The organism is Ensifer sp. Root142 (assembly GCF_001426785.1).
Taxonomy (GTDB): Bacteria; Pseudomonadota; Alphaproteobacteria; order Rhizobiales; family Rhizobiaceae; genus Ensifer; species Ensifer canadensis.
Window position 1 is genome coordinate 573,262 of sequence record NZ_LMFK01000034.1, and the last position, 193,135, is coordinate 766,396.

161 protein-coding genes, 1 tRNA gene and 14 pseudogenes (1 of these 176 cut by a window edge) are annotated in these 193,135 nt (G+C 59.3%); 73 read left to right on the top strand and 103 right to left on the bottom strand.

What is annotated here, in order from left to right; all coding sequences use genetic code 11:
- From ASD52_RS27405 to ASD52_RS27435, 7 genes are all read left to right on the top strand, one after another.
- Nucleotides 1-482, top strand: partial view of an ABC transporter permease gene (locus tag ASD52_RS27405; RefSeq protein WP_057216685.1) — the 3' portion only. The gene continues 256 nt to the left of window position 1, outside the view; only the last 482 of its 738 coding nucleotides appear in the window; its start codon lies beyond the left edge, outside the window; it ends in the stop codon at nucleotides 480-482.
- Nucleotides 475-1,266 carry an ATP-binding cassette domain-containing protein gene (locus tag ASD52_RS27410; protein ID WP_057226089.1) on the top strand — a complete coding sequence of 264 codons (792 nt, stop codon included), beginning with the start codon at nucleotides 475-477 and terminating at the stop codon, nucleotides 1,264-1,266. Before ASD52_RS27405 ends, ASD52_RS27410 begins: the two co-directional genes overlap by 8 nt.
- 86 nt (nucleotides 1,267-1,352) lie before the next feature.
- The gene (locus ASD52_RS27415) at nucleotides 1,353-2,186 is read left to right on the top strand and encodes a lysine/arginine/ornithine ABC transporter substrate-binding protein (RefSeq protein WP_057226091.1); all 834 of its coding nucleotides are present in this window, start codon (nucleotides 1,353-1,355) and stop codon (nucleotides 2,184-2,186) included.
- Between the two features lie 65 nt (nucleotides 2,187-2,251).
- Nucleotides 2,252-3,376: an FAD-dependent oxidoreductase gene (locus ASD52_RS27420; RefSeq protein ID WP_057226093.1), complete on the top strand. Its 1,125-nt coding sequence runs from the start codon at nucleotides 2,252-2,254 to the stop codon at nucleotides 3,374-3,376.
- The gene (locus tag ASD52_RS37845; protein ID WP_057206937.1) at nucleotides 3,357-3,662 is read left to right on the top strand and encodes a (2Fe-2S)-binding protein; all 306 of its coding nucleotides are present in this window, start codon (nucleotides 3,357-3,359) and stop codon (nucleotides 3,660-3,662) included. The genes ASD52_RS27420 and ASD52_RS37845 overlap by 20 nt, the downstream gene beginning before the upstream one ends.
- On the top strand, nucleotides 3,659-5,176 hold the full coding sequence (locus tag ASD52_RS27430) for an NAD(P)/FAD-dependent oxidoreductase (RefSeq protein WP_057226097.1): 1,518 nt from the start codon (nucleotides 3,659-3,661) through the stop codon (nucleotides 5,174-5,176). The genes ASD52_RS37845 and ASD52_RS27430 overlap by 4 nt, the downstream gene beginning before the upstream one ends.
- Entirely contained in the window at nucleotides 5,173-5,517 is a 345-nt protein-coding gene (locus ASD52_RS27435) for a RidA family protein (RefSeq protein ID WP_025430485.1), read from the top strand. The genes ASD52_RS27430 and ASD52_RS27435 overlap by 4 nt, the downstream gene beginning before the upstream one ends.
- A 350-nt stretch (nucleotides 5,518-5,867) precedes the next feature.
- Here the strand turns inward: ASD52_RS27435 and ASD52_RS27445 are convergent, their stop codons facing one another.
- The 10 genes from ASD52_RS27445 to ASD52_RS27490 form a co-directional block, all read right to left on the bottom strand.
- A complete protein-coding gene (locus ASD52_RS27445) occupies nucleotides 5,868-7,394 on the bottom strand; it encodes an amidohydrolase (protein WP_057226099.1) in 1,527 nt (508 codons plus the stop codon).
- Nucleotides 7,391-8,329 carry a nucleoside hydrolase gene (locus tag ASD52_RS27450; RefSeq protein ID WP_057226101.1) on the bottom strand — a complete coding sequence of 313 codons (939 nt, stop codon included), beginning with the start codon at nucleotides 8,327-8,329 and terminating at the stop codon, nucleotides 7,391-7,393. Before ASD52_RS27450 ends, ASD52_RS27445 begins: the two co-directional genes overlap by 4 nt.
- On the bottom strand, nucleotides 8,326-8,751 hold the full coding sequence (locus tag ASD52_RS27455) for a VOC family protein (protein ID WP_025430489.1): 426 nt from the start codon (nucleotides 8,749-8,751) through the stop codon (nucleotides 8,326-8,328). The genes ASD52_RS27450 and ASD52_RS27455 overlap by 4 nt, the downstream gene beginning before the upstream one ends.
- A 9-nt stretch (nucleotides 8,752-8,760) precedes the next feature.
- Nucleotides 8,761-9,654, bottom strand: a complete 894-nt coding sequence (locus tag ASD52_RS27460) for an ABC transporter permease (protein ID WP_025430490.1) — start codon at nucleotides 9,652-9,654, stop codon at nucleotides 8,761-8,763.
- Nucleotides 9,651-10,688 carry an ABC transporter permease gene (locus tag ASD52_RS27465; protein WP_025430491.1) on the bottom strand — a complete coding sequence of 346 codons (1,038 nt, stop codon included), beginning with the start codon at nucleotides 10,686-10,688 and terminating at the stop codon, nucleotides 9,651-9,653. Before ASD52_RS27465 ends, ASD52_RS27460 begins: the two co-directional genes overlap by 4 nt.
- Nucleotides 10,685-12,265, bottom strand: a complete 1,581-nt coding sequence (locus ASD52_RS27470) for an ATP-binding cassette domain-containing protein (protein WP_025430492.1) — start codon at nucleotides 12,263-12,265, stop codon at nucleotides 10,685-10,687. The genes ASD52_RS27465 and ASD52_RS27470 overlap by 4 nt, the downstream gene beginning before the upstream one ends.
- Before the next feature lie 150 nt (nucleotides 12,266-12,415).
- Nucleotides 12,416-13,441 (bottom strand): BMP family ABC transporter substrate-binding protein, encoded by a 1,026-nt coding sequence (locus ASD52_RS27475; protein ID WP_025430493.1) that lies wholly within the window; start codon nucleotides 13,439-13,441, stop codon nucleotides 12,416-12,418.
- A gap of 108 nt (nucleotides 13,442-13,549) precedes the next feature.
- Nucleotides 13,550-13,870, bottom strand: a complete 321-nt coding sequence (locus ASD52_RS27480) for an NIPSNAP family protein (RefSeq protein WP_057226103.1) — start codon at nucleotides 13,868-13,870, stop codon at nucleotides 13,550-13,552.
- A gap of 12 nt (nucleotides 13,871-13,882) precedes the next feature.
- Nucleotides 13,883-15,508 carry a choline dehydrogenase gene (locus tag ASD52_RS27485; RefSeq protein ID WP_057216642.1) on the bottom strand — a complete coding sequence of 542 codons (1,626 nt, stop codon included), beginning with the start codon at nucleotides 15,506-15,508 and terminating at the stop codon, nucleotides 13,883-13,885.
- Nucleotides 15,509-15,511: 3 nt separating this feature from the next.
- The gene (locus tag ASD52_RS27490) at nucleotides 15,512-16,339 is read right to left on the bottom strand and encodes a uracil-DNA glycosylase (RefSeq protein ID WP_057226106.1); all 828 of its coding nucleotides are present in this window, start codon (nucleotides 16,337-16,339) and stop codon (nucleotides 15,512-15,514) included.
- 262 nt (nucleotides 16,340-16,601) lie between these two features.
- On the opposite strand from ASD52_RS27490, the gene ASD52_RS27495 reads away from it, so the two are divergent.
- The 3 genes from ASD52_RS27495 (at nucleotide 16,602) to ASD52_RS27505 (ending at nucleotide 19,336) form a co-directional block, all read left to right on the top strand.
- A complete protein-coding gene (locus ASD52_RS27495) occupies nucleotides 16,602-17,246 on the top strand; it encodes a TetR family transcriptional regulator C-terminal domain-containing protein (RefSeq protein ID WP_025430497.1) in 645 nt (214 codons plus the stop codon).
- A 251-nt stretch (nucleotides 17,247-17,497) separates the two neighbouring features.
- Complete coding sequence (locus tag ASD52_RS27500; protein WP_200954098.1) at nucleotides 17,498-19,057, top strand: hypothetical protein; 1,560 nt, start codon at nucleotides 17,498-17,500, stop codon at nucleotides 19,055-19,057.
- Between the two features lie 87 nt (nucleotides 19,058-19,144).
- Nucleotides 19,145-19,336, top strand: coding sequence for a DUF6494 family protein (locus ASD52_RS27505; RefSeq protein WP_025430499.1), 192 nt, complete (start codon nucleotides 19,145-19,147; stop codon nucleotides 19,334-19,336).
- Between the two features lie 328 nt (nucleotides 19,337-19,664).
- Here ASD52_RS27505 and ASD52_RS27510 read toward each other — a convergent pair whose 3' ends face one another.
- On the bottom strand, nucleotides 19,665-20,090 hold the full coding sequence (locus ASD52_RS27510; RefSeq protein WP_057226110.1) for a VOC family protein: 426 nt from the start codon (nucleotides 20,088-20,090) through the stop codon (nucleotides 19,665-19,667).
- A 313-nt stretch (nucleotides 20,091-20,403) separates the two neighbouring features.
- Here ASD52_RS27510 and ASD52_RS27515 point away from each other — a divergent pair, with 313 nt between their 5' ends.
- From ASD52_RS27515 to ASD52_RS27525, 3 genes are all read left to right on the top strand, one after another.
- Complete coding sequence (locus tag ASD52_RS27515) at nucleotides 20,404-20,805, top strand: cupin domain-containing protein (protein ID WP_057226112.1); 402 nt, start codon at nucleotides 20,404-20,406, stop codon at nucleotides 20,803-20,805.
- Nucleotides 20,806-20,851: 46 nt separating this feature from the next.
- Nucleotides 20,852-22,171, top strand: a complete 1,320-nt coding sequence (locus ASD52_RS27520; RefSeq protein WP_057226114.1) for an epoxide hydrolase — start codon at nucleotides 20,852-20,854, stop codon at nucleotides 22,169-22,171.
- 269 nt (nucleotides 22,172-22,440) lie between these two features.
- Nucleotides 22,441-22,866, top strand: a complete 426-nt coding sequence (locus ASD52_RS27525) for a pyridoxamine 5'-phosphate oxidase family protein (protein ID WP_057226116.1) — start codon at nucleotides 22,441-22,443, stop codon at nucleotides 22,864-22,866.
- A 25-nt stretch (nucleotides 22,867-22,891) separates the two neighbouring features.
- On the opposite strand, the pseudogene ASD52_RS37850 reads toward ASD52_RS27525, so the two are convergent.
- The 4 genes and pseudogenes from ASD52_RS37850 to ASD52_RS27540 all read right to left on the bottom strand — a co-directional run.
- Nucleotides 22,892-23,136: pseudogene (locus tag ASD52_RS37850) on the bottom strand (transposase domain-containing protein); the annotation flags it as partial.
- An 82-nt stretch (nucleotides 23,137-23,218) separates the two neighbouring features.
- Nucleotides 23,219-23,683 carry a hypothetical protein gene (locus ASD52_RS27530; RefSeq protein ID WP_057226118.1) on the bottom strand — a complete coding sequence of 155 codons (465 nt, stop codon included), beginning with the start codon at nucleotides 23,681-23,683 and terminating at the stop codon, nucleotides 23,219-23,221.
- 147 nt (nucleotides 23,684-23,830) lie between these two features.
- Nucleotides 23,831-25,414: a DHA2 family efflux MFS transporter permease subunit gene (locus ASD52_RS27535; protein ID WP_057226120.1), complete on the bottom strand. Its 1,584-nt coding sequence runs from the start codon at nucleotides 25,412-25,414 to the stop codon at nucleotides 23,831-23,833.
- A 25-nt stretch (nucleotides 25,415-25,439) separates the two neighbouring features.
- A complete protein-coding gene (locus ASD52_RS27540; protein ID WP_057226122.1) occupies nucleotides 25,440-26,642 on the bottom strand; it encodes an HlyD family secretion protein in 1,203 nt (400 codons plus the stop codon).
- A 112-nt stretch (nucleotides 26,643-26,754) separates the two neighbouring features.
- Here ASD52_RS27540 and ASD52_RS27545 point away from each other — a divergent pair, with 112 nt between their 5' ends.
- Nucleotides 26,755-27,411, top strand: a complete 657-nt coding sequence (locus ASD52_RS27545) for a TetR/AcrR family transcriptional regulator (protein ID WP_057226124.1) — start codon at nucleotides 26,755-26,757, stop codon at nucleotides 27,409-27,411.
- A gap of 455 nt (nucleotides 27,412-27,866) precedes the next feature.
- On the opposite strand, the gene ASD52_RS27550 is transcribed toward ASD52_RS27545, so the two are convergent.
- The 9 genes from ASD52_RS27550 to ASD52_RS27590 form a co-directional block, all read right to left on the bottom strand.
- Entirely contained in the window at nucleotides 27,867-28,541 is a 675-nt protein-coding gene (locus ASD52_RS27550; RefSeq protein WP_057226126.1) for a hypothetical protein, read from the bottom strand.
- Between the two features lie 16 nt (nucleotides 28,542-28,557).
- Nucleotides 28,558-29,742, bottom strand: coding sequence for a hypothetical protein (locus tag ASD52_RS27555; protein WP_057226128.1), 1,185 nt, complete (start codon nucleotides 29,740-29,742; stop codon nucleotides 28,558-28,560).
- A gap of 35 nt (nucleotides 29,743-29,777) precedes the next feature.
- Nucleotides 29,778-30,545, bottom strand: a complete 768-nt coding sequence (locus tag ASD52_RS27560) for a TfuA-like protein (protein ID WP_057226129.1) — start codon at nucleotides 30,543-30,545, stop codon at nucleotides 29,778-29,780.
- A gap of 8 nt (nucleotides 30,546-30,553) precedes the next feature.
- A complete protein-coding gene (locus ASD52_RS27565; protein ID WP_244497526.1) occupies nucleotides 30,554-31,789 on the bottom strand; it encodes a YcaO-like family protein in 1,236 nt (411 codons plus the stop codon).
- Nucleotides 31,773-34,844, bottom strand: a complete 3,072-nt coding sequence (locus ASD52_RS27570) for an AAA family ATPase (RefSeq protein ID WP_057226131.1) — start codon at nucleotides 34,842-34,844, stop codon at nucleotides 31,773-31,775. The genes ASD52_RS27565 and ASD52_RS27570 overlap by 17 nt, the downstream gene beginning before the upstream one ends.
- Before the next feature lie 318 nt (nucleotides 34,845-35,162).
- Nucleotides 35,163-35,489: a GYD domain-containing protein gene (locus ASD52_RS27575; protein WP_057226133.1), complete on the bottom strand. Its 327-nt coding sequence runs from the start codon at nucleotides 35,487-35,489 to the stop codon at nucleotides 35,163-35,165.
- A gap of 296 nt (nucleotides 35,490-35,785) precedes the next feature.
- A complete protein-coding gene (locus tag ASD52_RS27580; protein WP_057226135.1) occupies nucleotides 35,786-37,327 on the bottom strand; it encodes a SpoVR family protein in 1,542 nt (513 codons plus the stop codon).
- Between the two features lie 12 nt (nucleotides 37,328-37,339).
- Nucleotides 37,340-38,656: a YeaH/YhbH family protein gene (locus ASD52_RS27585; RefSeq protein WP_057226137.1), complete on the bottom strand. Its 1,317-nt coding sequence runs from the start codon at nucleotides 38,654-38,656 to the stop codon at nucleotides 37,340-37,342.
- Between the two features lie 25 nt (nucleotides 38,657-38,681).
- Nucleotides 38,682-40,631 carry a PrkA family serine protein kinase gene (locus ASD52_RS27590; RefSeq protein WP_057226139.1) on the bottom strand — a complete coding sequence of 650 codons (1,950 nt, stop codon included), beginning with the start codon at nucleotides 40,629-40,631 and terminating at the stop codon, nucleotides 38,682-38,684.
- A 760-nt stretch (nucleotides 40,632-41,391) separates the two neighbouring features.
- Here ASD52_RS27590 and ASD52_RS27595 point away from each other — a divergent pair.
- Nucleotides 41,392-41,946, top strand: coding sequence for an NADPH-dependent FMN reductase (locus ASD52_RS27595; protein ID WP_057226141.1), 555 nt, complete (start codon nucleotides 41,392-41,394; stop codon nucleotides 41,944-41,946).
- A 289-nt stretch (nucleotides 41,947-42,235) separates the two neighbouring features.
- Here the strand turns inward: ASD52_RS27595 and ASD52_RS27600 are convergent, their stop codons facing one another.
- Both ASD52_RS27600 and ASD52_RS27605 read right to left on the bottom strand, forming a co-directional pair.
- Complete coding sequence (locus ASD52_RS27600; protein WP_057226143.1) at nucleotides 42,236-42,466, bottom strand: hypothetical protein; 231 nt, start codon at nucleotides 42,464-42,466, stop codon at nucleotides 42,236-42,238.
- Nucleotides 42,463-42,792 (bottom strand): hypothetical protein, encoded by a 330-nt coding sequence (locus ASD52_RS27605; RefSeq protein WP_057226145.1) that lies wholly within the window; start codon nucleotides 42,790-42,792, stop codon nucleotides 42,463-42,465. Before ASD52_RS27605 ends, ASD52_RS27600 begins: the two co-directional genes overlap by 4 nt.
- 169 nt (nucleotides 42,793-42,961) lie before the next feature.
- On the opposite strand from ASD52_RS27605, the gene ASD52_RS27610 reads away from it, so the two are divergent.
- The 3 genes from ASD52_RS27610 to ASD52_RS27620 all read left to right on the top strand — a co-directional run bounded on the left by ASD52_RS27610 (nucleotide 42,962) and on the right by ASD52_RS27620 (nucleotide 45,162).
- The gene (locus tag ASD52_RS27610) at nucleotides 42,962-43,822 is read left to right on the top strand and encodes a Ku protein (RefSeq protein WP_057226147.1); all 861 of its coding nucleotides are present in this window, start codon (nucleotides 42,962-42,964) and stop codon (nucleotides 43,820-43,822) included.
- Between the two features lie 3 nt (nucleotides 43,823-43,825).
- On the top strand, nucleotides 43,826-44,620 hold the full coding sequence (locus tag ASD52_RS27615) for a Ku protein (protein WP_057226150.1): 795 nt from the start codon (nucleotides 43,826-43,828) through the stop codon (nucleotides 44,618-44,620).
- Between the two features lie 284 nt (nucleotides 44,621-44,904).
- Nucleotides 44,905-45,162: a hypothetical protein gene (locus ASD52_RS27620; protein ID WP_156585542.1), complete on the top strand. Its 258-nt coding sequence runs from the start codon at nucleotides 44,905-44,907 to the stop codon at nucleotides 45,160-45,162.
- Nucleotides 45,163-45,288: 126 nt separating this feature from the next.
- On the opposite strand, the gene ASD52_RS27625 is transcribed toward ASD52_RS27620, so the two are convergent.
- Nucleotides 45,289-46,287 (bottom strand): ABC transporter permease, encoded by a 999-nt coding sequence (locus ASD52_RS27625; RefSeq protein WP_057221209.1) that lies wholly within the window; start codon nucleotides 46,285-46,287, stop codon nucleotides 45,289-45,291.
- A gap of 37 nt (nucleotides 46,288-46,324) precedes the next feature.
- Nucleotides 46,325-47,122, bottom strand: coding sequence for an ATP-binding cassette domain-containing protein (locus ASD52_RS27630; protein WP_057206850.1), 798 nt, complete (start codon nucleotides 47,120-47,122; stop codon nucleotides 46,325-46,327).
- 132 nt (nucleotides 47,123-47,254) lie between these two features.
- On the opposite strand from ASD52_RS27630, the gene ASD52_RS27635 reads away from it, so the two are divergent.
- From ASD52_RS27635 to ASD52_RS27650, 4 genes are all read left to right on the top strand, one after another.
- On the top strand, nucleotides 47,255-48,235 hold the full coding sequence (locus ASD52_RS27635; RefSeq protein ID WP_057216562.1) for an NAD(P)-dependent oxidoreductase: 981 nt from the start codon (nucleotides 47,255-47,257) through the stop codon (nucleotides 48,233-48,235).
- Nucleotides 48,236-48,282: 47 nt separating this feature from the next.
- Nucleotides 48,283-49,272 (top strand): sugar-binding protein, encoded by a 990-nt coding sequence (locus ASD52_RS27640; RefSeq protein WP_057216559.1) that lies wholly within the window; start codon nucleotides 48,283-48,285, stop codon nucleotides 49,270-49,272.
- Nucleotides 49,273-49,455: 183 nt separating this feature from the next.
- The gene (locus ASD52_RS27645; RefSeq protein ID WP_057216556.1) at nucleotides 49,456-50,352 is read left to right on the top strand and encodes an NAD(P)-dependent oxidoreductase; all 897 of its coding nucleotides are present in this window, start codon (nucleotides 49,456-49,458) and stop codon (nucleotides 50,350-50,352) included.
- Nucleotides 50,353-50,562: 210 nt separating this feature from the next.
- On the top strand, nucleotides 50,563-51,348 hold the full coding sequence (locus ASD52_RS27650) for an alpha/beta hydrolase (RefSeq protein WP_057226152.1): 786 nt from the start codon (nucleotides 50,563-50,565) through the stop codon (nucleotides 51,346-51,348).
- 89 nt (nucleotides 51,349-51,437) lie between these two features.
- Here ASD52_RS27650 and ASD52_RS27655 read toward each other — a convergent pair whose 3' ends face one another.
- Nucleotides 51,438-52,304: an SDR family oxidoreductase gene (locus ASD52_RS27655; RefSeq protein ID WP_057206841.1), complete on the bottom strand. Its 867-nt coding sequence runs from the start codon at nucleotides 52,302-52,304 to the stop codon at nucleotides 51,438-51,440.
- A 90-nt stretch (nucleotides 52,305-52,394) separates the two neighbouring features.
- A complete protein-coding gene (locus tag ASD52_RS27660) occupies nucleotides 52,395-53,051 on the bottom strand; it encodes an O-methyltransferase (protein WP_057226154.1) in 657 nt (218 codons plus the stop codon).
- 92 nt (nucleotides 53,052-53,143) lie between these two features.
- Here ASD52_RS27660 and ASD52_RS27665 point away from each other — a divergent pair, with 92 nt between their 5' ends.
- Nucleotides 53,144-53,794 (top strand): TetR family transcriptional regulator, encoded by a 651-nt coding sequence (locus ASD52_RS27665; RefSeq protein ID WP_057216548.1) that lies wholly within the window; start codon nucleotides 53,144-53,146, stop codon nucleotides 53,792-53,794.
- Between the two features lie 304 nt (nucleotides 53,795-54,098).
- On the opposite strand, the gene ASD52_RS27670 is transcribed toward ASD52_RS27665, so the two are convergent.
- Nucleotides 54,099-55,496: an MFS transporter gene (locus ASD52_RS27670; protein ID WP_225906358.1), complete on the bottom strand. Its 1,398-nt coding sequence runs from the start codon at nucleotides 55,494-55,496 to the stop codon at nucleotides 54,099-54,101.
- Nucleotides 55,497-55,739: 243 nt separating this feature from the next.
- Here ASD52_RS27670 and ASD52_RS27675 point away from each other — a divergent pair.
- Nucleotides 55,740-56,402, top strand: a pseudogene (locus tag ASD52_RS27675) (allantoinase); the annotation flags it as partial.
- Between the two features lie 466 nt (nucleotides 56,403-56,868).
- Here ASD52_RS27675 and ASD52_RS27685 read toward each other — a convergent pair.
- Both ASD52_RS27685 and ASD52_RS27690 read right to left on the bottom strand, forming a co-directional pair.
- Nucleotides 56,869-57,654, bottom strand: coding sequence for an ABC transporter substrate-binding protein (locus ASD52_RS27685; protein ID WP_057216528.1), 786 nt, complete (start codon nucleotides 57,652-57,654; stop codon nucleotides 56,869-56,871).
- Between the two features lie 51 nt (nucleotides 57,655-57,705).
- Complete coding sequence (locus tag ASD52_RS27690) at nucleotides 57,706-58,938, bottom strand: M20 aminoacylase family protein (protein WP_063991867.1); 1,233 nt, start codon at nucleotides 58,936-58,938, stop codon at nucleotides 57,706-57,708.
- 131 nt (nucleotides 58,939-59,069) lie between these two features.
- Between ASD52_RS27690 and ASD52_RS27695 the strand changes: the two genes are divergently transcribed.
- A complete protein-coding gene (locus ASD52_RS27695; RefSeq protein WP_057216525.1) occupies nucleotides 59,070-60,020 on the top strand; it encodes a LysR substrate-binding domain-containing protein in 951 nt (316 codons plus the stop codon).
- Between the two features lie 254 nt (nucleotides 60,021-60,274).
- Here ASD52_RS27695 and ggt read toward each other — a convergent pair whose 3' ends face one another.
- From ggt to ASD52_RS27715, 6 genes and pseudogenes are all read right to left on the bottom strand, one after another.
- Nucleotides 60,275-61,867, bottom strand: coding sequence for a gamma-glutamyltransferase (ggt, locus tag ASD52_RS27700; protein WP_057216522.1), 1,593 nt, complete (start codon nucleotides 61,865-61,867; stop codon nucleotides 60,275-60,277).
- A 128-nt stretch (nucleotides 61,868-61,995) separates the two neighbouring features.
- Nucleotides 61,996-62,176: pseudogene (locus ASD52_RS40380) on the bottom strand (hypothetical protein).
- A complete protein-coding gene (locus ASD52_RS27705; RefSeq protein WP_057226343.1) occupies nucleotides 62,173-62,412 on the bottom strand; it encodes a type II toxin-antitoxin system ParD family antitoxin in 240 nt (79 codons plus the stop codon). Before ASD52_RS27705 ends, ASD52_RS40380 begins: the two are co-directional and overlap by 4 nt.
- 48 nt (nucleotides 62,413-62,460) lie before the next feature.
- Nucleotides 62,461-62,537 (bottom strand) — tRNA-OTHER (locus ASD52_RS38870).
- Nucleotides 62,538-63,198: 661 nt separating this feature from the next.
- The gene (locus tag ASD52_RS37860; RefSeq protein ID WP_082523528.1) at nucleotides 63,199-63,609 is read right to left on the bottom strand and encodes a GFA family protein; all 411 of its coding nucleotides are present in this window, start codon (nucleotides 63,607-63,609) and stop codon (nucleotides 63,199-63,201) included.
- A 342-nt stretch (nucleotides 63,610-63,951) separates the two neighbouring features.
- A complete protein-coding gene (locus ASD52_RS27715; RefSeq protein ID WP_057226161.1) occupies nucleotides 63,952-66,069 on the bottom strand; it encodes a carboxy terminal-processing peptidase in 2,118 nt (705 codons plus the stop codon).
- Nucleotides 66,070-66,766: 697 nt separating this feature from the next.
- Between ASD52_RS27715 and ASD52_RS27720 the strand changes: the two genes are divergently transcribed.
- From ASD52_RS27720 to ASD52_RS27740, 5 genes are all read left to right on the top strand, one after another.
- The gene (locus ASD52_RS27720) at nucleotides 66,767-68,473 is read left to right on the top strand and encodes an arylsulfatase (protein WP_057226163.1); all 1,707 of its coding nucleotides are present in this window, start codon (nucleotides 66,767-66,769) and stop codon (nucleotides 68,471-68,473) included.
- A gap of 81 nt (nucleotides 68,474-68,554) precedes the next feature.
- The gene (locus tag ASD52_RS27725) at nucleotides 68,555-69,565 is read left to right on the top strand and encodes an HAD family hydrolase (RefSeq protein ID WP_057226165.1); all 1,011 of its coding nucleotides are present in this window, start codon (nucleotides 68,555-68,557) and stop codon (nucleotides 69,563-69,565) included.
- Between the two features lie 59 nt (nucleotides 69,566-69,624).
- Nucleotides 69,625-70,440, top strand: a complete 816-nt coding sequence (locus ASD52_RS27730; protein WP_082571892.1) for a hypothetical protein — start codon at nucleotides 69,625-69,627, stop codon at nucleotides 70,438-70,440.
- A gap of 51 nt (nucleotides 70,441-70,491) precedes the next feature.
- The gene (locus ASD52_RS27735) at nucleotides 70,492-70,701 is read left to right on the top strand and encodes a hypothetical protein (RefSeq protein WP_057226167.1); all 210 of its coding nucleotides are present in this window, start codon (nucleotides 70,492-70,494) and stop codon (nucleotides 70,699-70,701) included.
- A 221-nt stretch (nucleotides 70,702-70,922) separates the two neighbouring features.
- Entirely contained in the window at nucleotides 70,923-72,878 is a 1,956-nt protein-coding gene (locus ASD52_RS27740) for an alkyl sulfatase dimerization domain-containing protein (protein WP_057226169.1), read from the top strand.
- A gap of 644 nt (nucleotides 72,879-73,522) precedes the next feature.
- On the opposite strand, the gene ASD52_RS27750 is transcribed toward ASD52_RS27740, so the two are convergent.
- Nucleotides 73,523-74,437 (bottom strand): hydrogen peroxide-inducible genes activator, encoded by a 915-nt coding sequence (locus ASD52_RS27750; protein WP_057226172.1) that lies wholly within the window; start codon nucleotides 74,435-74,437, stop codon nucleotides 73,523-73,525.
- Between the two features lie 115 nt (nucleotides 74,438-74,552).
- Here ASD52_RS27750 and nhaA point away from each other — a divergent pair, with 115 nt between their 5' ends.
- Entirely contained in the window at nucleotides 74,553-75,797 is a 1,245-nt protein-coding gene (gene nhaA / locus ASD52_RS27755) for a Na+/H+ antiporter NhaA (protein WP_057226174.1), read from the top strand.
- Between the two features lie 710 nt (nucleotides 75,798-76,507).
- On the opposite strand, the gene katG is transcribed toward nhaA, so the two are convergent.
- Nucleotides 76,508-78,682 (bottom strand): catalase/peroxidase HPI, encoded by a 2,175-nt coding sequence (katG, locus tag ASD52_RS27760; RefSeq protein ID WP_057226175.1) that lies wholly within the window; start codon nucleotides 78,680-78,682, stop codon nucleotides 76,508-76,510.
- A 165-nt stretch (nucleotides 78,683-78,847) separates the two neighbouring features.
- On the opposite strand from katG, the gene ASD52_RS27765 reads away from it, so the two are divergent.
- Both ASD52_RS27765 and ASD52_RS27770 read left to right on the top strand, forming a co-directional pair.
- The gene (locus ASD52_RS27765) at nucleotides 78,848-79,765 is read left to right on the top strand and encodes a hydrogen peroxide-inducible genes activator (RefSeq protein ID WP_057226177.1); all 918 of its coding nucleotides are present in this window, start codon (nucleotides 78,848-78,850) and stop codon (nucleotides 79,763-79,765) included.
- Between the two features lie 236 nt (nucleotides 79,766-80,001).
- Nucleotides 80,002-81,375, top strand: a complete 1,374-nt coding sequence (locus ASD52_RS27770; protein WP_057226179.1) for a hypothetical protein — start codon at nucleotides 80,002-80,004, stop codon at nucleotides 81,373-81,375.
- Between the two features lie 102 nt (nucleotides 81,376-81,477).
- Here ASD52_RS27770 and ASD52_RS27775 read toward each other — a convergent pair whose 3' ends face one another.
- Complete coding sequence (locus ASD52_RS27775) at nucleotides 81,478-82,443, bottom strand: hypothetical protein (protein WP_025430579.1); 966 nt, start codon at nucleotides 82,441-82,443, stop codon at nucleotides 81,478-81,480.
- Between the two features lie 624 nt (nucleotides 82,444-83,067).
- Between ASD52_RS27775 and ASD52_RS27780 the strand changes: the two genes are divergently transcribed.
- The 4 genes from ASD52_RS27780 to ASD52_RS27795 all read left to right on the top strand — a co-directional run bounded on the left by ASD52_RS27780 (nucleotide 83,068) and on the right by ASD52_RS27795 (nucleotide 85,802).
- Entirely contained in the window at nucleotides 83,068-83,490 is a 423-nt protein-coding gene (locus tag ASD52_RS27780; protein WP_057206774.1) for a cysteine rich repeat-containing protein, read from the top strand.
- Nucleotides 83,491-83,514: 24 nt separating this feature from the next.
- Nucleotides 83,515-84,084, top strand: a complete 570-nt coding sequence (locus ASD52_RS27785; protein WP_057226181.1) for an OmpA family protein — start codon at nucleotides 83,515-83,517, stop codon at nucleotides 84,082-84,084.
- Between the two features lie 280 nt (nucleotides 84,085-84,364).
- Nucleotides 84,365-84,811, top strand: coding sequence for a hypothetical protein (locus ASD52_RS27790; protein WP_156613046.1), 447 nt, complete (start codon nucleotides 84,365-84,367; stop codon nucleotides 84,809-84,811).
- A 148-nt stretch (nucleotides 84,812-84,959) separates the two neighbouring features.
- A complete protein-coding gene (locus tag ASD52_RS27795) occupies nucleotides 84,960-85,802 on the top strand; it encodes a polysaccharide lyase (protein WP_244497534.1) in 843 nt (280 codons plus the stop codon).
- 429 nt (nucleotides 85,803-86,231) lie between these two features.
- Here the strand turns inward: ASD52_RS27795 and ASD52_RS27800 are convergent, their stop codons facing one another.
- The gene (locus ASD52_RS27800) at nucleotides 86,232-86,534 is read right to left on the bottom strand and encodes a DUF2147 domain-containing protein (RefSeq protein WP_057206768.1); all 303 of its coding nucleotides are present in this window, start codon (nucleotides 86,532-86,534) and stop codon (nucleotides 86,232-86,234) included.
- Between the two features lie 226 nt (nucleotides 86,535-86,760).
- Here ASD52_RS27800 and ASD52_RS27805 point away from each other — a divergent pair, with 226 nt between their 5' ends.
- From ASD52_RS27805 to ASD52_RS27825, 5 genes are all read left to right on the top strand, one after another.
- Nucleotides 86,761-87,027 (top strand): hypothetical protein, encoded by a 267-nt coding sequence (locus ASD52_RS27805; protein WP_057206766.1) that lies wholly within the window; start codon nucleotides 86,761-86,763, stop codon nucleotides 87,025-87,027.
- A gap of 54 nt (nucleotides 87,028-87,081) precedes the next feature.
- Entirely contained in the window at nucleotides 87,082-88,098 is a 1,017-nt protein-coding gene (locus tag ASD52_RS27810; RefSeq protein ID WP_057206764.1) for a DUF4105 domain-containing protein, read from the top strand.
- Nucleotides 88,099-88,510: 412 nt separating this feature from the next.
- Nucleotides 88,511-90,319, top strand: coding sequence for a hypothetical protein (locus ASD52_RS27815; protein WP_057226187.1), 1,809 nt, complete (start codon nucleotides 88,511-88,513; stop codon nucleotides 90,317-90,319).
- 189 nt (nucleotides 90,320-90,508) lie between these two features.
- The gene (locus tag ASD52_RS27820; RefSeq protein ID WP_057206760.1) at nucleotides 90,509-90,709 is read left to right on the top strand and encodes a type II toxin-antitoxin system VapB family antitoxin; all 201 of its coding nucleotides are present in this window, start codon (nucleotides 90,509-90,511) and stop codon (nucleotides 90,707-90,709) included.
- Entirely contained in the window at nucleotides 90,706-91,089 is a 384-nt protein-coding gene (locus tag ASD52_RS27825; RefSeq protein ID WP_057226189.1) for a type II toxin-antitoxin system VapC family toxin, read from the top strand. The genes ASD52_RS27820 and ASD52_RS27825 overlap by 4 nt, the downstream gene beginning before the upstream one ends.
- Before the next feature lie 270 nt (nucleotides 91,090-91,359).
- On the opposite strand, the gene ASD52_RS27830 is transcribed toward ASD52_RS27825, so the two are convergent.
- Entirely contained in the window at nucleotides 91,360-93,159 is a 1,800-nt protein-coding gene (locus tag ASD52_RS27830; RefSeq protein ID WP_057206757.1) for an adenylate/guanylate cyclase domain-containing protein, read from the bottom strand.
- A gap of 208 nt (nucleotides 93,160-93,367) precedes the next feature.
- Nucleotides 93,368-93,519: pseudogene (locus tag ASD52_RS37865) on the bottom strand (IS6 family transposase); the annotation flags it as partial.
- Between the two features lie 143 nt (nucleotides 93,520-93,662).
- Here ASD52_RS37865 and ASD52_RS27835 point away from each other — a divergent pair.
- Entirely contained in the window at nucleotides 93,663-94,175 is a 513-nt protein-coding gene (locus ASD52_RS27835) for a hypothetical protein (protein WP_057221231.1), read from the top strand.
- 215 nt (nucleotides 94,176-94,390) lie between these two features.
- Here the strand turns inward: ASD52_RS27835 and ASD52_RS27840 are convergent, their stop codons facing one another.
- The gene (locus ASD52_RS27840; protein WP_057207302.1) at nucleotides 94,391-94,993 is read right to left on the bottom strand and encodes a TetR/AcrR family transcriptional regulator; all 603 of its coding nucleotides are present in this window, start codon (nucleotides 94,991-94,993) and stop codon (nucleotides 94,391-94,393) included.
- 305 nt (nucleotides 94,994-95,298) lie between these two features.
- Between ASD52_RS27840 and ASD52_RS27845 the strand changes: the two genes are divergently transcribed.
- The 3 genes from ASD52_RS27845 to ASD52_RS27855 are packed head-to-tail and all read left to right on the top strand — an operon-like array spanning nucleotide 95,299 to nucleotide 99,827.
- Nucleotides 95,299-95,520 carry a hypothetical protein gene (locus ASD52_RS27845; RefSeq protein ID WP_057206753.1) on the top strand — a complete coding sequence of 74 codons (222 nt, stop codon included), beginning with the start codon at nucleotides 95,299-95,301 and terminating at the stop codon, nucleotides 95,518-95,520.
- Nucleotides 95,517-98,660: a multidrug efflux RND transporter permease subunit gene (locus tag ASD52_RS27850; RefSeq protein WP_057226190.1), complete on the top strand. Its 3,144-nt coding sequence runs from the start codon at nucleotides 95,517-95,519 to the stop codon at nucleotides 98,658-98,660. The genes ASD52_RS27845 and ASD52_RS27850 overlap by 4 nt, the downstream gene beginning before the upstream one ends.
- A gap of 15 nt (nucleotides 98,661-98,675) precedes the next feature.
- Entirely contained in the window at nucleotides 98,676-99,827 is a 1,152-nt protein-coding gene (locus ASD52_RS27855) for an efflux RND transporter periplasmic adaptor subunit (RefSeq protein WP_057216450.1), read from the top strand.
- 103 nt (nucleotides 99,828-99,930) lie between these two features.
- Here the strand turns inward: ASD52_RS27855 and ASD52_RS27860 are convergent, their stop codons facing one another.
- The 9 genes from ASD52_RS27860 to ASD52_RS27900 form a co-directional block, all read right to left on the bottom strand.
- Complete coding sequence (locus tag ASD52_RS27860) at nucleotides 99,931-101,325, bottom strand: sulfite oxidase (RefSeq protein ID WP_057206748.1); 1,395 nt, start codon at nucleotides 101,323-101,325, stop codon at nucleotides 99,931-99,933.
- Nucleotides 101,326-101,577: 252 nt separating this feature from the next.
- Nucleotides 101,578-102,495 (bottom strand): hypothetical protein, encoded by a 918-nt coding sequence (locus ASD52_RS27865; RefSeq protein ID WP_057226192.1) that lies wholly within the window; start codon nucleotides 102,493-102,495, stop codon nucleotides 101,578-101,580.
- A 170-nt stretch (nucleotides 102,496-102,665) separates the two neighbouring features.
- On the bottom strand, nucleotides 102,666-103,721 hold the full coding sequence (locus ASD52_RS27870) for an ABC transporter substrate-binding protein (RefSeq protein WP_057226194.1): 1,056 nt from the start codon (nucleotides 103,719-103,721) through the stop codon (nucleotides 102,666-102,668).
- A gap of 17 nt (nucleotides 103,722-103,738) precedes the next feature.
- Nucleotides 103,739-104,881 (bottom strand): FAD-dependent oxidoreductase, encoded by a 1,143-nt coding sequence (locus ASD52_RS27875; RefSeq protein WP_057226196.1) that lies wholly within the window; start codon nucleotides 104,879-104,881, stop codon nucleotides 103,739-103,741.
- A complete protein-coding gene (locus ASD52_RS27880) occupies nucleotides 104,878-106,275 on the bottom strand; it encodes an FAD/NAD(P)-binding oxidoreductase (protein WP_057226198.1) in 1,398 nt (465 codons plus the stop codon). Before ASD52_RS27880 ends, ASD52_RS27875 begins: the two co-directional genes overlap by 4 nt.
- On the bottom strand, nucleotides 106,268-106,576 hold the full coding sequence (locus tag ASD52_RS27885) for a (2Fe-2S)-binding protein (RefSeq protein ID WP_057226200.1): 309 nt from the start codon (nucleotides 106,574-106,576) through the stop codon (nucleotides 106,268-106,270). Before ASD52_RS27885 ends, ASD52_RS27880 begins: the two co-directional genes overlap by 8 nt.
- Nucleotides 106,577-106,584: 8 nt before the next feature.
- Nucleotides 106,585-107,379: an ABC transporter permease gene (locus tag ASD52_RS27890; protein ID WP_057206737.1), complete on the bottom strand. Its 795-nt coding sequence runs from the start codon at nucleotides 107,377-107,379 to the stop codon at nucleotides 106,585-106,587.
- A 4-nt stretch (nucleotides 107,380-107,383) separates the two neighbouring features.
- The gene (locus tag ASD52_RS27895) at nucleotides 107,384-108,256 is read right to left on the bottom strand and encodes an ABC transporter permease (RefSeq protein WP_057206736.1); all 873 of its coding nucleotides are present in this window, start codon (nucleotides 108,254-108,256) and stop codon (nucleotides 107,384-107,386) included.
- Complete coding sequence (locus tag ASD52_RS27900; RefSeq protein WP_057206734.1) at nucleotides 108,256-109,317, bottom strand: ABC transporter ATP-binding protein; 1,062 nt, start codon at nucleotides 109,315-109,317, stop codon at nucleotides 108,256-108,258. The genes ASD52_RS27895 and ASD52_RS27900 overlap by 1 nt, the downstream gene beginning before the upstream one ends.
- Before the next feature lie 329 nt (nucleotides 109,318-109,646).
- On the opposite strand from ASD52_RS27900, the gene ASD52_RS27905 reads away from it, so the two are divergent.
- Nucleotides 109,647-110,480 carry an IclR family transcriptional regulator gene (locus tag ASD52_RS27905; protein ID WP_025430617.1) on the top strand — a complete coding sequence of 278 codons (834 nt, stop codon included), beginning with the start codon at nucleotides 109,647-109,649 and terminating at the stop codon, nucleotides 110,478-110,480.
- Between the two features lie 548 nt (nucleotides 110,481-111,028).
- Entirely contained in the window at nucleotides 111,029-111,256 is a 228-nt protein-coding gene (locus ASD52_RS27910) for a CopG family transcriptional regulator (protein WP_156613047.1), read from the top strand.
- A gap of 362 nt (nucleotides 111,257-111,618) precedes the next feature.
- Here ASD52_RS27910 and ASD52_RS40385 read toward each other — a convergent pair.
- The 13 genes and pseudogenes from ASD52_RS40385 to ASD52_RS27970 form a co-directional block, all read right to left on the bottom strand.
- Nucleotides 111,619-111,738 (bottom strand): annotated as a pseudogene (locus ASD52_RS40385) (LysR family transcriptional regulator); the annotation flags it as partial.
- Nucleotides 111,739-111,924: 186 nt separating this feature from the next.
- Nucleotides 111,925-112,704 carry an ATP-binding cassette domain-containing protein gene (locus ASD52_RS27915; RefSeq protein WP_057206728.1) on the bottom strand — a complete coding sequence of 260 codons (780 nt, stop codon included), beginning with the start codon at nucleotides 112,702-112,704 and terminating at the stop codon, nucleotides 111,925-111,927.
- Complete coding sequence (locus ASD52_RS27920; protein WP_057226204.1) at nucleotides 112,694-114,952, bottom strand: sugar ABC transporter permease; 2,259 nt, start codon at nucleotides 114,950-114,952, stop codon at nucleotides 112,694-112,696. Before ASD52_RS27920 ends, ASD52_RS27915 begins: the two co-directional genes overlap by 11 nt.
- An 83-nt stretch (nucleotides 114,953-115,035) precedes the next feature.
- Entirely contained in the window at nucleotides 115,036-116,121 is a 1,086-nt protein-coding gene (locus tag ASD52_RS27925; protein ID WP_057226206.1) for a substrate-binding domain-containing protein, read from the bottom strand.
- Nucleotides 116,122-116,305: 184 nt separating this feature from the next.
- Nucleotides 116,306-116,523 (bottom strand): annotated as a pseudogene (locus ASD52_RS27930) (aldehyde dehydrogenase family protein); the annotation flags it as partial.
- A gap of 14 nt (nucleotides 116,524-116,537) precedes the next feature.
- Entirely contained in the window at nucleotides 116,538-117,674 is a 1,137-nt protein-coding gene (locus ASD52_RS27935; protein ID WP_156613048.1) for a fumarylacetoacetate hydrolase family protein, read from the bottom strand.
- The gene (locus tag ASD52_RS27940; RefSeq protein ID WP_057226212.1) at nucleotides 117,661-118,560 is read right to left on the bottom strand and encodes an aldose 1-epimerase; all 900 of its coding nucleotides are present in this window, start codon (nucleotides 118,558-118,560) and stop codon (nucleotides 117,661-117,663) included. The genes ASD52_RS27935 and ASD52_RS27940 overlap by 14 nt, the downstream gene beginning before the upstream one ends.
- Nucleotides 118,561-119,304, bottom strand: coding sequence for an SDR family oxidoreductase (locus ASD52_RS27945; RefSeq protein WP_057226215.1), 744 nt, complete (start codon nucleotides 119,302-119,304; stop codon nucleotides 118,561-118,563). It lies immediately after the preceding gene.
- Between the two features lie 11 nt (nucleotides 119,305-119,315).
- On the bottom strand, nucleotides 119,316-120,047 hold the full coding sequence (locus ASD52_RS27950; RefSeq protein WP_057206714.1) for an ATP-binding cassette domain-containing protein: 732 nt from the start codon (nucleotides 120,045-120,047) through the stop codon (nucleotides 119,316-119,318).
- A 3-nt stretch (nucleotides 120,048-120,050) separates the two neighbouring features.
- Nucleotides 120,051-121,028 carry an ABC transporter permease gene (locus tag ASD52_RS27955; protein ID WP_057206712.1) on the bottom strand — a complete coding sequence of 326 codons (978 nt, stop codon included), beginning with the start codon at nucleotides 121,026-121,028 and terminating at the stop codon, nucleotides 120,051-120,053.
- A 164-nt stretch (nucleotides 121,029-121,192) separates the two neighbouring features.
- Nucleotides 121,193-122,173, bottom strand: coding sequence for a sugar ABC transporter substrate-binding protein (locus ASD52_RS27960; protein ID WP_057226217.1), 981 nt, complete (start codon nucleotides 122,171-122,173; stop codon nucleotides 121,193-121,195).
- Between the two features lie 46 nt (nucleotides 122,174-122,219).
- Nucleotides 122,220-123,422, bottom strand: coding sequence for a mandelate racemase/muconate lactonizing enzyme family protein (locus tag ASD52_RS27965; RefSeq protein ID WP_057206708.1), 1,203 nt, complete (start codon nucleotides 123,420-123,422; stop codon nucleotides 122,220-122,222).
- An 11-nt stretch (nucleotides 123,423-123,433) separates the two neighbouring features.
- On the bottom strand, nucleotides 123,434-124,156 hold the full coding sequence (locus tag ASD52_RS27970; RefSeq protein ID WP_057226219.1) for a FadR/GntR family transcriptional regulator: 723 nt from the start codon (nucleotides 124,154-124,156) through the stop codon (nucleotides 123,434-123,436).
- Between the two features lie 111 nt (nucleotides 124,157-124,267).
- Between ASD52_RS27970 and ASD52_RS27975 the strand changes: the two genes are divergently transcribed.
- From ASD52_RS27975 to ASD52_RS27995, 5 genes are all read left to right on the top strand, one after another.
- Nucleotides 124,268-125,164 carry an SMP-30/gluconolactonase/LRE family protein gene (locus tag ASD52_RS27975; RefSeq protein WP_057226221.1) on the top strand — a complete coding sequence of 299 codons (897 nt, stop codon included), beginning with the start codon at nucleotides 124,268-124,270 and terminating at the stop codon, nucleotides 125,162-125,164.
- 1,113 nt (nucleotides 125,165-126,277) lie between these two features.
- Nucleotides 126,278-126,493 (top strand): DUF3072 domain-containing protein, encoded by a 216-nt coding sequence (locus ASD52_RS27980; protein ID WP_057226223.1) that lies wholly within the window; start codon nucleotides 126,278-126,280, stop codon nucleotides 126,491-126,493.
- Nucleotides 126,494-128,182: 1,689 nt separating this feature from the next.
- Complete coding sequence (locus tag ASD52_RS40815; protein WP_082571894.1) at nucleotides 128,183-128,698, top strand: hypothetical protein; 516 nt, start codon at nucleotides 128,183-128,185, stop codon at nucleotides 128,696-128,698.
- Nucleotides 128,699-128,761: 63 nt separating this feature from the next.
- Complete coding sequence (locus tag ASD52_RS37885) at nucleotides 128,762-129,127, top strand: hypothetical protein (RefSeq protein ID WP_082571895.1); 366 nt, start codon at nucleotides 128,762-128,764, stop codon at nucleotides 129,125-129,127.
- Nucleotides 129,128-129,138: 11 nt separating this feature from the next.
- Nucleotides 129,139-129,582 carry a hypothetical protein gene (locus tag ASD52_RS27995; protein ID WP_057226347.1) on the top strand — a complete coding sequence of 148 codons (444 nt, stop codon included), beginning with the start codon at nucleotides 129,139-129,141 and terminating at the stop codon, nucleotides 129,580-129,582.
- A 411-nt stretch (nucleotides 129,583-129,993) separates the two neighbouring features.
- Here ASD52_RS27995 and ASD52_RS28000 read toward each other — a convergent pair.
- Nucleotides 129,994-130,180: pseudogene (locus tag ASD52_RS28000) on the bottom strand (type II toxin-antitoxin system VapC family toxin); the annotation flags it as partial.
- A gap of 394 nt (nucleotides 130,181-130,574) precedes the next feature.
- Here ASD52_RS28000 and ASD52_RS39480 point away from each other — a divergent pair.
- From ASD52_RS39480 to ASD52_RS40825, 3 genes are all read left to right on the top strand, one after another.
- Entirely contained in the window at nucleotides 130,575-131,153 is a 579-nt protein-coding gene (locus tag ASD52_RS39480; protein ID WP_057226230.1) for a hypothetical protein, read from the top strand.
- Between the two features lie 99 nt (nucleotides 131,154-131,252).
- Nucleotides 131,253-131,417, top strand: coding sequence for an ATP-binding protein (locus ASD52_RS40820; RefSeq protein WP_162254184.1), 165 nt, complete (start codon nucleotides 131,253-131,255; stop codon nucleotides 131,415-131,417).
- A 10-nt stretch (nucleotides 131,418-131,427) separates the two neighbouring features.
- Complete coding sequence (locus ASD52_RS40825; RefSeq protein WP_057226232.1) at nucleotides 131,428-131,679, top strand: hypothetical protein; 252 nt, start codon at nucleotides 131,428-131,430, stop codon at nucleotides 131,677-131,679.
- A gap of 36 nt (nucleotides 131,680-131,715) precedes the next feature.
- Here the strand turns inward: ASD52_RS40825 and ASD52_RS28015 are convergent, their stop codons facing one another.
- The 9 genes from ASD52_RS28015 to ASD52_RS28055 form a co-directional block, all read right to left on the bottom strand.
- A complete protein-coding gene (locus ASD52_RS28015) occupies nucleotides 131,716-132,480 on the bottom strand; it encodes an SDR family oxidoreductase (RefSeq protein ID WP_082571896.1) in 765 nt (254 codons plus the stop codon).
- Between the two features lie 10 nt (nucleotides 132,481-132,490).
- Complete coding sequence (locus ASD52_RS28020; protein WP_057226236.1) at nucleotides 132,491-134,197, bottom strand: SMP-30/gluconolactonase/LRE family protein; 1,707 nt, start codon at nucleotides 134,195-134,197, stop codon at nucleotides 132,491-132,493.
- Complete coding sequence (locus tag ASD52_RS28025; RefSeq protein WP_057226238.1) at nucleotides 134,176-135,156, bottom strand: NAD(P)-dependent oxidoreductase; 981 nt, start codon at nucleotides 135,154-135,156, stop codon at nucleotides 134,176-134,178. Before ASD52_RS28025 ends, ASD52_RS28020 begins: the two co-directional genes overlap by 22 nt.
- Nucleotides 135,153-136,241 carry an ABC transporter ATP-binding protein gene (locus ASD52_RS28030; protein WP_057226240.1) on the bottom strand — a complete coding sequence of 363 codons (1,089 nt, stop codon included), beginning with the start codon at nucleotides 136,239-136,241 and terminating at the stop codon, nucleotides 135,153-135,155. Before ASD52_RS28030 ends, ASD52_RS28025 begins: the two co-directional genes overlap by 4 nt.
- A 1-nt stretch (nucleotide 136,242) precedes the next feature.
- Nucleotides 136,243-137,073: a carbohydrate ABC transporter permease gene (locus tag ASD52_RS28035; protein WP_057206679.1), complete on the bottom strand. Its 831-nt coding sequence runs from the start codon at nucleotides 137,071-137,073 to the stop codon at nucleotides 136,243-136,245.
- A 9-nt stretch (nucleotides 137,074-137,082) separates the two neighbouring features.
- Nucleotides 137,083-137,988 carry a sugar ABC transporter permease gene (locus tag ASD52_RS28040; protein ID WP_025430908.1) on the bottom strand — a complete coding sequence of 302 codons (906 nt, stop codon included), beginning with the start codon at nucleotides 137,986-137,988 and terminating at the stop codon, nucleotides 137,083-137,085.
- A 79-nt stretch (nucleotides 137,989-138,067) separates the two neighbouring features.
- The gene (locus ASD52_RS28045) at nucleotides 138,068-139,333 is read right to left on the bottom strand and encodes a sugar ABC transporter substrate-binding protein (RefSeq protein WP_057226348.1); all 1,266 of its coding nucleotides are present in this window, start codon (nucleotides 139,331-139,333) and stop codon (nucleotides 138,068-138,070) included.
- A gap of 26 nt (nucleotides 139,334-139,359) precedes the next feature.
- Nucleotides 139,360-140,529 carry a mandelate racemase/muconate lactonizing enzyme family protein gene (locus tag ASD52_RS28050; RefSeq protein ID WP_057226242.1) on the bottom strand — a complete coding sequence of 390 codons (1,170 nt, stop codon included), beginning with the start codon at nucleotides 140,527-140,529 and terminating at the stop codon, nucleotides 139,360-139,362.
- Complete coding sequence (locus ASD52_RS28055; RefSeq protein ID WP_057226244.1) at nucleotides 140,526-141,446, bottom strand: dihydrodipicolinate synthase family protein; 921 nt, start codon at nucleotides 141,444-141,446, stop codon at nucleotides 140,526-140,528. The genes ASD52_RS28050 and ASD52_RS28055 overlap by 4 nt, the downstream gene beginning before the upstream one ends.
- Before the next feature lie 86 nt (nucleotides 141,447-141,532).
- On the opposite strand from ASD52_RS28055, the gene ASD52_RS28060 reads away from it, so the two are divergent.
- Both ASD52_RS28060 and ASD52_RS28065 read left to right on the top strand, forming a co-directional pair.
- On the top strand, nucleotides 141,533-142,462 hold the full coding sequence (locus tag ASD52_RS28060) for a 2-dehydro-3-deoxygalactonokinase (protein WP_057226246.1): 930 nt from the start codon (nucleotides 141,533-141,535) through the stop codon (nucleotides 142,460-142,462).
- Nucleotides 142,463-142,474: 12 nt separating this feature from the next.
- Nucleotides 142,475-143,344 (top strand): aldose 1-epimerase family protein, encoded by an 870-nt coding sequence (locus tag ASD52_RS28065; protein WP_057226248.1) that lies wholly within the window; start codon nucleotides 142,475-142,477, stop codon nucleotides 143,342-143,344.
- A 242-nt stretch (nucleotides 143,345-143,586) separates the two neighbouring features.
- On the opposite strand, the gene ASD52_RS28070 is transcribed toward ASD52_RS28065, so the two are convergent.
- The 5 genes and pseudogenes from ASD52_RS28070 to ASD52_RS28095 form a co-directional block, all read right to left on the bottom strand.
- Nucleotides 143,587-144,951 (bottom strand): hypothetical protein, encoded by a 1,365-nt coding sequence (locus ASD52_RS28070; RefSeq protein ID WP_156613049.1) that lies wholly within the window; start codon nucleotides 144,949-144,951, stop codon nucleotides 143,587-143,589.
- Nucleotides 144,952-145,048: 97 nt separating this feature from the next.
- A pseudogene (locus ASD52_RS40395) lies at nucleotides 145,049-145,284 on the bottom strand (esterase); the annotation flags it as partial.
- 53 nt (nucleotides 145,285-145,337) lie between these two features.
- Entirely contained in the window at nucleotides 145,338-146,267 is a 930-nt protein-coding gene (locus tag ASD52_RS28080; protein ID WP_156613050.1) for a hypothetical protein, read from the bottom strand.
- Nucleotides 146,234-147,265, bottom strand: coding sequence for a DUF1254 domain-containing protein (locus tag ASD52_RS28085; RefSeq protein ID WP_057226256.1), 1,032 nt, complete (start codon nucleotides 147,263-147,265; stop codon nucleotides 146,234-146,236). Before ASD52_RS28085 ends, ASD52_RS28080 begins: the two co-directional genes overlap by 34 nt.
- Before the next feature lie 578 nt (nucleotides 147,266-147,843).
- Complete coding sequence (locus ASD52_RS28095; protein ID WP_057226259.1) at nucleotides 147,844-148,662, bottom strand: phosphatase PAP2 family protein; 819 nt, start codon at nucleotides 148,660-148,662, stop codon at nucleotides 147,844-147,846.
- 204 nt (nucleotides 148,663-148,866) lie between these two features.
- Here ASD52_RS28095 and ASD52_RS28100 point away from each other — a divergent pair, with 204 nt between their 5' ends.
- The 3 genes and pseudogenes from ASD52_RS28100 to ASD52_RS40400 all read left to right on the top strand — a co-directional run.
- Nucleotides 148,867-149,556, top strand: a complete 690-nt coding sequence (locus ASD52_RS28100; RefSeq protein WP_057206664.1) for a Crp/Fnr family transcriptional regulator — start codon at nucleotides 148,867-148,869, stop codon at nucleotides 149,554-149,556.
- 2,375 nt (nucleotides 149,557-151,931) lie between these two features.
- Nucleotides 151,932-152,270 (top strand): hypothetical protein, encoded by a 339-nt coding sequence (locus ASD52_RS37905; RefSeq protein WP_244497527.1) that lies wholly within the window; start codon nucleotides 151,932-151,934, stop codon nucleotides 152,268-152,270.
- Between the two features lie 354 nt (nucleotides 152,271-152,624).
- Nucleotides 152,625-152,877, top strand: a pseudogene (locus tag ASD52_RS40400) (hypothetical protein); the annotation flags it as partial.
- A 14-nt stretch (nucleotides 152,878-152,891) separates the two neighbouring features.
- Here the strand turns inward: ASD52_RS40400 and ASD52_RS28120 are convergent.
- On the bottom strand, nucleotides 152,892-153,200 hold the full coding sequence (locus tag ASD52_RS28120; RefSeq protein WP_057205573.1) for a type II toxin-antitoxin system RelB/DinJ family antitoxin: 309 nt from the start codon (nucleotides 153,198-153,200) through the stop codon (nucleotides 152,892-152,894).
- A 2,832-nt stretch (nucleotides 153,201-156,032) separates the two neighbouring features.
- Nucleotides 156,033-156,140: pseudogene (locus ASD52_RS38890) on the bottom strand (IS30 family transposase); the annotation flags it as partial.
- A 145-nt stretch (nucleotides 156,141-156,285) separates the two neighbouring features.
- Here ASD52_RS38890 and ASD52_RS28140 point away from each other — a divergent pair.
- The 6 genes and pseudogenes from ASD52_RS28140 to ASD52_RS38900 form a co-directional block, all read left to right on the top strand.
- Entirely contained in the window at nucleotides 156,286-156,804 is a 519-nt protein-coding gene (locus ASD52_RS28140) for a histidine phosphatase family protein (RefSeq protein ID WP_057205203.1), read from the top strand.
- 106 nt (nucleotides 156,805-156,910) lie between these two features.
- Nucleotides 156,911-158,815 (top strand): adenylate/guanylate cyclase domain-containing protein, encoded by a 1,905-nt coding sequence (locus ASD52_RS28145; protein WP_057205206.1) that lies wholly within the window; start codon nucleotides 156,911-156,913, stop codon nucleotides 158,813-158,815.
- A gap of 240 nt (nucleotides 158,816-159,055) precedes the next feature.
- Nucleotides 159,056-159,578, top strand: a pseudogene (locus ASD52_RS28150) (NUDIX hydrolase).
- A gap of 408 nt (nucleotides 159,579-159,986) precedes the next feature.
- The gene (locus ASD52_RS28155; RefSeq protein ID WP_156613052.1) at nucleotides 159,987-161,351 is read left to right on the top strand and encodes a PIN domain-containing protein; all 1,365 of its coding nucleotides are present in this window, start codon (nucleotides 159,987-159,989) and stop codon (nucleotides 161,349-161,351) included.
- A 108-nt stretch (nucleotides 161,352-161,459) separates the two neighbouring features.
- A pseudogene (locus ASD52_RS40405) lies at nucleotides 161,460-161,587 on the top strand (integrase); the annotation flags it as partial.
- 181 nt (nucleotides 161,588-161,768) lie between these two features.
- A pseudogene (locus ASD52_RS38900) lies at nucleotides 161,769-161,894 on the top strand (integrase); the annotation flags it as partial.
- A gap of 103 nt (nucleotides 161,895-161,997) precedes the next feature.
- On the opposite strand, the gene ASD52_RS28165 reads toward ASD52_RS38900, so the two are convergent.
- From ASD52_RS28165 to ASD52_RS28195, 8 genes and pseudogenes are all read right to left on the bottom strand, one after another.
- The gene (locus ASD52_RS28165; protein WP_057226272.1) at nucleotides 161,998-162,669 is read right to left on the bottom strand and encodes a DUF938 domain-containing protein; all 672 of its coding nucleotides are present in this window, start codon (nucleotides 162,667-162,669) and stop codon (nucleotides 161,998-162,000) included.
- A 407-nt stretch (nucleotides 162,670-163,076) separates the two neighbouring features.
- On the bottom strand, nucleotides 163,077-163,496 hold the full coding sequence (locus ASD52_RS28170; protein ID WP_057226274.1) for a type II toxin-antitoxin system VapC family toxin: 420 nt from the start codon (nucleotides 163,494-163,496) through the stop codon (nucleotides 163,077-163,079).
- Between the two features lie 134 nt (nucleotides 163,497-163,630).
- On the bottom strand, nucleotides 163,631-163,804 hold a 174-nt coding region (locus ASD52_RS40410), incomplete at its 5' end, for a plasmid stabilization protein (protein ID WP_244497535.1).
- A 1-nt stretch (nucleotide 163,805) separates the two neighbouring features.
- A pseudogene (locus tag ASD52_RS40415) lies at nucleotides 163,806-163,984 on the bottom strand (plasmid stabilization protein); the annotation flags it as partial.
- Nucleotides 163,985-164,837: 853 nt separating this feature from the next.
- Nucleotides 164,838-165,455, bottom strand: a complete 618-nt coding sequence (locus tag ASD52_RS28180) for a hypothetical protein (protein ID WP_156613053.1) — start codon at nucleotides 165,453-165,455, stop codon at nucleotides 164,838-164,840.
- 526 nt (nucleotides 165,456-165,981) lie between these two features.
- The gene (locus ASD52_RS28185; RefSeq protein WP_057226281.1) at nucleotides 165,982-168,678 is read right to left on the bottom strand and encodes a serine protease; all 2,697 of its coding nucleotides are present in this window, start codon (nucleotides 168,676-168,678) and stop codon (nucleotides 165,982-165,984) included.
- 41 nt (nucleotides 168,679-168,719) lie between these two features.
- A complete protein-coding gene (locus tag ASD52_RS28190) occupies nucleotides 168,720-171,203 on the bottom strand; it encodes an N-acetylmuramoyl-L-alanine amidase (RefSeq protein WP_057226283.1) in 2,484 nt (827 codons plus the stop codon).
- A 46-nt stretch (nucleotides 171,204-171,249) separates the two neighbouring features.
- Nucleotides 171,250-172,023, bottom strand: coding sequence for a hypothetical protein (locus tag ASD52_RS28195; protein ID WP_057226285.1), 774 nt, complete (start codon nucleotides 172,021-172,023; stop codon nucleotides 171,250-171,252).
- A gap of 1,072 nt (nucleotides 172,024-173,095) precedes the next feature.
- Here ASD52_RS28195 and ASD52_RS40420 point away from each other — a divergent pair.
- The 4 genes from ASD52_RS40420 (at nucleotide 173,096) to ASD52_RS28210 (ending at nucleotide 179,033) form a co-directional block, all read left to right on the top strand.
- Nucleotides 173,096-173,284 carry a hypothetical protein gene (locus tag ASD52_RS40420; protein ID WP_244497528.1) on the top strand — a complete coding sequence of 63 codons (189 nt, stop codon included), beginning with the start codon at nucleotides 173,096-173,098 and terminating at the stop codon, nucleotides 173,282-173,284.
- A gap of 103 nt (nucleotides 173,285-173,387) precedes the next feature.
- A complete protein-coding gene (locus tag ASD52_RS28200; protein WP_244497529.1) occupies nucleotides 173,388-174,287 on the top strand; it encodes a hypothetical protein in 900 nt (299 codons plus the stop codon).
- A gap of 460 nt (nucleotides 174,288-174,747) precedes the next feature.
- Nucleotides 174,748-177,948, top strand: a complete 3,201-nt coding sequence (locus ASD52_RS28205) for a hypothetical protein (RefSeq protein ID WP_057226289.1) — start codon at nucleotides 174,748-174,750, stop codon at nucleotides 177,946-177,948.
- Nucleotides 177,949-178,253: 305 nt separating this feature from the next.
- Nucleotides 178,254-179,033 carry a TIGR02391 family protein gene (locus ASD52_RS28210; protein WP_057226291.1) on the top strand — a complete coding sequence of 260 codons (780 nt, stop codon included), beginning with the start codon at nucleotides 178,254-178,256 and terminating at the stop codon, nucleotides 179,031-179,033.
- A gap of 27 nt (nucleotides 179,034-179,060) precedes the next feature.
- On the opposite strand, the gene ASD52_RS28215 is transcribed toward ASD52_RS28210, so the two are convergent.
- The 9 genes from ASD52_RS28215 to ASD52_RS28255 all read right to left on the bottom strand — a co-directional run bounded on the left by ASD52_RS28215 (nucleotide 179,061) and on the right by ASD52_RS28255 (nucleotide 189,890).
- Nucleotides 179,061-179,363: a hypothetical protein gene (locus ASD52_RS28215; RefSeq protein ID WP_057226293.1), complete on the bottom strand. Its 303-nt coding sequence runs from the start codon at nucleotides 179,361-179,363 to the stop codon at nucleotides 179,061-179,063.
- Between the two features lie 203 nt (nucleotides 179,364-179,566).
- Nucleotides 179,567-180,784: a type II restriction endonuclease gene (locus ASD52_RS28220; RefSeq protein ID WP_057226295.1), complete on the bottom strand. Its 1,218-nt coding sequence runs from the start codon at nucleotides 180,782-180,784 to the stop codon at nucleotides 179,567-179,569.
- Nucleotide 180,785: 1 nt separating this feature from the next.
- Nucleotides 180,786-181,238 carry a very short patch repair endonuclease gene (locus ASD52_RS28225; protein ID WP_057226297.1) on the bottom strand — a complete coding sequence of 151 codons (453 nt, stop codon included), beginning with the start codon at nucleotides 181,236-181,238 and terminating at the stop codon, nucleotides 180,786-180,788.
- Nucleotides 181,231-182,406: a DNA (cytosine-5-)-methyltransferase gene (gene dcm / locus ASD52_RS28230; RefSeq protein ID WP_277996391.1), complete on the bottom strand. Its 1,176-nt coding sequence runs from the start codon at nucleotides 182,404-182,406 to the stop codon at nucleotides 181,231-181,233. The genes ASD52_RS28225 and dcm overlap by 8 nt, the downstream gene beginning before the upstream one ends.
- A gap of 235 nt (nucleotides 182,407-182,641) precedes the next feature.
- Entirely contained in the window at nucleotides 182,642-183,469 is an 828-nt protein-coding gene (locus ASD52_RS28235) for a hypothetical protein (RefSeq protein ID WP_063991868.1), read from the bottom strand.
- Complete coding sequence (locus ASD52_RS28240; RefSeq protein WP_063991869.1) at nucleotides 183,462-184,418, bottom strand: hypothetical protein; 957 nt, start codon at nucleotides 184,416-184,418, stop codon at nucleotides 183,462-183,464. The genes ASD52_RS28235 and ASD52_RS28240 overlap by 8 nt, the downstream gene beginning before the upstream one ends.
- Entirely contained in the window at nucleotides 184,415-186,253 is a 1,839-nt protein-coding gene (locus tag ASD52_RS28245) for a hypothetical protein (protein WP_057226301.1), read from the bottom strand. Before ASD52_RS28245 ends, ASD52_RS28240 begins: the two co-directional genes overlap by 4 nt.
- A complete protein-coding gene (locus ASD52_RS28250; protein ID WP_057226303.1) occupies nucleotides 186,250-187,257 on the bottom strand; it encodes a PD-(D/E)XK motif protein in 1,008 nt (335 codons plus the stop codon). Before ASD52_RS28250 ends, ASD52_RS28245 begins: the two co-directional genes overlap by 4 nt.
- On the bottom strand, nucleotides 187,257-189,890 hold the full coding sequence (locus ASD52_RS28255; RefSeq protein WP_200954099.1) for a Z1 domain-containing protein: 2,634 nt from the start codon (nucleotides 189,888-189,890) through the stop codon (nucleotides 187,257-187,259). Before ASD52_RS28255 ends, ASD52_RS28250 begins: the two co-directional genes overlap by 1 nt.
- 389 nt (nucleotides 189,891-190,279) lie before the next feature.
- On the opposite strand from ASD52_RS28255, the gene ASD52_RS28260 reads away from it, so the two are divergent.
- Nucleotides 190,280-190,594 (top strand): hypothetical protein, encoded by a 315-nt coding sequence (locus tag ASD52_RS28260; protein WP_057226307.1) that lies wholly within the window; start codon nucleotides 190,280-190,282, stop codon nucleotides 190,592-190,594.
- Nucleotides 190,591-191,076, top strand: coding sequence for a hypothetical protein (locus ASD52_RS28265; RefSeq protein WP_057226309.1), 486 nt, complete (start codon nucleotides 190,591-190,593; stop codon nucleotides 191,074-191,076). The genes ASD52_RS28260 and ASD52_RS28265 overlap by 4 nt, the downstream gene beginning before the upstream one ends.
- An 809-nt stretch (nucleotides 191,077-191,885) precedes the next feature.
- Here ASD52_RS28265 and ASD52_RS28270 read toward each other — a convergent pair.
- Nucleotides 191,886-193,049 carry an IS110 family transposase gene (locus ASD52_RS28270; RefSeq protein ID WP_057226310.1) on the bottom strand — a complete coding sequence of 388 codons (1,164 nt, stop codon included), beginning with the start codon at nucleotides 193,047-193,049 and terminating at the stop codon, nucleotides 191,886-191,888.
- Nucleotides 193,050-193,135: the final 86 nt, after the last annotated feature.

The window sequence follows — 193,135 nt, forward strand, 5'->3', positions numbered from 1 at the left end:
ACAGCTTCGCGTGGCCGTTCTTGCGGGAGGCCTATTGGTGCGCCGTCATCGCGCTTGCGCTCAACACCGCAGCCTATAGCGCGGAAATCATCCGCGGTGGCCTGATCTCGGTTCCTGCCGGCCAGGTGGAGGCGGCGCGCGCCTGCGGAATGTCGAACACGACGCTGTTCCGGCGCATCGTGCTTCCGCTCGCCCTGCGGCAGATGCTGCCCGCCTATAGCAACGAAATCATCCTGATGACGAAGTCGACGGCACTCGCCTCGACGATCACGCTGATGGAGATCACCGGCATCGCCGCCAAGCTCATCTCGGCAAGCTATCGCCCCGTCGAGGTCTTCATCTGCGCCGGCGCCATCTATCTCACCATCAACTTCATCGTCGCACGGCTGTTCGCTGGCCTGGAGTACGTCTCGACGCCGGAGCGACGGACCCCGTCCGCGATGGGTTGCGCCTCCGAAACACGGAAGGAATGTCATGTCTGACCATGGAAGTGTACCGGCAGTCGAACTATCGGGAATCCGTAAACGCTACGGCCCGCTGGAAGTTCTGCACGGCATCTCGCTCACTGCCAACGAGGGTGACGTGATCTCCATTCTCGGATCTTCGGGATCGGGAAAGTCGACCCTGCTTCGCTGCATCAACATGCTCGAAGTTCCCAACGCCGGATCGGTCGCGATCCATGGTGAAACCATCCGGCTCCATCAAAGACAAGGCGCCACGCCACGCCCGCACGACAGCCAGCAGGTCAACCGTTTGCGGGCCAAGGCCGCGATGGTGTTCCAGTCCTTCAACCTTTGGTCCCATCTGACCATTCTCGAAAACCTGATCGAGGCCCCGGTGCACGTGCAAAAGCGGGACCGCAAGCAATGTCTGGCGGAGGCGGAGGCCCTGCTTGAGCGTGTCGGCATTGCCGACAAACGCCACCATTATCCCGCCCACCTCTCCGGCGGCCAGCAGCAGCGCGCGGCCATTGCCCGTGCATTGGCGATGCGTCCGAGCGTCATGCTGTTCGACGAGCCGACATCAGCGCTCGACCCCGAACTGGTCGGCGAAGTGCTGAAGGTCATGCGCGACCTGGCGGCGGAGGGGCGCACCATGCTGATCGTCACACATGAGATGGCGTTTGCCCGCGACGTGTCGACCCGCACGGTCTTTATCCATCAGGGCGTCATCGAAGAAGACGGCCCGCCATCTGAGGTTTTTTCCAACGCGCGTTCCGAACGGTTCCGGCAGTTCATTTCACGGGAGGAAAGAGCCGCCGGCTAGAGCATTTCAGGAAAGGCGGCGGCAATGCCCGAGCGGATCTGCCGTCGACAGAAATACCAACCAGAAAACACATAAGAGGTGAACTGATGAAAGTGCATACGATCCTGACAACTCTCCTTGTTGCGCTTGGCGGAACTGCCGCGGCCCAGGACAAGGTGCTGACGATCGCAACCGAGGGCGCCTATGCACCGTGGAACTTTTCCGGGCCCAACGGCACGCTCGACGGCTTCGAGATTGATCTCGCCAAGGTGCTTTGCGAGCGCATGAAGGTGAAGTGCGAGATCGTCGCCCAGAATTGGGACGGCATCATCCCGTCGCTGACGGCGAGGAAATACGACGCGATCATGGCCGGCATGAGCATCACGCCCAAGCGTGAGGAAGTGATCGCCTTTTCAACCCCCTATGCCGCGGGCATCAACGCGTTCGCCGTCGCCGCCGACAGCCCGCTTGCCGAAATGCCGGGCACGGGCGAGAGCTACTCGCTGGATAGCCAGGCGGACGAGGCCAAGGCTCATATCGACGAAATCGCCAAACTGCTCGACGGCAAGGCCGTGGGCGTACAGGGGTCGACGACGGCATCGGCATTCATGGAGAGCTATTTCAAGGATGCGGCCGACATCAAGGAATACAAGTCGACGGAAGAGCACAACTTCGACCTGGTGAACGGCCGGGTCGATGCCGTGCTCGCCAACGCGACGGTTCTTACGGAGTCGCTGGCAAAGCCGGACATGCAAGGTGCGAAGATATCCGGCCCCCTCTTTTCCGGTGGCATCTTCGGCTTCATCGCCGTCGGGTTGCGCAAGGAAGACACCGCACTGAAGATGCAATTCGACGAAGCGATCGAGGGCGCACTTGCCGACGGGACCGTGAAGGAGCTGTCGATGAAGTGGTTCAAGATCGACATCACCCCCCGGCTCTGACGGACCCGAACCGGGTGCGGCGGCCTTAGCCGCACCCAACTCGCTGACAATATCGAGAATACTTCATGGCACTTCTGGACGAATGCGAGATGGCCGTCGTGGGCGGCGGCCTCGTCGGCGCAGCATTGGCCTGGGGCCTTGCGCGATCCGGCACCCAAACCATGGTGCTGGACGGTGAGGACCTGGATCTTAGAGCATCGCGCGCCAACTTTGCGCTGATCTGGGTGCAGGGCAAAGGTTTGGGCGCGCCGGATTATGCGCATTGGTCGAAGACTTCGGCCAAGCTCTGGCCCGAATTCGCGCAGACGCTTGCCGCCGATACCGGCATCGACGTGGCCTTGAGCCAGCGCGGTGGCTTTTCCTTCGCGCTGTCGGCTGAAGAACTCAGAGACTGGCGAATTGAGCTCGAAACCATCGCCGCGCAATCCATCGGAGAACCCGCCCCCTATGAAATACTCGAGCCGCAAGCCCTTCGTGCACGCCTTCCCCTGATCGGCCGGGATGTCGTCGGTGCGATCTATTCGCCGAGCGATGGCCATGTGAACTCGCTTCGGCTCTTTCGCGCCCTTCATGCGGCCATGAAACATCGTGGCGTCGACTATCGCGCCTATCATCGTGTGGACCACATCGAACCGATAGAGGGAGGTTTTCGCCTGACGGGCGAATGGGGTGCCGTGCGCGCGCGCCGCATCATCCTTGCCGCTGGCGTGGACAATGAGCGCCTCGCACCCATGGTCGGCCTTCGCGCGCCGCTCAAGCGCAGCAAAGGCCAGATTCTGGTGACCGAGAAATGCGCGCCGTTTTTCAGCTTTGCATCGACGACCATCCGCCAGGCCGACGAAGGTGGCGTGATGATCGGTGACAGCGAAGAGTGCACGAGCTCTGCCTTAACCACCAATCAGGACATCACCGCCGTGCTGGCAAGCCGCGCGATCCGTGTTTTCCCGACGCTAGCCGACGCCAACGTCGTCAGAAGCTGGACCGGATTTCGCGTCAAGACCCAAGACGGCTTGCCGATCTACGAACAGTCTTTGACCCATCCGGGTGCCTTCATCGCCATCTGCCATTCCGGCGTGACGCTTGCCGCCAATCATGCACTCGCCGTGGCCCCGCAAATCGCGGCGGGGACACTCTCAAGCGCCCTGTCTCCCTTTCATTCGCGGAGGTTCGATGCTCCTAAGAACGCGTGAAATCACCGACAAACTATCCTTCACCTTCGACGGGGAGACGCATTGGGCCGAGCGCGGCGACACGCTGGCACTCGCGCTCCTGGCAGCCGGCGTCGACGTCTTCCGCAAGAGCGCCGTCGGCGGCGTCCCGCGCGCGCCCTATTGCCTGATGGGCGTCTGCTTCGAGTGCCTGGTGACAGTCGACGGCGTGCAGAACCGGCAAAGCTGCCTGATTGAAGTGCGTGAAGGCATGGTCGTTGCCAGCCAACAGGGTGCACGCACTTTGACGGAAAGAGAGTGCAAATGAACGCACATACCGTCACCCATGCCGAGCAGTTGGCCGCGCGGTATGACCTCGTGGTCGTCGGTGCCGGCCCCGGGGGTCTCTCGGCCGCGATAGAAGCCTCGACCGCCGGGGCTGGCGTGCTCGTCGTTGACGAAAATCGCTGCCTCGGCGGGCAGATCTATCGCGCAATCACCCGCAACACGCCAGAGCGGCAGCCGTTCCTCGGCGAGGATTACTGGAAGGGCCGTTCGATCGCCGCAGCCTTCCTGGACGACATGGCGGTGGATTATGCACCATCGACCACCGTCTGGGATCTTGTGCCTGCCGATGGAGCCAAGCCCTGCGATAATGCCGTGGTGGGTCTGTCGATCGGCGGGACGACCCGCAGGATTGAGGCGCGCGCGGTCATCCTTGCAACCGGCGCCATGGAGCGGCCGATGCCGGTGTCGGGCTGGACGCTGCCTGGCGTCATGACCGCAGGTGCGGCGCAGATTGCACTCAAATCCATCGCGGGCATCCCGAAGGGCAGGACCGTTCTGGCCGGTTGCGGCCCGCTTCTCTATCTGCTCGCGGCGCAACTGCTTGATGCCGGCGCAGATATAACCGCTCTCGTCGACACCACCGACAAACGACAGCGGCTACCGGCGCTGCGCCATCTGCCGGACTTCCTGCGCTCACCCTATGTCGCAAAGGGACTGGCTCTTCTCATCAAGGTCCGCAGGCGCACACGGATTATCTCGAACGTCTCGCAGCTGTCGATCAACGGCACAGACAAAGCGCAAGGCGTGGCCTTTCGCGCCGGCGGTCGCCACCAAACGATTGCCGCCGACTGCGTGCTCCTGCACCAGGGGGTCATTCCGAACATCAACCTTGCAAGTGCGGCAGGTTGCGAAATCGAATGGAACGATCGACAGCGCGCCTTCCAGCCGCGGACGGATCGCCAGGGACGCACGACCACGACGGGGATTTTTGTCGCCGGCGATGGCGCCTTCATCGGCGGCGCCCAGCATGCTGCGGTCAGTGGACGGATCGCTGCACTTGCCGCCCTATGCGACCTCGGTCTGACCACACCCAGCAGCGTAGGTGAAAGGGCCGGTCGGCTGGAAGCGGAGCGCGAGACATATCTTCGCGGCAGAGACTTTCTCGATGTGCTTTATCGACCGGCGCAGCAATTTCGAGCACCGCAGGATGAAACCACCATCGTCTGCCGCTGTGAAGAGGTGAGCGCCGCAGTGCTGCGCCAGGCGATCGCCCTTGGCCCACCGGGCCCAAACCAGCTCAAGACGTTCACGCGTTGCGGCATGGGGCCCTGTCAGGGGCGCCTCTGCGCCTCCACCGTCACGGAGATGATGGCGGCGGAACGAGGCGTCAGCCCAAGCGAGATCGGCACTTATCGCCTGCGCGCACCGGTCAAGCCGATTCGCCTTAGCGAACTCGCGGCCCTTCCCCAAACCCGAGATGCGGTGATCGCCGTAACCGGCCGCGTCCCCGAAGAACCAAGCAATTTACAAACAGAGAAAGGCAATGCCCCATGACTGAACGCCACCTCCCCACCCCCATCATGCATCGCGTCGTCGAGCACAATGGCATTGTGTTCGTCGGTGGCACGACCTGCGACGACGAAAGCCTCGACATGGCGGGACAGACTGAGGAGATCCTTGCGAAGATCGAGAGCTATCTGGCACAAGCCGGGTCGGACAAGACAAAGCTGCTGTCGGTAACGATCTTCATCACCGAAATGAACCTCAAGCCTGAGATGGACGCAGTCTGGAAGAAATGGCTGGCACCGGAGACCTTTCCGGTACGCGCAACCGTCGGCGTTGCTGATCTCGGCGGCGACACCAAGATCGAGGTCGTGGTGACGGCACATCGGTAATTGATCCGACCATCTTCACACTCAGGGGTCCGTCAAACCGATAAGGCGGACCCGACGCAATGATGGCAATCATCGCCACGTGCCGGGTGGAAAAGAACCGTTTCAACAAGAACAAAATCCGCTGCCCCCACCCCCGCTCGCTTCGCGCTTTGTCAAAGCCGACGCGCAAGCGTAAGCACTATGTCTCTGGCTTGAACACGGATATCGAGTACGGCCGTTCCCGGAAACGACCGACCCGTCAGTTGCCCGACGTCTAGAAGCCCTTCCTTGGCAACGCCGTCAGCGCCGATCACACGCGACTTCTCGTCAACGGCGATGCCTCCCGAGATCAACCGGCACAAGCAAACTGCTCAAGACTTGAGGTGCACGTCAGCAGTGTCTCCCTGATAACGATTGAGACCGATATCCATCTGGATCGCCCTGCGATGGATTTCCGCCATGACCGGCTCGAAAAACTTGTTGCGGCGCTCGAGGTCGGCATGTTCGGCAAGGTAAGCCGGCACCAGTTCGGTAATCTCATTGAAGACGGATTGTTCGTCGATCGTGGTCAGACGCCCATCCTGCACCACGATCCGGCCAGCGACCATCACGGTCTCGATCGAGGAGCCGTTTTCCGAGTAAACCAGATGCTTTGCGACGTCGTTGAGCGGCATGAAGGGATAGCTGCTGAGATCAAGGATCAGGAGATCTGCCGCCTTGCCAACCTCGATCGAGCCGGTCACCTGCTCCAGCAAGGCCGTCCTCGCACCGCCGATAGTCGCCATGGCGAGAATCTCGTCCGCCGCCACCCACCTCTCGTAGTCGGGCCCGGCGGCGCTGTGGACGAGGCCGGCGACGCGCATCACATCGAAAATGCGCGAGGTGTCGTTCGAAGAAACGCCGTCCGTACCAAGGCCAATCGTCACCCCGGCATCGAGCAGGCGGCGGATCGGAGCGATGCCGGCGCCGAGCTTCAGGTTCGAGACGGCATTGTGGGCGACCGAGACCCCGGCCTCACCCATCAGCCGCATGTCCTCGTCGCTCACCCAGACCGAATGCGCGATCGTCGTGTTGCGTTTTAAAAGACCGAGATCGTGCATGTAGGCGATCAGGGATTTGCCATGCAGCATGTGGCCGGTCACGGCTTGGGTCTTGGTCTCCAGAATATGCGTGTGGAACGGAACGTGCTTTTCGACCGCAAGATCCATGCACGCCGCCATGAGATCCGGCGAACAGCGCTGCGGCGCGGAGGGGGCGATCATGAAATGCAGCCGGCCCGATTTGCCGTGCAGGCTGGCGAAGGCCGACCTGCAATAGTCGATATAGGCATTCGCCGTCAGCGGCGGGCCAAAATCGAGAAGGGCCTGCAACTCGGGCGGCATCACCTCGCGGGCAAAGGGCAGCGCATCGAGTGTGTGGACGTTCATCACGGCACTCGAGACATTGGCGCGAATGCCGGCATCGTCATAGGCGCGAAAGACGGTTGAAAGGCGATCGAGATCATGCCGGGGCGGATCAAAGAAATCGTCGCAGAAGGTGGTGACGCCGTTGCGCAGCGATTCCATGGCCAGGAGCAGGCTGCGCAGATAAAGCAGCCGTTCGCCGATCGGGTCGTTCATCAGCAGCGGATAGGCATAGAGCAGCCAGATTTCGAGCGGCATGCGCTCGTAGCGGCCCCGAAGGAAGGTCTCGCTGGAATGGGTGTGGGCATTCACAAGCCCGGGCATCACCAGCTTCCCCCGTCCCTCAATGATATGTGCGCCAGGGCCGGCCGAGAGGCCGTCACCGATGGCCTTGATGGTATCGCCCTCAATCAGCACGTCGCCGGCAAATGGCGCTGCGCCATGGCTGCCATCCATCGCCACGATCGTCGCGTTGCGGATCAGGATTTCACTCATGGCAGGTTTTCCAGTGAATTCAGGAGAAGATCATAATAGGCGACTGGGTCGCCGTCCGTGACATAGAAGACATTCTTCGGCCGGTCGGTGATCTGCCACCAGTCGGCGACCGTCATGCCAGATGTCAGCGTGCCGTTGAGTTCGACGGAGACGTTGATCTGCCGTCCTGAAAACATCTCCGGCGCCAGCATGAAGGCCGGCACGCATGGCCCGTGCAGAGGCGCACCTTCCCAGCCGTATTTCCCGAGGTCGAAGGGTTCGGAAAACTCCAGCATTTCGGCGGTCGCCACGCTGCAACGGTTTCCAAGTGCCCGCATGGCGCCGAGACGCTCCGGTGTCGAGCGCATCCTGTGCGTCACGTCGAGCGGCAGGAGCGTGGTCCTGATGCCGGCCCTCAGCACGATGTCAGCGGCCTCGGGATCGACATAGCAGTTGAATTCCGCCGTCGGCGTGATGTTGCCGACCTCGAAATAGGCGCCGAGCATCGCGATGACCTCGTGGATCTTGCCAGCAATGTCGGGCGCCTTGCGCAAGGCCATGGCGAGATTGGTCACCGGCGACAGCGAGCATATCGTGATCTCGCCGGGATGGGCGCGGACGGTATCGATAATGAAATCGACGCCGTGCTTTTCCTGCGGCCCGATCTTCGGCTGTGGCAAATCCGGGCCGTCAAGACCGGTCGGGCCATGCACGTGTTCGGCCATAACAAGCGGACGGATGATCGGATGCGGGCAACCGGCGAAGACGGGAATATCCGGCCGGCCGGCCAGTTCCATCAGCTTCAGGCAGTTGGCGATCGTGTGATCGAGGTTGATGTTACCGGCCGTGGCGACCAGCCCGAGAACGTCGAAGGCCCGTCGCTGGCCGAGGATCATCAGGATGGCAGCCGCCTGGTCCTGACCAGGATCGGTGAGGATGATAAGCTTGCGTGTCATGCCGTCACCTTGCCGGGAGCGCCGCCACCGAGCCACGCGTAAAGCTCCCAGGTCTCGCCGTCAGGCCCGTGGAAATAGAGGCACCGGGCGTTCCACGGGTAGTCGGCCGGAGGATTTATGAAGGTCACGCCGTCTTTTGCGAGATCCGCATAAAGGACATCGATATCCGCGGGACTGTCGAGCCGTACCGCCACGAGCACCGCCGATGCCGATCCCTTGGGCACGTGTACATCGGCATGTTTCTCGATATGCGACCGCTCCCACAGCGCGAGCGTCAGCCCCGCACCGGTGAAATCGGCAAAGCCGGGTGCGCGGTGCCTGAGTTCGAAGCCGAGCTTCTGCGTATAGAAGCGGATCGACGCCTCGAGGTCGGTGACCAGGATGCAGACATCCTGGATCGGATGGCGTTGCGCGAACGTCATGGTGCCTCCCTATTGATCCCTAAGCTCGGCGAAGGAACTGGCGGCCTTCGCACCGCCCCGCAGCTTGCCGGAGAGCCAGACGCCGAAGACGGTCGCGAGATAGGGCAACGCCTGCAGGAGATCGTGCGGGATCTTGTCGCCGAACATGAGCTGCGCCCGGATACCGAGCGCGCCGACGACGGCGAAGAAGAGCGCAGCGAAGGTGGCCCCCACCGGATGGGAAGCGCCGAAGATGACCGCGGCGAACGCCATAAATCCGCGACCCGCCGTCATGCCCTGGGCGAAGAATTGCAGGCTGCCGGCGGCAAGTTCCGCCCCACCGATTGCGCACAGCGCCCCGCCAATCGCCAGCGCCACGAGGCGCATGCGCGAGGGATTGGCCCCGACGCTGCGGGCAGCGAAGGGATGCTCGCCACAGGCGGCGAGCCGGAGACCGAAGCGCGTGCGACGCAGCAGCACCCACATGCCGAAGACCACGAACGGCATGGCGGCGACCGCGATCGACAGCACGCCATAGGCTCCGAAGGTGGGCCCGAGCTTCGGAATGCCGAACGGTGCGGTCACGCTCGCCTGGCTTCCGAAGATCGACTGAACGGCGAGCGCCGTGCCACCGACGCCAAGGCCTGTCAGGCCGAGGCCGGCGATGATCGGATTGGCCTTGAGCCTGTCGATGACGAACCAGAGGAGGACGGAGGCGAGCACGCAGATGAGGATGGCGATGAGCATGGCAGCGAGGATGGAATTGGTCAGGATGATGCCGACGATCGTGGCGCAGGCACCGATGATCATCAGGCCCTCGAGACCGAGGTTCCACACCCCTGCCCGCTGCGCAATGACGCCGGCGAGGGTGACATAGATCAGCGGCGTACCGGAACGCAGGATGGCGATGATGATCTCGTTCATGATGGGCGCCCTCCGAGACGCAGCACCTTGTCGACGAACTTCGACCTTGCCGTGATGAACAGCGCGATCGCCGCATTGATGATGTCGATCGCGGCCGCCGGCAGCCCGGCCATGATCGGCAGATAAAGCGCCGCCGAGGCAAGGCCGCCGAAGAACACCGCGGCTGCCGCAGTGCCGACCACGGAGAGATTGGCGACGAGCGCGATCAGGATCGCCGTGAAGCCGTGGGCAGGCAGGAACCCGGATGCGATGCGGCCGTTCGGCCCCATGAACTCGATGGTTCCGGCGAGACCCGCCAGTGCGCCCGAGATGATGAAGCTCGAAAGACCCAGTTTCCACAGCCGCGCGCCCTGCCACTCCACCATCGTGCCGTTGCGGCCGGCAAGGCTCGCAAGAACCCCGAAGGCCGTGCGGTTGACCAGGAGCCACATCAAAATGCCGACGGCGGCCGCGATGGCGATGATGGTTGGGGACAGGCCGAGCGAGTCCGAGATGCGGTAGGCCGCGTCGAGCGGGCGACTTGATGCCTGCTGACCGGATCCCGAAGGATCCTTGAGCGGTCCCGAGGTGACATAGACCAGAAGCAGGCCGGCCATGAAGTTGCCCATCAGCGTGGTGATCACCTCGTCAGTACCAGACCGTAATCTCAGGAGCCCCGGCCAGAGCGCCCAGAGGGCGCCGCCCAGCATGCCGGCGATGATGAGCGCCGGGATAACGAGGAAAGCCGGCCCGCCCTTGAACGCCTCGGCGGCGAACGCGGCGCAGATCGCGCCGACATAGAACTGGCCCTGGGCGCCGATGTTGAAGAAACCCGCCCGGAAGGAAATCCCGACGCCTACGGCCGTGACGAACAGTGGCAGCGCCCATCTGAGGCTCTGTTCGATCGCACCGCTGCGCAGGAAGGCGCCATCGACTACCGCCCAGAGCATGGCCCCCGCGTTGTAGCCGGCAAACTGGAACACCAGAGAGCACAGGATGAGCGCGAAGGCCACGAAGATCAGGCTGCGGGCAACCGTGATGAAACTGTCTTTCATGCGCTTACCCTCGCAGCCGCATCGGTCATGGCTGCGCCCACCGACGCGATGTCGAAGGGCGCGCGGAATTCGCCGTTCACACGCCCCGACAGCATCACCACCACACGGTCGGAGATGTCGAACAGCTCGTCGAGATCAGATGAAATCAAAAGGATGGCGGCACCGCGATCGCGCGCCTGCCGGAGCGCCTGCCACACGAAGGCGGTGGCACCGATGTCGAGACCACGCGTCGGCTGAGCCGCGATGATCAGCCTGGCATCGCGATCGACCTCGCGCGCAAGGATCACCTTCTGGGCATTGCCACCCGACAAGGACCCCGCCTTCTGCGCTGAATTGTGGTAGTGGACACTCCATTCCCTAAGCGACCGGTCGCAGGCTTCGCGCACCGCAGAGGGGCGGATCACCTTGAGCAGGCTTCCCTGCAGCAACTCCCTTGCGCTCCAGTTCTGCCAGAGCGAACTCGTGAGGCTGAGGCCTTCGACGTTGCGCTCGAAGGGAATGATCCTGAGACCAATCGCGCGACGGGCCACGAGCGGTTTGCCGGTCACGTCATGGCCTGCAAGCACGATCGATCCGCCGGCAAGATCGGCAAGGGCGGAAATCGCTCGCACCAGTGTCTTCTGTCCGTTACCCTCCACGCCGGCTATGCCGACGATTTCGCCTGGGCGAATGTCCAGATCGATGCCATCGAGCGCGATGCCCTCACTGTCCGGCCGTGTCGAGACGGTCTTCATGGACAGCACGCTCGGACCTCTAGCGTTCTCCGGATGACCTGCGCCCTCGCCTGCGGGCGATTTCGACCCGACCAGCGCGTCACGCTCATGCCGGTCGAGCGTCTTGGCAATCGCATCACCGACGATCAGGTTGGCGAGCCTCTCGGCCGAAACCTCGGCGATCGGAAGCGGTCCCTCGACCTTTCGGCCGCCGCGCAACACCGTTACCGTGTCGGCGATGCCGAGCACCTCACGGATCTTGTGCAGGATGAGGATGACGGTAACGCCGCGCTCCTTGAGACGACGGACGCGAGCAAACAGCATGTCTATGCCGGAAGGTGAGAGCACGGCGGTCGGCTCATCGAGAATGAGCACGCGCGCATCCATGACAAGCGCCCTTGCGATCTCGATGCCCTGCTGGGTCTCGATCGGCAGATCGCGGATCCGCCTGTTCAGATCAACTTGGACATCGAGACCGGCAAGATGCGTCCGCCATTTTTGCGCGAGCGCCTTGCGGCTGTAGATTCCGCCTTTGCCAGTGGCGCCGAACTCCATGGTCTCGGCAACGGTAAAGGACGGCGGCAGGGCAAAGCTCTGATGAACCAGCTCAACGCCCGCAGCCCGGCTCTGGCTGACCTGGCCGGTGCGGATTTCCTGGCCCATCACGTCGACCGCGCCGGCGGTCGGCTGAACAAGTCCCGCAGCGACGCGGGCGAAAGTTGTCTTGCCGGCGCCGTTCTGGCCCACGACCGCGTGGATCTGGCCGGGAACAAACGAAACGGCAACGTCCGACAGTGCAGTCACGTCTCCGAATTTCACGGTAACATCCCGGCACTCCAGCGCAGGCTTCGGAAGGTTGGACATCAAAAGGTTCCCATCGAGAGCGAAGGCTCACGGACCGTCAACAGGAAGGAAGACGATCCGCGAGCGTCCGGCGGCCCTCCCCGAAGGCAAAGGCCGATGCCGGTTTTTCGTCAAGGCTCCGGTGCCGACCCTGCGGCCGGCGCCGGAGGCTCAGAGTGTGGTATTGAATGGAACCTTGATGGAGCCATCAAGAATACCGGCACGCGCCTTTTCGACCTCGACAAGCGCTTCCTTCGCCCTGGCATTCAGCTCAGCCGGCCCCTGTTCCGCGAAGACCGGCGAGGGAATGAAGTCGATGACGCCGGTGCCAAGGCCCGTATGCTCGTGCGTGCCGCCCTTCCATTCAGGACCGACGGCCTTCGTTGCCTCGTTGTAGAGCGAGACGCCGAAATCGAGGCCGACGATGGAGATAAGCGACTTCGGACCGAGTGCGTACTGTCCCGGAGCAAGGCAGCTCACCATGCGGCCTTCCTTTTCGTTGGCTGCGGCGATAATGCCGCCGTCGGTGGCCGCCGCGTCCGTCTGAATGTAGTCGATGCCGTCATTGTACATCTGGGTAGCGATTTCCTGGCCCTTTGCAGGATCCTGAAACGAGCCGGCAAAAGCGGCGATGACGCTGGCGTCCGGCTTGATTGAGTGGACGCCGGCTTTGAACGCGTTGAAATCGGCGTTGAGCGGCGGGATCGAAACACCTCCGATGAAGCCTGTCTTGCCCGTCGTTGTCATCTTGGCCGCAAAGACGCCAGAGAGATAGCAGCCGAGATAGTAGTCGTAGGACACCGTGACTACGTTCGGGATCGCCGGCTCGAAGGGGTCGGCGAACAGCTGGATCCATTTGGTACCGGGATAGGACGGCGCCAGCGCCTTGAAGGGCTCGGCCACTTCGTTGAAGGTGGAGATGATGATCGCAGCACCTGCGTCGCCGAGCGTGCGGTAGATGGTCTCGTAGGTCGCGGGGTCCTGCGCGTAGACGGCGCGGTATTCAAAACCCTTCTCTTCCGACAGCTGCTTGAGCTTGGCGATCATCTGATCGACCGGGCCGTTGTCGCCGGCGGCCTGCGTGTGGACCAGTGCGACCAGCCCGCCGGACGCCCTGGCAAATTCGGGCACGATGCTGGCGGCAAGACCGAGCGCTGCGGCGCCCGCGCTCGCCTGCAGGAATGTGCGACGGTGCATTATGTGACGTGAAGCCTTGTCAGTCATGATCGTTCCCTCTTTTGTTGATTGTCTTGTGTCATGCGCATTCCGACACGCGCGGGCAATGCCGACGCGTGCCTGGTCGTCTCAAAGCGGCGGCGAATAGGGTGCAGGGTTCATGATCATCACCTCCTGCTTCTGGATCGCATCGAGCGCCCAGACCTCGGAGATGAATTTTTGCCAATCCGGATCGGCGTACATGGCCGACCGGCGCGCCTCGCGATCCGCAAGGCTGTCGTAGGCCCACATCAGAACGGTGGTGTGAAGCGTACCGAGTTCCGAAACGTAGAGGCCGACGAACGTGTTGAGATGGCGTTTCTGCACCGGGAGGCCGTCGGCCTCGTATTTCTTCATCCACTTGTCGACCGTGCCTGGTTTGAACGTATAGGTGCGGTGTTCGAGGATCATCGGATCACTCCCTTAGCTGTTCAGGATCAATTCGGCGCATTTCTCGCCGATCATGATGGCGGGCGCGTTGGTGTTGCCGCTCGAGATGATCGGCATGATCGAGGCGTCGGCGACACGCAGACCCCCGATGCCGTGCACCTTGAGCTGCGCATCCACCACCGCCATCGGATCGTTGCCCATCTTGGCGGTGCCAACAGGATGGAACGTCGTCATGGCCGTTGCGCGCAGCCAGCGGGTCAGCCCGGCATCGTCGAGCGCTTCCGGCCCGGGCGCCAGTTCCTTGCCGCGAAAGCGGTCGAATGCCTTCTGGCCGACGATGTCGCGCGTCAGCCGGATGCCGTCAATCATCGTGCGGATGTCAAAATCGGACTGGAGGTAGTTCGCCTGGATCTTCGGCTTGTCGGTCGGGTTCGCCGACCGCAGCGTAATTTCGCCGCGGCTCGCCGGATTGACGGGTCCGACGCGGATTGTGAAGCCGTGATCGGCCTCCACCGCCCGCTTCTTGGCGAAGGGATTGGGGAAATGCAGGTTGGCGGTCTTTTCCAGCGCTGGCATGAAATGCAGCTGGATATCGGGCGAGACGAGGCCCTCGTTCGAGCGAATGAAGGCACCCGCCTCGTAGGGAAACGTCGTCGTAACGCCCTCGCCAAACAGCATTCCTTGTGCGACGGCGGGAATGAGCTTGTCGGCGCGCAGGTCGCCGAACAGCGTCACCGGCTCGCGGCATTCCCAGCTCATGACGCAGTCGACGTGGTCCTGGAGGTTCTTGCCGACACCGGGAAGATCGAGCGTCGGCTTGATGCCGAGCGCACTCAGTTCGTCTGCCGGCCCGATGCCGGAAAGCAGCAGCGCCTTGGGCGAATTGACCACGCCTGCCGACAAGATGACTTCGCGCCCGGCACGCGCGATGCCCGGCCTGCCATCCTTCAAATATCCGACGCCGCATGCTCGGCCACCCTCGATGAGGACACGCGTCGTTTCGGCGCCCGTCAGCACGGTAAGGTTCTTTCGTCCGAGCGCCGGGCGCAGAAATGCCCAGGATGTGGACCAGCGCTTGCCCTTGCGAATGGTGAAATCGTAGCGGCCGAACCCTTCCTGGGTGGCGCCGTTGAAGTCGTCATTCTCTGGATAGCCGGCCTGCAGTCCCGCCTCGCAGAACACGTCCATCAGCGGATTGTGGCCACGGGCACGGCAGACGGTGAGTTCGCCGTCCGTGCTGTGAAACGCGTCATCGCGCTCGATGTGCGTCTCAGAGCGCCGGAAAGCCGGCAGCACGTCTTCATAGGACCAGCCGGGTGAACCGAGCTGCGCCCAGCGATCATAGTCGTGGCGATTGCCGCGCACGTAGATCATGCCGTTGATGGTCGAGGTCCCGCCGAGAACCTTGCCGCGCGGCCAATAGAGGGAGCGGCCGTTGAGATAGGGCTCCGGTTCCGTGTGATAGTGCCAGTTGTAGATGCCCGAATGGAAGAGCTTGCCCATCAGCATCGGTAACCGAAAAAGCGGATTGCGGTCCTTGCCACCAGCCTCGATCAAAAGCACGTGGTTGGCCGGGTTCTTCGACAGGCGGTTCGCAAGAACGCAACCGGCCGAACCCGCGCCAACGATGATAAAGTCATATTCCGGGGTAGACGCCATGGTTCACCATGCGATGGGACGGCCGCCCATCGCCTCCAGATAGAGATTGCAGAGAAGGAAGGGATTCTCCCGGCCAAGCACCTTGTCGGCGAAAGCGGGATGCTCTCGCTCGATGCAGGCGACATTGCCGGTGCGGCCCTCGCGAATGCCGGTTTGGGCGAAGATATCGGCCGCAGCCGCACCGAAACCGAGAAAGACGATCGGCTCGCCCCGCGCCAGAAGCATTTCGACCACACGCAGCATCAAGGGCCGCCAGAACGGAAGATGTCCGCGCGACTGATGCGGATCGATATCGACGCGAAAGCGGGAAAGCGTCAGGGATGCGTTGAGCAGCAGCACGCCCTCGCCCACCCAGCGGTCGGCGATTGCGTCTGGCGCCTCGAACGAGGCCGTCGGGTCGCACAACAGGCGCCGCACATCGGGCCAGCGACCGAAGTCTTCGCTAAGGCTCTCGTCACCGAGCCGCGCGGCCGCGATGAGCTGCATATAGGCGCGGATGCTCTTCGAGAACATCTTGTCCAGCTCGACCCACGCGGCAAGATTGCCGGCCTCGAAGGCTCGGCCCGTTGCGAAACCTGGCTCCGGATAGGGATCCTGACCGAGGATCATGCAGCGCACGCCGTCGGGAGCGATCCCATCGAAGGCCGCAAGAGCATGCGCACCCTTCGGCTGCCCGGGAAAGGTCTTGCCGCGACGCGCGGGAAAAATCGGCTCCCAGGATTCGAACTCGAGACCGGCGTCGACCCGATCGAAATCATCGCCGATTGGTCCGAGCGCATCCTGCCAGACATCAGGCAGATCGGCCTCCCAGCCGGCCAGCGTTTCCGCCATCGCCTCCCTCAGTCGTCCCGACATCACACCGCCCCTCCAACCTGCTGAACGAGAGACTAGACAAAAGCTGACCAAAGTGTCAACTTTCATGAACGCAAAAAAATGACTATGTCGTCAGGTTTTTTTGACCAGATCGTCAACTTTTTTTTGCAAAGGGCGATGCGCTTGCATTTTGCCGGAAAACTCGGAAATTGCGGAAACGGTCTCGCCGCCACGCATGATTGTCTGGTAGGGAGCGGCGGCGAGATGGAGGCGAGATCGCATGGCAAGGGCAGCACGAGATCCGGAGGAGCGTATCCGCGCACGCAATATGCGCCTCATTATCAAGGCCGGGATCGAGATATTCGCGCGTAAGGGCTTCGACGGCACACGCATCGCCGAGATCGCCGAGGCCTCGGGCCTGCCCAAGGCCAACGTCTATTACTACTTCTCCTCCAAGGAGGAGATCTACAAGGCCATCGTTACACACCTAATCGCCAGCTGGGACGACGCGCTGAAATACATCTCGCCCGAGCGCGAGCCAGCTGACGCCTTCCGCCTCTACATCAAGGCCAAGCTCGATTATACGCGTAAGAACACTGCGGAATCCCGGCTCTTTGCCAGCGAGATCATCCAGGGCGCCCGGTTTCTGAAGAAGAAGGATCGCGACCACATGCGCCAGGTCACGGATGCGCACGTGGCAGTCGTCGAGGGATGGATTGCGGCAGGAAAGATGCTTCCGGTCGATCCGCGCCACTTGTTCATCATGCTTTGGGCATCAACCCAATTCTACGCGGATTTCGAGCCCATCGCAGCCGACGGACTGAAGAAGGCGCGTTTGAAGGCAGAGGATTATGACACGGCGGCGACGACGATTACCGAGACGATCCTCAAGGGCATTCTTCCGGACCCGGCGCAACGTTCATGAATAAATCTAATATGAGCGGGCCTCAAACTTTGATTGCTCTCGAAAGAATTCAAACCGTCGGCACCCGCCATGTCACGCTACGGACATTAGTAGTTTGCGAGCTTCTTGCCGGTTGATCATGTGGCGTAGATATCAAATTATCCGGCAAGGCTTTGAAAGCGACGAGGGCCGATTGCTTGATTGTTTTTTCTCCAACGCTCCCCGGAAACGGCAGAATAACGGGTGTGTTCGTTAGCCCGGATAGCCATATCTTGGCCGTCGCGAGCTTGTTTCCGCTGCTTACAAATCCGCCAGGGCGTGCCGCCTATACCGGGCAAAGGTTGCGCCATCGGCTGGCCCTCTACCATCGCGGCGAGCGGCGGCCCTTTGCGGCCTTCGATATGCTGCGGCTGCCGATCAACGACATCAGCTTTCATCCGCACGAACCGGTCATCGCGATTGCGGCAGGCAGCTACGATGGCGGCTGGTTTTTTGAAGGCGAGCTGGTCGCTTGGAACTGGTCATCTGATCGGTCTTGGCCGCTGGCCGGGGGTCTGCCCGAGATTGAGCGCTGCAGCTTCAATGTCGCTGGCGATCGGCTCGATCTGCTGGTCAGGCCTTGGGACGAGGAGTGGGGCAGCGAAGAAAGTGAGGAAGATCCGTTTGACCGGCTCTACCCGGTGAACGTTGCTTACGAGGGGGCAGTCGGCAGTATCGCTGTCGAGATCGATCCGGCGACATGGATCGCGCGTCAGATGATCGATAGGCAGATGTCCGATCAAGATCGGCAATCGGCGATGGAACGGCAGCTGGCCATTTGGTTCGGCACCGATCGACTGGTGCAGCGAGGCGCAATCTGGGACGTCGCTTGGCTGGACAGCGGCCGGCTCGCCGCCGTCCATGACCTCTGCCTGCTCGAAATTTATGACCTGGAGAACGGCAGCGTCGTCTGCTTCTCCGGTGAGGGGTATGGCGCGCGCATCCTGCGATCGTCGCCGCCGATTGTCCAGATCGGACCGCCTGCCTCAGCGCTTGGCGAAGCACCGCGCTCGCGACTGCAGGTGCTCCGTGACGGGCACCTCGCGGAATTTGGTGCGTTCGAGGGCGTCTATACCTTTGTCTCCTCCCGCGACGGCCGGGTTCTGGGACGGCGCGACAGACATCCGGCGGGCTTTGGCCAAGCCGATGTTCTGATCGATATCGGCACCGGACAGGCCCGGTTTGTCGACCTCGGCCATTATGACTGTTTCAATCATCATATCGGCATCGATGGCGCGCCAGATCTCTACCTGCTCCAAGGCACGCCACCGACCTCACACAAGAAGAAGCGTCTCTGCCGCGTGCGACCGGACGGCACCGTCGAGGACTTGTGGCCGCTCCTGCCTGCCGACGGCAGCCACGCCAGTCATGCCATGGAATGCATCGGCTGCTACGTCGAGGACGACGCCGGTCGTGGTATCGTCGTGGCCGGCCGGCACTATCACCCGGATCCGCGTCAGGGCCATCATGGCTTCATCTACCGAAAGGCGATCGAGCGACCGGGCCGTGAGATCTGGCGTCATGCCACGGCTGCCGCCGCCAGTGCAGTGGTTCATGTTAGACCAATCGGACTGGTTGTTGCGGCGCTGCTCGACGGCACGATCCTCGTGCTCGACGCGGCAGCCGGTACTGTCGTGGCGAAGGCGCGTGCCGCCGTCAACGGGGTTGCGACGGTCATCTATTCGATGGATGCTTCAGACGCCTCGCTGGCTGTCGGAACGTTCGACGGATGCATCGCCGTCATTGCGCTCGACGATCTGTCGGCCGATGGCGGCATCCTGGAACTGGCCTGAGTCGTCCACACCGCGCGCCTCACGATCCTGCTTCCTTGACCGTTCGCCTTCCCTTACAATGCCTTCCGGACACAGAGGAGTTCCGCCATGAGCGAAGACGCCTTCAATTTATCCATCCGCAAGTTCTTGAAGGAAGTCGGCATCACCTCGCAGCGCAAGATCGAGGAGACGGTGCGCGAAGGGCAGACTGGCGAAAAGACGCTGAAGGTTCGCATGACGCTCACGGCGGAAGGCACCGACCTCAACCACGTGGTAAATGGCGAGATCGAGCTTCCGTAATACGCATCAAGCTCTCTACCGTGCGACGTCGCACCCCATTAATGCAATTTCGGATCATGGTCTCCACTCATTGCCCATCCGCATGGCAGTGGCCTTGCGTGTGCGGGGGGGGGCGCGAGTGTGCGCGACCTTTTCTGGTCAGGCCGGCCGTCTTGTTGATATGTCCGACCTTGCAACAAAAAGATGCCTCCCAATTGAGCGGCGCCTGAACGGATGCCGGGCGTCGGATACGCCGGGCGTGACACTGTTTGGGTTCAAGAGTCGGGCCGCGGCCACTGGATCATCGCTCTGAAAATCCGGTGGCCCGGTCAACGGTGATACCCGACGATCAAGCCTCGTCAGGTCCATTTCTGTACACGAGGAACTTGTTGCCTTCAGGGTCGCGAAAATATGCGCAGTACGGGCCGTCGGCGTGTTCCCCTCTCGGACCGGGAGCTCCTTCGTCAAAGCCGCCAGCCGCCAAAGCAACCGCATGGACCTCGTGAACCTGAGCACGAGACCGAGCTTCGAAGGCAACCATCCCGCCATTGCCGACGTTTGCCGGCGCGCCGTTGAAGGGGCTGATCACGCCGAATTCGAGCGCCTGGTGCCCGTAATAGACAGCCCTTCCGGGCTGCACCAGAACGCGGCCGATACCGAATACGCCGAGCAGCTTGTCATAGAAAGCCGCTGCAGCATCCAGGTCATTGGTGCCTACGGTCGAGTGACCCGGCAGCCCGCGGGGCTTGTCAGGCAGAGCTGTGATATCGTTCATTACGATCTTCCTCTTATGTTGCGCGCGGCCAGGGTGGTGACACCATCCTCAGCTCACAGAGGAGATCTGCGCGTTTCTTGTGTATCGCATTTTTCACAAATGCAGCCGGTGTGTTTCGACCTGTGTCAAACTGCCGGGCGGATACATCCTCATACAACTGCCCTTTGGAGCGATACGGACCCGGGACGTGAGCGGCGATACATGCCGTTACAAACGGCCCGTCGGGCGGACACATCGTCAATACACGAAAGCACTCAAATGGTGCCGCTGGCCTCAATGACGAAGGCTCGAACAATGCGGAAAGGAAGACCAGATGAAAATGTCTCATATCTCGGCGGGTGCGCTGCTGATCGTTGGAAGTGGATTGGCGCCACTTGCGGCCAACGCACAGCAACCGGGAATTCAGCGCACCGACCTTGTGCAGCACGATCTCAGCATACCCGCGCACGAGACCGTTCAGGCACGCGTCGATTTCGGGCCGGGCGCAATCTCCATCAAGCACTCTCATCCGGGCGAAGAGGTGGCCTATGTCCTCGAAGGCTCGCTGGAATACCAGCTCGAGGATAGAGCGCCGGTTACCCTTCATGCCGGAGAGGCCCTGTTCATTCCGGCCGGGGTGGCTCATCTCGCGAAGAATGTCGGCAGCGGCAAGGCATCGGAGCTCGCGACCTACATCGTCGAGAAAGGAACCCCGCTTGTCGTCCCGGTCAAGTGAGCGTTTCGACATGGATCCTCGAAAGCAGAGAGAAGGAAGTGTGAAAATGACCGCTGAGAAAACCGCCAACGCTTTTGCGCTGTCGCGCCGGGCTCTGCTCTTAAACGGAGCGGTGGCGGCAGCCCTTGCGGTGTCTCGCCCTGCTAGCGTCGTCGCCCAAGCGAACACCACGACGCCTTTGGAGGCCGACGAAGTTCGCCCCTTCCGCGTTGATGTCCCGGCGGCAGAGCTCGTCGATCTCAGACAGCGCCTTGCCGCGACACGCTGGCCAGACCCGGAAACGGTCGATGACCGCTCCCAGGGCGTACAACTGGCGAAGCTTCAGGCGCTGGTGCGCTACTGGGAGACGGACTACGATTGGCGCAAGGCAGAGGCGAAGCTTAATGCCTTGCCGCAGTTTCTGACTAATATCGACGGCCTCGACATTCACTTCATTCATGTGCGCTCGCGTCATGCGAACGCTTTGCCGCTCATCATGACCCACGGCTGGCCCGGTTCCGTTTTCGAATTGTTGCAAGTCATTGGCCCGCTGACCGATCCGACGGCGCATGGAGGGACGGCGGAAGATGCCTTCCATGTCGTGCTTCCGTCCATTCCAGGGTTCGGCTTTTCGGAAAAGCCCAAAGGTACCGGCTGGAACCCGGATCGCGTCGCTCGCGCCTGGGAGGTCCTGATGAAGCGCCTTGGATATGGAAACTACGTGTCACAGGGCGGCGATTGGGGCGCCATCATTTCCGATGCGATGGGCCGCCAGGCTCCTGCGGGTCTGCTCGGCATTCATGTGAACAGGATTGAGCGCTCGACCACCATCCCGCCGGAAGTTGCACGGGCGTTGAGAAGTGGTGATCCTGCACCGGCGAATTTGACCGCCGAGGAACGGGCAGTTTTTGACCAGGCCAGGGAGTTCCTCAGCAAGGGCTTTGGCTATGCGGCAATCATGGGAACGCGTCCACAAACCGTCGGGTATGGCCTTGCCGACTCGCCGGTTGGACTGGCAGCATGGTTCTATGACAAGCTCGCCGACTGGGTGTTCACACGCGATGAACCGGAACGCGCGTTGGGCCGCGACGAGATCCTTGACAACATCACGCTTTATTGGCTGACGAACACCGCGACCTCGAGCGGCCGGATCTATTGGGAAAGCAGCGCCGGCAACAGCAAGTTGGCTCCTATTGCGATCCCGGCGGCCGTGACGATATTCCCGGGAGAGGTTTACAGGCCGCCGAAGCACTGGGCGGCACGAGCGTACCACAACCTGATCTACTACAACCGAGTGGACAAGGGTGGACACTTCGCAGCGTGGGAAGAACCGGAGCTTTTCAGCGCCGAGTTGCGCGCGGCTTTCCGGCCATTGCGCCGACTCTAGCGCGTCGATTTGGAAGAAGCGCACGAGCCGGTGAATACGGCGACCTCCGCTGTCACCTTCACGCAGGCGGCCTTCGAGCGCAAATCCGAGAAGACCTATCCGATCTCGCGCTAAAGGATTTGGAAACGGCCATCGAGATTGTCCAGGTTGAGGAGGGAGCCGATGTCGCACCTTGCCCCCCTCCGGCGCTATGTCAGGCTTCAGGCGTGAGGATGCCGCGAATTCGCATCCTCTCAATACCCTCTACATTATCTCGGGGGACTTCAGCCATGGACAACGCTCAAGGCAAGAAAGTCATCTTGGAATTCTTGCGCCAGCACACCCTGGCGATGATCGCAACATCTCATGCAGACGGCAAGCCTGAAGCTGCGGCCATTGACTTTTCGGTGCGTGACAACCTCGAAATCGTGTTCGATACCTCCGAGCAGACCCGCAAGTTCGAGAACCTGTCAGATAGAACAAGCGTCGCACTTGTCGTCGGCTGGGACAAGAATATCACGGTTCAATATGAGGGCGACGCCATGAAGGTTTCCGCCTCCGAAATGCAGGAATACCAGAAAGCGCATCTTGAAAGCGTTCCAGTTGAGAGAGAGTTTGTCGAGAATGGTGCCGTCTTGTTTAAGGTCGTCCCTCGGTGGATGCGATATTCCGATTTCACCAAGGACCCTGTCGAACGTCTAGAGGTCCGCTTTTAGTGCCACGCGAGCGTGCGCTGACCAGCTATCTGCGGAAGAAATACAGTACGCGGTGCCAGACGCAGCATACGCGGTATCCCGATCGCACCTTGATCGGATAATTCCACCACAGGAGTTCGCCGATGTTGCTGCTTGTGGCCCGTTGACGATGGCGGTGAGTGTGCTGGTCAAGTAGGCCAAGGGATCGATGGCGTTGAGCTTGCAGGTCTCAATGAGCGTGGCGATAGTGGCTGAGCTTTCGGCCCCGGCGTCGTGCCCCGCGAAGAGTGCGGTCTAGCGCCATCGTCCGTTCATTCTGCCCATGTCGGCGATCACCGGTTTTGGCTGACACACAGCCAGGCGGATTTCCGGATTACTGCACCCGGTTCGGGCACAACGCCTTGTACTGGTCCAAGGCTACATCGTAGCCGGAGGCGCTCGAGCCGTCCAACGGCTCCCCGCCGCCTGCCTCGACCAGTAGGTATTCGGTGCTCATCCCGGTCGGATCATAGTCCGGGTTCGACCCTTTGAACTGGTAGCCTTGTCCATTGAGCGTGATGAACGTGCCGGTTTTGCAGTTGGCCGAGATTTCCGTCAGCAGCTCCACCTTCAGTTCGTCCGCGATGCACTTCGGCGTTACCTTCTGCACGTACTCCCGGCAAAAGGCGGTGGCATTCTCCCGCGTGTGTTTCGTGAATATTTTGGCGTGAGTCGTCCCGATGTTCGACTTCTTCACCACCGTCACCTCCATGCCGGCACGCGAGCCGTAATAGAGCGTCTCCGCCTTTGCCGCTGCGCTCATGGCGAGCAACAGCCCGATCGTCATGGCAATACGCATCATTTCCCCTGTGTAATTCCGCGTTGGAGCAACATCCACGATCAACCCTCCGTTGCGTACCTTCCCCCTTGTGCAGCGCGAAGCCCCTTGGGGCTCGGCGCTGGCAACATGACCGCTATCTTCAGAAAGATGGTTTTTGCGAGGGGCTCAATGAGCACCGGCGCCGCCTCCAGCGCCCGGCTTTTGGGTCAGCAACAAAGCAACCGCAGCGATTGCGAGCACGACCCCGATGACAGCGAAGGTGTCGCTGAAACCCAGAATGAGCGCCTGGCGTCGAACGACTTGGCCCAGAGCCGCGATCGCCTTGTGACTGGCAAGAACCGGGTCGGAAACGCCGTGCGCCATGAAGTAACTGGCAGTCTGGGAGAGACGGTCGCGGACCTCCTCCCGGGCAAGGGTCACCGACTGGCCGATGATGTTCGAATGGAACTGCTCGCGCTTCGTAAGGATCGTGCCGAGCGATGCCGTGCCGATGGCGCCGCCGAGGTTGCGCAGCATGTTGGACAGCCCAGAGGCCGCAGCGGCGTCGGACGGAGCAATGCCAGCCGTGGTGATGGCGGTGATCGGCGTCAGCACCAGCGCCTGTCCGATCGCACGCACGATGTTGGGGATCCAGAACTGATCGCCGGCACTGTCCGCCGAAAGGGTAATGTTCATGAAGCAGCTGATTGCAAAGATCGAGATGCCGAGGAAACCGATGTAACGGACGTCGAACCGTTTCATCAGGACAGGGACAAGCGGAATGAGCAGCAACTGCGGCAAACCCGTCCAAGCCAGGACGTTGCCGATCTGCTCGGCGTTGTATCGCTGCACCTGGCCCAAATATTGCGGCAGAATATAAACGCTTCCGAAAAGCGCGACACCGACGAGCATATTGACGGCAACGCCGATCCCGAAATTGCGCTGTGTCAGCAGACGCAGGTTCACCAGCGGCTTCTTCACGGTGAGTTCAATCCAGATGAAAGCGGCAAGGAAAACGAAGGCGATGATGCTGAGCTTGACGATGAATGGAGAGGAGAACCAATCCTCCTTGTTGCCTTCCTCAAGCACGGTCTGAAAAGCGGCGAGCCCGACGGTCATCGCAATGATTCCTGCCCAGTCACCTTCCTTCAAGAGGTGGAGCTGCATCGGCTGCTTGTCGAGCGTCAGGGCAAGGGCAACGACCATGAGGGCGCTCGGTACGGCGTTGATGAAAAAGATAGACTGCCAACCGTAGTTTTCGGTCAGATAGCCGCCGATCGTCGGGCCGATTGCCGGGGCAAACGTGACCGATAGCGCAAAGAACGCCAGGCCGAGCGGCTGCTGCGTCTTCGGAAGCTTGGTCAGTACCATGGTAAACGCCATGGGAATCAGAACCCCACCGGCAAAGCCCTGCAGCCCTCGCAGGAGGATCATCGTTCCAAGGTCGTGAGCAAAGGCACAGGCAATCGAAAACAACGGGAAGAGAACGGAGTTTACCAGAATGTATCGGCGGAACGAGAAGACGCTGCTGAAATAGGCCGTCAAGGGAATGACGACGATTTCGCCGATCAGGTAGGAGGTGGAGATCCAGGCGCCATTGTCGATGCCGGTACCAATGCCGCCCTCGATATCGAGCAATGAGGCATTGGTAATCTGGATGTTGAGAATGGCCATGAACGCGCCGATCATGCCGGCGAGTACGGCGATCCAATCCCTGGTGCTGGCCCGCGGCTGCGAGGCGACTGTGGTGGTTGAAATCTCGGAGGACATGGATGCAATCTCCTCACCTTTCCCATCAAACCCGGTTGCCCTGAGAGGCAGCCTTGGTGTCGATACTCGGCTGCACCGACATGCCGGGGCGAAGATCGCCGGAAGCAGCGCTCTTGCCGTCAAGCACGATTTTGACCGGGATACGCTGGACGACCTTTGTGAAGTTGCCCGTGGCGTTATCAGGCGGAAGCAGAGCAAACTCCTGGCCACTTGCCGGCGCGATGCTGTCGACACGGCCATGATAGGTGCGGCCGGGGAACATATCGACTTCGAGATCGACAGTTTGACCGGCATGCACGTCGGTCAACTGTGTTTCCTTGTAATTGGCGATCACATAGACCGCCGTGATTGGCACAATCGACATCAACTGCGTGCCGGCCTGAACATATTGGCCGACCCTTAGCGTGCGGTTGCCCACCGAGCCGTCAACAGGCGCGAGGATGGTCGCATAGGAAAGATCGAGTTCGGCCTGGCGTTGAAGGGCCAGGCCACGGGCAAGAGCGGCCTTTGCCTGGGCAACCTCGGCGTTCAAAAGATCAATCTGTTTGATCGCGGCGTCGAGAACGGCGCTGTCGCGTGCGACGGCGGCCCTGGCTACCCCGATCTGCGAGGCTGCCTGCTCAGCGGTCCGCACTGGGCCATATCCTGTGGTCGCAAGATTCGAATAGCGCTTGTCGTTCTGTTGCGCGAAGGTCTCATTGGCCTTGTCGACGTCGACGGTCGCGCGTGCTGCGGCGATCGTCGATTGCTGGATGTCGAGGGCGGCTTCCTTGGCAGAAAGCGTAGCCTCGGCGGCAGCCACATCAGCTTTCGCCTGGTCGAGCGCGGATCTGAAATCGCGATCGTCGATTCTTGCAAGCGGTTGACCAGCGATGACCGTTTGGTTGTCGCTGACAAGCACTTCGGTGATATGACCGGACACCTTGGGAGCGATCGTGCTGGAGTCGGCCTTCACATAGGCGTCATCCGTTGACACGTGGAAGCGGCCAACCGTCCAATAGTCATGGCCGAAATAGCCTCCGGCGGCAATCAACGCGAGCGCGGTTGCGCCGATGAGCAGAGAGCGGCCCGAGCGTTTGCCGGCCGTCCTTGCTTCAGCGGCCGACCCGGCCAGCTCTGCGACGCGTGGCGGCTTGCCGGCATCGAGCGTTGCTGGCACCGCTTCCGCAACCGCATCAGCGGCGGAGGGGACGTTGTTATTCAAGGCATGCAGCTTATTGCCAGGCATTGTTATTCTCCGGAACAGGTCGCGAAGGCTACGGCCTCTGTTAATTGGAAATTTGATGTTTTCCAAAATACGCGCTATAAAATCGAAGTCAACGGAAATTTGGAAACTCCCTATGGTCCAAAATCACAAAATCGAGAAGAGATCGCGAGGCCGGCCCCAGGTCCGGTGCGACGAGGACACCAGGAATGTCATCATCGAGGCCGCAAACAAGCAGTTCCACGAGAACGGATACGCAGCAGCCAGCATTGCGGCGATCGCGCAAGAGGCGGGAGTCTCGACCAAAACGCTCTACAGGCTTTTCCCGACGAAGGCCGACGTCTTTTCGGACCTGATTTCCGATCGTATCGCACGCTTCCTGTTGGCGCTGGATGTGAGCACGCTTGCGACGACGGACCTGCGGCAGGGTCTCGAGCGGATGCTGACGGCCTATGGCATGCTGACGCTCTCCGACGATACCATCACCATCACGCGCCTTGTCATCGGCGAGTCCGACCGCTTCCCGGAGATCGCAACCTCCTTTTATGAGCAGGCGATCGTCAAGACCAACAACTTGATGGAGGATTGGTTGCGCAAGCAGGCCGATCGCGGCGCCCTTGCGCTTGCAGATCCGCATGCAGCTTGCGGGATGCTTCGCGGGATGATGGTCATGGAACCCCAGCGGGCCGCCATGCTGCGTCAGAAACCGGCGCCCCGCATCGAAGAGATTGCCGCGCGCGCGCGGATGTGCGCGGATTTGTTTCTAAAGGGTGCTGCGACTGCTCGATCTTGACAGTATGTTACCGGCGTTGCGCTCCCACGATCCGGTCGAGTCGAAATCGTTGTCCCAGGACTCCAGCATGGCGGGCCGTGTGCACAAGCCAGCATCGAGCTGATCGATCGTGAGAGCAGCCAATGCCAGCCGCACCGAGTTCGGCGCATCCACAGGACGGCGAAGGTTGTCGAGGGGGCAGCGCAATGTCGCGTCTGGCTGCAACAGTAACCCCAACGCCATTCCCGCCGAAGTGATGGCAAGCGGCACGGCGCACGGCTATTTGAGGGACGTGCGCGACACGATCGAGCGCCGCCTGCGGGAGCTGGCGGAGGGCTTGCGACCACGCACGGCTGTGCGGCAAGGATCGACCATCAGCGCCGCTATCCGCCGCTCATCATCGCAGCGGCCGAACGGATCGCGCCGGCTCACGTACAAAGTGGTTTCTCCGTCCTTGTGGGCGCTCCGCCGCCAAATTAATAGTCCCGTTGCCGTTGTGGAGCCAACGCCATCGTCTGCGCATAGGCGAGCGGCGAGCGGTTGCCCGGCAGGTTTTCGTCCAGCACCAGCGTTTTGAGATCGTCGGCGCGGATGTCGAGAGATATGGCACGTTCGAGCTTGTCGATCGACCAAACGGCGTAACCGAATTTCGGGTCAAATCCACAATCGCAGCCGCAATCGCCTTTGGCGATTTTCGTCGGTCTTTCAGATAGGCACATGATCTGCGGTTTTGGCAGCTTGTAGCAATGCCCCTCATACGCATAGCCATAAATCACGCCAATGCTGTTTATATAATCTACATCACCACTCAAACTAACAGGAAGGAAACTATAAGATTTTCCATCAAATACGGCTATTGTTATCCCACCACCGACAACCCCGGAGCTCTTCATTATATACTCTATAATCTGCTCGATTAGTCTTGTGATATCATCAATAATTGATTTATCATCAATATTTTTTATCTTGTCATCAATCTCAGACAGCATTCTTCTTATTTTTTCATCTTTATTTTGTGTATCATAAAACTTAGCAGGTCGTCCATACAACCTAATATCTCCTGGTCGGTAGGCCTTATATTCAATTATATCTTTTAGATCTTCCAGGTCTTTTTCGTCTCCAACAACAGGATTAACATAGCAATCACTCATCTTTCCCTCCTATGGCTCATCTCGAACCGATGATTTCACGCCACGCAAAATTCTCTTCCAGCAGTTCGGCAACCGCCCCGTCCGCTGCGGCAATGACGGCGTTTGCCGCTTGGTCGAGGCGCAGCGTGTTCGGATCAAGCGTTCTCAATGCGGTAGCAAGCGCCGCGCCCACAGCGTCGCGTGCAGCGGTCAGTGCCAGCTTGAAATACAGCGGCTTGATGCTGAATGCGTCCGCCGTCGCCTGACGAAATGTATCGAATTCGTCCCGCGCCAGTTCCCGGATATCAACATCCAGAAGCCGGCTGTCGGCGCAGCCATTTGCAACCAGGTCCCGATGGTAAATCGCAACGATACTATCGAAGATGGCGCCGACGAACGGCAGCGCGCGGTCGTGCACTTCGTGGGTCACTGCGGACATTTGCCGGAAATTGGTCGCCAGGCGGATCTGCCTCTCGGGGCTGGTTTCCGCAAAGCGGTTCAGTTCGTTGTAGAGCAGCAGATTGCCTCTCGTTCGCCGCAGAAGCCGGTCAATCGCAGAATCGAAATGCAGGAACGAGATCAGCGAAACACAGTCGGAAAAAGCTTCGGAGAACGAAAAGAAGTCACCGTCGGGCGATATCGCGGTTGGCACGTCTGTCTCCGACAGCATTATGAGGTGCCCGACTTCGTGCGCGATCGTGTCAAAATTCAACGCATAGGGTCGCAGTACGCCGTCGACGTCGGACCAGCCGAGTTCCAGAAAGCCATAGCCCGCCTGCGCATTGTCCCAATCGACAAATGGAACGATTTCAAGCCTGGGAAAGGTTTGATCGAAGAACCAATCGATCGGCCGCCCGAGATAACTCTGCCAGATGTCGAGAACGAAACGCACGCAGGCGTAGGCGTGGACGGCGAGAAATGGCCGGGAGGTCGGATCGATGTTGTCGAAGTGGCGATCCGGGCCTGGCCTCACCGGCGCACGCCTTGCCCCATCGAATGGCGGCAAACCCGCTAGACCGTAGGGCTGCTTCTCATAGAGCGGATCAGCGACATACATGGAAAGGTCGCTGGGGCCCTCGCCGATTCCGTCACGCGGTATCGACAGCCACACACGATCGGGCTGTTCGTATCCGGGAATGAAGGGCGGCTGGGGATAAATCCAGAAACGCGTGCCGAGACGCGCAGTTTCAGAGTCGAGGGCATCGTCCCGAAGCAGACGCATCGCACAATTGCCCCTCTCGATTGAAAATCCGGCAATTAAGGATTCAATTTATAAGTGTTTACTAATTTTGAGTCAATGCCGCCCGCCTCAAGGTCCCGAACAAAGGTGTTCGTCGCAACCCACGAGATGCTTGCACGCGTTGCCTTTCGTTTCCCCGCGATGGCTCGCGCGCTTCGTAGCGCCAGTAGCGCGTCCAGTCTTTTTTGTCTCACCATCTCATTCCGCAGCTCTTTGAGCCTCTCCGCCTGACACCCCGCAGCACGCAAGATCGCTTCCAACTTACGCTCTCGAAAGTTCATGTTTCGCGCGATTGTTGTCAGCAAATCGCGCTCGGCAGCCGTTATGAAATTCCCGCGCATCAAGCTGGCGAACGTCCGCTGCAGATCTACCAATGAGTCCGTCAATGGAAGGAAGCCAAGCTCCGGCGGCCCCGAATGAACGGCGACCGCATCATCGGGAGCGAGCCGCCAACGCCGATACCACCTGTAGATCAGGCCCACGCCGATCATTCCGAATTCGTCGAGTTCCGCCGCTCTGAGTGCGCCCATGCTCGCAGCGCCGATCACGACGATCCCCTGCGCCATCGCCCAGAGGATTTCCTTGTGTCGGACAGCCGGCCTGTCTTCGAATTGGCCGTCGATCAAGACCATTGCACGCGGGCGGAATGCGTGGGCGGCGAGCAGAATGTCGCCTTGCGCGACGGGCTGCAGGTAGATGGCGTCGAGAACTGGCTCCGCCTCGGCCAACCGAAGGGTCGGACCAAGAAACACCAGGATCGGACTTTCCTCACTCGCATCGACCATGTGGACACTCAACGCAAAATCGAAAAAGGAAGAGCTCCGGCAAGGATGGCCCTTATGCACTGAACTCCCGTTTCAGCGTCCGCTCCGACGGGCACTACCAATATGGGCCCCAGCCCGGCGGATGTGACCGCGTCGACAAGCGATCCGAGATCTGAGATTTCGGGCGCTTCGATTGCCGAGGGTGGCGTCCCGAATGCGCCACCAAGAATGAGCTGGCGGGCCTTCTCAACGACAGCATCGGTGCTTCGTCTATAATGCGCCCGGGTTTGATCGTCGCGTGCACCCGATATTGCCCCTGCGCGTGCTGACAAGGCTTCGAGCATTGCGCTTGACGCCGCCGCCTCGACGCTCGGCCCCGCCGCGTAGCCCTCAGTTGGAAGAGCAAGGATGGGCTCGCCCCGGCCCGTCTCGATCGTCTGGCACCAGACGACTGGAACTTTTGCCGGCGAAGGGGCAAGCCAAAGGCCAATGGATATGCCGTGCTTGCCGGCGACGGACAGTATGTGATCAACGCTGTCACCCAGCCCGAATGGCGAAATTCGCATTCGATCGAAGAAGCCGTGGGTGGCGAAAGCGCGCGCGACGGCGTCGCGTTCGATGCATTCGAACAGTCCATGCAGAAACGCGCCGACGACGGTCATGTGACAGGCAAGACCCGTGGTCGTACGCGTGAACAAGCCATCGTGGGCGGGCGGCGGATCCGTGTAGCAGGTGTGAACAAGTTCCAGGGGAACCGGCTGCGTCCGACCTGTCGCCACATCGATGCCGGTGATCCACGGTATCGTCGTTTCCCGCCAGGTCCCCCGGCGGCCAGGCACCAGAAGATTTTCAAACAGGCCCCCAGCGATCTTGAGCTCATCGGCCGTGGCGAGAAACACCCGCTCCGGCGGGATGGCTTCGGCGTAGAAGCGCTCTAGCGATTCCATGATCGCCCCCACTGCCGCGCTCGCCGTGGCAAGTCCTCGCCCGAGCGAAGTGACTTCTGACAGGGCGGCGGGGCGAACGGACTGCACCACCGGCAGCCCGATCCGATCAAGGCCGGTCAGATCACCGAGCCGGGTTATGCGGGCGCGCCGACAGAGCGGCAGAATTGTGCGCAGGCATCGATCGTCCACTTCGGGACCTGCGAGTTGCGACAGGGGCTCTCCAAGGTCCGCAACGATGCGGCCGCGAAGGGTTGCGAGCATCCCACTGGGGTTTGACGGATCCGTGTTGCGGCCTGTCGGTTCAAAGCTCAACGACAACGCCAAGCTCCTGGATTGAATGTCTCGCCCGCCTCACAAGCGCCTTCGCTCCCTGGCTCTCGGCAATTTCCACCGCCGAGCGCATGTCGGCGACAATTGGCTCCGTGGTGGTGTTGCCCCGCGCATGAAGAACAGCGCGTCGGCGGTAAAGCTCGGCAAGCCAATAGGCATGACCGGTTTCCCTGGCCTTTTCGATCGCGTCATTCGTGACCTCGATCGCCGGCTCGTATTTGTCCGCAAGCCCGAGCAGAGTGGCGTGCATGTAGAGATAGATCGGCAGATCTGCGACGGCGCCAAGGTTTTGCAAGAGCGACAGCCCCTCGCGAAACATCGTGTGCCCGCTCGTGAGGCTCTCGCCATGAGCGCGAGCCCACCCGCCGAAGAGCAGCGACAGACCAGACAGCGACTGCATCTCATGTGTCTTCGCGAAGTTCGCCATTCTTTCGGAAATTTCGATGAGACGCCCATAGTCATCCCGGTAAAAGGCGGACACCGCTTCCGTATCAAGTGAATGCGCCTTGCTCGGCACATGGGATATCCGATCAACGAAAGCGACCATCTTCGTCAGAGCCGCGTTCGATGCTTTCGATTGTCCCGTCAGCCACAGCGAAAGTGCGAGTTGCCCGAGACCGCAAACCTTGGCGTCATGGCCGCCAAACAACATTCGGCTGGTTTTCGCCGACTGCTCATCATAAAGCGCAAGGCCCGCCTTGATTGCATCCTGGGTTTCCTGATGATGGCCGAGATTAAACTCGATCGCCCAGATGCAGTGGTTGACCTGGAGCTGTATTTCCGAATCTTCGGCTTCCGCCAGCATGGCCTGCACCTGCAGTGCGCGATCTCGCATGATGCGAAAATCCGATCCCGTGAGCCACCAGCCCCAATAGATCGGAAACCACTTGGTTTGATCTTCCATCGGCTGTCGGCGAGCGATGGCCACGCCATCTTCATAGAGCTTGCGTGCCGGCGGCGCGTTCAGTCCCAGAAGGCCGGTCAGAATCGGTCCGAGCGAAGTCAGCGCCGATAGCTGCAAGGGTTCGACCGCATGCCCTTGGCCGATTTGGTCGCAAAGCGCCAAAGCGTGCTCCAAATAGTTGCGCGCCTCGACCATCGCCGACCGGCTCGAGCTTTCCTTACCCGCCGAAATGTAGAGATCGATTGCGCTTTCCATGAACCCGGCCCGTTCCGCATGCTCGGCCAATGTTCCGGTGTCGATCCAGGGCGCCATTTGGCGGTTTTGGCTAACAGCGCCGAACAGCCGGCGATGCAATGCCTGCCGCTGCCTTCGCAGCAGCCCGTTGTAGATCGTTTCCTGAATCAAAACGTGCCGGAAACCATAGGTCGTATGCCCCGGCGCCCGGATCCTCATCAGGAACCCCGTATCGCACAGGGTATCAGCGGCCTTGGCCAAAGACTTCTTGCCAAAACCCGGCAGCAGCGCGCGAAGCAGTGATAGGGTAAACCAGGAACCAGCAATTGCGCCCGCTCGCGCCACATCCCTGGCCGGACCCAGGTGCTTGACACGCGCATCGAGTATTCCCTCGAATGCGGATACATGGGTGGGTCCAACGTTTTCCGATAGGCTCATCGTATCCGTCGCAACATTCTGCGAGACCCATTGGCAGATTTCCTCGATAAAGAGCGGTACGCCGCCGGATATTCTCTCGGTAATGTCATAGAGTTCAGGAAGCATAGCCTGCCTGTGCTCCGGCCACCTTGCTTCTATGGCCAGTCGTGTTTCGTCACGATCAAGGGGGAGCAGCGTCAGACGCGTGGGGTTGGCTGCATCCAGCCAATCCGCCGCAAAACCGAGACGCGAGGTCACGACGAGGAGAATCGGAAGTTGGCGCGCAACTCGCGCGGCCTCCGCCAGCAGATCCTGGGAGGTCGGATCGATCCAATGAATGTCTTCGATGGCCAGGACGACCGGCCCATTCGCGCACAACGCTTCGAGTGCGCGAAACACTGCGCGCAGAGCCTTTTCCCGGATGGCCTTGGGACCGTTGTCGGCAAGCCGTTGATTTCGTCCCAGCGCACCCAGCAAGTATGCGAACGTTTCAATCGTTTCTGCGTCGCGTATGCCGTTTCGTTCGAAAAGGGCTGCCACAGCGGAAGCCGTCAGACCCGGCTGACCGTCCTGTCCTGACATTACGCCCATAAAGCTGTTCAACAGGGGATGCAGCGTCGAGCGATGCCCTCCGGGCAGGCACTGGAAGAAGAACAGCCCTGATCGCCGGTCGCGAGTCTTCTTGCGGACTTCGCGCAAAAGGCGCGACTTTCCGATGCCCGCGTCTCCCTCGATCAGGAGTACTTCGCCCCCCTCGGCGGGAATCCTTTCCCAACAGGCGGCGATCATGCTCAGCTCGCTTTCGCGACCAATGAACGGGCCGCCAAGGCTTCCGAACGCGTAGAACCTGTCGACCTCGATCTTGTGCCCGAGTGCACGCCAAACCTTCTCCGGCACGGTGAAGCCCTTGAGCGTCTTGACGCCTTCGAACACGAAGGCATGCGACCTGCCGGCCAGGTTGCGTGTGTCCTCAGAAACAAAGACGCTGTCTGGTGCGGCGATCTCTTCCAGACGGGTGGCTATGGCCAGTGCCGCACTCGTAACCGGTTGCCCCTTCCCCTCGTCCGTCTCCTGGATCAGCGCGATGGATGTGGCAATCCCGACACGAACGTGCACGTCGTCGCGCCCAGCTTCCCGGCCAACGCGCGCGCAACCTTCGACGATCCCGAGGCCTGCGCGAATGGCGAGCGACGCCGCATCCTTCTCACCGACCTCAATCGGGAAAAGCGCCACGCCTCCATCTCCGGCCTCAAGTTGCACGACGCCGGAATGGGAGATTATCGCCTGTTTCGCCGCATTCTGAAACGCTGAGATCAGTTCCTGGTAATCCTCTATATCCAGCAGGGAAAGAAGCCTGGTCGACCCGACAAGATCATAACAGAGGGCGGTGATGATCCGCCGCTCGCCACCATACAGGGAGGCGCGCGCCTTGTGACGCGAAGCTTTCGTCGGTTGTCGTAGTCCGTTGACCCGACTTTCGCGCAGCATTCGCCACTCCTGCCGCTTCGCGTGTATGGACGCAAATTCCCCTAAATAATTATAGCATAGGCGGGCGGTGTTAATAGGCGCAGGGAATTAGGGCGGTCTAATTTAGCTCGAACAAACGCTTTTGGTTGCCAGTTCACTCGGGGGACATCAGACGAGCGCCGAATGAGAACGTCTCCCACTGTGCGCCTCGAGCGGGCTCAGTTATGGCTGCTCGCGATCCATCGCGGACTCTTCTTGCCTCCGGCGCACGAGAGTTGGTCTAGCGCGGTAACGAAGGTACGCGATCTCCAACATGGATCGGAAGCGGTGGACCGCCGCCTACGCTGCCGGTGGACGATACCGAATCGACTTTGCCTTTTCCAATGCGTCTAGCGTATCTTCGACGCTGAGGAGGACAGTGGTCTCCATAGAGCTGAGCGCGCCGCCTGCACCGATCGCCAGCGCGACAGCCGCCATCGATACGTTATCGGAGGCCTCCCACAGATTCCAACCATCATGCTCGCCGAAGGCGTACCAGAACCCATGGAGCTTTCCGCCGACGGATTCAATGTAGGTGCGTGCCGCCTCCCGGCGATCCTCAGGGTTTTCGATCATGCGCGCCCACGTCTCGGGCGTGTAGCTGAAGCGCGTGAGATACATGGCCATGGAATGCCTCCTCCTCCAGAACAACACAGTTAACGCTCAAGCTGGGGAGAACGCGAGTCATTTCCAACGCGCAGATCGCCGTTCGGCGTCGGCTCACTTGTATCTTGAGGCGGATTTTTGTGACCGTCAAACTCCGGCGCCACTTCTTGGCGGCTGGGATGGCGGACAGCCTGTTCTTCAGCATCGCCCTTCTTGGGAGTTATAATTCTTCTTGGGCGTAATCAGTCACTTCAGCTTCAACAACAAGCACCGGCTTGTCGAGTGAAAGGGCCCGTGCTGGCGCCGCTCGCTTGCGGTCACGCTCCTGTGGAAGAGCACTCGAACAGGACCTTGTTAGTCGACGCATCGATGCCTGCCAAGCTCACTTCATATCCCCAAAGCCGGCTTATATGCGCGAGTGTCGCGTCCCGATTGCTTTCCTCCAGCAGAATGCCGTTCTTGATCACGTGCTTCAGTCGAAGCTGCCGATCTCCCAGCAGATCGACATCGACCACCTGTATGTCCGGCCTATTGGCCACCGGGTCATAGTTCCGAGCGAGCCCGGCACGCACGGCGGAGTAGCCCTGCTCGTTATGGATGGAAGTGACTTCACAAAATTTGTTGGCTGCGCGGTCGGAGAGACGGAACAGGCGGAATTTGCGGATCAGCGCTGGGCTGAGATATTGCAGAATGAAGGACTCGTCGCGGTGGTTCTCCCAGGCGCCGATCAACGTGCCCAATGGGTCACCGTTGCCGGATATGGTGGGAAACCAGTCCCGATCCTCTTGCGTCGGCATGGTGCAGATGCGTTCGATATCCTGCATCATAGCAAAGCCCAGCGCGTAAGGGTTGATACCCGAGAAGCGGGAATCGTCGAAGCCCGGCTGAAACACCACATTGGCGTGGCTTGCCAACAACTCCAACATTGCGCCTTCACTGACCCTGCCCTGGTCGAACAGTCTATTGATAATGGAATAGTGGACGAAGGTCGCGCATCCCTCGTTCATCACTTTGGTCTGACTTTGCGGATAGAAATATTGCGCGATAACGCGAACAATCCTCAAGATTTCCCGCTGCCAGGGTTCTAGGATCAGACTGTGCTTCTCGAGGAAGTAGAGCAGGTTCTCCTCGGGAAGGTTAAGCGCCTTCTTCCGTTCCGAAGCCTCGCGCTCCGCCTCCTCGATGCCGGATGTTCCGCCAGCCGTCGGCAGCGTCCGCCATAAATCGCTATAGGTCTGCTCTTCATATTCCAGCCGCTCCCGGGCCCGCGCCGTCTCCTTTTCCGATGAGAGCCGGGGGGGACGGCGATAGTGGAATACGCCGTGATCCATCAGGGCATGTGCCGAATCGAGTATCTCCTCCACCGCACTGAGACCGTGCCGCTCCTCGCATTTGGCGATGTACTTCTTGGCGAAGTCCATGTAGCCGAGGATCGCGCCGGCATCCGTCCACTGGCGGAACAGATAGTTGTTCTTAAAGAAGTGATTGTGACCGAAGGCCGCATGCGCGGTGACCAGCGCCTGCATCGGCATCGTGTTTTCTTCCATGAGATAGGTGATGCAGGGATTGGAGTTGATCACGAGTTCATAGGCCAACCCGCGATAACCTTTTTGATAGAGTTGACTTTCGAACACGAAGCGCTTGCCAAACGACCAGTGTTGATACATCAGCGGCATGCCGACGGACGAATAGGCGTCGAGCATCTGTTCAGAGGAGATGATCTCGATTTGGTTCGGATAGACGTTCAGTCCCATCTCACCGATCGCAATCGCCTCGATCGCATCATAGGCACGGGAAAGCGTCGCGAAGTTCCATTCCGAACCGTCGAACAGCAGGGTGGAGGCTCGCCGTATTGCCATTCGATCGTCCCCTCACCTGCGCAGTTGAACAGGTTGATGCCGGGCAAATAGTTTGCGGAAGACGGGGTAGATGTCGGCGGGCATTGCAACGCGCGTCATCTGGAAATTGGGTACCGCGCTGTCGACGGTGCGGTAGGCGCGCCAGAGTGAGGTGCCGTTGTCCGTCGACCCGAATATTCCGCTCTCGCGCTCGTCTATGATCTCGACATAGGCGTAATACTGGCACAGACGCATGAGCGATTCCCGCAGAAGTTCGGCGCACCGCTCCGAGTCGCCGTTGGCATTGTCGCCGTCGGAGGCTTGGGCCGCATAGATATTCCAGAGATTGGAGGGATAGCGCTCCTCGATGATCCGGAGCATTTCGTCAAGTGCTGTCGAAACGACCGTGCCGCCGCTCTGCTTGCTGAAAAAGAACGTCTCCTCATCAACTTCCCGCGCCTCATCCGTGTGGCGGATGAACACGATGTCGATCCGCTCGTAACGACGCTTCAGAAACAGATGCAAGAGAACGAAGAAGCGCTTGGCAAGATCCTTCTCGCGCTCCCCCATCGAGGCGGACACGTCCATCAGGCAGAACATCACCGCACTCGCATTCGGCAAAGGCTGACGTTCGAAACGGTTGAACCGCACGTCGACGGGGTCGACATAGGCGATACGCCGCCGACGCCGTTCGAGCGCTTCCAGTTCTTCGCGCAGGTGCGAGAGCCTGCGGTGCTCCTGCGGGGACGGTTGCTCCTCCAGTTCCAGTGCCGCTATCTCGTCGGCAAGCGCCTGCAATTCCCTCTCGCTCGGGCGACGCAGAGCCATGCGCCGCCCAAAGCTGTTGTGCATCGTTCGCCCGACATTGATATTGCTGGGGGTGCCCACCGTCGAGAAACCGACGCGATGTGACTTATAGCTGACGGTTTCGCGCAGGTTCAGCTTCACCATGTCCGGAAGCTCCAGATCTTCGAAGAAAAGATCGAGGACTTCCTCGCGCGACAGCACGAAGAGAAAGTCGTCCGTGTTTTCGCCCCGTCCGGGGCCGCCGACCCCTCCGCCGCCGCCTGATTCCGGCTTCCTAAGTCGGTCTCCGGGCGAGAAGGTCTCGTTTCCGGGCAGGACATAGTGCCGCTCGCCGCTGTTGCGCGAATGCTGGAAGCTGGGTTCGTCCGCACCACGCTTCGGGATCGGAACACCGTGGGCGGCGTCCACATCGATGATCCTGTCCGACTTTACCTGATCCCTTATCGTGCGTTTCAATTCCTCATGGACCCGCTTTAAAAAGCGCTGCCTGTTGCCGAGACTCCTGTCCTTGGGGTTCAGCCGGCGATCGATGAAATTCGGCATGTGCCCATCCCCCGCTTACGCATCGTCAACCGGCCTTGTTGACGCGCATATACCAGTCGACGAGCCGCCGCACCTGACGCTCGGTGTAGCCGCGTTCGGTCATGCGTTCCACGAACTCAGCGTGCTGCTTCTCGGTCACGCTGTCCTTCTTCGAGCCGAAGCTGATGACCGGCAAAAGGTCCTCGACCTGGCCGAACATGCGCTTCTCGATCACTTCCCGGAGCTTTTCGTAGCTTGTCCAAGCGGGGTTGCGCCCGTTGTTTCTGGCGCGGGCGCGCAGGGTAAACTTTACGACTTCGTTGCGGAAATCCTTGGGATTTGCGATTCCGGCGGGCTTTTCGATCTGCGACAGCTCGCCGTCGAGAACGTTGCGATTTAGGATCTGACCCGTATCAGGATCCTTGAAGTCCTGATCTTCGAGCCAGGCATCCGCGTAAGAGATATAGCGGTCGAACAGGTTCTGACCATATTCGCTATAGGATTCGAGATAAGCCTTCTGAATCTCGTGACCGATGAACTCGGCATAACGAGCGGCGAGCTCCGAGCGGATGAAATCGAGATAGTTCGCTTCGGTCTCCTTGGGAAACTGCTCCCGCCGGATAGCCTGTTCCAGGATATACATCAGATGAACCGGATCGGCCGCGACTTCCTTGGTGTCGTAGTTGAAGGTCTCCGACAGCACCTTGAAGGCAAAGCGGGTACTGACGCCGGTCATGCCCTCATCGACGCCCGCGGCATCGCGATATTCCTGCAGGGACTTCGCCTTGGGATCGGTATCCTTCAGGTTTTCGCCGTCATAGACCCGCATCTTCGTGTAGGACGGCGAATTCTCGTGTAGAGCGAGGCGCGTCGCCACCGTGAAGCGGCTAAGGTTCTCCAGCACCTCGGGCGCACATGGGCTCTCGGACAACTCGCTCTCGCGAAGCAGCTTTTCATAGATCAGCCGTTCCTCCGTGACACGCAGGCAATAGGGTACCTTGACGACCAGAATCCGGTCGAGAAAGGCCTCGTTGTTCTTGTTGTGCTTGAATTGCAGCCATTCGGACTCGTTGGAATGGGCAAGCACGATACCCTGGTAGGGGAAGGCGCCGAAGTTCTCCGTGCCGTTATAGCTTCCTTCCTGCGTAGCGGTGAGCAGCGGATGCAGAACCTTGATCGGCGCCTTGAACATTTCGACGAATTCGAGCAGCCCTTGCGTAGTCCTGTTGAGCCCGCCGCTATAGGAATAGGCGTCGGGATCGGCCTGGCTGAAATTCTCGAGCTGGCGGATATCGACCTTGCCGACGAGCGCGGAAATATCCTGGTTGTTCTCGTCGCCCGGTTCCGTCTTGGCGATGGCGATCTGGCGCAGCCGCGAGGGCGTAAGTTTGACGACGCTGAACTTCGAAATGTCGCCGCCGATTTCGTCCAGCCGCTTGGTTGCCCAAGGCGATACCAAGTCGGTGAGCCGCCTCTTGGCAATTCCGTATTTGTCTTCGAGCAGATCCCCCATGCGATCACGGTCGAACAGGCCGAGGGGTGATTCAAAGACGGGACTTATCTTACCGTCGATGGCCAACGTGTAGATCGGCTGCTGCTCCATCAGCTTCTTGAGACGTTCGGCAAGCGACGACTTGCCGCCACCCACCGGCCCCAAGAGGTAAAGGATCTGCTTGCGTTCCTCGAGCCCCTGCGCGGCATATCGGAAATATCCGACGATCCGCTCGATCGTATCCTCCATTCCATAGAAGTCCGCAAAGGAGGGGTAGATCTTGATGGTGCGGTTGGCGAAGATACGGCCGAGGCGCTCATCCGCGCTCGTGTCTATCAACTGCGGCTCGCCGATGGCAGCCACCATGCGCTCCGGCGCCGTGGCATACATGCTCCTGTCGTCGCGACAGGCGAGGAGATATTCCTGCAGACTTAACTTCTCTTGCACTCCGCTTGCGTAAGTCTGCGAAAAGAGGTCGAAAACATCGCCGTCATTGGCTCTCATGGAAGCCTCCTGCGGTCGCCCGAAGTCCTACGCTTCTGCTACGACCACTTCATTTTCAACGAAATTAGGCCCGGGTTTGTTCCCGAAATTGGCTGCCTTCACTACTTATCCATCTCACAGGCGCTGACGCCGAGCGAATCAAGGCGCTGCTTACTAACAATAACATCGGCCAGCCATCTTCGCACCCTATCTGAACAGCGAGTCCACTGTCCAAAAGCATGAAACAACCGAGCGGCCCATCAGGTTGATCGGAGTACGGAAAAAATGGGGGCTCTGGTTCCCAAGCCAATCACCGAAACCAAAGGGCCGCAAATATCGATCCAGGCAGCTTTTGAGAAGGCGATGTCATGTTTGGATGACGCCGTTTTACCAATGTGATCTTGGCAATGATTGAGCTTTGCGGGTCGAGTGCAGTCATGTCTCCGGCCTATTTATGCGGCACGTTATGACCGTCGGCCCTCGGCCCTGATGTCCGCCTGATCCGGTCCCTATCACGTTACTGTGGGTGCGCAAGACAAGGCGGCGGATTCTTCGGTTCGTGCGTCCATGCATAAATTCAAAGTGCTGCAGCGAATTTCGCGTGTCTAATATGACGCGCGGCACTGGAGGCTGTCGCTAACGCGCATACTGCGACAAGCCAGTTTTGGGGGACAAAATGCCGGACGTTCAATCCTTGACCTGGTGTGGAATTGAACGACTTGGTGCTCAACTCTCTGTTGTGGACACTTGCCGGACGAAGATATTCCATTATCTTTTAGGCATGAAGATACTAGCGATTTCAGGCAGCTCACGTGAGCTATCGACCAATACGGCCTTATTAAGGGCCTTCCAAGCCTTGGCACCGGCCGATATTGCGGTCTTTGACCGGATTGGTGAGTTGCCAGTCTTTTCTCCTGACCTTGAAGGCCCGAATGCCCCAGAGAGCGTCATCCGGTTCATCGAGAAAATATCCGTGAGTGACGGGCTGATCATTTCGAGCCCTGAATATGTCCGCAGCATTCCCGGCGGCCTCAAAAACGCGATCGATTGGCTTGTCTCCGGTGAGGCGGTGGTCGGAAAACCCATAGCTTTAGCCCACGCTTCGCACAGAGGCGAGGATATGCTGGCGGCGCTGCGAACGGTACTTTCAACCGTGAGCTCAAGTTTCTCCGAGAATATCTTCTTCCGGTTTCCGGTGATGAATCAGGCGCCTGACGCAATCAGGGAAAGCCTCATGACTTCGGCTAATCGTCCCGGGGCGGAGAAATTCCTTAAGGACTTTGCAGCGTTCTGCCGGAGCCAGATAAGCGAGGTTCCAGACGCTATTGCTATTTGAACGGTGGCAGCGCCCGTAATGACCTCAATACTGGCCACGGACATCGAGCGAGCCGCAAAACTCGACGAAACGGCGCCGGAATTCGATGCGGAATCGGCGCCAATTGGCGAGTTCCATCAAGCGCTGGTCGAGCGGCAATCGATGAAAAAGCTCTTCGCCACTTCAAAGAGAACAAGCAGTTACAAAAGCGGCGAGAAAGCCTGGCATGGGGGCGTTAGCGAAGAGCAGGGTCTCGGGGCGTTTCTTGTAACGATACGTCCTTACGCTCGAGAACACGGATCGGAGCGAGTTAATGGGGGACCTCACTGGTGCTGCCCGCTCTCGCTCTGATCACATCGGCGAGCGCTGCACGGCGCCATTCCGGCAGCTTCAATATGAAGGTGTCCATGTCCCGTCCGAAGTTTGACCAAGCCTTGTCGCCCGCTTGTCCCGGATCGATGACGCCCGCCGCCTCAAGGTCGGACCGATCCATGTTCACACGCGCAAGTGAAATCTGCAGCAGATCTGTGCCGGTGATCATCGCCCTACTCCCTGTTGACGAACGTTGAGCGTTCCATGGCTGGCTTGCTGCGGCGCCTGGTGCGGCTCGGCCGTTTCCTCTTCCTCGACCAGCTTGTGATAACAAGCCTCGATATCATGGGCGATGCCGTCGGCGTCGTAGAGGTAGCCGTCCGTTCCGCCGTCGGTCTCGATGATCTCGGCAAGGGAGTTCATCATCGCGCGGCCGAGGCGCTGCAGAGCGTCGCGATGTCGATCGGCGCCGCCACTTTCAAAGGCGCGATTGGCTTCGTCGAGGGCCCGGTGCATAGCCTCAAATGACCCGTCGATATGGCGCTTCGTGTTCATAGCACCGCCTCCCTTACTCCTGGACTGTGCAACAGACTCCCAAACGCAATACTCGTGGATAGGTTCATCCTACTATCGACAGCCCACTAAACGCCACAATTGATTCGCGTCTTGGCCGGAACAAACGTAATCTGCCTCCGTTGAATCCGGGCTACCGGGAGAAATCGATATGGCCGGACGTGCTCTTTGGAAGGGCTTTTTGAAGTTTGCCGAGATTAGTTGCCCCGTGGCGCTTCACAGCGCTGCGTCGACCTCCGAGCGCGTGAGCTTCAACACCTTGAACCGAAAAACCGGCAATCGCGTGAAGCGGGAATATGTCGATATCGACACGTGGAAGGTAGTTGAGCGCGAGGATCAGATCAAAGGCTATGAGGTCGATGACGGCCGCTACGTGCTGTTTGAACCCGATGAGTTGGCCGCGGCGGTTCCTCCAAGCGACAAGACCTTGCGCATACAATCCTATGTGCCGTTCGGCGAAATCGATGATCTCTATTTCGACAAACCCTATTACCTGCTCCCCGATCGGCTGGGCGAAGAGACCTTCGTCCTGATCCGGGATGCAATGCGTGAGTCCAAGGTCGGCGCCCTTGCCCAAGCTGTGCTTTTCCGCCGGCTCCGGACAGTTCTCATTCGCGCCCACGGTGACGGGCTCATCGCTACCACCCTCAATTTCGACTATCAGGTTCGCTCCGCCAAGGAAGCCTTCGCCGACATTCCCAAGCTCAAGATCGAAGGCGAAATGCTGGATCTGGCTAAGCACATCATCAAGACCAAGGCCGGCCTGTTCGATCCGCGAACCTTCGACGACCGATACGACGCGGCGCTTGCCGAGCTCGTGAAGGCGAAGATGGAAGGCCGCGCGGTCAAGGTGAAGAAACAGCCGAAGGTCGAGCCTTCGACGAACCTCATGGAAGCGCTTCGCATGAGTGCTGGCTTCGGCTCTGCCCGGGCGGCCAAGGCTCGCACCGCTGCGGCAGCTGCGCGAGCCGTCCCGGCGTCCCGGCCGGCAGCTCGAAAAAAGGCGGGCTAAGCCATGGCCGCCGTCAAACCATACTGGAAAGGTTACCTCAAGCTTTCACTGGTCACCTGCCCCGTCGCCCTGTCGCCGGCCACCAGCGACACCGAGAAGATCCGCTTTCACACCATGAACCGCGCCACCGGCAACCGCGTGGCTTCACGCTACGTCGACAGCGTGACCGGCAAGGAAGTCAATACAGAGGACCAGGTGAAAGGCTATGAGCGTGGCGAAGGCGATTACATCATGCTCGAGGAGGAAGAGCTCGATGCGGTGGCGCTGGAAAGCGTCCGGACGATTGAGATTGACATGTTCACGCCACGGGAATCCATCGAATGGATCTGGCTCGAAAAACCGCACTACCTTGTGCCGAACGACAAGGTTGGTGAAGATGCGTTCGCCGTGATCCGCGAAGCTATGCGCTCAGAGAACGTCGTTGGGATTTCCCGTCTCGTCTTCGGCCAGAGAGAGCGGGCGGTGATGCTTGAGCCCCGCGGCGAAGGCATCGTTCTATGGACGTTGCGCTATGGTGACGAGGTGAGACCTGAGGAAGAGTATTTCTCGAACATCAAGGCAAAGCCCGAGGGCGGCCTTGCTCCGCTGATGAAGCAGTTGATCAAGCAGCAGACAAAGAAGTGGGTGCCGATCACCGACCCCATTCAGGATCGCATGCTCGAACTGATCGCCGACAAGAAGAAGACGTTGAAGCCGAAGGCCAAGCGCAGGATTACACCGGCGAAAGACAACGTCGTCGATATCATGTCAGCGCTTCGCGACAGCTTAGAACGAGAGAAGCGCGGCAAAGCCCGGTAGTCCGTTCCCACGGGCTTCTTCCCGGGATGATCCCAAACTCTGAGAGTAGCGCCATGAGAAATCCGACGCATAATTGTGCTGCTTTGAGATAGACCGGCATGTGGTTGCTTGAACATGTCACACTCCGCGCGTTTTGATCAGGTGGGAGTTTGCGAATGGGATTTCATGACTAGTTCTCGATCCGCTAGAGACACGCGCCCCGTTGATGCGTCGGCTCAAAGTCATGTTGCTACTTTCATTTTGGTGGTGGACAATCTCTCAGCCGACAGACCGAGGAGCGGATGATGAATTTCGAGAAGGTCGGGCGAACCCGAATGATGATGCGGCTGCCACGACACCGGAAACAGATTTCCGATGCCAACTTCCTTGCGATCAACGATCTGCTCGAAGCTTACGGCGTCGCCGCCATGAAGCGTGATGAGTTACGGGAGCAACTGATGCCAGATCCCACGGTGAGGGAGGAGTATGAGGATCTCTGTCAGAAGCTAGAGGACGACATCATCAAGATGTTGGCAGGTGTAAGCCCGCGCATGGTGCGTTAGCCCATTGGGCGAGCCACCTGTGCACTCGCCGCAATCCTTTTCATCTCGTTCCATCTCGGCCGCGCCGGCGTAGATTCCAACTCGCAGAACAATTCATCGAGCGGTCCGCGCGACGAAATCTCGGAGCTACTCGGTCTGCCGGAAATTGCGGATGCGGTCGAAAAGCACCGCAAGGATGGTCGCGCCGCCAATGAACGTTCCCTGCCAGAACGCGTTGATGCCGAGCAGCCCGAGGCTATTACGGATCACCTCGATGAGCGCCGCACCGACCAGTGCGCCTAAGGCCGTGCCGACGCCGCCGGCCAGGTTGGCGCCACCAATCACCGCCGCTGCGATGACCTGAAGCTCCATGCCAGCGCCGATATTCGTTGTTACCGCTCCAAGCCAGCCAGTCTGGATGATGCCGGCAACACCGGCGGAGAGGGCAGAAATCATATACACACCGACCTTGATCGGACGCACAGGTATACCGGTAGCAGTCGCGGCGTGCTCGTTGCCGCCGATGGCGTAGATATAGCGGCCCAGCCTCGTCCATCGCAGGACGAAACCCGTCAGCAGCGTCAGCACAATCATGTAGATCACCGGGTTGGCGATGCCGAACAGCCAGGCTCCACCACCAAGAGCGAGCAGCTTGTCGTGGTCCGGTCCGAATTGGAAAACAACCGTATTGTTGGATGCCACCATCGCCAGGCTTCGCGCGATCGAAAGCATGCCGAGTGTCACCACAAAAGGAGGAAATCCGACATAGGCAATGAGCACACCGTTAAACGCGCCGATGAAAAGCGCCGTTGCCACCGAGGCGACAATCCCGACCTCGATGCTATAGCCGGAATGCATGACGACTGCCAGGACCATGCTGCATAGGCAAAGCACCGACCCAACCGACAAGTCGATCCCGCCGGTGATGATAACCAGCGTCATGCCGAGGGCAATGATAGCGACGAAGGTGGCGTTGCGGGTGATGTTGTAGAGGTTCTTCGCTGTGGCAAACGAATCCGTTGCGAAGGAAAGGAAGATGCACGCCAGAACGACAGCGACGAACACCCAGAACGTCTGGTTGGCGAGGATCGCGGCGCCCAACGTGCGTTGTTTGTGAGCGATCGTCTGGTCGAGCATTGTTGCCATTTTCTTACGCATTCCTCCGATGCGGCACCTGCAGCGCTCATCCTCTTTCGATGGCGCCCGTAATCAATCCTGTCACTTCTTCAGGCGACGTCTGCGCAATAGGCTTGTCGGCGACCTTTCGGCCGCGCCGCATGACGATGACGCGATCTGCGACATCAAAAACATCCGGCATACGATGGCTGATGAGCACGACCGCGATGCCGCGATCGCGCAACCCACGGATCAGATGCAGCACCTCGGCGACCTGGCGCACCGAAATGGCCGCCGTCGGCTCGTCCATAAGGACGATCTTTGCCTCGGAGATCATCGTTCGCGCGATCGCGACCGCTTGCCGCTGCCCTCCGGACATTTGCCTGACGAGATCGCGGGGGCGAGTTTCGGATCGAAGCTCGCTAAAGATCTCTCCCGCGCGACGGTACATTGCCTTGTAGTCAAGGACCCGCAGTGGGCCAAAGCCGCGCCTGAGTTCGCGTCCAAGGAACACATTTGCCGCCGCCGAGAGATTATTGCACAGCGCCAGGTCCTGATGAACGATCTCGATGCCGTGCTGTCTTGCCTCTATCGGTCGATGCAGAACGATCTCGTTGCCGTCGAGCCGTATCGTTCCCTGGCTCGGGCGGTGATTGCCGGCAATCATTTTGACCAGCGTCGACTTGCCGGCGCCGTTATCTCCCATGAGACCGACAACCTGGCCTGCTTCCAGCGAGAGCGAAACGTCGTTGACCGCCTGGATGGCGCCGAAATGCTTGGAAATGTTGGTGATCTCGAGTGTCGCCACCAGTCGTCTCGCCTCCCGAAGCGCGCCGGCACGCCAACGGGCGCGATCGTTCCTCAGTCTTCACCCAGCGGTCTACATCTTTATTTACGCAAATCCTTATGAAGGCGTCAATGACGTCCTATGCCTAGAAACTGTTTTGTATGACAAATACACGTTGCCCTGTATATTAGCCATCAGTGGGAGACAAAAATGCTTATCCTTGTCACCGGTGCAACGGGCAAGGTCGGGCGGAGCCTCATCGCGGGGCTGCTTGACCAACCGCGTTTTTCGCAGGCGCAGATCCGTGCGCTCTGCCACAATCGCCTGCTCGAGCCGTGCGATCGAATCGACATGGTCCGTGGGACGATCGCCGACCGAGACGTCGCAGATGCGGCAATGAAGAGCGTCACCCATGTGGTGCACCTCGCCACCTGCAAGGAAACGCCAGACGCGGTCATGGACATCACGGTTAAAGGATTGTTCTGGCTACTCGAGGCCTTCCGGGTCAGCCCTTCCGCACGCCAGTTTATCCTCGTCGGTGGGGACGCGTCGGTCGGCCATTTCTTTTATCGCCACGATGGTCCCGTGACTGAGAAGACGCCGCACCGCGCTTATCCCGGTTGCTACGCGCTATCGAAGGTCATCGAGGAAGTGATGCTCGATCAGTACGCAATTCAATACGGCACGAACGGTTGCTGCCTTCGCGCGCCGTGGATCATGGAGAAGGACGACTTCAAACAGACATTGTCGTTCGGCGACGATGTGTTTGGGGGGCCAGACTGGAAGACCTTCTTTGCGCCCGCAGAAGCAAGGCGATACGCCGAGGCCGGAACCGTGCCGCTCCTTCGCGACGCAGATGGCCGGCCGCTCAAACGCAATTTCGTACACGTCAGCGACCTGGTCTCGGCGATCCTGGCAGCGATCGACAATCCCCGCGCCGCACGGCAGTTGTTCAACGTCTCCATGGACCGTCCAGTCGACTATGGCGAGGTGGCAAGCTACCTTGCACGTACGCGCGGCCTCGGCTCGGTCGACGTCCCCAGCGGCTTCCACTCGAACTGGATGGATAACAGCAAGGCCAAATACCTTCTGGATTGGCGCCCTGACTACGATCTCGAAAAGCTTATCGACTCGGCCTGGCAATACGAGCGTCAGTCGAACGATCCTCGTGTCGTCTTTTATCCGGGTTGATTTGTGCCGCGGACAAACAACGTCCGCTTGTTCAATGGGAGGATAGAATGAGAAAGACAGTATTGCTGGCCGCCGTCGCTGTCCTGGCGCTCTGTGCCGGCCAGGCTCTAGCCAAGAAGCAGCTCGTCATCGTCGTGAAGGGGCTCGATAACCCCTTCTTCGAAGCGATCAATCAGGGTTGCCAGAAATGGAACAAGGAAAACCCGGATTCCGAGTATGAGTGCTTCTACACTGGACCAGCCTCGACATCCGACGAAGCCGGCGAAGCACAGATCGTTCAGGACATGCTCGGCAAAGCCGACACGGCAGCAATCGCCATTTCGCCGTCTAATGCCAAACTGATCGCTCAAACGCTAAAGACCGCGAACCCGACGATCCCCGTCATGACGCTCGACGCGGATCTAGCCAAAGAGGACTCGGCCCTGCGCAAGACTTATCTCGGTACCGACAACTACCTGATGGGTGCCCGGATTGGCGAGTACATCAAGAAGGCCAAGCCGGATGGCGGCAAGATCTGCACGATCGAGGGCAATCCGGGGGCGGACAACATTTTGCGCCGAGCCCAGGGCATGCGCGACACCCTGACCGGTAAGGAGGGACTGACGGAACTGAAGGGTGAGGGAGGCTGGACGGAAGTCGCAGGCTGCCCAGTCTTCACCAATGACGACGGGGCAAAAGGCGTGCAGGCCATGACGGATATTCTCGCCGCCAATCCGGACCTTGATGCCTTTGGTATCATGGGTGGCTGGCCACTATTCGGCGCACCGCAGCCCTATCGCGACCTGTTCAAGCCGATCGCAGACAAGATTGCCAGCAACGAATTCGTCATCGGCGCTGCCGATACCATCGGCGACGAAGTTGCCATTGCGCGTGAAGGGCTGGTGACGGCACTCGTCGGGCAGCGTCCGTTCGAGATGGGCTACAAGGCACCGTCTGTCATGATGGATCTGATCGCCGGTAAGCCGGTGGAAGATCCGGTGTTCACCGGTCTTGATGAGTGCACCAAGGATACAGTCGACACGTGCATCCAGAAGTGACGATCTCGTCCGGGCCCCGTTCGCGGGCGCCCGGACAATCGCCGACCGAACCCTTGCCAGCGCAGGCGGTGGCAGGCATCCCCATTGACGCGAGCGACATGCTTCGCCAGCATCGGAACGAATTGATCCGTGGCGTCGCATTGGCGAGCGAGACCTTATCCGCGTCACATTGTGGAGAGCAGAATGGCAAAGAGGATCATCTTCACCGGCGGCAGCGGCAAAGCCGGTCGCCATGTCGTGCAATATCTCATCGAGCAGGGTCACCAGGTCCTCAATCTCGATACCCGGCCTCTCGACAATCCGAAGGTCAGGACGCTCATCACGGACATCACCGATAGCGGGCAAGTCTTCAACGCCTTGTCGAGTTACACCGGACTGCACGAGTTCGACCCATCCTTGAGGCCACAGCCGATCGACGCCGTCGTGCATTTTGCCGCCATCCCGCGCATCATGATCGCTCCTGACAACGAACTTTTCCGCGTGAACGCGCTCGGCACCTACAACGTCATCGAAGCTGCTGTGAAACTCGGTATTCGCAAGGTCATCATAGCATCCAGCGAGACGACCTACGGCCTCGTCTTTGCCAACGAGCCCCGCAGTCCGCGCTACTTTCCGCTCGACGAGGAGTACGACGTCGACCCCATGGACAGCTATGCCTTGTCGAAAGTTATCAATGAGCAGACGGCACGCGCCTTTGCCCTGCGCAGCGGCTTCGACATCTATGCCCTGCGCATCGGCAACGTCATTGAGCCGAGCGAGTACAAACTGTTTCCTGGATGGTTCGCAAATCCGGGCTTTCGAAAACGCATCGCGTGGAGCTACATCGATGCGCGCGACCTCGGTCAGATCACGCTTCGCGCGATTGAGAAGGACGGGCTTGGATTCCAGATCTTCAATGCCGCAAACGACGACACCTCTTCCGATCTGCCTACCCGCGAACTCATCGACCGTTTCTATCCAGGCGTACCGCTCAAGCGGGAACTCGGCGAGTTCGAGACGTTGCTGTCGAACTGGAAGGCGCGTGATATTTTGGGTTTTCGCAGCGAGCATGGCTGGAGAAAATACGTCACCTCAGGCTGAAAACCGCCCAAAGTTTTCCTCGTCACCTTCACGCGTAAACTTGTCGTACGCGCAAACAGCCGCATGGCTCAGAACCGTCTGTGGTAGCCAACGCCCAGTCACCCAACCGGGTGACTGGCAACCGCGAGAAGATCACGTATATTGCAACTTACACGGACAACGATGCCGCGATCTTCGAAGGCAGCAAACTAAGGGTTGATTGAGGCTACTATGGCAGAACCAAGGTGGCGAACTCTTCCCGCAACTCCCGAATTGCCCGCGACGACCCGCGAAGGGTATGTCGCGGTCGACGGCATCAAGATCTGGTATGCTGTCTACGGTTCCGGTGAGCCCGTGATTATGCTCCATGGCGGTCTCGCCAATTCCAATTACTGGGGCCATCAGGTTCCGGAACTCGCCAAGTCCTATCAGGTCATCGTTATGGACAGCCGCGGCCACGGACGCAGCACTCGGAATGCGGACCCCTTCAGCTACGACCGCATGGCCTCCGACGTCATCGCATTGATGGATGATTTAACGGTGTCCAAGGCTGCGGTCATAGGCTGGAGCGACGGCGCAATCATCGGCCTCAAGCTAGTGATCGCTAATCCTGGCCGAGTTAGCCGCCTGTTCGCATTTGCGGCTAACAGTGACACATCCGGGATCTACGATCTATCCGATAGCAGGATGTTTGAGAACTATTCTCAACGGACCCGCGATGAGTATGAAAAGCTGTCTCCCACACCCGTCGAATACGACGACTTCCTTGAGCAAATGGAAAAAATGTGGGGCTCGCAACCAAACATAACGAAAAGTGAGCTTCGCAACCTTGAACACCCTATCTGGGTTGCAGCCGGCGACCACGACGAAATTGTCAGGCGTACCGATACGCTGTTCATCGCCGAAAACATTCCCGGTGCCGGTCTGCTAATACAGCCAGAAGTCAGCCACTTTTCCCATTTGCAGAATCCGCAAGAGTTCACAGAGGATCTATTTCGCTTCCTGCGCGCGCATTGAGATCGCAAAACGTGAGTCGAGTGTTTGGCGTGCAGTTTCAGTAACGCCTAGGGCTCGGCATCAGCGCGGCAGTTAGAGCTCTCTCACGATCAGCGCGGGAAGTAGGCGGGCTGATCGAGATCGGCGATCAGGCCCGGACCAGTCGGCTGCCAGCCTAGAAGCGAGCGGGTCCTGGCGCTGGACGCCGCCATGTTCGCCGCTGCAAAGTTGGCAAACCAGCCGAAGTGCTCTCGCGACCGCGGTTCGGCCGGCAGGCCGAGTTGGCGCCCGATCACTTCGGCGATTTCCCTGAACGGAACTGCTTCGACAGCAACCGCATGGTAGACGCTCTCCGTCACGCCGGCTTCAAGGGCCATGCGGTAGACCTGCGCCGCATCCAGACGGTGGACCCCGGACCAGCAGTTCAAGCCGTCATCGACATAGGCGGACACGCCTGTTTCTTGCGCCAGACGCACGACGATCGGGATGAATCCATGGTCCCCCACCCCGTGAACGGATGGCGCAAGACGCACTGTCGCTGCGCGCACGCCCTGTTCCGCCACGGCCCTTGCGGCAGCTTCCGACTTGCGCGGCGACGCCGGATTGGGAAGGTCTGCTTCGGTTGCGCCGCGTGGCAGACCCAAGAGGCCGGAGGTGACGAGCAATGGGCGGTCCGACCCTTTGAGTGCGCCTCCCAGTGCCTCGATCGCGCGTTCGTCCTGTGCCGCGTTCTCCAGGAACGTCGAGAAGTCGTGGTTGAAGGCGGTGTGAATTACGGCGTCGGCGGCTGAAGCGGCAGCCCGCAGGATGTCGAGGTCGTCCAGCGAACCTTCGACAACCTTCGCACCGATGGCTGCAAGGGCTGATGCCTTCCCCGCCGAACGGACAAGGCCACTGACGTTATGTCCTGAGCGGATCAGGTCCTCGACGACGGCGGAGCCGACCCAGCCGGTCGCGCCCGTTACGAATACATGCATGACAATTCTCCATTGAGGGAGCCGTCCCATTGGGACGGTCCTTTCGTTGTATGTTCGGTTTGGGTTGGTGGCAGTTGAACGTTGGCAGGCTCAGGCCGCGCGCATCGACAACTCGATGTCGTCGGCGAACGGTGTCGACAGATAGCCGCCCGAAGTCGAGCGGACGCGATCGAGATAGTCCGGGCAATGATGCGCATCGTCGGCAACGACCAGTGCCCCGGGCCGCAGACGGCTCTCGACCAGTGAAAGGACTTCCGGGTAGAGCGGCTTCGCGCCATCGAGCAGGAGCAGATCTATGCTTTCGGGAAGATCCATACTCAGCGTCGTCAGCGCATCGCCCTCGCGGATTTCGACGAGGTCGATGAGGCCCGCGTCAGCCAGGTTTTGTCGTGCCCTTGCAATCTTCGACGGCTCGAACTCGCTGGTGATCAGCTGGCCCCCGCCATTGTCCCGGAGCGCTGCGGCAAGGTAGAGAGTCGAGAGGCCGAACGACGTGCCGAACTCGACGATCGTCCTTGCGCCGCTGCTTCGGGCCAGCATGTAGAGCAGTTCGCCGGTCTGGCGGGACACGGGAAGCCAAAGATCCTTCATGCGGCTGTAGAAGTCGAGATACTCCGTCTTGCTGTGCATGAGGCGGTCGCGCTCCGCGTGGGAGAGTTCTGCCAAACCCGGGCTGGTGGCGGCATCCGCTTCGTCGAAGAGACGGTCGAGAAGAGATGCAAGGCGTATGTCCTTGAGAGTGTTCATCGGAAAATCCTTGGTTCGCTGCGATGACTTGCTTTCGAATTAAAAATACGAATAATTCGTCGCGTTTGCTAATCGCATTGCAAAAGGTCCCGATGACTGATCGCGCAAGTCCCCGTATTTCCACACGAAAACAGCCCAAACAGTCGCGTTCGAACGAGCTTGTCGCCGCCATTCTTCAGGCGGCTGTTCAGGTTTTGGCGCAGGAGGGTGCGCAGCGTTTTACGACCGCGCGGGTGGCCGAACGGGCAGGTGTCAGCGTCGGATCTCTCTACCAGTATTTCCCCAACAAGGCGGCTATCCTGTTCCGACTGCAGAGCGACGAGTGGCGGCAGACATCAGATCTCCTGGGCGACATCCTGACGGACCGGTCCCGTCCGCCGCTCGAGCGGCTCCGTAGCCTCGTGCAGGCCTTCATCCGTTCGGAATGCGAGGAAGCTGCCGTTCGGGTGGCACTTAGCGATGCCGCCCCGCTTTACCGGGATGCGCCGGAAGCGCAGGACGCGCGGGCGGCGGATGACACGGTCATCGAAGCGTTCATGTCCGAGCTTCTTCCGGATGCCTCCGCGGCGGTCCGGGCCACGGCCGGCGACCTCGTCATGACGACCATGACCACGGTCGGGAAGGAGTTCTCAGCCGAGCCGAAGACCGACGCGGAAATCGCAGCATACGCGAATGCCATGTCCGACATGTTCTGCGCCTATATTCGCTGCCTGCGTTCCGATATTTCCGCAACGGCCGGGTGATGCGCGATTGAACGCTCTGATCGTATGGTCGCCAGGAACTCTGGGAAGACTCACCGGTGGAATGGCCGCAAACCGAACCCTACACATGGAACCGACGACACGATGAGTCCGGGACTTAACCCGCGGCGGCGCTCCCCTCACCGCCTGCGAAGGCATCGTTGCCAATACCGACTTCCATATCGTCGTTGCCATCTCCTCCCCCCAGCCAATCATTGCCTGCGTCGCCGTAGAGAGAGAAGCGCTATCAGCGCCTTGCGCTACGGCGGCGAAGGCTCCCAGCCGCTCGGCGTTGCGGCCGGCATGTTTACCCGACTGGCCTCTTCAACGTGGCGATGGCCAACAACGCGCATGCCGCCGCTGCGGTCATATACCAGGCTGGCGCATAGATTCCTCCTCCTTGGGAGAGCCATGTGAGGATCGCGGGTGCGAAACCGCCAAAGATTGTCGTAGCGGTGTTGTAGGCAAGAGACATTCCGGTCGACCGAACGCGTGTCGGGAAGATCTCGGAAAGGGCCGACGGTGCCACGCCGACATAGAGGCCGACCATGATGCAGAACGCGGTTTGCACAAAGATCAGCGTGGGAAGCGTCGACGACATGTGCAGGAGCCAAAGCAACGGATGGACCGCCGTCGCAAGGATGATTGCTGCCACGACCAGCATCTTCTTGCGTCCAACAACGTCCGACAAGCTTCCCGCCACGACGCAACTGATCAACATGAATACATTGCCGATAAGGGAAGCAAGGAAGGTGTCCGAGCCGCTCATGCCGAAGCTGCGCTGAATATAGATCGGCATGAAGATGACAAGCGTGTAGGTCGACACACCCCACAGCACACACATTCCCGTGCCTTTGAGCAGTTCCCGCCAGAACTCCACGAACGCCGCCTTTAGCGGCAGTCGTTCGGTCACACCGGATTTGTTCTGACGAGCAATCTCCTCGCGGAAATGCGGCGTCTCATCGAGCGTGCGGCGCATCCAGATACCCACCGGCGCGATGAGAAGTCCGACAAGAAACGGCAGGCGCCATCCCCATTCACCGATCTGCTGCTGCGTGAGCAGAGCGGTCACCGAGAAGGCGACAAGTGCGGCGAGAATATTGGAGATTGCCATGCTTCCCTGCAGCCATGATGCGTACTTGCCCTTCTTTCCCTCAGGGGCATGTTCAACGAGAAAAGCGGCTGCACCGCCGAGTTCGCCGCCCGCGGAAAAACCTTGAAGCATCCGGCCGACTAACAGGAGGAGTGGCGCACCAATCCCGATGGCGGCATAGGTGGGCGCGGCGGCGATAACGAGAGTGCCAAGCGCCATGATCATGATCGTCAGCGTCAGGGCCGCTTTCCGCCCTGCGCGGTCCGCGTAGACGCCAATCAGAACTGCGCCCAGCGGACGGATGATAAAGCCCAAACCAAACGCGATAAATGCCTTGACGAGTTCCGTCGTCTGGTCGCCCCCAGGAAAGAAGTTCTGGGCTATATAGACGGCGAACAACGCGTAGATGATGAAGTCGTACCATTCAAGCGCGTTTCCGACCGATGCCGCGACAACAGCCCGGCGTCCAGCGATGACCTGTTTGCGATCTGAGGCCTCCACCCCAGATGTGATGCTGCTCATGACAATGCTCCCTCTTATTTTGCTTATGGTGATGGCGGCAGCGGCGGCTTGTACCACTCCCCAAGTGCCCGTGCCGAATGCGCCTTGCAATCGCAACCCTGCTGGGATGCAAGGCTTCCGTCCAAACAGGAATGGCGAAGTGAGCCATAGCGGACGGCGAACTGCCCAACAGATTTGCGACCTGCGGGGCCACCGCGCTCTCAAATAGCAAACATCCTCGTCAGATCGCCTCGGCGCCTCGGCGAATTCGGGTCCGGCGATAGCCGACTTCGGACAAAGCAATTATCCAGAGACCACCTGCCTGCGCATGCTCATGGCATTTGAGGAGACGCTATGAGTGATTTTGACTTGATCCTAACCGGCCGCGTGGTGGACGCCAATCGTGTCCGGGAGAACGGCTATGTCGCTGTGCGCGACGGCATCATCGAACGCATTGGCGAGGGTATTCCCCCAGCGTCGAGCAAGGAGCGGCACGACTTCGAAGATGCCTATATTCTTCCCGGCGCCATCGATTCACAGGTGCATTCGCGCTCGCAGGCCGGTCAGGAGGATTTCATCTGGTCGACACGCGCAGCCGCCGCCGGTGGCGTAACCACAATCGTCGATATGCCGTATGACGACGGCAATCTCATCTGCAACGCCGAGCGGCTTGCCCAAAAGGCATTGGAAGCCGGGCAACAGGCGCGCGTGGACTTTGCGCTCTACGGCACCGTCCATCCCAATGACGGGCCAAAGCATATTGCCCAGATGGTCGGCGCCGGAGCGGCTGCTTTCAAGTTCTCAACATTCGGAACACACCCAGAGCGCTTTCCGCGCATACCTCCGCAGACATTGCATGCGTGCTTCGCCGAAATTGCACGCCACGGGCTGGCTGCAGGCGTTCACAACGAGAACGATGAAATGGTGCGCGCTGCTGACGCCGACGTCCAAGCCTTGGGCATCAGCGACTATCGCGCGCATGGCATGGCAAGGCCAGCGATCGCCGAAGCACTGGCCACGGCTGAAGGAATGTTTCCGTGAAGTAAGCACCATAGATGAACGAGAGTGTGATCGCACCGGCGGCAAACGGATCGATATCAATCTGATGCAGACCGAGGCGATCGGTAACTCCGTTCAGCCACATCTGAAGGCTGTAGAAGAGGAGCAACATCATGACGAGATCGGGTACGCTGCGGATCACCGTCGTATAAACGGTTGCGGCAAGGCGTAGCGAGCGTCTGGACGACAGCTTGCAACTTGCCCCGACGATGCCAACAAAGAATGCGCCTGCGATCGACAGAACGGCGAGCTCAATCGTCGTCAGCAACCCGGCCAATACAAGGGGACCATATCCGTCGAGGGCCATATGTCTGTTCTTTTCGTAAGCGCGTCGTGAATGGCCACGGCAACGCGGGATTTACCCCTGTGCAGCCGATACGATTGCACAGGGCGAGTTGACCAGGCAGGAACATCGCTATCGCGTTTATTGTCCGCCGTAGGCGTCGAAGTCGAAGTACTTGTCGTTGATTGACTTGTAGGTGCCGTCAGCGACGATTGCCGCGATCGCCTTGTTGACGTCGTCGCGCAGTTCCGCGTCTTCCTTGCGGAGCCCAAAACCCGAGCCGATGCCGAAGTACTTCGGGTCGTTCATATCCTGACCGGCAAACTCGAATTCCTGCCCTTCAGGCTTCTTCAAGAAGCCGTCACTTGCCTGGATTGATGCCTGCAAAGATGCATCGAGACGTCCCGATCCGAGATCGGAATAGATCTGGTCCTGCGTCTGGTAAGCGACAACTTCCACACCGGCGGGCCGCCATACGGCCATAGCGTAGGTCTCCTGCGAGGACCCCTGCTGGACGCCAATCCGCTTGCCTTTCAACGATTCCGGCGTCGGTTCCAGACCCGAACCCCGTCTTGCGACCAGGCGCGACGGCGCGTTCGAGTATTTGTCAGAGAAGGCGATCTGCTCCTTGCGCTTCTCCGTGATCGTCATCGACGACGCGATGATGTCGAATTTTCGTGCTTGCAGCGAAGGAATGATGCCGTCCCAGCTGCTCTCCACCCAGATACATTTGGCGCGTAGTTCGGCGCAGATGGCCTCGGTGATCTCGACCCCGAAACCGGTCAGGCTGCCGTCCGGCTTCTTGAACTCGAGCGGCGGGTAAGTCGGATCGATGCCCAGTTTAATCGTCTGTCCAGTGCGATCCGCGGCATGTGCCGCGACGGAGCCGGAAAGCAGTATGAGAGATGCTGCTATGATCTTGAACACGATGATTTTTCCCCAGTTTGGTTTTCGTTGGTTTCGCCCGAACCGGACCGATTACTCGGTCGCAGCACATGGGCGCTGTGCTGCGATGCCTGCTGTGCGTCGGGTGATGTCGGACTGAGCGGGTGTTGCGAGAAACCGCTCGGCGAGCTTGACCCAATAGGTCGCCCCGATCGCCAATACCTCATCGTTGAAGTCGTAGCTCGGGTTGTGCAGCGGGTGACTCGCCTCGCCGTTGCCGATATTGATGTAGGACCCAGGACAGCGCTCCAGCATGAAAGCGAAATCTTCGCTGGCCATGATCGGGTGCGCGTTCAGGATTGATGCCTCTGGACCGAGCCATTGCCGAGCGACGTCTTGGGCAAATTCCGTCTCGACCGGGTGATTGATAAGCACCGGATGACAGCGCTCATAATTGATGACGGCTCTCGCCCCAAAACTCTCCGCCTGCGCATGCACCAAGCCACAGATCCGCGCCTCGACTTCGCGGCGGACTTCCGGTGACAGCGAGCGCACCGTTACAGACATCTCGGCCGCATCCGGAATGATATTCGACGCGGTTCCGCTGTGAATTGACCCAACCGTGATTACCGCAGCGTCCTGCGGATCGACATTGCGTGAGACCACTGTTTGAAGCGCCATGACGACCGCCGAGCAGACAACGACTGGATCCACCGCCTTGTGTGGAACAGCGCCATGTCCGCCATGACCAATGATACGGATCGTCACCGTATCGGCGGAAGCCATGAACGCGCCGCTGCGAAAGCCGAACGTGCCGACCGGTTGGCCTGGGACGTTGTGCATGGCAAAGACAGCATCGCAGGGAAACCGCTCGAACAGCCCCTCGCCCAACAGCCGCGCGGCTCCCCCAAGGCCCTCTTCGGCCGGCTGAAAGATTAGATGGAGAGCGCCGTGGAAGTCTCGCGACTGCGCCAGATGCCTAGCTGCAGCGAGAAGCATCGCCGTGTGACCATCGTGACCACAGGCATGCATTTTTCCAGGAACGGTACTGCTATAGGATAGTCCCGTCACTTCCTCGATCGGGAGCGCATCCATATCGGCGCGAATGCCAAGCGACCGCCCCTCACCATTGCGCAAAGTTGCGACTACGCCAGTCCCTGCGATCCTCGCAACTTCGTAGCCCCATTCGGCGAGCAGCTTGGCGACCAGCTCACTCGTCGCGAACTCCTCAAAGCCCAACTCCGGATGAGCGTGAATCTGCCTGCGAATCGAGATCGCTTCAGATTGGAAATCGGAAATCCCTGGCAACACGATCGCGTTCTTCATCCACCACTCCGCCCCTGAGAATTCCCGACCTCTGCCTGTGAGGCAGTGCTTCGCAATCTAGTGAATGCGCGCATTGAGCGGGAGACAAAAGTTTATTATGGTGATAACCAATCGTTATCACCGGAGACCGGATGAAGCTGCATCAACTCGAGGCACTGGTTGCCAGCGCCGACACCGGCAGCATCCGCGCCGCAGCGCGCCTTCTGGGGATATCGCAACCCGCTGTAACGCGGGCCTTGAGGGAGATGGAAGCCGAACAGCAGCTACCGCTGCTCGTTCGCTCGCCAAGTGGCCTGAAGTTTACCGATCACGGCTATGCTTTACTGACCCACGCTCGTCTCGTTCTCAATCAGCTCAGGCAGGCGGAGAGCCAGATGAGCATTCGGCGTGGCCAAATTGAGGGACGGCTCTGCATTGCCGTAACGCCGTGGCTTTCCCTGACGCTGCTGCCGGAGGTCGTAACCGAGTTTAGAAGACGCATGCCGAATGTAAGGCTCGAATTCTTCGACAGTTTCGTAATGATCACGCAACCACTTCTTCGCGACGGCTACATGGATCTCGCCATAGGCCAGGCGTCGCCAGCGATGTCTGCTCAGGAATTTCTGATTGAACCGTTGGTTCGCTACGAGACGGGCATCATGGTTCGTCGAGGTCATGCGAAAGAGGGATGCAAGTCCATTCACGAACTGCTGGATCAGGACTGGCTGCTGAACTACGCCCCTGACGGTCGTGATGGCCTGATGCAGGAGGTTTTCTGGCGACACGGCGCGACATTGGATGAAAAGCGCGTTGTACTGGCACACTCGGTGTTGCTTTCTCAGACACTCGTTGAGCAGGCAGATATGTGCACCTGGGTTCCAAGCATCATGACGGCTGTACCCCCTTTCTACGACCGCACGGTATTGTTGGATCTCGAGGAGAGATTTTCACCGCGGGACCTCAGCATTATTTCGAGGCGAAATGGTCCCCAAGGATCTGCAGCCCTTTCCTTTATCGATTGCCTGTCCGGTGTCATCAAGAGACGCCTCCGATCGAGCAACCCGGTAGACCGGCGTGTCTTTGCAACTTTGACGCCTCTTTAATCTGCGAGGTGGGCTCTCCCGCCAACGAAGCTTTTGATCGTAAGCCCATGCAAGAGTCCAACCATCACTTTGGTATTGAAGTAAGGAACAATGGTGACCAGCCGGAAGCCGGACGAGTAGCCCAGCAACCGCTCCGCTTGACCGAGGACTCGCTACAGAAGCGACCACCTCGTGCCCGCCGTCGCTGTAGCATACGGTGGCTGTCAAACACTTGGGAGAGCCGTCCATCTCATCACTCTACCTGTGAGGCAAAGTTAGTAGCCCAACGCCATCCCGTCCTTACGGGCGTCCGACCCTCCAATCAGAATGCCACGCTCCCAGTCAATCCGGATGGCCTGCGCTCCGCCGATGGCACGAAGGGACGGCTGAACCTTGAAGCCACGCCGTTCCAGTTCGGAGCCGATGCTCGTGCGGATGGCGTCCTCGGCTTCGACCGTCACTGTAGCGGGCAGCGGAAAGAGGCGCGGCAGGTCAATGGCGGTTTGAAGATCGAGACCGTAATCGTAGAGCCGGGATAACAGGTGAGCATGGCCCATAGCCTGGTAGTGGCCGCCCATCACACCGAACGGCATCACGACACGTCCGCCCTCGGCGACCATTCCCGGGATGATCGTATGCATCGGACGCTTGCGAGCCGCGATTTCGTTGGGGTGACCTGCCGCAAGCGAAAAGCTCTGACCGCGGTTGTGGAACAATACGCCTGAGCGTGGCGCCATCAGCCCACTGCCATAGGAACTGAATATCGAATTGATGAAGCTGACCGCGTTGCGGTCGCGATCCACCACGCAAACATAGACGGTATCCTTGTGCTCGACGGTGTCGAACGAGGGCAGCGGTTCGGTGACCCGATCGAGGGAGATGCTTTGGGCAAGGCGATCAGCAAGTGTGCTCGACAGCATGCGCTCGACGGCCCCATCCGACAAAGACGGATCGGCGACCATCGCGTCGCGCGCGGCGTAGGCGAGCCGTGTTGCCTCGAGGAGGAGATGCAGATCATCGGGGTCGAACGGGTCGTTGGATAGCGAGAAACGCGAGAGGATGTTGAGGATCAGCAGGGCGACGACGCCTTGGCCGTTCGGCGGGCATTCGTAGATGGTGCGGCCGCGATAGGTCGTGGAGATGGGTGTAACGTAGTCTCCTGCAGCGCTGGCGAAATCGTCCAGGGAGTGACAGCCGCCGAGGCCGCGCAGATAGTCCACCATGTCCTCGGCGATGGCGCCGCGATAGAAGGCGTCCCTGCCGCCGCGTGCGATCGCGTCGAGTGTATCCGCAAGCAAGGGCTGGCGCTGGACGCTGCCCATCGCCGGCGCCTCTCCCGCGACCAGGAAAGTGGCACGGGTGGTCGGGTGGGCAGCCAGGAGATCGCGCTGCATGCCCAGGTCGGCGGCGACACGGGGCGTCAGCGCATAGCCGTCGCGGGACATCGCGATTGCAGGCTGAAGCACCTCGGCCATCGACATCCGGCCGAAGTCGCTTAGGAGGCGGCACCAGGCATCGACCGCTCCAGGAACCGTGACCGCATGAGGAGAAGAGCGCTCGATTGCTGTCACATCGTCGGCACGCAGCGCATCGCGGCTCAGTGCTACTGGCGTCAGGCCCGAGCCGTTATACGCGCGAATGTCGGTGGATCCTTCCACCGCGATCATTGCGAAACAATCCCCACCAACACCAGTCGAACCTGCCTCGACTACTGACTGAACCGCGACGGCCGCCACCGCCGCATCGATGGCGTTCCCTCCCGCCTTCAGGATCTCGATGGCCGTCAGGGTTGAGGCCGGATGTGAGGTTGCCGCCATCCCGTGACGGGCGATGGCCAGCGACCGACCAGGATCTTCGAAGTTGCGCATGACGTCCCTAAAGTCTTCCCAGCTATCTGCTTCGTCAGTCCCCCGACGCCAGCGCAAGTGACTTTGGCCAGGGGTCGTGCATAGGGTGGTGGGGCACAGCGGGTACAGCCGTGCAAATCTCCGCGCAGTCAGTGACTATCCGACCCCTGCATCCACTGCGGGATATCGCGCTTGGCATGAAGCACACGCCACACGTCGATGCAGCCGGCCTGTCGATGAAGCCCAGCGCGACATCAATCGCAGCCTCGCGTGCGTAATAATCTACGGTCACTTCATGCGCGCCAATGGAATAATCGGTTTGTTCTTCACTTGCCCTGCCGACCACGAACTCGATCGCGCAACCCGGTGAAATAAGCGGCGTCGGGCGGTTCAGTCTGCGCAGAGGAGGCTCCGTCAAGCAACAGCCTGCGTAACGTGAGCCGGTCCTGATCTCGACGGATCAATTCTCGGATATACTCACTGCTCGACCCATAGCCCCGCCCAGCGACTTGCTCATCTACGAAGCTCTTCAGATAGTCCGGCAGGGAAATGTTCATTGTACTCATAGGAACGAGCATAGCCGCATGGCAAAAATTGGCAACGACGTCCGCCGGCTGAAATGGCAGCATTCGCACCTGCGACCTTCTGGTTAGAGGCAGACGAGCTACCGGGCTGCTATACGCCGACTTCAGAATTGAAAACGAACCCAGCTGCTCCAGTTTATAAAGTACGGGTAAACACGCTCAGGAGGAGCAGTTATGAGCAGAAACACCGTTATTGGCGTCATTGTCGCCGTAGTCGTAATCATCCTTGCCGTTGTCTTCCTACTCCCTGGCAAAACGACCACAACGGAAACAGCGACACCGCCGGCGACTACGACTGAGCCGACGACTCAGCCCCCGACGACCCAGCCTTCAACGACTGCGCCAGCTCAATAGGGTATACCGACGAGACTACTGTGAGCACGCGACCGACGCCGAGTATCGCGCGAGACGGCGGTCATTGAGTGGACGCGCCTTCGTAACTGGTGAGGCTATGCCTCGAAATTTGATGGTTCGCCCAGACACTTCGAGAGATTTCATCCTCGGTCGCCCATTCGGCATCGGAATCGTTGAGTAGGGTTAGAAACCCACTCTTGCCCTCGACTTCTTCTGGCGATCGATACCCCTGCTCGCACTCCTCGCAGTGTGCGTAGACATCTCCGGTTTCGCTCTCACGAAAGAGAAAAAGCCGGCCGTTCTGACAGCTCGGGCAGTTGCCTGCGTGAAATTGCATCATGGCGGGTCAGAATCCTCACTATGTTGCCAGCTTATGGCCAGTGATTAGGCCACGCGGTCACCTGCCGATTCATCCTAATGTTGGCCGATTGGGAGACCTTGGAAAGGCTCTACCGTGTCGGCGACCTTCACCCACTTATGTTTCGATTGCTCGAATACTGATATGGCAGGTGGCGCGAACGCCGGGTCGGCAAATGAACCTACAGCCACCCCGATCCAGAACGGCGAGACATCGGCCTTCCAATAGACGGTTGAGCCGCAAGTTGGGCAAAAATGCATTCGGACCTTGCGACCGCTCTCGGCAGTACGAATGAATTCTGCAGACGTTCCAGATATTTCGACACAGTTAATCGAGTAGAACGCATTAGCGCTGAACGGTGCACCAGTTCTTCGCTGGCATGCGAAACAGTGACACAGCGCAGTCAATTGCGGCGGTTCGCGAAGCATCAGTTTAAGAGCGCCACAGGCGCATTGGGCATTGGCCATGGAAACTCCTCCCGCTTGCGCGGTGAGATTACGTTGCATTGGGGCTGAAGCGCAGGCCCGAACCGCAATTCCATTGCGGTAGGCGATGCGAAGGGGCTGAAACCTGATACAATTTCAGGAAGCACCCAAGGTAGATCGCGGAAATGCCGGAGTCTAGAAGAAACTCTTCGGACCGCCAAACGCGGTCATGCCTGATGTGAAGGGATCTGAACCCCAGTTCAGCATGCCGCGCTTACGACTGGACCATGGCGTGCTACGCCGTACTTCCCCTGTAATCATGCCGCCGCGAAGAACAGAGACATGATCGCAAGCGGCGCATACTGTTGCGCCGGCCGGGTACGATTATTTTCCTTCCGTGTTTTCCGATTGTCCTGTGGCCGCCTTCACCACCCCTTCCTGCAAATCCGCCTCATCGGCAAGAATGGCCGCGGCCTCGTCCAACAAAACGTCTTTTGCGTTCTTGCGGGCATTCTCAATGGCAATATCAGCACTCAGGCTACGCTCGTTTGCACGCAGGCCATCATCTTCGCCAGTATTTGCGCCATCGCCTGCTTGCGCCCGAGACTTCATTCGAATTTCTCGAGCCGTCAATTCCCTACGACGTTCGGCTTCATTGAGGGAGACAACCCCTTTGTTGCGCTGCGCTTCCACGTCCGCAATGTCTTCTAACAGGCGTTGGAAATCCGGATTACTCTCAACCCGAGCTTCATGGCGGCGTTGAAGTGTCGGCAACAACGCCGTTATGGTGCCGATGGGCTTATAGGTCGCAGGTTTGATCTGAGCCCACGGCAGGGCATTGTCATAACTGGTCTCGCCAAAGCGAGCCGGATCAGAAAAACTCGGCAAGCTGATATCAGGCGTCACACCGTGCAACTGCGTCGTGCCGCCGTTGATCCGGAAAAACTGCGCAATCGTGACTTTCAGGTCACCGAATTCGGGTTTGCTGTTGCGAACCACCTCGTCAAGATTCACGACAGTTTGAACGGTACCCTTACCGAAACTGGGTTCGCCAACGATAACGCCCCGACCGTAATCTTGGATTGCCGCTGCGAAAATCTCCGAAGCCGATGCCGACCCGCGATTGATGAGGACACCCACAGGGCCGGTCCAGACAGGCGCTGGAAAATCAGCGCTTGATACCGCGACCTTACCGTCGCTATCGCGTTGCTGAACGACCGGGCCACTGCCGATGAATAGGCCGGTCAAATCAATCGCCTCCTTCAGTGAACCGCCGCCATTGTTGCGCATATCAATGAGAACGCTGTCGACTTTTTCCTGCTTCAGTTCATCGAGAAGCTTTCGGACATCGCGGCTCGCGCTTCTATAGTCCTTGTCTCCTTTGCGCCGGGCTTCAAAATCCTCGTAGAATGCCGGCAGAGTAATCACCCCGATTTTACGCGTGGCTTCACCCACTTTCACAGACAGCACGGCCTTCTGGGCAGCCTGCTTTTCGAGGCTGATTTTATCGCGCACCAGGCTGATGATCCGATGGGTGGCATCGGCTCCGGCATCCGCCGGCAGGATATCCAGGCGCACGACGGTGCCCTTTTTCCCTCGTATCATTTGCACAACCTCATCAAGGCGCGTGCCAACCACTTCTTTTATCGCCCCATTCTTGCCTTGACCCACGCCAGTAATGCGGTCTCCGACCGAGAGCTTACCCGACAACTGAGCCGGTCCGCCAGGCACGAGTTCACGGATCGTCGTGTAGTCGTCGCGTTCCTGCAGTGACGCACCGATACCAACGAGTGAAAGTTTCATTGCGATATTGAAATCGGCCGAAGCGGTCGCGCCGAAGTAGTCCGTGTGTGGGTCGGTCGACGTTGTGTAGGCGTTCATGAACGACTGGAAAACGTCATCGCTTTTATACTTGTAAGCTCGCTGCAAAGCGTTTGCATATCGCTTGTCGAGTGTTTCGCGAATGGCCGCGTCGGTCTTGCCGCCCAGTTTCAACCGCAACCAGTCGCTTTTGACGCGTTTGCGCCAAAGTTCATTGCTCTCGGCCTCCGACTGCGGCCACGGCGCTTTATCGCGCAGCACGGAAAAGTTCTCCTGCGCACCGAAATCGAAGTCCTGCTTAAGCAAGTCGCGCGCAAAGTTCATTCGGTCGACAACGCGCTTTGCATAAACGTTGAAGATTGCAAATGGGATGTCCAAGTTTTTCCGTTCGATGGCGTCGTCGATCTCGTTGCGGTCCGACATGAACCTGTCGATGTCCGCTTGCAGAAAGAGCGCATGGTCTGGATCAAGTGATTGGATGAACCGATCCATGATCCTGGCCGACAAGGCGTCGTCGAGTGGAACGGGCTTATAGCTGAAGCGCGTGAGAAATTCTGCACTCAACTGAGCGGCTTGTGCCTGTTGCTTAAGCGGCTCCAAAACAGGCGGTGAGGCGACTTCAGCAAATGCGGACTGTACGATTGCCAGAAACGCACCAAGGAAAACGTATGATATGCGCATTCTGATCGATCCAATTCTTGATGCCGAGTGTCACTCCACGATCTAGGTGAAGCAATTATGGCTTTTTGGCAACCGGATGGATCATGCGCTCATCCAACGACCCCTTCGGCTGAAGGGTTCACGCAAGACTGCGAGCGCAAAGGAGCGTCGGCAAAACCCTGGTTCTGCGGCTGGCTCTAAAATGGGCCGCCGAGGTGCCGCTTTTGGCATCATGCAACCCTGGACTTCAGCATCGAGAGGGCGGGATGGAGATTAAGAAGGCAGCCCACGGGCCCATGTTTGAGTAAGGCGTTGGTGTTACTCATTAACGTCTAGTTATCGAAAGTGCAGATTTTTCGACTGCAGCGTGCTTCCAATGAGAATGCAAGTCTTGAAATACCCCACCTCCTGCACCATGATCATGTGTGTGCCAAGCGATTTCACGGCGCATGCATGGGCATATCTTTTGGCGCTACGGGCGGCGGATCCACAAGCAATGTTTAAGTGGAGGCTGTTCGACCTGATGCTATGCAGACCTGGCCAAACTAGACCCGTTTGATCTGAGCCGTTTTAAGAATTAGAGAGCAGCTTTGCAGTGTCGCGCTGCACACTTTCGACTGTGTCGCAATGGCGGCACCTACGCCTTCGCATTCAACTCTTCTTGTGCATCAAATCTGGTGAATGAACCTTGCAAGGTTCTCTGAGGGAGGGACGTGAAATGCCTCGCATAAGAACGACGTGCATCGCAGCAGCATTAACTGCAGTGAGTAGTCTTTGGGCCGGCACCGCTATCGTGCAGGCGCAGGAAACCAAGCCCAACATTCTGTTTATCATGGGCGATGACATCGGCTGGATGCAACCCAGTATCTATCATCAGGGCTTGATGGTCGGCGAAACGCCCAACATCGATCGCATCGGCAATGAGGGTGCGAAATTTATGACCTATTATGCCGAGCAAAGCTGCACGGCTGGTCGTACCGCCTTCATCACCGGCATGCAGCCGGTGCGCGTCGGCATGGTACTGCCGGAAATTCCCGGAAGCCCGTCCTACCTGCGGGCAGGCACGCCTCACCTTGCTCGGTTCCTGAACGATCTCGGCTACTCGACAGGCGAATTCGGCAAGAACCATCTCGGGGATACCACCGAGTCCCTGCCGACTGCCCATGGTTTTCAGGAGTTCTGGGGCTATCTCTATCACCTCGACGCAATGCAGGGCGTGAGCTTCCCCGACATCAACAAGACGCCGACAGAGCAGGGGATCGCACCTCCTTGCAGGAATACGCCAATCCCCGGGCTGACCGAGAATCCTGCGGCGGTCGATCCGAAGACAACAACGTGCCTGACACCACCGCGTCCCATGCTATCGTGCGCTTCCTCCGACGGAACCCCTGAGAATCAATCTTGCAAGGACGAAGGGCCGTTGACACTGGAACGCTCCAAGACGATTGACGAAGAAATCTCCGGCAAGGTCATCGACTTCCTCGACAGGAACGACCCTGAGAAAACCAAGAAGCCCTTCTTCGTCTGGTACAATCCGGCACGCATGCACATCACCACCGTGCTGCCGGACAAGTACCTGAACATGGTTGGCGAGCCGGGCGGCAAGGACTGGGGCGTCAACGAAGCCGGTATGAAGCAAATGGACGACAACATCGGCTACGTGCTGAAGAAGCTCGAGGAGATGGGAGAACTCGACAACACCATAGTCGTCTTTACCACCGACAACGGTGCCGAGACGATTACCTTTCCCGACGGCGGCACCACTCCGTTCAAGGGCGGAAAGCTTAGCACCTGGGAAGGTGGCATGCGCGCTCCGCTGGTCGTGCGCTGGCCGGGCCATATCGAACCGGGAACGGTCAAGAACGAGATCTTCGCATCACTCGATTGGCTGCCGACATTGGTGAACATTGCTGGCGGCCCGAAGGGTGATGGACTCAAGAAGGAGATCGAAGCGGGCAAGTATCCGAAAGTTGTCAAAACCACTCTCGACGGGATCGATCAGCGCGACTTCCTGGAAGGTAAAGCACCATCCGCACGCGACTCCTTCTTGTACTATTCCGGCAAAGAGCCGTCGGCGGTCCGCTTCAAAAACTGGAAGATGTATTTCGCGATGGTGTCTGACGATCCGGCTGGCTTCATTGCCGGGGTGCAGCCCTATTCCTGGACACAGGTCGTCAACATCAAGCGTGATCCGTTCGAAACTTCGGTCGGTCAGCAGATCAAGACACTCTTCGGCATGGGGGGCGCGATCGCCTCGCCTTCGACCGCCTATGTCTATGACTGGAACATCCTGCCCATCGGGCAGCAGCTATGGCTGAAGCATCTCGAGACCTACATCAACTTTCCGCCGCTGCAGGACCCTGCAAGTTATAATCTTGAGCAGGTCATGCAGCAAGTTAAGGAAATGAAGACAGGTCACGACTGAAACGCTGTCGAATAGCGACACCATAACGGACGCTCTTCGGGGCGTCCGCATTCTTGTTTTATCCGGGATGGAGGGTTCGACATGCGTTCGGGTCACCTGACTGTAATTTATCTCTGGCTGTATGCGCTCCTCGCGGCCACTGCGGCTCAAGCTCAATCCGATCCCCTGCCCTCGTGGAACGACAACGTGGCCAAGCAGGCAATCGTGGAGTTCGTGCAGGCGACCACCGACAATACAAAGCCCACTTTCGTGCCGCCCGAAGAAAGGATCGCAACCTTCGATCAGGATGGTACGCTTTGGGTCGAACACCCGATGTACAGCCAGGTGATATACTGCCTGGAGCGGGTTCCGGCTCTGGTGAAGGAAAAACCGGAGTTGAAGGACATCGAGCCTTTCAAGACCGTGCTGACCGGCGACAGGGAAGCGATCGCCAAGCTCCCCATGGCGGATCTCGAAAAGATCCTTGCTGCCACGCTTACCGGCATGACGGTGGACCAGTTCGAGGCCGAGGTCAGCAAGTGGATCGCATCGGCAAAGGATCTGCGATGGAAGCGCCCCTTTACCGAACTCACCTACCAGCCCATGAAGGAGGTTCTTGGTTATCTGCGCGACAATGGCTTTAAGACCTACATCGTCACAGGCGGCGGCCAGGACTTCGTGCGTGTCTACTCCGAGAGCACATACGGGATCCCTCCTGAACAGGTGGTGGGTACAGCCGGAGGAACGACCTATGGATATGGAAAGGACGGAAAGCCCTTCCTGACCAAGGATCCCAAGCTTCTCCTCAATGACAACAATGCCGGAAAACCGGAGGGAATCCATCTGATGATTGGGAAACAACCGATCATCGCTTTCGGCAATTCAACGGGCGACAAGGAGATGCTCGAATATACCGAAGCGGGGGACGGCCCCCGGCTTTCCGTTCTCTTGCTGCATGACGACGCAGAACGAGAATATGCCTATGGCCCGGCAAATGGTTTGCCTGAGACCAAGGTCGGCACTTTCACGCAGGAACTTTACGACGAAGCCATCAAGGACGGCTGGATCGTCATCAGCATGAAAAACGACTGGAGACGAGTGTTCGCGGACTGACCGAACAGCTTCGCCAGCTCATACGCATTTCAATTTGCCCTGAAACGCAGGAGGTCGTTATGAAACCCAGAACTGCTGTCTTTCTTTCCGTATTCCTTGCCACGAGCCAATTTCTCATCCCCGGCTCGGTTTTGGCGCAGGACGCCAATACACCGCCGCACGTTCCGCTTGCCAAAACGATCGGCCAGGTAAAAGCGACAGGGCCTGTTCCGTCGCTTTTCGTCCTCAACTCTGCGGGCGCAAAGTTGGAGGGAACCACACTCACAATGACGGGCGTTTCGATGAATTCAATCGTCTTCGCCGATCGGCCAGTTCGTGCGGCCGGGCACCTCTCGACCGAGCAGTTCGTCATGCAATGGGACGAAGGTAAGGGCAGTTTTTCCACAGATCCGCCCAATGCCACGATTTCGGTCCTTGGCGGGAACGGGTCGAAGGTCGAAGATGCTGTAGTGACGATTATGAAGCCAAAGCTCTCAGGTGGGAACCTGACGTTCGAAGTGGCGGTCCTTGAAGGAAGTCTTTCGGGCGGAACCGGCCCTGCAGCGCTGTTCATCGACCGCGGCGGCTTTGGCGGCGGTGGCTTTGGCGGTGGTGGTGGCTTTGGCGGGGGTGGCCGTGACTTTGGCGGCGGGGGCTTCCACGGAGGTTTCGCCGGCGGCGATCGAATGGGGGCCGACGTTCATGTGAACGATGTCCACGCCAACTATTGGCACGCTCCAGATTATCATGGCGCTTGGTATGCCGGCGCCGGGCTTGCAACCGGGGCCGCAATTGGCGCAGCCGCCACCGCGCCCTACCGCTACGGCTACGGCTATGCCAACCCTTACTACAACAACTACAACCAGTGTGGATATTACCCCTATCCGCCCTGCTAAAAGTTGTTCACTGAAAGTGGTTCGAAATCTGTCAAGACAAGGCGGAGTGACGTGCAAGAGCCCGTCGCTCCGATCAAGCGACCCGATCTCTTCAATCTGCGCGGAGCCTGCCAACAGGAGCTGCTCGCGGCCGACGACGTTACCGCTTTCTTTCGTGGACGGGGCGCCGAGTTGAAGGAGGGTTTGCTCGATCGTCAAGGCACTGACGAGCGCAATGTTCGGGTGCGCGTGCTGAGCAACTCGCTCGGTTCGAACAACTAGCTCGCCGCGCATTCGGTCTATGCCAAAACCCGCAGGCGCCGCCCGAGAACGGCCTGGAGCTTAACGACCTGCTCGTAGTCCTGATGGTGGCGCCTAACTGTCGAAGGGAGAAGGCCGTGAGCAGACTACTTAGACTTTGGGCATTTGGTGCAATTGTTGCCGGGTCACTCGCAGGCGCGTCGATTGCACAAGATCAACAACATTTTAGTTCGAAGGGAAAGATGCCGTCTCAATTCACTATCGAGGCGCAACAACGCCAACGGCAGCTTCTACCTTTTGCCGACAAACGAGACTTCGCGGAAGCTGAACGCGGTTTCATTGCTGCTCCATCGTTTCGCAAGATCATCAACGACAAGGGCGACGTGGCCTGGAACATGGACAACTGGGATTTCCTCTTGAAGGGAAAGGACTTCGACAGCATTCACCCGTCGCTGCAGCGTCAAGCTTTGCTCAACATGGAATATGGCCTGTTCGAGGTCATTCCGGGCATCTATCAGGTGCGCGGCTTCGATCTCGCCAACATATCGTTCATCAAGGGCGATACTGGTTGGATCATAATCGATCCCCTGACGGTCAAGGAAACGGCGCGTGCCGCCCTGAAATTCGTCAATGAAAAACTTGGCGAAAGACCCGTCGTCGCCGTGATCATTTCGCATTCCCACGGAGACCACTTCGGCGGTGTTCGTGGCGTCGTCGATGATGCCGCGCTCGCAGCCGGCAAGGTCCAGATCATTGCTCCGAAAGGATTTATGAACGAGGCAATCGCCGAAAACCTCTACGCGGGAAACGTCATGACCCGCCGCAAGACGTACACCTATGGCGACCTTATCCCGCCGAGCCCCTATGGCCATGTCGACGCCTCAATCGGCAAGGCTGTCGCCAGCGGAGACGTCGGTATTCTGCCCCCGACCATCACCATCGACAAACCCATTCAGGAACTCACCATCGATGGGGTTAGGATGGTTTTCCAAAACACCCCGGGAACCGAAGCGCCGGCGGAGATGAATACCTGGTTTCCGGACCTCAAGGCCTTCTGGGCTGCCGAGAACATCGTCGGCAGCCTTCACAACATCCTGACATTGCGAGGCGCCCCCGTGCGGGATGCATTGGCTTGGTCGCAATACATCAACGTCGCGATCTACGAGTTCGGCAGCAAGGCCGATGTAATGTTTGCATCCCATAGCTGGCCACGTTGGGGGAGAGAACGGATTACCGAAGTGATGCGCGGTGAGCGCGACATGTATGCCAACCTGAACAATCAGGTCCTGCATCTGGCGAACACGGGCGTAACCATAAACCAGATTCACAATGTCTACGAACCGCCGAAGAGCCTGCAGGAGCAGTGGTACGCCCGCGGCTATCACGGCTCCTACCAGCATAATAGCCGAGCCGTCATCCAGCGCTATCTCGGCTTCTGGGACCTGAACCCGGCGACGCTGGTTCCGTTGTCGCCAGAGGATTCCGCACCACTCTACATCGAGATGATGGGCGGCGCTTCCAAGGTGATGGCCAAGGGTCATGATCTGAACGCTAAGGGCGACTATCGGCTTGCGACCGAAATCCTCAACAAGCTCGTCTATGCGGAGCCGAACAATCAGGACGCAAAGGATCTGCTCGCCGACACCTACGAGCAAATGGGCTACCAATTCGAGAGTCCCAGTCTCCGGCATAGCTTCTTGGCTGGCGCGAAAGAACTGCGAGACGGCGTCATTGCCGTGAAGGCAGCCAAGGCAGGTAGTCCCGACTTCGTGCGCGGCACCGGTACGGAGCAATTCCTCAACTACCTCGGTATCCAGATGGACAGCCGCAAGGCCGAAGGAATGAACTTCAAGATCAATCTGTTGACGCCAGACAATGGCGAGACGTTCGTTGTCGAGATGAACAATGCCACTTTGACAACCATTGCCGGCTATCAGGCCGACGATGCCGATCTGACGATCACCATCGATCGCGGTGAACTCGAGGATGTAATGATCGGCACGGCGAAGCTGTCGGATAAGGTCTCTGCCGGGAAGGCAAAGATGGACGGCAATCCGCAGGTTCTTAGCCAGCTCGCGTCGACCATGGTCGAATTTGACAATTGGTTCGAGGTCCTGCCGGGGACAAAGAAGCAGACCGCGGTGCTGCCAAAGCCAGAGCTTCTGCAGGACGATGCGACCTACTACCAAGGGCCTTAAGGGCGGCAACTAATGGCCACAACAATAGAGCCGCGGGCAAACTCAAATCATGTCCCCCTGGAACCGTCCCGAGATCCAGCGACCTCGATTTTGGGATCGGCGCCCCTCCTCCAATGGCTTCGGCATTAACCTGATGTCCGGTTTAGATGACGAGAATCCTCTGCCTTGAAGAATGAGATCGGTGCCGATGGGCAGAGGACACCAGTGGCGAGCGGCTTCTGGCCGACGGCTTCACGACACGGATGTGCTCCAGAAATTACCGATCTACAGGCCAATTAGGTCATGCGTCCAAGAACAGACCGATCTGACAATCGGCGGTGATGATAAGCGAACCTCCTAAGTGTTCTCGTGGTGGAGGCGACCGAGCAGCTCACTTTTGGCGAATCCTCAGATCCCTCCGGTCCCATCCAGTGGCACAACCTCGATATCGTGGTGCCTACCGCCAAAAAAGAGTCTCCCGCGCCGTTGATCTCGCAAAGTGCGGAAGGCTCTCTCCTCGAGATGCCCCGACAGCTTCCCACCGGCTTGGGAGCTGGCTTCTCTTCGGGCCAGAAGCAGACGAAGGTCCGGCAGGAGTGCCGCCAATTGCGGTTGCAGATGATGTCACGACGATAATCCAAACCAAGTTTGGGATCGAACAGAACTCACTGCGTTGACACGGCCCATGGAGCCACGCACTTTGCTATCAATTCCGCTAGCGCGTTGTAGCTGGCCTGTCGTGGAGATGAGTTGCGCCAAACCATATGAATGTCGCGTGAGGGTGCCCTAGACGATAGCGGTCGCGCTGTCACCAGCGTCTCCCGCATGACATCGGACCTAACATAAAGCGCCGGTAGCAGGGTCAACCCCATTCCGCATGCAACCATCAAGCGCAGCGTGTCCAGCGTGTTCCCAGCATAGTCTTTCGCATGTATCGCGCCCACATCGCTACAAAGCACCGCGATCTGGTCGTGGATTCTATGGCCGTGCTCCATCGAAAGGATAGTTTCTCCCGCAAGCTGTCCCGGCTCGATCGTTTCCTGCTGCGCAAGGGGATGATCGGATGGAAGCACGAGGTGAAGGGGTTCTCGAATCAGTCGAACGGAACAAAACTCGGAATCATCGACGCCGCATGGAAGAAGCAGCACGTCATGTGCACCGTCCGATAGTTTTTTCGGCAGGTTCTCAAGGCGGTCCTCCCGCACCACAATCCGCAGGCCTGGGTAATCCTGTTTGATTGACCGCATGGCAACAGACAGAACGTAGGCTCCAACAGTTTGAACAACGCCCATCTGTAATGTGCCCTGGAGGCCGGAAGTCTGGTCGTGTCTGGCGACTTCACGGATATCCCCGAGTTTGGCCAGCACCTCTCTGGCCCGGCACACCACCTCCTCGCCTGTTGGCGTAAGGCCGACGCGTGAGCGTGTACGCTCGACCAGATGTGCATCGAGTCGAAGTTCAAGCTCCCGAAGCTGCATGCTCAAGGTGGGTTGAGTGACATGGCATATCTCGGCAGCCCGACTAAAGTTGAGCGTGTCGGCAATGGCAACCAGATAACGAAGCTGTTGGATACTGGGCATACCCTCCCTTATAGATAAGCTCTATAAGAGGCAACATAGCTATCGATTTCCTTCGATCGATAGAACGTGATCAGTTGAAGGACATCCGTCCTTCAAACTGAGAATTGCTTAATCCATGATTAATTCAGCGCTCGCGGCCAAGCGCCCCGCGTCACCCCTCCGTGCCTTTCTCGACAACCACGCCTCCGGCGGCATCATTCTAATGCTCGCCGCTGCAGCTGCGCTGATCGTCGCCAATTCGCCGTTCGGCTCGTCCTATGAACAGGCACTGCACGTCTACGTGGGCGGTTTGTCTGTCCTGCACTGGATCAACGACGGACTGATGGCGTTTTTCTTTCTGATGGTCGGTCTTGAGATCAAACGGGAGGTACTTGACGGACAACTATCGACATGGTCGCGCCGCGTCCTTCCCGGAAGTGCTGCAGTCGGCGGCATGGTGGGTCCGGCATTGATTTATCTTGCCTTCAACCTAGGTGAGAGCGGACATCCGAACGGATGGGCAATCCCTGCTGCGACGGATATCGCGTTCGCCCTTGGGGTGCTGTCGCTTCTTGGTCCACGGGTGCCAATATCTCTCCGGGTCTTTCTCACAGCACTCGCCATTATCGATGATCTTGGAGCCGTTGTGATCATCGCCTTGTTCTATACAAGCTCGTTGAGCGGCCTAGCGCTGGCTGGCGCAGCGGCGGTCACCGTCGCACTCGCGGCATTGAACAGGACAAACGTGAAGCACCTGCTTCCCTATTTCGCTCTAGGTGCGGTCCTCTGGTTCCTCGTTCTGCAATCCGGCGTTCACGCAACGCTGGCTGGCGTAATCCTTGCGCTGACCATCCCATTGCGTTCAGATCCTGCAAAGCCCGACGACATGTCGTCACCGCTTCACAAAGCGGAGCATGGGTTGGCTCCGTGGGTCACCTTCCTGATTGTTCCTCTCTTCGGTTTCGCAAACGCCGGAGTGTCCTTCGACGGGATGACGGTTTCATCACTCGCCGAACCAGTTCCGCTTGGCATCGCGCTGGGCTTGTTTGCGGGAAAACAGCTCGGCGTTTTTCTGGCGTCAGCTGCTGTCATCCGTCTGGGCTGGGCGCGACTGCCTAGCGGCGCGAGCTGGAAACAGGTCTATGGGGTAGCGATGCTCTGCGGGATCGGATTCACGATGTCTCTGTTCGTTGGACTGCTCGCATTCCCTGATGCGATTGCGCTTCAAAACGAGTTGAAACTTGGTGTGTTGCTCGGTTCGGTCTCGTCGGCCATTTTTGGTGCTGTGTTGCTGCGGGCCCCAGCAACAAAAGACGCCCAGCGCTCCAACAAAAGGACGTCTCGGGACCAAGGAACCGAAGTTCACGGAACTTCCCAATAACCGCCATGCGGCTGGCAGCTCCTACGAACAAGAGGTTTTGAAGCCTTGCTTGGCACAGTGTCGTGTCCTCGCTCATGCGACAGGCGACACGCCATCGCGTCGGCCAATCGCAAGTTAAGTCAAAATGGTATCAACAGATTAGCTTGGCGCCTTGAGCCGCTGATTTTGGGGTTGGAGCCGCCAAGTGCGAAGCACGCGGCTTTCCTGAACAGGATGGCCGCCGTTTCTGCCCGGACGGGCTGTTCGAACAGCCGTTCACGCCGAGTCTGGCCCGGAGAACAACAGCTTCCCGGCTTTATAACGCCCTGCCCCTCGCGGTGGCAGCCGTGGCAGACCTCTTGAATTGCGTCGAACGAGGAATATCCGCTCTTTTGCGATAGCACGGAACCAGACGTCGGCGGCGCCGTTAAGGTTGCGTCTTGCAACGGAGGAACGGCAACAATGGAAAAAGAAGCTGAAGCGCACAAATCGAAAGAAAACGATCGCCGGGATAGTTCCAAACCTGGCACGATCGTCGCCGGCCCGGAAGCCCACGCGCGGGAAGCGGCTGGAAAGATGCCGTCAAGTCGGAGTGCCAAATCCGAAAAGCCTGCGAAGAAACCGGCAAGCCGTTCCTAGCGTTCGAGCATGAATGCGGATGTCTAGGGACGGCGGATCCGAGGGCCTCCCCCGTTTGACGGGGGAAGGCGTTGACTGGGTGATCCCAGGGATCATGCAGCCAGATCGAAACGATCCGCATTCATGACCTTGGTCCAGGCCGCAACGAAGTCCTTGACGAACTTCTCCCTGTTGTCATCCTGGGCATAGACCTCCGCATAGGCGCGAAGTACGGAGTTCGAGCCGAAAACAAGGTCGACGCGGGTCGCCGTGTATTTGGTTACGCCGGTCTTGCGGTCGCGGATTTCGTACAGGTTGTTGCCCGCCGGAACCCAGGAATAGCCCATGTCTGTCAGCGTGGCGAAGAAGTCTGTCGTCAACGCGCCGACGTGGCTCGTGAAGACGCCGTGCGCTGTGCCTGCATGGTTCGTGCCGATGACGCGGAGACCACCGACGAGCGCCGTCATCTCGGGCGCGGTCAGGCCCATGAGCTGGGCGCGATCGAGCAGCAACTCTTCCGGGCTCACCACATAGTCCTTCTTCTGCCAGTTGCGGAAGCCATCGGCGAGCGGCTCGAGAGGAGCGAAGCCGTCGGCGTCCGTCCGCTCGGCGGTCGCATCGCCACGCCCTGCGGCGAAGGGCACTTCGATGTCGAAGCCTGCGGCCCTTGCCGCCTGCTCGACGCCGTAGTTGCCGGCGAGCACGATCACGTCGGCAAGGCTGGCACCCGATGCCGCGGCAATCGGTTCGAGAACGGAAAGAACACGGGACAGACGTGCGGGCTCATTGCCCTCCCAGTCCTTCTGCGGGGCAAGGCGGATGCGGGCACCGTTTGCGCCACCACGGAAATCCGAACCGCGGAAGGTGCGGGCGCTGTCCCATGCCGTGGCAACCAGATCCGCGATGGAAAGACCTGCTGCCGCGATCTTCGCCTTGACGCCCCCGATATCGTAGTCCTTGCGGCCGGCCGGGATCGGATCCTGCCAGACGAGGTCCTCGGCCGGCACATCAGGGCCGAGATAGCGGGACTTCGGACCCATGTCGCGGTGCGTCAGCTTGAACCAGGCGCGCGCGAAGGCATCCGAAAAGGCCGTGAAGTCGTTCCTGAAGCGAAGCGAGATTTCGCGGTAGATCGGGTCCACCTTCAGCGCCATATCCGCATCGGTCATCATCGGAATGGTGCGGATCGAGGGATCCTCGACGTCGACTGGCTTGTCTTCCTCTGCGATGGTGATCGGCGCCCATTGAGAGGCGCCCGCAGGGCTGTGCGTCAGCGTCCATTCATGGTTGAACAGCATCTCGAAGAAGCCGTTGTCCCACTTCGTCGGCTCGGCGGTCCAGGCGCCCTCGATGCCCGAGACGACCGTGTTACGGCCGATGCCGCGACCCTTGGTGTTCATCCAGCCGAGGCCCTGGAATTCAGGGCCTGCGGCTTCCGGATCGGGGCTGAGGTCACCAGGGTTCCCGTTGCCGTGGGACTTGCCGATGGTGTGACCGCCGGCGGTGAGGGCCACGGTTTCCTCATCGTCCATGCCCATGCGCGCGAAGGTCTCGCGCATCTGTGCGGCGGTCGCCAGCGGATCGGATCTGCCGTTCACGCCCTCCGGGTTGACGTAGATGAGGCCCATCTGCACGGCAGCAAGCGGGTTTTCCAGCGTCTCTGGCTTGGAGACGTCGCCGTAGCGGCCGTCGCTCGGGGCGAGCCACTGCTTCTCGTCGCCCCAGTAGACGTCCCTTTCCGGCGCCCAGATGTCCTCGCGACCGAAGGCGAAGCCGAAGGTCTTCAGGCCGGCAACGTCGTAGGCGATGGTGCCGGCAAGCGCGATCAGGTCGGCCCAGGAAATCTTGTTGCCGTATTTCTTCTTGATCGGCCAAAGCAGGCGGCGACCCTTGTCGGTGTTGACATTGTCCGGCCAGGAATTGAGCGGGGCGAAGCGCTGGTTACCGGTGTTGGCGCCGCCGCGGCCGTCGGCGGCGCGGTAGGAGCCGGCCGCGTGCCACGTGACGCGCGCCATCATGCCGACATAGCTACCCCAGTCGGCCGGCCACCATTCCTGGCTGTCCGTCATCAGGGCGCGCAGGTCCGCCTTCAGCGCTTCCACGTCCAGCTTCTTGAGCTCCTCGCGATAGTTGAACCCCTTGCCCAGCGGATTGGTCTTGCTGTCGTGCTGGTGCAGGATGTCGAGGTTGAGTGCGTTGGGCCACCATTCCATGACGGAGTTGCCGAGAGCCGTGGCGCCGCCGTGCATGACCGGACACTTGCCGGCCGTGGTTGTCTTCATATCCATTTGGTCCTCCAACGGGTTTTCTTCAATCTAGGGACACTGGAAGGCTTCGCGGGCACACCTCTTGGGTCAGCGCCACCGGCAAGTGCCTTCCGAGTGGCCAATCAGTAACAAGCCCCCTTCATAAATTCCAATTGTATATTCTAAAGGCAGCGATATGGTGAGATTATGAATGGCCTGACCATGAAACATCTCCGCTATTTTGACGCCCTTGCCAGGATCGGCCATTTCGGCCGCGCCGCGGAGAGCTGCGCCATCTCACAGCCCGCGCTATCCGTGCAGATAAGGGAACTGGAGGAGCTGCTTGGCGCGCCGCTCGTGGAAAGAGGTGGGCGCCGCATACGGCTGACGGGTCTCGGCGAGGAGTTCGTCGGCCGCACCCGCGCCATCCTTCGCGCGGTCGACGAACTGGCAGATCTTGGGCGGGCGGCCCATGGGCCGCTCGCGGGCCGCCTTCGTCTTGGAATCATTCCGACGGTCGCGCCCTATCTCTTGCCAACCATTATAAAGTCGCTGGCACAGCTCTATCCGGGGCTCGATCCGCGGCCGCGTGAGGCGATCACACAAAGATTGATCGAGGACTTGGCGGAGGCGAAACTGGATATCGCCATCGTCGCGCTACCGATTTCGGAGCCAGCCCTGGAGGAAATCCCGCTTTTTGACGAGGAATTCGTGCTGGTACGGCCCCTGGAGGATGCGGGTAAGCCGGTGCCGGCTTCGGAAAGACTGCATGAAATGCGCCTGCTCCTGCTGGAGGAGGGACATTGCTTCCGCGACCAGGCCCTGTCCGTCTGCAACCTCACGACCGCGTCGACGCGCGATGTGATGGAGGGGAGCTCGCTTTCGACGCTCGTTCAGATGGTGGGTGCGGGCATAGGCGTGACGCTTATCCCGCAGATGGCCATCGAGACCGAAACGCGGTCCTCTTCGGTCTGCGTGTCCCGGCTTGCCGGCCCCCGTCCGACCCGAACGATCGGGATGGTCTGGCGAAAGACCAATCCACTGTCGACGCAGTTCGCTCGGATCGCCGACATCGTGCGCGAAGCCGGACTGAGCAGGCAGAGGCAAATGGATGCCGCCGCGTGAAAGGACGCTGCTAGGCCGGTCACCGGCTGGCGACAACAGGCAATCGCAGGTTCCCAGCCGTTGCGGGACCTCCTTGGATGCCGAAGCTCCACGCCCAGCGATCCCCGGCGGCACATCACGTTTTGAAATGAACGGTCACTTAATATGACTTCCCATTCCGGGTCAGTCCGGTCATGTAACGATTGAAGGTCGTCCGACTCACCGCTCGACGACGAACGGACCAAAGAGCTGACAGTATGGAAAACCCGATCGCATTGAATCGCCTTGCCGAGAACAACGTCTTTCGCAAAGGTGATGTTTTCGTTCTCTTCGGCGAACTGTTCGGCCGCGGATACGCAACTGGCCTGCTCGACCAAGCGCGGCAGGCTGGCATGGAGATCGTGGGGATCACGGTCGGTCGTCGCGACGAGAACAACGCGCTGCGGCCTCTGGACGCCGAGGAACTCTCTGCCGCCGAAGAGCGGCTGGGCGGCAGGATCATCAACATCCCCCTTATGGCCGGCTTCGATCTCGACGCTCCGGCAGGTGGCCCCACTCCGACTGATCTCCTGGCCAATATGACGCTGGAGAGCTGGGAACAGGACAGGCTCGACTGGGACTACATCCAGCAGTGCCGGGACATTGCCACTTCGCGCTTCACGAATTCGCTTTCACAGGTCATGGCCGTTCTCGACGGAATGATTGCCGACGGCCGCAATGTCATTTTCGCCCATACGATGGCCGGAGGCATCCCGAAAGCCAAGGTATTCCTGGTCGTTGCCAATCGGGTCTACAAGGGGCGTGGTCCCCGCCACATGTCATCGCAAGCCCTGCTTGATAGCGATATGGGCAAGCTCATCCTGCAGAATTTCGACGAAGTCTCCGCGATCACCTTTCGGCACCTCATCGAGTCCAGTTCGGCGATCCGCGCACGTGTAGAGGCATCGGGTGGTCAGGTGCGGTACACGGCCTACGGCTACCATGGAACGGCGGTCCTGATCGACGGCAGTTATCGCTGGCAGACCTACACCAACTACACCCAAGGTTACGCCAAGATGCGGCTCGAAGGCATCGCGCAGGACGCCTGGACGGCGGGTATCAAGGCAACCGTTTATAACTGCCCTGAAATCCGGACCAATTCCTCCGACGTCTTCACGGGTATCGAGCTTCCCCTGATACCGCTGCTGCTCGCCTTGAAGAAAGAGAACGGTGGCCAATGGGCCGAAGAACAGTGGCAGGCATGTGAGCGGCTTCTGGCAGACGGCTTCACGATGACGGATGTCATCCAGAAAATTACCAATATGCAGGCCAACGAGGTCATGCGTCCGTTCTATGATTTCTCGGCGTGGCCCATGGCAAACAGCCAGGCACAATCCGATCTGACCATCGGCACGTCCAACGAGATCACGCAGATGCATCGGGACGGCAAGGCGATGATCAGCGACCACCTGAGTGCCCTCGTGGTGGAGGCGACCGGGCAGCTGATTTTTGGCGAAACCTCGGATCCCTCCGGTCCCGTCCAGTGGCTCAACCACGACATAGTGGCGCGCCGACTTAACGCATCCCACGTGCAAAAGCAGGCGCCCGCGATCTCGCATGGGGCGATAGGCTCTCACCTCGAGGTTGCCTGACAGCTTCCCAATCTAGCTTGGACAGTCGTTTCTCTTAGGGGCCAGAACGAGACGAAGGTCCGGCAGGAGTGCGCCAACCGTAGCCAATTTGGCGTCTTCGGTTCACCGCACGACGGGTTCACCATGATAGCGGCGGTTTGACGGCTTTGACACGCCGAATCCAACTTCCATCATCAGGCGCGGCGACTGTTTTGCCAATGTTCCCATATGAAAGCCAAAAGGATCCTCCACAAAACCCGTACCCGCGTTTCCGATCATGGTAATGGCACTGTCCTCACCGTAGAAGCCCAGCACCTCATCTGCCGGATGCCCGACAAGTAGCGTCAGTTGATGCTTGACACGTCGGCGGTTGTGGCTGCCCCGCACATAAACATGCGGCCCGGCGTCCGCATCGACGTCGGTGAGGTAGAAGAAGAACTTCAACATCCGCCAATCGTCGAGATCGAAATGGAACTTGAACGAGGCGCGGCTGAGATCGGCCTCTGAAGCAGACTTCGTCGGAAAGCTCCACCAAGTTCGCGTCGTGATGAGTTTGGCTTGGCCGCCGAGATAGTGCCTTGCCACGTTGAGGAGCAATGGGTCCCGCTGCACGGCCAAAGCGGCATCGCACTGCAGAACCCGCTCGAAATGATGGCCGCTCAGTATCGTGCGGCCAAAACGCCGCTCGGCGTCCGCGTGCTCATCGGCGAGAAACTCCACCTTGCGCTCGAAGTTGCCAAAACACGGCGTTTCGCGGCCGAACCGGGCGATTTCCTCGCGGATCGGCGCAGGCAGCGTCAGACCGGCAAAGATGCCGGTTCGCCTGAGTTCGGTCGCGATTGCCTCCGCCTGAAGGTTGCCGAACATCGAAGGCGTAGCGTCGTCAGTGGAGCGCACGGGTTTGGCGGTCAGCCAGTGGGCCTTGCGGAACGGCATTGTCCGCGCCAGCAGGAACATCGGCAGCCAGGCGGGATTCTCCCGCACGTCCGTTAGATAGGTTGGTACGCGTGCAGCCATGCGGCGGAACGCCCCGCCGCTGCGGGCTATGGTTTCCAGGTCGTTCGATTTGGATTTGGGTGTGTCGAACATCTGATATCCTTAAATGGCGACGAGGTTTTGGTGACAAAACCTTGTTCTTGACCCCACAGTCCCGGCCAAACAGTAAGCGCTAATGTTTGTGTTGCATTGCAGCAAAATTAAGATCGCGGGCATGTCGCGACCGGGTATGTCGATGGGCCGTCCAGCGACCAGCTCCGGATCCGGAGCTGCGGCGAATGACGTTGATGACGTCACGGGCGAACTCAGTTCCGTCTGCGCACTGCTCAACGACCACCCGAGACCGCTTTGAAAGCCGCGCCAAGTGTCACGAACCATTTGCGTTCCGGTGGCGCTCCGGCGACCAAGTCTTCAGCAGCCTACGCAATTCGATTTCGTGCGCATTTCAGGGTTGTTCCCGGGCGTTCGACCGTAGCGGTTGGCGCGCTCGGTCGAGCCGGTCGTCTCGTTGCCATGCATGGTGGCATCAACGACAAATGGTTCGTGGACATTCACGCGAACTGGCCGTGACGTTCTAGCCGGAGCTCGGTTGGGGCTCGTTGAAGCCGTATCCTACGATCAATGTAACCGTAACATACTTCCCCTCGCGCCCCCGATAGCGCAACAGATGTGTGCGGGGAGTTTCTCCGGCGATCAACCGTTCACTATGGGGGTAGCATGTCGATGAGAACCAGACTGTTAGGAGGGGCGCTGGTCGCGTTCCTCGCGCTGACGGGCGCGGCCCGTGCCGACACCATCAGCTTCGCCGATGCGGTGAGCACGCTCGCCAGCGACTGCGGATCCGACATTAAGAAGTTCTGCAAGGGCCTGAATCTCGGAAACGGCCGCATCCAGAACTGCTTGGTGGAGCATGCCGCGAAGGTCTCGCCCACCTGCACGGCAACACTGGCGGGCGTCACTGCCTCGATCGAGCAGCGCCTTGCCGCCCAGCAGTCGTTCACGACGATCTGCAAGCATTACGTCGCTCAGTACTGCGGCGACGTGAAAGGCGAGGGCAACATTCTTGCCTGCCTGAACAAGGCGACACGCGTGAAGGAAGGCCAGTGCGGCCAGGCTATCACCGATGCCGGATGGCGGTGAACAATGTTGAAGGGACACAGAATCATGAAGAGCTTTCGACTTGCAACGATGTTTGCCGCCGGACTGCTGCTGGCACCCGGCCACCTATTCTCGCAGGACCTCAGCGGCCCGCAGGTCGTGCGCACGCTCGACAGACTGGCGGGAGCCGCTCCCGCCGTAGACATCGCGTTGCTTGTGGAAGAAGCGGCTGCGAGTGCAGGCAAGGGCGTCGCCGCGCTTCCTAACTGGCAGAAACTTTCGCAGCTGTCGCAGCTCATCGTCGAGATCGACTTCGAGAACGATTCCGTCGCCATCGAACCGAAATCCTATCGTACCGTCGGCCTGATCGCCGACGCCCTGCATCATCCGAACCTGCGGCGCTACAAATTCCTTGTCGTCGGACACACGAGCTCAACGGGCGATGCTAAGCACAATCTGGATCTCAGCCAGAAGCGGGCGAATGCGATTACGGAGGCCCTATCGACGACATTCGCTGTCGCGCCGGACCGTCTGTTCGCGATCGGCGTCGGCGAGGAATGGCCAGTAGATCCGGCGAACCCGAAGGCTGCCGACAATCGGCGCGTTCAGCTCGTGAACCTCGGTCTCGTGAAGTAACATGAGTGATTGGTTTTTCATCCTGTAGTCAGGGGTCTCGCTGTCCCTGCCGGTTGCGTCAGAACCAGCATCGCCGCGCCATCGCGTGGCGATGCTGTGGGCGTTACGACCAAACTTGTAGCGGCCGTCACCTCGTGGGCAACATCGGCTGAGTTAGTTTCATTTCGTGACAAAATTGGATCTTTTTGGAGGGATCGTCATGAATATTATGCGAGGTGAGGTTGTCGGGATGTCTCAGCAGCTGACCGTCAACCCGGGTTCATACGAAAGGAGCCGCTGCATGACACATGCGGAGTTCCTCGTGTATCTTCGCCAAACTTATGCCGGCCTCTTCGATCCAAGCACGAGCGAGGAGGCTTGGTCCCTTTTCCTAACTGCGAACACGGGCTGGAACGAATTAATCGAAGAGTATGTGCGGCGTGTCGAAGTCTTCCTCGCCAAACACGGGCTGCTTTCCAAGCTCTACATTCGGCAAATAGAGGAAAAATGGGGTGGCCTTCGCTGCTATCTCAGTCCGACGAATGGCTATCGGCCGTCAGCAGAAGTAGCCGCCGCGCTTGGTGTGATCTACCACGAGATTGCGGAGCGATCCTACCACACGTGTGACGTCTGCGGTGGGGCCGGTCGATTGAATTCAAACAACGGCTGCTACCTAACCCGGTGCAACGACCACATCGCTGGCCGGAGGCTCGCAATAGACTGTCGCAAGATAGGAACGGAGCTCTAAGCACAAAATACGTTGCGAGTAGGGTGATATGGAGGAGATCGAATTGGATACCGCTGGCAACGCACCTGACGGGATTGGCGACGCCGCGACGCCGTTGTCCTGGGAAACCAACCTTGTTGACGGCTTCGAAGGCGACAACTTCTCGCCTATGGGTGGGCTCTATTACCGCGACAATGTCGAGCAACGTGCAGGCTCAGTCGAATTCCAGCGCGACGTCACCTTTGGTAGTGCCGGCGCGTTGAAGCTAAGCGTCCGACCGCTCTGGGAGGGCGAAGACGATCGAAGCGAGCGGGCGGAGGTGTGGGAACGCACGACACTGCGCGTACCATATGACAAGGCGGTCTGGTACGGCTTTTCCGTCAGGTTTGCCGATCCCATCCCGCAAGGGGATCACCGCCATGTGATCGCCCAATGGAAGCGCGAGATCGGTCCGGAGGCGAGGGGTGACTTCAGTCCGTTCCTGGCGCTTCGTCTCGTTCGCGGCCGACTGTTTGCGACCGTTGAGACCACTTTTCCGGTGATCCGTCGGCGCTCTTCTTTGTCGACCGACGCATCGGCCCTCACCCCGGTTTTTCTGCGGCCGGAAAAGCGGCAGATGCGTGCGCTGGTTGCCACCGACCCTGGCTGGAAGCCACAGGACGGGCGCCTGTTCACGGCCTACAGTGATCGCATCACCGTCATCCACCGGGGTAATGAGCTGCCGACGCCGCATAGTGGATGGATTGACTTTGCGGTGATGACCCGGCCGGGACCGGATGGCACAGGGCATATCGAACTCTTCGCCAACGACCGCTGGATCGTGACGGTCCGAGGCCATATCGGGCATGAAGAACATGGGCTTGGCTCTCGGCAGTATTTCAAGTTCGGCCCGTACCGCTCGGCGGCCCAAGGCGAATGGTCGCTCTACTTCGACAACTTTCGCCGCTCCACACGCAGTGAAGACGTTCTTGGACCCGCCGGACTTGCGGCGCTACGCTCAGCATCAGATTAAATTCGACCGACCGCTTGAAAGGATCCCGCAATCGCACCGTCCTGATCCTCGACCACGTCCAGAGGCGAGATCTCAACCGCGCCTGACGCGGAGGCCGCGCACGCCGATGTCGCCATGCCCGCCGGCCCCGTCTAACGTGACCTATTCCAGACGTTGTCAATGACGGTCGGTCCCGGCCCCGAGATGTCGGCCGCAGCCGAAGGAGCTGCCGCTGCGAGAGCTGCATGCAGCAAGTCAAAGTGCGACAGCGACCTTTTCGCGTCTAATAGGGCGCGCGGCGCTGTAGCGCGAGATATCCCTTTCGAGGCCCTGTCAAGCCGCTGTGCCCGATCCACTTGCCCGGCCGATCACCGGAATTTAATCCCGGTGCGAGAACCGCAGGTCCCGACAGAAACGCCGGTATGTTACCGTATCATCTGGTCCCGCGGACTAAAGGCGTGACCATTTCTGCGACTCGCAGACTATCTTCATCACGCAGCCCTTGAGGGTGACCGTGTCGCCAGAGACGCTGATGGTTCCGTTGTAGGTCTTCTTCGCGTCAGGATCGGTGATCTTGCCAGAATAGCTGCCGCTATCTCCTTCAAACGTGCCGATCTTCTCGCCTGCATGTTTGCCGCTCTTCAGCGTAATGCAGAAGCCGCCGCCGCACGGCTCGATCGCGGCGGTGTCGCCGAGCGTCGTCTTCCAGTTTCCGACGATCGGGTCGGCTGCGCTCGCCAGTCCGGTCGACATTAGTAGCGCTGTGACGGAGATCAGGATGGGTTTCACGGCAACGTCCTCGCATGGCTGGCCCACAACGGGCCGATGTCCGATTTGGACCACACATCCGCTGCCAACCGCAAGAAACTCGCCGTATGTTACGGTAACCTACATGGCGTCGTCCGGATTCTGTGCCATCTTCATGACGACTGCGCGGATGTGAGGGAACCCCTCACATCGCCTGTCCGGGGGCGATGCAATGGAATACGATACGGCGTTCGCCAAGCGCAGATTTCCCGGGCAGGCGCGCGAGATCGACGCGCTCGCCTCCCGCAATGAAAGCTTTCGAGAACTGTGCAACGATTTTTCCATCGCGGACCAACTCGTGCGGGACTGGGAGTCGTCCACGGCTCCGGAGCGAGACGAGCGGTACGCCGAGGCGCTTGAACTCATAGATGGCCTTGGCAAGGAAATCCACACCATGCTGGATCTTGACAAGGTCGTGCCATTCCCTGCCGCCCGTTGAACGCGCGATCTCCGCATCATCGCGGCACAGCAGCGGCTACAGAAAAGGAACAACATGCCTCGTTTGATGGCGATCATCCTCATCTTCGCGATCGCGCTGATCGTGGCGGCTTTGACAGCCTGGGGTTCCCTGGCCCTCTGGTTTCGCCTTTCCCTGCCTGATGCCGGACGGGCAATTGGCGCTGGCGTCTTCCTCGTCTTCGGTCTCTTCACTGTAGCGGCGCTTGCCAGCCGGCTGCGCGTGAGGGCCATCCTTTCGTTCGCTGGCGTCTTCGCCCTTGTTCTCTTCTGGTGGAGCTCGATCAAGCCGGAAGCGAACGCAGCATGGGCGCCGGATGTCGCCCGGCAGGTCACGGGTAGCATTGACGGAAATTCGCTGACCTTGACTGATGTCCGGGACTTCGGGTGGCGAAGCAATTCCGACTTCACGGAGCGCTGGACGACACGGACCTACGATGTGAGCAAAGTGAAGACCGTCGACCTGTTCATGTCATACTGGGCGGGGCCGAAGATCGCACATGTCATCTTCAGCTTCGGCTTCGAAGACGGAGAGCAACTCGCCTGGTCGATCGAGGTACGCCACAAGGTCGGTGGCGCGTTTTCTCCTCTTGCCGATCTCTTCAAGAACGACCCTCTGGTGATCCTTGCCGCGGACGAACGCGACGTTGTCGGCGTCCGCTCCAACGTGCGTGGCGAGGACGTCCAAGTCTATCGGCTGAGGGCCAGTCCAGAGCAGGCACGAAATCTGCTACTCGAATACGTGGCCGAGGCCAACGCTCTCGCCCGGACTCCGCAGTTCTACAATTCGATCACGACGAACTGCACGACGACCGTCGCCAAGCTGATGCGAGTCGCCGGAGACAAGGTCCCGTTCGACTGGCGGCTGATCGTCAACGGTTATCTTCCCGACTACGCCTATGACCGGGGAGCCATCGACACGTCGATGCCGCTTGCCCAGTTGCGAGAGATTTCCAAAATCGATGAGCGGGCGCGGGCGGATGGATTGTCGCCCGACTTCTCGAAGGCAATCCGCGTCGGAGTGCCCTCCCCGGCCGCCGCCGCCACACCGTAACCTACAGCAACATGCCGAGGAAATCGCGACGATGTCGCGTGATGCGCCCTGTCAGCAGTCGGCCAGGCGAAGTTTCGCCTACGCCCTCAACCAGGACGGAACTCATGAAGCTCGTTAAGCACGTTCAGAACACCGCCACGGCTGCGGCCCTACCGATGATGGCGACCGCACCATGCCGACTCCGGCCGAAGCTCGCCGTGCTGTGGTTGGCTAAGGAGCGAGAGGATGTGCAATATCGTACACTGTTCACCACCCTATATTTCTCCCGGTGGTTCTGTCTCGACAGCGCCACACTTTACGGCTGCGAAACCTCTTTCAAGTGTGGACGAGATGCCCTTCGGGAGGTAGGTTGCATAAGGGATTCCAATACAAGCAAAAACTGCTCGCGTTCTGTGACCGGTGAGGAGAATGCATGCAGACCTCGGTGTCGTCGCCGGTTGATCGGGCAGAGCGCCCCTATCCGACCCATGAGGAGGTCAGGGCACAACTTGTGCGGATTCTCTCCAGCCGCGAATTTCCTAGTGGTGGACGCGGCGCTGCCTTCCTGAAGTATGTTACCGAGGAAGCGCTTGCGGGCCGGGGGCACCGTCTCAAGGCGTATTCGGTTGCCATCGAGGTGTTCAACCGCAGCGCGGACTTCTCTCAGGACGATCCCATCGTGCGGATCGAGGCCGGACGTTTGCGCCGGGTCATCGAACGCTACTATCTTACTGCAGGCCAACACGATCCGATCCGCATTGACATCCCCAAGGGTGGCTACGTGCCAACCTTTACATGGAATGACACGCCGGCGCCGGCAGAGGCGGCCGACGATGAACTGAGCGAAGACGGCGGCGGACGCCGGACCTTCACATGGCGGCATCTCGGCTGGCCCGTGCTGGCCATGCTTGTAGCATTCGTTTGCGCGGGACTTGGCTATTACGCAGGCGGTCTGACGGGGGCAGCCTCCAGTCGTTCCGTCGGGCAGATTCCGGACGAGCCGACACTCGTGATCGCACCCTTCGCGGACCTGGGCGATGGCCCGCAGGCTGCACGCTATGCCGTCGGGCTGACCGAGGAGCTTCTCACCGCCCTTCCCCGCTTCAAGGAGATTATGGTCTTCGGCCGCGAGACATCGAAGACACTGCCTCCCGATATCGAGACATCGAAGGTTCGCGATCGACTGGGCGCGCACTACCTTCTCGCAGGTGGAGTCCGTGTTGCGGGGGACAAGGTTCGCGTAACAGTGCGCCTGGTCGAAACCTCCAACGGATCGATCCTGTGGTCGCAGGACTACGACGAGGATCTGGACACCCACGAACTCTTCGCCATCCAGTCCGATGTCGCCAGCAAAGTGGCTACGGCCATAGCCCAGCCTTACGGCATCATCGCGAAATCATTGGCGGCGAACCCGCCGCCGGACGATGTGGGCGTCAATGACTGTATGCTGCGTTTCTACGCCTACCGCGAGAAGCTTGCCCCGGAAGAACACCTGGCCGCGCGCGACTGCCTAGAGAGCGCCGTGGCGCGTTTCCCGGCCTACGCCACAGCTTGGTCGATGCTCTCGATTGTCCAACTCGACGAGGGCAGATTCCAGTTCAACCCGCAGAGTGACAAGGTTCCCGCGATGGAGCGTGCGCTCGGTTCGGCGCGGCGGGCGGTCTCACTCGAACCAGACAACACGCGCGCCCTGCAGGCGCTCATGACGGCCCTCTTCTTCAACAACGAGCCGAAGGAGGCGTTCGAGGTCGGCGAGGAGGCGCTCGCCGCTAACCCGAACGACACGGAGTTCCTCGGAGAGCTCGGAACGCGCGTCGCGTTCTCGGGGCAATGGGAGCGTGGTGCGGAACTACTTGATCGTGCGATCAAGCTCAATCCAGGCGGAGCCGGATATTACTTCGGGACGCGCGCTCTGATCGCCTGCATGCTCCAGGATCATGAGAAGGCGGTGCGGCTGATCCGCAAGGCCGACCTGAAGAAATTTCCGCTCTTCCATGGCGTTGCGGCGGTCATCTACTCTGAGGCCGGGCTCTTGGCAGACGCAAAGCGTGAGGGCGAGGTGTTCATGAACATGCGCCCCGACTATCTGCCCAACATCGTGGCCGAGAACCGGAAGAGAAACCTGCCGCAGAAGGACAGCATGCGCATCATCGCAGCGCTTCGACGGGTCGGACTGCCAGTGCCAAGTGCGAGAGATGTCGAAGCTGAATTCAGGGTTTCCGACGCCGCGCACCGCCCGTGAACGCCGTATGCTACATACCTCCTCAGCGACGTAGGTGGGTGGCCCCCCAGAAATGCGTGCAAGCTGCTGCGCGTTGGCGGCCGTGGGTCTCCTGCGCGCGTGAGCTAAGTTGATGGCCTGCGCCGGGCGTATCAGAGTGGGAACCAGGCGTAGATCCAGCACCAAATGCCCGAATTAGGAAACCAGATAATGCGATCGACTTTCAACCTCGACGACGCTCTCATGGAAAGAGCCAGATCTCTAACGGGTACAAAAGAAACCGCCGCTTTAGTCCGCCAAGCGTTGGAGACCCTTGTTCGTGTGGAGTCGGGAAAACGCCTCATCGCGCTCGGAGGAACTATGCCCGATGCGGAGGCAGCCCCACGCCGCCGGAGCACAGCGGCCAAGTGATACTTGCAGACACTTCTATCTGGATTGATCATTTCCGCCATGTCGATGCAGGCCTGCGTAGGATTATTGAGGACGATTGCCTACTCTGCCATCCGGCTGTGATTGGCGAACTGGCGCTTGGCAGCCTTCGGGATCGCGGGAGCGTGATAGCTTTCCTGGCCGCTCAGCGCGAAGCGTTCGTCGCAACACACGACGAAGTCATGACGATGATCGATCGCCACGGCGTTTTCAGCATGAGCATTGGCTACACTGATGCCCACTTGCTGGCCTCGGTTCTCCTTGATCAGCGAGCGGCCTTATGGACCAGAGACAAGCGTCTGCGAGCAGCGGCCGAAAAGACGGGGGCTTCACTGCACACGCCTGTCAACGCGCGGAACTAGATGCTGAATGATGCTACAGCGCCGCGCGTCTTATTAGACGCACAAAGGTCGCTGTAGAACTTTGAATTGCTGCATGTTTTGATCCTTAAATCGAATAGGATTTAAGGATAGACGCAGCAGTCATGCTGAGCGGCTGATGCGCTCGTGGCCTCAAACGCGCCAGAACCAGACCTTAGCCGCTCTCGCCCCTTCCAAGACATTGGATTGGCCGGCTCGCCAAAAGAGCAAATCCACGGCCGAGAACGGACCTCGCATGTCCTCGAACGGCAATCAGCGTTCGGGCAAACCTGCTTGCCGCAAACCCTCGGCCATCTGCTCTTCCCAATGCGGTATGTTTTGAAACCAGGGCAGCGCTCGATACCCCTCGATTGTAAAGCCTGGCTCGGCCGCCAATAGCTTCTGCGCGGCCCATCGGGCGGTCTCCAGGTCTCCGCTCATTGCCGACCAGGCGGCGAGATGGCGATAGGACCAGGTCACGTCAGGATAGCTGTTGATGACCTCCTGGGCTATCGCGATGGCCTGTGAAAGAGATCCTTCCATGGCCAAAGAAAAGGCCATCCCTAATCTCATGTTGAATGTGAGCGGATCTCTTGGGCTCAGGGTCATCCCACGCTGGAAGCGCTCCGGCGCGCGAGTGGCTTCGCCCTTGTAAATCGCGATCCAGCCCAGGCGCGCCCATGCCCAGGCATTGTTTGGATCAAGCGCAAGGGCCTTTTCGATAAAGATGGTGGCGCGCTGCTGGTCGCCGCAGATGCTCATTGCCGCGCCGGCGGCAGTCAGCGCGGTTGGATCATCGCTGATCGAGCCTGCAGCTTCGACCGCTGCGCGCGCCTTTTCCAGCTCAGGTTTCGGTTGTTCTGTCCATAGGTAGGAGGCGTTTGAGGCGTGGCACCACGCCAAAAGTGCATGCGCGCGACTATAGCTCCGATCGACGGCGATCGCTTGCTGAAGCAGTTCAATCGCCTGGTTGTTGGTATCCTTGCGGCGGCCCCAAAGGTACGGGTAGGCGCGCATAACGAGATCATAGGCCCGCAGGCTGGTCGGCGGCTTGCGCTTGGCCAGCTCGATCTCTGCATTGCGGATGACCGGATGAATGGCGCCTGCCACCTGCGCCGCGATCCGATCCTGGAACTCGAAAATATCTTCGATTGCGCCCTCGTAACGATCGGACCAGGATTGGGTCCTTGTCTCCGCGTCGACCAGTTGCACGGAAATGCGCAGTCGGTCGCCGCCCCGGCGAACGGTGCCTTCGACCACATAATTGACGCCGAGTTCCCTGCCGACTTCACGCACGTCGACGAAGCGTCCCTTGTAGGTGAATGCGGACTGTCGCGCGATTACAAAGAAATCCCGAACGCGCGAGAGCGCAGCGGTGATCTCCTCTACAACGCCGTCTACGAAGTATTCGTCGCCTTGGCCGCTGAGGTTGTCGAAGGGCATGACGACGATTGACGGCTGGTCCTTGCCACGTCGGGGCGCAAGTAATGGCGCGGACGCGATGCTGCCTCCGACAGGCATATCTTGCTGCCAATCGACGCGGTAGACGAAGATTGGCCGGGGGATATTCTTCAAGCTCCGCTCGCCGAGGCTGGTCAGCGCGAACGGTACCTTGCCGTCAAGATGTTCGCGCACCGATGCGGAAATGCAGATGCCTGACGGAGCGGCGATCTCCTGCACGCGTGCCGCGATATTGACGCCGTCGCCGAGCAGATCGTCTCCCGACACAACGACGTCACCCAGATTGACGCCGATGCGGAATTCCAAGCGGCGATCGGGTGGGAGGGCCTCTGAGAGATTGAAGAGACGGCGCTGGATTTCTACTGAGCACCGGACGGCCTGAACAGCGCTTGGGAACTCGGCGACAAGGCCGTCGCCTGCGCTACCGAAGATACGGCCACCATGCTCGCTAACCGTTTCGTCAATTCGACCGCGGCATAGATCGAGTGCGCGAACTGTACCCTCCTCGTCCAGCGCCGTGAGGCGGCTGAAGCCGGCAACATCGGCTGAAAGGATGGCTGCAAGCTTTCGATCCACAGCGGTGAACGCTCCTGCGGCGCACGATATCGTCATCGTGGGCTAATATGCGCGCATTTTCCCACATTCACAGATGTTTTTCGCCAGCGAGATCGGATGAAAGACCGCTTCTCTAATCGGGCATTGGGGTCAAGCTCCTTTCCGATCTTCGGTGGCCTGATCGTTCACGAGGTAACCCTGCCGGAGCACGTTCCCCGGCAATGTCACGTTGTTTCATCAACGCCCGACAAAGCGTTTGTCTATGACTTGCGCGCGTCACGGCTTTCCACTGCGCGCCATTGTGCGGATCCGATGAATGTGGGTGGCTGGGGCTGAGTGTTTCTGGTCTGCCGAGAAGACCGAGATGAAACGTTGCAAGCCGCCGACAGATCGAACTCCCTGCATCATGCCTTCTCGTTAGTGGGGGCGTGCAAATGCCGTGCACTTTGTTCATCTGTTCTCCTAGCGGGCCTGGCAAACAGAGTTGATCGGAAATGATCTCAATTTTTAATGTGTCTCACTGTAGAGATTGTCCACAGTGCCTGATTGAGGAACCTCCCGTGAAATTGTTCGACTGGCTGACAGGATATAAACCGGCGCCGGATGGGGTGAACCGCCAGTCCACGACAGCGCTTCGCAATGATCTTCTCGCCATCAATAGAAAGACTGCGCCGTTCATCATTCGTGACGGCAAGCCGGAAGGCGTCGATCTCGTCGCCGAATGGAAGATCGTTGATGCCCGCTGGTACGAACTATTTGCCAAAGCTGGGCTGCAAAGGGTGTTCAAGGTGCTGATGAAATTCGATGCTGCCAATTGCGAAGTTCGCGCCGTCGATCAGGAATGGTCCGTCGAATGGCGCGCCGGCGTGCCCGCGCTTACTTTGAGCGCTGATGCGTTTCGCGGTCGAAAGTGGGAAAAAAGCTTCGAGATGGCCTTCGCCTTCAAGGAAGATTTATCCTACGGCAAGGTTTACGAATATCGATTCAATACCACCGAAATAAAGACGCCCCTAATTGAAGCCGCTCATCGGACCGGCTGGGGTTGGAGAGGCGTGGCGTTCGGGAAGTTATGACTGCGTCACTCTTCACATGCGGAAGACAGGCCGGCGCTCTTTGCCGCGGCAGTTCGCCTTGCCGCATGTCTGCTGGCTGATCACCTATCCGCGTGCAGGCTGGCCTGGAGCGACCACCCTCAGATCGCCGGAGCTGTGCGCATCGACAACGAGCACGTCTTCATGATCGACAGCCACCATCCCGAATAGCCTGCGGAGCGGTAGGCAACGCGCCGCTATCTGCGGACGGCACTGCTCCCGGAAAGCGACAGGATCGCCGCGTCGGCGATTTCCGCAAAGCGGGCACTCGGCCCCTGCACCCCGCTGCTTTGCTGGGCGACACGCGCGCCCTCGATCAACAACAGCAACGTGTCGCAGAGCAGTTCCGCATTGGCGACACCGGCCTTGCGGCAAAGCTCCACAACGCGATCGCGTTGCCCATCCTTGAACTTCCGGATCACCGATCTGCCTGGATGGTCCGCGTCCGTCAGCTGGACGGCGGCGCTCATCATTTCCCAGTGGCAATCGTCGTCGCCGAGGTGCTCGGCGATCCGCCGGACCCAGGCCCTGAGCTGCGCCAGCCCGTCGCCGGGGTGGGCGTCCTCCAGCTCCCGCCAGAAGCCGTCCATCTCCATTCCCGCGCGCTGAAGACATTCGACGATGAGTTCGTCCTTCGAATTGAAGTGACGATAGAGCGTCATCTTGTTGCTGCTGGCGGCATCGGCGATGGCGTCGACACCGATCCCGCGAATGCCGTGCCTGCGGAACAGCTGGCGGGCCGCCTTGACGAGGCGATCGCGCGGCGAAAGACGTGGTTGCTTGCGGGAATCCGTGGTCATCGCATTCGGCCCGACGTCGTCGGCATGGAAAAACTTGCCCCTTGACGACCCGTTGGCGACAGATAACATGCGACGATGTTACCGACCAGTAACATTTTCGCCAGCGGCGCATCGAGGAATGCCGTTTGTCGCGAGGGCTTCCGGGACACAGCGGTAACTGCAGAAAAATTTCTAGCGTAATGTCGGTGGGCGCGGTCGTCGGGCGTCTTTTAGCCAGAGTGCACACCGCACAGACTTGTAAGTTTTGATCACGTTCAAGATTTGGGTCGCTCCGGCCCATCGTGATCTCGTGCTGGAGCCTTACGATGCGCATGCTGGATGGGCCGAAGGCGAAGAACCGCACCGCTGACCGCAAGGTCCGCGTGGCAGACGTCTGCCTACCCGTTATCGGGATCTCCCGAAATGCCGCCTGCATCCCTGCCGCAAACATTCTGCCCGACGAACGCTCCAATCGCGGGGCACTTTACCACAACGGCGCCCTGTGGACCGTTCACGGCGGCGCCTTGCAAGGATCGATCCCGCCATGATCGACTTCTTCATTCACCGGCCGATCTTCGCATCGGCGATCGCGATCATCATGACGCTTGCCGGCGGCATCTGCTATTTCCTGCTGCCGATCTCGCAGTTTCCCGACGTGACGCCGCCACAGATCGTCGTCGCTGCCAACTACCCTGGCGCCAGTGCCCAAGTCGTCGCCGATACGGTGACGACGCCGCTCGAACAGCAGATCAACGGCGTGCCGGGCATGCTCTATATGACCTCGACGAGTTCGAATGACGGCTCGTCGCGGATCATCATTTCCTTCGAAGTGGGCTATCCGATCGACGTCGCCGCACTCGACGTCCAGAACCGAGTTTCGCAGGCAGCATCCTCGCTTCCCGCGCTCGTCAACCAGACCGGCGTGACCATTGCCAAGCAAATCCCGAACTTCACCGTGCTGGTGAGCCTGGATTCGCCTGACAATTCGGTCGATTTCGCCTCCGTCAGCAACTACGCCTACCTGCAGATCCTCGATCCATTGAAGCGCCTGCCTGGGGTCGGCGACGTCCAGCTCTTTGGCGAGCGTCGCTATTCGATGCGCGTCTGGCTCGATCCCGACCGTCTTGCCAATCTCGGCATCACCGCCGTCGACGTGCAGAACGTCATCGCCGAACAGAACATCCAGGTCGCAGGCGGCAAGATCGGGCAATCGCCGGCACCAGCCGGGACACCCTTCGAGATGCAGATCAACGCGCTCGGTCGGTTGAGCGATCCGGCGCAGTTCGGCGATATCGTGCTTCGGGCCGACCAGACGACCGGGGCGACGACGCGGCTGCGCGATGTGGCGCGCATCGAACTCGGGGCACTGCTCTATTCGTCGTCGGTCACCTTCAACGGCAAGGAAAGTGTCGTACTCGCCGTATTCCAGGCGCCCGGTTCCAATGCGCTCGACCTGCAAAGCCGCGTCCAGGCCAAAATGGATGAACTGTCGCAGCGCTTCCCCGCAGGCATCGCCTACCACATGTTTTACGACACCACCCGCTTCGTCTCGGCGGCGATGGAGGATGTGGTGTTTACGTTGCTCGAGGCGCTCGCCCTCGTCGTCTTCGTCGTCTTCATCTTCCTGCAGAACCTGCGCACCACGATCATTCCGACGATCGCCATCCCGGTGTCGCTGATCGCGACGCTGGTCGTCATGTATCTGTTCGGCTTTTCGCTGAACATGCTGAGCCTGCTCGGCATGGTGCTCGCCATCGGCCTCGTGGTCGACGACGCGATCGTCGTCGTCGAGAACGTCGAACGTCAGCTTGAGGCCGGCCTGCCGCCACTTGCCGCTACGCGCAAGGCGATGCAGGAAGTGACAGGCCCGATCATCGCGACCACCGCAGTTTTGCTTGCGGTCTTCATTCCGGTCGCCTTCATCCCGGGCGTTGCCGGCAGCCTTTACAACCAGTTCGCCCTGACGGTCGCGATCTCGGTCGCCTTTTCCGCCTTCAACTCGCTGACCCTCAGCCCGGCGCTCAGCGCCGCCTTCCTGCGTTATCGCGGCGAGCCGCGCTTTGCGCTCTTCCGTTGGTTCAACACCGGCTTTCACGCACTGTCGGATGGTTATGCACGCAGCATAGCCGGGCTCGTGCGCTGGCGCTGGGCGCTGTTTGCGCTCTTCCTCATCGCCATCGGCTCGACCTACGCGCTGTGGCAGCGCACGCCGTCGACCTTCCTGCCGGTCGAAGACCAGGGTTACTTCTTCGTCGTCATCCAGCTTCCCGACGGCGCCTCGCTCGAACGCACCCAGGCCGTCGCGCGGCGATCCGAGGAGATCCTTCGCGGCACGTCAGGTGTCGATTTCGTCGGCTCCGTCGTCGGCTTCAATTTCCTGTCCTTCGCCGCCCAGTCGAATTCCGCCGTGCAATTCGCGGTTCTGAAGCCATGGGATGAACGTCCCGCGGCACAAGGCGCTTCGGCGCTGCGCGAGGCGGTGCAGCCGCAATTGCTGCAGATCCCGGACGCGCTTGTGCTCGCCTTTGATCCCCCGTCGATCCAGGGGCTCGGCGCGACCGGTGGCTTCGAGTTTCAGGTCGAAGATCTCGCCGGGCGCAGTGCACAGGCGCTCAGCGACACAACCCAGGCGCTGATTGCCGAGGCGCGCAAACAGCCGGAGATCAATCCCTACCAGCTCTTCACCACCTTCAGCACGTCGAGCCCGCAATTCGACTACGATCTCGACCGTGACAAGGCGAAACTGCTCGGCCTCAACCTGCCGGATATCTTCAGCACGCTGCAGATCTATTTCGGCTCGCTCTATGTCAACGACTTCAACCTGTTCGGTCGCACCTTCCGCGTGACGCTGCAGGCCGATCAGGCTGCGCGGGCCTCGGCCACCGATCTTTCACGGTTCTATGTGCGCAACAGCCAGGGCGAAATGGTGCCGCTCAACACGCTCGGCTCGTTCAAGTCGACGGTCGGACCAGAGAGCATCACCCACTACAACAACTATCCCTCTGCGCTGATCAACGGCGCGGCAGCACCCGGCTTCAGTTCAAGCCAGGCGGCAGCGGCAATGGAGCGGGTCGCCCGTACGACGCTGCCGCGGGACTACACATTCGAATGGACCGGCATTACCTATCAGGAGATCCGCGCAGGTTCGATCGCCGCGCTCGTCTTTGCGCTCGCGCTTGTTTTCTGCTTCCTGATCCTGGCCGCCCAGTACGAAAGCTGGTCGATGCCGTTCATGGTGCTGCTCTCGGTACCGCTCGCGCTTCTGGGCGCGCTGTCAGCACTGTGGCTTCGCGGAATGCAGATCGACGTCTATTCGCAGATCGGTTTCGTGATGCTGGTTGGACTTGCCGCCAAGAACGCCATCCTGATCGTCGAGTTCGCGCGCCGCCGGCGCGAGGAAGGGCTGGATGTGGTGGCAGCAGCATCGGAAGCGGCGCGCCTGCGCTTGCGCCCGATTCTGATGACAGCCTTTGCCTTCATCCTCGGCGTGCTGCCGCTGATGTACGCCAAGGGCGCCGGTGCTGCCAGCCGCCAGTCGATCGGCACCACCGTGTTCGGCGGCATGCTCGCGGCGACCGTTCTCACACTCATTTTCGTCCCGGTCTTCTACGCGGTCATCGAACAATGGCGGGAGGGACTTTCCTCAAAGCCCGTCGGCCAGAGCCACGAGCCGGAGGCGGCGGAATAAGGATTGGAGCCTAACATGCGTGGTTCGAGACTGGTCCTTGCCGCAGTGGTCATAATCGCCGCCCTCGCTGCGGCCTACCACTACAGGAATGGCGGGTTCGAGATCAAAGGCGGCGATGCCGGGGCCGCCCCGGCTCCAGCGCAACAGGCCATGCCCGTTCCCGTCGCGGCTGTCGTCAAGAAAACGATCCCCATCTATCTTGACTATTCCGCACGGACCGAGGCGATCCGCAACGTGACGCTTCGCGCCAAGATCACCGGCTATATCGAGTCACAGGCGGTTGCGGACGGTTCGGATGTTCAGGGCGGCGATCTCCTCTATCGGATCGACGCACGCGACTATCGGGCGGAACTGGATCAGGCAAAGGCCCAGGTCGAAAGGGACGAAGCGTCACTCGCCTATCTCCGATCCAATCTCACGCGCGGCAACGAGCTTGCCACGACAGGATATCTGGACAAGGACAGTTTCGACCAGCGTCAGAGCGCAGTGCGTCAGGCGGAGGCTGCACTTGCCATGTCGCGGGCGGCGGTGCGCACCGCTGAGATCAACCTCGACTACACCGAAATCCGCGCCCCCTTTGCCGGGCAGCTTGGGCGCAACCTGGCGCCGGAGGGAACACTGGTCAGCAGCACGACCGGAACCCCGCTCAACAACCTTGTGCAGCTTTCGCCGATCTATGTCTCGTTCAACCCGAGCGAAACCGAACTCGCCGACATCCGGAAGGCCCGGACAAAGGGCAAAGTGGAGGCAGAGGTGCTTCTGCCCGGCGACAAGGAACCGCGTTACCGCGGCGACCTCAGCTTCATAAACAACACGGTCGAGGGCAATACCGGAACGGTGGTAGCGCGCGCCACGATCGACAATGCCGATCTGACCCTGCTTCCCGGCCAGTATGTCCGCGTGCGCCTGAAGATCAGGGATGAACCGAACGTGATGATGGTGCCGGAGACAGCGCTCGGATCGAGCCAGCTCGGCAAATATGTCTATGTCGTCGGCAAGGACGATACGGTCGAGCAGCGGCTCGTCACCCTCGGCCCGACCAGCGGCGATCTCATTGGGTTGGCCTCGGGTGTTTCGGAAGGCGACCAGGTGATCGCCGGAAATCTGCAGAAGATCTTCCCCGGCGCGCCAGTCAAGCCGATGCCGGCGGGGCAGGCGCAGAAGTAGCGCGGCGCTGTAGGATCGCTGCAAATGCACTTGGCCATCCGACCGCATCCGCCGCGGCGACATTTTGCTGACCAGACGTCTCGTCGAGCACTCGCTCTGAGCTTCAGATCACCTGTGCGGTTACAGAGTGGATCGAGTTGTTACCGTAGCCCAGACGGTTCCACTCGGCGCGCTCAGGCTGAGTCCGGCCGGCCATGTCGGTGGCGCGCGCCCGCACGGCGAGCGGCCCCGTCTGCTCAAGTCGCGTGATCAGCTCCCACCATTGCCAGGCAGAGCGCCGCGGTTCGCCGACGAGCCGCGCCTCGCGCCACGGGCCGTCGTTTAGGCTGACATCGACCCTGGATATGCTCCCGGCGCCAGACCACGCGACGCCACGGATTGCGGTCTCGCCGCGCGGTAGGCTCTCCCCCTGATCGGGCGAAGAGATCAGCGCCCGCACACTCATGAGCGTCACCGGCGCGCGCTCGTCGCGCCCGTTCCGCACCCACTGGTACCAGTACTTCTCCGTTTGATAGTGGGTCTCGCAGGGCTTGTCGGTAACGACGATCTCGGTCAGCCACTTGACGGACGCCACCGCATACCAACCGGGCACGATCAGCCGCAGCGGATAGCCATGAGTTGACGACAGCGGCTCGCCGTTCATCTCGTAGGCGAGAAGCGCGTCCGTTTCGCGAATCTGGTCGAAGCTGAGGCCACGCTCGAAACGAATCGGCGCATCGTGACCCTCGACGAGCCCGCCGTCCGCACCGCGGAACGTAAGTTCCGTCGCGCCGGACCGCGGGCCTGCCCGTTCGATCACCTTGCTCAAGGGAACGCCCGTCCATTCGGCGGTGCTGACGGCGCCCAGGCCCCAGGCTTCGCCGGGCACGGCCGGATCGAACAGGCTGCGGCCGTTGCCAGCGCATTCGAGGGTTACCACGAGGCTCTCAGCGTAGAGATTGTGAAGGTCCCTCATGCTCAGACTCAAAGACCTTTCGACCAGCCCGTTGACGGAGAGCCGATAGCTCTCGCCATCGAGGTTCGGAATATCGAAGTGATTGCGCAAGTAGAACCGACCATTGGGCACGACTGCCCCGCCCGCGAGGTCCTGCACCGACGTCTCGCCGTTCAGCGGATAGACGCTATGAATTAGGAGCCCCGCCTCAACGGCGTCCTGGCAAGCGTCCGCCGGGTCGAGCACCGCGGCGGAAACGTCGGCCGGGCGTGCATCGCAGCCGCCGCTCGCCACGACCCCGGCGCAGGTCGACGCCGCCATCACTTCGACCTCGCCGGCTTGAAGGAACGGCGTCAAGAACGCTTGGAGGACGGTCTCATCCGCCGCTTCGGCAATGAAGAACAGTGAATGGGAACCGCGAACGACGGCTTCGCCCTTGATGACCACGCCATGGCGAGCGGCGCTAGGCCGGCTCAAATGGTTCAGCAGCATCGCGCCCTTGGCCGGATCGCGTGCGGGGCAGGTTTGGGGCGAATGCTGATGGTGCACGATGAAAAGAGGCACTGGGAACCTCCATACTAGGGCGGGGTTGCCCTGCGCCAAACCGCAAGTTGCGGCCTGCAAGGCGATCGGTACCGACCCTGAAGACACATTGCTCCGCTAGAACTGCTCATGATCATTTCAAGAACCTGCACGATGCGGAGATGGATCGCGCCTCCCGACGATACATTATGCGACCGTGAACGCAAAACCCGGCAGATCCAGCGTCCTTGTCGGGTCTTCGCACCGCCCGGCTCTCTTCCTATTTTTAGGATCTTAGATTTCCATCGTGGTGGAAAAAAGCACTGACGGTATCTCTGGGTTGTCCGCGTCAGTGACAAGCAGGAGGTCCAGACGGCTTCCATCCGATCGAGCGTGGATACCCTCTATCTTGTGTGGTCGCTCAAGGCGACGCACCGAACGCAAGTTACCATTATTGTCAGCTATTCCAATTGCAGCGCCGATGCAGGGTCCATCACGGAATGCATCTTCGGTATCTTCTGCAACGGCGCTGAAAACCATATCGCCGTTGCTCAAAACGGCCGCGTCCGTGAAGGAGAATGGCACACCGTGGAGAACCCCCAAGTCTAGCCGACGGATAGAAGATGGCTTGATGGCTTCGACAGACCCGGCCTGCAATGCATCCAGTACTGTTGAAAGCGGGAACCGGATGATCGCGTTGTCGGCTTGGCTCTTGTTGCCGCGCTGGAACAAGCGCAGTTCATCGCCAACCACGACCGCGCCTTCAATATTGACCTCGGAGAATTCCTCGTTGAGCGGAACAAGAATGGGTGAAAGATCCACGGTTCGGGGCGGCATCAGCATCTCGACATCGGGACCTAGTCCAAGCAGAACGCCCCTGCGGCGGTTGGGTCTGGAGCCTGAGCCAAATGCCAATAGCGCGCCATGAGGAAAATTCCGGAAGGCGGGAAGGCGTGCGAGCGCTTCGAGATCGGGTTTTTGCCGCTTGCGGGCAGCCTTGGCCTGGGGCAACACGCCATCAAACAGGCGGATCAGATGACCGGGCTTCCCGTTGATCAAGGAAAACACGCCTAGGTGAAGCTCATCATCTGCAATGACGCAGATGATCGAATCCAGGCACACGAGCCCGCTCGCAGCACTTAGATGCAAAGGCCCGATCCCGGCGTCAGCCGGTGAAATATCTAACTCGCGTATCTTCGTGAGAGCGATCATCCCTGCGTTCTAAAGCATGCTCATGCAAATACAATTGGTCAGGCCAAGGCATGAAGCGCCTTGATCTCAGGCGTGTTGCGCTAACAGTTCCGCAAACGGCTGCGCCCTCCGCCGGGAAGCGGAAGGCGCTTAATGTCAGGCCGAACTGGCGAGGAGAGATTTTCAGCGCATTAGCGCTCGATCATGCGGTTCCAGCGCTTGTTCCAGTCCTGACGGCTCTTGTTGATTGCATCCCAATCCAGAACCTTCGCGGTTTCCATGTTGGTCTTGAAGGTCGCCAGCTTCTCATTGGCCGCAGCCGTACCGGCCTTGGCGTTCCTGTTGGACGGAATGATGTTGCCATTGTCCAGCGCCAGGCTCTGAGCCTCTGCCGACAGCAGGTAATGGGCAAGCTTCTGGCTGAGTTCCGGCTCGCTGTTGTTGGCGATGACGCATTCGGTTACGGCGAGAACGACTGAGCCTTCCTTCGGCTGGGCGTATTCCACCGGTATACCCTTGTCCTTCAGGTTGTTTACCGCCGTCGGCGTCAGCGGGAAGATCGCCGCTTCGCCGGTCTGGACCATCTCCGAGATCTTGGCAGAGCTTGGAATGAACTCGATGACGTTCTTGCCGATCATATCGGAAAACTTCTCGAAACCGGGTTCGACATTGGTCTCGTCGCCGCCCTGGATGCGGTTGAACATCAGGAAGGCATGCAGGCCGAAACTGGAGGCGGAAGCGGACTGGAACACCACCGCATTTTCGAACTTCGGATCGGCCATATCCATCCAGGAGCTCGGTGCCGGCCAGCCCTTTTCGTCAAAGAGCTTCTTGTTGTAGGCAAGGCCCGTCATGCCCATGTCGACGCCGATTGCCATGTCATCCTTTAGGCGCGCAGCCGGCTGGATTTCAGCAAGCACAGGATCGTCGGCGATCTTCTGGCAAAGCCCGGCGCCAATGGCGCGCACCATGACGCCGTCGTCGAGCAGCATGACATGCATCTGCGGATTGTCCTTGGCAGCCGTGGCCTTGGCGAGAATGTCGGCGGAGGTGCCGGGAACGATGACGACTTTGACGTCATTGGCGTTCTCGAAGGGAGGCAACACGTGCTCGGTGTAGGCGCGCTCGAAATTGCCGCCATTCATGCCGATGTAAAGCGTCTTGGTTTCCGCCTGGGCGGTGGTCTGCTGAACGGCGAGCGCGAGCAGCGCGAGGGCCGAAGTTCTCATAAGGCGTTGGTCAACCATGGTATTCCCCTTTCTGTTTACAACGAGACTGCAGTTTGAGCCGCTACTTGACTGAAGCGGCCGATGGAAAAGGCATCGATAGGCGTGGTGCTTTGCCCGGTGGCGACGAGCTCCAAGAGCACTTCGCCGACGGCAGGCGCGATCTGGAACCCGGCGCCGCAGAACCCGAAGGCGTGGAAGAGGCCGGGCGTCGTCTGGCTTGCGCCGATGACCGGATTGCCGTCAGGCATCTCTGCTTCCGTACCGGACCAGAACCGGATGACCTGGGCAGTGGCCAGATGCGGAAAGAGCGCTATGGCGCGCTGCATGACCGATGAAGCCGCCGTTACCGACGGCCGCGAGAAATCGGGATCGGCAAGTGCTGCTCCGCGCCCGCCACCCATCACATAGTTACCGCGCGCAACCTGCCGTCCGTAAAAACTGCCGCCCTGCTCGCCCATGCTGACCGGCAATCGCATCGGCAGCGGCTCGGTGACGACCATCGAGGGATAGATGCGGGTCAGTGGAACGCGTTCGCCGAACTGCGCGGCAAACATATCGGACCAGGCACCGGCGCTGTTGACAATCTGACGGCTGCGAATTTCGACATTCTCTCCCGCAAGCACGGCAAATCCGCTGCCGGTCGCGCGCACATCATGCACAGGGGTCTGTTCGAAGACCTTCACGCCCGCGCGTTCCGCCGCACGCGCGAAGGCGGGCGAGACCAGCCTGGGATTGGCATGACCGTCGCCTGGGCAAAGCGATGCGCCTGCGCCTGCCGCCGACAACCAGGGGAAACGCGTCTTCAATGCGGCAGCCCCAACCAACTCGAGATCGAGCCCGTAGGGATTGGCTATCTCGGCATAGGCTTCCAGCTTGGCAAAATCCGCCTCAGTGCGCGCTAGCTTCAGATGGCCGGACGGCACGTATTCTCCGTCAATGCCGACCAGTGCCTTCAGTCGTGGCCAGATGCCGTGTGCCCGCTGGGACAGCGGCAATTGCTCGGGAGGCCGTCCTTGCCGGCGCACGCCGCCATAGTTGACACCGCTGGCCTGGGCGCCGCAGAAGCCCTTATCGATCAGCACAACGGCAAGTCCGGCCTTGCGCATCGCCAGCGCTGCTGAACTGCCGACAAGCCCGCCGCCGATGATGGTCACATCCGCCGAAATGCGCTGGATCATCGGCCTGCCTCCCTGTCGAGCGGACCGCCGAAGGCGAGCGGAATTGGCTTCACCGGCGCCTGCGCCCGCAGACGGCCGGTTTCCTGCGGCTCGACATTGCGGATGCTGCGAAGCACCTCAGTTGCGGCGGCCGAACACATCCGCCCCTGGCAACGCCCCATGCCGACGCGGCTCAAAGCCTTCATCCGATTGATCTCGCCGATGTTCCCGGCCTCGACCGCGCGGCGGATCTCGCCGATGCTGATTTCCTCGCACCGGCAAAGCGTCGTCTTGGCCGGCACCGTCTCGAACCAGTCGCGCGGGAAAGGAAACGCATTTTCGAGAATTTCGCGCTGGCGCAGGATCCGTGCCCGGGCAGCCATCAATGGCCGAAGACGATCGCCCTCGACCGTCTTGCCCACATCATTGAGGATTGCCAATGCCGCTAGCTGGCCGTCGATCTCGGCGGCATCGGCACCAGCAATACCGCTGCCGTCGCCGGAGACGTAGACATCCTTGCGGCTCGTGCGGCCCAGGGCGTCGCGTTCCGGCAACCATGTCCGGTCGCGATCCTCGAAGCGGAAGCGACATCCGGCGAGGTCGGCCAGCTGCGTTTCCGGGCGCAGCGCAAACCCGTAGGCAATCGCGTCGCATTCTAGCTCTTGTGTGCAGCCACTCGCCTGAAAGCGGATGCCCTCGACCCGGTCTGCGCCGATGACCGTTTCGGGCCGAACACCATATCGGATCTTGACGCCCGACAGTTGGAGCTGAGCGCCATAGAACAGGCCGAGCGCGACGATGCGCGGCGCTCGGGCGAACAGCGACACCAGATGAATTTTCGATCGCAACGGCGCTGTATCGAGCACGGCGGCGACTGTCGCTCCCGCCTTCATGTATTGCCACGCAACAAGATAAAGCAGCGGGCCGGACCCCATGAATACCAGTCGGTCGCCAACCGTGCAGCCTTGCGCCTTCAAAGCCGTCTGGGCGGCACCGAGCGTGAATACGCCCGGCCTCGTCCAACCGGGAAATGGCAGCACGCGGTCCGTGGCGCCGGTGCACAAAAGCAGCTTGGAAAAGGCAATCTGGTTATGCACGCCGTCAGTCATCATATCGAGGTGACCGCCGCGCTCCTGGCCGCTGACGTTCCAGGCAAGTGTTTCCGGCCGATACTCGATTGCCGGGCGGAGCCGCTCGAAGGCCGCGTGCAACTGCTCGGCCTTTCTCGCCTCGGAGCCGTACCGGTTGCGGTAGGAACGGCCGTCGTCGATCATCGGGCGCCGGTAGATCTGCCCGCCGGCGCGCAATCCCTCATCGAGAACAATCGGCCGGATACCGGCTTCGACCATTTGTTCGGCGGCGCGGATGCCGGCCGGACCGGCACCGACGATCACGATCGGCAGAGCATCAGTCATGCTCGACGCGCTCTATCGTGGTCGTGAAAAAAGCCATGCCGGGTTTCAGTGCCGTGCTGCACGCACGCACGCGGCTACCGTCCGCCGTCATCACGAAGCAATCCTGGCAGGCGCCGATCAGGCAGAAGCCTGCGCGGTTCTCGCCGGTGAATTCCGCCCGGCGAAGGCTGGATCCGAGCGAAAGGATGGCCGTCATGACCGTGTCGCCACGTCGTCCGATTTCGGGCAAGCCGTTTAGCAGGAACGGGATTGCTTCCTCGTCCCGGCGATATCGGCGCTTGAACAGGGCTTGTCTCGACATCGCCGTTCTCAGCCTTTGCCGACAAGAAGACGATCGAGCCCAAACATCCGGTCGAGGACGATCATAGTCACGGTCGCAAGCGCGATCATCAGCGTGGAAACCGCGGCCATCATCGGATCGATGGATTCGCTGGCATACATGTACATGCGAACCGGCAAGGTCACGGTCGAAGGCGATGTGACGAAGATAGACATCGTCAGTTCATCGAAGCTGTTGATGAAGGCAAGCAGCCAGCCGCCGCTGATCCCCGGCAGCAGCAACGGCAAGGTGATGCGCTTGAACACCGTCCACTCGGCCGCTCCAAGGGTGCGGGCCGCGTTCTCGGCGTTGCGATCCATGCTCGTCAACGACGCGAGGATGAGCCTCAGCGTATAGGGCGTGATGATGATTGCATGCGTGGCCACCAGCCAGGTGAAGGAGCCGGTCATGCTCATCAGCGAAAACAACCGGAGAAAGGCAACGCCAAGAACCAGATGTGGGATGATCAGCGGCGACAGGAACAATGCGTTCAGCACATCACGGCCGCGGAACTCGTAGCGCGTGATGGCAAGGGCGGCCGGGACAGCAAGCAGTGTCGAAATCGTTGCCGAAAGGAGGGCCAATCGAATGCTGTTGCCGAATGACGACATGAAGTCGTTGTGGCGGAAGACTGCCTCGAACCAGCGCAGCGACAGGCCGTTCCATGGCATGGCCAAAGTGTTTTCAGGGGTGAAGGCCACGAGGCACACCACGACCATGGGAGCCAGCATGAACACGACGATGAGGCTGTGAAAGACCAGCGCGACAGGACCGTTTCTCTGCATGATTTCAACCCAGCTTCCGTTTGGCCTGCTGCTCGATGAGCCTGTTATAGGCGAGCATGATCACGAGGTTGGCGACGAGGACGATGATGGCGATGGTAGCGCCGAGCGGCCAATTGAGTTCGATCAGGAACTCGTCGTAGACGAGCGTCGCCGCCATCTTCAGCCGCCTCCCACCGAGAAGGCCGGGGATGGCGAAGGAACTCGCCGACAGCGCGAAGACGATCAGGCTGCCGGAGAGAATGCCAAGGGCGGCCTGCGGAAAGACGATCCGGCGCAGGGCGGTAAAGCGGGATGCGCCGAGCGTGAGCGCCGCCGCCTCGACGGTCGGATCCAGCTTCTGAAGCACCGTCCAAACCGGGATGACCATGAACGGCAGCATGATGTGGACGAGGCCGATGACGATCGCCGCTTCGGTGTAGAGCAGTTGCACCGGCTCGAGGCCGACGGCGGCAAGCGCGCCGTTCACCAGCCCGTTCTTGCCTAGCAGCATGCTCCAGCCAAAGGTGCGCACGACCACCGAGACTAGCAACGGGCCGATGATGACGAGCAGGAAGATCGACCGCCAGGGCTTGCGCATGTTGGAGAGGATGTAGGCTTCCGGAACACCGATCAGCACGGCGATCACAGTGGTCAGCAGCGCCAGGCGCAGCGTACGCCAGAAGGTCGAGAGGTAATACTCGTCCTGCAGAACGGTCAGATAGTTTGCGAGCGAGAAGTCATTCTGAATGCCGGCGGTATAGTCGTAGCTGTTGAACGACAGGATGATCGTTAGCGCCAGTGGCAGCAGAACAAGCCCAATGAAAAACAGCGTTGCCGGAGCCGAAAGGAACAACGGGGCGAAAGCGCGCGGCGCCGCCGCAGGGGTCGCCGCGCCCATCACTCGGCAGCTCCCGCAGCGAGAACGCGACAGTCGCCATGCTGCCAGGACAGGCCCACATTTTCGCCTTCCAGCGGCGGCGGTGCGCCAAGATTGGGAACGGCGACGGCCAGAACGCCGGCCGGGGTCGCAGCGCTGACCAGCCACTGGCTGCCCATGAAGTAGCGGGTGGTCACGGTTCCCTGAAGCTGCCCGTTGGATGGTGTCGTCAGACGCAGCTTTTCCGGGCGGATGAATACGGAAACATCCTTGCTTGCCGTCTTGGCGTCCGTTTCGAAGGTTATGTCGGTACTACCAATCGAGATTGTGGTGCCCGCACCGTTTGCGACCGCAGTCGCCGGCATGAAGTTCGACTTTCCGACAAAGGAAGAAATGAAATCGTTGCGCGGGTGTTCATAGAGTTCGTAGGGCGTGTCGACCTGAGTGATCTTGCCCTTCTCCATGACCACGACGCGGTCGCTAATGGAGAGCGCCTCGGCCTGGTCGTGCGTAACCATGATGGTGGTGATGCCGACGGCCTGTTGGATGCGACGCAATTCGAACTGCATTTCTTCGCGAAGCTGGGCATCGAGGTTGGACAGCGGCTCATCCAGCAGCAGAACCGGCGGATTGATGACCAGCGCACGGGCGATCGCCACACGCTGGCGCTGGCCGCCGGACATCTCGCGCGGATATCGATCGGCGAGCGCCGAGAGGTGGACGAGAGCAAGAATGTCCTTGATGCGCGTTTCGCGCTCGGCCTTCGCAACCTTGCGCATCTCGAGGCCGAAGCTGACATTTTGCGCAACCGTCATGTGCGGGAAGAGCGCGTAGCTTTGAAAGACCACGCCGAGCTGCCGTTGCGGCGGCGGCATGTAGGTGATGTCGCGGCCGCCCATCATGATCGTGCCCGAGGACGGACGCACGAGACCCGCGATCATTTGCAGCGTTGTCGTCTTGCCGCAACCGGATGGTCCCAGAAGCGAGATGAACTCGCCCTTCTCCACACCAAGGTCGAAATTGTGAACAGCGGCAACCGATCCGTAGAATCTGGAAACCTGTTTTAGGCTGAGGAAACTCATGCTCGCTCTCCCGTCATTCATTACCTGAAGAGATCGCCTGCCCTGATTTTTTTGTCAGCGATCCATGCGGCAACGACACGTCGTCAAAATCCATTGGGCCCGCTCAGACAGATGCCGAAGTCAGCAACTGCGGCCGTCACGACCGGGCCGCACAGTTTTCCCGGTCGGGACGAACGGCAGTCCGTCCACGTTTTCCATCCGCCACCTTGAGAAGGGCTTGCCGGTTAATTTCCGGAGTTTGGCAAAAAACACAAACCGAATTTTCTATGTTGAAATTTTTTATGAAAAAAGTCCATAATTCGGAATATTAATAGGGGATCTATAAATTTATGACGCAGATTTCGGAATCCGAAGCCGTTGGCAACTCCAGCCTCTCGAAGGCAATCCACATCCTGAAAGATCTGGCGGCGCAGTCGGTGGAAGGTGTGCGGTTGATCGACCTTGCGCGCAGGTTGAATCTGAGCCAACCGTCGGCACATCGTCTGCTGAAGACCCTTATCGCCGAGGACATGGTTGAGCAGATGCCGGACAGCAAATCCTACCGTCTGTCGCTGGAGTTCTTTTCCATCGCCTCGCAGGCAAGGCGGCGCGAGGGCATCCTCGATATCGCCCGCCCATCACTGCTGCGACTTTCGGCGACCTTCAACGACACAGTGTTTCTGCTGGTGCGCAGCAACTTCGATGCAATTTGCCTCGACCGCGTCGAGGGGCCGTTCCCCATCCGCTCGTTTACCGGCGACATCGGCGGCAAGGTGCCATTGGGCATCGGCCAGGGCAGCATCGCCATTCTCTCCTACCTGCCGGAGGAGGAGCGCGAGGCCATCATCAAGTTCAACATGCCCCGCATCATGGATCGTGCGGCGATCGATGAAGTTGATCTGCGCATCAAGATCGAGGAGGTGCGCCGCATCGGCGCTGCGCAGATGAATTTCGAGATGATTGAAGGCATGGCCGGCTTGGGCGTTCCGGTTCTCGATCGAAACGGCATTGCCGTCGCCTCCTTAAGCATCGGGACCCTGGCATCGAGGCTGACCGAAATGCGCAGCGGCACGATCACCGATCTGCTGAAATCGGAAGCGCAGGCGATCAGCAACAAGCTCAACCCGTTCGATCCGACCTTGCGCTATCCCGCTTCGGCATTGCGCGCCTCGTCCAAGTCTTAAACTCTTCAAAAGATATTCGGACTTGGACGCGCGCTCCTACTGTGATCCGGCGTGCAAAAATTGGATGTCGATACGCCGAGACGGAGACCGTGCCAGCGAAGATCAGTTGGGGCGTCGTGAAGATTGGGCCCGCCAAAGTGACCTCTGCGGCGGGATATCGCCGCTCACCAGCTTTATACATTGAATTAGCGGCAGCAGATATTGCCCGTAAGGCAATCTTGCGCGCCAGCACAGCGACATCATTCTCAACGGCCTGTGGATCGGCCTCGACACGAACTGATCCAATATCAGAGCAGTCGGTTCGGTACTGGACCACTTGAACGGATATCGGATCAATCATTTGATATTCGTTGGGAGAAGACACGGCGACTCCTATCGTTCATCTATGCGGCGGTGTGCCGCAACGTTGAGGCGCAAGTCGACGTCATCCTGGCCGCCCTCCGGCGGGAGGCAGGCTGAACGGCTGCGACGCTCTTCTGTATCAGTCTTGGGAAATTCAACCTCTTGCCCTATATGATGTGTGATGACTGATGCGCGATGAGGCAGATTTGAGAACGACACTTGCGATCGATGACGATGTCCTGATTGCAGCCAAGGCCATGGCAGCCCAGCAGCATCGGAGCCTTGGCGAGGTCATTTCCGAGCTGGCAAGGCGTTCTTTGCGCCGGCCCCGCAGCGGTAACGAGCGCAATGGAATTCCTCTTCTGACGTCACGACCGAATACCCCGCCAGTTGCCCTCGAAATCGTCAACGCCTTGCGTGACGAACTGCCGTGACTTTCCTGCTCGGCGTTAATCTCCTGATCGCGTTGATCGATCCGGCCGCAAGCAAACAGTAGCAGCGGGCACAGGGCAACTCTGCCTTGCACCTCATCGCGGGTGCTAGGTCGTAAGTTCCCGTCGATATAGTATGCGATCCTAAACGCGCAAAACCAAACGGAGGCCTCCCCCTTCGCCCGAGCACATCGACCGGTTCGCTGCTTTTGCATTTGATGCTGACCACGGCGGACGCACGCTACCAAATTCCCGCCGAGGAGCGATGGTAGGTCTCAATTCGGGGCGTCCATCCTGATCGGACAGTCCCGAAATAACCCAAATTCGCGACGTGACCCACGTTTCCCTGTCGTCCCTCTGGGGAATTAACTCGCCAACGTTGGACCTCCATGGCGGCTGATCTCTTTTTCAATCTGCACGATCAAGGTGTCGAGTGCCGGATTTCTCGTCCCGCGGGCTCGTCGGATAACATAGGCCAATGATGGCCAATCGTATTCGGCGTGAAGATTGTGACTCCGCTGGTCCCGGCTATCCTTGCGGCTAATCCTGAACTTCCCTCCCTCCTGAGAAGATCGAGCGATAGCCGGCGCGACCGCGCTCTCGTGGATCGGCTACCCGATGTCGTTATCGCCCAATATGCCGACGGTACTGCGGATTTTGCCGATGCCCGGTCAACGCACTGCCTGCTCCGCCGTGAGTGCCCTTTCGCGGGTGCCGGAAACAATGATCTCCAGAATCTCGTGTTCGTCAGTGTGCTTGATATAGCGGTCGCCGACATACTCGCCGCGCTTCAGCACCATCACGCGATCGCCGACGGCAAAGATATCTACCAGCCGATGAGAGATGATAATCTGGGCTACACCCTGTCTCTTCAATTCCAGCATCGTTTCAAGCAGGCGTTCGGTCGCCATCACCGAAAGATTGGCGGTCGGTTCATCGAGGATTACGACCTGCGGCTCGAACGAGATGGCGCGGGCAATCGCCACCGATTGCTGGCGGCCGCCCGACAGGCTTTCAACCTTCTGGTAGACGGAGTTGACGTCGACCTTGAGCCGTTTCAACACCTTGTCGGCTTCCGCATACATCTTCCGCCGATCGACGAACGGGCCCTTGAGCGGCCAGCGGCCCAGAAATATGTTCTGCCCGACGTCCATGTTCCCGCACAACGCGAAATCCTGGTAGATCATCTCGATACCGACGTCGCGGCTCTCATGCGGGCTCCTGAAATGCACCGGGTGTCCGGCGACGAATATCTCGCCAGCATCGCGCTGGTAGGCGCCGGTCAGGATTTTCATTAGCGTTGATTTGCCGGCGGAATTGTCGCCAACGAGACCGAGGATCTCGCCGGGATGGAGCACCAAGTCGACCGAGCGTAGCGCCTGGACCGCACCGAACACCTTTTCGATGCTCCGCATTTCCACGATCGGTGTACCTTGGGTATCAGCGGCCATGACTGGTCTCCGATCTTTGTCCGCGTTGCGCCAAAAAGGAGCGCATGCGTCCGAAGATATTGGCTTGGCGAACCCAAATGTCGACGAGCACGGCCACGATAAGGATGACGCCGATAAAGACATTGATCCAGTGCTGCGGCATGGTGAACCCCTGGACGTTCAATTGCAGCAGCGCCCGCACGAGCGTGATCGCCGCGGCGCCGGCAAGCGAGCCGATGATGGTGCCGTAACCGCCGAAGATCGATCCGCCGCCGATGATGACCGAGGCGATGGCGTCCAGTTCGCGGAACTGGCCGGCGACGGGGTTGAAACTGCGAAAGTAGGCGACGTTGATGATCCCGGCCATGGAGGCGCAGAGCGCTGACAACAAGAGCGCGAGGAAACGCACGCGGTTCGTGTTGATGCCCGCGTAAGCCGAGGCGCGGAGGTTGCCGCCGGTGGACAGGACCTTCAGTCCGAACGGCGAGTAAGCGAGCACGAGGCCAGCCACCAGGGCGACAAAGAACATCCAGATCGTCTGCACGCTGACGACTTCTGCGACAGTCCGAAGAAAGCCGGGCGGCAGCGAAAAGCCGAAATGTAGGAGGACGTCGTTCGCCTTGCGGCCGAGCAGGTTGTAGCCTTCGGGCCAGCCCGTCAGTTGCTGGCCGGCAACGAACCAGGCGGCAAGACCGCGGGCGATGTAGAACATGCCCAGCGTAGCGATGAAGGCCGGCAGCTTGAAACCGACTGTGACGGTGGCGTTGACGAGTCCGGCGGCCATTCCGACAACCAGGCCCATCGCCACGGCGGTCATCGGGTCGGCGCCCAGCACCTTCAGAAAATAGGCCGCCGTGCTGCCCGAAAGCGCAAGTACCGCCCCGACGGAGAGATCGATATCGCCGGCTGCGATGACATAGGTGAGCCCGACCGCGATGAGAGCAAGTTCTGTGTAGTTGAGCAGGATCGCGAACGTATTGGAGAGGTTCCACCAGTAGTCGGGCCTGAGGGTGAGCCCCGTCAGCCACAACAGGATTGTCAGGATAATGGCAAGCGCGTCGCGGCGTGCGAGAAACTTGCCGAACCCGGTAGCCGTCAGCTCCCGGTCGCTCGCCATCGCTCCCTTGGTCTGGACGCCCTCGAGAGCCACGCCGCCCATCTCATAGGCGGGTGGCGGCGGGCGGCCGCGCAGCCAGGCCCAGAATCGGCCCGCGACTTGGCGGCGGATGAGATAGGGCTCTATCAGCACCGCAATGACGAGAAGGAGGCCGAGGAAAACCAGTACCGCGCCCGCGGGCAGGGTGAACTTGGCGTTGACCGCAATATTCTCGCCGTCGATGACGACGATGCGCGTGATTGGCCATCCTTCGCGCAAGACCTTGTCGACCAGCACGACGACCGCGGCTCCCAGGCAAGAGCCGATCACGCGACCCCGACCGCCCAGGATCGACGCGCCGCCGATGACCACGGATGCGATGACGGTGAGTTCCCAGCTGACACCATAAAGGGGGGTTACGCCCTTATCCTGTGCCGCTGACAGGAGAGCCGCAAGGGTCGCACAGAGCGACGAGATCAGGTAGGCGCGGATGCGCACCCAGCGTGCCGGAATACCGGCATAGACTGCCGCCTGTTCGTTCCCACCGGTGGCGAGTGTCTCGTAGCCCCAGCGGGTTTTGGCAAGCACAACGGCTCCGAGCGCGACAACGGAGGCGAAGACGATGATCTGGTTGTTGAAGCCGAGGACATTGGTTTCGCCGAGGTGGAAGAACAGCGGAAATTCATCCGCCTTGCCGGAATAATAGATCGCCTGGCCGTGCGTCAGCGCCAGCACGAAACCGCGGCCGATGAAAAGGATCGTCAGCGTCGCGATGAATGCCGGCGCCCGTAAGATGGTCACGAGCACGCCGTTGAGTAACCCGATCGCCGTCCCCAGCAGCAGACAAAGAATGACTGAGGCCGTGATTTCGAGATCGAGAAAGCTCGGTGAAAAAAGCCGGGCGAACGCCACCGCGACGAGGCCGTAGGTGGACCCTACCGACAGATCGAGGTCCTTGTTGACGATAACGAAGGTCATCCCCACGGCGATGATCCCCACGCGGGAGGTATCGCGAAGCAGGGCGTGAAGCGCGTCCGTCGAGGCGAAGAAGGTCGGATTGGCGAACACGCCGCCGACATAGAGCAGGACTAGGAACAGTATGAGACCGGCCTCCCAGCCGCCGGCGAGCTGCGGAGGCGCACGGCCGAGCGATGTCGTCTCCACAGGCGCCATGGGTTTGTCCGGTAAAACTTTGCACTTGCGCAGGCGGCAGGAACGGCCCTCCCGCCCGTATATGTCAGGCGGCTCGTGCGAAATCAGTTCTCGAAGCGCTTGCCGACATTGGCGACGGTCTCCTTCGTCACCAGCTGGGCCCGTGTGTCGAGATTGGCGGCCGAAATGCCGCGGTCGATCTGCAGGTAGAGCTGCATGACCGGCCAGAAGCCTTGCAGAAACGGCTGTTGTCCCAGCGAGCCCGTTAGGTTGCCCGCGGTGATGCCCTCTTGCTGCGCCGGCCCCAGATCGAAGCCGAAGGCACAGAACTTACCGGTCCATCCCATTTGCGCGACTGCCTTTACGAGTGGCGGTGTGAAGACGTTGTTTGCGGTGAAGGCCCCGACGACGTCACCACGCGACTCGAAGAGCGACACGAGCGCGTTCACGGGGTCGTTCGGGTTCGTGTCGATGCCGACATTCTCCGGCCCGGCGTCCACCTTGAAGTTTTCAAGCTTTCCGGCGTCCTTCAGTGTCTTGACGATCGCATTAAAGGCCGAGGTCACCCGGTTGTTCACTTCGATATTGCCCATCGCGGTCGAGGACGGCAGCAGGATCGAGCCGCTCGTCTTGCCGCTGTCGAGCACGCATTTGGCAAGTGCTTCGCCGCCGATCGCAGCCGCGGATGCGTCCTGTCCGGTATGACTGATGCTACTGCGGTTGAGCAGCGTCCCGTCAAAGGAATTTGTCGTGGCGACGGGAATTCCCTTTGCCTCGGCGGCCTTGACGATGTCGTTGTAGGCGCCGACCTGCGGTGTCGTCATGATGATGCCGTCGATCGTCGGATCCTGAACGATCTGATTAAGGATTTCGATCTCGCGGGCCGGATCATCCACCGGCGATTCCGAGCCAAGCAGCAGGATCTTGGCGCCGATCATGTTGCCAGCCACCGTGGCGCCAACATAGACGGGATCGAAAAAACCGTTCCCGGCGGTGTGCGTCACGATACCAAAGGTGAGGTGGCCGTCGGCCGAATGGAAGTCCTTGGTACCGGGCGCCTCTTTTGCGGCGTCCTCGAAACTGTAGCCGCCGACCGCCTTCTCGACACTGCCTGATTGCGCGGATGCATACGAGACGCCAAGCGAGAGCGCCGCGACCGATGCTGCCGCGTGCAACAAAATACGCCTCATGACTGGTCCTCCCTTGAAAGGGGCAGAAGCCGTTCGGGCGCGCTGATCGTGAGGGCCGAATGCCTTCCTCCCACGACGCTAATTTTCCGCGTAATTCTATCGTAAGTAAATGGTAAACACGTGGTGCTGGCAAATTTGTTTGGCAGCGGCGTTAAGTTGGACTCGGCGCGCATCCGACTGCGGGCTCGTCGGCGGTCTTTCGAAGGTTGCATGAGGCTCGAGAATGCCGGAGCGCGACCAGGCCGGAAACGCAGCCTTGGCCGCGGCGATCGCCGCCTTCGCATCCTCGGCCGAGGCGCGCGCATATTCCCCGATCACGTCGTTGGTGTCGGACGGATTGATATTGGCAACGCCATCACCGCCAACCCATTCGCCGGCAATCAGGTTCTGGTGCAATGTCATGACAGGTCTTTCAGTTAGATAAGTTGTCGTGCAGCGAGATTGCGCATCAGATGCGATACGCCGAACGTCCAGGGGGTACACTCCGTAGACAGCTGCACTGTGTTGACCAGAGCGCCCAATTGACCGCTAGAAATCGTCACGACATCGCCGACCTTATGGGTAAAGCCCTGACCCGGGATGTCGCGATCTTCGACCGGAGCGAACAGCGTGCCCATAAACAACATCAAGCCATCGGGATATTGGTGATGGGGACCGATGGTCTGTGCCACGAGGTCGAGTGGATCGCGGCTGATCTCCTTCATCGAGCTGCGGCCGGTCAGGACATAGCCATCTTCGCCTTCAATCCTCAGATCGAGTTCGGCATCGCGAACGTCATCGATCGAATAGCTTTCGTCGAACAGTCGAATGAACGGCCCGAGTGCGCAGGAGGCGTTGTTGTCCTTGGCCTTGCCGAGCAACAGCGCCGAACGCCCTTCGACATCGCGCAAATTCACATCGTTGCCGAGTGTCGCTCCCTTCACCCGGCCCCTACTGTCCACAACGAGCACCACCTCCGGTTCAGGGTTGTTCCATTTCGATATCGGGTGGAGCCCCACCTCGTCCCCATAACCGACCGCTGACATGATCTGTCCCTTTGTAAAGACTTCGGCGTCAGGACCGATTCCGACTTCGAGATATTGAGACCAGACACCCTCCTCGATCAGTGCCTCCTTGACCTTGGCCGCTGCCGCCGAACCGGCCTTGAGATTGCGCAGGCTGTCTCCGACGACCGCAGTCACGCGTTCGCGGATTTTGGAGGCGAAGTCGGGATTTCCCGCCGCGCGCTCCTCGATCACCCGCTCGAGCATCGAGCGTGCAAAGGTCACGCCGCAGGCCTTGATCGCCTGAAGATCGCATGGGGCGAGCAGCCGGGGCTTGCTCGGGTTAGCGACCCGGTCCGACGAAAACTCATCGAGATTGCAGATCGCTTTTCCCTCTTGGGCACGAACAAACCCGACCGGATCGTCCATCTCGGCGAGATCACGCATCGTTGGCGCATCTTTCGACGTGATGTCGAAGAGCACACCGGCTCTAACGGCAACCAGCGCTGGCCCCCCTTCTTGCGGCAGCCAGACTCGACCTACGAAGGTGCCGCTCTTACTGAGTTCCATATCGTTCATCCCATTTCAACGTCATTGAAGCAGTCAGTTTTTGGCGGTGTTCGAGCACCTCAAGGCCGGGGTGACCCTCGATATTATGCGCGTCGACGGGGTGGGAGACCGGCTCAAAACAAAAGAAGTCGGCCTTCGACCCCGGCGAGAAGACCAACGCATATGCGAGGTTATCCGAAGCGGAAAGCTTGAAAGAAATGGCACCTTCGCCTTGCGTGATCACAGCCTCTCCACCCCACTCGCCAAAGGCGTTGTTGATCCAGGCGTCGGGCAAGGTCCGCCCGCCATCGAAGTTCCAGTCAGGAACATCGCCAATCTTTCGCCGCCCAGCGGGAAGATGATGCCTGTCCTCCAGCCATATCTCCGCGGCACGAAATTGCAGCCGAGTGTCCGCATTTCTGGGAAACCACGGATGAAATCCCAGGCCGAACGGCAGCGCTTGCTCCGAAAGGTTCTCAACTTCGAGCTTTACAATCAGTTTGTCCACGGCGAGCGTGGTGATTTGCCGTGCGCGATAGCGAAATGGACCGATCTCCCCGTCACATTCGAGTTCGACGAACTCTGAGCGCCGAACAACCGTGCGCCAACGCCGTTGAAAGCCGTCCCCGTGAATGGGCAATGGCTCGCCACAAAGGTTGGCAGGAACAGGATGGAACGTACCATCGTGTTCAAAGCCGCCCCCGGAAATGCGATTGGAAAATGGGACCAGCACATTACAGCCGAGTGCGAAGGGGCCATCCTCCATCCGCCCGTTCCACGGCCTCAACACGGGAAGCAGTGCACCGTTCGGGTGTTGCACATCAAGCCGCGCAATACCCCCTCCGAGCGACGGCACGAGTTCGAGGCGCGCGTTGCCATTGTCCAGGACGATCCGCTCGGCGGCCATCTACCAGCCGCCGTCGATCGCGAAGTTCTGCCCAGAAATCATGTCGGAGGCCGGCGAGACGAGGAAGAAAACGAGTTCGGCCACATCCTCGGGCTGGATGCGTTTTTTGAGACATTGCCGCGTCAGGATCCAATCGTTGTATTCCTGAAGCCTATCTGCAAAAACCCGGTTTTCCGCTTCGGAAACAATTGCGCCCGGCGAAACCGCATTGACGTTGACGCCATGTGGACCAAGCTCACGGGCCAGTGACTTCGTGAGACCGACCATCGCACCTTTTGACGCCACATATGGTACGTAGCCTTCCCATTGGCCATTGAGCGTGATGGAAGCAAAGTTGACAATCTTGCCTGCCCCCTTGCGCTTCATCAAATCCGCACAGCCTCTGACAGCAGCAAAGGCAGCTGAGGAATTGACCCGGATCTGGTCTTCGTACTCCTCCAGGCTGAATTCTTGAAACGGCTTGTTGATGATGAGCGCGGCGTTGTTGATCAGGATGTCAATGCCACCGGAGGCCTCCGCCTCCTCCCGAATGACCCTTTCCGATGTGGCGAGATCGTTCAGATCACAACCAAGAAAGCGCACGTTTTCGCCGAGGCTTCGTGCCAGCGTTTGCGCATCCTCCAGCTCGGGACGATCGAGTATAACGACGGTCGCGCCTTCCTTGTTGAGCTTCCTCGCCTGCGCCCGACCGAGCGTGCCGAGGCCTCCGGTGACGAGTGCCACTTTTCCTTGAAGCGTCTCCATTTGCGTTCCCTTCAAAGCACCGACTGCACTTCGTCAATCGACGTGTCGGCGACACGCTTGTCGAGCACGATCTGTCCACGCGCCATCGCGACCACACGGTCACAGCAGTCAAAGACATGATGCATATTGTGGCTAATGAAGATCCCCGTGACGTTCTGCTCCTTCAGCGAACGAACGAAACCGATGACCTTGTTGGTCTCCTTGACCGAAAGATGGTTAGTCGGCTCATCGAGGATCATCACCTTGGATTTAAAGTGCATGGCTCGGGCGATGGCGACACCCTGCCGCTGCCCCCCGGAAAGCTCACCAACCAGCGCATCAGGCGAGCGGAGATGCAGATCGACATCTGCGATCGCCCGGACACTTTCCTCGCGCATTTTTCGTAGATCCATAACGCCGATGCCAAACACCGAGTATTTCAGCGGCTCTCGACCGATGAACAAATTCCGCGCAATCGACATGGTTGGAACCATGGAGTTGTACTGGTAGATCGTCTCGATGCCGAGACGCATGGAATCGCGCGGGCTGCAGATCGCGACTTTCTCGGATTCGATATAGATGTCGCCCTCATCCTGCTTCTGCACACCGGAGAGGATATTGATCAGTGTGGATTTGCCGGCACCGTTATCACCGATGAGGCCCACTGCTTCGTTGCGGGCGAAATCGACCGAGACGCCTTTCAGCGCATGCACGCCCGAATACCACTTGTGGAGGTTTTTGACGGAAACGATGGTATCCTTCATGGATCAGACCTCCACTTTGATGGACTTTGCGCGCTTGCGCAGCCAAGAGTTGGCGACCACCGCAAAGATGGTCAACGAGCCGATGGCGAACTTGAACCAGTTGGCGTCGACCTGGCTGAGAACGAGACCATTGTCGATCACGCGGATCAGCGCAACGCCCACGATGCCGCCCAAAACGGCGCCGACCCCACCGGTCAGTGCAGTGCCGCCGATGACCGCCGCCGCCACGGCCTGAAGCTCCATTCCCTCGCCGATTGACGGCAGGGGCGAACCGAGGCGCAGCACCTGGATCAATCCGGCAAATCCGCTCAGTACCGAGCAGAGAATGAAACAGGCGATCTTGACGCGCGCTGTCGGGATGCCGAGTGCCGCTGCCGCCGGCAGGAATCCGCCGGTTGCTCGGATCCAGTTGCCTAAGTTTGTACGGCTAAGGAGCAACGACACAAGACCAGCGATGGCCAGAAACCAGATGAATGACATTCTCACCAGTTCGCCCGGCCCGACGAAGCTAGTGAAGAGCCACGTGGGGAGATCGGCCGGTAGAAGCGGCGGAAATCCGCCGGAGATCACGACAGTCAGGGATCTGGCGACAAACATCATGCCAAGCGTGGTGATGAAACTTGGTATTGCGAAGCGAATGGTCAGAAAGCCGTTCAAAAGACCGATAGCGACGCACACAAGAAGGCCGGCGATCAGTGCCAGTGGGAACGAAATCCCTGTAACCATCAGCACCGCCATCGACATCGGCATCAGGGCGAATACGGCTCCCACTGAAAGGTCGAATTCACCGCAGATCATGAGAACCGTCACACCAATCGCGACCAATGCCATCTCGGGCAGGATCCCCAAAACGCCGCGCAAATTGTCAAGACTCAAGAACACGCCTTCAGACTGGCTCTGGAAGATACCCATGAGAAGCAGGAGAAGGATAAGCGCGGCCAGTTCGGGCTTATCCATGTAGATTTTCAAAAAACGTTTCATTGCATGCGGCTCCAGTGCGAGAGGGCGGCGATGTACTCGCCGTACCCTCTCGGCCAAATTTGGCGCTCTGCCCGTTCAACTTGACGGGCAAAGCACACTCTAACTCCCTGAACAGGCAAGTTTGTCTTTCCCGAAGAATCCGCTCCGGCCCCCGGGGAAGTGCATTAGCGAAGACCCTTGGCGGAGAACTCCATGATCGTCTCGGCATCGGCGGGGCGAACAATGCCCTGCCCCGTGTCAATGTCGGACGGGGCGAGCCCGAAAGTCTTGGCGAGATAGACCTGCATGACTGGCATGAAGCCCTGCATGTAGGGCTGCTGATCGACCTGAACCTGGACGTAGCCGGTCTGCATCTGCTGAACGACTTCCGGCACGAGGTCGAAGCCCCCTAGCAGCACCTTGCCCGGCTCGACGCCGCGATCCTTCAGCACCCGTGCGACCGCAGCATGCCAAAAGCCAGTGTCGAAATAGGCCGTGGTGTCGGGGTGGGCATTAAGATAGGCGCCAACACGATCGGCCGTAATCGCAAGATCAGTGCCGCTATCGATTCGCTCCCAAGAAACCTCTCGGTTGGGATTGGCGGCCTTGTATTCCTCCAGGAAATCCATGACGCCCTGCCCGCGCGCCTCAGACCAGTTCTGGCCTGGAGCCGAAACTCCGACCAGCACCTTGATCGGCCCCTCCTTCGGGAAATTCTCCGCCATGGCCTGACCGAGCGAGTGGCCGGCTGGTCGGAATCCCTGGCCGACAAAAGCAGCGCGCATGTTTCCTTGTGCGCCCTGACTGTCATCCACGTTGACCCCGATCACGACGACGTTGTCCTTCGTGGCGCGGGCGATGACGTCGTCGAACGCCTTGTCGTCGACGATCGAAGTTAGAAGGGCATCAGGCTTGCGCGCCAGGGCCGCTTCCATGTTTGAAAGCTGCTGCTCGACGGAGCCTTCGTTCTGCGTAAAGACCATCTGGCAGTTGGCTGCGATCTTCTCGCAGGCGTCGTCAAAGCCCTTCTTCACCGCCTGCCAAAACGTATTCGACGCCGACGAATGGTGCGTGAAGACGATGTTTAGCGGCTCCGCGGATGCCCCGAGCGATGTTGAGCCCAAAAGCGCTATGCTCAAAGCGCACCCAGTCAAAAACCTTCTCATGCTTACTCCTCCCTTGGTTCATTTTGATTGCAGCTGAAGGTCCGTGTCAGTTCGTATCCGAGCTGCGGCGAAATACGGTGAATGCCTTATCGAGGTCCGGATTGAGTTCCATGCCCAGTCCGGCGCCTGGCGGTACCGTGATCATGCCGTTCTTGACTTCGGGTAACGCCGTAACGAGGTCGCGGTACCAGGTCTTGTAGAAGGCGCGGACGCTCTCCTGCACCAGCGCATTGGGCGCGTTTAGCGACAGATGCGTCGATGCGCAAAGGACGACCGGGCCAGTGCAGTCATGCGGCGCGACGGGCAAGTGCCATGCCTCCGCCATAGCGGCGATCTTGCGCGCTTCCGACAATCCGCCGCACCAGCTGATGTCGAGCATGACCACGCCGGCAGCGTCGGTTTCCAGAAGGTCGCGAAAGGCCCAGCGCGAGCCCAACGTTTCCGAGGCTGAGATCGGTGCCGGCGAGACGGCCGCGTAGCGCTTGAGGCTCGAGAGGCTGTCCATTTTGATGGGATCCTCGTGCCAGAATGTTTGGTATGGCGCGAGTGCTTTGGCGATCTGCATTGCTGGCAACAGCTGCCACATCGAATGGAACTCGACCATGATATCCATCCGGTCGCCGACCGCCGAACGGATCTTCTCGAAGGGCTTAAGCGCCGACTTAAGATCGGGCAGTGAGATATATTGGCCGCGCGTCTTTTCCGCAGAGATATCGAACGGCCAGATCTTCATCGCCGTGATGCCCTCTTCAAGCAGGGAATGGGCAAGTTCGTCGGCGCTGTTCAGGAAGCCATTGAGGTCGTCGTAATTGCGCGCGGACGACGAGGACAGATCATAGTTCGCTGTCGTCTGGCCGGTCGCCTTCTTGATGTACTCAGTGCCCGCGCATGTGTTGTAGGTCCGGATTTCCTTGCGACTGAAACCGCCGAGCAACTGGGCGATCGGCTGGTTCGTTGCCTTGCCGAAGATGTCCCACAGCGCGATGTCAAAGGCCGAGTTGCCTCGCACTTCAGCTCCGGAGGAGCGAAACCCGAGGTACCCCACGAGATCGGCGGCGAGGAGGTCGATCTGCAAGGGGTCGCGGCCGATGACCCGAGGCGCGACATATTCATGAATATAGGTTTCGACGGTCTCGGCGCCGAAGAACGTCTCCCCGAGCCCGGTCAGCCCCTCATCCGTATGGACCAGGAGCCAGAGAAGGTTCGGGCGCTCCGCGACGCGGACCGTTTCCAGTTTCGTTATTTTCATAAGGCTGCTTCCTATGCGATTCCGGCGGCAAGAAGCGCCTTGACGCTCTCGTCGAAATGCCGGGCCATGAGCTGACTGGCTGCTTGCGGATCGCCCGCAGCAATCGCTTGCGCCAACTCGATATGGATTGCGTTCATTGCGTGCCGCTCTGCGTCCGAGGCGCGGCTGCGCCAACCGATCGGCCAAGTCTGCCGCGACACGCCCTGGAAGGCGCCGACAATCATCGAGAAGATCGGATTCTTTGAAGCGCGGGCGATCTCGAGATGAAACGCGAGATCGCTCTCCATCACTTTCTCCGCGTCTACAAAATTGTCCTCCATTGCCCTCGCAAGTTCGAGAATGGTGCGCGCTTCCGCGTCCGTCCGCCTCAGTGCGGCGAGCGTCGCCGTACGGGTCTCTATGGTTCGGCGTACGTCGTAGACTTGATTGATGTTGATCTGGGCAGTGTGTACGCCGTGCTCGATCATCAAGGACATCGCCCCGTGATCGAGCTGCGCCACGGTGGCGCGCCTGCCCGCACTGAGATCAATCAAGCGCATCGTGGCAAGCGACCTGAACGCCTCGCGGACCACCGATCGAGATACGCTGAGTTCCTTCGATAGCGTTGCCTCACTCGGCAGCCGATCGCCGGGGCCGAGTTCATTTGTCCGGATGTGCTGGGTGATCGCGCCGATCGCGGTGCCAACCAGGCTGCCGGTTATATGTTGCTCATCTTCAACTGGCCGCAGATTCATACATCGCCTCCCGAAATGCCAAAACCTGTCGGACAGGTTTACTTGATCCGATTCATAGTTTACGCATAAGCTGTATGTCAAGATTGAATTCGAAGACCAAAAGGGAATTCCATGGGAGTTGAGGTTGACGTTGTTCTCGCCGCGAAAAACGTCGTCGGAGAAAGTGCCGTATGGGACGAACGAGAACATGCGCTATGCTGGGTCGACATTGTCGGGAAATCGATCCATCGCTTACGCCCGAACTCGGGCAAGCACGAAAAGTGGAACTTCCATGATCTCGTGACTTCAATTGGCCTTCGTAAGGACGGAGGCGCCATTGTCGGATTGAGGAAGTCAATTGCGCTATGGGACTTCGGCGGCCAACTCCGCGCCATAGCAGAGGTTGAATCGGAGCTTCCGCGAAACCGCCTGAACGAAGGCGTTGTCGGCCCAGATGGCGCATTCTGGGTTGGCACCATGCAGGACAATATCGGTCTCGATGGCACGCCGCAGGCGATAACGGCAAAGACGGGAAGGCTGTATCGTTATGCGGGCGGAGAGCTATCCTCGGTTTCGGATGACCACTTTGGCATCACCAACACACTGATATGGACTGAAGACGGTCGGCTCATTACGGCCGACACCGAAGACAACACGATCTACAGTTACGCCTTGGATAACAAATCCTGGTCTCTTCACGACCGGCGGACGATCCTTTCTGGCTTCAGTCGTGGTCTTCCAGACGGATCTTGCGTCGATGCGGAAGGTTTCATCTGGAATTGTCGCGTCGCCGGTGGCGGTTGCGTGGTTCGTTTCACGCCGAGCGGTATAATAGATCGCATTGTCGATCTGCCCTGTTCGTGGCCAACCAGCTGTGCTTTTGGCGGGCCTGGACTTGAAACGCTGTTCGTTACCTCAGCACGCTTCACGATGACCGACGCGTACCTTGCCGAGAATCCGTACGAGGGATCTGTGTTCGGGATTCGGGCAGGTGTTTGCGGGCTGCCGGCCAATCGGTTCGGTCAGTGACCAAATTGCGGGTTGCCAGACATATTAGCCCATCTGCCGGTGACGGCGCGCTTGCGCCGATTGAGCCTTTCCGCCAGCACCGCCGCAAGTGGATGATCCGGCAATGGACCGTCGAATAATCGAAGCTAGTACCCTCACGATTGATTATGCGATCTTGAGTGGCAGCCGAACGAACCGATTTTCTCGACCGGCCGGATAAGGAGGAGTCTGCTTCGGCCGATGTCTATCGAGCGGATCATGACGCTAATCGAGCCGCACCCTCGCGGTTGGTGTTCGACAGGAACACCGGGGACAGCCGATCTGAGGTCAAAACAAGTTTCCCTGTCAGCGCGCTCGCAAGCGGCTTCGCTACCTCCGTCACCTGCACCAGGTGCGGGGACACGATCGGAACAACCCGTGAGGCATTCGAGAACATCCGAGTGAGGCAACGGCATTATTCTCTGGGAACACTCTTGGGTGAGGCAATACGCCATCTCATCCTGATCGTCGCGCTATAATCCTTCGCTCGGTCCGATATCAACCGCCTCTCAAAATGGGCGATCGCGCTGATTTGAAGGACCGTCCCTTTAACGCCCCTCCTCCCTGCCACCCAAAGCAGAGAGATGGAATCGGCCTTGGGGCTCCGATAGGCCCACGTGGAGGGATCGAGTTATAGGCGCGGTTGCTATCGCTCATGATTTCGGGCAAAAATGAGGTATAGAAAATTGCGTCGGATCGACTTTTACCTCGACAAGGCGCAATTCTATGATCTGTTTTTCCGCAAATCGAAGTGGCGAGCGGACGACAACTTCCGTCGAGAAACCGTCGCCTGTCCGACTTTCGATCTCCGACTGCCAGACCGGACGGCGGGCCGCCTAAATCGTTCACGCTTGCAGATCGTGAACCGTTTGGCTGAGAGAGGAGCCCAGGACCTGGTCGCCGCGTGCGGATCATCTAATGGTCGCCGGTATACTCTGAACGGGCTCTCATTCCGTTTCGGACGGTCCGCACTCCTCCGCTTACGGTGCGGCGCACACTTCCTAATGAAGGGCCGACAATACAGGCGACGATCGACAGATGGTTGGAACCGGCGCGCGCCTTGGAACGTTTAGAGAACGAATTCAGGAGGGTGTTATGACTGTCAATCCGAAAACCGATCCTTCTTCCAACACACAGAAAGACCCCGACGATTGGGTCAGCGGCGACGAGCCGATGACCGGTGCGCAGCGGTCCTATCTGAAGACCCTGTCGGAGCAGGCGCATCAGCCCGAGGCCTATGCTGAGGATCTGACGAAGGCGGAAGCATCCAAGAAGATCGACGAACTGAAGCAGGCGCTCGATCTGGAATGAACCGCCGCGTGCGGCGACCATGCATTGAAGCCGATAGCCGAGGACGCACAGTGACGTCACGAATCTCTGAAACTTTTTTCACGAGAGGCGATTTTGGCTGATTAAACAACCCGGTCACGCGGCGAAACAGCCAACGTCGAGAATACGGCCATGCAACACGAAGACACCAGACAACAGTATAGCAAGATGGTTCACGGCTGGAACCAGCGGTACGACCTGGAAGAGTTCATCCGCGCGCACCGGCTTTTGCCCCTTGTCGCACGAGAACTGTTGGAGAAATTCGGACCATACAAAATCGACCTCGATCGAAAGGTCGCCGAGCTCGGAGCAGCGGGAAAATCTAATCGTGGGCACTAGTCGGGGAACAAGCCAACCTCTCAAGAGTTCCTCTACGCGCGCCCAGACGCCAGGCGGTCTTCTCTCCATCTGACAGCAACTCGCTTCGCGAGCACGACGCGCCCACTGTGGGGCGGCTGCACCCGTCAAAAAAACGGCCCCTGGAATAGAGGCCATAATCGCATTGCCAAGTCCAACTTACTACGATGTCAGCTCAGGTGGAATACCCGTCTCTACCAGCCACAGCCTTACAGAAGACCATTACCTGAACATCACTGCCACTGCCCCGGCCGATCCAGCCATGAAAACGACCAGCATCTGGTTGTCTATCAGCCGTTCCCCGATGGGCCTTCGCCCCTTCCCACTGTTTGACGAGCGCAAGGCCCGCCGCGTTGATGCGCCGCGTCATGGGGTTATTCTCTTTTGCTTTCAGGGAGACATGCGGTAGTTGATAGGGCGGCAAGGCACGGTCAGGAGAGACCGTTATGGACCTTGATGATCGGTACCCGTCTGAAAATGAAGCTTCCAGCGTTGCGAGCGTTGATTGACGGGCAACAGAAGCGGGCTTGTCGTGCGTTATGCGAAGAATACGCCTCGCCGCCATGGCTGGAGATGAATTGCCCGCCGCGGTCCGTCATGACGCCGTCGATCTCGACGGTTTGGACACCGTCCGCGCTGAAATCGAAAGCGATGTCGATCGGCTGTTGCGAACGTACGCGGCAAAGAGGATCTATTCGTTGGCAGTCGCCGCTGTCCCTGCAGAGATCGAGGCGGCTCTAACCCCAGCCCTCTGATACCCGGGGCTGCGGTTCAGCGGCTGGCAGCCTCTGCAAACTCAAGCTCGCATCCGCCTAGTTGATGACCATATCCGGCGTCGCCTCAGGAGCATCTGCGCGCTGGCATGGTCGTAGCCGACCGTCCAGACGCCAAAAACGTCGCTCATCGAAAGCAACTAACAATCCTTGGCGGACCAGATTTGCGTGTCGCTAAAGGACCGCCAATTGCCTTTCACCCATACCGACCAATGACGTTTCAGATCGCCTTTCAGGGGTGCGGTCGCAAGCCCGGTTGAGTGAGGTCATTCGGTTCCTTGGCTACATCCAGCATTGCCCGCATCCATCCGAGCTTTTGGGCATCGGCCGGTTGGAAGCCCTCCGTTGGTGTGACGCGGCCCGGCCTTTATGGAACCGCAAAGCACCTTTCAGCGGCTCTCAGACGAAAGTCTCACACAGCTCCGACTTTTGGCGGAACGTCTTCTGGTCTGAAGTCCCAACGCGGAACATGTCGCACGCGGCGTTGTTGGTAGGCAGGTTGCAGCCAGGACAAAATCAACGTGTGAAAAGGAACTCTCGTATGCATTACTTCATCAAGACTGCTCTCGCAGCAGGCCTTCTTGCTGGCAGCACGCTCGCAGCATTCGCGCAATCTAGTTCAACCGTTGGGACCGGCGGTTCCAGTGCCGGTGGCGGCACCTCAAGCAGCACCGTAGGAACAGGCGGCAGCTCAGCTGGCGGCAATTGCGATCCGAAGACTAGCGATTGCCAATCCGGTTCTTCATCCACGCTGGGTACGGGCGGGTCTTCTGCCGGTGGCGGCACATCAAGCAGCTCCGTCGGCACGGGTGGCTCTTCGGCAGGCGGCGGGAGTTCAAGCAGCTCGGTTGGGACTGGCGGTTCCACTGCCGGATCAGGTGACGGATCCTCATCTTCGACGACCGGTACAGGCGCTTCTCAGTCGGGCGAAACTACCGGCAGCGTTCAGGGCGACGATAACAGCGCCCGCGATAGTGCACAGGACGATGAATCGAACAAGAATTGTCCGCCGGGCCTTGCTAAAAAGGACGGCTCGCAAGGCAAGAAATCTTGCTGACACTAGTTCGACTGGCTTCGGACCGTAGTTCCGGGGCCAGTTCTCTTCAAGAAGGGGAGTGTCATGACCTCCAACCCATTTGTAGCAGTTGCGGTATCTTTGGCGGCCGTAGTTTCGGCTCCCTTTTTTGCCGAAGCGAAAGAAATCAAACTGGATGATGGTTCGACCTGCACCATCATCGAACAGAAATCATCGGAAAAAGGCGGTGTTTCGTCCTCGGTTACCGCAGGATCGGGCAGCGTATCTTCGACCACGACGGTCGGCGGGAGTTCAAGCGGTGGATCTACGACGAGCAGCGCGGGATCATCGGTAACGACGGGATCTTCGCCCGGTGAAAGTTTTTCTACCACGAGCGTAACGCGCCCAGACGGCACGACAATCACGCGTCGTTCGGACGGAACCTGCGCGATCCTTAAGCCGGAAAAATGAGAGGAGCGATTATGCCTGGAACAACGCGATTTGCATTTTTCATTGCGGCGGCATTGGTCGCACCCTTGCCTGCTAGTGCTCAAGAATGCGATGCAGCCGGAACCGTGGGCACTGGCGGAAGTGCCGCGGTGGGGGGAACATCGGCCAGCACCACCGGGACGGCGGGCACATGCAGAACCGATGGCGGTACAACATCCTCGATCGGAACTGGCGGAAGTGCCGCCACGTCTCAAGGAAAAGCAAAGAGCCAGACCAAGGTCAACGAGAATTCGTCGCATGTGCAGGGACAATCAAAGGCCCAGGCAAACGATAAGGGCACCTTCAGCAGATCCCAGACAAAGACGAAGGTCACCGATGACGGACTGCAGAGCCGAACGAAGACCATGTCACATGTCCCGGGCCAGCAGCCCACCAAGAGCCAGACGAAGGTCCTGATCCCCGTGCCACAGCAATGATTGGCACTGGCAGCGTAGGAACTGGCGTCTTCGTCACGATGAAGACCCAAGTTCTCATCGGTACAGTGTGGACGAGCGGTCATTTCGGCGATGCCCGAAGCGCCGCTCGCAGTCTGGGATGCAACCACTATTGCGTAGCTTCCATCGTTTCATCTCCGATTGCGAGAGCAGATCTACTGTTGGCGAAGGTATGCTAAGAGGCTGTCGCTTTGACTTTATGAGGCGCTTCGTTCGTCAGGCTTTGCTGGCATGAAGCCGCCCCTAGCTTCAATCAGCTGACTGAATGCTTTCGGTTTTCCGGAGCCGATGTGCCATTCACACGTCGGGCATCTCCTATCCAGACGAACGCCCGGACAGGCTGTTTGCCAAAGCAGGCCTATTCGCGATCAGGAAAACGAATCCTCAAACTCTTATCGCGGTCGCGGCGTCGATATCGCGGATTGTCGCGATGCGGTCCATTCGACGCGATTTGGTCGGCTATCGGCAAGATGCGGTCGCCATAGTCGTGGCGCAGCTCGCACAACCATTCGGTGAGGTGCGCGACAGTTTTTGGATCCGATTTCTGTTTCAGGGGAATGCCGCGCATGATTTCGCCAAGCGAGAAACGCACTCAGATGATGCTGTAGCTTCGCGGGGATCAAGGCCTTCAGTTGGGTTGTTTACACACGCTATGGTTCGAAATCAGCTTCAAAATGTGCAGCTTTGGTCATGTCACCCGCAATTTTATTAGTAAATGTGAAAAAAACATTGGCTTGCCGAAGCGATTAATTGACGGCTCCGACGACCCTGAAAAAAACGTGCCACCGGAGGGGGTTATCTTCGTCCCAGGATATTTGTTCTGTTACGGCCTCAGCAAAACTCCGGCTCTCGATGCGGTGCACGCAACCTATGCTTAGTGGAGGTCACGGAAGGACATGCCTAGCCTCGTTGTTGAGGAGTGAGTTATTGCTCGGCGGCTGGGCAAATACTTGAATCAACATTGGGAGACCAGCATGAAAAAGTATCTTCAAACAGTTGCTATCTGCGCCATCGTTGCGGCGGGTTACACGGCGCCAGCATTCGCTGACGGCGGCAAAATCGGCGGAGCCGGCGAAATTGGCGGCAAAAGCGACGGTGCGAGCGGAACGGGCGCTGATAGCGGCAGCGGCGGTGGTGGAGACAGCGGCAGCGGCGGTGGTGGAGACAGCGGTAGCGGCGGCGGTGGAGACAACGGCAGCAGCGGCGGTGGAGACGGCGGCAGCGGCGGCAGTGAAAGCGGTGGCGGCAGCGAAAGCGGCGGCGGCAGCGAAAGCGGCGGTGGCAGTGAAAGCGGCGGTGGCAGTGAAAGCGGCGGCGGCAGCGAAAGCGGCGGCGGTACTGAAAGCGGCGGCGGCAGCGAAAGCGGCGGCGGCAGCGAAAGCGGCGGCGGCACTGAAAGCGGCGGCGGCAGTGAAAGCGGCGGCGGCACTGAAAGCGGCGGCGGCAGCGAAAGCGGCGGCGGCACTGAAAGCGGCGGCGGCACTGAAAGCGGCGGCGGCACTGAAAGCGGCGGCGGCACTGAAAGCGGCGGCGTTGTGTCAACCGCGCGTTAAGCGGGACAGTCTGCTGGTAAACAGACCGGCAGAACTCTATCCTGGCAGCGAGGGGCCTTTGCCCCTCGCCTTTTTTTCACAAGCGCCGTCAGTCGGCGAATGCCGGCTCGGCTGGCAATCTCAATTCCCAAGCTGCTCATCATTGACGAGCTTGGCTATCTTCCGTTCAAACTCAATGCAACCCATCTGCTCTTCCAGCTCGTGTCCGGCGCTATGAAATGGGTGCCAATGCTCGTCACCTCCAACGGCAGTGTCGGAGAATAGGGAACGGTGTTTGGCGATCCCGGACAGCCATGTCATCACGATCCGTGGCGACAGCTATAGAAAAGCGCCGCAGTGGACTCCTGCAGAGGCCAGCAACGCCTGGCAGGGATTGATCGCTCGCTTCAAGCAAAAGAACCTCAGAATGATGCAACGGCTTGTCAGAACATGGCGCATGGAACTGGCTGCGGCTCGATGGCGGCTGGATAAGGAGCCTGCCCCCTATCGCTTGCTTTGGTCGCTCGGCTTCGAACAGGCGGTCTAGGGCATCGACGTCACCCTAGCCGTAGGGCGCTTTAACTCAATATCCACCGGAAAGAATGAGTGTCTCGCCGGTTACAAAACTGCTCGCCTCAGACGCCAGAAATAGCGCCGCCCCAACCATTTCGTCAGGTCGTCCTGCCCGACCCATCCAGTTCAGCTTGCGGACGTAGTCCGCCCACGCTTCAGGATCCGAGTCACGTCTGTCCGCATTCCTGTCGGTATCGATCAAGCCCGGGGCCAGTGTGTTGAGAAGCACACCCCTGCCGGCGTAGTCTCGCGCCAGGCTCTGGACGAGATTGTGTTGAGCCGCCTTCGTGGCGGCGTAGATCGAGACGATCGCCTTTGGCCGCATCTGATTGATGCTACCGACGTTGATGACACGCCCCCAGCCGCGTTCCGCCATTGACGGAAGCACCGCTTGCAGCATGTCGACGGTTGACCGCAAATTTACATCGATCTGCAGATCAAGGTCCTCGGGTTTAACATCCTCAAAGGTGCCATTGATCTGTGCGGACGCGTTGATCACCAAAATGTCGAGGGGACCAGCCGCAGCCTCGGCACGCTCGATGAGCATGCGTCCAGCCCGTTTGCTAGAGAGATCACAGTAAACGGAGACGGCTTGCCCCCCGGCCTCCCGAATGGAACGCTCGACGTCGGCTGCTGCACCTTCCGTTTGTCCATGGACAACAACGCGGGCGCCATAGGCAGCAAACCCTTTTGCGATTGCCGCACCGATGCCGCGGCTGGAACCGGTGACGAGCGCCGTCCGCCCCTTCATCGAGAACATGTCCGGGTATGTCATCAAAGTCCTTTCATCCACCAAAGAGGTTTGCGGGTAAGCCACGCACTCCAGGCGTACATGCGAAAATGCCCCCCGATAGCGGTGCTTCGGTGAGCGTCGAAGCGGGCAGACGCGTGCGGGCGCTCGTTATGAAGAGGGTTGCTAGATCGTCGCCGCCGAAGGCGACACTCGTTGGACGCGGCACTGGCAGGTCCACGACACGATCGATCTTGCCGTCGGGATGGTAGCGCACCACGCGCCACCCGTCCCAAATCGCGCACCAGACGCCGCCCTCAGCGTCGACCGTCAGGCCATCGGGCCGGCCTTCGGATTCCGGGATACGGGCGAACACCCGGCGATTGCCGATGAGGCCTTCCCCAATGTCGAATTCATACGCGTAGATGATGCCCGGCACTGTATCGACGAAGTAGAAGATCCGGCCGTCGGAGCTCCATGCAAGCCCGTTTGCGACTGTCAATCCGGCTGCGGCCCGGTGAACCTCTCCGCTGCCAGAAATCCGGTATAGGTTCCCGGTCGGCCGGCTGACATCGAGGCGCATGGACCCGACCCAAAGCCGCCCGCGCGCGTCGGTCTTTGCGTCGTTCAGGCGGTTTTCCGGCATGCCGGGCTCGGGTTCGGCAAAGAGGGTGAAGGTGCCGCGGTCGAAATCTAGAAACTCCACTCCGTCCTGGGATGCAACGACGAGCCTTCCATCGATAGCAGGCAGCACGGCGCTGACAAGTTTGGAAACGTTGCAGGTCTCGTTCTTGCCGGTCACCGGGTCGAAGCGGTGGACGGCGGGGTGAAGAATATCGACCCAGTACAGCCGCTTTTCCCGCTCGATCCAGACGGGTGCCTCGCCCAGCTGAGCGCCCCACGGCAGCACGCAGTGCACAAAACTGGATGTCGACGTCCGCTCTCGCGGCCGCGGGCCCGAACTGATCGCGACAGTTCCGGCCGTTCCGGTGATGCGGCGGGCGGAGGCGATGAGCTCCCGGCCCACCGGGTGAATTCCGGAACTGTCGAGGCGCGAGGCCGGGGCGAGGACGACGAGCGCACCGATGGGTACGCCGTCCCGCCCAGCAATCGGCGCAGCAACGGAATTCACACCGACCAGATGCTCCTCGTAAGAGACGGCATATCCCCGTGCCCGCGTCAGCACCAGATCCGCCTCGAGCGACTGCGCATCGGTTATCGTTTTCGGGGTGAAGCGGTCGTAGGACAGCTGCGCCATCAGGCTGCGTGCAAACGTCGGCTCCTGGAACGCGAGTAGTGCTTTGCCCGCCGCCGAGCAATGGATCGCAACCCTACGCCCGACTTCGATCAGGACGCCAAGTCCGCCGCTCGACCGCTCCTCCAGATAGACGATGCGCGAGCCATCGAGACGGCATAGCGCGACGGTTTCTCCCAAATCGATGGACAGCCGTTGGAGCTCAGGCAGAGCGGCGCTCAACAGGTCGAACTTGTCCCAGACGCGATGGGATAATTCGAGAAAGCGGTTGCCCAGCAGATAGGCACCGCTTTCATCATCCTGGCGAACTAGGCGATAGACCATCAGGGTTTTGAGCATACGCGCCAAGGTCGGCTTCGGGACGCCGCTCTGCCTTTGCAGATCGGCAAACCGAAGCGGCTTCGTGGCTTCCGCGATGAGGTCGAGCAGGGCGAGGCCCTTGGCGAGCGCTGCAGCGCCCGCCGGTGCCCCGCGATCCTCCAGGCCTACGCTGGCATTTTCTTCCATGCTTCTACCGCCTCATCTAGCATCCGCATGATCGGCCATTGCGGCGCGAAGCCAAGCGTGTCGCATATATGCTGGTTGGAGGTGTGATACCACACACCGGGGCCGGGCAGGTCCACGGTGACGAGTGGCAAACCGGTCCTTTGCGCCATTACCGGTAGAACGTCAGCAAAGTCAACGGGATCGCTGGAGCCGAGATTGAACGTGCCGCCGGGCGCCTTTTCATGCGTCAACGCCAGTAGAACGCCCTGGGCCATGTCGCGCGTGTCCGTGATGTGCATGCGGAATGGGCGCCCGTTTTCGTTCCGAGACAGGATCAATGCGGGGCGGCCGGGGTCCGCTTCCCGCAGCACCTCGACCGCCGCCCTGTTGCCGAAACCTTCCTGCTGGCGGATCTTCGGCTGCAGGAAGAAGCGCGGGCCTGAAAAGAAACTCGTCGCATCCAGGAGTTCGGAGGCGTTCTGCGTGTGCGAGAAACGCAGGATCACGGTTTCCATGGACGAGACACGACCTTGAAACCGCACCAGTTCCTCGCCGAGCAGCTTGGTCAGCCCGTAGGGCGACAACGGGTTTGTGCCATGCGCCTCTGTTATCGGCTGGAACTCCGGCCTGTTTTCCGGATAAACCTCGCCGGAACTCGCGAAAACGAACCGGCCGACCTTTTCAGCCACTGCTGCTTCCAGCACGACCCGCGTGCCCTCCACATTGGCGCGGAACAGCTTCTCCCGGTCATCCGGCAACCACGACATGAAGGCGCCGAGGTGCAATACGGCGTCCATGTCCGAGCAAGCGCGGCGCGCCGCTTCTTCGTCGTCGAAGGCTCCGACAACTTCGTCAAAGCCGTCTTGCTCGATGCCGGCGGGTCGCAGATCGAACCCCCTGACGCGATGGCCGGCGGCCAGCAAATCCCGTATGACGAACGATCCGACTCTGCCCGCCGAGCCCGTTACAAGCACTTTCATCTGTCGATTGCCTTTTCAGTTTGTGCGTCAAAGAGATGGATCTGAGAGGGGTCGAAAGACAGCGAGAGCTCTTCGCCCTCCCGGATCGTGCCGGAATAGGGAACGCGGGCGATCAACCCCTTGCCGCGCTCGTCCTCACGGCCCTGGTGGAAGGCGTACTGGCCTGGTTCGAAGTAGACGTATTTTTCGGATCCCAGGCTTTCGACGAGCACCGGCTTCACCTGGAAGGTGACGCCGCCCTGCCCCAGCGAGAGGTGCTCGGGACGAATGCCGACAATCACCTCCCCGTCAGCGCCCCCCGGGCCAGCGGCGAAGGTCTGGCCGAACAGCTCGATGTGTCCGCCCGTGATGCGAGTTCGAAGGAAATTCATGCCCGGGGAGCCGATGAAACTGGCAACGAAGAGATTTATCGGCTTCTGAAACAGCGTATCCGGATCGGCGATCTGCTGGACGAGGCCGTCGCGCATGATGACCACCCGATCCGACATCGTCATCGCTTCGATCTGGTCATGAGTGACGTAGACGGTGGTGACCCCAATGCGCTTGTGGAGCGCGCTGATTTCGGCGCGGGTGTGAACACGCAGCTTGGCATCGAGGTTCGACAGCGGTTCATCCATCAGAAAGGCGCGGGGTTCGCGCACAATGGCGCGCCCGAGCGCCACACGCTGCCGCTGGCCGCCCGACAGGGCTTTCGGCCGGCGATCAAGCAGATGGTCGACCGCCAGAATTCGGGCTGCCGCCTGCACGCGCTTGTCGATCTCGGTCTTTGCCATGCCGCGCATCTTGAGGCCGAAGCCGATGTTCTGTCCGACGGTCAGATGCGGATAGAGCGCGTAGTTCTGGAAGACCATGGCGATATCGCGGTCGCCCGGTGCGAGATCGGTGACATCCCTGTCGCCGATCAGGATCTTGCCTCCGCTTGCAGCCTCGAGCCCCGCGAGAATCTTGAGCATAGTCGACTTGCCGCAGCCGGACGGGCCGACCAACACAACGAATTCGCCGTCCGTGATCTCGAGCGAGAATTCTTTCAATACGTTGAGCGCGCCGTAGCTCTTGTGCACGCCTTGAATGCTTATTCCAGCCATTTCACTTCTCCGCGCCGGCGGTGAGCCCACCGACTAAGTAACGTTCGAGGAATAGGTAGATGACGACGATGGGCAGGGCCACAAACACGGCGGCGGCCGAGATTTCGTTCCAATCCGTGACGTATTCGCCCTTCATCGTGGTGATGCCGAGATTGGCCGTCCAGTTGCCCTGAGCGTTGGTCAGGAACGTCCGCGCGTAGGCGTAATCCGCCCAGGAAAGAACGAAGGCATAGAGTGCCGTCGCCGCCAGGCCCGGTGTTGCCACGGGAAGCACGACCCGGAACAACGCACCGAGCGGCGAGCAGCCGTCGACCATGGCGGCCTGCTCAAGTTCGCGCGGAATGGTGTCGAAATAGCCTTTCAGCATCCATGTGGTGAAGGGGATGATGAGCGTCGAATGTGCCAGAACCAGCGACCAAAGGCTGCCGATCAGCCCCATCGACCGGAATATCCCGAACAGCGGTATCACAAGAAGCGTTGCAGGCAGCATCTTCGCCGTGAGGATGAACAAGCCGAGGGGCCGGCTGCCCTTCACGCTGAAGCGCGAAAGACTGTAGCCAGCAAAGACCGAGACGATCATCGATAGCGCTACGGAGCCGGCGGCCGCCAGCGTCGAGTTCATCAGCCACAAGAGGATCGGTCGCTCGGAGGCCACCTTGGCGAACGTGCTCCACTGCGGCTCGGCCGGCCAGAAAGACGGGGGCAACGACCGAATTTCGGAAAGCGTCGACAAGGCGGTGACGAAGAGCCAGTAGATCGGAAAAAGCAGAATCCCACAGACGGCGATTACACCGGCATAGAGAGCAAGGGATTGTAGCCCTGTGCGTTTCATGATGGCCCCCTAGTACATTGCTTGCGATTTGCGGCCGAGCATCAATAGGCTGACCACTACGCAAAGGATGAGCGTCACGATGCCGATGGCCGATGCGTAACCCATGTTGAAGAAGCCGAAGGCCTGGTCGTACGTCATGATCGACAGCGTCGTCGTGGACTTCAGGGGTCCGCCATCCGTGAGCACCTTGATGATGGAGAAATCGCGAAACACCCACAGCACGACCAGCACAAGCGTCACGCCCAGTACCGGCATGAGCACGGGGACGGTGATGTAGCGGAAGCGCTGGAAGGCGTTGGCTCCGTCGACCTTCGCGGCATTGTAGAAGTCGTCCGGTATAGACTGAAGACCGGCGAGCGTCATGATTGAGACGAACGGATAGCCCTTCCAGATCATCGTGACGGCGACGACCCAGAAGGCTGCTGTCGGATCAGAGAACCAGTTGATCATGCCGCTGGTCAGGCCGAGCTTGATGAGGAGCCAGTTCATCAGACCGAAGGAGGAATCGAAGATCCAGGAAAAGATGACGACCGCGATGACCTCGGGAACCGCCCAAGGCAAGGCGACGAAGAGCCTCGCAAGGCTGCGTCCCCTGAAGCGATTGTTGACCAGAAGGGCTGTTGCAAGCCCCACGGCAAAGCAGGCGACCGTCACCACGACAACGAGCTTGATCGTCACCCAGCAGGCTGTCCAGAACTCCGGCGATGTGAACAGCTTCTCGTAGTTCTGAAGAGTAAACGGCTTTCGCGGCGCGCTGAGCGTCGCCATCCCGACCTTCTGAAACGACAGATCCAGGGAGACGAACAGGGGATAGATGATAATCAGCGCGACCAGTGCGACGGCCGGCAGCAGTAGCAGATAGCCGAGATAATGCTGACGGCTGGGCCTTGCCAGGTCTAAGAAGCGTAGGCTCATGGCGTTGCTTTCAGGTTGGGAGCGCCAAGCGCCGTCGGGCGCCTGGACGTTCGTGTGTCTCTAGGGCGAGAGGCTCGCGCTAGTTGAGCGCTTCGGCCTTTTCCTGCATCGTCTTCGCAACGACAGCCGGATCGAGATCCTCGATGATCATCCGCTGCGCCTCTTCCTGGACCATCTTCGAAAACTCGTTGAACTGGACCTCGAGGCCCACAGGAATGCGATCGATCCGGTTCTTGGCAGCCGCCCGCTGCGATTCAAGCATGAGTTCGAAGTGTGGCAGCTTGGCTTTCGCCTCTGTCAGATCAGCATTCGGATCCGGCGGCGTCGAGGCGGCCATCGTCGCGAAACTCCCCTGGAATTTGTGCGACGTCGCTATGGCTATGAAGTCCCAGACCAGCTGCTTCTTCTCGTCCGGGATTTCGCTCGGCATCGCCAGGACGTTCGAGGAGCCGCCGAGAGGCGGATCGAAGGGCACACTGGCGAGCTTCAGTTTATCCTTCGCTGTCCCGTCCTGCATGATCTGATAGATCCAGGGGCCGTCGATCTTGAGGGCTATCTTGCCGTCCGCGAAGAGTTTGCGCACCTCGCCGGCGGAAAGGTCGCGCGGTGTCAGGTTTTCCGTCACGACCGTCTTCCAGCGCTTGAGGCCTTCGACCATCTCGGGCGTGTCGATCGTGACGTTGCCTTCGGCATCAGTGAAACGTGCGCCAGTATCGAAGAGGTAGCTCGCCATTTCCGCCAGGTACTGGCCGCTGCCGCCTCTCGTCTCGTGGCCGGTTCCGAACTGGTCGAGAATACCGTCGCCGTTGAGGTCCTTGGTGGTGGCGCGTGCAGCGGCGAGGAACTCTTCGTAGTTCTTCGGTACCGCCACGCCCGCTTCCTTTAGCATGTCTTCATTGTATCCGAAGATAACGCCGTAATAGAGCATCATGACGCAGACGGTCGTGCCCTGGAACTGGCAGGTGTTCTGCCCGCTCCAGCCGTTCAGATCGAGTCCGGCCTTCTCGATCCAGGGGCCGAGATCCTCCAGCCAGCCGTTGTTCGCGAAGGTCTGGAACTCGAACGAGGCGAGATGGACGATGTCCGGCGGCGTTCCGCCGGCAAACAGGGTTGTCATTGTATCGGCATAGGCATTTCGCTCCACCTTCGTCCATTCGATGGTGTCACCCGGATGCTTCGCCTCCCATTCCTTGATGACTGTGCCCCACCAGTCCCCGATGCCCCGTTCGTCTTTCTGCCAGGAGACAAACTTGAGCGTTTCAGCGCCGGCCGTCTGGGGCAGCGCAGATCCGGCCAGCAGGCCTGCGATGGTCGCCGCGGCGATCCGGTTCTTGATCCTCTTCATCATTCCTCCACTCCTCCGTTGTTCGTTCACTGCTTCTTCAGAAGCGACAAAGCCTCTCGTGAGAGCTCCACCCCGAGGCCGGCTCCCGTCGGCAGAACGTATTGTCCCGCCACGCAATCCATGTCCGTTTCGAGCAGCCGACGATTGGGCTCGAAGATCGAATGCTGAAATTCGTGACAATCCACCATTGCAAGCGCAGCACTCGCCTGAAGGCTTGCCGCCAGGAAGATGCCGGCGCCGATGGTCGCATGCGGAATAACCTTGATGTGATGGGCCTGGGCGTATTGTCCGATGCGCATGAACTCGGTCACACCCTTGTGCCCCATCTCGGGCTGGACAATTGCCATCCCCCGGACAGCGACTCTCGGCACCATGTCATGGACCGTTCGCCATTCCTCGCCGACAGCGATGGCGCTTGCGACGGCATTTGCCACGCGCGCCAGACCATCGATGTCCTCCGTGCGAACCGGCGCCTCAGCAAACCAGAGGCCATGAGGTTCCATTGCCCTGATCAGCGCGATCGCCTCGCTGGCCGTATGCGTCCAGTGCATGTCGCAGGCGATACGCGCTGATGGCCCCAGCCGCGCTCTCAATGTCTCAATTTCGCGGGCGACGCCGTCGTCGGCCACCGGTGCTGCAAACTTGAAGGACGAAAACCCCTTCTCGCGCCAATGAAGCGCCAGCTCGGCGCGCTTTTCGCGCGTGTCTTCCGGCAATCCGGACACATAGGCGTCGATGCGCTCGCGGCGCTGGCCGCCGAGCAGTTTGCAGAGCGGCAGTTGCGCCAGCTTGCCCGCCAGATCCCAAAGCGCGATGTCAACGGCCGCCAGCGCATCCAGGTAGAAGCCGCCGGTATAACCGCGCACCCGCATGAGGTCATAGAGGTCATCGTGAATTGCGGCAGCGTCGAAGACATCCCGGCCGATCGTGAAGTCTGCCAGGAGATCGTCGATAATCTCCATCGTCGCCTTCGGGGCGACGAGCCCGTAGGTTTCCCCCCAGCCGACTGCGCCATTCACGGTTTCGATGCGCACCAGGACGCTGCGATCGAAGACGGGATACACCGTCCTGTTGCCCTTGCGCACGAGATAGCCACGTGCGCTCGGCTCCTCTCCGCTGCGCGCCTTTCCAAGGTACGGGCGGTCGCGCGGAATGGTCAGCGTGAAGGTTTCGACAGACTTGACCCGATCGATCATGCGTTTTCTCCCTCGCCGGGACGTCCCAGCCCACATTCCGCATAGGATGCGTCGATATCTCGAAGGGCAAGTGCGTCGATTTCAGGGGTCGGCGCGCGCACGATGCGGTTGTCCACGACACCACGCAGCATCAGGATATGCTTGGTCAGCCGCATACGGTAGACGGCCTGCAGAACAAGAAGCGGCAGCGAACGGATATAGAGGGCACGGGCTTCGCTTTTCCGGCCGTCGCGGAAAGCGCGATCGAGCGACACATGCAGGTCCGCGATTTCCAGAGCCGGCATGGCCGCACAGGCACCTCGCTCGTATTCGTCGAGAATGTAGCGGGCACCGCCCCCGCCGATGACCCCGCGCAGGTGCTCCGGCGCCTCGGCGAGGATGGCCGTGATTGCCGGACCCGCCGGCAGCGTCTCTTCCTTCACGTAACGCACCGACGGAACCGAGCGGACGACATGAACGACGGCTTCCGGCGAGAGGTCGGATCCGCGTGGCGCCGGGGCATTCTGAAGGATGATCTCAGCGTTCGGCACCTGGGCTGCGACCGCGCCGAGAAATGCCGCGACGGCCTCGGCACCCGCGCCAATCGACTTCGGCGGCTGGATCATCAGCAAATCGATGCCGAGGGCCGCCGCCTGGTGCGCATGGGCGACGACCTCCGCAACGGTGCCCCCGCTTGCGCCGGCGACGACGGGGATCCGGCCGGCGACCTCAGCCACCACGGCTGCCAGGAGGGCTGCCCGCTCCTCTGCACTCAGCGCCTCGACCTCGCTTGCGAAGCCCGGAAAGACGACGCCGTCGACACCCCCTTCCAAGGCAAATCGTACAAGCCGACGCATCGCATCGAGATCGACGCCATCGTCGGCGAAGGGTGTGGGCAGTACCGGCAATATTCCACTCAGTCGCATCTTTTGGTCCATATTGTGAGACTTATAATTTGCATTGTGGACCTTATGCGGAAATGTTAAGCGGTGTCAATCGGCAATGAAGTAGGAAGGAGTTTGCTGTGAGCGATCGGACATACCGGCATACGGTCGTCCTCGATTGGGGCACGACGGGATTTTCCGCCGCGCTGCTCGACGAGAGCGGCGACGTTCGCGGGGTGAAGACGGGCGATTTGGGAATTCAATCGGTCCCGAATGGCGAGCATCAAAAGGTTCTGTCCGGTGAGCTGGCAGATTGGCGCGCGCGGTTCGGCGGACTGTCGATCATCGCGTCGGGAATGATCGGTAGTCGCAACGGATGGATCGAGATGCCCTATGTGCCGACACCGGCCAGCGCCGCGGACCTGGCTGCGGCCGCACGGACGATCGAACTGCCGCATGGCGACACACTCACCCTGCTGCCCGGCCTGACCGACCGCACGGCCCATCCCCATTCTGACGTCATGCGAGGCGAGGAGACGCAGCTGGTTGGTTTTGGACTGGAGCGCGACATCGTCGTCGTCCTGCCCGGCACACATACCAAATGGGCGGAGCTGCGCGGCGGCCAAATTCATCGGTTCCGCACCTTCGTCACGAGTGAGGTGTTCAACACGGTCGCCCACCATTCCTTTTTGATGAAAGCGGCAAAGGGAGAGGCGAGCGCGACCGGGCAGGCATTTCTTGATGGCGTGAAGCTCGCGATGGACGACAGCGGCAGGGCCGGCGGACTGCTGACCCGTCTGTTTTCATTGCGCACTGCCTGGCTTGCCGGGGAGCTGGAGCAGCAGGACATGCGCAGCCGCCTCTGGGGACTGGTCGTCGGCTGGGAATTCAGGGAAGCGCGCGAGCAGAACTGGTTTTCCCCCGGCGACCCGATCGCGGTCGTCGGTGATGACCATCTGGTCGATGTCTACGAGGTGGTTGTCGAAGCCTTCGGCGCCAGGCTCGTCTCTGCCGGCCGGGACATGGCCATCAAGGGCGCACAGGCAATCTTTCAACACGCGGCGTCTTGAGGAGTCGGATCAATGGATGACACCGTTACAATCACTTCTGGCGCCATGCGGGCGGAAATCGCGCTCCTCGGCGCGGAACTGCTGTCCTTACGTCTCGGCGGGCATGAGCTATTGTGGGAGGCAGACGCGGCCTCCTGGAGCGGCACGAGCCCGATCCTTTTCCCTGTCATCGGTCGCGTGAACGATGGGGTCGTTCGGATTGCCGGGAAGCCATATCCCATGCCGCCGCACGGTTTCGCCAGACAGGCAAAGTTTACAATCGAGAAACGGGCGTCTGACCAGGTCGTCCTCGTGAGGGCGGAGAATGACGAGAGCCTGCGATCCTATCCATTCCGCTTCGTTCTGAAGGTCACTTATTTCCTGGCGGCTGGAGGTCTTCAGATCACGTTCGACGTGATCAACACGGGAGAAGATGCACTACCATACGCAATCGGGTTCCACCCGGGTTTCCGGTGGCCCTTCGCGCAGGGTGACAAAGACGGCTACAGCCTGGCCCTGCCCACGAGGGAAAAGGTGTCTGGTTCTAGGCTGACCTCGGCCGGCTTGATGGACCCCGCTCGTTACGAGGTCCCCCTAGCAGACGGTCGCCTGGCGCTCACCGAAGAGCTTTTTTATGCTGGGGCCCTGTGCCTGCTCGATCTGGATTGCACATCGGCCTCCTATGTTTCGCCCGATGGATCATCCATCGAACTTTCCTGGCAAAACTTCTCGCATCTGGCTCTCTGGGCCAAGACCGATGCGCCGTTTCTCTGCATCCAACCCTGGACTGGCTATAGCGACCCGCTCGGATTCGACAAGGACATGTTCGAGAAACCAGCGATGCATTTGCTGGAGCCCGCGGCACAACGGCAGCACGGCATCAGCGTCCAATTTTCATCGTGATCAAGCGGTCCCGAAAGGGCCCACAACGTCTCAGCGAGCAGGCAGTGACATGGCTGACCGTGCCCTGAATTTCATCGGGGTCGAACATGACGAGTTCGGCGCGATGAATCGGCTGCTGTCGTGACGGTGAGAAGACACTGGGTCGAAGAGATCGTCACAAACTGCATCAAGTTAACGAGGTGAGTGCGCAGGGCAACCTTCGCAAGCGTTCATGCCCATAAACGTTCGATCCTCACCAAAACCTAGAGCAACAGCATTTTTTTCAGGATCGAAAGAACATCCTTCAGGGGCAACCGGGTCGCTCCCTCGATGGCGAATGGCAGGAGTGCCGCCGCACCGACCGGTAAAACCGCCTTACGGCTAAGAAGCACTGTCGAAAGCTTTTTCGCCGACTCGTGGTGCTTGGAGGGATCGGCGATGTCTTCCTTTCTCTCCGATCTCTCATCGCAGTGGGCAGCCACATTACGGCCAAGAACCTTGCGTTCGGCAAGCCGCTGATAATGGGTAGCTTGCATGGAGAGCGCGAGAATCGTGGCGGCCTTCAGGTCGGCAAGGGGTTTCCAGAAAGCAGAAAGTGAGTAGGCAAACAATGCAAGCACCAGCACCAGCCATACGGCCATGGTAGCGGTAAGGCTGGCCGCATTGAGGGTTTCCATATCGAAATGCCTGCCGAGGGTTACCGCCACAGGTGCGCTGACACCGAAAATATACATCATATAGGCATTGGGATATTCGGAGATGAAGGCGAGCCCGCCCTGTCCGTCGGGATGTGTTGCGACCAGCTTCAGTTCCAGCCTCGCCAGCTTCCTAAGCAATTGCGACCAGACGAAGTGACGCCACAGCCCACGCAGCATCAGGAACCAGAAAAGAGGCACGCTTACCGCCACGCACCACCAGCCCGCCAAGCTAATGGCACTACCGTTCGGCGCAAGCTCGACGGCCCAGGACGTCAACGGAGCATGATGGAGAAGTGCGCAGTAGAACAGTCCGCCAACGACCGCCAACGCCACGCATATGATCTCGGCCAATCCGGAATCGCGCTGTTTGAGCGCCACAAGGACCGCCTCCGCGGCGCTCTGCATCGAGACGGGCGCAATGATCGGTGCTCTAAGGAAATGCTGGAGCTTGGTGCGTAGACCGTCTTCGACCTGTCGCTCGGCAAGAACGAACGTCCCGATAGCGACGAAAAAAGTGGCCCAAACGCCGAGATCTCGGAGATAAGCTCCTGCATCGCTAACTGACAGGCTACCGGGCAAAGCCAAAAAGAACGGAATTGCCCAAGCAATCGCGATGAAAAACACCGCACGGCGACCCGCGTTGAGCGCGTGTGCGTGCAGCAGCTTCAACCGACGTTGAAGCTCGTAGAAAGGTCCGCCATGCGACGCGAGGAAATCCCAGGGCGTCTGGTCGGCTTCGGAACCTGTAGCTTGAGAGGATTGCGGATCGTCCGCATAAATATCGCCACGGTTAGTAGCATCTGCGCGCGCGGGCGCTGCTTGTTCCACGTCTTTTGACGTTTTGTTTTTCGACGCATGAGGCATAGGCTGTCGTACTCCCGATTTCCTTGCCGAGAGCCCGCTCGACATCAAATGATGGTATGAAGCCATCAGTTCTGCCGCAGGCCAGACTCAGCCCTTTTGCTTGGTCAAGGTCGTGTCATTGAATCTGCGGCCCGCCACAGCACCGAGACCGTTCCACTGACGACCGCGAACCAGCGAAATCCGTGGCGGGGTTGGCTGGCAGGCGTTTCGGCCTTGCACAGTTCCGGCGTCGCGTTCCGACGGGATCGAGACCGCGACTTCCGCGAAGGAGAGTTCCTGATTGCGCTCGCCTTTGAACAAGGTTGCCGGATCCCCGGACGGCTGATGCGTCGTCGGCAAAAGTATGTCGACCTGCGTTGTCTTTGGCGTTGATGCCGCCAGAGCGACGGGTTCCATCATCCCGACCGGATGACCGACATGCGTTCTCGCACGCAGACGTCGTTGCGTTGCGACTAGAAATGGAAAACCAACCCCAGCATCGGGCCTTTCTGCACAACGTCATAGTCAAAGCCGCCGGAGCTGTAATCGACACCCATCGCGCGATATCCAGCCACTGCCGAAATGCTATCCTTGATTTGGTAGCCGATGGCACCTGCGACATCCCAATCAAGATCGGCTTGCCCGGCGCCGACATTCCCCCAACCCGTGAGGTAGAATTGATCCGTGAGGAAATACGTTCCACGGAAACCTGCGACGGCGTCGAGCCAGGTAGCGCTGTCTTCGCGGCTTATGCCATCTAGGACGCCGCCGCTGAAAGTTACCTTGGTGCTCGCGTACCAGAGGCGCGCCCCGGCAATCACGTCCAGATGGTCCCGGCCATTCGTCAGCAGGCTGTAGCCGCCTCCAACCAGACCCGAAAACGTCTCGGACGTCACACCGATCTTGTTCGTCAAAACCCTGGCGGGGCTGTGGCCACTTACAGAGAGCTTTGTGTAGATTACGTCGCTGAAAACGCTGAAACGGTCATATCTACCCTCTGCCACGCCCATAAATGCGAAATCCAGATCCTTGAATATATCGCCGAAGTCGGACTTCAAGCTCGCCGGCGGATGGCCAAACTGCCCGACGGTGCCGTCGATGCCAGCAGCCCAGAAATACGGGCTGGCATTGAACTGCCAGCCAGACGAGGTCTCGCTGCCGGCTTCGGGTTGGAATGGCAGGAACTGCTTATCCGCAGCTTTCGCCGAAAGCGAAAGCGTCAAAACCGATGCGAATGCAATTGAGCATACTGAAAAAAACTTCATTTTCCCCTCGATAACGGCTTCCGTTTCAGAAAAAGCCGCGCAGCGAATGGCACTCCGGATACGCGTGCGGGCGAAAACCGATCCGCCCGCCCGCATGAGCCGTCTTACGGCAAGGGCTGTGGCTGCGGGAAACTCCATTCGCCGCTCAATATCGCGGCACGCGGCTGATAGAGCCTCACCGTATAATTCCAGCCAGGCACGGTCGGCAGGCAGTTGACGATGTTGCCATCGCAGCCGCCGAACTGGATGGTGATCGAGCCATCGTCGCTCTTCTTTGCCGTTAGGTTGTTCAGCGAATAGGCGTTGTATGGGTTCTTCTCGAAGTAGCCCTCGGCGTTGTAGACGCTGACCGACCAGAAACTATCGACCGGAACGTCTCCAACCTTGAGCGTATAGACGGTAGCTCCATCGTTCTTGGGCGCGTCCCCGCTGAGGTAGGTCGCATCTTTGGCGGGATTTCCGCCCCAGCCGGTCGCGGTGCCGATCAGGTGCCGGATCGGATCGACGGCTTCCTTTGTGCCGAAGGCGTTGTTGTAGTCGGGGATCGTCGAACCGAGCACGAGCAGGGCTTCGCGCATCTTCGTCTGGCTTGCTTGATCCCAGTTCGGCACCTCGAAATTTCCGGCGCCTGCCAGGCTGACCTTGATCGCGTCCTGAAGCTCATGAACCTGGTCTACGTCCTTCGGATCGGCAGGATCGACCAGCGTGCGAATCGCGACAAACACGTAACGCGTGCCGACATTCTCCTTCGTCAGCGTATAGCTGCCGGCGCCGTAGAAGACCGACGGCACATAGTGGTCCTCGCTGACTACCTGCATCGACATGAAGCGCTTGCCCGCATCGGGTAGCGTGACCGTGACCGGGCCGGCGTCGAGATCGAACACCGCCTCCGAATAGAGCGTGTCCCGATTCATGCGGATGACGTTCTGGTTGTCGATGGAGACCGGTTCGCGGCTATGGACGAACTGGCCGAAGCCGCCGTCCTTCACCGTCTTGCCTATGTACAAGTCGGACTCGGCCCGGACGAAATTCTCGACGCCGACGGGGGTTGCGGTGGTGGAGGGGGTCTGTGCGTTCGCACTCCCAAGCGTCGCCACAGACGCGGCGACAACGCAGATTACAGGCAAATACGGCATAAAATCTCCTCGATAATGCAATAGGTTACTTAAATCCCTAGCTTTGGGATTTTCTGTCGGTTGGCTTTCCAGATCCCCGCCGCGCACTTTGCTGCATCCTCCGAAAATTCGGACGTCCGCCGGCGAGGGAATGTTCACCGGCGAAATAGGAGACGCGCGTACGTCCTGGTGATTGTGGCACTTCGCTTGCCGTCCGCATCGAAGTATCTGTCTTCTCGGCATAGCCGCTCTTTGACGTCGCGGAAGATGCCATTGGCAAAAGTGAACTCCGCTTGGTCGAAATCACCTTGTGAAAACCGTTTGATTGCAGCCTTCTTACCAAGGTGCTTTTGCGTCAACCGGCGCGAAACACCCGTATTGTCGGCGCACATGTAGCGGTCACAGAGCACGCCTTTCTCCGGTGAGCGTAGCCCGCCCGCAGAAGAGGGTTTCCAAACGCTGCAGCCAGGAGGAGGCAGGAGGCGCTTTCTCGCTCGCATAGGGGACCACCGTGTCGCGGTTGTTTGCTGAGGGCAGAGCCGGACGCTAGATCAACCGGCTCGTGGAATACTTGAAAATTGTGCAGAAGCCCGAGAACGTTATCGTGCCGACAGAGCAGCTTCTTCCGCTACGCAGCTTGATGCCTCGGCCGCCCCCGCAGTCTTCAATTCTTCGCGTGCCGCCGCGACATCCGAGAGGAACTCTGCATTGTTATGCAGTTTTGCGACCGTCGCCGCACCCATAATGCGTCCTGCATCGACGTCGCTCTGCCAATGTGCATCACAAATTACGCGGCTCTGGCCGAATTCTATGCCGCGTTTCATCAGGACGTCGGCGCGTTCCGGGCTGATTTCGCTCAACACCAGCGCCCAGGCCCAGCCAGCCGCCGTATGGCCTGAAGGATACGAGCCGTCGGTTCGCAGCAGCGGCTCCTGATCGGGATAGCAGGTGCCTTCGTTATGGACCACGAAAGGACGAGTGCGATTGTGGGTGTTCTTCACGCCATACGTCGATAGGCCTGCATCAGTCAGGACCTTCTGCATCAAGCGATATAGGTGAGGGGTCTTGTCTTTATTAATATCGACGCCCATTGCGCAGGAGAAGTTTTTCGCCGGCTGCGGGAATTGCAGATCAGCGTCTGCGCGCGCCAGATCCCAGCGCGGCGTACCGCGCAGCGGTATGGTTGCGGCTCTCAACTCTTCGTCACGCGCAAGCGTCGCAGTACCGTCGGCCGGCGGCGGGCCAAGCAGCACAAGGCTATCAGGCAGATCCTTTTGCTTGAGATAGCCCGAAGCCAACTGGAAATGTGGATCTGTAATCTCTGGCTTTGCGGCGGTTTCTGCCGCGGCTGGTTCTATGCCTTGGCCGGCAAGTGCGATGACCGAGCACAAGGCCAATTGATAGATCTTCGATAGCATGCAAGAGCTCCTGGATATGCGATCTCGAGACGACCACACACGCGTGGCCGAACAATTCGATGGGGATGTGGGCAGGCATCAGCCGTAAACACGTAGAGAAGCCGGCTTACCCCTGATCGTCGCGGCCTCTTTCTTCTCGCCATAAAGTTGATACAGAGCTTTTGAACGGCACATTGTGTCGAACCGCACAATCTGGAGAAGAAAATGGCGCGTATGTCACGGGCGCATGCGGAACGCATCATGTGCGAGGCTGGGTGGCTGGCTCAAATGCCTGAAGCCTTCAGGGTACGCTTGCTGCAAAATGCGCTACTTCTGAAATTTGACGCAGGTCAGGTCATATTCCGTCCGGGCGACCCGGCCGGGGGCATTTATGGTCTTGTTTCAGGGACTGTGACCGTGGACACCGCGCCTCTCGACTCAACGCCGCGCCTGATCCACATCGCCGTACCCGGCGGATGGACCGGCGAAGACAGCTTCATGACCGGCAAGCCAAGACGGATCGAGCTGTTCGCGCGGAGCGAAACCTGGGTGATGCACGTCCCGCTGGAGACGATGGAACAGATGGCCGCATCTGATCCAAACAACATTCGGGCTTTCGGCGTCATTTCGATCTTGGCGGCGGATAAACTACTTAGAATCGTACATGATCTGCAGAAGAAGAGTGTCAGTTCAAGAATTGCGTCAGTTCTGCATCGCATGTCCTGGTCGACAGATGCTCCTATTTCCGTTTCCCAGGAAAATCTCGGTATCTTGACGAACACATCCCGCAAGCAAGTCAACAGCGCCATCCAACGTTTCGTCGAGGCCGGTTGGATTGAAACCGGTTATCGCTCCATAATCGTTACCAACCCGTCGGCTTTGCGGCGGCATGCTGAACAGGATGTGGCAGACTGATATGTCTCAGCGACCAGAGAGCCCTGTTGTGAAGAACGTCACGACTACATCAATGCGTGCGAGTCCGCCTGGATGCTTCGCAGAGATCGTGCGATGCGCGAGCTGCTGACATGATCCGGGCGACGCTGCTCAATGGGACCAATCCGCCGCGCTAAATCACGAGAGCGGCACTTTGGGTTCGAGTGGTGGCGCTCCCCGCGCATATCTGGCCGAAAAAGCTAGTCGGCTTCGAGCAACCAGCAAGAATGAGCGTACCAGGCGCCGGCAGCGCAGCTGACAGAGCCCGTTCGCGCGCGGTTTGACCGGTTAAAAAGCCTCGTCTCGGAGGATCAGCATCGCGACGGCAAACGGCCGGGATCCGGGAAGCCTAGGCCCGGCAAGCCGCTCCAATTGAAAAGCGCCCTGCCCTCACTTGCCCGACCTGACCACCGAAACCTCCGTATCGATGATACCCGTCTCTGGCGGCCGCTGGATCATCATTGAGACGATGCAGGGCGCATGCTTACGACGGCCCCGGCGATGCGCTTTCTCTCGTCAGGCGGAAACGCTACGATCGGTTCCGCAAATCGATGTGGCGAGCGGACGACAACTTCCGTCGAGAAACCGTCGCCTGTCCGACTTTCGATCTCCGACTGCCAGACCGGACGGCGGGCCGCCTAAATCCTTCACGCTTGCAGATCGTGAACCGTTTGGCTGAGAGAGGAGCCCAGGACCTGGTGGCCCCGTGCGGATCATCTAATGTCGCCGGTATACTCTGAACGGGCTCTCATTCCATTTCGGACGGTCCGCAAGCCCTCTCAGACGTCGACGGACCACCTTCCCGCCGCGCCAGTTCATTCTCGATAGCTTCACGGACGAAGGCCGCAATGCCGTAATTTCCAACCAAGGCCTTAATCCGCTCTTTCGTTGCCGGCGAGAGGCGGATTTTTGTTTCTTTGACGTTTAGCGGCGGTCGTCCCATAAAATTCCTGTTCCGCCTGTTTTGTCGAAACAAACACCAGCCGCCATAAAACGGGCCCGTTTATTGACGAATTAAACGGGGACGTTTATCGTTGTATTGCAATACGGCTGGATTGCGTGTTCGCGCACGCTATCCAGCCTAACCACAACCTAGCTAGCTGGAGCTCGGATCATGGCTGATTCTGAGAATAGCAGAACTTTGCCTGCAATCACCCGTAGAGAAGAAAATTTTGAGAACGGCGCGATCGAAAAGCTGCCGTNGAGCTCGGATCATGGCTGATTCTGAGAATAGCAGAACTTTGCCTGCAATCACCCGTAGAGAAGAAAATTTTGAGAACGGCGCGATCGAAAAGCTGCCGCACGTGATCGACCGCCGAAACCTTCTGCCCGTCGCGGCGCGCTTTCTGAGCGCCCGTATTGCCGATCCGAACGGCCCGCGCAGAGTAAGCGGTCCAACGCCTGTCCGCGAAATGTGGCCACGATGGTATGCCCGTCATAAGCAACTGTTGGGGGCGACGCGCTTCAGACAAAAGCTAGAAACAGAAATGCTGGAGCAGGCCGGCGGTTTTCCGGTTGCCGAACTGCAGATTGTTGGAAGCGACCAGCCGGTGGTGGTGCACTCTTTCGCCGAGCTCAATCGTGCTGGAGCAGGCCGGCGGTTTTCCGGTTGCCGAACTGCAGATTGTTGGAAGCGACCAGCCGGTGGTGGTGCACTCTTTCGCCGAGCTCAATCGCCTGGCTTACCAGGTGGATACCGACCAACTGTCTCGGGCAAGGACTGAACTTCGTCAGCGCCGGAAACAATGGAAAAAGGCCGACAAGCACCTGGGCTACAGCGACGCTGTTACCCTGGAACARGAGCTCGCGCGACATCTCGGAATATTGGGCCGTGTCATGTGGATCACGAGGCCGTCCTGCCTGATCGAAATCACCGCGAAGTTCCATTGCCTGATCGTGACACACGATCCGGGCTTRAAGCTCGAAGAGGCACCCTGGCCAGAGCTGCGGACCATGCTGAGGGATCTTATGCGCATGGAAGAACGGGCCGGCGAGACACGGGCTTGTCGCTCGAGCCTGGAGGCAAGYTGAATGGACCTGGCCTATCCTGATCAATCAGCAAAGGTTCGAGACATTCTGGCCTTGGCGACGCAGTACCGAGACGCGGCCGTCACGCTTGGTGAGGNGAGCTCGCGCGACATCTCGGAATATTGGGCCGTGTCATGTGGATCACGAGGCCGTCCTGCCTGATCGAAATCACCGCGAAGTTCCATTGCCTGATCGTGACACACGATCCGGGCTTGAAGCTCGAAGAGGCACCCTGGCCAGAGCTGCGGACCATGCTGAGGGATCTTATGCGCATGGAAGAACGGGCCGGCGAGACACGGGCTTGTCGCTCGAGCCTGGAGGCAAGTTGAATGGACCTGGCCTATCCTGATCAATCAGCAAAGGTTCGAGACATTCTGGCCTTGGCGACGCAGTACCGAGACGCGGCCGTCACGCTTGGTGAGGGCGTGTCCAAGTCCGGCCACCCGCCGCGACGCCTTCTCGCTCTCCATTCCATTGAGCTCCATCTGAATGCTCTCCTGCTTGCCAAGGGCCTCGATCGCGACACCGTAAATGGCTTGCAGCTCGATCTTGGCGAGCGGACACGAAGAGCAGTGTCTCTCATCAAACAGAGAGTATCTCGTCATCCGGTATCGACCAGACCTGACGGCCTCGATCTCACAGATGAGCCGGCTTATGGCGACCCTTGATGAACTCTCGCGCAAGGTCAGAAAGATGTTACGGGCTTCGTCGTGAGGGTGCAGTCGCAAGCCTGGCTGAGGTCCATGCGGTGCCTTGGCCACATCCAGAATGCCTTTCTGGCTGGGCCACTTGGATGCCCTTCGTTGAACCGGTGCGGTAGAAGGCTTCGAGCTAAAGGAGCAACAGCAAAGTGACGGCTCACCGCCTCTTCATCGGGCTTTTGAAGTTTTCCGCAGCCGCGGCTGCGGTTCGGTCGGCATAACTCGTTTGGGGAATGGCGCGCGCAGCGATGGAAGTTTAAAGACTGGCGCACGGTGGCAGCCGTTGGGATATTCGATGCGTCGGCACGAGGCGACGCTCGAATATCCCTCGCCCATCATTCCGGCTCGTCAAGCCAAGAGCGCAGCCGCGCACCCTTTGCGGTGTCACGGCGACGTCGCCCACACCATTTTGTCGAACGCAAGGTGCCGATCAATGAAATAGCGCGCCCACTCGGTCGGCATCGATTGACGATCGATTGCGAGATCAGCGCAATACACTCCTCGATCGCGAGCTGCCGGGATATAGCGGTTACTTCTCGACGGTTGCCGACGACATCAGCAAGAGCGTCGGCGGTGCCCAGACAAGCCTCATCGATCGCCAGCCCCTGCCTTGTGCAGAGCTGTCGCCCGGCGCTCGCGGAAGCGAGCCTCAACATCAGCATCCTCGACATCGGGTCGCGTGTCCTCGAGAGCCTGCAACACCTTGGCGCGGAACCAGGCATCGTGGGCGTCACTGCTACCAACCATTTCCAGCGGTAGTGAGCCTTCGTTCGCCGTCCGAGTTAGAAGGATTCCAACAGCATCCGAGACGGTCAACCCCATGTTCTGTAGGACGGCCGTGGCGCGGTCCTTAATATCAGCATCAATCCGCGTCTGGACGAGTGCATTTGCAGCCATCACATATCTCCTTCCCAAAGCATCAATGTAGTGCAACTGCATGACATATCCGGTAGCGTCGCGAAGAGTGAAACGCGCGGCCTCGGCGATCTCGTCAACGAAGCACGAACCGAGAACATTCGATCTTTACTATTTGGCGAGAATGCGCGTGTGCTCGCAGCAGTGGTGGATGATGTGGGACAATAGCCCGCAAATTCCCGTCCGAGGTAGGTCGACGCTTCTCTGCAGGCAGAGCCTGTATTTCTCCTAATGCTGCCAAGATTCGATGATGAAGAGGTCGGCGAGACTGTTCAAACAACCGATCTCGTGGTGCGCTCGATGAGACTTCGTCCCGGTGACGATGTCCGGTGCCAGGCTCAGGGTTACCTCCGCGCTCTCGCGGGCGGCGTCTGTCGGAGACCAAGAAGCGGATCTGGTTGTACAGGGCGCGAGCTGCCTTGCGGCGCGCAAACTACGCGAGAAACTACCTGCGCTTCTGGTCGAGATCGTCGGACCCGGGAAAAACGCTTTGGTCTTTGATCCCGGAGAAGCTGTGCCCGCGTTGAAGGGCCATTTAACCGACGAAATCATAGAGAACCTCGGAACGTGCACCGCGCTTCATGGGGCCTTGCTCGCAAACCGCAGTGGTGCGGTTCTTCTCTGTGGGTCGCCGGGCTCTGGCAAAACGACCTTGGCATTCGCGATGATGCAACGGGGATTTCAAAGTCATGCGGACGGAGCGATAACGGGTGAAAAGCGTAGCAGCGTACGCGGTAGAGCCCTGCGCGAAAGGCACTTCTTTTCAGCATCTATATCGTCTGATATATTGTGAGAAAGAAACAAACGCATTACTTTCTCAACCATGTTTATCTTCGATTTTTGTAAAGCCCGGCCCGGTCTAGATAATAAAACCGTTGGGAACGATACTTTTCGAATGCTTCAATTATTTTGGACGCCTCATTTCTATGAGGGGGAGAGAAATGAAGAGAACTGAAAGATACGATAAAAGTACGGCGGACTCGGATGGTCGCCGAGAGTTTCTTAAAAGCTGCGGCCGTTTAGCGGCGGTAACTCCGCCGACGGTCATTCTTCTCCTTTCAACGAGTCTCACTTCGAACGCTATTGCAAAATCTGGAGGAGGCGGCGGACATGATAGTGGAAGTGGCGGGCACGATCGGGGTGGCGGCGGACATTGATGCCTCGTCCGCTCTCAGTAAGTACACGATCAACGCAGGAAATGATGTCAATCCGGGTGCTTGCCGCCTTTTCCTTGAATGGCGTGGCTCGGCTTGTTTGGACAGGCCCTAGCATGTCCGGCTGGCTTTAGCCTGTGTTTCTGTGTGCAAATTTGGCTCTGACCTTCGGTGGTCGGCGTCGGCGAATGACGCCAGGCGGCGCAATCATCGCTGCGGCACGATCATGTGTCGAAGCGTTGGGTGCTAGGAGAGAATTGAAAACCTTAAAAAGCGCAACAATGCCGGACGCCTTTAGCGGGGTCTGCGGTTGCCCTGCCCATCCTCTTGGCAAAGGCAGATATGATCCGTGTTTCGCTGTTCAATTGGAATAATCCGCCGCGCAAAATCAGGAGAGTGGCATTTTCGGTTCGGAGTGGCAGCGCTGTTTGGCATTGAAAATGTCCAGGTCGCCGCGCATCTCATGCCAACGAAGCCAATCGGCTTCGCGGCATCAGCAAAGAATGAGCGTACCGAGCGCCGGCAGCAGCGCGGTCAGAGCCAGTTCGCGCGCGGTTTGACCCGTTAAAGCCTCGTCTCGGAGGATCAACATCGCGAAGGCCAACGGCGACTCGGGAAGCCTAGGCCCGGCAAGTAGCCCCGTTTGATTGGGGGATCGCAGACAACGAGGTTTTCAGAACCTCGCCATTTACATGCCCTCACCGCTCCCCTGAGGAAGCAGTCGATTGAGCCCATTGAGTCGGCGTTATTGGAGCACGCCACTTACACTTCGTGGTCTCTCATCTTCAACTGCAGGGACACCACTTTTCTGAACCGTGATCGAGGCCGGGTACGGCAAGACCACCTTGGCCGCACGAAGACGACGACGAACATGTGATCTTGATCCGCCGGCCAGTGACGGCGTTGAAACGGGGGATCGATGAAGCCGGCCTCAACGACGGGGCGGTGCATTGAAGCGGCCTCCGCAGTGGAGGCGCAATGCCAACGTCTCAGTCTACAACGTTTCCAGCTGCGGCGGAATACCGGCCCCTAACAGCCAAGCATCATCGAAGTTACCCGCTCGGCTATGATACGTGCACAACTACTCAATTTAGTTGCGATGAAATCTAACTTCGGCTGCGCTACACTCTCCCGTGAAGTATGATGGAGGACGTTTTGCCATTCAGGCCAATTTGGGCGTGCTGTCTGGGTCTGCTAACCGGAGCGATCCTTGGCTATCTGACTGGATTTGGCGCGGGTATGGGAATGCCGAAATTAGGGCCAGAGTTAGTCGGACTAATCGGCGCAATCGCCGGAGGTATTGCAAGCGTGGTTGCCATCGGATGCCTTGAGGAGAAGTGATCAAATGTCCCTCAGAACTGCGCGTGTTCAGATCGGACTAGGCTGGGCCCTAATGATTATCGGTGCGCTCCTGAGCGTAAACTTAATGACAGACATGGGTTTGGTTATCTGGGGCATTGGATTGGTCCTACAGATCGTCGCCTCGATTATGTATCTCGCTTCGAAGACCGGCGGGGGCCGTCTCGGGGGCGCATGAATCAATCGCGCCCTCGGTTTTGGCATTTGCAACCGCGCGTTAGCCATCGTGCAAGCAAACAATACATCTTCACTAAGCGGGCCTCGGCCTAAATCATAATCGTCGCATTTCGAGATCAGTGCATTGCGATACGGCTGCAAGATCCGTATCGCCTGGCATGAACCGGCGAATGCGCTTGTTCACGTTTTCCACCGCACCTTTCTGCCAAGGCGCACTGGAGTCGCAAAACCAAACCTCATCCAGCTTGCAAGCCATCTCAACGACCAGTCGCCTTCGTCCGACCTGACCTAGAGATACCGATTCGGCTGTCTGCAACCTCTGTTGCATGGTAGTATCGTCTCGTTTCCCCTGAAAGAACGGACCAGGGAGCACGGCCATGGAAGCTAAGGCCCTCCGACTGCTAATCGGTTTGGCTACCTGCAGCCTTGTTTTTCCCCATTCAGTCGGCGCGCAGGAGGCGATCTACATCGTTCGGCACACTGATCCGCCGTCAACACTGAACCTCGATGAGATTCGCGACGAAACCCCACTGTCGGAGTCCGGACAAAAACGGGCCAAGACGCTAGCTGAGCGATTGAAAGATGCAGGCATCACCGTCGTCTATGCCACGCAAGCCAGGCGCACGGTCGAGACAGCCGAGCCTCTGGCGAAGGCCCTTGGACTCGAAATCCGTGTTCATTCCTATGAGGACAGTGGCGGCTTGGTCCGACTACTTCGCTCAGAGCACGGCAAGGACAAAGTGCTTGTTGTGGGGCATTGGAGCACCATTCCAGAGATTCTCGCGGCGCTGGGAGATTCCGAGGAAATCAAGATTGAACGAAGTGCGTTCGACAATCTGTTCGTGGTTATCCCGAAAGGGGAGCAAGCGCCGGTCGTGCTGCATCTTCACTACTGAAAACTGAAGCTAGAAACATCAAACCCTCAAGCGAGCGATTTCACGGGAGGTGGCGTCCCGGACTACACCCCGCCGTTCTTCTTGCCCGCAGTTCGCTGATCTTCGGATGTCTATTGTCGGTCCGAAATTGTTGGCCTGGAAACTCCTGCCGAAGACTCGATCGGCGGCTGGCGACAATGCTTGGTCCAACAGCGGCGACAAGGCATCATCGAAGCGTCTACGCCGCATCCCCATACACGTTGCATTGGCGGCAACGTTCGGCATCATCATCGCAGTCACCGCGGCAGCGCTGGTCCTCGCCCTGGAAAGCGGCCGCCAGAACACAGTCGCGCTCGTCCGCGACCGCAGTGAGCGAATTATGGACACGATTGTGGAACGGACCCGATTGCACCTCGATCCAGCCCGCGACCAGTCCGAATTCTTGGCCAGACTTTACCTCGACGGCGAAATCGACCCGCAGGACGAAGATGCCTCTATGAGCCAACTTCGGGCGGCACTCGCCGGCCTCCCGCAGATCGCTGCGCTCGCCGTCATCCGCACCGATCTGACGCAGCTACGCGTCGAGCGCAATGGCGACGAAGTCGTCTTGCGAAAGATCGACATGCGTACCGTGCCCGGCCTGGACGATGCGTTTGAGATGGCGCGGCGCGCAGGCCGCCCGGTCTGGGGAGAGCTTCTCTGGAGCGAACGGCTGAAGCAGCCTCTCGTCAATGTTCGCACCCCGTTGTGGCATGAACGTTCTTTTCTCGGGATCTTGTTGACCACGGTCACGGTCGCAGAGCTTTCACGCTTTCTCGCCGAATCGCCCGCGGGGTCAGATGCCGGCGCATTTATTCTTCTCGGCCGCAATCATGTCCTCGCCCATGCAGCACTTGCGCACAACCCTCAGCTATTCAAGCGCGACAAGCCCCTTCCGGAAGTGACCGAGATCGGGGACCGGGTGCTGGCGTCGATTTGGAACGCGGAGACAGAGGAGAGCGCGGCTCCTTTCGTAGGTTCGTCGAAAAGCCATATGGTCACGGTCGATGACACCTCTTATGTCTTTATCTACCGCGACATCCCCGGATACAGCGATCAGCCTTGGCTGATCGGCCGCTATTTACCGGTCGACGAAGTTGGCGGCGAAGTGCGCCGACTTGAGCAAGCGGCCTGGCTGGGGCTCGCGGCTGTGCTTGCTGCCGTCACTTGCGCCTGGATTGTCGGCTACGCGATCGGAAAACCGATATTGCGCGTGGCACGCGCAACGTCCGCAATTCGCACGCTCGATCTCACGGCTGCCCGCCCCCTCGCCGGCAGCCATCTTCGTGAACTGGACGAGGCGATCCGAGCCTACAATGCGCTCATAGCGACCTTGCACTGGTTCGAGACCTACGTACCTCGACGCCTGGTCAAGCAACTCATGGCACAGGGCGAACAGGCGACAGCCCTTGTAGAGCGGGAAGTCACTGTGCTGTTTACCGACATCGTCGACTTCACAAGCCTCGCCGAGCGGCTAGCGGCGTCCGATGCGGCGGCGTTCCTCAATGACCATTTCCGGCTCCTCGCCGCATGCGTGGAGGCGGAAGGAGGCACCATAGACAAATACATCGGCGACTCGTTGATGGCGTTTTGGGGAGCGCCTGAATTGCAACTGGATCATTCCGCCCGAGCCTGTCGCGCCGCGAACGCTATCGCAGTGGCGATTGTCGCCGACAATCGGAATCGACGAGAACTTGGCCTTCCGCCTGTGAGAATCCGGATAGGCATACATGCTGGCCCCGCGATGGTGGGAAACATCGGGGCTCCGGGGCGCATAAACTTTACGCTGGTCGGGGATGTCGTGAACACTGCGCAACGTCTCGAGGAGGTCGCCAAAGAGTGTATGACCGACGATGACCAAGCGGTCATTTTGGTCAGCGACATCGTGCTGCGATCTGCCGGTTCCGGATGCTTGGCGCGATCTGTCGGCCAGCATGTGTTGCGCGGCCGCCATGAAGTGACGAACGTTTTCAGGCTAGGACTCGGTGAGTGATCCCTGTGCGTCTCAAAAACGAACCAAAGCATGTGTAATCGGTGGCGATCTGCATCATTGACCATGATGGGAAGGTTCGACTTGAGCGATCCGTCCCATCTCACCTGCCGGACTCAGTTCACTGCCTGCACGAGTTTGGCGAACCAATTCACCAGGTAGGGCTGGAAGCTGACACGCTGACCCAACATCTGACCTACGGGGCAGGGTTCGACGTGGTGTGCATGGAGGCTCGCCAAGTCAATGCCGCTCTTTCAGCCATTGCGCGACAAGACCGACAAACTCGCGGCGAAACCGGACAAGCTGTTTACGGGGGCCTTCCGACAACAATATGGGGCATTGTGCTTCCGCTTCTGTGACGAAGGCCCGGATGTCCAGGTGCTAGTGATTAAGTCTCGCGACAGCCGGCGATGTGTGATCCCCAAGGGATGGCCGATTAAGAAGAAAAAGCCCCATGAGGTCGCAGCAATCGAAGTCTGGGAAGAAGCCGGAGAAAAGGGGTAAGCGCTAGAAGAACCAGTAGGCAGATACACCTATCTGAAATAGCTAGACAATGGTGATGTCGCCCCCGCCATTGTGGATATCTATCAAATACCAGTGTTTGCTCAGACTGATGACTTCAAGGAAAAAGGTCAGCGTGACGCCCGACGAGGCAGCTCGACGAGTGCGCGAAATCGAGCTCAAGTCTTTGCTAGTCGAATTTAAACCAAGTTCGCCTCGCCCGCCGCCTGTGCGTTCGGCCGCGCCCCGAAAAACTGATGGCTAAATTGCCGGCAGTTTCAGTCGATACATTATGCGATCTTCTTGGCCCAAAAAGTGAACATTACAGCAACAAGCCGTGCAGGGCTCGTGGGAGCACGATTCTCTCCGCCCCTAACGCGAGGTCCACGCATAAGTCTGCGAACGGCAGCATTGCGCCCGTCGTTCAGCGTGCAGTAAAGATTCCCGTAAGCTGCCGTTTGCAATAATAGGCTAGATATCCACCTTGGGGTGAAACTCGAAGGCTGCCGTGGTCGCGGAGCAAATACCCGTAGCGGCAGAAGCAGCCATGGATCACTAGAAGCTTCTCCTAGGGATTGCAGATGACGGGAAGAACAAAGGGGTATACATCGTCTAAATTGTGTTGATGCAGCCGCTACGCGGGCGCGCGCTGCACATCGGCCTGGAGGATGTATTGGACGAGAAAGAATTGTCGCTCGAAAAGCAGAAACCAGAAGCCCTGCCTGCAAAAGCAAGCTCAAAAGGCAGTGAACCAGGGAGGAAGAATCCCGATCCTAAGCCTCCAGCAGGAGTTGATCACTTTCTGCTGGAGAGAGTCTATAGTGAAGCTCACCTAGTCTTCCAGCCGACGGCGGACCTCAACCCGAAGGCAGACACAGTCGTAGTGGCTCTCGACACCAACGCGCTGCTGCTTCCTTACCTTATAGGCAAAGGTGACCTGTCGGCCCTAGCCGACGTTTATGCCAAATTTGCCCGCGAAGAGAGGCTATTTTTGCCGGAGCGAGTTGCACGGGAATTCATTAAGAACCGTGACCGAAAACTGGCCGACATGGCGCAAGCCATCGACGACCGTGTTTCGAAGATGAGCAACTCGGATGCTAAAGTAACGCCGTTGCTCCTTGAGGGTTTTCTCGAACGCGAGGCGCTTGCGACAGCAGGCGAAGAACTCGATGCGGCGACAAAGAAGTACCTCGCGAACTTGCGTAAGCTATCGTCCCATATAAAGAATTGGCGCGGGAATGACCCGGTCACCAATTTATATGCGGGTCTGTTCACTAAGGAACGAATGATCGCCCCCAGCGAGCCACCAAATAAGATTATTGACGAACTCGAATACGGGCTGAGGAACAAGGTGCCACCTGGCTACAAGGATAGCAGCAAGGATGACCAGGGCATTGGGGACGTGATTATATGGATGTCGCTACTGCACTTAGGGAGAACGACGAAGAAGGATCTGATCTTCGTTACAGGAGAGCAGAAGGCTGACTGGTTCGTGCGCTCTGGAAATCATTCGGTTTACCCTAGGCCCGAATTAGTGGAAGCGTACCGAGGTGCATCGGGCGGACGGTCCTTGCGGCTGTCAAGCCTGCATGATCTGTTACGGGAGATGTCCGCGCCGGGTGCTCTGGTCTCCGAAGTTGAGGTTGCCGAGGTTAGCGCAAACAACGCAATTCAGGTTGCTTCTGCCGCGAGCACAGGCGGATCGACCAGCTTGATATATTCAGCTCCACGTGACTTTGAGATCCGCCACAATGGCGATCGAACAGACGGCTTCATCAGAAACGACGAAGTTGTTTCAAACTTAGACGCTGCGGACCTCCCACTCCATTTGCATGCGTTAAACGCAGAGTTACGTCATTTACGACACGAGATAACCCGCCTCACCGGTGATGATTTGAATACTAGCTTGTCGTTGCCATGGAACAGGGCGGTATACGGTCTCAGGAGACACGAAAGCGACCTGGCCCGAACGATTTCGCTAATCGAGCAGCGACTCCGTGATTTACAAAGACCAGAGACGCAAGAACGCTACTTATAGCAGGTCGGCGAAGTGGGATCGTCGTAGCGTCCGGTTTGGCTCGAAGCCGGCATGGCGTCAGAGAGTGCGAATGGCCGTGATAGGGTCGGACGCGGTCAATAATCGCGCGCTCGGGTCGATCACGCCGATCATCTCAGCACTCGCCAATATGCCCGGCTCGTCGACGAGTGGGTGACCGCATCGGTCTAAGGCGCGAGGACTACCGAACATACTCGCTTCGACGTAAGCGACAAGCAGACCCCATCTGGCAGGCTTAACGCGTAGCGAGGTATGGCAGACATCCGATTTCTCTGACTGTGAGGATCTATGTCTACGCCTATAGCTAGCCCTAGAACGATCCACATGATCGAGGCAGTGCCCGATCGCCTTGAGGGTTCTCCTCGACATTTGCGACGTTTCTGGTCGGACGCGTTTAAGGCGCTTCGACGTACGAAAGCCGCGATGATCTACAAGGCGACGGGCAATCTTCGCGCAATCCAGATCCTACTCGGACACACCAAGATCGAGGATGCGCTGGAATTGGCGGAGCATACAGAGATCTGAAAATGTGCGGCCTCGCGGCGAGCGGGACCGTGGCTCTTGGCAGAAGCAGCTATGGGCCCTAATGCTGCTATAGGCCCACGTCTCTTTCGCGCCCGATTGTCGTTCAGGCACTACCGCTGGAGAAGACCAGCAACATATTGTTGGTAGGCATATCGATCGTCTCGCGGAGATTAAGTCCAGCGGCCTCACCCACTTGTTCAAGATCAGCGATATCACGCACACCCCAGGATGGGTTGCGCTCCTTTAGAGCCGCGTCGAAAGCAGCGTTCGAGGGGGCGTTGTGTGCCCCGTCGCGCATGAATGGGCCGTAGAGAAGAAGAAGCCCACCAGCGTGAAGCAAACGGCCAGCTCCTGCGAACAGTCCTAAGCTTGCCGCCCATGGCGCGATATGGATCATATTGATCGACACGATGGCGTCAAAATGCCCCGTTTGTTCGACGCCCCATTGTCCTGAGCACACATCAATATCCCGCGGTGCCAGCACATTCTTCAGCCCTGCGAATTTGATCCAGCTAGACGTGCTGGTGCGGGCGTCGGCATCCGGATCGCTCGGCTGCCAGGTGAGGTTGGGCATTGCTCCCGCAAAACACACGGCGTGCTCGCCGGTCCCGCATCCAATCTCCAGCACGGCGCCACGTGTTGGAAGGACACGTTTTAGGACCGCGAGGATCGGCGCCGAATTTCGCGCAACGGAAGGCGAGAACATGCGCTGGTCGGCGCTTATGTCGCGCTGTTCCAGCGCAACGGGCGAACGGTCCTTCTTCTCTGGGGGCATTGGCCTGGAATCCCCTTTGGGCGATGTCTCGCACCTTATAGCTGAAATGATGGGACTGAAACCAAGGATTTCGGACTTACGAAGGGGGTCGTCGGCGCGTGCGTTCGGCCAAGGGCGACCGAACGTCCCACTTCGCGTCAGATCACGCGCCCGCCATGCTCAAGGTCTGCTTTCGAAAATCGGAGCCCGGAAGCCGACCGACGGCTTTTGGCCCCAATTGAGACGCTCGGGTCGCACTGGCCAAGTATCCGCTCCTGATGTTTCCGGGGCGTTCAGATCAAGGGCATTAACGCGAACTCTCCACCCGATTGACACGATGGGAAGCCGGCTGACATGCCGCCCAGTCCGGATGTCTCCTAGCCCTCGCCTTGAACCCATTTGAACCCGAGACCCGCCCCATGGGGAGTCTATAGGTGGTTCCAAGGATTGACGACGGGGACTCCTGCCGCCTCAAAGGGACTCGTATCGCGTGTCGCGATTGTAAATCCCTTGGAGGCTGCAATAGCCGCAATATATCCATCAGGTGTCGGGAATCCCTTCCCCCCTGCTCGCGCGGTTGCCGCAAGGTCCGCATAGTGCCGAGCGGCCGCAGTGTCGAATGACAACACGCGATCGTCGAACAGTTCGAGCAGGCCATCAAGCGTGTCGGCCAACGCCTTTTTGCGCCGGCCCTCCGGTAGCGCAGCGATGCCAAACAGTAGCTCCGCCAGCGTTACACTGGACAGATACAAGGTTTCGGCTACCTGGTCATTCAACCAATTGCGTAGAGCCAAATCCGGGGCCGGCCTCATCGCCTCCGAGACGACATTCGTGTCCAGGACGATCATTCAAACCTCATTGGCTCCGCCGGCGCTTTCTCTCGCATCTGGTCGAACACTTCGAAATCATCATTGGTCAATCCAAGCCGCCGCGTCGACGTCGAGCTCACGGACGACNGAGACGACATTCGTGTCCAGGACGATCATTCAAACCTCATTGGCTCCGCCGGCGCTTTCTCTCGCATCTGGTCGAACACTTCGAAATCATCATTGGTCAATCCAAGCCGCCCGCTCAACTCGGCCAAGGCATCGCCGATGCGAACACGCTGTTCGGGCTTTACCGCACGTTCCAGAATCTCGCGGACTTCCGCCTCTGTNCCAAGCCGCCCGCTCAACTCGGCCAAGGCATCGCCGATGCGAACACGCTGTTCGGGCTTTACCGCACGTTCCAGAATCTCGCGGACTTCCGCCTCTGTGCTACGGCCGTGAATCGCCGCTCGGACGCGTAAAGCCCGGTGCACTTCATCAGGTACATTTCGTACTGTCAGGATAGCCATAGTCAGACCCTCGCAGTCGCCTTCATTGACTGCAATATAGTTCCGTTGCAGTCATTCTGCAAGTTTCGGAGTTTGAGATTCTTGAGCGTTGGCTTTCAGCCCGGCTTCTATGGCTCGGTCACGGTCAAGGCCACGCCCAGTACCCATCGATACATTATGCGATCTTCTGTAACGGGCGTTGCGTCAATCCCTTGTGAGCGTAATCCCTCGCCGAGTGCTTGCTTCTGTCCGCAGTCGGAGCTGTGCCGCTGCTCTATGGGGTCTGCTGAGGACCGGCTGGCCAATCTAGGGGCGCGCAGTCACCTTAGTGCTGCGCCCAATTCTGCGGCCTAACCCATCCGCATCCACCACGCACACACTCGAGTATTCCAGTGATACGTCGATGCCGGCATACTGCTTCATGGTCGTTTCTCCGTGATGCTATGGAGCAGGCCACTCCCGGCTCCGCGACACCATCATTGTGAGGGACGACCACCAGTCCGCGGCCGCTGGACAACCTGCACGCGGTAGGAAGGTGACAGATCGACCTAAAGGTCGCCGAAGAAAGGCAGGGAACGCGCCGATCCGGCCCCTAGCGTGCACCGAAGCAGGTGGAAAAGATCGGCGGAGAGCAGAAGTTCGCGCGGAGAGAGCTAAGGTCCCCGTGGCGAGATGAACCGTTGTGATTTGAACACTTGATACGAACGATCAGCTCCTACCGTCCGCGACAGCCGCCGCACACAAAGTCGACAACTGTTGTGGAGCGAACCCTAGCGTAATCTACAATCCGGATTGTTATGAACTAGACCCGCGATTTCAGGCGGCATGGTGTAGGAATAGTCTCGCCCTTCGACATGGAAGGTGACGACCTTAACTATTGACCAGACTGGCCGGAAAGCGTCTTTCTCACATCAGCAGCAACTCTCTGAGCCGTAGGATTATTCACGGGCCGTCCATTGAAAGGCGTTACTCGTGCCACAGAGGGCGCGACCCCGTAGCCCACTATCCTTGAAATGTTCGGCAGGCTGCGCTGGATACCGTTGGTCTGAAGCTCGATCAACTCATCAATCAAATCAGGATCAAGGCCTGCCGCAATCAACAGGCCCCTTGAGCCAGGAGCGCGAATGTTCTCAAAGGTTCTGGCCACAGTTGAGGTGTTCATTGAGACGCCTACCTCGGCCTGCTGGCTCTCACGGTATAGCATGCATACGTGATCAGCGAAGATCGAGCGTGCCGGATCTTCGCCCGAGGAAAGGTACGTGATATACTTGTTGGTAAAAGCAATGAAGCGCGTCGCATCGGAGAGACGGGTACCGAGCGTCTCAATTTCGTTTTTGCCCGCTATAATCGAGGCATCAAGTTCCCCTATCCTGCCGGACAATTCTGCGATTTTCTCGTCCTTTGGCTTGACGGCAGCAGAGATTGCTCTCTCCCGCTGCCAGCCCTCAATCCACTTTCCCCCCGCAACTGCCGCAACGACGATGGCGACCAATGTGCCCCCGAGCTTCCACGCCTGGCCCGTCGTAAGCCCGCGGACTATATCGACAAGAGGCACTTGGCTAGGGTCAACTCGGGTGGTGGCAGTGGGGCTCGGCGTTGATGTTCGAGTTTTCGTCACGGCACTCGACCTTAGTATTCGAAGATTGTTATACCACGGGTCGCATGACAACGACAGGTGGCGCTCACGTCTCGTTGATTCTGGATCGCACAGCCTGCGATGATCGCCGCCCTGCTTTCGCGCTGGCGGTCCGAAAAGTCTCGTCCACCGGTCGATCGCTGCATCGTCTGCTGTCACCTTCTTCGCGATCGGCCCGTTGGACATCATCGGCAGTGAATTCATCGAAGCTGCCGGTGACGGGTGTCGGCTGAGGGGCCGATCGTCTCGAAAGGTTAGAACGGCTTTGCGCCGAAGGGGTCACCACTCCAAACCGCGTCATCGTCATTGCCTCAGAAACCGCTGCGGAGCTCATATTTGCCCCCGTAAAGAATGAGGCGTATTAGCCGACGATCCCCTTCTCCTATGCCGCCGAGCGAAATGCAGCGATGGCGGTGTCGATGTTGCGCTGGCGGTTGGCCAGTATGGTGGTCCCGTCATGGACATATCCGGTTCCCGCCAGAATCCTGTCCACCGGTTCGCCGGAGGCAAAACCCCGGAGAATCCTGTCGATAGGCGCCGATCTGCTCCGATAGTTCCTGCTGACGAAATACCCGTGGACGATCCCCGCAAGCAGACGTGCCTGCCCCTCGGGCGCGCCGGCGATCCCGGGAGCGCGAAACAGATCGCGATAGAGGCTTCTGCCGCCGGTCATTGCTACAGCTTTGTTCCGGATCTGGCCGAGGTAGAGGGCATAGCTCTCGATGTTTTTCTCGATCGACATCGGTCGGTTCCACGATGGGGCATCCGCCCCGATCCAGAAGGCGATGTTTTCCGGCAGCGGATATAGGCCGATCTCCCCGTTGGAGTGACGGAAGCCCGGGTCCACACCGCTGGTCCGCAGTCCAGCCTCGGCGAAAGTGATCACCCAGAGGTCGATCTCGGTCAGCGGTGAGAGGTCGGAATATTGCCGCCCTTGTCGCGCCGCGACTTCGGCGAGGAGCATCGTAAGGTTAGAGTGATTGGTAGAGAGAAAGCCAAGTTTGTCCAGCCCTCGCCAAGTCAGGCCTTCGAACCACAGCCTGCTAGGTTGCGCTTCGCGCCGTGCATCTGTCTGCGGCTGGGGGGCCGGGCGTAGGGTGCTGCCCGAACCCAATGTGGCATCCAGTATCTCGTCTAAGCGCTGCTCCGAAGCCCTTTCTCCTACCACGTCGAGCGACAGCCTCAGTACTACGGGCCGATTGTCGGCGAGCTTGCGGATGAACTTGTCTACGGTGCGGCTAGGGACGACCTCGAAGAAGTCCCGCTGATTGTCGACTAGAGTTACGTCTGAGGTGACAAAGACGCTTCGGATACCCGAGGTCGGCGAGCGCAAATAGTTGACCGCGCTGCCCCGCCGCTTGTCCGATACCGCCATCGGCTCGTAGTCCCGGGTTCGTAGCGCATCGGAATCCCCGTGCGCTAACGGCGGCTCGAAATCGCCACCGACGATCCAATCGCCGGCATTGCCCCGCTCGGCGATCGCCATGTCGATGGCCCTCACCAACAGCTTCGAGGCTAGGCGCCGCCGCATCTCGTCGGAACGGATCGCCCCCAAATTTATAGGAACCACATTCACCAGTGCGTCCGCGGCCTTTGCTGGCGCGACTCGGAATAGCCCCGGCGGGTGTTGGAAGACGGGCCCTCGATTCTCAAGGTCCGGCACGATGCGGGCCCAGGCCTCGGATATGGCGCGGGGCCATTCTGCCTTTACACACGACACGGTCTGCGGCCGCCAGATGACCGCCGTCGCGAGTTGCCGCGACTGCGCATCGGGCTCGCTGAACTGTGCCTCGAACTTCTCACCAAAGCGCTCGCCCAGGCCCTTCACAATCTCGGCTACCGCAACCGGCGAAACGTCGGTCAAGCACCAGAGGTCCTGGTTAAGGTCGGCCATCGCGGTCACCGCGTCCTCGACCTTGACCGGTATTCCTGATCCGCCGAGCAGCCAATGCAGGCTCCAGAACCCGATGTCGATGTCCTGCTCCGACGAACGATAGATTTCGCGTACACGGTCGGCGTCCTGCCGGGATGTGCTTCGCCGCCCGAGAGCCCCGAAAACTCCCGTCAGCGTGTCCGATCCTTCGATTTGCTCGAGGATTTCGGCGGCACTTTCGGCGTCCTTCTCGCCGCGGCGCATTCTCGATTCAAGGTCGAGCGCGATGGCAGAAATCTTGATACCCTCGTTGCCCACACTCACGGGTCGCCCGTCAGCCAGCTGCTGCGCAACTTCGGGATAGTGCGCCTTCAGCGCCTCTCCGGTCTGGCGCGCATGATGCAGAGCGACCAAGCGGCCGTTGCGGTTGAGCACGCAAGCGCCCGACGAGCCGAAATCCGTGTCAGCGGCATAGAGAATGTTGAGCGAGTTCACCGCAAGCAACTCTGTGTCATCGAGTGAAACTTCTTTCAGGCGTCCTCTTGGATGGTGAATGACGAAGGTTGGTTCATACTGGTTGATCATGAACGACCCCCGCTCCATGCGGATCGTCCCGAACTGCTCGGCCGCCTTCTCAGAAATCCACACAAACGTGTAATCGAGCCCCCCTCCAACCACCGGGCTCGTGACGAACAAACGCGTCGGCGAAAGCTCGAATCGCACCGTTGGCGGCTCGGTGGTCCCGACGTTGGCGAATAGCTTGTCGCTTGGCCATTCGTAGTCGAACTCCGCCGTCGCCGCCCCAGCCACGGCCACACTGTTCAGGACATGGTGATTGGTCAGCAGTAGGTTTGGCGCGACGAGGAACCCGGTGCCCGTCCAGCCGCTGTCGTTGCGAGTACCCTGAAAATCGATTTGGCCGCCGGGCACAACTATCCGCGCCACCGCGCGCCTGTAGCGCGACAGTAGCTCCAGAAGGCTCGCCGGAACGGTATTCCAGTCCCCGACTTCGGCTTCCAGTTCCGTATCACCCAACGCCTTCTGACGGGTGGCGGCCCACCCTTCAAGCATCTGCGTGGCGTTTGTAACGCCGGCATTGGCCGGGAGATCTGCGAAGGGCCTCAGGTCGCTCCAATCCGAAATGAATGGCACGGTGTCGGCTTCGGGTCGCTTCCGTGACCGAGCACGCTGAAGAATAGTGTCCATAGCCGAATCTCCTGGTCTGCCGGTGGACTGCCGACTGAGCGTTAGCCTGCCCAGTCCGCGTTCGAACCCCGTGTGTCGACGTGGATGAAGCCGCGGGAAGGATAGCGCCCTATGCCGCCGGCGAATTCCGGATTTGACCGCCTTACCTCCAGCGCGACCTGGTGCCACCGGTCGACCGAGCCGGAATCGCAGTGCCAGTCCACAGCCTTGAACTGCATGTGCAGGCTGTTCCGCTCGCCGCCAATGCAGCCATTGTAGGCCGAATTGCGATAGCCAGACAGGATACGGATCGGAGTACCCAGGCGCTTGCGTATTTCATCGAGCATCCGCGCAGTCTGGGCAATATTGCCCCACAGATCTTCGGGCGGGAGCGCGTTCTTACGGCTGCAACTGCCACCGGGAGCATTACCATTGCCCAGGAAGAGGAATTCCGCCGGAGCGAAGTGGGTGAGTCCGAGGCCGCGAATGAAGGCCTCGTATCGGACCATGTCAAAACCCGCGCTCTCAACTCCGGCGAAGACGGCACCGAGTGCGGCGGTGTCTGCCTCGACGTTCCGGCCCATGTCCGACACGTTGAACCCTGGACGAGGATCGACATCGGCGAACTCGTAGCGATCGTTCTCGCCGCCATCGGCTCTTGGGCCCATATCCCGCGCCAGGCTCTCGGCAATTTGACGGGCGAGGTCAAGGTCAGCACCGTTGCCTGGACCCATTGCATCGGCCTCGACGGGCAGAGCGTGGCCGCCGATCCAACCGCTGGTCGTGGCCTCGGCCAAACCGAGATACACTGGAACGCTTTGACCGGTCTCCAGAGCCCCTAACTCGATTGCGTCGCCGATCTCATCCGACGCTGCTTCGAAAGCAAGGCTCTCCACCCCCGCCCCGAGATAGGTCTCGATCCCGCTGGCCAGCGCCCGGGCGATCCGGTCCCGGTACGCCACTGCAGTCAGACTCTGCTCCTCGTCTGCCCGATCCAGGAAACTGACCTCGTGCAGAACCGCGGCTGTACTGGCGGAGTGACTAGCTCCGCTGATCACGCCGAACGCTCCCTCCTTGATGCCGTCGTGATGCCCGGCATTGCGATCCTTTAGCCCGAGCTCGGCCACTACCGCTTTCTGCACCGCCAGGCACAATCGACGCGAGGCAGCCGTGTGAGTCGGATGGACGAAGGTTTCGGTGCCTTGGGCATTGTGCCCCGTTGAGGCGTTGAAATGGATCGAAACGAAGACCGCGGCATCCCGATTCCGCGCCACCGCCGCCCGATTTGCAAGAGAGGGATTTACATCCCCGCTACGTGTCAGAAAGACCCGATGCCCGTGGCTTTCAAGGATTACCTTGGCTCTTCCCGCGACATCGAAGGTGAGCGTCTTCTCCAGGGTGCCGTTTGGGCCGATGGCGTTGTTCCAACTCGACCCGCCGACCTTCGTCGGCGGTGCCGCGCCACCGTGACCGGGGTCGAGCACGATCACGCGACCCGCGGCCTCAAGGTCCGGCAAGGTCACGCCGGGGGTCATTCGAGTCGTGGGGATTGCGGCGCCAGCGTGAGCTCTGGTCGCGAACTCGAAAACGCCCTCAGACGCCATCTCGCCGATCGCGTCACGAAACGCCTGAGCCGCGCGGCCATAGCCCTGGTTCTTGGGATGCAGTTCATCGAACCAGCTCGGTCGACCACGATCCACCTTACCTCGCAGATCGACGAAGCGAAAATTGGCGAACTCCCCCTGCAATGTAAGCAGTTGTCCCGCGAACCGGTCTAACACCAGCTCAATGACAGACCGCCCGATTTCGAGGGGAATTCCTCGTTCGACGAGAGGTCCGCCGATCCAGCGACCGCCGTTCTGCGGATGCGGCACGTCATAGGCATGACCAAAGACGCGAACCGCTGGGAAGCGCTGGCGTACCTCGGTCAGAATCCGGCGATAGGCCTCTATCGCCCTGCGCAGTTCGACCTCGAGGAGCGGCACGTTAAGCAAGTCCTTGGCTTTGTTTCCATCTGAGTAGGGCAACAGGAAGCTCGCAAAGCGTCCGCCCCCGAGCATGTCGTTGCCACCACCCGAAAGGAGCATCACCTGGGCGCCCGTTTGCCCGAGAGCCTCGAGGTATTCGCGTCTCGCGGCCATGTCTCCGAGGAGGTCGCCCGCTCCGCTGAGCGAGAAAATCGCCTTGTCGTCGTCGCGGCCGAGTTGGTCGATGATGTCATCGAGCAGCAGCGGATATTGGAACCAGCTGTCGCCCTCCTCAACAATGCGAACGCCATTGAACCCGCCAGCGGTCTTGCGCCGATATGCCAGCCAACGGGTCGCGCGGCCGATCCGGTTGGCCCAGTTCATGGCCGCATCGCTTTCCAGCGCGAGCTCGGCGATTTCGCGCTTGATCTCCGGTTTGAGCTGGATTGCCGCGTCGAACGGCTTGTCCGCCTCCTCCGCAGGCTCGTACAGATCGCGCAAGAGTTGCTGGAGCGCTTCCTCGTCGCCATCGGCGACTGCGCAGTCAATCTTCCTCTGAATTTCGGCAGCAATCGACATCATGCCCTCCTTAAGCGAAAGGTCAGGAACCCCTGAACCCCTGCGTCTAATCAAGGTCCGGCAAGCTACGCACAAAAGCAGAAGAACGTTCTCTGAGCTTGCTCTCGATCAGCTCTCGCACTGCATCGAGCACCGTCTCATTCACAGACAGCCTTCCGGACGAATGACGCAATTTGACTTCGTTCGATCGAAACTTAAAAAATAGTACTTGTGTAAGATTGGCTTGAGCCGCGAGGGCGAAAGCCATCAACGTCACCAGAAACTGATCGTCGGCACCTTGCTCCGCGAGCGTAACCTGGAAGCGAGCCGAGCTAGCACGTTGACTCTCTCGATCGAATAGCGTGATCCAGGGGCTATCTCGATCCATCTTCGCCAGTGCATCAAGAGTTGTTTGGATCACTTGCAAAGCGGCAGTGCCGGGGCCCATGAGCGATGTCGCAACGCTGAGTATCACTTCATGAGCGTGCAAATCCTGGCCGTGTTCAGCGTGATCAACAAACTGCTTCGTCTGGACGACCCAACCGGTATTGGTCAGGACATCGAAGTATGCGTCGTACCACGCGAAGAGGTCTGTTGGGTCACCAACCCGTTTGTCGGCGGCCAATTGGGCGAGCAACGTTGCATTGACGACATCGCGTCGCCGCTCCTCCGTCACCCCCCGCACAAAGGAGACGATCTCCGATCCGACAATCGCCGCTTGGTTCCGCGCCGCATCGAAATCGAACGGCACGGTCTCTGCCCGCTCTAGTTCTGAGAACCGTTCGGGCAGTTGAACGGAATCAACAAACTTCAGAGCTTCATGCACAGAGCTATCAGGCATTGCTCAGCCCTCGCGCAAACGTAATGAAAAATGTAGTTGGACGGCAGCACATCTCATGGAGCGAACGGCGCTCCAACTTTAGCTAGTTTAATTACTCGAAACTCCCAGCCGAAGCCGACCTCCAAGTGTCCACTCCGACTTCTCCCGATCACCGGTCACACGTTGAGTGGATCGATTAGGAAGCAGAATTCTTGCAGTTATTCCAGCAAGAAAAAAGGCTATAACCTCTGAGTTAGAATAAACTCAAAGATAAATTGCTCCTAACAATGTTCAATGGCAAAGTGACGACGCAGATTTTCTCGCGAAATCCTTGTCGTGTATTTCTGTATAAGAGCCCCTCTCAATTTTTCCGTTAGTATATTATGATTTTCGATTTGCTAATGCAAGCCAAAAGTGCTAACAAGAACGAATAACACGCAAACTATTGATTGCAGTGGTTTAATAAACACGAGCAGATGTCGATAGGAAGTTGCGCCCCTCACCGAGACAGGGGCGAGGATAAGGACCCGGGCGCGTATATCTGGCGCAGTGCAGTCGTTCCCGCGTAACCACGCCGCTGAACCTCTAAGCAACGGCAGAGGGGGCCTCGGTGAGGGCAATAGCTTATGCCATCGCCAGCGTTCCGATCGCAATCCTGCTTGCTTTGATCCTAAAGCGTTTCCAGATCGGCGAGAGCAAGACTTTCATTGACCTGCTGTTGCTCCCCTGGGGGTCTGGGGGGTGACCTCCGGTGCGATCAGCGAGTTTTCGCCCGGAGGCGCGGCGCTGAAGTTCCGGGAAGCTGCGAAAGCAGAAGTCAAAATGTCGCCACTGACCGACGTAGTCAAGGACTCCCAGGCGATCGAATAGGGCGGTCTATCGGCGATCGAGGGATTCACGCGAGCCTTGACGCCAGGCATGCCCATAGCTCTGGTGCTGAAGCTCGGTAGACGAATTACTACGTGCCTTCCGCCGTTGTTCTCTACCTCCAGACCCTGTCGAGCTTCGATCCGGAACTGACATTGGTGGTTACGGAACGCAGGAGCAGTTTCGCGAGGCGCTCAATGCCCCAGATGCGAGCAGGCTTCTTGAATTGCCGGGGTTCACCAGTGAGGCGATTGCCGCCGACGCTACGAACGCGCTCTCAAAAATGGACGAGCTGGCGCGCAGAACACTCGTGGCACTGGATGGTGAAGGCCGTCCCAAAGGCCTCGCCAAGCGCGACGCGATCGTTACGCATCTGCTTGTCCAGCTCGCCTCCGGCATTGCCGGGGCGCCCTGAGGAGAAAAAGAGACAACGCGCACAGCGCGACGTGACAGCTCCGATTGCTCGGTACCCTTCAGTCGGAGGCGCAGACGAAAGGACGTGGATCATGCGACATGAATTGGATGCGCGTGAGTACAAGCTTCTCCTGAACCCGGATCGGTTCAAAGAGGTGTCGCCCGAGATAGTGGCCGACACCTTCTGGGAAAAGCATTTGAAGCGGCTCATCGAGACGCAGTTAGGCTCACGCAACGGCGACGAACCGCGCCACGAGCGGAGCTTCTCTGAGACAAAAGAACGCGTCGTCCGTTTCTGGGATACGCCGGACCGCATGCTCACTCGCGCCGATCTGGTGCTCCGTGAACGCTTGTCCTTCGACCAAGAGGGCAATGCAGATGCCCGGCCGGAAATCACCCTGAAGCTGCGCATGGCCGATCTGTTCGTGGTCGCCGCGGCCGAATTGCCCGGCAGCCGTGATGACTTCAGCACGACCTTCGAGGAAGACGTTGCCCCGCTTGAGGTGGATGATCCTGAACCCGGCAAGCGGTCAGTCGTAGTGCCGACAAGGCGCTCTACTCGCAGCCGCTTTGCCCGGTCGACGAGCCAAACAGCGGATTGGAACACCCACCGAACACTTGAGGGACTGAGAGAGCTGTTTCCGACATCCTTCGAGCTTATCGAAGCCTCTGGGTTGCAGCGTCCCCGCCTGACTGAGCTGGTCAGCGGTCCAACCATTCGCGAGCTTGTCTTCAAGGGTGCGCGCGTGAAGCTCGGCGCCGGCATCGTCGGAAAATTCTCTCTTACTCTCTGGTACTTCGGTGCGCAGCAGCCCGATCCCAGGGTCGCCGAAATATCCTTCAAGTGCGCAACGCTCGCCGGCGATATGCCGGGTGCGGCGGCACGACGGGCGCGCGCCCTCTTCGTCGCCATGCAAACAGACCTTGGCGGCTGGGTGAATTCAGAGCATACGAGCAAGACGGCGCTGGCTTTGCCCGGTGCATGTGGCAGACTGCTGGAATAGCCGTAGCCGCCGAAATTGCCATCCAACCGGCAGCCTGCCGCCGGCTGTTCGATATGCCCCAGAGTTGACGCGTTAGCCTCAGCCGCTACGGTACTCTCTTCGGTAGAGTTGCAGGAATAATGCTACTTGCTTATAAACACAACCATGATATAGTTCCGCTTCAATATTTTAGTCATTCGAAGCTTATCTTCAAGCACGCGGACCCTATGGTTCGCGCAGTCTGGTCTATCACAAATACTGAGCCGGTTCCGTCCAGAACTCAGGAGACTAACATGCGGCTTTTGCTCGCTCTAGCGATATGCTTTGTTGCAATGTCTACGGTTGGCGGGAACTCGTACGCGGGCACCCCGTGTAACATTCAGAAGTGCCCGTAAGCAGTCGCCGGGCGCCCACGTCCGGCGATACGTTTTAGCACCAAATTGGTCAGCACCCAGTAACCTATGGTGAAAGGTATACGGGGATGAGCGATTCATGGCCCTCGGGTGTGCCCGAAACACTGTGGAACTATGGACGCCTCCAGGTACAGGATGTGCCGCAGATCCCAATGATGGGGGTGCAGTTCGCCCAGCAGTTTGTTATCGCGTTTGTGTTGGGTTGGCTTTTCATCGCCTATTTCGCGTGGGAGCGCTTCAATACTCGCCAAACCGGCGCCCAGGACTTCCGCTATCGTGTGATGAAGGAAGTCGAAGTTTCAGATCTGGGTGGCGCCGCGGCGATGCGGCAGGCCTATCTCATCTATCTGATTACGCTTCTCTTCCTCTATGTCGCGATGACGTTCTTCGGAAAGCTCATTGTGCAGACTCTGAATGCGCTCAATGTCGTGGGAATACAGGTGGACGCGAGTTCGCTTCAGTTCGACAGTCCACAATGGCCTCTCATGCTGGCTTTCGGTTTTGCCGGACTCGCGCCGCTCATCCCGCAGCTTCGGATGGCCGAGGGCTGGCTCTTTCAACGCGCCTATCGGGCAGTTGGAATTCCGGTGAGGATCCGCGAGACGACCCGTGACATCGTCAGTCTTCTCGATGCTGCGGCCACCGGCAAGCTTGCTGAAGCGGAGAGCCTAATTAAGGATCTGACAGGTAAATTGGAAGCCATCCAGCGTAAGACCGACAACACCTGGGTCCACGAGAGCCTCAATCCCGTCAAGCTCGAGAGGGGCCTGACGCTACTGGCCCAGTTAGAACTCCTTGTCGCATGGGCAAGGGGAAGCCGTGGTACGTGGCCCGGAACCGATGTTTCGGATGCAGTGCGCGACATGGAGCAAAGCATCGCTAATCAGGCCGACGAGCTCCTTGATGGATTCGATAGGCGCATCCGGGAGCAAGCCACACCCGGCGAAGGGAAGGCCGCGCGAAGAGAGAAGTATATCGCGGAGACGCTTGGGCGGGCCCAGGAGCTGCGGGATGAGCTAGCGGCAATTCTAGCGGTTTACGTGGAGCGGGATCCGAGTTGCATGCAACCTTCTGCCAACAGAGACGGGCTTGTCCGGGTGTCTGGACTTCGAGAGCTACTGCGGAACGCCGATCCGCCGAATCTTGCCGGAACCGGCCCGGAGCTCGGCGTTCTCATAAGTATTCTAATCACGATTCCGCTCTACGCGATACTCACTTGGCAGAATCTCCATCCGCCGCTGTCGCCGCATGCGATGCCAGACAGCCTGCGCGTCGTCGTTGCGACCGCCGGATTGTATGCCCTCCTCTTCCTTTCGATTTTCTGGTTTCCGCTCCTGGTAGCCTTCGCAGTGCGTCAGTACTATTACGACGGGCGGAAGTGGATCGCCCTCGCGCGCCACGACCGGTCGGCTTACGCCGAGCAGCGCCTTGCCATTGTCGTGATGGCCTTTGTCATATCGGTTATATGCCTCAGCGGGGTTGCCGCATTATGGGCGTTTTTTATCGCTAGGGACGTAAGCGGCTTTCAGGACCTCCTTATTGGCGGTCCAAGCCCTTTTCTACTTTACTATACGTCCATGGCATTGATAGCGATTCCGCTGGTATGGCTCACGCTCATTGCGGCTGACGCCAGAGCCTATGACCGCGCAGCGATTGTCTATGGAATCTGGGGCGGGCTGTCGGTCGCGGTCTGCCAAGTGTCACACCTCGCATTTTGGTACAGCGCGCGGGCGTGCACGAGCAACGCAATCTTCCTCACCGATATCTTGGACGATGGATGCTTCTACTACTATGGTGGGCTGGATTTTTTCGTGATGCCAGTCTTGGCCTTTCTGGCCGCTGTCGTGTTCGGCAAACCCCGCCCCGCATCCTTCGCTCGCGGGGCGCGGACAGCTGCAATCCTGGCGGTGGCGCTCGCGTTGGTATGCATTCATAGCCCAGTCGCCTTAGCGCAGGTGGCCCCCATCAAGGGCGAAGTCAAGATCGGATTCCGTGCCGATGTTGAGCCATTTTCCTACAAGGTTAGTGCCGATAGTGGAATGCAAGCTGGGGATCAGCCACTGTACCGAGGTTTCCTCGCCGATCTTTGCTACTGGATCTTCGAGGGCGGCGACTTTTCAGTGGTAGAGACCGACGTGACAGCGTTTGACCGCTTCGAACAGCTTAGGGAAGGAAAGATCGATGTGCTGTGCGATCCCGTCACGATGCGCTTCTCGGAAGCCGGACGTGCCGCGTCGGGGATCTTCTCTCCCATCGTCTTCGCAACAGGTATTTCCTATCTGGAGCGTCGAAACCGCGAACTTGGAAGCGCGGTCTACATCGGCTATGTGGCGAGCTCGACGGCAGAGAATGTTGTCGAGCACTTGTGCAAGATCGATCGGTTCGGGGTCGTCCGCCCCGAAGAGCGCATCGAACTCGCCACCATCTGCCAAACAGCCTCCATGGCGCGACGGATTGCTGAGGAGGCGCGCCGCACTATTAGACGCCCTCCTTCAGGCACGCAGATGCAGTGGTACAAAGAGTGGTACGGGGAGTTCCTCAAGGACGTGGAGCAAGTGGCCAGTGAAGCGGAAAACTCCTTCCAGTTGCGACTGGCAAGGAGCAGCGCGAATTCGAAGGAGGGGACGGAGCAATTGCTCCGCATGTGGACAGAGGTCGCTCGTCGAATTCAATCGTGCCGCGAGGTGTGGAAGCATGACTGCGCTCCCGACGGGCTCCTGGAGCACTTGGGCGCGCGCTGCGACGATCTTGGGAAAGAACGAGACGCCACCCCGTTAGACGGAATCGCCTACCGGTTTTGTTCCTTCGAAACCCACACTGATCTGATCGATTGGTTCTGCAAGCCGCACACCGGGAAGGAGGTCCCCCACATGGTCTACCTCGGCGATCGCGAGATCATCCTAGGCAAGCTGCAGACCTGGAATGAGCAGCACCGTGTCACGTGCTTCGTCGAGAACGAGAACGGCGCCGGCGATCTGAGCTATGAACCCTACGCGATCATGACGGCGAAGCCCTCACAAGGGAACTCTCTCGCGGACATGCGGCGCCGGCAGGATATCGCGGAACTGGTACAGCGAAGGGTGTACGAGTTCTTCTCTTTCAGCTCGCTAGCACGTGCGAAGTTCGATACCTATTTTCTCGGGCCCCGCAGGGACCGAAGTATGTCCAAAGCGCTCGGGTATCTCTTCCTGCTCAATAGCGTCGAGGAGGAGCGGCTATTCACCTTTCCAACGCAAGAAGCGAAGGCATCTAGCCCAATTCCGCCCTGAATTTCGACTGTGTGGGCGCCTGCCAGCCGGCGTCGACCAACCGAGCATGATCTGCCGGGAAACGTTGAGAATTTCAGCCCAGTTGAAAGCATTTCCGGAGGCCCTCCCCAACGAACAACTGCGCGGAGACCGATCGGCGAGCGACCGCGACCGGGGGGTTGACTGCACTTCCGTCACCTTGAACCATATCGAACCCTGTACCCGGTTAACTCTTGCCCGATCCCATTGAGTTCCTTCAGTAAATTAGATATCCATCGTCCTGATAAGACTCTTATAGCCGGTATTCGATTGATCTGGAGTGTCGCATGAAAGAAATCCACACCGCTATCCCGGACGTGGACGCCCTACTAGCGCTTCAGCCAGAAGAACTTGCCGGCAAACTCCTGTTCTTAATGAAGGAGCGGTTCCGTAATAAGCCGGATCAACTTCAGCCATCTGAGTTTATCGCCGAAGTCATGACTGAGCCTACGGAACCCGAGGGCGGGACGGGATATCCAAGGGACAAGCGTGTGGCTGTCGCCTTTGCTTTAACCGAGGCTATGTCTTGGCTGCAGGCGCAAGGCCTGCTGGTCCCATTTCCGCCCGAGCAGAACGGTCCCGGGAAGATGCTCAGCCGCAGAGCCAATAACTTCCAATCTATCAGCGACTTCCAGCATTTCGCCCTCGCCAGCAAGCTGAACCGGGAACTCCTTCATTCCGGCATTGCAGAAGAAGTATGGCTTGCATTTGTGCGAGGCAATTTCCCCGATGCGATTTTCCACGCGATGCGTGCCGTAGAAATCTCAGTGCGGGAGGCGGCAGGTTTCGCAACAGGCGAGCACGGAGTGCCGATGATCCGGAAGGCGTTCCACAAGGATACCGGACCGCTAAGGGATCCAAATCAGGAGGATTCAGAACGCGAAGCGCTGATGCACCTCTTTGCCGGATCGATCGGGTCATACAAGAATCCCCATTCACATCGGAATATCCCGATGAACGACCCCGTTGAGGCGATCGAAATCGCCATGCTCGCCAGCCATCTTCTGAAAATAGTGGACGCTAGAAAAGCGATGAGGCTTGAACGCGAACAGAATCTGGGTGCCTGAATCAGCCGCCCAGGTTCTGCAGCCACGTTATTCGCGTGGAGACAAATCGACGATCTCAGGGATCATACGCTGGATTGCCTCGGACCACCTTTGTCGCTCGAATTTCTTCTTTTCCGAAGAAACGAAGTTTTTGTTGACCAACAAGAGATTGCGTATGGCTTGGATGAGAGACGCATGCTCTTCAGTGGTGTCGATCATCTCCAAATAAGTGATCAACATGTCCAGGCCGTCGGCCGGGATAAGGACGCCGTCGATGTTAGATTCGGTGCTTTGGCTATCCTCCAGAGAGCGCACCCATTCCTTGAGCAGAAGAGCTTGGCCAGGTACCAATCAAAATCCGACCGATTGCCTCGACCGCCTGCCGGCGGTCGTTCAGACGAACCATGAAGAATACCGGAGAAATCAGCATAGCGCCGCGGGAAGCGGGATTTCTGGAGTTCTCGACACGGACCAAGCGGGAACAGGCCAGCCGCAGGAGCTTCAGCATAGCGGTCGCAGACCGGTAGCGCTTGCTGATTGGCAACTGGAGTTGATCAGGTCTCCTGACGAGATCGCACAACAGAGATAAAGTCGGCAACGTCCATCAGCCACGCCTGCTGCGTCAGTCGATAGGTATTGTGCAACCGCTTCGGCACGACGAGCTGTAGCTTCTTGGCCTGCATCTCGTCAGTCTGGTTTTCTGATATCCCGGGCTCAAGGGTAAGAAGGTGTTTTTCCGGGATCCGGAGAGCCTCCGACAGAACCTGGCGCCAGCGATCTTTCAGCGTCGACTTGGCACCGAGCATCGTCAGCCTTGCGTCCGGATAAAGCGGATCACGATACTCATTCTGCCCCGGGAACAGAAAATCGGGCTTGTTCCGGTTCTCTGTCTCGGCGCCCCGAACGTATCGAATCTGCTGGGCGGCAAAAACTGCCTCAAGATGATTTTCGAGTGCCTGCCCCGCCCGCGCCTTTCGTCGGTTCTGTACGCTCAACGAAAACGCCAGAAATCCTTCAACGTCAGCGTCGCCAGCCGCACCAAAGCCGCTGCCAATACGTGCGGCGACGATACGCCGTTCCAGCCTTTTGAAAAGCTGCTCCTCGCGATCCATCCATGAGATCAGCGCAAGGTCCGGATTATCTGCAGCAGAAACCTCCGGCATTGATGTCCGTGCAAGCTCGGAGAACACGCGTGTTTTCGGGAAGTCGAGACCGAACCGTTCGATGAGGCTATCAAGCCGATCGGCCTCAGGCTCTTCCGGCTCGATCCCCAGCTCATCAAGAATATAGCGCGCTGCAAAATCGAGTTCGGCGCTATGTGCGCCATCGATCTCCTGGAATGTGAAGGCGAATTCGGGCTGCTCCTCCAGCGCAAACAACCAGAGAAGCTGGTTCTGGATCGTAGCAGAGGGCGTTACAACGACGAGGATCGAGCCATCTTGCTGCCAAGCCAGAAACAGCATGTCGCCAGGCTGCATAAGCTCGGTGACGGCGTTTGAGGAATAGTAGAGGTGATACTCCGGTGCGCGCGGCTTTCCTTTGCGCACGTTAGACCAGCTCATGAAGCCCTCTTCCGCCAGGGCCTCCTGCTCGCCGGAGATCCAGATGAAGCGTGTCGCGATACCTCTGCGATCATCGTCACCCAGAAGCCGGCGAAGTGGTCTCGTGCCCTGAAACTCGTGCTGGTTCGATTTGTGCGTGATGGTTTCCACCAGCGTCAAACGCTTGGCGACGACTCCGGTGAAAAGATCTGACAAAAGCCCGCGGCGCATTCTATCCTCCCCTGATTTCCAAGCGCGGCTGGTCAGACTTCAGCCACTCAGCACACGACCGGATGACATCCTCGAGAGGCAGTCGTGTTTTACCCTTGAGGGCACACTCCCACACAATCGCCTGGCGCCAACCGGCCTCTGTCAGAGCTGCATCAGTCCGCTCATCGACGGCCCGATTTCGCGCTATTTTTGCCTGCCAGAACTCCGGGCGGGTTGAAGGCCATTTGAACAGGTGGCACTCGTGGCCATGCCAGAAGCAGCCATGCGCGAATATGACCGCCTTGTAGCGCGGAAGGACAATATCCGGCTTTCCGGGGAGCGAGCGATCATGCAGCCGGAAGCGAAACCCCAGTGCATGGAGCCCTTTGCGCAGCAGAAGTTCCGGCTTCGTGTTGGTACCACGGATACCTGACATCATCCGGCTGCGAACTTCAGCCGTGACGATGTCAGCCATGCGCGCTAACCGGCTCCCGATCGGGGCGGGTTACAGTCACAGGCGCTGCCATTGAGCGACTGGCGCCTCTCAGCAATGCTGACTCAATGAACGGCTTCATTGCATCGGCTAGAAACTCGACAACCGGAACGACCACGGCATTACCGAACTGCCGGTAGGCCTGGGTATCCGAAACTGGTATTTTCCAGCGGCGATCGCCCCGGTCAAAGCCCATCAGACGGGCGCATTCCAGGGGTGTCAGTCGACGTGGCCGCTTGCCAGGTTGTGCGACGAGAATTTCCGATCCGTCCTTGTAGTAGCGGGCAGAGAGCGTCCGCGTCACATCATCAGGGCCAAACAGACTGTATCCGAACCCGTTACCTTTCGAATTGTGCTTTTCCTTGTAGGCCTGCAGGTATTCCCACAGGCGTGGGGTCAGGGTGTATTTCGGATCGACCTCGTCATGCGGATCCAGAATACTGCCAAGCTTCGGTCCATTTGCCGGAAGCTTGAGTGACTTCAGATCGAAGTCGGTCGGCTCACGGAAACCGACAATGAAAATACGTTCGCGGCGCTGCGGTACCCAGTGCTCGGAGCTGATCACCCGTGTCTGAACGTGATAGCCAAGTTCATTCGTCAGAACATTGATAATCGTCGCGAATGTCCGACCCTTGTCATGACTTTCGAGGTTCTTGACGTTTTCGAGTACGAACGCTGCGGGTCGATGGTGCGCGATGATCTGGGCGGTGTCGAAGAAGAGCGTGCCCTGCGTATCGCAGAGAAAACCGTGAGGCCGACCGAGTGCGTTCTTCTTCGACACGCCAGCGATCGAAAATGGCTGGCAGGGGAAGCCGGCAAGCAGGATGTCATGCTCGGGGATCAGATCCGGGTTTTCGGAATATTCCCGCACATCACCGGCGAGGCGATGATTGTCGCGAAAATTCAAGCCATAGGTCTTTTGGGCATTCTCGTCCCACTCCGAGGTGAAGACGCAGTGTCCGCCAATGCCCTGAAAGCCGATGCGAAGTCCACCAATACCGGCAAACAGATCGATGAACCGGAATGAGATTGGCCCCTTGCCGGCACATCTACGATCGGCAAGGTCTTTCAGCACCCTGAGCGCGAGGTCAGTCGGGCGCCCCTCGCCGCTGACATAGCGGGCGGCGGTACGATCGGAAACTGAAATCAAGGATGCAGCCTCAGCTGATGTGAGACCGGCGCGCTGACACAAATGATTGAATTCGTTCTCGTCCGGTTGCGCGTTCTGCACGAATCACCTGCCATTCTCTGGGTCATTTTTTGACAGACTGGCAAAAAAACTCCCGGACAGCAAGTTATGTTCTGCAAACGTTCTGAACTTACCACAGAAGATGCGACGCTCACGCTGTCTCAACCGGACGCATACGTCGATAAAGGACTGAAGGTCATCCCGACGATCTGGTCCTCCAGAGTGACCACCCTTTCTTTCGAACCGGGGCAGTCGCCCCGTCTGCCGCTCCAGATACCCCTGCATCCGGGTTAGCGGGGATATCCAGCGCGGACGAAGCAACGATCGTCTGCTCCGAGGCGGCGTTGAAAAATTGGTCCACTATGTCTGCAAGGTCGTCTTCATCCAGAAGCGTCAGGGCCTGAACCTCGTTTCGCACGCGCAGTCGCAAGGTTGCCTGACGCATGACAGCCTCCATGCGGGGCCGCCCGATGCGGCTTGCCGCGCGAACCCATCCCTCTGCGAGAGCAAGTGACAGAACCGGGTCCGCTCCAATGCTCGGACGTTCGGTTATCTGGACGAGCGCATCTTCTGTCAGCTGGTCAACAAGACCCCAGCGATCGGAATGGGATTCTCCCCGATCCAGGGCCTGGGCACGCAACCATGCCCTTTGAAAGCAGTTTCGCACACCGCCCAGATAGCGTTCTCTCGACGTGCCAAAGCGCCAGTGCACTATGTCGGGAGCCATGGCGACGGCGATAAAACACCAGACATCATCACGAAGTGCTTCACCTGAACTGAACTCGGTCAGCCCTGCGATCCAGCGCGTCAGGGCCGAATCGTACTCTCCAAAGCGGTTCTTCCTGTCCTCGGCACCAAAGCCAAAATCACCGGCGAGAGCGACAAGCTCTTTTCGCAGTTCTCGCAAACGTGTGGCGTGTATGACAGATCCGCCGGTTGCGGCGAAGCGTGCTCCGTTCGGGAGCGTGTCGGCCGAAAAGCCTGGCCAACGAAATCCGTCATTTGCAAGCATCTCATCAAGCATTTGCTGGGCTGCTGCACCGGAAAGGCGAGGCATCAACGTGATCAATGTCTTGTACCTGCTGATTTGCGAGCGCTTGTATCGATGCCCGGAACAGGCCGGGGCGCTGTTCCAGCAGCGATTTCGCGTAACGGACGTCGCGACCAGGAAATGCCAGCTTCAACCAGAATTCTACCTGCGCGCCGATAGATCCTTGCGCACAGGTTTCGAGAATGAGAGCTGCGTCCGGTTCACGAAGCAGACTTTCGCCGACCTGGCTCATGACATCAGCCATCAGAATGCGCAGGACTTCAGTATCCTCGGCCTCAATCCGTGTAATGAGGTTCTGGTGGCCGCTGCTGAGATAGAGACGGATGGCACCATGGAAGTCACGTGACCAGTCACGCGGAGACCATTCCAGATACCAGGGTGCAAAGGCAGCAACGCCGGTCAGCAACGAGGAAAGGTCAGCGACCTCGATAGGCAGCCGGGGCTCCTCGCCCTCAAGCCTGATCCGCGCGGTGTCTCGCCAGACCCGGTCACCTTTCCGCGATGGTGAAAGATCGCTTCCGGTACCGCAATCATCGGCAAGTGTAATATCAACATGCAAATCAAGAACCGAGGACAGCTGGCTTCCATCGACGATCACCTCCAGAAGGGTGACGGGATGGTCGGCGTCGAGAACCCGGTGTTCCCTGGCGATAATTGAACGAGACAGACGTCCCTGACCGCTGCCTATGCGTAAAATGACAGCCAGTCTCAGATCATCAGCATCTATCTCAAGATCGCGCGCCGCTGTCGCGAAGTCGATACCGAATGATCGACTTAGACGAAGCGGGATCGAGGCGTCCCAATCCGGAAGCCACTCGCCACTGTCGAGGAGCTCACCGTGGCCAACGGCGATCTTCCAGTCTTGCGCCAGTACCGAGGGATCCTGAAGGGTGAGGAAAGGAAAAGCAATGCGCCGGCTCATCCGACCTCCGATCCGATGAGTTCAACGTCCACAGTCACCGCACAATCACGAGGAACCTCCGCAACGATCTCGAAGCGGCCTTCGGCTTTTCCGAGATCAAGCCTTGAGGATCCAGACGAAAGCTCGCCCCCGGAAGACTGCATTCTTACAATTTCCGGACGATCGAGTGACGGATCCCGCTTCGCTGCAACACCATCCATCGTAATCGAGGCATTGGCGACAAGGACAAAGCCGGAAGTGCCGTTCCCCTGGACAACATCTGTCAGGAATACCGCCAGCGTTCGGCCACCCTCCCTGACAAGCCGGTCGAAAACAGGACGAGACACTCGCGCCGAACGGCCGGAACTACCGCCAGCGCCTCCGCCGTCTCCACCAGGCCGCACCGGCCCGGCTCCGTCGCCACCAGTACCGGCCAGTGCACCGCCCAATCGACCGGCCACACGAGCAAGCGGCGGTGCCTCGAACCTGCCGGAGATCCTGGAGGGGCCAGCTTCACCCATTTCACGTGCTGCTGTTTCGAGAGTGCGCAATGCAACGTTTACGAACGTTCTGGGGTGCCCTCTCTCCATGTTCCCGGAGACCCAGTCGTCATGCGCAGGAGGTTCAGACCGCGCGAAAGCACGTTCGACTTCGTCCTCACGGTCAACGAGGAACACCCCGGCCCATTCAAATCGCTCATCGGGGAGTGGTGTACCCTCAAGATAACGAACCACCAGTTCTACCGGTCGCATGAGAGCGATATGATGCGCGGAAGCAGGAAAAAGGCTATCCCCGGCCACAACTGGCCGTCTCTTTCCTCGCAGGCCTTTTTCCAGAGCAAGGTTGCCAAGATGTTTCACGGGGCGCTGGCACGAAACAGGGCGGACATCGTTACCTTTGCCGGCACGGGCCGCACGCATCGCCTTGCAATAGAGATCGAGAGGAGGAAACTCCTCGGGTTCAGGGATCTTCAGCTCGTCTTCCCCGACCATTACTCTGCAGGTAAAGCGTCTTTTTTTCGGGGTGGTTCTCATCATTCGTGGCCAGAAACTCCACAGAAGGCCCTCAACGATCTTTTGACCGATGACCGCGAGCTCCTCGCCATCCGTCTGGAGGTCGAGGATCATGATGGATGTGCCCGACTGGTTCTCCTCACGCCCCGGAAAGCCGATCGCTGCGGCCAGCTGGGCAGCCTGTTTTCCACGCGCTGGATCAGCAATTCCGTCACTGCGATCGGCGACACCCCACCAGTGACGGCCGGTGAACTGCTTTAGCATTCTTCTTTCTTCAGTCTCGAAGCGAGCGCCGATGTGACACCCGATGAAACGCCGTTCACCCTCCTCAGTCAGGGTATCAACAAGGATAGTCCGGCACTTGCTCGCGCCATAGAGAGCCGCCTTGCCGAAGCCATAGGTCCCGCCGCCATATTCGGTGTCGCGTGGCGTGCCGATATTGCGAAGGAAATGGATAAAATCGGTCCTGTTCGTTCCGATCGGGATTTTGTCGGCCCGGGTGGGACCACCAAGTCCTGTCGTTCCGAAGTCGCATATCTCAAGTACGACCGAATTCTTTGTCTCGAGGAAACTCGACAGACTCTGGTGGGACCTTGTTTCAGCAGGAAGCTCCGCCAGCAGCTTTTCTCTGCAGCACCGCATTTCAGCCGCGTTGAGACGCCTCAGGCGCAGCAGTATCTCCGGTCCTGTGCCAAGCTTGGCAGCATCGGCGATGTTCTGCACGGACTCACGAATAACAGTCTGTAGCTGGCTGAGTGCCGGCGTTCCCAGAAGACGAAGAAAATTCTCTCCGATGTTTCCGGTGACGCCGTAACTTTCACTGTGGAGGCTGAGGCGGGTCATGGCAGGAACAGATCCTCGACCTCACGCGCGCGGGATGTGTCCAGTCTGAAGGGACCGGCGAAAGCGAGGTCAGTTGTGTAGGTTACATCAGAAATGCCCGACGGCGTGATCCCTCCGGGAAAAGAGGATGAGACCAGCCGGGGAAAGCCATCTGCGACGGCATACAGGGTTTCCCGTTCGAGCCGGAACGAAGCTGTATTCCAGAGCGGATCATCGATGTCGTGGCACCCGACCGCTACCAGAAGCATTTTGACCTCATCCGGCTGGCTGGCGGCGTCCAGCACCGCATGACCGAGGCTGGAGATCGAAAGCATTGCCGCTTCAGCAACCTCCAGTTCAAAATGCTGTAAGAAGAGCAGCCCTTCTGCCGGCTCCGAAAGCTGTTCGAGACCGTTGATGGTGATCCTGGTGCGTCCTTTACCCAGACACACCTTCACTTCGAGCGAATTATTAGCCCGCATGAAGTCATGTCGGGCCATTGCCGGACCACGCCAGCTTTTCCAGGCATCAGGAGACCTGTCGAGCAGGCGCTTGAGGACAAGCAACTCTCCTACGAGCCCGGCAATCTGTTCTCTGGATACATCGCTCCCGGCTGGGCGGACAAGGAGCGCCCGGAATTCTGCTATCGTTGCTCGGGCAGCATCCAGACAACGCGTACCACTCTCGACACTCGCGAGGATGTGTCCGGCAACCTCGGCAAATACGCTATCGAGATCACGCTGAAGGCAGGTCAGATCAAGGAACCGCTGTGGCTTGCCTGCTGTTCCAAACACCGAAACACGAACGTCGAGCGCGGGAGCGCCCTGAACAACGTTTCCCTTTTCTGCGGTTCCGAGTGGAAGCAAAAGACGAGCCTCTCCGTTCTGCCCAAGTGCAAAGCGGACAACGCCCTGACCGGTCGTAACAGACGAGGCTTTCGTCGGAATTCCGAGCCCGGCAGGCTCGTTCCCGCCCGCCCGCAGTACAGTCCACGCCGCCCGGGCAGTTTTTTCCCCGATGTCCACTATGCACGTCCCCCGGCTGTGGCCCTGCCTTCCTCGGCGTCGATCAAGGCAATCTCGGCAGCTTCTTCCGCCTCCATTCTTGCGACGTCTTCAGTCGAAAGAGATGGAAGGTCTACAGCGACAAACTCACCACCCTCAGTCACGCTGCCAGGAAAGACGATGCCAACGCCCAGCACATCTTCGATCGCATCGAGTGAAACGCGCGTACTTCCTTTATTCATTGGGGGCGACTGGCGGTCGATCGGATATAGCAATAGCAGCGGGACCTGTCCCAACTCGCGCTGACGCAACTGCTTGAGCTCTTCCCAGCCTTCACTCGAGGGTGCAGCCCCTTCGCAATCCAGCCACAGGTCGGTTTTGGACATAAGCGCCTTGATATCGGCCGAAGGCCCCTCTTCATCGAGGCGCGCGCGATTGACAAGGCCGGCTTCAACGACCGGACCAAGAGGTTTGTCCGCAGCTTTACCTTTACCGGATGTCACGACCGCAACGTTCCACAGTGCCAGTCGCGGATCTGCCTGTTTCAGAAATGGCAACAGGACGTGTGCCTGAAGTTCACCGTGGTCGGGGTGAAAGGCATATTTCTGGATGAAGTCCAGCACGAGCTCCTTTGGAACCTTTCTCCAGAGTTCCGGCTGTCCCTGCACTTGCAGACCTTGCGCTGTTGCAGCCTTGAGGAGGCCTCCGCCCGCGGCCCAGTTGCCGTTGAGCACGTCGCGATTCCGGTGATCGAACCGGAAGGTTTGCCGATGCGTTCCCCAATAGCTTATTGCTGCAGTCCTGGCCGCACGCATCTTGGTGGCACTGGTGATAGCCATCCCCGGGATCGCACGGATGCGGACGGCGATATCCATCGGGGTCTTGTTTTCAAGATGGTAGCGGCCGATGTCTTCTCGTATCTCACGCTCGACCCTTGCCAGCGCCCTGAAAGCAAGCTTGAGATCCAGCGGCATCCAGATGCGGGGCAGGTCCTCGTAACCAGCACGATAACCGAACCAGCGGCCCATCTGCAGGAGGGTGTCATACTGTTTGGCACTTCGGAGAAAGTAGCTGACCATAAGACCGTCGAGGGTGAGACCACGTGCAAGGATTGATCCGCCAACGACGATGTATGTCCGGGCCGGAAGTTCATAGTTGATCCTGCTGTCGCTCGGGCCGTTCTCAACGGGAAATTCAAGTGCTTCCAGCACCTCCGGCAAATGCACAAAAATCTGTTCGAGAGTAACGGGCGCGGCTGACGTGATATCAGAAGGCAAACGGCCTTGTTCACTCGTCCACACCGAAGCAAGCTGCTTGCCAGCCTCGCTTTCCGGGTCCGTCAGCGTCGAACGTACCGAGCTGACCCATTTTTCTATAGCCGCAGCAACCTTTTCATGCGCCAGAATGTAAGCAGACGAATGAACGAGCATCGTCATATGCTCTCCGCCATCGCCGCGCGCGCGTCGCGCTGCACAGCAGGCAAGATAATAAAGTATGGCATTGACCAGCGTCGGCGCTACCTCAGGCTGGAATGTATCACGCCCGGCGACACTGGCCGGCTGCATTGCCGTCGCGTCAGCATCGGGAATGTCCCGGATCATGTCGAGTGGCTCATCTTCAGGGCGCACATTTTCGGGATCATCGGGGATACGCCCAAACAGCTTTTCCGTACCGAAGTAGTTTGGTGATGAAGGCAATGCCGTGATGAAGTCACGAGGATAGAGATCGTCGAGGTTATTCCCGCCCCGCACATCCTTACGGAACGGATCGACCAGAACATTGGCAAACGGGGTCGCGGTGTATCCGATATAGGAGACAGCCGGGATCATCGCGAGCAACTCCCGGATGTGGGCATTGATCGCAGTTACATCGAACTCTCCACGCGCGCTGTTTACACTTGCCTGATCACACTCGTCATCAATGACGAGAACGCGCAGGCGTTTCAGCGCCATCGGATGTGTCCCCCTGACCGCGATCTTGAGCTGTTTCAATGGTGACGGGTTCTTCTTGACAACCGCAATCTGGGCCTTGTCGGTATGCGCCAGGAAGCCTCCCTGGGGTGGGGCCCTGAAATCCAGGTGCTCGACATTCGGAGTCAAGGGGTGCCAGTCCAGTGGATGTCGGGAGACCAGATCCTTATACATCCGCATCTGGGTCTGGTAACGAAGTTTATTCGTCAGGCCCGCCAGTACGATGACCGTGTCGTAGCCGGCATCCAGCGCCTTTGCGATGACCGCAGTCATATTTGCGGTCTTGCCTGACTGAACATGACCTACAACAAGGCCGCGGCACTGGAAGTCTTCCTTGCGGGGATTTTCAAGCAGCGACACGACCTCGCTGGATGCTTCGTCGATTGTCTCGACATCGTTCTCATCAAGACCTTTCGCGATGAGATATGCACGAAGCGCCGGCCAGTGTCTGTCGCTTGGTTTTGCCCCGAAGTACCAGCGGTCACGCTTTCGCATCACCGAGTGACGATGAAGAATCTCGACATCTTCCATCTGGCGCGCAACGATGGTGCGAGCCTCGGCTATCTCCTCTACCATGCGCTCGGCAAAATCGGGTATGAACGCCGACATATTTGCGACGACGGCTGCCAGGGCATGATCGAGTTCGGGGTTGCGAGGAAGCTGGACCAGAATTTCGTCTACCAATCTCTCAACCTGTGGACCCGGCATTATATTCCCTCTCGTTGCATTTCTTTGCATCGGGAGACCGAGGCTCTTCCAGCTGGCCTGATTCTCCTCCCTGCGGCCTCGCAACGTATGGGTGAATCGTTGAAATAGTCAAAACAGATATGAGCAAATAGCCGGCTCTAATCACAGCTTGACCAGTTGATCGTCTCCTGGATCTGTCTGCGATATTTCAGCACGCTCCTCGAAGTCGAAATCAAGCTTGTTTCTGCCGCCTGTATTATCGTGGGCTGGAACCGCGGGGAGAAATATTCAAGACTGGAGCAAGGCCCCCGATCGTCCGGTCGAAGCCCTCTAACAGGTGCGATACTTGAGCGGAGCTCGCAATTGACGAAAACAGGAAGCAGTATATGGCACCGCCCAAAACCATTCGATCCGAGAAAATTGGCAAGGTAACGTTCGACCTGGTCGAACGGGATGGCCGATTTTTCGGATTGGCAGACCGAAAGAGAGTTTCCGAGGAAGCCGATGCTGACACAGCGTGGCGAATTTTGTTGCAAACTGCCGGGGAGGCCATGGGTCGATATGCCGGAATGGATGGTGCGAAGAAGCTTTTCCTGCATTATTATCCTGGCGGCTTTCATAGTGATGCATTCAGTGAGCGGCCCTACAAGATCAAGGCCAAGCTGAACTTGGAAAAGACCAGCTCGCTTGAGAAGCATTGACGGGAGATGCAGACCCGGAGCAAGTCCTGTCAGCCTTCCGGGCGACAAACATGTTGTTTTCGATAGAACAGGCGAGGGTCCAGGACGTCCTCCGGAGCAGAGAGGCAAGGAATTTCATTCAAGCGGCCGCGATCTTCGCAGAAGGCGACAGGAAGCGATCGCTGGGAGAGCTTGACCGGATCCTGTCCCCGTTTCAGGCAAACAAGTGGACGATTGTGACTTATCTGCCCTTTCTCTGGAAACCGTCAGAACACATGTTCCTCAAGCCGGAAGCAACCAAGGATTTCGCTGAGCGGATCGGGCACCGCTTCGCAAGCCTTTACCGCCCTGAACTGGACCTACGTGTCTACGAAAGTCTTTTGGACCTTACGGCGGCAGCAAAGCTGGATCTCGCGGAGCTCGAACCGCGAGATAATATTGATGTTCAAAGCTTCATCTGGGTAATAAGCGGATCGTACGACGGGGAGCAGCCCAGGACCTAGTTTCGCTTGGTGGCGGGAACAGCTCCCGATCCCACTCCCAATTATAACAGTTCAGTTCGACACCGGCTTGCGATGGAAAGCGCGGAGGGCCTCATTCGGAAAGCGGCCAACGCACAGTGAACTTATCTCACTGGCAAATGGAACCGGGGATAACTCGCTAAGCGACTTAGGAAAGTTGAAGTCTTGACGAGACTATCCTCATCGCCTTGAACCAATTCGAACTGCCGACGCGTAGTTTAACGAACCGCACGCATTGATTTCTAACTAGAATCCGGTCGCACCAGTCTTAGCAGGGAAACTGTGAGTGTCGGCGGAAAATGTAGCTACCTGCGACTTAGCCGTAAGCGGGTAGGCCATCCCACGTAGCGCGGTATCGAAAGATCGCTCATTTTCGGCATGAATCATGCGGAGAAACCTCACATGGGAACCTCTGTGTCAAGTTAGTTAAAACATGTCGTCATCCTCAAAGTATCGGTTCCAGGTTCCAAGCCCGTCTGTGCGACACGGCTGAAACCTCACATGGGAACCTCTGTGTCAAGTTAGTTAAAACATGTCGTCATCCTCAAAGTATCGGTTCCAGGTTCCAAGCCCGTCTGTGCGACACGGCTCGTTTCGCCGAGCCTCATCCACCTCACATACGGTCGCCGTTTATTTCGGCTGCACCAACATCCCGCTTCCGGCGGGCAGGGCTCAGGTCGACAAAACCATTCTATGAGACGGCATTTCGCCAAAGTTTCTCTCGGTCGTCGGCCTGGAACCACCAGGGTTCATGAGGCCTTGGTGGTATCTTAAAGGGGAGAGTGAAAGCGTTATGCGGTCTTCATCACGGCGCCGTCGATGATGACCCCAGAGCTGACGTACTTCCAAAGTGCGACCAACAGCTTGCGCGCCAGCGCGACGATGGTCGTCTTCTTCATGCGACCACCATTATGTTCAACACGCCCCCTGAACCATTGCGCCAATGCCGAATCCGGCTGATGCCGCAACCAAAGCCAGGCTAGCTGGATTAAAGTCGTGCGCAGTCTCGGATTGCCTGCTTTCGACACGCCCTGTTCGCGGTTAATCGAGCCGCTTTGCCAAGGCGTCGGTGCCAATCCTGCATAGGCCGCGACCTGGCGGCGGTTGTCGAAAGGCCGGAACAGACCTTCCGACCATAGGATGTTCGCAAACTCCGCACCAACGCCTTTGATCCCAAGTAATATCGCGACCGGCGATGGTTTGGTCTTGTCTACCCGTTGCTCCGCGATAAGCGCGTCACGCTCATCCTCGACTACCTTGATTTGCTCCATAACCAGTTCCAACCGGTCCAGCTCACGGGCAATCTGAGCTTTCATATGTTGTGCCAACATATGACCGTCACCTGTTTGCAGTTCCTTGAGGCGCTGGCGTCGATCTTTCTGAAGGGGCTCGTAATCGCTGATACCCTGCGAGAAAAGAAGCCCCTTTATCCGATTGACGTGCCCGACACGTTCTACCATCAGCGCTTTTCGCTCCCGGCCGATCCGCCGCCGGTCTTCCTCTTCATGGGAAATGGCCCGCACCATCGCACAGACGCGCGGTTCCTTCCTCTTGAAGGCCAGCAGAACACGCAGCAGCGCCTCACCATCGACACGATCCGTCTTCACGCGCCGCCGGCGGCGAGGCGTAGCGATTGAAGCCGCATCAACGATGTGACTTTCGATACCTTCTTTCTCGAGCGATCGGTGGACCCAAAAACCATCGAGACCAGCTTCCTGGATCGTAATGATCGGATAGATCTGTCCGGTTCTGGCTCGGCTTCTTTCCTGCAGCTTCGAGAACAACTCAATTAGACCGACAATATTGCCAGCTGCTACCGAGTACTTCGACATCTTCTCGCCGTTCCCCGGTGACAGCGACGTGATGAGCCATGTCGAACGCGAAAGTTCCAAAGACAGAAATATTGCGGCAAGATTGGTTTGGACGGCGGTCGTCGGGATATCGGTCTTAAGCATCGCAGTCTCCTCAGATTAGGTGGTTGATCGGACGACCACTCATTCTGCAAAAAAACGGCGGCCGTGATCCAGCCCATGGGATCTAT

Excerpts from the sequence above, each read along its gene's own strand:
- ASD52_RS27720 (WP_057226163.1), top strand. The coding sequence starts at position 66,767 with ATGCCTCGCATAAGAACGACGTGCATCGCAGCAGCATTAACTGCAGTG.
- ASD52_RS40820 (WP_162254184.1), top strand. The coding sequence starts at position 131,253 with ATGCCGGCTCGGCTGGCAATCTCAATTCCCAAGCTGCTCATCATTGAC.
- ASD52_RS27690 (WP_063991867.1), bottom strand. The coding sequence starts at position 58,938 with ATGAAGAACGCGATCGTGTTGCCAGGGATTTCCGATTTCCAATCTGAA.
- ASD52_RS28030 (WP_057226240.1), bottom strand. The coding sequence starts at position 136,241 with ATGGCTGGAATAAGCATTCAAGGCGTGCACAAGAGCTACGGCGCGCTC.
- ASD52_RS37905 (WP_244497527.1), top strand. The coding sequence starts at position 151,932 with ATGGACCTGGCCTATCCTGATCAATCAGCAAAGGTTCGAGACATTCTG.
- ASD52_RS27550 (WP_057226126.1), bottom strand. The coding sequence starts at position 28,541 with ATGAGTGATTGCTATGTTAATCCTGTTGTTGGAGACGAAAAAGACCTG.
- ASD52_RS27555 (WP_057226128.1), bottom strand. The coding sequence starts at position 29,742 with ATGCGTCTGCTTCGGGACGATGCCCTCGACTCTGAAACTGCGCGTCTC.
- ASD52_RS27795 (WP_244497534.1), top strand. The coding sequence starts at position 84,960 with ATGGGTGGGCTCTATTACCGCGACAATGTCGAGCAACGTGCAGGCTCA.
- ASD52_RS28070 (WP_156613049.1), bottom strand. The coding sequence starts at position 144,951 with ATGGCTTCATACCATCATTTGATGTCGAGCGGGCTCTCGGCAAGGAAA.
- ASD52_RS27485 (WP_057216642.1), bottom strand. The coding sequence starts at position 15,508 with ATGGCGTCTACCCCGGAATATGACTTTATCATCGTTGGCGCGGGTTCG.
- nhaA (WP_057226174.1), top strand. The coding sequence starts at position 74,553 with ATGATTAATTCAGCGCTCGCGGCCAAGCGCCCCGCGTCACCCCTCCGT.
- ASD52_RS27445 (WP_057226099.1), bottom strand. The coding sequence starts at position 7,394 with ATGAGTGAAATCCTGATCCGCAACGCGACGATCGTGGCGATGGATGGC.
- ASD52_RS27955 (WP_057206712.1), bottom strand. The coding sequence starts at position 121,028 with ATGAAACGTTTTTTGAAAATCTACATGGATAAGCCCGAACTGGCCGCG.
- ASD52_RS28270 (WP_057226310.1), bottom strand. The coding sequence starts at position 193,049 with ATGCTTAAGACCGATATCCCGACGACCGCCGTCCAAACCAATCTTGCC.
- ASD52_RS28235 (WP_063991868.1), bottom strand. The coding sequence starts at position 183,469 with ATGCTTGATGAGATGCTTGCAAATGACGGATTTCGTTGGCCAGGCTTT.
- ASD52_RS27585 (WP_057226137.1), bottom strand. The coding sequence starts at position 38,656 with ATGCCGAATTTCATCGATCGCCGGCTGAACCCCAAGGACAGGAGTCTC.
- ASD52_RS28100 (WP_057206664.1), top strand. The coding sequence starts at position 148,867 with ATGGCGCGTATGTCACGGGCGCATGCGGAACGCATCATGTGCGAGGCT.
- ASD52_RS27470 (WP_025430492.1), bottom strand. The coding sequence starts at position 12,265 with ATGTCCAACCTTCCGAAGCCTGCGCTGGAGTGCCGGGATGTTACCGTG.
- ASD52_RS40815 (WP_082571894.1), top strand. The coding sequence starts at position 128,183 with ATGCATTACTTCATCAAGACTGCTCTCGCAGCAGGCCTTCTTGCTGGC.
- ASD52_RS28240 (WP_063991869.1), bottom strand. The coding sequence starts at position 184,418 with ATGAGCCGGCGCATTGCTTTTCCTTTCCTCACCCTTCAGGATCCCTCG.
- ASD52_RS28245 (WP_057226301.1), bottom strand. The coding sequence starts at position 186,253 with ATGACCCGCCTCAGCCTCCACAGTGAAAGTTACGGCGTCACCGGAAAC.
- ASD52_RS28025 (WP_057226238.1), bottom strand. The coding sequence starts at position 135,156 with ATGAAAGTGCTTGTAACGGGCTCGGCGGGCAGAGTCGGATCGTTCGTC.
- ASD52_RS27815 (WP_057226187.1), top strand. The coding sequence starts at position 88,511 with ATGCAGACCTCGGTGTCGTCGCCGGTTGATCGGGCAGAGCGCCCCTAT.
- ASD52_RS27780 (WP_057206774.1), top strand. The coding sequence starts at position 83,068 with ATGTCGATGAGAACCAGACTGTTAGGAGGGGCGCTGGTCGCGTTCCTC.
- ASD52_RS27770 (WP_057226179.1), top strand. The coding sequence starts at position 80,002 with ATGGAAAACCCGATCGCATTGAATCGCCTTGCCGAGAACAACGTCTTT.
- ASD52_RS27655 (WP_057206841.1), bottom strand. The coding sequence starts at position 52,304 with ATGCATGTATTCGTAACGGGCGCGACCGGCTGGGTCGGCTCCGCCGTC.
- ASD52_RS27800 (WP_057206768.1), bottom strand. The coding sequence starts at position 86,534 with ATGTCGACCGGACTGGCGAGCGCAGCCGACCCGATCGTCGGAAACTGG.
- ASD52_RS27945 (WP_057226215.1), bottom strand. The coding sequence starts at position 119,304 with ATGGAGACGCTTCAAGGAAAAGTGGCACTCGTCACCGGAGGCCTCGGC.
- ASD52_RS27695 (WP_057216525.1), top strand. The coding sequence starts at position 59,070 with ATGAAGCTGCATCAACTCGAGGCACTGGTTGCCAGCGCCGACACCGGC.
- ASD52_RS28120 (WP_057205573.1), bottom strand. The coding sequence starts at position 153,200 with ATGGCTGCAAATGCACTCGTCCAGACGCGGATTGATGCTGATATTAAG.
- ASD52_RS28205 (WP_057226289.1), top strand. The coding sequence starts at position 174,748 with ATGAGCGATTCATGGCCCTCGGGTGTGCCCGAAACACTGTGGAACTAT.
- ASD52_RS28145 (WP_057205206.1), top strand. The coding sequence starts at position 156,911 with ATGTCTATTGTCGGTCCGAAATTGTTGGCCTGGAAACTCCTGCCGAAG.
- ASD52_RS27875 (WP_057226196.1), bottom strand. The coding sequence starts at position 104,881 with ATGATCCAGCGCATTTCGGCGGATGTGACCATCATCGGCGGCGGGCTT.
- ASD52_RS28170 (WP_057226274.1), bottom strand. The coding sequence starts at position 163,496 with ATGATCGTCCTGGACACGAATGTCGTCTCGGAGGCGATGAGGCCGGCC.
- ASD52_RS27865 (WP_057226192.1), bottom strand. The coding sequence starts at position 102,495 with ATGATCGCTCTCACGAAGATACGCGAGTTAGATATTTCACCGGCTGAC.
- ASD52_RS27535 (WP_057226120.1), bottom strand. The coding sequence starts at position 25,414 with ATGTCCTCCGAGATTTCAACCACCACAGTCGCCTCGCAGCCGCGGGCC.
- ASD52_RS27450 (WP_057226101.1), bottom strand. The coding sequence starts at position 8,329 with ATGACACGCAAGCTTATCATCCTCACCGATCCTGGTCAGGACCAGGCG.
- ASD52_RS27870 (WP_057226194.1), bottom strand. The coding sequence starts at position 103,721 with ATGGTTGACCAACGCCTTATGAGAACTTCGGCCCTCGCGCTGCTCGCG.
- ASD52_RS27805 (WP_057206766.1), top strand. The coding sequence starts at position 86,761 with ATGGAATACGATACGGCGTTCGCCAAGCGCAGATTTCCCGGGCAGGCG.
- ASD52_RS27510 (WP_057226110.1), bottom strand. The coding sequence starts at position 20,090 with ATGAACGATATCACAGCTCTGCCTGACAAGCCCCGCGGGCTGCCGGGT.
- ASD52_RS27505 (WP_025430499.1), top strand. The coding sequence starts at position 19,145 with ATGAGCGAAGACGCCTTCAATTTATCCATCCGCAAGTTCTTGAAGGAA.
- ASD52_RS27980 (WP_057226223.1), top strand. The coding sequence starts at position 126,278 with ATGACTGTCAATCCGAAAACCGATCCTTCTTCCAACACACAGAAAGAC.
- ASD52_RS27900 (WP_057206734.1), bottom strand. The coding sequence starts at position 109,317 with ATGAGTTTCCTCAGCCTAAAACAGGTTTCCAGATTCTACGGATCGGTT.
- ASD52_RS27545 (WP_057226124.1), top strand. The coding sequence starts at position 26,755 with ATGGTCCAAAATCACAAAATCGAGAAGAGATCGCGAGGCCGGCCCCAG.
- ASD52_RS27460 (WP_025430490.1), bottom strand. The coding sequence starts at position 9,654 with ATGAACGAGATCATCATCGCCATCCTGCGTTCCGGTACGCCGCTGATC.
- ASD52_RS27635 (WP_057216562.1), top strand. The coding sequence starts at position 47,255 with ATGCTTATCCTTGTCACCGGTGCAACGGGCAAGGTCGGGCGGAGCCTC.
- ASD52_RS27715 (WP_057226161.1), bottom strand. The coding sequence starts at position 66,069 with ATGCGCATATCATACGTTTTCCTTGGTGCGTTTCTGGCAATCGTACAG.
- ASD52_RS27540 (WP_057226122.1), bottom strand. The coding sequence starts at position 26,642 with ATGCCTGGCAATAAGCTGCATGCCTTGAATAACAACGTCCCCTCCGCC.
- ASD52_RS27995 (WP_057226347.1), top strand. The coding sequence starts at position 129,139 with ATGCCTGGAACAACGCGATTTGCATTTTTCATTGCGGCGGCATTGGTC.
- ASD52_RS27775 (WP_025430579.1), bottom strand. The coding sequence starts at position 82,443 with ATGTTCGACACACCCAAATCCAAATCGAACGACCTGGAAACCATAGCC.
- ASD52_RS27455 (WP_025430489.1), bottom strand. The coding sequence starts at position 8,751 with ATGACGTTCGCGCAACGCCATCCGATCCAGGATGTCTGCATCCTGGTC.
- ASD52_RS27430 (WP_057226097.1), top strand. The coding sequence starts at position 3,659 with ATGAACGCACATACCGTCACCCATGCCGAGCAGTTGGCCGCGCGGTAT.
- ASD52_RS27830 (WP_057206757.1), bottom strand. The coding sequence starts at position 93,159 with ATGACGATATCGTGCGCCGCAGGAGCGTTCACCGCTGTGGATCGAAAG.
- ASD52_RS28080 (WP_156613050.1), bottom strand. The coding sequence starts at position 146,267 with ATGGAGTTTCCCGCAGCCACAGCCCTTGCCGTAAGACGGCTCATGCGG.
- ASD52_RS27890 (WP_057206737.1), bottom strand. The coding sequence starts at position 107,379 with ATGCAGAGAAACGGTCCTGTCGCGCTGGTCTTTCACAGCCTCATCGTC.
- ASD52_RS27665 (WP_057216548.1), top strand. The coding sequence starts at position 53,144 with ATGACTGATCGCGCAAGTCCCCGTATTTCCACACGAAAACAGCCCAAA.
- ASD52_RS27855 (WP_057216450.1), top strand. The coding sequence starts at position 98,676 with ATGCGTGGTTCGAGACTGGTCCTTGCCGCAGTGGTCATAATCGCCGCC.
- ASD52_RS27575 (WP_057226133.1), bottom strand. The coding sequence starts at position 35,489 with ATGGCCATGTATCTCACGCGCTTCAGCTACACGCCCGAGACGTGGGCG.
- ASD52_RS27650 (WP_057226152.1), top strand. The coding sequence starts at position 50,563 with ATGGCAGAACCAAGGTGGCGAACTCTTCCCGCAACTCCCGAATTGCCC.
- katG (WP_057226175.1), bottom strand. The coding sequence starts at position 78,682 with ATGGATATGAAGACAACCACGGCCGGCAAGTGTCCGGTCATGCACGGC.
- ASD52_RS28015 (WP_082571896.1), bottom strand. The coding sequence starts at position 132,480 with ATGACATACCCGGACATGTTCTCGATGAAGGGGCGGACGGCGCTCGTC.
- ASD52_RS27610 (WP_057226147.1), top strand. The coding sequence starts at position 42,962 with ATGGCCGGACGTGCTCTTTGGAAGGGCTTTTTGAAGTTTGCCGAGATT.
- ASD52_RS27950 (WP_057206714.1), bottom strand. The coding sequence starts at position 120,047 with ATGAAGGATACCATCGTTTCCGTCAAAAACCTCCACAAGTGGTATTCG.
- ASD52_RS27970 (WP_057226219.1), bottom strand. The coding sequence starts at position 124,156 with ATGAATCTGCGGCCAGTTGAAGATGAGCAACATATAACCGGCAGCCTG.
- ASD52_RS27590 (WP_057226139.1), bottom strand. The coding sequence starts at position 40,631 with ATGAGAGCCAATGACGGCGATGTTTTCGACCTCTTTTCGCAGACTTAC.
- ASD52_RS27750 (WP_057226172.1), bottom strand. The coding sequence starts at position 74,437 with ATGCCCAGTATCCAACAGCTTCGTTATCTGGTTGCCATTGCCGACACG.
- ASD52_RS27520 (WP_057226114.1), top strand. The coding sequence starts at position 20,852 with ATGACCGCTGAGAAAACCGCCAACGCTTTTGCGCTGTCGCGCCGGGCT.
- ASD52_RS27845 (WP_057206753.1), top strand. The coding sequence starts at position 95,299 with ATGCGCATGCTGGATGGGCCGAAGGCGAAGAACCGCACCGCTGACCGC.
- ASD52_RS27615 (WP_057226150.1), top strand. The coding sequence starts at position 43,826 with ATGGCCGCCGTCAAACCATACTGGAAAGGTTACCTCAAGCTTTCACTG.
- ASD52_RS28195 (WP_057226285.1), bottom strand. The coding sequence starts at position 172,023 with ATGCCTGATAGCTCTGTGCATGAAGCTCTGAAGTTTGTTGATTCCGTT.
- ASD52_RS28065 (WP_057226248.1), top strand. The coding sequence starts at position 142,475 with ATGGATGACACCGTTACAATCACTTCTGGCGCCATGCGGGCGGAAATC.
- ASD52_RS27475 (WP_025430493.1), bottom strand. The coding sequence starts at position 13,441 with ATGCACCGTCGCACATTCCTGCAGGCGAGCGCGGGCGCCGCAGCGCTC.
- ASD52_RS27765 (WP_057226177.1), top strand. The coding sequence starts at position 78,848 with ATGAATGGCCTGACCATGAAACATCTCCGCTATTTTGACGCCCTTGCC.
- ASD52_RS27915 (WP_057206728.1), bottom strand. The coding sequence starts at position 112,704 with ATGGCCGCTGATACCCAAGGTACACCGATCGTGGAAATGCGGAGCATC.
- ASD52_RS27570 (WP_057226131.1), bottom strand. The coding sequence starts at position 34,844 with ATGCTGCGCGAAAGTCGGGTCAACGGACTACGACAACCGACGAAAGCT.
- ASD52_RS27965 (WP_057206708.1), bottom strand. The coding sequence starts at position 123,422 with ATGAAAATAACGAAACTGGAAACGGTCCGCGTCGCGGAGCGCCCGAAC.
- ASD52_RS27415 (WP_057226091.1), top strand. The coding sequence starts at position 1,353 with ATGAAAGTGCATACGATCCTGACAACTCTCCTTGTTGCGCTTGGCGGA.
- ASD52_RS27620 (WP_156585542.1), top strand. The coding sequence starts at position 44,905 with ATGAATTTCGAGAAGGTCGGGCGAACCCGAATGATGATGCGGCTGCCA.
- ASD52_RS37860 (WP_082523528.1), bottom strand. The coding sequence starts at position 63,609 with ATGGCCAATGCCCAATGCGCCTGTGGCGCTCTTAAACTGATGCTTCGC.
- ASD52_RS27580 (WP_057226135.1), bottom strand. The coding sequence starts at position 37,327 with ATGGCAATACGGCGAGCCTCCACCCTGCTGTTCGACGGTTCGGAATGG.
- ASD52_RS27625 (WP_057221209.1), bottom strand. The coding sequence starts at position 46,287 with ATGGCAACAATGCTCGACCAGACGATCGCTCACAAACAACGCACGTTG.
- ASD52_RS28210 (WP_057226291.1), top strand. The coding sequence starts at position 178,254 with ATGAAAGAAATCCACACCGCTATCCCGGACGTGGACGCCCTACTAGCG.
- ASD52_RS27790 (WP_156613046.1), top strand. The coding sequence starts at position 84,365 with ATGACACATGCGGAGTTCCTCGTGTATCTTCGCCAAACTTATGCCGGC.
- ASD52_RS28040 (WP_025430908.1), bottom strand. The coding sequence starts at position 137,988 with ATGAGCCTACGCTTCTTAGACCTGGCAAGGCCCAGCCGTCAGCATTAT.
- ASD52_RS28050 (WP_057226242.1), bottom strand. The coding sequence starts at position 140,529 with ATGATCGATCGGGTCAAGTCTGTCGAAACCTTCACGCTGACCATTCCG.
- ASD52_RS27925 (WP_057226206.1), bottom strand. The coding sequence starts at position 116,121 with ATGAGGCGTATTTTGTTGCACGCGGCAGCATCGGTCGCGGCGCTCTCG.
- ASD52_RS27840 (WP_057207302.1), bottom strand. The coding sequence starts at position 94,993 with ATGACCACGGATTCCCGCAAGCAACCACGTCTTTCGCCGCGCGATCGC.
- ASD52_RS27935 (WP_156613048.1), bottom strand. The coding sequence starts at position 117,674 with ATGGAACTCAGTAAGAGCGGCACCTTCGTAGGTCGAGTCTGGCTGCCG.
- ASD52_RS27885 (WP_057226200.1), bottom strand. The coding sequence starts at position 106,576 with ATGTCGAGACAAGCCCTGTTCAAGCGCCGATATCGCCGGGACGAGGAA.
- ASD52_RS27465 (WP_025430491.1), bottom strand. The coding sequence starts at position 10,688 with ATGAAAGACAGTTTCATCACGGTTGCCCGCAGCCTGATCTTCGTGGCC.
- ASD52_RS27705 (WP_057226343.1), bottom strand. The coding sequence starts at position 62,412 with ATGAGTACAATGAACATTTCCCTGCCGGACTATCTGAAGAGCTTCGTA.
- ASD52_RS27895 (WP_057206736.1), bottom strand. The coding sequence starts at position 108,256 with ATGGGCGCGGCGACCCCTGCGGCGGCGCCGCGCGCTTTCGCCCCGTTG.
- ASD52_RS28045 (WP_057226348.1), bottom strand. The coding sequence starts at position 139,333 with ATGAAGAGGATCAAGAACCGGATCGCCGCGGCGACCATCGCAGGCCTG.
- ASD52_RS27435 (WP_025430485.1), top strand. The coding sequence starts at position 5,173 with ATGACTGAACGCCACCTCCCCACCCCCATCATGCATCGCGTCGTCGAG.
- ASD52_RS27525 (WP_057226116.1), top strand. The coding sequence starts at position 22,441 with ATGGACAACGCTCAAGGCAAGAAAGTCATCTTGGAATTCTTGCGCCAG.
- ASD52_RS27785 (WP_057226181.1), top strand. The coding sequence starts at position 83,515 with ATGAAGAGCTTTCGACTTGCAACGATGTTTGCCGCCGGACTGCTGCTG.
- ASD52_RS27645 (WP_057216556.1), top strand. The coding sequence starts at position 49,456 with ATGGCAAAGAGGATCATCTTCACCGGCGGCAGCGGCAAAGCCGGTCGC.
- ASD52_RS27725 (WP_057226165.1), top strand. The coding sequence starts at position 68,555 with ATGCGTTCGGGTCACCTGACTGTAATTTATCTCTGGCTGTATGCGCTC.
- ASD52_RS27515 (WP_057226112.1), top strand. The coding sequence starts at position 20,404 with ATGAAAATGTCTCATATCTCGGCGGGTGCGCTGCTGATCGTTGGAAGT.
- ASD52_RS27940 (WP_057226212.1), bottom strand. The coding sequence starts at position 118,560 with ATGGCCGCCGAGCGGATCGTCCTGGACAATGGCAACGCGCGCCTCGAA.
- ASD52_RS39480 (WP_057226230.1), top strand. The coding sequence starts at position 130,575 with ATGAAAAAGTATCTTCAAACAGTTGCTATCTGCGCCATCGTTGCGGCG.
- ASD52_RS27495 (WP_025430497.1), top strand. The coding sequence starts at position 16,602 with ATGGCAAGGGCAGCACGAGATCCGGAGGAGCGTATCCGCGCACGCAAT.
- ASD52_RS28220 (WP_057226295.1), bottom strand. The coding sequence starts at position 180,784 with ATGCGCCGCGGGCTTTTGTCAGATCTTTTCACCGGAGTCGTCGCCAAG.
- ASD52_RS27810 (WP_057206764.1), top strand. The coding sequence starts at position 87,082 with ATGCCTCGTTTGATGGCGATCATCCTCATCTTCGCGATCGCGCTGATC.
- ASD52_RS28185 (WP_057226281.1), bottom strand. The coding sequence starts at position 168,678 with ATGGACACTATTCTTCAGCGTGCTCGGTCACGGAAGCGACCCGAAGCC.
- ASD52_RS28165 (WP_057226272.1), bottom strand. The coding sequence starts at position 162,669 with ATGCCCCCAGAGAAGAAGGACCGTTCGCCCGTTGCGCTGGAACAGCGC.
- ASD52_RS27960 (WP_057226217.1), bottom strand. The coding sequence starts at position 122,173 with ATGAGAAGGTTTTTGACTGGGTGCGCTTTGAGCATAGCGCTTTTGGGC.
- ASD52_RS27480 (WP_057226103.1), bottom strand. The coding sequence starts at position 13,870 with ATGATCCTCGAACACCGCACCTATACGTTCAAACCAGGCACGGTCGAC.
- ASD52_RS27850 (WP_057226190.1), top strand. The coding sequence starts at position 95,517 with ATGATCGACTTCTTCATTCACCGGCCGATCTTCGCATCGGCGATCGCG.
- ASD52_RS28190 (WP_057226283.1), bottom strand. The coding sequence starts at position 171,203 with ATGTCGATTGCTGCCGAAATTCAGAGGAAGATTGACTGCGCAGTCGCC.
- ASD52_RS27905 (WP_025430617.1), top strand. The coding sequence starts at position 109,647 with ATGACGCAGATTTCGGAATCCGAAGCCGTTGGCAACTCCAGCCTCTCG.
- ASD52_RS27560 (WP_057226129.1), bottom strand. The coding sequence starts at position 30,545 with ATGGTCGATGCGAGTGAGGAAAGTCCGATCCTGGTGTTTCTTGGTCCG.
- ASD52_RS28055 (WP_057226244.1), bottom strand. The coding sequence starts at position 141,446 with ATGGACCAAAAGATGCGACTGAGTGGAATATTGCCGGTACTGCCCACA.
- ASD52_RS27880 (WP_057226198.1), bottom strand. The coding sequence starts at position 106,275 with ATGACTGATGCTCTGCCGATCGTGATCGTCGGTGCCGGTCCGGCCGGC.
- ASD52_RS28225 (WP_057226297.1), bottom strand. The coding sequence starts at position 181,238 with ATGGCTGACATCGTCACGGCTGAAGTTCGCAGCCGGATGATGTCAGGT.
- ASD52_RS27420 (WP_057226093.1), top strand. The coding sequence starts at position 2,252 with ATGGCACTTCTGGACGAATGCGAGATGGCCGTCGTGGGCGGCGGCCTC.
- ASD52_RS27640 (WP_057216559.1), top strand. The coding sequence starts at position 48,283 with ATGAGAAAGACAGTATTGCTGGCCGCCGTCGCTGTCCTGGCGCTCTGT.
- ASD52_RS28140 (WP_057205203.1), top strand. The coding sequence starts at position 156,286 with ATGGAAGCTAAGGCCCTCCGACTGCTAATCGGTTTGGCTACCTGCAGC.
- ASD52_RS27975 (WP_057226221.1), top strand. The coding sequence starts at position 124,268 with ATGGGAGTTGAGGTTGACGTTGTTCTCGCCGCGAAAAACGTCGTCGGA.
- ASD52_RS28020 (WP_057226236.1), bottom strand. The coding sequence starts at position 134,197 with ATGGAAGAAAATGCCAGCGTAGGCCTGGAGGATCGCGGGGCACCGGCG.
- ASD52_RS27920 (WP_057226204.1), bottom strand. The coding sequence starts at position 114,952 with ATGGCGCCTGTGGAGACGACATCGCTCGGCCGTGCGCCTCCGCAGCTC.
- ASD52_RS28085 (WP_057226256.1), bottom strand. The coding sequence starts at position 147,265 with ATGCCGTATTTGCCTGTAATCTGCGTTGTCGCCGCGTCTGTGGCGACG.
- ASD52_RS27530 (WP_057226118.1), bottom strand. The coding sequence starts at position 23,683 with ATGCGTATTGCCATGACGATCGGGCTGTTGCTCGCCATGAGCGCAGCG.
- ASD52_RS27605 (WP_057226145.1), bottom strand. The coding sequence starts at position 42,792 with ATGAACACGAAGCGCCATATCGACGGGTCATTTGAGGCTATGCACCGG.
- ASD52_RS37845 (WP_057206937.1), top strand. The coding sequence starts at position 3,357 with ATGCTCCTAAGAACGCGTGAAATCACCGACAAACTATCCTTCACCTTC.
- ASD52_RS27410 (WP_057226089.1), top strand. The coding sequence starts at position 475 with ATGTCTGACCATGGAAGTGTACCGGCAGTCGAACTATCGGGAATCCGT.
- ASD52_RS27730 (WP_082571892.1), top strand. The coding sequence starts at position 69,625 with ATGAAACCCAGAACTGCTGTCTTTCTTTCCGTATTCCTTGCCACGAGC.
- ASD52_RS37885 (WP_082571895.1), top strand. The coding sequence starts at position 128,762 with ATGACCTCCAACCCATTTGTAGCAGTTGCGGTATCTTTGGCGGCCGTA.
- ASD52_RS27595 (WP_057226141.1), top strand. The coding sequence starts at position 41,392 with ATGAAGATACTAGCGATTTCAGGCAGCTCACGTGAGCTATCGACCAAT.
- ASD52_RS28095 (WP_057226259.1), bottom strand. The coding sequence starts at position 148,662 with ATGCTATCGAAGATCTATCAATTGGCCTTGTGCTCGGTCATCGCACTT.
- ASD52_RS28035 (WP_057206679.1), bottom strand. The coding sequence starts at position 137,073 with ATGAAACGCACAGGGCTACAATCCCTTGCTCTCTATGCCGGTGTAATC.
- ASD52_RS27600 (WP_057226143.1), bottom strand. The coding sequence starts at position 42,466 with ATGATCACCGGCACAGATCTGCTGCAGATTTCACTTGCGCGTGTGAAC.
- ASD52_RS27490 (WP_057226106.1), bottom strand. The coding sequence starts at position 16,339 with ATGGCGGAAACGCTGGCCGGCTGGGAGGCCGATCTGCCTGATGTCTGG.
- ASD52_RS28260 (WP_057226307.1), top strand. The coding sequence starts at position 190,280 with ATGGCACCGCCCAAAACCATTCGATCCGAGAAAATTGGCAAGGTAACG.
- ggt (WP_057216522.1), bottom strand. The coding sequence starts at position 61,867 with ATGCGCAACTTCGAAGATCCTGGTCGGTCGCTGGCCATCGCCCGTCAC.
- ASD52_RS27820 (WP_057206760.1), top strand. The coding sequence starts at position 90,509 with ATGCGATCGACTTTCAACCTCGACGACGCTCTCATGGAAAGAGCCAGA.
- ASD52_RS27740 (WP_057226169.1), top strand. The coding sequence starts at position 70,923 with ATGCCGTCTCAATTCACTATCGAGGCGCAACAACGCCAACGGCAGCTT.
- ASD52_RS27660 (WP_057226154.1), bottom strand. The coding sequence starts at position 53,051 with ATGAACACTCTCAAGGACATACGCCTTGCATCTCTTCTCGACCGTCTC.